This window comes from Vibrio sp. 2130-1 (assembly GCF_033339515.1).
This window is the reverse complement of record NZ_JAWOUT010000002.1, coordinates 230,687-461,372: the sequence shown is the minus strand read 5'-3', so window position 1 is coordinate 461,372 and position 230,686 is coordinate 230,687. Positions and strand designations below refer to the sequence as shown.

General features: G+C 44.4%; 203 protein-coding genes, 2 tRNA genes, 1 pseudogene and 1 riboswitch (1 of these 207 only partly in view). Of the genes and pseudogenes, 110 read left to right on the top strand and 96 right to left on the bottom strand.

Annotated elements, in window-relative coordinates:
• Positions 1-209 precede the first annotated feature (209 nt).
• Positions 210-309: riboswitch (glycine riboswitch) on the top strand.
• Positions 310-431: 122 nt separating this feature from the next.
• Positions 432-1,808, top strand: coding sequence for an alanine/glycine:cation symporter family protein (locus R7Q09_RS04660; RefSeq protein ID WP_005377785.1), 1,377 nt, complete (start codon positions 432-434; stop codon positions 1,806-1,808).
• Between the two features lie 118 nt (positions 1,809-1,926).
• Here the strand turns inward: R7Q09_RS04660 and R7Q09_RS04655 are convergent, their stop codons facing one another.
• Positions 1,927-2,493: a hypothetical protein gene (locus R7Q09_RS04655; protein WP_005385713.1), complete on the bottom strand. Its 567-nt coding sequence runs from the start codon at positions 2,491-2,493 to the stop codon at positions 1,927-1,929.
• Entirely contained in the window at positions 2,493-3,128 is a 636-nt protein-coding gene (locus R7Q09_RS04650) for a LysE family translocator (protein ID WP_017820932.1), read from the bottom strand. Before R7Q09_RS04650 ends, R7Q09_RS04655 begins: the two co-directional genes overlap by 1 nt.
• A gap of 223 nt (positions 3,129-3,351) precedes the next feature.
• On the opposite strand from R7Q09_RS04650, the gene R7Q09_RS04645 reads away from it, so the two are divergent.
• Positions 3,352-4,824, top strand: a complete 1,473-nt coding sequence (locus tag R7Q09_RS04645) for a carboxypeptidase M32 (RefSeq protein WP_318070546.1) — start codon at positions 3,352-3,354, stop codon at positions 4,822-4,824.
• A gap of 70 nt (positions 4,825-4,894) precedes the next feature.
• Here R7Q09_RS04645 and R7Q09_RS04640 read toward each other — a convergent pair whose 3' ends face one another.
• The 3 genes from R7Q09_RS04640 to R7Q09_RS04630 all read right to left on the bottom strand — a co-directional run bounded on the left by R7Q09_RS04640 (position 4,895) and on the right by R7Q09_RS04630 (position 7,111).
• Positions 4,895-5,845, bottom strand: a complete 951-nt coding sequence (locus tag R7Q09_RS04640; protein ID WP_031778977.1) for an LpxL/LpxP family Kdo(2)-lipid IV(A) lauroyl/palmitoleoyl acyltransferase — start codon at positions 5,843-5,845, stop codon at positions 4,895-4,897.
• 420 nt (positions 5,846-6,265) lie between these two features.
• On the bottom strand, positions 6,266-6,601 hold the full coding sequence (locus tag R7Q09_RS04635; protein ID WP_069593657.1) for a DMT family transporter: 336 nt from the start codon (positions 6,599-6,601) through the stop codon (positions 6,266-6,268).
• A gap of 123 nt (positions 6,602-6,724) precedes the next feature.
• Positions 6,725-7,111: a DUF6559 family protein gene (locus R7Q09_RS04630; RefSeq protein ID WP_005377791.1), complete on the bottom strand. Its 387-nt coding sequence runs from the start codon at positions 7,109-7,111 to the stop codon at positions 6,725-6,727.
• Positions 7,112-7,451: 340 nt separating this feature from the next.
• Between R7Q09_RS04630 and metA the strand changes: the two genes are divergently transcribed.
• From metA to R7Q09_RS04595, 7 genes are all read left to right on the top strand, one after another.
• On the top strand, positions 7,452-8,393 hold the full coding sequence (metA, locus tag R7Q09_RS04625; protein WP_005377792.1) for a homoserine O-acetyltransferase MetA: 942 nt from the start codon (positions 7,452-7,454) through the stop codon (positions 8,391-8,393).
• A 179-nt stretch (positions 8,394-8,572) separates the two neighbouring features.
• The gene (gene pilW / locus R7Q09_RS04620) at positions 8,573-9,298 is read left to right on the top strand and encodes a type IV pilus biogenesis/stability protein PilW (RefSeq protein WP_025766722.1); all 726 of its coding nucleotides are present in this window, start codon (positions 8,573-8,575) and stop codon (positions 9,296-9,298) included.
• Positions 9,299-9,565: 267 nt separating this feature from the next.
• The gene (locus tag R7Q09_RS04615; RefSeq protein ID WP_025766723.1) at positions 9,566-10,495 is read left to right on the top strand and encodes a phosphate/phosphite/phosphonate ABC transporter substrate-binding protein; all 930 of its coding nucleotides are present in this window, start codon (positions 9,566-9,568) and stop codon (positions 10,493-10,495) included.
• Positions 10,495-12,651: a GGDEF domain-containing phosphodiesterase gene (locus tag R7Q09_RS04610; protein WP_025766724.1), complete on the top strand. Its 2,157-nt coding sequence runs from the start codon at positions 10,495-10,497 to the stop codon at positions 12,649-12,651. The genes R7Q09_RS04615 and R7Q09_RS04610 overlap by 1 nt, the downstream gene beginning before the upstream one ends.
• 156 nt (positions 12,652-12,807) lie before the next feature.
• Entirely contained in the window at positions 12,808-15,984 is a 3,177-nt protein-coding gene (locus R7Q09_RS04605) for a response regulator (protein ID WP_080276910.1), read from the top strand.
• A 9-nt stretch (positions 15,985-15,993) separates the two neighbouring features.
• Entirely contained in the window at positions 15,994-16,470 is a 477-nt protein-coding gene (locus R7Q09_RS04600) for a hypothetical protein (protein ID WP_017633987.1), read from the top strand.
• Between the two features lies 1 nt (position 16,471).
• Entirely contained in the window at positions 16,472-17,563 is a 1,092-nt protein-coding gene (locus R7Q09_RS04595; protein WP_318070545.1) for a sulfate ABC transporter permease, read from the top strand.
• A 146-nt stretch (positions 17,564-17,709) separates the two neighbouring features.
• On the opposite strand, the gene R7Q09_RS04590 is transcribed toward R7Q09_RS04595, so the two are convergent.
• The 4 genes from R7Q09_RS04590 to R7Q09_RS04575 all read right to left on the bottom strand — a co-directional run bounded on the left by R7Q09_RS04590 (position 17,710) and on the right by R7Q09_RS04575 (position 19,637).
• On the bottom strand, positions 17,710-18,021 hold the full coding sequence (locus tag R7Q09_RS04590; RefSeq protein ID WP_005377799.1) for a hypothetical protein: 312 nt from the start codon (positions 18,019-18,021) through the stop codon (positions 17,710-17,712).
• A 202-nt stretch (positions 18,022-18,223) separates the two neighbouring features.
• On the bottom strand, positions 18,224-18,658 hold the full coding sequence (locus R7Q09_RS04585) for a DUF962 domain-containing protein (protein WP_005377800.1): 435 nt from the start codon (positions 18,656-18,658) through the stop codon (positions 18,224-18,226).
• A 119-nt stretch (positions 18,659-18,777) separates the two neighbouring features.
• A complete protein-coding gene (locus R7Q09_RS04580; protein ID WP_005377801.1) occupies positions 18,778-19,131 on the bottom strand; it encodes an MmcQ/YjbR family DNA-binding protein in 354 nt (117 codons plus the stop codon).
• A gap of 23 nt (positions 19,132-19,154) precedes the next feature.
• Positions 19,155-19,637, bottom strand: coding sequence for a MarR family transcriptional regulator (locus tag R7Q09_RS04575; protein WP_318070544.1), 483 nt, complete (start codon positions 19,635-19,637; stop codon positions 19,155-19,157).
• Between the two features lie 110 nt (positions 19,638-19,747).
• On the opposite strand from R7Q09_RS04575, the gene R7Q09_RS04570 reads away from it, so the two are divergent.
• Positions 19,748-20,635: a DMT family transporter gene (locus R7Q09_RS04570; protein ID WP_064353868.1), complete on the top strand. Its 888-nt coding sequence runs from the start codon at positions 19,748-19,750 to the stop codon at positions 20,633-20,635.
• 132 nt (positions 20,636-20,767) lie between these two features.
• On the opposite strand, the gene R7Q09_RS04565 is transcribed toward R7Q09_RS04570, so the two are convergent.
• The 9 genes from R7Q09_RS04565 to R7Q09_RS04525 form a co-directional block, all read right to left on the bottom strand.
• Entirely contained in the window at positions 20,768-22,264 is a 1,497-nt protein-coding gene (locus tag R7Q09_RS04565) for an EAL domain-containing protein (protein WP_250156188.1), read from the bottom strand.
• A gap of 345 nt (positions 22,265-22,609) precedes the next feature.
• On the bottom strand, positions 22,610-23,881 hold the full coding sequence (gabT, locus tag R7Q09_RS04560; RefSeq protein ID WP_318070543.1) for a 4-aminobutyrate--2-oxoglutarate transaminase: 1,272 nt from the start codon (positions 23,879-23,881) through the stop codon (positions 22,610-22,612).
• A 14-nt stretch (positions 23,882-23,895) separates the two neighbouring features.
• Positions 23,896-25,323 carry an NAD-dependent succinate-semialdehyde dehydrogenase gene (locus R7Q09_RS04555; RefSeq protein ID WP_198556797.1) on the bottom strand — a complete coding sequence of 476 codons (1,428 nt, stop codon included), beginning with the start codon at positions 25,321-25,323 and terminating at the stop codon, positions 23,896-23,898.
• A gap of 54 nt (positions 25,324-25,377) precedes the next feature.
• Positions 25,378-26,460, bottom strand: coding sequence for an agmatine deiminase (gene aguA, locus R7Q09_RS04550; protein ID WP_318070542.1), 1,083 nt, complete (start codon positions 26,458-26,460; stop codon positions 25,378-25,380).
• A gap of 12 nt (positions 26,461-26,472) precedes the next feature.
• On the bottom strand, positions 26,473-27,339 hold the full coding sequence (gene aguB, locus R7Q09_RS04545) for an N-carbamoylputrescine amidase (RefSeq protein ID WP_047100674.1): 867 nt from the start codon (positions 27,337-27,339) through the stop codon (positions 26,473-26,475).
• Between the two features lie 17 nt (positions 27,340-27,356).
• Entirely contained in the window at positions 27,357-28,634 is a 1,278-nt protein-coding gene (locus R7Q09_RS04540) for an NAD(P)/FAD-dependent oxidoreductase (protein ID WP_005377810.1), read from the bottom strand.
• Between the two features lie 37 nt (positions 28,635-28,671).
• Positions 28,672-30,156 carry an aldehyde dehydrogenase gene (locus R7Q09_RS04535; RefSeq protein ID WP_005377812.1) on the bottom strand — a complete coding sequence of 495 codons (1,485 nt, stop codon included), beginning with the start codon at positions 30,154-30,156 and terminating at the stop codon, positions 28,672-28,674.
• A 35-nt stretch (positions 30,157-30,191) separates the two neighbouring features.
• Positions 30,192-30,749, bottom strand: coding sequence for an HTH-type transcriptional regulator PuuR (gene puuR / locus R7Q09_RS04530; RefSeq protein WP_005377813.1), 558 nt, complete (start codon positions 30,747-30,749; stop codon positions 30,192-30,194).
• 18 nt (positions 30,750-30,767) lie between these two features.
• Positions 30,768-31,514 carry a gamma-glutamyl-gamma-aminobutyrate hydrolase family protein gene (locus R7Q09_RS04525; protein WP_005377814.1) on the bottom strand — a complete coding sequence of 249 codons (747 nt, stop codon included), beginning with the start codon at positions 31,512-31,514 and terminating at the stop codon, positions 30,768-30,770.
• Positions 31,515-31,854: 340 nt separating this feature from the next.
• On the opposite strand from R7Q09_RS04525, the gene R7Q09_RS04520 reads away from it, so the two are divergent.
• From R7Q09_RS04520 to R7Q09_RS04450, 15 genes are all read left to right on the top strand, one after another.
• Positions 31,855-33,198, top strand: coding sequence for a glutamine synthetase family protein (locus tag R7Q09_RS04520; protein ID WP_005377815.1), 1,344 nt, complete (start codon positions 31,855-31,857; stop codon positions 33,196-33,198).
• 18 nt (positions 33,199-33,216) lie between these two features.
• Positions 33,217-34,692 (top strand): Na+/H+ antiporter NhaC family protein, encoded by a 1,476-nt coding sequence (locus R7Q09_RS04515; RefSeq protein WP_005377816.1) that lies wholly within the window; start codon positions 33,217-33,219, stop codon positions 34,690-34,692.
• 249 nt (positions 34,693-34,941) lie between these two features.
• Positions 34,942-35,625 carry a DUF4336 domain-containing protein gene (locus R7Q09_RS04510; protein ID WP_149191835.1) on the top strand — a complete coding sequence of 228 codons (684 nt, stop codon included), beginning with the start codon at positions 34,942-34,944 and terminating at the stop codon, positions 35,623-35,625.
• A 415-nt stretch (positions 35,626-36,040) separates the two neighbouring features.
• Positions 36,041-36,508, top strand: coding sequence for an Sbal_3080 family lipoprotein (locus tag R7Q09_RS04505; protein WP_005385757.1), 468 nt, complete (start codon positions 36,041-36,043; stop codon positions 36,506-36,508).
• 64 nt (positions 36,509-36,572) lie between these two features.
• Complete coding sequence (locus tag R7Q09_RS04500; protein ID WP_005377819.1) at positions 36,573-36,905, top strand: YnfA family protein; 333 nt, start codon at positions 36,573-36,575, stop codon at positions 36,903-36,905.
• 141 nt (positions 36,906-37,046) lie between these two features.
• Positions 37,047-37,451 carry a DUF1801 domain-containing protein gene (locus tag R7Q09_RS04495; RefSeq protein WP_017633973.1) on the top strand — a complete coding sequence of 135 codons (405 nt, stop codon included), beginning with the start codon at positions 37,047-37,049 and terminating at the stop codon, positions 37,449-37,451.
• Positions 37,452-37,604: 153 nt separating this feature from the next.
• Positions 37,605-37,985, top strand: coding sequence for a hypothetical protein (locus R7Q09_RS04490; protein WP_258657713.1), 381 nt, complete (start codon positions 37,605-37,607; stop codon positions 37,983-37,985).
• A 150-nt stretch (positions 37,986-38,135) separates the two neighbouring features.
• Positions 38,136-38,636 (top strand): GNAT family N-acetyltransferase, encoded by a 501-nt coding sequence (locus R7Q09_RS04485; RefSeq protein WP_130546055.1) that lies wholly within the window; start codon positions 38,136-38,138, stop codon positions 38,634-38,636.
• 98 nt (positions 38,637-38,734) lie between these two features.
• Entirely contained in the window at positions 38,735-38,986 is a 252-nt protein-coding gene (locus R7Q09_RS04480; RefSeq protein WP_005377824.1) for a TIGR03643 family protein, read from the top strand.
• Positions 38,987-39,391: 405 nt separating this feature from the next.
• Positions 39,392-39,781 carry a lysozyme inhibitor LprI family protein gene (locus R7Q09_RS04475; RefSeq protein ID WP_017820912.1) on the top strand — a complete coding sequence of 130 codons (390 nt, stop codon included), beginning with the start codon at positions 39,392-39,394 and terminating at the stop codon, positions 39,779-39,781.
• A 163-nt stretch (positions 39,782-39,944) separates the two neighbouring features.
• On the top strand, positions 39,945-40,394 hold the full coding sequence (locus R7Q09_RS04470) for a nuclear transport factor 2 family protein (RefSeq protein ID WP_138939937.1): 450 nt from the start codon (positions 39,945-39,947) through the stop codon (positions 40,392-40,394).
• Between the two features lie 322 nt (positions 40,395-40,716).
• Positions 40,717-41,163, top strand: coding sequence for a hypothetical protein (locus R7Q09_RS04465; RefSeq protein ID WP_318070541.1), 447 nt, complete (start codon positions 40,717-40,719; stop codon positions 41,161-41,163).
• A 205-nt stretch (positions 41,164-41,368) separates the two neighbouring features.
• Entirely contained in the window at positions 41,369-41,767 is a 399-nt protein-coding gene (locus R7Q09_RS04460) for a VOC family protein (RefSeq protein WP_031780991.1), read from the top strand.
• Between the two features lie 164 nt (positions 41,768-41,931).
• Entirely contained in the window at positions 41,932-42,570 is a 639-nt protein-coding gene (locus R7Q09_RS04455; protein ID WP_206953252.1) for a DJ-1/PfpI family protein, read from the top strand.
• A gap of 129 nt (positions 42,571-42,699) precedes the next feature.
• Positions 42,700-42,930, top strand: a complete 231-nt coding sequence (locus tag R7Q09_RS04450) for a hypothetical protein (RefSeq protein ID WP_318070549.1) — start codon at positions 42,700-42,702, stop codon at positions 42,928-42,930.
• A 258-nt stretch (positions 42,931-43,188) separates the two neighbouring features.
• On the opposite strand, the gene R7Q09_RS04445 is transcribed toward R7Q09_RS04450, so the two are convergent.
• The 8 genes from R7Q09_RS04445 to hppD form a co-directional block, all read right to left on the bottom strand.
• A tRNA-Val gene (locus R7Q09_RS04445) sits at positions 43,189-43,265 on the bottom strand.
• A gap of 33 nt (positions 43,266-43,298) precedes the next feature.
• Positions 43,299-43,375: transfer RNA gene (locus tag R7Q09_RS04440), tRNA-Val, on the bottom strand.
• 179 nt (positions 43,376-43,554) lie between these two features.
• A complete protein-coding gene (locus R7Q09_RS04435; protein ID WP_085569546.1) occupies positions 43,555-43,893 on the bottom strand; it encodes a hypothetical protein in 339 nt (112 codons plus the stop codon).
• Between the two features lie 119 nt (positions 43,894-44,012).
• Positions 44,013-44,672, bottom strand: a complete 660-nt coding sequence (locus R7Q09_RS04430) for a DUF2726 domain-containing protein (RefSeq protein WP_005377831.1) — start codon at positions 44,670-44,672, stop codon at positions 44,013-44,015.
• Positions 44,673-44,867: 195 nt separating this feature from the next.
• The gene (maiA, locus tag R7Q09_RS04425; RefSeq protein ID WP_318070540.1) at positions 44,868-45,536 is read right to left on the bottom strand and encodes a maleylacetoacetate isomerase; all 669 of its coding nucleotides are present in this window, start codon (positions 45,534-45,536) and stop codon (positions 44,868-44,870) included.
• A gap of 21 nt (positions 45,537-45,557) precedes the next feature.
• Positions 45,558-46,595: a fumarylacetoacetate hydrolase family protein gene (locus R7Q09_RS04420; protein ID WP_132936611.1), complete on the bottom strand. Its 1,038-nt coding sequence runs from the start codon at positions 46,593-46,595 to the stop codon at positions 45,558-45,560.
• A 9-nt stretch (positions 46,596-46,604) separates the two neighbouring features.
• A complete protein-coding gene (locus tag R7Q09_RS04415; protein WP_042521907.1) occupies positions 46,605-47,735 on the bottom strand; it encodes a homogentisate 1,2-dioxygenase in 1,131 nt (376 codons plus the stop codon).
• Entirely contained in the window at positions 47,728-48,801 is a 1,074-nt protein-coding gene (gene hppD / locus R7Q09_RS04410; protein WP_005377835.1) for a 4-hydroxyphenylpyruvate dioxygenase, read from the bottom strand. The genes R7Q09_RS04415 and hppD overlap by 8 nt, the downstream gene beginning before the upstream one ends.
• Positions 48,802-49,339: 538 nt before the next feature.
• Here hppD and R7Q09_RS04405 point away from each other — a divergent pair.
• The 7 genes from R7Q09_RS04405 to R7Q09_RS04375 all read left to right on the top strand — a co-directional run bounded on the left by R7Q09_RS04405 (position 49,340) and on the right by R7Q09_RS04375 (position 58,120).
• Positions 49,340-50,446 (top strand): M20/M25/M40 family metallo-hydrolase, encoded by a 1,107-nt coding sequence (locus R7Q09_RS04405; RefSeq protein WP_047100686.1) that lies wholly within the window; start codon positions 49,340-49,342, stop codon positions 50,444-50,446.
• Between the two features lie 264 nt (positions 50,447-50,710).
• Positions 50,711-52,321, top strand: coding sequence for a peptide ABC transporter substrate-binding protein (locus tag R7Q09_RS04400; protein ID WP_017633966.1), 1,611 nt, complete (start codon positions 50,711-50,713; stop codon positions 52,319-52,321).
• Between the two features lie 144 nt (positions 52,322-52,465).
• Positions 52,466-53,386, top strand: a complete 921-nt coding sequence (gene oppB / locus R7Q09_RS04395) for an oligopeptide ABC transporter permease OppB (protein WP_318070539.1) — start codon at positions 52,466-52,468, stop codon at positions 53,384-53,386.
• Between the two features lie 9 nt (positions 53,387-53,395).
• Entirely contained in the window at positions 53,396-54,328 is a 933-nt protein-coding gene (locus R7Q09_RS04390) for an ABC transporter permease subunit (protein ID WP_005377839.1), read from the top strand.
• 10 nt (positions 54,329-54,338) lie between these two features.
• Entirely contained in the window at positions 54,339-55,322 is a 984-nt protein-coding gene (locus tag R7Q09_RS04385; RefSeq protein WP_318070538.1) for an oligopeptide/dipeptide ABC transporter ATP-binding protein, read from the top strand.
• Between the two features lie 9 nt (positions 55,323-55,331).
• Complete coding sequence (locus tag R7Q09_RS04380) at positions 55,332-56,324, top strand: oligopeptide/dipeptide ABC transporter ATP-binding protein (RefSeq protein ID WP_318070537.1); 993 nt, start codon at positions 55,332-55,334, stop codon at positions 56,322-56,324.
• Complete coding sequence (locus tag R7Q09_RS04375; protein ID WP_262689237.1) at positions 56,324-58,120, top strand: aminopeptidase P family protein; 1,797 nt, start codon at positions 56,324-56,326, stop codon at positions 58,118-58,120. The genes R7Q09_RS04380 and R7Q09_RS04375 overlap by 1 nt, the downstream gene beginning before the upstream one ends.
• A 160-nt stretch (positions 58,121-58,280) precedes the next feature.
• Here R7Q09_RS04375 and R7Q09_RS04370 read toward each other — a convergent pair whose 3' ends face one another.
• A complete protein-coding gene (locus R7Q09_RS04370) occupies positions 58,281-60,725 on the bottom strand; it encodes a collagenase (protein ID WP_318070536.1) in 2,445 nt (814 codons plus the stop codon).
• Positions 60,726-61,027: 302 nt separating this feature from the next.
• On the opposite strand from R7Q09_RS04370, the gene R7Q09_RS04365 reads away from it, so the two are divergent.
• Positions 61,028-61,462, top strand: coding sequence for a hypothetical protein (locus tag R7Q09_RS04365; RefSeq protein WP_149191858.1), 435 nt, complete (start codon positions 61,028-61,030; stop codon positions 61,460-61,462).
• Positions 61,463-61,582: 120 nt separating this feature from the next.
• Here the strand turns inward: R7Q09_RS04365 and R7Q09_RS04360 are convergent, their stop codons facing one another.
• The 7 genes from R7Q09_RS04360 to R7Q09_RS04330 form a co-directional block, all read right to left on the bottom strand.
• On the bottom strand, positions 61,583-62,431 hold the full coding sequence (locus R7Q09_RS04360) for an ABC transporter permease (RefSeq protein WP_138939941.1): 849 nt from the start codon (positions 62,429-62,431) through the stop codon (positions 61,583-61,585).
• Between the two features lie 2 nt (positions 62,432-62,433).
• Positions 62,434-63,714, bottom strand: coding sequence for an ABC transporter permease (locus tag R7Q09_RS04355; RefSeq protein WP_047100695.1), 1,281 nt, complete (start codon positions 63,712-63,714; stop codon positions 62,434-62,436).
• A complete protein-coding gene (locus tag R7Q09_RS04350) occupies positions 63,711-64,832 on the bottom strand; it encodes an ABC transporter ATP-binding protein (RefSeq protein ID WP_149191859.1) in 1,122 nt (373 codons plus the stop codon). The genes R7Q09_RS04355 and R7Q09_RS04350 overlap by 4 nt, the downstream gene beginning before the upstream one ends.
• Before the next feature lie 73 nt (positions 64,833-64,905).
• Entirely contained in the window at positions 64,906-65,820 is a 915-nt protein-coding gene (locus R7Q09_RS04345) for a dihydrodipicolinate synthase family protein (RefSeq protein WP_005377851.1), read from the bottom strand.
• 56 nt (positions 65,821-65,876) lie between these two features.
• On the bottom strand, positions 65,877-66,851 hold the full coding sequence (locus tag R7Q09_RS04340; protein ID WP_169628447.1) for an ornithine cyclodeaminase family protein: 975 nt from the start codon (positions 66,849-66,851) through the stop codon (positions 65,877-65,879).
• 87 nt (positions 66,852-66,938) lie between these two features.
• On the bottom strand, positions 66,939-68,012 hold the full coding sequence (locus R7Q09_RS04335; protein WP_017633955.1) for a polyamine ABC transporter substrate-binding protein: 1,074 nt from the start codon (positions 68,010-68,012) through the stop codon (positions 66,939-66,941).
• Positions 68,013-68,136: 124 nt separating this feature from the next.
• The gene (locus R7Q09_RS04330) at positions 68,137-69,393 is read right to left on the bottom strand and encodes an NAD(P)/FAD-dependent oxidoreductase (RefSeq protein ID WP_138939944.1); all 1,257 of its coding nucleotides are present in this window, start codon (positions 69,391-69,393) and stop codon (positions 68,137-68,139) included.
• 109 nt (positions 69,394-69,502) lie between these two features.
• On the opposite strand from R7Q09_RS04330, the gene R7Q09_RS04325 reads away from it, so the two are divergent.
• The 6 genes from R7Q09_RS04325 to R7Q09_RS04300 all read left to right on the top strand — a co-directional run bounded on the left by R7Q09_RS04325 (position 69,503) and on the right by R7Q09_RS04300 (position 76,032).
• The gene (locus R7Q09_RS04325; RefSeq protein ID WP_149191860.1) at positions 69,503-70,504 is read left to right on the top strand and encodes a 4-hydroxyproline epimerase; all 1,002 of its coding nucleotides are present in this window, start codon (positions 69,503-69,505) and stop codon (positions 70,502-70,504) included.
• Between the two features lie 21 nt (positions 70,505-70,525).
• Positions 70,526-72,058, top strand: coding sequence for an aldehyde dehydrogenase (NADP(+)) (locus tag R7Q09_RS04320; protein WP_318070548.1), 1,533 nt, complete (start codon positions 70,526-70,528; stop codon positions 72,056-72,058).
• A gap of 152 nt (positions 72,059-72,210) precedes the next feature.
• Positions 72,211-72,885: a GntR family transcriptional regulator gene (locus R7Q09_RS04315; RefSeq protein WP_005377862.1), complete on the top strand. Its 675-nt coding sequence runs from the start codon at positions 72,211-72,213 to the stop codon at positions 72,883-72,885.
• A 30-nt stretch (positions 72,886-72,915) separates the two neighbouring features.
• Positions 72,916-73,680 carry a hypothetical protein gene (locus R7Q09_RS04310; protein ID WP_005377865.1) on the top strand — a complete coding sequence of 255 codons (765 nt, stop codon included), beginning with the start codon at positions 72,916-72,918 and terminating at the stop codon, positions 73,678-73,680.
• Positions 73,681-74,045: 365 nt separating this feature from the next.
• Complete coding sequence (locus R7Q09_RS04305; RefSeq protein WP_054577907.1) at positions 74,046-75,641, top strand: S41 family peptidase; 1,596 nt, start codon at positions 74,046-74,048, stop codon at positions 75,639-75,641.
• A gap of 70 nt (positions 75,642-75,711) precedes the next feature.
• A complete protein-coding gene (locus R7Q09_RS04300) occupies positions 75,712-76,032 on the top strand; it encodes a hypothetical protein (protein WP_054577908.1) in 321 nt (106 codons plus the stop codon).
• 72 nt (positions 76,033-76,104) lie between these two features.
• Here R7Q09_RS04300 and rlmF read toward each other — a convergent pair whose 3' ends face one another.
• On the bottom strand, positions 76,105-77,232 hold the full coding sequence (gene rlmF / locus R7Q09_RS04295; RefSeq protein ID WP_054577909.1) for a 23S rRNA (adenine(1618)-N(6))-methyltransferase RlmF: 1,128 nt from the start codon (positions 77,230-77,232) through the stop codon (positions 76,105-76,107).
• Positions 77,219-77,734: a M48 family metallopeptidase gene (locus R7Q09_RS04290; RefSeq protein WP_047100699.1), complete on the bottom strand. Its 516-nt coding sequence runs from the start codon at positions 77,732-77,734 to the stop codon at positions 77,219-77,221. The genes rlmF and R7Q09_RS04290 overlap by 14 nt, the downstream gene beginning before the upstream one ends.
• Positions 77,735-77,872: 138 nt before the next feature.
• Here R7Q09_RS04290 and R7Q09_RS04285 point away from each other — a divergent pair, with 138 nt between their 5' ends.
• Positions 77,873-78,103, top strand: a complete 231-nt coding sequence (locus R7Q09_RS04285) for a glutaredoxin family protein (RefSeq protein WP_005377871.1) — start codon at positions 77,873-77,875, stop codon at positions 78,101-78,103.
• A 27-nt stretch (positions 78,104-78,130) separates the two neighbouring features.
• On the opposite strand, the gene R7Q09_RS04280 is transcribed toward R7Q09_RS04285, so the two are convergent.
• Positions 78,131-79,000, bottom strand: coding sequence for a LysR family transcriptional regulator (locus R7Q09_RS04280; protein ID WP_005389786.1), 870 nt, complete (start codon positions 78,998-79,000; stop codon positions 78,131-78,133).
• 106 nt (positions 79,001-79,106) lie between these two features.
• On the opposite strand from R7Q09_RS04280, the gene R7Q09_RS04275 reads away from it, so the two are divergent.
• From R7Q09_RS04275 to R7Q09_RS04265, 3 genes are all read left to right on the top strand, one after another.
• Positions 79,107-80,330, top strand: coding sequence for an MFS transporter (locus tag R7Q09_RS04275; RefSeq protein ID WP_047100700.1), 1,224 nt, complete (start codon positions 79,107-79,109; stop codon positions 80,328-80,330).
• Between the two features lie 89 nt (positions 80,331-80,419).
• Positions 80,420-80,992, top strand: a complete 573-nt coding sequence (locus R7Q09_RS04270) for a DUF1415 domain-containing protein (RefSeq protein ID WP_025766766.1) — start codon at positions 80,420-80,422, stop codon at positions 80,990-80,992.
• Positions 80,993-81,101: 109 nt separating this feature from the next.
• On the top strand, positions 81,102-81,677 hold the full coding sequence (locus R7Q09_RS04265) for a nucleoside triphosphate pyrophosphohydrolase family protein (protein WP_005377875.1): 576 nt from the start codon (positions 81,102-81,104) through the stop codon (positions 81,675-81,677).
• Positions 81,678-81,746: 69 nt separating this feature from the next.
• Here R7Q09_RS04265 and btuD read toward each other — a convergent pair whose 3' ends face one another.
• The 8 genes from btuD to cobT form a co-directional block, all read right to left on the bottom strand.
• Positions 81,747-82,514 carry a vitamin B12 ABC transporter ATP-binding protein BtuD gene (gene btuD / locus R7Q09_RS04260; RefSeq protein WP_213874422.1) on the bottom strand — a complete coding sequence of 256 codons (768 nt, stop codon included), beginning with the start codon at positions 82,512-82,514 and terminating at the stop codon, positions 81,747-81,749.
• On the bottom strand, positions 82,501-83,496 hold the full coding sequence (gene btuC / locus R7Q09_RS04255) for a vitamin B12 ABC transporter permease BtuC (RefSeq protein ID WP_017820883.1): 996 nt from the start codon (positions 83,494-83,496) through the stop codon (positions 82,501-82,503). Before btuC ends, btuD begins: the two co-directional genes overlap by 14 nt.
• Positions 83,497-83,578: 82 nt before the next feature.
• Positions 83,579-84,607 carry a succinylglutamate desuccinylase gene (locus tag R7Q09_RS04250; RefSeq protein ID WP_017820882.1) on the bottom strand — a complete coding sequence of 343 codons (1,029 nt, stop codon included), beginning with the start codon at positions 84,605-84,607 and terminating at the stop codon, positions 83,579-83,581.
• 274 nt (positions 84,608-84,881) lie between these two features.
• Positions 84,882-86,678 (bottom strand): M3 family oligoendopeptidase, encoded by a 1,797-nt coding sequence (locus R7Q09_RS04245; RefSeq protein ID WP_213898278.1) that lies wholly within the window; start codon positions 86,676-86,678, stop codon positions 84,882-84,884.
• A 128-nt stretch (positions 86,679-86,806) separates the two neighbouring features.
• Positions 86,807-87,421, bottom strand: coding sequence for an alpha-ribazole phosphatase family protein (gene cobC / locus R7Q09_RS04240; protein WP_169628429.1), 615 nt, complete (start codon positions 87,419-87,421; stop codon positions 86,807-86,809).
• An 11-nt stretch (positions 87,422-87,432) separates the two neighbouring features.
• Positions 87,433-87,966, bottom strand: coding sequence for a bifunctional adenosylcobinamide kinase/adenosylcobinamide-phosphate guanylyltransferase (cobU, locus tag R7Q09_RS04235; protein ID WP_053350418.1), 534 nt, complete (start codon positions 87,964-87,966; stop codon positions 87,433-87,435).
• Positions 87,963-88,769, bottom strand: a complete 807-nt coding sequence (locus tag R7Q09_RS04230; protein WP_169628428.1) for an adenosylcobinamide-GDP ribazoletransferase — start codon at positions 88,767-88,769, stop codon at positions 87,963-87,965. Before R7Q09_RS04230 ends, cobU begins: the two co-directional genes overlap by 4 nt.
• Positions 88,769-89,812 (bottom strand): nicotinate-nucleotide--dimethylbenzimidazole phosphoribosyltransferase, encoded by a 1,044-nt coding sequence (cobT, locus tag R7Q09_RS04225; protein ID WP_213874420.1) that lies wholly within the window; start codon positions 89,810-89,812, stop codon positions 88,769-88,771. The genes R7Q09_RS04230 and cobT overlap by 1 nt, the downstream gene beginning before the upstream one ends.
• A gap of 249 nt (positions 89,813-90,061) precedes the next feature.
• On the opposite strand from cobT, the gene R7Q09_RS04220 reads away from it, so the two are divergent.
• From R7Q09_RS04220 to purT, 7 genes are all read left to right on the top strand, one after another.
• The gene (locus tag R7Q09_RS04220; protein ID WP_169628427.1) at positions 90,062-90,751 is read left to right on the top strand and encodes an NAD(P)H-binding protein; all 690 of its coding nucleotides are present in this window, start codon (positions 90,062-90,064) and stop codon (positions 90,749-90,751) included.
• A 200-nt stretch (positions 90,752-90,951) separates the two neighbouring features.
• Complete coding sequence (locus R7Q09_RS04215) at positions 90,952-92,325, top strand: L-cystine transporter (protein WP_169628426.1); 1,374 nt, start codon at positions 90,952-90,954, stop codon at positions 92,323-92,325.
• A gap of 157 nt (positions 92,326-92,482) precedes the next feature.
• A complete protein-coding gene (sbcB, locus tag R7Q09_RS04210) occupies positions 92,483-93,904 on the top strand; it encodes an exodeoxyribonuclease I (RefSeq protein ID WP_167415153.1) in 1,422 nt (473 codons plus the stop codon).
• Between the two features lie 55 nt (positions 93,905-93,959).
• Entirely contained in the window at positions 93,960-94,334 is a 375-nt protein-coding gene (locus R7Q09_RS04205; protein ID WP_005397786.1) for a CidA/LrgA family protein, read from the top strand.
• A gap of 1 nt (position 94,335) precedes the next feature.
• The gene (locus tag R7Q09_RS04200) at positions 94,336-95,013 is read left to right on the top strand and encodes an LrgB family protein (RefSeq protein WP_005377888.1); all 678 of its coding nucleotides are present in this window, start codon (positions 94,336-94,338) and stop codon (positions 95,011-95,013) included.
• A gap of 429 nt (positions 95,014-95,442) precedes the next feature.
• Positions 95,443-96,330, top strand: a complete 888-nt coding sequence (gene cdd / locus R7Q09_RS04195) for a cytidine deaminase (RefSeq protein ID WP_005385457.1) — start codon at positions 95,443-95,445, stop codon at positions 96,328-96,330.
• 143 nt (positions 96,331-96,473) lie between these two features.
• Positions 96,474-97,649 carry a formate-dependent phosphoribosylglycinamide formyltransferase gene (gene purT / locus R7Q09_RS04190; protein WP_017633939.1) on the top strand — a complete coding sequence of 392 codons (1,176 nt, stop codon included), beginning with the start codon at positions 96,474-96,476 and terminating at the stop codon, positions 97,647-97,649.
• Positions 97,650-97,721: 72 nt separating this feature from the next.
• On the opposite strand, the gene R7Q09_RS04185 is transcribed toward purT, so the two are convergent.
• Entirely contained in the window at positions 97,722-98,372 is a 651-nt protein-coding gene (locus tag R7Q09_RS04185) for a thiopurine S-methyltransferase (protein ID WP_021707633.1), read from the bottom strand.
• A gap of 315 nt (positions 98,373-98,687) precedes the next feature.
• Here R7Q09_RS04185 and R7Q09_RS04180 point away from each other — a divergent pair, with 315 nt between their 5' ends.
• Entirely contained in the window at positions 98,688-99,467 is a 780-nt protein-coding gene (locus R7Q09_RS04180) for a phosphoribosylglycinamide formyltransferase (protein WP_318070535.1), read from the top strand.
• Between the two features lie 121 nt (positions 99,468-99,588).
• Here R7Q09_RS04180 and ihfA read toward each other — a convergent pair whose 3' ends face one another.
• Complete coding sequence (gene ihfA, locus R7Q09_RS04175; RefSeq protein WP_005377899.1) at positions 99,589-99,885, bottom strand: integration host factor subunit alpha; 297 nt, start codon at positions 99,883-99,885, stop codon at positions 99,589-99,591.
• 534 nt (positions 99,886-100,419) lie between these two features.
• Between ihfA and R7Q09_RS04170 the strand changes: the two genes are divergently transcribed.
• Complete coding sequence (locus tag R7Q09_RS04170) at positions 100,420-101,301, top strand: AEC family transporter (protein WP_005377901.1); 882 nt, start codon at positions 100,420-100,422, stop codon at positions 101,299-101,301.
• A 214-nt stretch (positions 101,302-101,515) separates the two neighbouring features.
• Here the strand turns inward: R7Q09_RS04170 and pheT are convergent, their stop codons facing one another.
• The 6 genes from pheT to R7Q09_RS04140 form a co-directional block, all read right to left on the bottom strand.
• Positions 101,516-103,921, bottom strand: coding sequence for a phenylalanine--tRNA ligase subunit beta (gene pheT / locus R7Q09_RS04165; RefSeq protein WP_318070534.1), 2,406 nt, complete (start codon positions 103,919-103,921; stop codon positions 101,516-101,518).
• A gap of 18 nt (positions 103,922-103,939) precedes the next feature.
• Complete coding sequence (pheS, locus tag R7Q09_RS04160) at positions 103,940-104,923, bottom strand: phenylalanine--tRNA ligase subunit alpha (protein ID WP_005385470.1); 984 nt, start codon at positions 104,921-104,923, stop codon at positions 103,940-103,942.
• Positions 104,924-105,114: 191 nt separating this feature from the next.
• Entirely contained in the window at positions 105,115-106,290 is a 1,176-nt protein-coding gene (locus tag R7Q09_RS04155; RefSeq protein WP_017634846.1) for a hypothetical protein, read from the bottom strand.
• Between the two features lie 10 nt (positions 106,291-106,300).
• On the bottom strand, positions 106,301-107,092 hold the full coding sequence (locus tag R7Q09_RS04150; RefSeq protein WP_025766823.1) for an outer membrane lipoprotein-sorting protein: 792 nt from the start codon (positions 107,090-107,092) through the stop codon (positions 106,301-106,303).
• An 18-nt stretch (positions 107,093-107,110) separates the two neighbouring features.
• Positions 107,111-109,489, bottom strand: coding sequence for an efflux RND transporter permease subunit (locus R7Q09_RS04145; RefSeq protein WP_318070533.1), 2,379 nt, complete (start codon positions 109,487-109,489; stop codon positions 107,111-107,113).
• A 249-nt stretch (positions 109,490-109,738) separates the two neighbouring features.
• Positions 109,739-110,527: a TetR/AcrR family transcriptional regulator gene (locus R7Q09_RS04140; RefSeq protein WP_005377913.1), complete on the bottom strand. Its 789-nt coding sequence runs from the start codon at positions 110,525-110,527 to the stop codon at positions 109,739-109,741.
• Positions 110,528-110,797: 270 nt separating this feature from the next.
• On the opposite strand from R7Q09_RS04140, the gene R7Q09_RS04135 reads away from it, so the two are divergent.
• On the top strand, positions 110,798-110,983 hold the full coding sequence (locus tag R7Q09_RS04135) for a hypothetical protein (RefSeq protein ID WP_031780965.1): 186 nt from the start codon (positions 110,798-110,800) through the stop codon (positions 110,981-110,983).
• Here R7Q09_RS04135 and R7Q09_RS04130 read toward each other — a convergent pair.
• From R7Q09_RS04130 to thrS, 6 genes are all read right to left on the bottom strand, one after another.
• A complete protein-coding gene (locus tag R7Q09_RS04130) occupies positions 110,976-111,785 on the bottom strand; it encodes a helix-turn-helix domain-containing protein (protein ID WP_005385480.1) in 810 nt (269 codons plus the stop codon). The genes R7Q09_RS04135 and R7Q09_RS04130 overlap by 8 nt on opposite strands.
• Before the next feature lie 366 nt (positions 111,786-112,151).
• Positions 112,152-112,469: a heavy metal-binding domain-containing protein gene (locus tag R7Q09_RS04125; RefSeq protein WP_005377919.1), complete on the bottom strand. Its 318-nt coding sequence runs from the start codon at positions 112,467-112,469 to the stop codon at positions 112,152-112,154.
• Positions 112,470-112,658: 189 nt separating this feature from the next.
• Complete coding sequence (rplT, locus tag R7Q09_RS04120) at positions 112,659-113,012, bottom strand: 50S ribosomal protein L20 (RefSeq protein WP_004727974.1); 354 nt, start codon at positions 113,010-113,012, stop codon at positions 112,659-112,661.
• 40 nt (positions 113,013-113,052) lie between these two features.
• The gene (rpmI, locus tag R7Q09_RS04115) at positions 113,053-113,247 is read right to left on the bottom strand and encodes a 50S ribosomal protein L35 (RefSeq protein WP_005377932.1); all 195 of its coding nucleotides are present in this window, start codon (positions 113,245-113,247) and stop codon (positions 113,053-113,055) included.
• Between the two features lie 120 nt (positions 113,248-113,367).
• Entirely contained in the window at positions 113,368-113,919 is a 552-nt protein-coding gene (gene infC, locus R7Q09_RS04110; RefSeq protein ID WP_080276913.1) for a translation initiation factor IF-3, read from the bottom strand.
• Positions 113,920-113,922: 3 nt separating this feature from the next.
• Complete coding sequence (gene thrS, locus R7Q09_RS04105) at positions 113,923-115,851, bottom strand: threonine--tRNA ligase (protein WP_005395892.1); 1,929 nt, start codon at positions 115,849-115,851, stop codon at positions 113,923-113,925.
• A gap of 402 nt (positions 115,852-116,253) precedes the next feature.
• Here thrS and R7Q09_RS04100 point away from each other — a divergent pair, with 402 nt between their 5' ends.
• On the top strand, positions 116,254-117,231 hold the full coding sequence (locus R7Q09_RS04100) for a DUF3187 family protein (protein WP_005377942.1): 978 nt from the start codon (positions 116,254-116,256) through the stop codon (positions 117,229-117,231).
• Between the two features lie 6 nt (positions 117,232-117,237).
• Here R7Q09_RS04100 and R7Q09_RS04095 read toward each other — a convergent pair whose 3' ends face one another.
• Positions 117,238-117,981, bottom strand: coding sequence for a sporulation protein (locus tag R7Q09_RS04095; RefSeq protein ID WP_064376414.1), 744 nt, complete (start codon positions 117,979-117,981; stop codon positions 117,238-117,240).
• 248 nt (positions 117,982-118,229) lie between these two features.
• Here R7Q09_RS04095 and hutC point away from each other — a divergent pair, with 248 nt between their 5' ends.
• The 6 genes from hutC to R7Q09_RS04065 all read left to right on the top strand — a co-directional run bounded on the left by hutC (position 118,230) and on the right by R7Q09_RS04065 (position 125,708).
• Positions 118,230-118,937: a histidine utilization repressor gene (gene hutC, locus R7Q09_RS04090; protein ID WP_005385493.1), complete on the top strand. Its 708-nt coding sequence runs from the start codon at positions 118,230-118,232 to the stop codon at positions 118,935-118,937.
• A 129-nt stretch (positions 118,938-119,066) separates the two neighbouring features.
• Complete coding sequence (hutI, locus tag R7Q09_RS04085; protein ID WP_017634852.1) at positions 119,067-120,317, top strand: imidazolonepropionase; 1,251 nt, start codon at positions 119,067-119,069, stop codon at positions 120,315-120,317.
• A 1-nt stretch (position 120,318) separates the two neighbouring features.
• Complete coding sequence (gene hutG / locus R7Q09_RS04080) at positions 120,319-121,329, top strand: formimidoylglutamase (RefSeq protein WP_047100717.1); 1,011 nt, start codon at positions 120,319-120,321, stop codon at positions 121,327-121,329.
• A gap of 73 nt (positions 121,330-121,402) precedes the next feature.
• Positions 121,403-123,100 (top strand): urocanate hydratase, encoded by a 1,698-nt coding sequence (hutU, locus tag R7Q09_RS04075; RefSeq protein ID WP_054578031.1) that lies wholly within the window; start codon positions 121,403-121,405, stop codon positions 123,098-123,100.
• An 11-nt stretch (positions 123,101-123,111) separates the two neighbouring features.
• Positions 123,112-124,647 carry a histidine ammonia-lyase gene (gene hutH / locus R7Q09_RS04070; protein WP_017821814.1) on the top strand — a complete coding sequence of 512 codons (1,536 nt, stop codon included), beginning with the start codon at positions 123,112-123,114 and terminating at the stop codon, positions 124,645-124,647.
• Positions 124,648-124,982: 335 nt separating this feature from the next.
• Entirely contained in the window at positions 124,983-125,708 is a 726-nt protein-coding gene (locus R7Q09_RS04065) for a DUF3581 domain-containing protein (RefSeq protein WP_206953221.1), read from the top strand.
• Between the two features lie 111 nt (positions 125,709-125,819).
• Here the strand turns inward: R7Q09_RS04065 and R7Q09_RS04060 are convergent, their stop codons facing one another.
• Both R7Q09_RS04060 and R7Q09_RS04055 read right to left on the bottom strand, forming a co-directional pair.
• Entirely contained in the window at positions 125,820-126,281 is a 462-nt protein-coding gene (locus tag R7Q09_RS04060; protein ID WP_033905135.1) for a methyltransferase family protein, read from the bottom strand.
• 73 nt (positions 126,282-126,354) lie between these two features.
• Positions 126,355-129,390, bottom strand: coding sequence for an FAD-binding and (Fe-S)-binding domain-containing protein (locus R7Q09_RS04055; RefSeq protein ID WP_318070532.1), 3,036 nt, complete (start codon positions 129,388-129,390; stop codon positions 126,355-126,357).
• Positions 129,391-129,652: 262 nt separating this feature from the next.
• Here R7Q09_RS04055 and R7Q09_RS04050 point away from each other — a divergent pair, with 262 nt between their 5' ends.
• From R7Q09_RS04050 to R7Q09_RS04020, 7 genes are all read left to right on the top strand, one after another.
• Positions 129,653-130,333, top strand: coding sequence for a DUF3334 family protein (locus tag R7Q09_RS04050; protein ID WP_005388843.1), 681 nt, complete (start codon positions 129,653-129,655; stop codon positions 130,331-130,333).
• Positions 130,334-130,541: 208 nt separating this feature from the next.
• Positions 130,542-131,237, top strand: a complete 696-nt coding sequence (locus R7Q09_RS04045; protein ID WP_005377954.1) for a DUF2786 domain-containing protein — start codon at positions 130,542-130,544, stop codon at positions 131,235-131,237.
• A 217-nt stretch (positions 131,238-131,454) separates the two neighbouring features.
• Positions 131,455-132,114, top strand: coding sequence for an OmpA family protein (locus R7Q09_RS04040; RefSeq protein ID WP_005377956.1), 660 nt, complete (start codon positions 131,455-131,457; stop codon positions 132,112-132,114).
• Between the two features lie 76 nt (positions 132,115-132,190).
• Positions 132,191-133,165 carry a J domain-containing protein gene (locus R7Q09_RS04035; protein ID WP_182039660.1) on the top strand — a complete coding sequence of 325 codons (975 nt, stop codon included), beginning with the start codon at positions 132,191-132,193 and terminating at the stop codon, positions 133,163-133,165.
• A 177-nt stretch (positions 133,166-133,342) separates the two neighbouring features.
• Positions 133,343-133,525 (top strand): hypothetical protein, encoded by a 183-nt coding sequence (locus R7Q09_RS04030; RefSeq protein WP_005377960.1) that lies wholly within the window; start codon positions 133,343-133,345, stop codon positions 133,523-133,525.
• Between the two features lie 412 nt (positions 133,526-133,937).
• Positions 133,938-134,330, top strand: coding sequence for a SulA-like leucine-rich domain-containing protein (locus R7Q09_RS04025; protein ID WP_130546007.1), 393 nt, complete (start codon positions 133,938-133,940; stop codon positions 134,328-134,330).
• Between the two features lie 204 nt (positions 134,331-134,534).
• Positions 134,535-135,638 (top strand): phosphoribosylaminoimidazolesuccinocarboxamide synthase, encoded by a 1,104-nt coding sequence (locus tag R7Q09_RS04020; RefSeq protein WP_318070531.1) that lies wholly within the window; start codon positions 134,535-134,537, stop codon positions 135,636-135,638.
• Between the two features lie 78 nt (positions 135,639-135,716).
• On the opposite strand, the gene R7Q09_RS04015 is transcribed toward R7Q09_RS04020, so the two are convergent.
• The 3 genes from R7Q09_RS04015 to R7Q09_RS04005 all read right to left on the bottom strand — a co-directional run bounded on the left by R7Q09_RS04015 (position 135,717) and on the right by R7Q09_RS04005 (position 140,741).
• Positions 135,717-137,390 carry an alkaline phosphatase D family protein gene (locus R7Q09_RS04015; protein ID WP_262638482.1) on the bottom strand — a complete coding sequence of 558 codons (1,674 nt, stop codon included), beginning with the start codon at positions 137,388-137,390 and terminating at the stop codon, positions 135,717-135,719.
• A gap of 330 nt (positions 137,391-137,720) precedes the next feature.
• Positions 137,721-138,098: a hypothetical protein gene (locus R7Q09_RS04010; RefSeq protein WP_005388859.1), complete on the bottom strand. Its 378-nt coding sequence runs from the start codon at positions 138,096-138,098 to the stop codon at positions 137,721-137,723.
• Positions 138,099-138,386: 288 nt separating this feature from the next.
• Positions 138,387-140,741, bottom strand: coding sequence for a helicase-related protein (locus tag R7Q09_RS04005; RefSeq protein WP_318070530.1), 2,355 nt, complete (start codon positions 140,739-140,741; stop codon positions 138,387-138,389).
• 213 nt (positions 140,742-140,954) lie between these two features.
• Here R7Q09_RS04005 and R7Q09_RS04000 point away from each other — a divergent pair, with 213 nt between their 5' ends.
• From R7Q09_RS04000 to R7Q09_RS03990, 3 genes are all read left to right on the top strand, one after another.
• Positions 140,955-142,643: an NAD-dependent malic enzyme gene (locus tag R7Q09_RS04000; RefSeq protein WP_005377977.1), complete on the top strand. Its 1,689-nt coding sequence runs from the start codon at positions 140,955-140,957 to the stop codon at positions 142,641-142,643.
• 154 nt (positions 142,644-142,797) lie between these two features.
• Positions 142,798-143,532 (top strand): vancomycin high temperature exclusion protein, encoded by a 735-nt coding sequence (locus tag R7Q09_RS03995; RefSeq protein WP_005388862.1) that lies wholly within the window; start codon positions 142,798-142,800, stop codon positions 143,530-143,532.
• A 219-nt stretch (positions 143,533-143,751) separates the two neighbouring features.
• The gene (locus R7Q09_RS03990; RefSeq protein ID WP_318070529.1) at positions 143,752-145,122 is read left to right on the top strand and encodes a DASS family sodium-coupled anion symporter; all 1,371 of its coding nucleotides are present in this window, start codon (positions 143,752-143,754) and stop codon (positions 145,120-145,122) included.
• Between the two features lie 142 nt (positions 145,123-145,264).
• Here the strand turns inward: R7Q09_RS03990 and R7Q09_RS03985 are convergent, their stop codons facing one another.
• The gene (locus tag R7Q09_RS03985) at positions 145,265-146,602 is read right to left on the bottom strand and encodes a GGDEF domain-containing protein (RefSeq protein WP_318070528.1); all 1,338 of its coding nucleotides are present in this window, start codon (positions 146,600-146,602) and stop codon (positions 145,265-145,267) included.
• A gap of 334 nt (positions 146,603-146,936) precedes the next feature.
• Between R7Q09_RS03985 and R7Q09_RS03980 the strand changes: the two genes are divergently transcribed.
• Positions 146,937-147,761, top strand: a complete 825-nt coding sequence (locus R7Q09_RS03980; RefSeq protein ID WP_033905129.1) for a DUF2797 domain-containing protein — start codon at positions 146,937-146,939, stop codon at positions 147,759-147,761.
• Positions 147,762-147,851: 90 nt separating this feature from the next.
• On the opposite strand, the gene R7Q09_RS03975 is transcribed toward R7Q09_RS03980, so the two are convergent.
• Together R7Q09_RS03975 and R7Q09_RS03970 are read right to left on the bottom strand one after the other, a co-directional pair.
• Positions 147,852-149,087 carry a cysteine desulfurase-like protein gene (locus R7Q09_RS03975; RefSeq protein WP_085569570.1) on the bottom strand — a complete coding sequence of 412 codons (1,236 nt, stop codon included), beginning with the start codon at positions 149,085-149,087 and terminating at the stop codon, positions 147,852-147,854.
• Positions 149,071-149,727 carry a 2OG-Fe dioxygenase family protein gene (locus R7Q09_RS03970; protein ID WP_005377989.1) on the bottom strand — a complete coding sequence of 219 codons (657 nt, stop codon included), beginning with the start codon at positions 149,725-149,727 and terminating at the stop codon, positions 149,071-149,073. Before R7Q09_RS03970 ends, R7Q09_RS03975 begins: the two co-directional genes overlap by 17 nt.
• Before the next feature lie 359 nt (positions 149,728-150,086).
• Between R7Q09_RS03970 and trxB the strand changes: the two genes are divergently transcribed.
• The 3 genes from trxB (at position 150,087) to cydC (ending at position 154,651) form a co-directional block, all read left to right on the top strand.
• Positions 150,087-151,046, top strand: a complete 960-nt coding sequence (gene trxB, locus R7Q09_RS03965) for a thioredoxin-disulfide reductase (protein ID WP_005377991.1) — start codon at positions 150,087-150,089, stop codon at positions 151,044-151,046.
• Between the two features lie 103 nt (positions 151,047-151,149).
• Positions 151,150-152,937 carry a heme ABC transporter permease/ATP-binding protein CydD gene (cydD, locus tag R7Q09_RS03960; RefSeq protein WP_258475412.1) on the top strand — a complete coding sequence of 596 codons (1,788 nt, stop codon included), beginning with the start codon at positions 151,150-151,152 and terminating at the stop codon, positions 152,935-152,937.
• A complete protein-coding gene (cydC, locus tag R7Q09_RS03955; protein WP_318070527.1) occupies positions 152,930-154,651 on the top strand; it encodes a heme ABC transporter ATP-binding protein/permease CydC in 1,722 nt (573 codons plus the stop codon). The genes cydD and cydC overlap by 8 nt, the downstream gene beginning before the upstream one ends.
• 97 nt (positions 154,652-154,748) lie before the next feature.
• Here the strand turns inward: cydC and R7Q09_RS03950 are convergent, their stop codons facing one another.
• The 3 genes from R7Q09_RS03950 to R7Q09_RS03940 all read right to left on the bottom strand — a co-directional run bounded on the left by R7Q09_RS03950 (position 154,749) and on the right by R7Q09_RS03940 (position 158,671).
• Complete coding sequence (locus R7Q09_RS03950) at positions 154,749-156,080, bottom strand: D-serine ammonia-lyase (RefSeq protein WP_064353825.1); 1,332 nt, start codon at positions 156,078-156,080, stop codon at positions 154,749-154,751.
• Positions 156,081-156,170: 90 nt separating this feature from the next.
• Positions 156,171-157,265: a 3-phosphoserine/phosphohydroxythreonine transaminase gene (serC, locus tag R7Q09_RS03945; RefSeq protein WP_318070526.1), complete on the bottom strand. Its 1,095-nt coding sequence runs from the start codon at positions 157,263-157,265 to the stop codon at positions 156,171-156,173.
• 137 nt (positions 157,266-157,402) lie between these two features.
• Positions 157,403-158,671 (bottom strand): DUF945 family protein, encoded by a 1,269-nt coding sequence (locus tag R7Q09_RS03940; RefSeq protein WP_005389614.1) that lies wholly within the window; start codon positions 158,669-158,671, stop codon positions 157,403-157,405.
• Positions 158,672-158,857: 186 nt separating this feature from the next.
• Between R7Q09_RS03940 and R7Q09_RS03935 the strand changes: the two genes are divergently transcribed.
• The 3 genes from R7Q09_RS03935 (at position 158,858) to R7Q09_RS03925 (ending at position 162,132) form a co-directional block, all read left to right on the top strand.
• Positions 158,858-160,798, top strand: coding sequence for an ATP-binding protein (locus tag R7Q09_RS03935; protein WP_213917140.1), 1,941 nt, complete (start codon positions 158,858-158,860; stop codon positions 160,796-160,798).
• Positions 160,795-161,292 carry a response regulator gene (locus tag R7Q09_RS03930; RefSeq protein ID WP_318070525.1) on the top strand — a complete coding sequence of 166 codons (498 nt, stop codon included), beginning with the start codon at positions 160,795-160,797 and terminating at the stop codon, positions 161,290-161,292. The genes R7Q09_RS03935 and R7Q09_RS03930 overlap by 4 nt, the downstream gene beginning before the upstream one ends.
• 291 nt (positions 161,293-161,583) lie before the next feature.
• Positions 161,584-162,132 carry a hypothetical protein gene (locus R7Q09_RS03925; RefSeq protein WP_005378006.1) on the top strand — a complete coding sequence of 183 codons (549 nt, stop codon included), beginning with the start codon at positions 161,584-161,586 and terminating at the stop codon, positions 162,130-162,132.
• A gap of 191 nt (positions 162,133-162,323) precedes the next feature.
• On the opposite strand, the gene R7Q09_RS03920 is transcribed toward R7Q09_RS03925, so the two are convergent.
• Positions 162,324-162,911 (bottom strand): TfoX/Sxy family DNA transformation protein, encoded by a 588-nt coding sequence (locus tag R7Q09_RS03920; RefSeq protein WP_170893872.1) that lies wholly within the window; start codon positions 162,909-162,911, stop codon positions 162,324-162,326.
• A gap of 369 nt (positions 162,912-163,280) precedes the next feature.
• Between R7Q09_RS03920 and R7Q09_RS03915 the strand changes: the two genes are divergently transcribed.
• The 5 genes from R7Q09_RS03915 (at position 163,281) to R7Q09_RS03895 (ending at position 168,998) form a co-directional block, all read left to right on the top strand.
• Positions 163,281-164,201 (top strand): HDOD domain-containing protein, encoded by a 921-nt coding sequence (locus tag R7Q09_RS03915; protein WP_025766846.1) that lies wholly within the window; start codon positions 163,281-163,283, stop codon positions 164,199-164,201.
• A 146-nt stretch (positions 164,202-164,347) separates the two neighbouring features.
• A complete protein-coding gene (locus tag R7Q09_RS03910) occupies positions 164,348-165,253 on the top strand; it encodes a lysine exporter LysO family protein (protein WP_025766847.1) in 906 nt (301 codons plus the stop codon).
• A 208-nt stretch (positions 165,254-165,461) separates the two neighbouring features.
• Positions 165,462-165,974: a hypothetical protein gene (locus tag R7Q09_RS03905; protein ID WP_025766848.1), complete on the top strand. Its 513-nt coding sequence runs from the start codon at positions 165,462-165,464 to the stop codon at positions 165,972-165,974.
• A 211-nt stretch (positions 165,975-166,185) separates the two neighbouring features.
• The gene (panP, locus tag R7Q09_RS03900; RefSeq protein ID WP_318070524.1) at positions 166,186-167,832 is read left to right on the top strand and encodes a pyridoxal-dependent aspartate 1-decarboxylase PanP; all 1,647 of its coding nucleotides are present in this window, start codon (positions 166,186-166,188) and stop codon (positions 167,830-167,832) included.
• A 311-nt stretch (positions 167,833-168,143) separates the two neighbouring features.
• The gene (locus tag R7Q09_RS03895) at positions 168,144-168,998 is read left to right on the top strand and encodes a MurR/RpiR family transcriptional regulator (RefSeq protein WP_005378021.1); all 855 of its coding nucleotides are present in this window, start codon (positions 168,144-168,146) and stop codon (positions 168,996-168,998) included.
• 76 nt (positions 168,999-169,074) lie between these two features.
• On the opposite strand, the pseudogene R7Q09_RS03890 reads toward R7Q09_RS03895, so the two are convergent.
• Positions 169,075-170,318, bottom strand: a pseudogene (locus tag R7Q09_RS03890) (iron-containing alcohol dehydrogenase).
• A gap of 377 nt (positions 170,319-170,695) precedes the next feature.
• Between R7Q09_RS03890 and R7Q09_RS03885 the strand changes: the two are divergent.
• Together R7Q09_RS03885 and R7Q09_RS03880 are read left to right on the top strand one after the other, a co-directional pair.
• Positions 170,696-170,962: a GrxA family glutaredoxin gene (locus tag R7Q09_RS03885; protein ID WP_005378026.1), complete on the top strand. Its 267-nt coding sequence runs from the start codon at positions 170,696-170,698 to the stop codon at positions 170,960-170,962.
• Positions 170,963-171,137: 175 nt separating this feature from the next.
• Positions 171,138-172,820 carry an aspartate:alanine antiporter gene (locus R7Q09_RS03880; protein ID WP_005378028.1) on the top strand — a complete coding sequence of 561 codons (1,683 nt, stop codon included), beginning with the start codon at positions 171,138-171,140 and terminating at the stop codon, positions 172,818-172,820.
• 78 nt (positions 172,821-172,898) lie between these two features.
• Here the strand turns inward: R7Q09_RS03880 and fabV are convergent, their stop codons facing one another.
• The 8 genes from fabV to R7Q09_RS03840 form a co-directional block, all read right to left on the bottom strand.
• The gene (gene fabV, locus R7Q09_RS03875; protein WP_005388648.1) at positions 172,899-174,101 is read right to left on the bottom strand and encodes an enoyl-ACP reductase FabV; all 1,203 of its coding nucleotides are present in this window, start codon (positions 174,099-174,101) and stop codon (positions 172,899-172,901) included.
• Positions 174,102-174,275: 174 nt separating this feature from the next.
• Positions 174,276-176,558 carry an acyl-CoA dehydrogenase gene (locus R7Q09_RS03870; protein ID WP_318070523.1) on the bottom strand — a complete coding sequence of 761 codons (2,283 nt, stop codon included), beginning with the start codon at positions 176,556-176,558 and terminating at the stop codon, positions 174,276-174,278.
• A 71-nt stretch (positions 176,559-176,629) separates the two neighbouring features.
• On the bottom strand, positions 176,630-177,265 hold the full coding sequence (locus tag R7Q09_RS03865) for a TetR/AcrR family transcriptional regulator (protein WP_005378033.1): 636 nt from the start codon (positions 177,263-177,265) through the stop codon (positions 176,630-176,632).
• A gap of 715 nt (positions 177,266-177,980) precedes the next feature.
• Positions 177,981-179,132, bottom strand: coding sequence for a Na+/H+ antiporter NhaA (gene nhaA / locus R7Q09_RS03860; RefSeq protein WP_005378034.1), 1,152 nt, complete (start codon positions 179,130-179,132; stop codon positions 177,981-177,983).
• Positions 179,133-179,462: 330 nt separating this feature from the next.
• Positions 179,463-180,587: a lipocalin-like domain-containing protein gene (locus R7Q09_RS03855; RefSeq protein WP_042521997.1), complete on the bottom strand. Its 1,125-nt coding sequence runs from the start codon at positions 180,585-180,587 to the stop codon at positions 179,463-179,465.
• The gene (locus R7Q09_RS03850; protein WP_005378038.1) at positions 180,587-183,040 is read right to left on the bottom strand and encodes an ABC transporter permease; all 2,454 of its coding nucleotides are present in this window, start codon (positions 183,038-183,040) and stop codon (positions 180,587-180,589) included. The genes R7Q09_RS03855 and R7Q09_RS03850 overlap by 1 nt, the downstream gene beginning before the upstream one ends.
• Positions 183,021-183,692 (bottom strand): ABC transporter ATP-binding protein, encoded by a 672-nt coding sequence (locus tag R7Q09_RS03845; protein ID WP_005378040.1) that lies wholly within the window; start codon positions 183,690-183,692, stop codon positions 183,021-183,023. Before R7Q09_RS03845 ends, R7Q09_RS03850 begins: the two co-directional genes overlap by 20 nt.
• Before the next feature lie 187 nt (positions 183,693-183,879).
• Positions 183,880-185,256, bottom strand: a complete 1,377-nt coding sequence (locus R7Q09_RS03840) for an MATE family efflux transporter (RefSeq protein WP_225455379.1) — start codon at positions 185,254-185,256, stop codon at positions 183,880-183,882.
• Between the two features lie 94 nt (positions 185,257-185,350).
• Here R7Q09_RS03840 and R7Q09_RS03835 point away from each other — a divergent pair, with 94 nt between their 5' ends.
• On the top strand, positions 185,351-186,802 hold the full coding sequence (locus tag R7Q09_RS03835; RefSeq protein WP_318070522.1) for a DUF2867 domain-containing protein: 1,452 nt from the start codon (positions 185,351-185,353) through the stop codon (positions 186,800-186,802).
• 30 nt (positions 186,803-186,832) lie between these two features.
• On the opposite strand, the gene R7Q09_RS03830 is transcribed toward R7Q09_RS03835, so the two are convergent.
• From R7Q09_RS03830 to rsuA, 3 genes are all read right to left on the bottom strand, one after another.
• Entirely contained in the window at positions 186,833-187,495 is a 663-nt protein-coding gene (locus R7Q09_RS03830; RefSeq protein ID WP_195723103.1) for a DUF2913 family protein, read from the bottom strand.
• Positions 187,495-188,697, bottom strand: a complete 1,203-nt coding sequence (locus tag R7Q09_RS03825; protein WP_005378055.1) for a Bcr/CflA family multidrug efflux MFS transporter — start codon at positions 188,695-188,697, stop codon at positions 187,495-187,497. The genes R7Q09_RS03830 and R7Q09_RS03825 overlap by 1 nt, the downstream gene beginning before the upstream one ends.
• Before the next feature lie 436 nt (positions 188,698-189,133).
• Positions 189,134-189,835 carry a 16S rRNA pseudouridine(516) synthase RsuA gene (gene rsuA / locus R7Q09_RS03820; RefSeq protein ID WP_318070521.1) on the bottom strand — a complete coding sequence of 234 codons (702 nt, stop codon included), beginning with the start codon at positions 189,833-189,835 and terminating at the stop codon, positions 189,134-189,136.
• A gap of 121 nt (positions 189,836-189,956) precedes the next feature.
• Between rsuA and R7Q09_RS03815 the strand changes: the two genes are divergently transcribed.
• The 5 genes from R7Q09_RS03815 to rplY all read left to right on the top strand — a co-directional run bounded on the left by R7Q09_RS03815 (position 189,957) and on the right by rplY (position 194,867).
• The gene (locus tag R7Q09_RS03815; RefSeq protein ID WP_021707635.1) at positions 189,957-191,708 is read left to right on the top strand and encodes a DEAD/DEAH box helicase; all 1,752 of its coding nucleotides are present in this window, start codon (positions 189,957-189,959) and stop codon (positions 191,706-191,708) included.
• 155 nt (positions 191,709-191,863) lie between these two features.
• Positions 191,864-192,229: a PepSY domain-containing protein gene (locus R7Q09_RS03810; RefSeq protein ID WP_372036143.1), complete on the top strand. Its 366-nt coding sequence runs from the start codon at positions 191,864-191,866 to the stop codon at positions 192,227-192,229.
• A gap of 76 nt (positions 192,230-192,305) precedes the next feature.
• The gene (locus R7Q09_RS03805; RefSeq protein ID WP_005378073.1) at positions 192,306-192,965 is read left to right on the top strand and encodes a response regulator transcription factor; all 660 of its coding nucleotides are present in this window, start codon (positions 192,306-192,308) and stop codon (positions 192,963-192,965) included.
• Positions 192,955-194,304, top strand: coding sequence for an ATP-binding protein (locus R7Q09_RS03800; protein ID WP_005378071.1), 1,350 nt, complete (start codon positions 192,955-192,957; stop codon positions 194,302-194,304). Before R7Q09_RS03805 ends, R7Q09_RS03800 begins: the two co-directional genes overlap by 11 nt.
• A gap of 284 nt (positions 194,305-194,588) precedes the next feature.
• Complete coding sequence (gene rplY, locus R7Q09_RS03795; protein ID WP_005378066.1) at positions 194,589-194,867, top strand: 50S ribosomal protein L25; 279 nt, start codon at positions 194,589-194,591, stop codon at positions 194,865-194,867.
• Positions 194,868-195,014: 147 nt separating this feature from the next.
• Here the strand turns inward: rplY and R7Q09_RS03790 are convergent, their stop codons facing one another.
• Positions 195,015-195,530, bottom strand: a complete 516-nt coding sequence (locus R7Q09_RS03790) for a GNAT family N-acetyltransferase (RefSeq protein ID WP_033905116.1) — start codon at positions 195,528-195,530, stop codon at positions 195,015-195,017.
• Positions 195,531-196,281: 751 nt separating this feature from the next.
• Between R7Q09_RS03790 and ushA the strand changes: the two genes are divergently transcribed.
• Together ushA and R7Q09_RS03780 are read left to right on the top strand one after the other, a co-directional pair.
• Positions 196,282-197,970, top strand: coding sequence for a bifunctional UDP-sugar hydrolase/5'-nucleotidase UshA (ushA, locus tag R7Q09_RS03785; protein WP_042522004.1), 1,689 nt, complete (start codon positions 196,282-196,284; stop codon positions 197,968-197,970).
• A gap of 415 nt (positions 197,971-198,385) precedes the next feature.
• On the top strand, positions 198,386-198,607 hold the full coding sequence (locus R7Q09_RS03780; RefSeq protein ID WP_005386686.1) for a hypothetical protein: 222 nt from the start codon (positions 198,386-198,388) through the stop codon (positions 198,605-198,607).
• 135 nt (positions 198,608-198,742) lie between these two features.
• On the opposite strand, the gene R7Q09_RS03775 is transcribed toward R7Q09_RS03780, so the two are convergent.
• A complete protein-coding gene (locus tag R7Q09_RS03775) occupies positions 198,743-198,991 on the bottom strand; it encodes a DUF1289 domain-containing protein (RefSeq protein ID WP_005378062.1) in 249 nt (82 codons plus the stop codon).
• A 184-nt stretch (positions 198,992-199,175) separates the two neighbouring features.
• Here R7Q09_RS03775 and R7Q09_RS03770 point away from each other — a divergent pair, with 184 nt between their 5' ends.
• The 9 genes from R7Q09_RS03770 (at position 199,176) to R7Q09_RS03730 (ending at position 209,462) form a co-directional block, all read left to right on the top strand.
• On the top strand, positions 199,176-199,622 hold the full coding sequence (locus R7Q09_RS03770; protein WP_042522007.1) for an META domain-containing protein: 447 nt from the start codon (positions 199,176-199,178) through the stop codon (positions 199,620-199,622).
• A 435-nt stretch (positions 199,623-200,057) separates the two neighbouring features.
• Positions 200,058-201,218 carry an ABC transporter substrate-binding protein gene (locus R7Q09_RS03765; protein WP_042522009.1) on the top strand — a complete coding sequence of 387 codons (1,161 nt, stop codon included), beginning with the start codon at positions 200,058-200,060 and terminating at the stop codon, positions 201,216-201,218.
• Between the two features lie 9 nt (positions 201,219-201,227).
• Positions 201,228-202,937, top strand: a complete 1,710-nt coding sequence (locus R7Q09_RS03760) for an ABC transporter permease (protein ID WP_186584331.1) — start codon at positions 201,228-201,230, stop codon at positions 202,935-202,937.
• Entirely contained in the window at positions 202,903-203,550 is a 648-nt protein-coding gene (locus R7Q09_RS03755; RefSeq protein ID WP_065274385.1) for an ATP-binding cassette domain-containing protein, read from the top strand. The genes R7Q09_RS03760 and R7Q09_RS03755 overlap by 35 nt, the downstream gene beginning before the upstream one ends.
• Positions 203,543-204,154, top strand: coding sequence for a CDP-alcohol phosphatidyltransferase family protein (locus R7Q09_RS03750; protein ID WP_042522015.1), 612 nt, complete (start codon positions 203,543-203,545; stop codon positions 204,152-204,154). The genes R7Q09_RS03755 and R7Q09_RS03750 overlap by 8 nt, the downstream gene beginning before the upstream one ends.
• 123 nt (positions 204,155-204,277) lie before the next feature.
• Positions 204,278-204,757, top strand: a complete 480-nt coding sequence (locus tag R7Q09_RS03745; RefSeq protein WP_005386695.1) for a glycine zipper 2TM domain-containing protein — start codon at positions 204,278-204,280, stop codon at positions 204,755-204,757.
• 202 nt (positions 204,758-204,959) lie between these two features.
• Complete coding sequence (gene norR / locus R7Q09_RS03740) at positions 204,960-206,489, top strand: nitric oxide reductase transcriptional regulator NorR (protein WP_318070520.1); 1,530 nt, start codon at positions 204,960-204,962, stop codon at positions 206,487-206,489.
• Positions 206,490-206,663: 174 nt separating this feature from the next.
• Positions 206,664-208,325, top strand: coding sequence for a hydroxylamine reductase (gene hcp / locus R7Q09_RS03735; protein WP_276416583.1), 1,662 nt, complete (start codon positions 206,664-206,666; stop codon positions 208,323-208,325).
• Positions 208,326-208,406: 81 nt separating this feature from the next.
• Positions 208,407-209,462: a hybrid-cluster NAD(P)-dependent oxidoreductase gene (locus R7Q09_RS03730; RefSeq protein ID WP_025613148.1), complete on the top strand. Its 1,056-nt coding sequence runs from the start codon at positions 208,407-208,409 to the stop codon at positions 209,460-209,462.
• 213 nt (positions 209,463-209,675) lie between these two features.
• On the opposite strand, the gene R7Q09_RS03725 is transcribed toward R7Q09_RS03730, so the two are convergent.
• The 3 genes from R7Q09_RS03725 to R7Q09_RS03715 all read right to left on the bottom strand — a co-directional run bounded on the left by R7Q09_RS03725 (position 209,676) and on the right by R7Q09_RS03715 (position 212,794).
• Positions 209,676-210,617 (bottom strand): class I SAM-dependent methyltransferase, encoded by a 942-nt coding sequence (locus R7Q09_RS03725; RefSeq protein WP_145474235.1) that lies wholly within the window; start codon positions 210,615-210,617, stop codon positions 209,676-209,678.
• Between the two features lie 31 nt (positions 210,618-210,648).
• The gene (locus R7Q09_RS03720; protein WP_104975233.1) at positions 210,649-211,341 is read right to left on the bottom strand and encodes a TIGR01621 family pseudouridine synthase; all 693 of its coding nucleotides are present in this window, start codon (positions 211,339-211,341) and stop codon (positions 210,649-210,651) included.
• Between the two features lie 82 nt (positions 211,342-211,423).
• Positions 211,424-212,794: a sodium-dependent transporter gene (locus tag R7Q09_RS03715; RefSeq protein ID WP_042522154.1), complete on the bottom strand. Its 1,371-nt coding sequence runs from the start codon at positions 212,792-212,794 to the stop codon at positions 211,424-211,426.
• 430 nt (positions 212,795-213,224) lie between these two features.
• Between R7Q09_RS03715 and cls the strand changes: the two genes are divergently transcribed.
• From cls to R7Q09_RS03695, 4 genes are all read left to right on the top strand, one after another.
• The gene (gene cls, locus R7Q09_RS03710) at positions 213,225-214,679 is read left to right on the top strand and encodes a cardiolipin synthase (protein WP_262631065.1); all 1,455 of its coding nucleotides are present in this window, start codon (positions 213,225-213,227) and stop codon (positions 214,677-214,679) included.
• A gap of 211 nt (positions 214,680-214,890) precedes the next feature.
• On the top strand, positions 214,891-216,096 hold the full coding sequence (locus tag R7Q09_RS03705) for a cystathionine beta-lyase (RefSeq protein WP_318070519.1): 1,206 nt from the start codon (positions 214,891-214,893) through the stop codon (positions 216,094-216,096).
• A 248-nt stretch (positions 216,097-216,344) separates the two neighbouring features.
• Positions 216,345-217,250 (top strand): esterase/lipase family protein, encoded by a 906-nt coding sequence (locus R7Q09_RS03700; protein WP_197687493.1) that lies wholly within the window; start codon positions 216,345-216,347, stop codon positions 217,248-217,250.
• A 12-nt stretch (positions 217,251-217,262) separates the two neighbouring features.
• Positions 217,263-218,123, top strand: coding sequence for a lipase secretion chaperone (locus R7Q09_RS03695; RefSeq protein ID WP_213968608.1), 861 nt, complete (start codon positions 217,263-217,265; stop codon positions 218,121-218,123).
• Positions 218,124-218,147: 24 nt separating this feature from the next.
• Here the strand turns inward: R7Q09_RS03695 and R7Q09_RS03690 are convergent, their stop codons facing one another.
• From R7Q09_RS03690 to pspA, 7 genes are all read right to left on the bottom strand, one after another.
• Positions 218,148-218,714, bottom strand: a complete 567-nt coding sequence (locus R7Q09_RS03690) for a DNA-3-methyladenine glycosylase I (RefSeq protein WP_017634671.1) — start codon at positions 218,712-218,714, stop codon at positions 218,148-218,150.
• 72 nt (positions 218,715-218,786) lie between these two features.
• On the bottom strand, positions 218,787-221,897 hold the full coding sequence (gene vmeI, locus R7Q09_RS03685; protein WP_318070518.1) for an efflux RND transporter permease subunit VmeI: 3,111 nt from the start codon (positions 221,895-221,897) through the stop codon (positions 218,787-218,789).
• Entirely contained in the window at positions 221,894-222,991 is a 1,098-nt protein-coding gene (locus R7Q09_RS03680; RefSeq protein ID WP_318070517.1) for an efflux RND transporter periplasmic adaptor subunit, read from the bottom strand. The genes vmeI and R7Q09_RS03680 overlap by 4 nt, the downstream gene beginning before the upstream one ends.
• 1 nt (position 222,992) lies before the next feature.
• Positions 222,993-224,024 (bottom strand): efflux RND transporter periplasmic adaptor subunit, encoded by a 1,032-nt coding sequence (locus tag R7Q09_RS03675; RefSeq protein ID WP_318070516.1) that lies wholly within the window; start codon positions 224,022-224,024, stop codon positions 222,993-222,995.
• A 161-nt stretch (positions 224,025-224,185) separates the two neighbouring features.
• Positions 224,186-224,575 (bottom strand): envelope stress response membrane protein PspC, encoded by a 390-nt coding sequence (pspC, locus tag R7Q09_RS03670; protein ID WP_025766867.1) that lies wholly within the window; start codon positions 224,573-224,575, stop codon positions 224,186-224,188.
• Positions 224,568-224,801 (bottom strand): envelope stress response membrane protein PspB, encoded by a 234-nt coding sequence (gene pspB, locus R7Q09_RS03665; RefSeq protein WP_005378117.1) that lies wholly within the window; start codon positions 224,799-224,801, stop codon positions 224,568-224,570. Before pspB ends, pspC begins: the two co-directional genes overlap by 8 nt.
• 14 nt (positions 224,802-224,815) lie before the next feature.
• Positions 224,816-225,487 carry a phage shock protein PspA gene (pspA, locus tag R7Q09_RS03660; RefSeq protein ID WP_005378119.1) on the bottom strand — a complete coding sequence of 224 codons (672 nt, stop codon included), beginning with the start codon at positions 225,485-225,487 and terminating at the stop codon, positions 224,816-224,818.
• A 232-nt stretch (positions 225,488-225,719) separates the two neighbouring features.
• On the opposite strand from pspA, the gene pspF reads away from it, so the two are divergent.
• The 5 genes from pspF to R7Q09_RS03635 form a co-directional block, all read left to right on the top strand.
• On the top strand, positions 225,720-226,727 hold the full coding sequence (gene pspF / locus R7Q09_RS03655) for a phage shock protein operon transcriptional activator (RefSeq protein WP_017820869.1): 1,008 nt from the start codon (positions 225,720-225,722) through the stop codon (positions 226,725-226,727).
• A gap of 205 nt (positions 226,728-226,932) precedes the next feature.
• On the top strand, positions 226,933-228,552 hold the full coding sequence (locus R7Q09_RS03650; protein ID WP_318070515.1) for an ABC transporter substrate-binding protein: 1,620 nt from the start codon (positions 226,933-226,935) through the stop codon (positions 228,550-228,552).
• The gene (locus tag R7Q09_RS03645; RefSeq protein ID WP_005378122.1) at positions 228,552-229,514 is read left to right on the top strand and encodes an ABC transporter permease; all 963 of its coding nucleotides are present in this window, start codon (positions 228,552-228,554) and stop codon (positions 229,512-229,514) included. Before R7Q09_RS03650 ends, R7Q09_RS03645 begins: the two co-directional genes overlap by 1 nt.
• Positions 229,501-230,388: an ABC transporter permease subunit gene (locus R7Q09_RS03640; protein WP_005378123.1), complete on the top strand. Its 888-nt coding sequence runs from the start codon at positions 229,501-229,503 to the stop codon at positions 230,386-230,388. The genes R7Q09_RS03645 and R7Q09_RS03640 overlap by 14 nt, the downstream gene beginning before the upstream one ends.
• Positions 230,388-230,686 carry the start of an oligopeptide/dipeptide ABC transporter ATP-binding protein gene (locus tag R7Q09_RS03635; protein WP_005378126.1) on the top strand. Its footprint extends 697 nt past the window's final position, so 299 of the gene's 996 nt are visible here — the first part of the coding sequence; its start codon is at positions 230,388-230,390; its stop codon lies beyond the right edge, outside the window. Before R7Q09_RS03640 ends, R7Q09_RS03635 begins: the two co-directional genes overlap by 1 nt.

The following is a 230,686-nucleotide window of genomic DNA, read 5'->3' as shown; positions in this document are numbered from 1 at the left end:
TAGGGTGTTGAAATGGACCAAAAACATGATAGAGTTCACACGTTAATGATGACCAGCATCATTAACTAACCTTTACTCATTTAATTGAGTAATTGTTCCGATGAAGACTGCAGGAGAGTGGTTATTAATCAAATTTTAACATTTGATTAGCATAACTCGCCGAAGAATTAACTATTTCAGGTGCTACCTAGGTAGCGGGGACTGTAGTTGGAGGAACCTCTGGAGAGAACCGTTAAATCGGTCGCCGAAGGAGCAAGTCTTGCACTCACGCAAGGTGAAACTCTCAGGCAAAAGGACAGAGGAGTGGAAAGTTACAACCTAACTATTTTGCTTGGCCTTCCCGCCTACAGCCAATAGCTTAGTTCTTTTAGAGATCGTTGATCTCGTCCTTTCCCTCTTCTCCTTATTAGTTGTTTTATTAAGGGGAAATCATGAACAACCTACAATCTTTACTACAAACCATCGATAATTTTGTCTGGGGTCCACCGCTGCTTATTTTGCTAGTGGGTACAGGTGTTTACTTCACTTTTAGCCTTGGCTTGATCCAGTTTAAACACCTCCCAACAGCGCTAGCGATGGTATTCAGTAAAGATAAGTCATCTAATACTCAAGGTGACGTTTCTAGCTTTGCAGCTCTTTGTACTGCACTCTCAGCAACAATTGGTACTGGTAACATTGTTGGTGTTGCCACAGCAATCAAACTCGGTGGACCAGGCGCTCTATTCTGGATGTGGCTCGCTGCCCTTTTCGGAATGGCGACTAAATACGCCGAATGTTTGTTGGCGGTTAAGTACCGAAGAGTCGATGATAAAGGCCAAATGATTGGTGGCCCAATGTATTACTTGCAATACGGTGTTGGCTCAAAAGCTCTCGCGATCATGTTTGCAGTGTTTGCTTTAGGTGTTGCTTGTTTTGGTATCGGTACGTTTCCACAAGTAAACGCGATTCTGGATGCAAGTGAGATATCTCTTGGTGTTAACCGTGAGCTATCTGCCTTTGTACTAACTCTTTTGGTTGCTTTCGTAACTTTGGGTGGCATCAAATCCATTGCTAACGTTGCAGGAAAAGTGGTTCCTACCATGGCTGTATTTTATGTGTTGGCGTGTTTAAGCGTGATCATCATGAATGCAGACCAATTGTTCAATGCCGTTGAATTAGTGCTGGTTTCAGCCTTTACATCAACAGCAGCGACTGGTGGTTTTCTAGGTGCAAGCATCATGTTGGCAATCCAATCAGGTATCGCTCGCGGTGTGTTCTCAAATGAATCAGGTTTGGGTAGCGCGCCTATGGCAGCAGCAGCAGCGAAGACAGACTCTTGTGTTAAACAAGGCCTAATTTCAATGACGGGTACCTTTTTCGATACCATCATTATTTGTACCATGACAGGCCTTGCTCTAATCCTGACCGGTGCATGGCAAAGTGACCTAGCAGGCGCCGCGATGACGACTCATGCTTTTGCGGTGGGTTTAAATGCAGATACATTTGGCCCTATGCTCGTCTCAATCGGTTTGATGTTCTTCGCTTTTACCACCATTCTTGGTTGGAACTACTACGGTGAGCGTTGCGTTGTGTTCCTGTTCGGAACTAAAGCTGTGCTTCCATACAAACTGATTTTCGTTGGCTTGGTGGCATCTGGTGCATTCCTTCACCTCGATATGATTTGGCTACTGGCTGATATCGTAAACGGTCTGATGGCAATTCCTAACCTGATTGGTTTGATCGCACTGCGTCACGTCGTACTGGCAGAAACCAAACTGTTCTTTAGCTCAACATCGCAATCAGGTGAAGTTGAAGCAGTGAAAGCTTAGTGAAATGACAGCTGTTCGGTCACAAACTACCAGTAACGGAGAGCAAAGCACATTAGAAATGGTAAAAACATAAAGCCCGCTATTATTTAGCGGGCTTTATTTATCTTCGGTTAAATGGTTAATCTCTCAACCATTGATGCTCAACGTTTTCTCCACGTTCTTCAAAAAACTTCGCATTTTTTTGCTTGAATTGATCCGCTTTCAACTCTGATAGCGGCCAGTCTAAAAATGCTTCTGTTACAAACGAGTCGCCGACACCAACCTCAATCGATTCTAGATGTTTCCCGATGTAGCGATAAAAGTAGCCTTGCCCAAACGCATCGCACACCATAGGTACATGCCTGACACGTTGATGATTGACAGAGACCGAAGCCCAAGTCGTCGTTTTAGGTTCACAGGTTTGCTCTTTTACAACGTCGACCTCAAATTTATTGTCCATAGTTGTCGAAACAAAAACGACAATAGCGTCATGCAAATACACACGCCTGAGCAATAACTGTTTAGTGTCTTGAGTTCGCGTTTGTTGTATTCCATTAGCAAAAGGCTCGAAGTAGCCCCAGTGCCAAGACCAGATCATGCCGCGTTGCGCAAACTGTACTTGTGGCCACGTATGCCAAGCAACAGCGGCACCTATCCCCACAATAAATACAGCGAGTAGTATCAACAATCGATAAATATTACGCATTAAACGGGTTTTTCAATTAATAACTTCACACCAAGTGCGACTAATACTGCGCCCGTCGCGCCTTCCATCCACTTCATAAAGCTTGCATTCTTTAGTAGATTTTTAGCCGAGTTAAGCGCGCCAGCTAAACCACACTGCCAAACCATCGCAATAGCAAAGTGTACAGATGCCATCATCATTGATTGAAGCAAGGGTGAACCTTCTGGATTCACAAACTGTGGCAAGAAAGCCAAATAGAAGACCGCCGTTTTCGGGTTCAAGACGTTAGAAAGAAAGCCCTCTCTAAAAGAGCGCTTACCATTAAACACTTCGTGAATCTGCTCGGTCACGGTCAATCCATCTTTCGACGACATTAGCGCTTTTAAACTGCTCAAACCAAGCCAGATAAGATAAGCTGCGCCAATCATTTTTACGATTTGGAACAACTCTGCTGATTGCGCAAGAATCGCCGAGATACCAACCGCAGAAAAAAAAGCATGTACGAATAAGCCAAAGCAAATCCCTAGACTGGTTGTACATCCATCTTTTAGGCCCGAGCGGCTAGTGTTACGGATAACAAGTGCAGTATCTAAACCTGGCGTTAACGTTAAAATCGTAATGGCAATAATAAATGCCTCGAAATTCAAAATATCCATATTATCGTGATAATTAATTGTCAATCCTTCATCAATACCGCCAATCCACAAGATTCGCAAGCTTCTTTTTTAAGAGAGCTATACAACTGGGTGAGTTTATGGACAATGGGTTGGAGTTAATTGTTAATTATTAGTAAATTAACGCAGGTTGCTTAGTGCAACACCATATGAAGGACCCGTTATCGGGTGTTTAGGGAAAGAACAAAAGAATAAGAGTAGTCACATGAACGCATTTACAAAACTCGTTGAACATTCCAAAAAAGTGGCAAATTTTGAGCATCTATCTGCCATCATAGATTGGGATCAAGCAGCGGTCATGCCACCTGGTGGCGCTGAAGCACGCTCGAATGCCACGGCAGAGCTTGATGTACATATCCATTCTTTAATGACTCAACCGCACTTGGGAGAGCTTTTCGCTCAGGCAGAAGAAGACACGCTGTCTACAAAAGAAAAATCTATCCTAAGAGAAATGAAGCGTGGGTGGCAGCAAGCTAACTTACTACCAGAATCATTAGTTCAAGCTCAATCTCTTGCTGGCTCCAAATGTGAACATGCATGGCGTACACAACGTGGAGAAAATGACTGGGCTGGTTTTGAAAAGAACTGGGCTGAAGTAGTAAAGCTATCGCAGGAAGAAGCGCAAATTAGAGCCGAAGCAAATGGCACGACTCCTTATGATGCCATGCTCGATGTTTATGAACCTGGCACAACGTCTGCGTCGTTAGACATTCTTTTTGCTGACGTGAAAACCTGGCTTCCTACTTTGATCGATGAAGCGCTTGAAAAACAACAATCAGACAACATCTTATTGCCAACTGCACACTACCCTGCGGAAAAGCAAAAAGCGCTCGGTTTGGAAGTCATGAAGCTACTTCAATTCGATTTTGAACACGGTCGACTTGATGAGAGTACCCACCCATTTTGTGGCGGTGTACCGACAGATGTACGTATTACGACACGTTATAATGAAAACGAGTTTGTCCAATCATTGATGGGGATTGTCCACGAAACTGGCCATGCTCGATACGAGCAAGGGCTACCAAAAGATTTATCAGGAACACCCGCGGGAGAAGCTCGCTCTATGGGTATTCATGAATCACAATCACTCTTCTTTGAAATGCAAATAGGACGAAGCAGCGCGTTTATCGATCACCTCGCTCGACTGGCTTCTAACCATTTTTCTGGTAGTGAATTCGAAAAAGACAATTTAGCCAAAATTTACACTCGCGTAGAAAAAGGCTTTATTCGCGTAGATGCTGACGAACTTACATATCCTGCTCACGTTATTCTTCGATATGAAATTGAGCGAGATCTCATGAACGGCGTCATCAAACATACAGATGTACCAGAACTCTGGAACGAAAAGATGAAAGCGTACTTGGGGCTATCAACCGAAGGAAACTTCAAAAATGGCTGTATGCAAGATATCCATTGGACAGACGGAAGTTTTGGCTATTTCCCGTCCTACACGCTCGGTGCGATATACGCTGCACAATTTATGGCAGCAATGAAACAAACCGTCGATGTAGATGCGGTTATTCGTTCTGGCGACTTAGCTCCGATATTCAATTGGCTCTCGGAAAACATCTGGAGTAAAGGGAGCTTATTCACCACTGATGAGTTGGTAAAACAAGCCACGGGTGAAACACTGAATGCTAAACACTTTCAAGCTCACCTAAAAGATCGCTACTTATAAAGCGAAAAGAATAGAAAGTAAAAGCCCAAGGTTCGTATGTTCCTTGGGCTTTTTGTAGGCTATCTATGTGTTATGCCAAGCTAGGGATGAGCCTAGGCTTGTACAAACAGTCCTCACCCTCTGGTCTAGTTTTAAACCGACGATGAAGCCACATATACTGACTCGGACTTGCCATGATTGATGTTTCAACTATTTGATTCACGAATGCGGCGGCGCGTTGATGATCCTCTTTCGGGAAACCGTCGACGGGCGCACTAATGGTTAGGGTATAGTGTCCGTCTTTTCCTCTTACCATCGTAAAAGGCACAATGGCGCAATCTGTAGAATCAACCAACAAACTTGTACCTGTCGTAGTACAAGCATTTTTAACGGCAAATAACGGTGCAAATGTCGAGCGTCGGTTACCATAATCGTGGTCCGGTGCATACCAAACCCGCTCACCCGTTTTAAGTGATTCAAGCATGGCTTTGACGTTTTTACGATCAATCAGTGTACGATTAGAGCGAGAGCGTCCCTTATACTGAAAATAATCAAAGCACGGATTATTGTTTGGGCGATAAACACCGGTTCCAGACTTTTTAATGCCAAAAGCTCGAGCACCTAACTCTAGATTCATTGAGTGTACGGCCAACATTAATGCACCTTTGCCTGACTTCTCTAAAGCCTCTAGATGCTCCATGCCTTTTATCGTGACGTGTTTGTTTACCCGTTTATCTGACCAAAACCATGCCATTGCGGTCTCAAAAAGTGCGATGCCAGTATTGTCGATGTTGTCTTTTAGAATTGCTTCGCGTTGGCATTCTTCCATATGAGGGAAGCAAAGCTCAAGATTGCGTCTGATCGTAACTTGACGTTTTCTCATGATTCGCATAGCTAAACGACCAATGTTGCGTCCCAAAGCTAGTTGAACTTTAAAAGGAAGGAGGCTAAGTAAGTACATCACGCTAATGATAATTAACGTTCCCCAGTAACGAGGCAAAAGAAATTCGGCCTTGAATGCAGGCTTTTTGTATTTGTTCATGTAAGTATTGTCAGATGTGCCCATCTATAAGTGATAAAAACAATGATAATGGACTGCACTTTTATCATTGATAACGCTAATAACATAAATTAAAGCGCGCGGATTCTATGGTTCTTCGACACACTACACAATAAGAACTTTGCAGAAATATGTAGGGAATGAAAAAGCAGTAAAGATGAGTCGCCACGTTAACATCTATCGGAGTGATTTATCTACTGCCCTTTCCTAAAGTTTGAAGAAACATAACTTTGTATTTTCAATGCGCTAAATAATGCCTGTTTTTCAATCACATAATGCGACCGTGATGAATACAACAATAAGACGTCATATCAATACTCGCCATTAGCGATTGAATTTGTACTAAAAAGCCGCAGCAATTTCTCGCTGCGGCTTCTTATTCACTTAACAAGTAGAGTGGCGTTATTCGTGCCCTACTGTTTTGGATAATAAATTTACGATCAACACACCAGCGATGATAAACCCAATACCAACTAGGGCTGGTAAGTCTAGACGCTGTCCGTAAACAAAGTAACCAACCGTCGCAACCAAAACGATCCCAGCACCACTCCATATGGCATAAACAACCCCGACAGGCATTGTTTGCACTGTGACGGAAAGCAAGAAGAAAGCGATGCCGTAACCAATCAAAACGACTGTGCTCGGCATTACTTTCGTAAATTGCTCTGTTTTGGGAATATAAGAAGTGGCAATCACTTCACATACAATCGCTATCGACAGCGCCAACATTGGTGGCATAGAGACAAGCATTTTGAACATAAGGCATTAACGCTCAACAGAAATGTAACCGACAACATGTCCGGATAATTAGGCCGCGCATTATACCCAACTCATCTCACGATGGAATACCACTAACGATGTTTACACACCATCACTTTCGCTTACTTTTTGATGACCAGGTGAAAGGCTGACGTTTTGGTGCTGACGAGAAATTTCAAAGTAGATATGCATATCAATCGGCTCAGGTGTATTGAGTAGCATCTTACCTACTTCACGTTGGAAATGACCATAATTACCTAGCTCATCCGTTAGTTCTAGGAGCTCGTAAGAGGCTTCATCGGCAAACATTCCATACGCATACTGATAATGACTGATATCCTTGCTCTTATCATAACCCAGCTTTTGAAGAGCTTGATCAATCTCTTCCGGCGTATAAATGTCTTTATCACCAAACGAATGCAGTAGCACGCAAGGAACTTCTTGAGCTATGCTCTGAATCTTTGTCTTTCTCTTGAAAATACCGAACATAATGTCCTCCACTGACGATGTTTCCAAATATGCACATTAATGCAAAATGGTGAGCTGATTGTTTTTAGTATGGCTCATTAATTTGAGACTTCCTTACTACGAAGTCACCTTCACATATTAACGTGATCGCATAATTACCAGCAAATAGTACACACTGCGTTTCAAACCTATCTCATCAGAAACTCTGCTTTAGTCACAATTGTGTGACAACCCCGAGTACGGTTTACCATAATGTAAAGAGTAGATTGAAAAGTCGGATTTCGTATCGACATCTAAACTTAATTAAGTTAGCTTTAGAAGTATAGACGTCTAGATTGACTATACTTAGGGAGAGAAAGTCGTGCCAATTAGAATTCCAGATCAATTACCAGCTACCGATGTATTAAGGACAGAAAACATCTTCGTGATGAGTGAAACGCGTGCAGCGAGTCAGGAAATACGTCCTTTAAGAGTGCTGATCCTTAATCTGATGCCAAAAAAAATAGAGACTGAAACTCAGTTTCTGCGTCTACTCTCAAACAGCCCACTACAGGTTAACGTCGAATTACTGCGCATTGATAACCGCCCGAGTAAAAATACGCCAACTGAACATTTAGACACGTTTTATCGCCAATTTGAAATGGTGAGAGATAAAAACTTCGATGGCATGATCATTACTGGAGCTCCATTAGGTTTGGTGCAATTTGAAGATGTCATTTATTGGGATCATCTCAAAACCATCATGGAGTGGGCAAAAGATCATGTGACATCTACTCTTTATGTTTGCTGGGCTGCGCAAGCAGGGTTAAAGCTACTCTACGATCTACCTAAAAAAACGCGTAAAGAAAAACTTTCAGGTGTTTATCATCATCAAATCCATCATCAGTTTCACCCTATCTTACGCGGATTTGATGACACGTTTTTGGCTCCTCACTCGCGTTACGCAGATTTTTCGCCTCACTTTCTAGAAGAGCATACTGACTTAGACATTTTAGCGACATCGGATGTCGCAGGTGTGTACTTGGCCACCACAAAAGACAAACGCAATGTCTTTGTCACAGGACACCCTGAGTATGATTCTCACACCTTACATAATGAATATATCCGAGATTTAAGCGAAGGTATGGAGCCCGCTATTCCTGTCAACTATTACCCAAACAACAACCCAGATAACCCACCAATTGCAAGCTGGAGAAGCCATGGACACCTCCTCTTTTTAAACTGGCTGAACTACTGTGTTTATCAGCAAACACCGTACGACCTCGATCACTTCAGTGAAGATGCTTTCACTAAAGACGATTAGCTTCAAAATAAGCAAACAAAGCACTCATCATTACCGAAATGTAATATGTGAACCAAGCCGCCATATGGCGGCTTTTTCATAACAGTTTGCAAACCTGATCGCATAGTGTTTTTTCCTCAATAGGCTTTTGCTAAGTAATTCATATCATGCAGAAAGATTCAGGGATGTAGGGATAAAGAATGAAAACAGCAAAGCTCGGTGCACTAATATTATTGTCTCAGTTTGCACTCGTGGGTTGCGTGACGGTGAAAGAAGATGGAAGCCCTGTCGTTAAAGCCGATCCTGTGGCAATGGCAGAATCACGTATCGCACTTGGCTTAGGTTATTTAAACGGCGGTAACATGATTCGCGCGCATGATAACTTACAACAAGCCTTAAACCACGCACCTCAATACTATCGCGCGCAATTATCTATGGCTCACTACTACGAAACGGTTGGTGAAGATATTAAAGCCGAACAGATGTATAAACGCTCTCTACGCCAACATACTAAAAACGGAAATGTGCTCAATAACTACGGTACTTTTCTTTGCAAGCGAGGTGACTTCGAAAAAGCCGATCAGATGTTTAATCGAGCCATTGAGCAGCCTTATTACTACCTTATTCCAGCGAGCTATGAGAATGCAGCTTTTTGTGCTCTAAAATCACAAGATAAAGACAAAGCGAGATACTACTTTACTAGAGCTATCGATCATGATCCCCATAGACCAAAATCGATTTTGCAACTCGCTAAAATAGAAATTGATAGCGGTGATTATACTGAAGCTAGAATTCGATTAATGAGATTCAATCAAATGTATGGCGTGAAGAAGCCCTCTTTGCAACTCATGATTCAACTTGAACGTGCAGCAGGCAATGAAGCTCTCGAGAAAAAGTATCAAAAACAATTGGAAAAATTTTCTTAGTACAAAATAGCGATACATAAGGCGCATTAGCTCACAGCCGATACAGCGCTTGACCAAGAATCCAGTGAATTCAGACTCACGGTGATACATTCATCCTGTACATAAACGTCAAATTCGGTACTATTTGAACGGAATAAGTGACCAAGTCACATTATAAAAAGTGCGCACACAACGAAATTTGTACATCATACTGTTTTTAAGATTGATTTCGGCACATTGATAAATACTAAATATTACTGACATGTACCAGAAGGAAGTTGAAGCCGGATGAAACCTGCCTGCACTCTGTTATTACTCACTTTGCTGAGTTCACCTTTTGTCGTCAGTGCACAAGAAAATATTGAGAAAACATTCACATTTGGCATTGTGTCCAATAAAGCCCAAAGCAAAATCAAAAAAGCGACGCCCCTTACTCAGTATGTAACTGAAAATATGGCTGAATATGGTTACGCAAAAGGGGCGGTAAAGGTATTTAAAAATTATCGTCAGCTCGCGGTTGCGCTTGAAAATGGCACCGTTCAAATTGCAACGGCGACCCCCTTTAATGCGATGACCTTAGAAAAGGAGTCTAATAGCCAAGTTCTTGCTATACGATGGAAAAAAGGCCTGCAAAAATATCATACGGTGTTCTTTACTAATAAAGAGAGTGGCATTGAGTCACTTTCTGACCTGCGCGGAAAAACGGTTGTTTTCGAAAAGCGCACGTCTACCAGCAGCTATTACCTACCTGCGATTACATTGCTGAACCACGGAGAAAAACTGCAATACCTTCCCTCTCCTGATGACAAACCGGCCAAAGACAGTATTGGTTATTTATTCCTTGATGAGCAACTCGCTCAGTCAAATGAAATCAACCTATCTGTATGGGTATATAAACAGAGAGTTGCAGCAGGAGCATTCAGTAACTTCAACTGGAACAATCCCAAAGATTTGCCAGAGAACATGAAAGACAAACTAGCGATTTTTTCTCGTTCTGTTGAAATACCCAGGGATTTAATTCTCGCTTCTCCAAGCATGAGCCTAGAGCAACAGCGTAAAATCACGTCCATACTCCTTGATATGGATACAACTCACGAAGGCTCTCTCGCACTTAAAAAGTTTCAGAACACCAAAAAATTCAGCGCGCTTACTCCAGAAATGCGAGCCTCCTTAAGTACAGTGCGCAAGTCAGTTCACTTGTTACCGAAGGTGGATTGATGTTTCAAAAGCTCTCACTCGAAACCAAATACATTTGCTCGACAATGTTCGTTGTCTTGTTTGTTGTGGTGATAAATCTTGCGTTATACATGCACGGTTACGATGCATATTCAAATAGCTTAACTCAACAAATCACGAACAACTCTCAAGAAAAAACAGAATCTTACGTTAAGCAAAAAGGGTTGGTTTATGCAGAGCTATTATCAAAACAGCTTTTTGATCCACTCTATACAGACAATATCAGTCAAGCGTATGAGCAAATTAAGGCAACATTGAGCCAGCCAGATGTCTCGAAAATACATGTTGTTGACAATGAAGGGCTAATCTTTCACGACGGCACTACTCAGCTAAGGATGTTTGCCCAACCTCATTACCGCTCTCCTTTTATTTTGAAAGCAATAGAAGAATCCAGAACTCTCGTTTCCTTTTCCAAGCATCAGTTGGAGATCGCAGCGCCGATTCAGCAATCAAACATAACTCTTGGGGCGGTATATCTTGAGCTTAACTTGATACATCTACTGGAAGAGAAAGAACAGAACATTGAACAAGTCCAAGCGATTACCTCAAACGATAAACAGAAGATGTTTAACTTGCTGCTAACGATCAGTGGGATATCCGTTCTATTCGGTAGCATCATCGCTTATGCTTTGGGGCGGTCGTTAACTAAGCCACTCAAGCAACTAAAAGATCAATTTTCAGAGTCAAATACCCAAGCGCTGCCAGTCACCGACATACAAAGCAAAGATGAAGTGGGAGAACTTATTTCGGCGTACAACAAAATGTCAAACAAAGTGAACCGATACACCAGCCGAGTTGAGTTCATGGCGTACCACGATATTCTGACTTCCCTGCCAAACCGAGAAAAGTTACTCATTGATATTCAAACGCAAATAACTGACCACAAATCCCCCTCACTCGCGGTTGTGTTTATTGACTTGGATGACTTTAAGCACATTAACGATAACTATGGACATAACATTGGGGATAAATTGCTAGGCCATCTTGCCTCAGAGCTTCAAGGCCGTTTGCCGAGTTATTTTAAGCCGCTTTACCGCCTTTCTACCATCGTAAGTCGAGTAGGTGCGGATGAATTTGTACTGGCCTTTCCGTGCTCGGACAATCATGAAGCTAGAGAAAAAGCGAACGATATTCATCGCCAACTACTCTCTCCCTTTAGTTTGGAAGAGAACGATATTCAAATTACGGCAAGCCTCGGAATTGCTGTGTATCCAGAATTTGGTTCAAACGCTGAGTCTCTTTTACAGCTTTCCTCTCTTGCGGCGCAGGAATCTAAAAGACGCGGTAAAGACATTATGACGATATACGATTCCACGTTTGATGAAACGATTAAACAACGTTTATACATAGAACGAGAACTGCGTCGTTCAGTACGTGACTTGTCTCAATTCGAGCTGTGGTATCAACCACAATTTGATCTAAAAACCTATCGCCTAATTGGGGTCGAAGCATTGGTTAGGTGGAATCATCCCGAGAAAGGCTATATCAGTCCAGAATCGTTTATCCCGATCGCAGAGCAAAGTGATTTAATATTGGAGCTTGGAGAACATATCATTGAGACGGCAATTGCTCAGCGGGCAATGTGGGCAGAACATTTCGGTACGGATTTTCACATCGCATTAAACTTGTCCCCAAGACAAATCTATCGCCAAGATTTAAGTCAATTATTTTCTAAGTATTTACGACGACATGATGTCGCCCCTCAAACCATTCATGTTGAAGTGACAGAGTCACTTTTTATTGATGATACAGAGAAAGCTCAATATGTGCTTAAAAAACTACAAAGTATCGGAGTGGAAGTTTGGCTAGATGACTTTGGTACGGGGTATTCAGCCCTTGCCTACCTACAACATATGGCTTTTGACGGGCTCAAGATTGATCGTTCATTTATCGCTCAAATCCGAAAAAGCGATCAAGACGATTCATTAGTTCGCGCGATTGTATCCATGGCTCACAACCTAAGAATGAAAGTAGTAGCCGAAGGCGTAGAAACTCAAACTCAACTCACACGAATGGAGTCTCTCCACTGTGACGTCGTACAAGGTTTTTTCTTAGGTAGACCTGTACCTGCCGAGGAATTGATTGCATTTGAATACCAACGAGGGAGTGGCGCTCAAAGCGTCAATCACTTTGCTTAGAACGCCGTTTTGTTAACTATTGCCGCTTAGCGCGTTAGTACTCGTAATGCAATATCGGTCACACTTCCCCCACCTCATTAATATGAATTTTCTCTTAAAATCTAACATCTGAGATAAATAAACTACACTTTTCATATCAACTTCTTGGATATGGAAATGCGCGTGGTAGGAATCTTTTCTTGGAACAACCTGTCGGTAAAACAAAAGCTATTTGGGTTGGTTTTGCTGCCAATTTTATTGTTGCTTGTCCTCGCGGGTAAACATGTACAAAGCCTTTCTATCCAGGCTCAGGAACTACAAAAAGCACAGTTATTCTCTGTCTACATAGACCGCGTATCTTCGCTTTATCACCTACCGAATAACCCTGATGTAATAGATAAGCAACTAAAAACTCAGCAGATATCTCAATTGTTACGCGACACTGCAGCACCAGTATTCGGTGAAAACGCTGAGATACTAAACCAGTTGACAAGCTTTGAGGAAGCAACCCTCTCGATGCTCTCTTCGCAAAATCAAGAAGAAAAGTTAGATGCGGCAGAGTGGCGCGCTGATACGTTCAAAGAAATCCTCATGAGCTTAGACAAAGTCTATTTTAGAAATGTGAGTTATGAAACAAACACTCACCTTTCTTCTTTGATGCAACTTGAATGGTTGATGTTTTGGTCCACTGAAGAGCATAGATTAAGCGAATATTTGATTCGATCTTCAGAGGAAAATAACGAGTATGACCTCACAACACAGGCTTCTATCCAATCTTTAATCCAGAACCAACAACTATTTCTAGAGCGTTTTGTGACGCTAAATGCCAATCAACAACAAGTAGATCTGCTCATTGAGACGTTTACGGGTGAAGTCTTTATCAAAAGCCAAGAGTTTCGTGCTTATTTATTGCAACCAGCTCAACTCAAATCATTAACCCCGGATGAGATTGATGCGGGGTTATCTGCACTCAACAAACGCTTATCGTTATTACAAAGTGTTGACGACAAAATGGAACAGCAGCTGAGTGATGATATATCAAAGACAATCAACACGACGACACAGCACCGCTTTACCTTTATCGCAATGATGAGCCTTTTAACGCTGTTGGTCGTAAGTTTAACGCTAAGATTGGTGCGAAAAGTTACTGGAAACTTGAATCTAGTCCTCAAATTTCTCAGTAACGAAAGCAATGAACAAAGTAACACTGAAAATTCACCTCTTGCTCAACTAATAAAGGGTAAAGACGAGCTGAGTAAGTTTGCTCGAGAGGTAAAAAAGCTTAGTGATGAGCGGATGTTGTCCAGACTAAAGCTCACACAAGCTAAAGAAGATGCAGAACAAGCAAAAGATGATGCAATTAAGGCGAGTAAAGCCAAAAGTAGCTTTTTGGCCAACATGTCCCACGAGATCCGCACGCCGCTAAATGGCGTTATTGGTATCTCTGAAGTCTTATCCGATACTTCCCTGACTGCCACACAACGCGATTACGTCGATACGATTGAAACCTCCTCCCAACTGCTTTTGAGTTTAATTAATGACGTTCTAGACTTCTCAAAAATTGAATCTGGGATGTTGCTCATTAGCCCACATTCAACTTGTGTTCGAGAGTCTATCTATGACATTGCTTCTATCATTTCACCGAAAGCAAAGGAAAAAGGCATCGATGTGCAAGTCAACATTAGCCGTAACACGCCTTACCACGTAATGTTGGATGACCATCGTATACGCCAAGTTGTCATGAACTTCATGTCTAACGCGGTAAAATTTACCGAACAAGGCAGTGTAGAGCTATCGGTCATCACCCGCGAAATAAAAAATGGTGAAGCGGTCATCGAGTTTTCCGTTAAAGATTCTGGGATTGGTATTGATGCCCAGCAGCAAAAGAAAATATTTGCTCCATTTGCCCAAGAGGATAACTCTACTACCCGACAATTTGGGGGAACTGGACTTGGGCTTGCCATTAGCACGCAATTAGTTGAGCTAATGGGTGGAGAAATTCAACTTGAATCCGAGAAAGGTAAAGGCAGTCGCTTCTTCTTTGAACTAACTGCTCCTGTTGTGACGCAAGAGTTTAACGCTTATCACGCTCTGAATCACAACGACATATGGATTGTATGCAGCAGTACTCAACTAGAACAAAAACTGCGTAACGAGTTAAGTTTTTTCAACATCAATATAACACAGTCAGTAGATACCTTAAGTGCGTTGCCAACGTGGATTGATAACGAGCGCGTTATCGTTATTCATGTAGAAGCATCACCAAATGCAGCGGCGATGCATATCGATGAGATAGAAAGCCTTTGTAAACGAAACATTCGTGTCTGCCTCATCAAGCACCTTCATAGCCCACAATTCGACTTTAGAAACAGTATCAGCGCCTTGGTCACTCAGCCACTACTAGGGCAGCGCTTAATTAAAGCACTTGAAAGTTGTGCGGCAAATTTCTCGCACGCACAACAAGAGAGCACTTCAGCGCAACATGTTAAATCTCTGCCGAAAATTTTGGTCGTTGATGACAATACGGTCAATCAAAAAATCGCGGGGCTACACGTCACAAAAGCTGGCTTCGACTTTGATGTCGCTGTAAACGGACAAGAAGCGGTTGAGAAATTTCAACAGAATCAATACAGCCTAATTTTAATGGACTGCATGATGCCCGTAATGGATGGATTTGAAGCCACCCAAATAATTCGTCAAATAGAAGTAAAAGAAAAACGCGCTTTCAGAATTCCGATTATTGCTCTAACGGCAAGTGTGGTCGATGACGATATACAAAAATGCTTTGACGTTGGAATGGATGACTATGTGCCCAAACCGTTTAAAGCAGGGTTGCTTAAAGAGAAGTTAGATAAGGCAATTGGGTTACGTGTTTCCAACACAACGCCTGCTGAACCACACCAAGAGAACACCACCCCCGATAAAACTCATGAACTACCTGCAAGTTCTGAGCAACCAGAAGCAACGGTAACGCCTATTCGCTCCGAACGCATCTTGCTTGTCGAAGATAATAGAGTGAACCAGAAAGTGGCTTCTCTATTGCTATCTAAAGCAGGCTATCAATTCGAAGTCGCAGAAAACGGACAAATTGCAGTCGAAATGTTCCAAAAAGATGGAAAGTTTGATGTTATTTTGATGGATTGCATGATGCCCATAATGGATGGGTTTGAAGCTTCTAGGCAAATTAGAGCTTATGAAGCGAGTAAAGGATTAGCTAAGACGCCCATTATCGCATTAACAGCAAGCGTCGTTGATGATGATATTCAACGCTGCTTTGATTCAGGAATGGATGCCTACGTACCAAAGCCTGTGCGCAAAGAAAAACTGTTGTATCAAATTGAACAAGCAATGTAGGTGGATTCTATGAGTAGAAATCATTCTCGCGTTGCTTTTCCTTTGCGTTACATAAAACGCTATCTGTTTATTCTGATTGCCCTTCTTTCATTAAATTGCCAAGCTCTCGCTGCAGAGAGCTACGCCGTTTTCTCATTTAATGACGAATTCTCTCCGCTCACTGTCAATAAAGCGCGAAAGTTGTACAGAGGGAAGACGCAACTTTTACAAGGCCAGCGAATTGAACTCTCTGACTGGCCTGCGACATCAACAGAAAGAGCTGAGTTCTATCGTTATCTTCTCAACAAAAATTTAGCGCAAATGAACGCGCATTGGGCAAGCTTGTCTTTTTCAGGTAAAGCTAGACCGCCAAAAGTGATTGCACGCTCCAGCATTGATGACCTCATAGCATGGATGCAAGAGAAGCCGAATAGAATTGGTTATGCCCCAACATCGAGCGTCCCTAGTAATGCTCATGTTTTATGTGTGGTTAGCTCGGAGAATTGATATGAAAAAATATTTAACCATGTTATCGCTGAGTATCGCGACCTTTCCGAGCTCAGCCACGATTGAACTAACAGAACAACTTTCTTTAAGTGGTTTTGGCTCTACTTCGTGGGCAAAATCCGATAACCCAACTACGTTACTAGTTAACCGCTTTATTGGCGATGAATCTTGTTTCGATTGCGATACCACTTTCGGCATGCAGCTCGATTATTTTCACAAGGCATTTCGGGCATCCGCACAAGTCGTAAAGCGCCCGCAAGACCATTGGAGCTCGCCTCAGCTCGAGTGGGCGTATTTGGCTTATACCTATCAAAACATAGAAATACGAGGAGGACGCTTAAGACTGCCACTGTTTTTGATGTCTGAGTACAACTATGTCGGCCACGCTTTTACCCAAGCCCGCCCACCGAATGAGGTATATGACAGCATTCTAGGTATCACGGCTTATAACGGCCTATCTGCACGCTGGATTCATGACCTCAATGAGCAAGTCGTACTTACTGCCATGCCGTTTGTCGGGTTTAAAGACAATAGTGACGTAACCATCAATGAACGTACTGAATTGGAAATTGAGTCAAACAATACTGCAGGGATGAACTTAACGCTAAGCGGAGAGAGCTATCGTTGGAATTTTTCCTACCTCCACGGCGATTATGATCAAACAACGACGCTCTCTAACATTGAGCAGTCCACTCCCGGTGGCGGAACCACAATCATTGACCGTCTAGTTGAAACAGAAAAAAACAACACGATCGATCTGTTCTCTCTAGGGTTAAGATACGAGCTCGATAACATTGTGATTATGGCAGAAGGACAGACCAGCAACCTTTCCTCATCTTGGTACGCGACAACAAGTTATAATGTAAACAAGCTGACTCCTTATATTGTTTACGGTCAGCAGTTTAATAGTTGGGATAAAAAAAGTGGAGACAGTTTCTTACTCGGGTTGAGATACGACCTAGATTACAACGTTTCCCTGAATGCAGATTGGCAAAGGTTCAACGCCTACAATAATAGCTCTGGCGCGTTTTCATCAGCCCCAAAGGATGACAGTGCGAGCCTTTATACGCTAATGCTCAACTTCGTTTTTTAATGTTTCTTACAGTACCAATTTCCACAACACTGGGGGCTGTTGTATTAAGAAGGCTTTTTGCAACACGTAACTAAACGCTAAACGACTGGAAGGGATAGAATCGATCAGATAGGTAAGTGGCAATCCAAACAGAGACAAAGGTTACTCTATTTCGGTTTGTTTTGATTGCCTTTTAACCGCTTTTCTTTGCGTCGCAGTGCCCGGAAAAACTTTGACTCTTCGTGGTACCAACCAAGGACACTAATTGGGAAGCCCACGAGCATCATAATAAAAACATCCGCAGGGAGTTGTTCCCAAATGTCGCTTAAAGAATGCAGCTCTCCAAAAATGAACAAACCGATGACTTTACCAAGCAGTAATGCACAACAAATCATAAAGAAGGACTTTAATATATAGTGCCATTTGCCTTTTTTACGCTCTTCTCTCCAATAGGCATACTTATATTGTCGGTCGTACATTCATCCCCCTAAAGTAAACTTGCCGTAAGTTTAAGTATCTCGATAGCGTAAAGTGCGTTGGCACCTCTTTAATCATAGTGCGTATCTAAAGTGAATGCTTGTCGTGGCAATAAGAAGGAGAGGTATTCTGTAGTAAGAGCTACATAATCTCTGAACGTTATATGTCTTGTGTAATTCGGATGATGCCTGATTTTGCTTATCGCTAGTGTTTTCTGAACACCCAAATCGGGCCGATGAGTAGAAACTGTAAATCCTCAAAAAACGACGGTTTTTTACCTTCAATCTTGTGACCGATAAATTGCAATATCCACAATACGCCAAACAAGAGCATAGAAATATGCAGAACGGGCAACATCAATACCTCTAGAGACCAAATAAGGCCAATGCACGCTAATGTGTAGCCGATCATCATCATGAATACGCTCAGAGACAAACGAAAATAGAAAACCCAAGTGGGGATCACCGCTACCCAAACCCAATTAAGTTCGAAGCCTAATAATGAAATCTGGGGAATCGACCAAATAAGTCCAACCACAGAAAGGTAAATACCTGGAACTGCGATTGTGTGAATCTTTTGGTTGATAGGGTTTTGGTGACTCTCCCCGTATTCTTTTAGCCATTCAGATAATGCACGCATATCATTCCCCTTTTCCACCTTCTTATTCTTATATAGCCCGAGGATGAAAAAGGTGCGAATTTTTCCGTAAAGGCTACGAGCAACGAGCGACAAAACAACAGAGGCCAGTGCGTTGCCGATTACTCACCAAGCAACGCTCGTTGTGCTTTCGGCAGCTTGGCAACGACAAGAGCATAAGAGCGTTCACACAAGTCTTGAATCAACCCATCCTCGACATCACCGTTAAAATAAACCGTTATCCAATGACGCTTATTTAAGTGATAACCCGGGATAATGTCCGTAAACTGCGACGTTAAGACTTCTCCATCTTCTGGTTTTACTTTTACGCTGACATACTCCCGACCGTTTCTCTCTGCAATGATGGCAAACATCTTGCCTTTGATTTTGTAAACAACCGCTTCAGGCCCAAATGGGAAATCGCTTTCTGCACACATGAAGGTACTTAAGTATTGTTCTAGTTCTTTGCTTTTCATATCCCCTACCTCCTTCTGCATTCTCACTCAAATTGTGGCAATAGCAATTTTAACGCCTGGTTAACCTGCTCTTTTTCATTGCCTTCTAAACCATGCAATAACGATTGCTGAACGTCTACATGCTCCAAAATTAGCTTGTCAATTAAGGTTAAGCCTTGCTCTGTTAGTTCAACGGTGACGCTACGTCGGTCTTCTTTACTATGGGTTCTGGTAATAAACCCTTTCTTCTCTAGTTTATCTAAGCGATTAGTCATCGCACCCGAAGTGAGCATCATCGACTCTATTAACGCTGAGGGAGTAAGACAATATGGTGAACCAGCTCGACGCAGTGTCGCTAACACATCAAATTCACCCATTTTCAGATCGTACTTCTTATGTAGCTCGGCGACCCTAGATTCCATGTGTTTTGCAATTCGCATTAGTCGACCCATTATTGCCATCGGTTTAGTGTCGAGGTCTGGCTTCTCCCTAGCCCACTGCTCTACCACTCTATCAATTGCATCCATTATTTCTCTCCAAACATCATATATTTTTTATTTTAACATAAAGATACTTTACAAAAAGCCACCTTGCCGATATCGTTACATTTAATTATCTCTACATAAAGATATTTAACATGAACATTTTACTTGCGATGATTCCTGCCTTTTTTTGGGGGACGACTTACGCTGTTACTCAGTTTACTCTACCGGACTGGCCTCCCGTTTTACTTGGCGCTCTAAGGGCACTGCCTGCGGGTCTTTTGTTGCTGGCAATAAAGCCCTCGTTTCCAAAAAGAAGTGAGTGGAAAGTGCTGCTTGTTTTAGGAACCATCAACATCGCTTGCTTCTTTGGTCTCATTTTTGTCATGGCGTTGACGCTTCCTTCTGCCATCTCTGGTGTTGGTATGGTTTCGGTCCCCGTTTTTGCGATGCTGTTTGGTTGGGCGGTCTACAAACGTCAGCCTAGTGGCATTCAAGCGATAAGCGGCGCAACTTTGATTGCTTTAGCTTGGTTCTTATTTGATCCTAGCTCTATTTCTCTCGAACCCGTGGGCTTACTTGCGATGATCTCCGCCATTATGTGCATCGTGATAGGAAGTAGCGTAACAAAGTCACTAGGTACAAAAATGCACTGGTGGACAGTGCTAACATGGCAGCTCATTTTGGGTGGCGTGATTATGTCTATCGCAACAAGTGTGCTGGCGATAAACAATCCAGAGCCATATGTTACGGTCGTTCAGGACGTATCCATGACGAATATTCTAGGGTTACTGTGGGTAATTATTCTGAACACCGCATTAGGGTATGGCATGTATGTATGGTTATTACAGCGGATGTCGGTCGTAGATTTTACCTTTGGTGGTATTGCAAACCCAGTCGCAGGCATTGTTTCGGGCCTACTGCTATTGGGGGAAACGTTCACTCCTCTGCAATACAGCTTAATGCTGGGAATGATCGTAATGTCATTACTACCTCAGCTCATTACGTCAATCAAAACGAAAAGAGCCGCACTCTCCTCCTAAGTAACGTTAATTCCTAACACTCTAGGAGTAATGAGAGTGTTAGGAATCCTCAAGCGTGAGCCCACCAGCAGAAATCAGCGCTCACCTAGGCAAATGACACCTTTAAAGCGGGATGTTATGACGTTATGGCTGTTAAGCGCTTGCAAGGTTAGTCAGGGGCTCAGGTTTAGCGTAAACATAACCTTGAATAAGGTAAATCGCATGCTGAGCCAGGTATTCGACTTGAGCCTGGCTCTCTACGCCTTCTGCAATCATCTCACATTCTGCTTTGTTCGCTGCAGACACAATTGAGTCCAGCACTTTCAATTTTTGGTCGTCAGATCCTATTGGATCAATGAACATCTTATCCACTTTTACACACCGGATGCCCAAATCTTGTAGGTAAGAAAAGCCACCATATCCGGTACCAAAATCGTCAATTTTGAACTTGTAGCCTTTATTCGTTAAATACAAAATCTCTTTTTTCGCGGCCTCAGTGTCTTTTACTGGTATTCTCTCGGTCAATTCAAAATGAATTCTATTCGAGATTGGCCAATTTAACTCCGACAGCAACTTCGTTAATACACCTGACTCTAAATGGGAGGAAACAATATTGATACTGACCCACGTATGCTCGGGTAAGTCACTTAAGTCTTGTATGATTTTACGAATAAGCTGATTCGTCATCGGAATAATCAGGCCACTTTCTTCTGCAGCACCAATAAACATATTTGGTGGCACCATTCCATCACGTCGCGACCATCGAATCAGAGCTTCATATCCTACTGTCTTACCATCGCGACTATCGACAATCGCCTGGTAGTAAGGAATAAATTCTGCATTACTAATCCCATTTTCAATTAGACCTGTAATGGATTTTCTCAAGCCTTTACCAGATATGTATGCAAAGGCAGTCACAAGACCTGCAAGCACACTTACAAGACCGCCCCACAAAAGTACTCTTTCCTGAGCATAATTTTTAAGTTTTTCACCGCTGTATATCTTGATGAGCATGTTGGCTTGAGACTCTCCTGAAAAGAAAAACTCTTTTGATAGTGCGTTTTCTTCTCCTGCAATGTTCGCTTTGCCACGGCTTATCGTTAAATCACCAAATATTGGTTCATCATACTTAAACTCTACAAATAGGCAGTCTTTGCAAGGCGTTTTTATTACCTCGTTAACCCAACTGTTATCAAGCACCCAGAAGACTTCAACGTGTTCATTATCATAAATGACCATCCACTCTATTTGGTCATTCTGTTGCGGCAAAATAAGTGATGCGAAAAAGTTCTCATCCATCTGAAATCGTTCACTACTAAATGGGCGAGACACTTCACTACCAACCGTGGAACACGTTTTTCCGCCTTCTGTGGTCATCGCAATAAAACGAATGTAACGGTTATAAAAACGTGAGTCGCGTAAAGTTCTTACATCACTATCACTACAAGTAAAATCTAACTGAGCAATCTGCTTCACTATTGCTCCGTCCAAATAGGCAGACCTTTGATTTAAATAATCTACGTAAGCATCTATTTTCGACGCTTTTACCGAGTTGACGTAAAAGTTGGTTATCGAATGAAAGGCCACTACAAATATGGCGATGGGAACTAAGCCGAGTAAAATGGCATACCTTGTATTCTTTGTTATCAAAGTTCGTCCTGATAATCTGTCAAGCAACCTAAGTGGGATATGAATACTATCTCATTTTTATAGTCCAAAAAGTGAGGAATGACGCTCAATAAAATTATAGACTCAAGTGGCTTTCAGATGTCGGGATTTAGAATGTGAGCACCAAACCACATTCGAGGAGAACAAAGTAGCGACTAAGTGAAAAGTAAGAACGAGCCCAACTGTTAAGTCATCCGTAATAAAAGTGACAACTTGGATCTTGAGCAATACTTTTTAGATAGGCAGCAGATACGCTAAAAAACAAAAAGGAAACGATTGATGCCAACCGCTTCCTTTATTTGTTATTGCTATTTAAAAGTGCGTGAATTACGCCACTTCAAGAATCACTTTTTCCAACTTATCTAGGCCTTCACTAAGCACTTCAGGCTCAATGGTTAGCGGCGGCAACAAGCGAATCACGTTCGCTTTTACTCCACAAGAAAGCAGGATAAGGCCGTTTTCTTGCGCTTTAGAAATCACCGCTTTGGTCATCTCTTGCAGTGGTTTGCCTGATTCTGGGTCAGTAAACTCAATCGCCATCATTGCACCAGTAGTGCGGATTTCACCGATAGCAGGTACTGACTGTTGCAGCTTAGTCATTCGTGCATTGACCACTTCACCGATGCCCATCGCTTTGGCACACAAGTCTTCTTCTTCGATGATTTTCAGCACTTCAAGACCAGCAACACAACCAAGTGGAGAGCCAGCATAAGTACCACCTAAACCACCCGGCAGCGCAGAGTCCATTACCTCCGCTTTACCAACCACCGCTGAGATCGGGAAACCACCAGCAATGCCTTTCGCCATTGTCATTAGGTCTGGTTCAATGCCTAGGTATTCTGTGGCAAACATTTTACCGGTACGAGCAAAACCCGTTTGGATTTCATCAGCAATCAGCATGATACCGTGCTTATCACACAGCTGACGTAAGCCTTGTGCAAACGCTTCAGGTGCTTTGTAAAAACCGCCTTCACCTTGCACTGGCTCGAAGATGATCGCCGCAACGCGTGAAGGTTCGATATCGCAAGCAAATAGATCGTCGATCGCTTGTAAGCTTTGCTCAACGCTAATGCCGTGGAACGCATTTGGGTACGGCGCGTGGTAGATTTCGTTCGGGAAAGGACCAAAGCCCGCTTTGTACGGCGCAACTTTACCAGTTAACCCCATCGTCATGTTAGTACGACCGTGAAAGCCGCCTTTAAACGCTATCACGCCGCTACGACCTGTATGAGCGCGTGCCACTTTTACGGCATTTTCGACCGCCTCGGCGCCAGTAGTAAGAAAGATCGCTTTCTTCTTAGTCTCACCTGGTGCAAGTTCTGTCAGCTTTTCAGCCAGCTCAACGAATGACGCGTACGGCGTAACCATCGCGCAGGTGTGCGAAAAGTTATCCAACTGAGCTTTGACCGCTTCGCTAATGCGCTTGTGAGAATGCCCGGTGTTAGTTACCGCGATACCCGCTGCAAAGTCGATGTATTTGTTGCCTTCGATATCCCATACGTAAGCGTTTTCTGCTTTCTCGACGTAAAGTGGGTACAATGCGCCCATACCTTGAGCGATAACTTGGCTTCTTCTTTCGTGTAGTTGTTGGTTTGTCATTGTTTTGTCCTTAATTAGTTGCCGCCAAAGCAGAGATATTTCACGTCCATGTATTCATCGATACCTTGTTTTGCTCCTTCACGTCCGATACCGGACTGCTTAACACCACCGAAAGGAGCCACTTCAGTAGAGATCATACCTTCGTTAATGCCGACCATGCCGTATTCGAGCGCTTCTGCGATTTTCCAAACACGGTGAATGTTTTGGCTGTAGAAATACGACGCGAGGCCGTAAATGGTGTCGTTCGCCATTTCGATCAGCTGTGCGTCACTGTCAAAACGAATCACTGGTGCGACAGGACCAAAGATTTCCTCAGAGACAATCTTCATGTCGTGAGTAACGTCTTTGAGAACCACTGGCTGCATAAATAGACCATCGAGCTTTTTAAGTTCTGAAACCGGCTTCGCGCCTTGCTCGATAGCACCATCGATCAACGCTTGAATGCCTTGCTTCGCTGACTCGCTGATCACTGGACCAATGTTGACCCCCTCTTCCAATCCGTTACCAACTTTGAGCTGCTGAACCGCAGCGTCAAACTTAGCAACGAACTCGTCATACACTTTGCTGTGTACGTAGAAACGGTTCGCACAAACACACGTTTGGCCTGCGTTACGGAACTTCGACGCCATCGCACCCGCCACGGCTGCATCAATGTCGGCATCATCGAATACGATAAACGGCGCGTTGCCACCGAGCTCCATTGAGGTACGTTTAATGTCCGCCGCGCTTTGCTGCATCAGCACACTACCAACTTGGGTAGAGCCAGTGAAAGACAACTTGCGAATCAACGGATGCGAAGTGAAGATAGCACCGACCTGACGGGAGTTTTCCCCCAATACCACTTGCAGCACATCGCGAGGGATACCCGCTTGATAGGCAAGCTCTGCGACCGCAAACGCAGACAGCGGCGTAGATTCAGATGGTTTTACGACAAAGCTACAGCCTGCCGCTAAAGCTGGCCCTGCTTTGCGCGTGATCATCGCAATTGGGAAGTTCCACGGTGTAATCGCACAGGCGACACCAATTGGCTGTTTGATGGTCACCAAACGCTTGTCTGCACTTGGGGCAGGAATCGTCTCACCGTAGGTACGTTTCGCTTCTTCAGCAAACCATTCGATAAAGCTCGCACCGTAAAGCACTTCACCTTGAGCTTCCGCTAGCGGCTTACCTTGCTCTAACGTCATCAAACGGCCAAGGTCGGCTTTGTTTTCTAACAGGAGTTGGAACCAACGATTGAGCATGCCAGCACGCATTTTTGCTGGCAGTGCCGCCCACTCTTTCTGCGCCACACTGGCACGTTCAATGCCATTTAAAATGTCGTTTTCGGTTGAGACTGGTGCGTACCCGAGGAGTTCTCCGGTCGCCGGATTAGTCACTGCAATGCCCTGTTGTGGATTCGCTACCATAAACGAAACAAGGCTTTGGTTTTGTATCTGTTGCATGGTCATTCCTTTTGACAACTCATCATCGCCGCTAAGCCAGCGGCGAGTTTATGTTTAAGCAGGGATCTGCTGCGTAATACAGTGAATGTTCCCTCCGCCGAGTAGAACCTCTCTCGACGGTATCGCGATGATTTGGTATTCCGGCATCGCGTTTTGCAAAATATCGATCGCCATAGCGTCGGTCTCTTCGTCCAACATCGGTAAGAACACATGGCCGTTGACGATAAGAAAGTTCGCATAAGAGGCACTTAGGCGTTCGCCAGCTTGTCGACTCATTCCTGAACTGGCGTCAATGCCATTGGCTTCGCGCTCGCTATAATGCAACGGACCCGGTAATGGCAAACGGACAATTTCAATATCGCGTCCTTTCGCATCGTGCTGAGATTTCAGTACTTGTTCCGCTTGACGAGATAACGCGTATTGCGGATCGCTTGGGTCATCGGTCCAACTTAGTACCACTTTACCCGGTGCGATAACGTGCATCAGGTTGTCGATATGGCCGTCTGTTTCGTCATTGAATAAACCATTTGGCAACCAAATGACTTTTTCGATACCGAGATACGCCTTTAACTGCTCTTCAATTTGCGCTTTGCTCAACTGTGGATTTCGCCCCGGACTAAGTAAGCACTCTTCTGTGGTGTAAAGGGTGCCTTCACCATCGGTGTGAATCGCCCCACCTTCAAGTACAAACGGTGCGCGGTAATGATCAATACCGATGATGTCGCACACCGAACCAGCGACAAGATCGTCCTGCTGCCAGTTGTCGTAAAGGCCGTTGTATTCGCCGCCCCACGCGTTGAATTGCCAACTAATCCCACGGCGCTCGCCCGCTTGGTTAACAAGCACGGTCGGCCCGATGTCTCGCATCCACGCATCGTTAAATGGGATTTCCACCAAACGTACATCTGAGTGAAGCATTTGACGCGCTCGGTCAAAGTTGTGCGAGCACACCGCCACACACACTTTGGTCACTTCCGCGATTAAGTTCGCGATTCTGGCGAAGGTTTCTTGCGCGGGTAATGCGTCATCACGCCAATTGTCTTTCCTTTCTGGCCACGCTAGCCAAACTTCACTAACCGGCTGAAACTCAGCCGGAAAATAGAAGCCATCCTGCGCTGGTGTTGTCGATGACTTCATTTTAACGCCTCTTTAAACGGCCAGTTTGCCAACGCTGGTGTAAAGGTCTGGACGACGGTCGCGGAACAAGCCCCACGCGTGACGCGCTTTCGCTGTCGTAGCTAGGTCGATTTCTGCGTAAATGATGGTTTCACCTTGACGCGGTGCTTCGGCAATTTTTGCACCAGTGTGGTCAGTGATAAAAGAAGAGCCATAGAACGTCGTCTCGATACCATCATCGACTTCAGTGCCCACTCGGTTTGACGCAATCACTGGAACGAGGTTTGCTGCCGAGTGACCTTGCATTGTACGTTGCCAGTGGTCACGTGAATCCAGTGTCGGATCTTGAGGCTCAGAACCGATTGCAGTTGGGTAAAAAATCGCTTCCGCGCCGTGCAGAGCCAAGCTGCGCGCAAGCTCTGGGAACCATTGGTCCCAACAAATGCCAGCACCGAACTTACCGAACTTGGTTTGCCACACTTTGAAACCGGTATCGCCAGGGCTAAAATAGTACTTTTCGCTGTAGCCCGGGCCATCAGGAATGTGTGACTTGCGGTAGTTATCTAGTACCGTACCATCGGCATCAATCATCACTAGCGAGTTAAAAAACGTGTTGCCCGCTTTTTCAAAGTAACTGACTGGAATAACGACGCCGAGCTCTTTAGCCAACGCACTCATCTCTTTAATAAGACGACAATTCTCCGTTTCTTCTGCAAGCTCGAAATACTTTGCTTCCTGTTTTTTGCAGAAGTAAGGCGCAGCGAACAGCTCTTGCGGAAGAATCACGTTCGCACCGTTTTGTGCTGCTTCACGAATCGCCTTTTTTGCTTTGGCTAGGTTATCTTCCAGATCCCAGCTTTTCGTCAGTTGAAGGGCTGCAAATTTCACCACTTTGCTCATTGGATATTCCTTATCTCTTAAATCGCCAGTTTGTCACGTAGGTTGTAGTAAGCCGCGCCCATTGCCGTAAACGGAATTTGGAAGTGGCGGCCACCCGGGAAGGAGTAATGTTTCAGTGCAGCAAACGCGTCGAAACGTTCAGCGTGTCCGGTCAGAGCTTCGGCCAGCAACTTACCTGCTAGGTGAGTACACGTTACACCGTGACCGCTGTAGCCTTGTAGGTAGTAAATGTTGTCTGCAAACGAGCCAAATTGCGGCATGCGTGAGTAAGTCAGCAAGAAGTTACCTGTCCAGGTGTAATCAATCTTGATGCCTTTCAATTGTGGGAAGACTTTCTCCATCTTCGGACGAATCAATGCTTCAATGTTTTCTGGGTCACGTGCGCCGTAAACCACGCCACCTCCGAACAACAAACGCTTGTCGGCGGTTAAGCGGAAGTAGTCAAGCAAGTAGTTACAGTCCTCAACGCAGTAGTCACTGGTCAGCACTTGTTTTAGCTGCTCATCACTCAAAGGCTGAGTCGCCACCACTTGTGTGCCACACGGAATCGCTTTGTTGCTGATGTTTGGTGCCAAACCACCAAGGTAGGCGTTACCTGCCAGTACCACGTACTTGCTCTTCACGCTGCCTTTCGCCGTTTTCACTACTGGGTTAATCCCTTTGTCAATCGACACGACCGCCGACTGCTCAAAGATTTGACCACCTAGAGACGTAAACGCAGCAGCTTCACCCAATGCCAGTTTAAGCGGGTGAATGTGACCACCGCGCATATCCAGTAAGCCGCCAGTGTATACTTTAGTGCCTACCGCTTGTTCTACCTCTCCTGCGTCAAGCAGAGTCAGTTGGTCGTTGCCGTAACGCTCCCAGTTCTTCTTATGTTCTTCTAGCCCTTTGAGTTGTTTACTGTTCAGTGCCGTGAACAAGCCGCCTTGCTTGTAATCACAGTTGATGTCGTATTTGTCGATCAGGCCACGGATGATATCGCCGCCTTCAAAAATCATATCGCACAGAGCTTTAGCTTGGTTTTGGTCGTAACGGCTTTCAATCACGTCAACATCTCGGCTGTAGCTGTTAACGATTTGGCCACCGTTACGACCAGTTGCTCCAAAGCCCACTTTTGCGCTTTCTAGCACAACGACTTTAAAACCTTTTTCTGCAAGGTGTAGTGCAGAAGAAAGACCAGAAAATCCCGCACCGACTACACACACATCGCACTCGATGTCGTTTTGCAACTGTGGGTATTCCGGCATGTTTGGCACAGAGTGCGCGTAGAACGAATCCGTATGCTTGTTCATAGAACTATTCCTTTATTTATCGTAATCGTCAGCAGGCTTAAGGATGGAGGCGAATCCAAGTGGTTTTGGTTTCGGTGAATTTTTCAATCGCGTGGAGAGACTTGTCTCGACCGTTTCCGCTCATTTTGAATCCACCAAATGGAACCGTCATGTCACCTTCGTTGTAGTTGTTAACCCAAACCGAGCCGGCTTGCAGTCGTTTTGCTACGCGATGAACGCGGTTGATATTGCTACTCCAGAGTGCCGCGCCTAAGCCGTACTTCGAATCGTTAGCGATCTCGATTGCTTGCGCTTCGTCTTTGAATGGAATGACACACAGCACCGGACCAAAAATTTCCTCTTGGGCGACACGCATCTTGTTGTCGACATTGTCTAAAATGGTTGGGGAAACAAATGCACCTTGCCCATCGACATCGCCGCCACAACGTACGTTTGCACCTTCTGATTCACCTAACGAGATGTATTCCAACACTTTTGATTTATGATCTTGATCGATAAGCGCTCCCATGGATGAACTTGGGTCCATTGGGTCTTTTGGCGTGAACGCTTTCGACGCTTGAATAACTTTTTCTAAGAACTGATCTTTGATGCTTTCGTGAACAAGCAGGCGGGTTGCCGCGACGCACACCTCACCTTGGTTGTAGAAACACCCTGCGGCGGTTTCTGCTGCTGCGCGATCTAAATCATCACAATCTTCAAACACGATGTTCGCGTTCTTGCCGCCCGCTTCTGCAAACACGCGCTTTAGGTTGCTCTCACCCGATCTGACCATCAGTTGGCCTGCAATACGCGTCGAGCCTGTGAAGGCGATGCAGTCTACGTCTTGGTGTTTCGCCAGCGCGTCGCCAGCTTCATGACCAAAACCCGTAACGACTTGGAAAACGCCTGTTGGTAAGCCCGCTTGAGAAGCAAGTTGACCTAGAAATATCGCGGTGAGAGAAGATTTTTCTGACGGTTTTAGAATCACGCTGTTACCAGCGGCTAAAGCAGGACCAAGCTTCCAGCACGCAAGCCAAAGGGGGAAGTTCCACGGTACAACCGCAGCAACCACACCAATTGGTTGATGAGAAATAAAAGCGTGTACATCTTTTTCGGTTGGGGCAACTTCGCCGTATACTTTGTCGATTGCTTCTGCGTACCAGCGTAATGCACTCGCCGCGCCAGGAATATCGGTAGAGAAGCTGTGAGAGATAGGCTTACCGGTATCAAGCGTTTCTAGCAGAGCCAATTCTTCTTGGTTTTGATCAATCAAGTCAGCAAACTGTTTAAGCACTGCTTTGCGATGAGCTGGGCTGCTCTCGCTCCACTGACCGGATTGAAATGCTTGGCGAGCGTATGAAACCGCGAGATCAACATCTTCATTTTGGCAACGGGCGATTTCGGTGAATATCTCATCTGTTGCTGGGTTAACTACCGGGATGGTTTGCCCTGTTAAAGCGGCACTGTATTCACCGTTAATGTACGCCCTGTTTTCGATGTTTAGATTGTTTTTTAGTTCAATCCATTGCTCTTGGGTTTTCATACGCTCTCCTTGTGATCACACAAGGCAAGCCCCCACTAAAATGTGGTTGGCGTATGCGCACTTATCATTCGACAAGCCTTGTCTGTGTGATTTGTAAATCGATGGGGCTTCGTCGTATCAATAATGTACGACTCGCCCGCTGTTATGACATGAGATTGCCCTTTATATTCCAGAGTGATTTCACCCTCTAATACGGTGCCAATCTCTTCGCCTTCGTGTTTGATTTCTGCTGCACCAGTGGTTCCATAAGGTGCATATTCCTCGATCAAGAATCCGATGACTTGATCTTTGTCGCCATTCGTTACCAGTTTCATGGACACCGTCTCGCTCCCGATTTCCACAAGATCTGACGGTTTGATGACTACTTTCACTTCATCGTTCGAAGGTTGTTCAAAAGTGAAAAACTCTGATAACGATAAAGAAAATACATTAACGATTTTTTGTAGTGAGCTGACCGACGGGCTCACTTTGCCATTTTCAATGGATGAGATTGCACTGTGGGTAATACCAGCGCGCTCGGCTAGTTCCCTTTGTGACAATCCATGTTTTTTTCGTAACTGAACAATATTTTTACCAATCTCTTGATTGTCCATTCATACAGCTCCAAACGTTTAACGAGAGGTAGCCATCATAAATTCATTGAACAAAATTTGAGAGAAATGATTGGTTTTTGCTTCCCATTCTGGGTGCCACTGCACGCCAACGAAAAATTTTTGATTAGGAAGACTAAATGCTTCTACCAAGCCATCCGGGGCTTTAGCTTCTACTTGTAATAGAGGAGCAAGCTGATCGACGCCTTGGTTGTGTAGTGTGTTCACTTCAAAGAAGGTGGTATTTTCCCAATGATTTTGCACCAGCCATTGTTCAAATAAGCTCTGCTTTTGAACTAGCACAGCGTGTGCTGGCGCGTATTTTTGTTCGAAATCTTCAACAGGCGCTTCACGATGGTCATTGAAGCCGGAGTCATGAACGGCTGGGTTTAACGAGCCACCAAGTGCGACATTCATCTCTTGAAAGCCGCGGCAAATACCAAGGCACGGAATGTTTTGGTCAACCGCATGACGAATTAACGTGAATGAGAGCTCATCACGAGCTTCATCTTTGTAGCTCTCTTCGTGCGTTGCATTGTATCGATGTGGCGCAACGTTAGAGTGGCTGCCAGGAAAAAGAAAACCATCACATATGTCTAGGATGGTGGTTACGTCATCGCCCGACATGTCGGGAGCCAACATAATCGGTAGTCCTCCAAAATCCTTTATGGCGCGAAGGTAAAAGTCGTTGACCGCTTGTATCTGATAGCCACCCAACTCTTTAGCGCAGCTAACCACACCAATGATGGGTTTGTGTGTATCTGCCATGATATGTCCGTGTTCAATTTATTTAACACAAACCCTACAAACCATGTACAAAATTATCAACACAGATGACCATTATTATCGTCACAACGTGATCCGACGCACTTTTTAGGCTTCAAAACTGAATATTTATGCTCATTATATTGAACAAAACAAAACCAACTGTTACAAAATAGTTAACATAAAGACATAAAAACCAGCCGTTAAACATCAAAAGCACAGTGTAAGTGCATGTTTAAATTAAAAATAACCTGAAAAACAAACAACTCGTTCAGAGTGCTGTAATTTATTTGTTAATTTGGTTATTTCTAATTTCTACTCGTCAGGCTATTTGGAGAAGAAAATGGAATCGTATCTACAGGAAGTACAAAATTTTAAACAAAAATGGCCCGATATTGAATTTATCGATCTCATCTTTACCGATATAAATGCCACCCCAAGAGGAAAACGCATCCCGATAGATGCTCTAGAAAAACTGAATAAAGGTGTTGCCCTCCCCCTTTCGACCATCACCCTAGATACCAAAGGTAACGTCGTTGAAACGGCCGGGTTGGGAGAAGATCTCGGAGAACCAGATAACCTCTGCTATCCAATCAGCGGCACCTTAATGCCGACGGCAAAAGAACAAGTTGGTCAGCTACTGCTTAGTATGATGGATGAAACCGGGCAGCACCCTAACCCACTGTTCATCCGAAACATTCTCGCTTCTATATTGCAAACACTGCATGCTAAAGACCAATATCCTTGTGTCGCGCTCGAGCTGGAGTTCTATTTAATAGACAAAACCCGCGGCGAAAATGGCGAACCATTAACGGCAATTAACCCCACGAAAAAAACTCGAGAAAAAGATACCGAGGTTTACGACCTTGATGGACTAGATGACTACGCTGATTTCTTGGCCGACCTTAATCGAATTGCATTAGAACAAGGTTTAAACACTTCCGGAGCCCTATCTGAATCGGCACCAGGGCAGTTCGAAATCAACTTCAACCATTCTAAAGATGTACTTCGAGCATGTGATGAAATCATCATCGCAAAACGCTTGATTCGCCAGGTCGCTCATCAGCACGGATTTGACGCCACATTTATGGCGAAACCTTTTAGTGAGCAAGCGGGTAATGGCATGCACATTCATCTCAGCTTGGTTGATACAGATGGTAACAACCACTTTAGCCAATCAGACGGTCAAGCGAGCGCCTTCTTCTATCAAACCATGGCAGCGATGCTGTCACAAACATCCGATGCCATGGCTCTAATCTGTCCTAACGTTAACTCTTACCGTCGCTTTGTTCCTGGCGCTTACGTCCCAACCAAAGCCGATTGGGGAGAAAACCACCGCGGTGTTGCGTTGCGTGTGCCTATCAGCGATAGCAAAAATCGCCGTATAGAGCATCGTATAGCAGGCGCTGACGTTAACCCATACATTCTCGCTGCAGTAGTACTTTCCGCAGTATTAGCGAGTGAAAGCTACACCAAAGATCAATGTCCACCGACTCTCAGTGATGATGCAATTGAGTTACCTCTGCGTATGTCAGAAGCTCTAGAGCGACTGGAGCACAGTGAGCTGGCTCAATACATCTCAAGAGACTTTATCGATTTGTATCTAGCTTGCAAACAGAGTGAACTCGCAGAATTTGAGCGAGCTATTACTCCATTGGAAATCGACTGGATGTTGCACTCGGCATAAACAAAGGAAATGAACTTTATGACTACGCAGACCAAGGCGCTGGATGCGCCTCTTAAAATCAACTCTCAACACATTATTGTTTCTTTAATCTCGGTTGCGACGTTTGTCTTTTTTACCACAATCGGTTTGAACCATGAGGAAGGCGAAGCCTACGGATGGATGAGCCTTTTACCAACGGCGTTGGTATTGGTCTTTGCGCTGACAACCCACCGAACTGTGGAAGCCCTCTTTAGCGGCGCTATTGCCGGTGTTCTTCTGCTTAACCCAACTGAAGCGGTAGAACAGATTGTTGATATTTCCATGAGTGTAATGATGGATGAAACCATTGCCTGGATCATCCTCGTTTGTGGTTTGATGGGCGGCCTAATTGCTATTTTGGAGAAAGGCGGCAGTATCTTAAGCTTCTCCGACATGTTGGTCACGAAAGTAAAAAGCCGTAAGCAATCGATGCTGATGACCTTTGCGTTAGGTATTCTGATCTTTATCGACGATTATTTGAATGCGATTGCAATTTCTTCCTCAATGAAAAAAGTTACAGACGGCTACCAAATCTCGCGTGAAAAACTCTCATATCTTGTGGATTCAACCGCCGCGCCTATCTGTATCCTCGTACCGATTTCCACTTGGGCAATTTTCTTCAGTTCGTTGCTAGAAGCAAACGGAGTAGCAGAAGCGGGAGATGGTATCAAAGCATACATTGAAGCTATTCCATACATGGCTTACGGCTGGGTAACGCTGGTGATTGTTTTGCTGGTTGCAATGGAAAAGATCCCAGATCTAGGTGCGATGAAAAAGGCAGAAAAGCGTGCGAAGAATGGTCAAGTTCGTCCAGACGGTGCAACAGATGTCGACTTTGGTCCCGATGTATCTGCACATACCAACCCAACCATGGGCCTTGTCAACTTCTTGTTGCCGATGATCGTACTCGTTGCCGCAAGTTGGTACTTTGGTATCGATCTACTTGCTGGTGTTTTCGTCGCGCTAATCTTTACTATTAGCTTTTACGGCGCACAAAAACTGATCTCGATGAACGACATGTTCGAAGCTGTTTATGATGGCATTAAGGTTATGCTACTGCCGCTTGCGACCGTTATTGGTGGTTTCATGTTGAAATCGGTCAACGACTCATTGGGCGTCACGCAGTATGTCATTGAGACCGTCAGCCCTTACCTGTCAGCGTCTTACTTCCCGGCGATTATCTTTATGATTACGGGCGCGTTGGTATTTGCAACGGCATCGTCTTGGGGAACGTTTGCAGTAGCGATGCCAATTGTTCTACCTTTGGGCGAACAGCTTGGTGTGCCTCTACACTTAACCGTTGCAGCGCTGCTTTCAGCATCAGCGGCAGGGAGCCACTCTTGTTTCTTTAGTGACTCAACCGTGTTATCTGCACAAGGTTCGGGCTGTACAGCAATGCAACACGCAACCACACAGTTTCCTTATGCGTTGATTGGTATTGTTGCAACCGCGATTTTCTTCTTCATCATCGGTTAGCCCCTTTATCTAATTGCAAAACCCTGCTCAAAAATAGCGGGGTTTTGTTCTATCAAGTCAAATGATCCTCTTAAAACTACTTTACGCCCGTTCAGTATAAAAATACTCAAAGATGTACAGCTGCACTCAATAAGGGTTTGGTAAACCTAATATTTTTGGTTTACGCTTAGCGAAGCGTTTATTGTGCAGCAAGGCAGCTTTTGAGTAACTTAAATGCCGCCTTAATACAGTGTTAACGGTTGGAGAGACATGAAAAAGTTAGCCCATGAGATATGGATATTTGATGGAGATCCTGTCCAATTTTTAGGACTCCCATACACCACTCGTATGACTATTGTTAGGCTTTCTGATGGTGGCCTTTGGATTCATAGTCCAATTAAGTTATCAAATTCGATTAGAGAGCAAATCAACAATCTAGGCCAAGTGAAATACTTAATCGCTCCTAATCATTTACACCACTTGTTCTTATCTGAATGGGTATTTGCCTATCCTAGCGCAGAAGTTTATGGCACAGATGAAGTCATTAAGAAGTGCCGTGATATACACTTTCACGCTTCACTTAACCAAGGTGGTAATGCTTGGAACTCTGAGATTGAACAAGAACTATTTTCTGGCTCTCCATTAATGGAAGAGTGTGTGTTTTATCATCGACTTTCAAAGACCTTAATTGTTACTGACCTCGTCGAGAACTTTTCTGGCCAGGACTTTAACTACTGGCAGCGGTTTGTGGCTAAAGGGGCCGGTATTCTTGCTCCGAATGGAAAAATGCCTTTGGATTGGCGCCTAAGTTTTATGTTTAGCAAACAAGAGGCTCGAAAACACTTAAATAAATTGCTGTCTTGGAAACCTAATATATTGGTTATGGCTCACGGCGAAATCGTCCTTGATAATGCAGACGAGTTCTTACAGCGCTCTTTTAAGTGGCTAGTATGAGACAGCATTGAAAACTTACACAACAGAATAGACAATAAGCTATTTTAAAACATCAGGCCCTTTTAGCTTAGTCTTAGGGGGGAATTTACAGAACTACACGTTATGTTTAACGATAAGATCCCCTAATCCTCTTAATTGAGCATTATGCAGCAATTTAAAATTCCGTTAGAATTGCACTTCAAAAACTTCAATGCGAAGAATTCTGGACATTGATACGGACATAAGTTCAAGAGTTAACATAACGCTATAGCAATCTCTTACTAATAATTTACTTCGAGACATTGGCATACTCCCGAAACAAACCCTTCTACTCTAAAGGTTTTGTTAATAATAGTTGCCATGCTTGTTAGTTATTCTCGTTGAACTCAGTATCTTGAAGTTGTTTGAATATATGAATTTAAAAAAGAGACATAAGATGCACAAAAAACTCATCATTCTAAGCTTGCCTATTCTATTAGCCGCATGTGCGGCACCAAAGTATACGGTAGAAACAATCTCGAAAGAAAATCAGAGCAAGGAAATCACCATCGTAAAAGACAACGCCACGCGAGATGTTTTCTTAGATTCGATGCAAGACTGGTGTTTGGATACCGCCCACAAATGCACAGTCGTAAGCGACGGCACGCCTCCTGTTAGCTCTGAGCTAACACTTACTTACGTATCACGCTGGAGCTGGGATTTTAGAACATTTATCGCTGATGCTCAGATCAAAGCCTACAAAAATAACGAAAAAGTAGGACAAGTTGAATTTAAAGCACCAAACAGCGCGAATCCAGATAAATGGGGTAAAGACAACAAACGAATCATTTCGATGATGGATTTGTTATTCGGTAAACAAACCGTGAGTGAGGCTCAATCCAAGATTAAGCTGGGCGAAATGTAATGAGTCGAACAATTGCCCATTTAACAAGCATCATATATTTGTAGAGAAAGATAGGAATGTTTAAGTGACTGAAGTCAAAACCATTGGGCTTTTCTTTATAACCGCCATTGCAGAAATATTAGGCTGCTACTTACCTTATCTCTGGTTAAAGGAAGATAAGTCAGTTTGGCTTTTGGTACCAGCAGCGCTATGCCTTGCTATGTTTGCTTGGCTTCTATCTTTACATCCTACCGCAACTGGCAGAGTTTATGCCGCTTACGGTGGTGTCTATATTTTTGTCGCAATTCTATGGTTGTGGTGTATCGACGGCGTTCGACCAACGCTCTGGGACATAGTGGGGGTTTCTGTCGCTATGCTTGGCATGTCAATCATCATGTTTTCACCCAGAGCATCCTAAACGTAACCGAGGGAAACCCTTACGCTTAGTATTTTGGCTATGTGCTAGATTTATTGATTAATAACATTATGACGTAATTGCTACATAGCCAAAGTATGCTTGGGCTTCACCCCAAAACAGCGCTATTTATAGGAGATACCAATGAACCATGCAGTGAAGGCAAGATTTGATGAGTATCCAAAACATGTGCGTATTCGGATAGAAGAGCTACGAAATATCGTCTTAACTATCGCTTCTGAATTAAAACTGGGGGAAGTTGAAGAATCTCTAAAATGGGGAGAGCCAAGCTACAGTGTGAAAACAGGTAGCCCGGTAAGGATGGATTGGAAACAGAAAACGCCTAGTCGTTATTATCTGTTCTTTAATTGCCAAACTAAGCTCGTCGACACATTCCGCGAACTGTATAGTGACTCACTTGAGTTTCAGGGTAATCGAGCAATAATTCTATCTTTATCAGCACCTTTGCCAGAAGCTTCAATCAAGACCTGTTTAGAATTAGCATTAACCTATCAAAAGCGAAAGAACTTACCTCTTTTAGGTATGTAAAATCGCTTAATAAAACTATTTACGGCCGATTAACCATATTCAACTACTCTACCTTTGTATCCTTTTTAATGCTTCCGCAGTAAAGTTTTAGATTAAGTGGTCACGTTAATAGCGCCGTAACCAAACTAGTAATATCGAAATAAAGAAGAGTTTATGAAATCAAAAATCTTGTTCTTACTTATGCTTGGAGCTCATTTCAATGCTTTTTCAGCGACGAACTATCAAGTCAATGTGGTAGTAACAGAGCCTCAATCAACATTCATTTTTCCGACTTTTAAAATATCCTCTAAAGGAAAAAGCAAAACCAGTTTTGTCGACGGCTGCACGTACTTAGGAACCCTTTCAGAACCGAGTAAAAATAGCATACAGCTTGAAGCTACCATGTCATGCAACCGAGATGGCGCTACGTCAAGGATGGAAATGCCGGTATTTGTACTCAACTCCGAGGGTCAAAGCGCGAGTTATGATCTTGTAGAAAACGGGATCGTGATGTGGAAATATTCTGTAGAAGTTAAGCCGTCACTTAAAAAGTGATATATCAGAAATACTAAAGTAACAATCAGCACTATTAACCGCCGTTTAAGTGTAATAGGTATATTCTTTACGACTTAATGACGTTACTTGTTGCCGCAAGTCTCCAACTCATGTACAAAACAGCCCTAATTTTAATAGGAGCTAAGTGGCATGAATTTAATTGTACGTCAGGTAACTTTAGGTGATGCTGAAGGCATTACAAACGTCCTCAACCCCATCATTATTGAAGGTTTATACACTGTATTAGATACGCCTTTCACACCTGAAGAAGAAAAAGAGTTCATTACTCATTTCCCAGAACGGGGCGTGTTTACAATCGCTTTATCCGAAAATAGCTCACAAGTCATTGGTTTCCAAAATATTGAGCCCTTTGCACAATATACAAAAGCTTTTGACCATGTTGGCATAATTGGTACGTTTGTTAGTGACGGTGCTCGTGGCCAAGGTGTGTCTAAACAGCTTTTCAAATCGACATTCGAAGTAGCCAAACAAAAGGGTTACGAAAAACTATTTGCGTACGTTCGCAGCGATAATGAGCGAGCGTTATCAGCCTATCTCAAACAAGGCTTCGAAATCGTAGGGACCGCGAAGAAGCATGCAAAAGTTCGTGGGAAATACGTAGACGAAGTCCTCATTGAGAAGTTTTTGTAGGTGTTAAGTCGCTAAACACTAAGCACGCATATAAGAACATTTGAACCAAGACTCAATTTCCGTCGTAGAAATGTCTTTTCTAAAATAGGTTATTTGAAATGAAACTGACCTCGGAAACTGAGTCAAGAATAATAGAAATGGCATGGGAAGACCGCACCCCATTTGAGGCTATCGAATTTCAATTTGGTTTGAATGAATCCGACGTGATTCAGTTTATGCGTAGCCGGCTCAAATCAAGTAGCTTTAAATTGTGGCGTAAAAGGGTTTCGGGGCGCAATACAAAACACAACAAGCTACGAAACTCAGACATCATTAGAGGTTATTGCCCAACTCAATATAAGCCGCGATAGCGAACTGCACTTGGCATAAATTTTTATTACGAATCGCAACATTTATCGCCCTACCTTTGAATCAACTCCATGATTGGAGGGGAATAGTCACCACTTAAATCAACCTAGGTGTTTCAGGGCGATAATAAATTCAATGGGAGTCATATTAACATCCTCAGACGCCATCAAACTAATGATTCCACAGAAAAGATTGACACAAAACGCCCACTAAAAGTAAGTCAGATTAAGGCGTCATTTAACCCGTGTATCAATCTTCTTTGACCTTCTGTTTAGGCACTAGAATCACTAACCTTCTATTTTATCTTTGAAGGCACAGACAAAAAGCTGCATGATTAAAAAGGAAAAATAGCGGATAACGGTTTAACAAGCACTCGGAGCTTGGAGGCAATTTTGAACAAATTACTTATGATATTTGCGTTGGTTTCTTTACCTTGCTTGGCCTCTGATGATGTTGAAGATCCCTGCAAAGTAAAAGGCGGTGGCGTTATGGCTGGTTATCAGTGTGTAGAAAAGAAGATGGAATCTGCAGATAAAGAGCTTAACGAAAGTTACAAGGAAGCAATCGCTAGAATAGGTGAGGAAGAAAAAGCACTAAGGGAAACATGGTCTCAGACCGAACTGGTAGAGCCATTTCGAAAGGCCCAAAGAGCTTGGCTAAAATACAGAGACGCCGAATGTGAATTTACGGGCCTGTCTTCCACACCCTCACCCTGGCAAGGTGTCCAGATTGAAGAATGTAAGTTAAGAATGACGTTAGAACGCGTCGAATACTTCAATGGTGTATACGTAGGCTAAACGGATTACATCTAACAAGGCACTTCAATAAGATTCGCAACTCTTGGCAATTTCAGTTTAAATGTACTCGGTGTTTAAGATGCAAACGTTCAGGTTGAGTGGTCGCTCCGCTTACTACTTAACCCTGCGTTGTGCGTAAAGCTAATATGGGTGTGAAATAATTATGGAAAAAGACGATTTAGTTGGGATAGTAGTTAAGTATTTCGAGAAAATAGATGCCGGTGATCCTAGCTATCTGGATCTATTCTCAGAGGATGTTGATTTTTTCTTTCCTAAATTTGGGCAAGCGAAAGGAAAGAGTGCCTTAGTGGAGTTTGGCAATAGGATTGGTAGCTCGTTGATTAGTATCTGGCACGACATAGACGGCTTTCAAATAACGACTGCTGGAAACAAGGTCATTGTTGAAGGACAGGAAGGCGGCGTAATGAGTGATGGTACCTCTTGGCCGGACAACAAAGTTTCCACAGGGCGTTTTTGTAGTGTATTTGAGTTTGAAGGAAAAATGATAAGTCGTATGTTTGTGTACGTAGACCCTGACTTCCCGAGTCGAGATTTTGAGAGAATTTCCGTGCTGTCAGGCGAGAGCAACGTGCGACAAACTGTTCAAGCCTGAATACTACCGTTACCGCATGGCATCTTTGTTATGCGGTAGTATTCGTAGTTAAGGTGTGTTGAGGGCTTTGATATCGCTTTACTCACACCTTATCAGTGCGTTAGCCACATTCCCTTACTGATAGAAATGCTACTTTCTTCAATCGTCCTGTATTATGATAATGAAAAAGATTGCATTAATTTTAAGATTAAAATGAACCAAAAATTTTTTCTAAAACTACTCCCTGTCCCTTTTCTTCTAGCCGGTTGCCAGTCTACGCAAAGCCAGCTACAGCCTATACCTGAAAACGTATTATCAAACCTATCGACTCAATGGGCAGTGAGTGGTAGAGGCCTGTTTTCATTCCGATGCTTATAGCTTAGAGCAATCGGTAAACTATCGAGAGGCCATTAACTATTCTTTTTCTACTTGGCTAGTCGATCAGTCCGATATCGATCAGTCGGTAAATGAAGCTCGTGTAGCGTTATCAGAATATCAGTCTCAGAATGATGGTTTAGGAACAACATGTAAGGATTGGCACCTACCCCTAGAATCTGGATTGCGAGAAGTTAACAATCATAAGAATCAAGTGGCGATAGACCAACAGCGAGCACATGAAATACATAAAGCAAACGCTTCTAAACCTGTGACGTATTCAACACCAGCATCTACTTCGACTAGTAATGTTGTTCACTGTTACAAATTGGAAGACGTTAGCTTGAATAAGAACATTCAAACCTTTAATGGAATGATATGCCCTATAGGCTGGCTTAAATATTATGGCTATTAATGTATTTGATTAATACAGGACTTAAGAATGAACTCTAAGTTTAATTTTTAGTTCAAGATTGGGTTTCTTGTTTACAATGTTATGTTTCCAGTTGGATTACCGTATTCGAATAGATTGACGAAGTTAATCAATATATGTGTATTGATGCTTACTTTTTATCGAGTTATCTTTGTTTGATAGCCATTAAAACGAGTAAGGAAACAAAGTGACTGTGTTAACAAAAGGCATACACCACGTAGGTTTAACCGTATCTAACCTAGAAGCAAGCGCGAAGTTTTTCACTGAACAATTAGGTTGGAGTGAAGTAAAAAGAAATCCAGACTACCCGGCAATATTTGTGAGTGATGGGCATATCATGCTTACACTATGGGCGGCTAAGGCTGATGCCGCCACTCCATTTGACAGAAAAACGAATATTGGTTTGCATCACTTAGCTTTACTGGTAGAGACTGAGAAGCAACTCTATGAGTTGCGTGATCAATTTATGGCGTCGGGAATCGAAATTGAGTTTGGTCCCGAGCTTGTTAAAACAGGACCCGCAAAACATTTAATGTGTTACGACCCAAGTGGTATTAGGGTTGAGTTTTTCTGGGCGGGCTCATAAAACAAACATAACAAAGTTTTATAATAGGGATTTGGTACACATGGCATTGTTAGTTTGCACCGCCTTTGGTGTTTAAGGTGCTCAGCAGAAGCTTGTGTATTGAATGCCCTCCCCTCCTACTACACATTTTGCGACTTACGAGTAAGTCCAAAAGGATAAATGTTATGTATAAAATCGGCGTTGTTTTATTTGATGATTTCACGGATGTCGATTTCTTTCTTATGTATGACTTGCTAGGGCGCACAACCGACAGTTGGACAGTAAGTATACTTGGAACTAAATCTGAACATCATTCCCACCTCGGTATGAAAGTTAAAACAGACGGACACCTTTCTGAGGTGACGAATCAAGATGTCGTTCTTATTACAAGCGGCAAACGGGGTATTCCAGCCGCTTTAAAAGATGCTGAATTTATGTCAGCGTTGAATCTTGATCCAAATAGGCAGCTAATAGGTTCGATTTGTGCGGGATCATTCATCCTCCATGAACTCGGTTTACTAAAAGGCAAGCGATTAACAACAAACCCAGATGCAAAGGATGTTCTACAAAGTATGGGAGGAGATGTTAAGGATCTGCCTCTCGTGATAGACGGTAATGTAGCGACGGCCGGTGGCTGTCTTTCACTGATGTATCTAATTGGTTGGTTAACAGAGCGGCTATTTGACTCAAACAAACGAAAAGCTATACAAAATCAATTGATACCTGCTGGGCAATTAGATCTATTTGAAGAGCTTATTGCCACAACTATTCAATCAGCAGAGTTAGCAAGCTCGGATAACAAGGCGTTAAATAATCATTCATAACATGTGGTGTTTTACATGACATTAGTTTTAGTGTTTAGGGTAAGTCACACATCAGTCTTGTGTGACTTACCCTTGAACATAACGCCACTTGGGGAAATTAACTTACAGGGAGTAAATCAATTGGTAAAAATGTACGGTTCTGAAGAGACAAGAGCGTTTTGCTGTAACTGTAAAGAAGTAACGCTACATCGGTACGAAAGCTTCTCTAAAGCGCAGGAAAAGACCGAGAAAAAAGCTAAAGGTTTCTTCTCTAGTCTATTTGCAGCAATAATTGGCTCATTAATGGAAGGCGAAGCGACTGGTGACTACAAATGTACAATATGCGGCACTAATCTTCACACGCCAGATAATTTAGATTAATAGTCATTGTCTCTAATGCCACGGCTAGTGGCACGCAACATGATTTATAGACGGCTCTAGTGGGTTTGAAGCGTATGCACCTTATGCATTGCATTTAGGGTTTTGAGGTTGTGTTGCGGATCAAGTAGTGCGCTTTTATCTCTGACAAGGGGCTAAAGCAGAGCAAAAACAAGGGACAAGAAAAGAAGTAGTTTTACTTGAGTATCAATGAATTACAGACACAAAAAAGCCCACCAAAAGGTGGGCTTTTTTAAAATTTGGTGGGTCCGGGCGAACTCGAATCGCCGACCCCTACCATGTCAAGGTAGTACTCTAACCAACTGAGCTACGGACCCAAATTTTTATGTTCCTAACCATTCAATTCAGAATGGTGCGTCCGAGTGGACTCGAACCACCGACCCCCGCCATGTCAAGGCGATACTCTAACCAGCTGAGCTACGGACGCATTTCTCTGGAACGACGAGGATATTAGCTATAAGCGAACGGTGGTGCAAGCACAAATTTACCAACTTTGAACCGTTTGGCGAAAATGTAAACTCAACACGCGTTTTCAGATGATTTTATCAGCAAAGCTGAATCCTTCATGGATTAAAAGTGTGATCTATATAACTTTTATTATCTCACTTAATTGTCGTAAGGCACTTCACTGAGCATCCAAATCTGTAAGATTTGCGATACCTTAGGGCAAGTGCCGAACAAAATCTGATATTTAGGTTTAAATGGTTCGCCGATATAGGTTGTACGGATCAACTCTCCTGTTTTGACGTCTACTTGAGTGCTCACCCTGCCTTTGAAGTTTTGAAATATGACAAACTGCTCACTGTGGTAAACCATTTGCTCTCGGTAAAACAAGAAATGATCTTGGGGTGTCTCTGTCAATTCACACTCCAGTGGTTTCAAATTAGGTATCGCACTAACATTAGATGCGATGAACAATGCTGACAAAATCCATCCGTATCGCATATGGCTGCCCTATTCTGCACTCTTTTTCAAAGTATAGGTCTTGCCTTGAGGACAGATACAAAAAAGGCTTTGATCATCTCTAATCAAAGCCCCTTGTTTCTGCTGGTTAATTGTCGTGTTTAGTCGTCCGCCTCAAACACAACGTTATAATTTTCGGTGTATGTACAATTCGGCTGACGGCTACAAGTAAAGAAACGTCTCCCTTTGAACTCACCTTGGCTTGCGGTTTTAATGATCATCGGACTGCCGCATTTTTTACAAAAACGCACTTCTTTATCGGGCTCAATCAAATCAATGTGTGCCGCAAGCAAACGACGTAATCGCCCAACTTGATAACTGTGCTTTATCGAGGCGCCAATTAAAGGCAGGTTGGCCGTCTTACAAACATGAATCAATAACTTTTGTCTTTCTATCTTACCCTTGTTTAGCTCCTGCCCATTATCCAATTCAACGATAACGCGCGGCTCTAGTGTCCTTGGGTCACAAATAACGTAATCAAAATAGCTTCGAGATATACGATTGTTCGCGACAAAAAACTGCTTCTTATTTTTGATTTCTTTTGGCGTAACCAAACTGGACATGTTTACTTTCGCGAATACTACGGCATGCTCCCCTACCGCCGCTCTTAACGCATTATAGAACGCACCCTCTTGACCTCTGAGCAGAGGGCCTTTCGAGCGATAAGGATAATCACGCGTGTCATCGTGCTTAATCACGTACTTTTGAATAACAAAGAAGAATAAAACCAGAAGAACAACAATGATAAAAATGTTGGTCATAAATAAAGTGCATCCAAAACAACTCGTTGCTCAAAGCGTAAATGGAAATGTTATGCAGAGCAACAAAACCTCGCAATTTTGAGGCGCCACGACGATAGCGAGAAACAGAAAATTTTGCTCACCAATAAAAACGAGCCAATCACACACTTGGATTGGCTCGTTTAAATTTTGTTAATACATTATGTATGCTAAGAATCAACTATTAGCGTCTGGCTGATTCTCTGGCATCGCATCAATAAAAGCTGGCAGTTGATTGCATGACTGCACAACAGCGTTAATGGTTGGATAAAGAGAAGTATCTACACCAAAGCGTTGTGCGTTATAAAATTGTGGTACCAGACAAATATCGACAATAGATGGCGAGCTTGTCAGGCTAAACTTGCAATCACCATTTAGTTTACGATGCTTCTGAAGTTTCTCTTCTAATGCTGTAAAACCTTTGTGGATCCAGTGATGAATCCAAGCGACTTTGCGCTCTGGTTCGCAAGCTAGCTCCCCCTCTAAATACTGTAGAACTCTTAAGTTATTCAGGGGATGAATCTCCATTGCAATATCCTGAGCCAAAGCTAGCGCTTGGTATCGAAGCGGCGTTTGCTCGGGGATCACAGTGACATCCGGGTAGTGTTCTTCTAAGTATTGAATGATCGCCAGTGACTGGGTTAACTGAACCTCCCCATCCACCAGCAAAGGAACCAGTTCAGAAGCGTTTAACTCATGGTACTCGTCACTGTGTTGTTCGCCACCATTGCGCACCAAGTGTACCGATTTTGAATCATACGGTAACTCTTTAAGATTCAAGCAGATACGCACACGATATGCCGCCGATGATCGCCAGTATCCGTATAAAATCATGCTATCGCTCATATCGTCTCCCAACCAGCACTGTTAGTGCCTGAGATATTGGCTAACTTGTTGGTCAATCGAACCGAATATGTTGTTGCCATCCGCATCGAACATTTCCAATCTGATTGAATCTCCAAACGACATGAAGTTAGTCGACGGCTTACCATCACGAATGGTTTCAATCATGCGAACTTCCGCGATACATGAATAACCAACACCACCCTCCTCAATCGAAGTGCCATGTTCCGTTCCCTGCTTGTTGGATACCGTACCTGAGCCTATAATCGCCCCAGCAGATAGCGGGCGCGTTTTAGTCGCGTGAACAATTAAGTCTGCGAAATCAAACGTCATATCGATACCTGCATTCGGGCGACCAAACGGCTTGTGGTTGTAGGTCGAGACCAATGGTAAATGCACTTTGTTTTCGTACCACGCATCGCCTAGTTCGTCTGGTGTTACTGCCACAGGAGAAAACGCAGAAGAAGGTTTAGATTGGAAAAAACCAAACCCTTTAGCTAACTCTGCCGGAATTAGCCCACGCAGTGAGACATCATTCACCAGCATGATCAAACGAATCGACTCCTGAGCCTCTGCAACACTTGCGCCCATTGGTACGTCACCAGTTACCACAGCAACTTCACCTTCGAAATCAATACCCCATTCATCACTGGCAAACTCGATATTGTCACAAGGTCCAATAAAGGCATCAGAGCCTCCTTGGTACATCAACGGGTCCGTCCAAAAACTCTCTGGCATTTCAGCGCCGCGAGCTTTTCGAACCAACTCAACGTGGTTTACGTAAGCACTGCCATCAGCCCACTGATAAGCGCGAGGAAGCGGCGACTCACAGTAGTGCGCTTCAAACTCTTCATACCCTGCAATCGTGCCATTGTTCAGTGCAACGTATAGCTCTTCCAGTTGTGGTGCTAGCGTATCCCAGTTATCAAGTGCCACCTGCATCGTCGGTGCTAAGTTCATGGGGTGGAAAATTTCTGTCGCTGGTACGCAGCGCGTTAAGTCTTTGCTCACGACCATCAACAAACCGTCACGAGTGCCATTTTTCTTGGTTGCTAATTTCATCCTTGCCTCTTACTTCTCTTGCCAGCTATAGACGTATTCTTTGTTTTCTACTTTTTCCAGCTCATCCGAAAACTGAAGTGCGTGACGCGTATCAATCATGACCGCGACTTCGTCGGCAAAAGTCTTCTTATGCTCTCGCCCTGCCTTGAAAGCTTTCGGGTGAGGGCCATGTGTAAAACCTGCTGGATGGAATGTCACCATACCCGCTTCAATGTTGTCACGACTAAAGAAGTCACCTGCATGGTAGAACAAGACTTCGTCATAATCGTCATTGTTGTGGTAGAACGGTACTTTGAGCGCTCCAGGATCACTTTCAATTGGACGAGGAACGAAGGTACACACCACAAATCCTGCTCCTACAAATGTAGTATGTGCAGAAGGCGGTAAATGGTAACGATGTGACATAAGTGGACGAATATCACGCCAGTTCACTTTTACTACCGCCAAATCACCATGCCACCCAATCGCATCCAGCGGGTTGAATGGGTAAGTGATAACACTGACTTTATCGTGGCGTTTCACCTGAACCTGTGTTTGATTCTCAGAATATTGAGCACGGAACTGATCGTTGATCGACGGCGTTTCTAAAACCGCCGGATCAAACACCGCGTGGTTTCCAACCATGCCTTTTTCGGGCAATGTATAAGCCGCATCGGTGTTTTCAATCATCAGAATGAACATCGGCTCGCTTGGTTCTAAACGCCAGCTCGTTGAGCGCGGGATCATGACATAATCCCCTTCGCTCACTTTCAAATGACCATAATCACAGTAGAGATCTGCCGTACCTTGGTGGATGAATAGCAGTTCGTCGCCATCAGCGTTTCTCACCAAGAAGTCCATTTTTTCATCCATACGCCAAACACGAACTTTACAATTCGCGTTGTGTAATAGATGCGGGACTGCCCACGGGGTAATATGGCTGGCTTTCTCCACTAGATTAAAATCGAACGCTCGTGGACGTAGCTCGCCCTCCCACTCAGACCACCCCGTTGGGGCATGTTGATGATGAAAATGTGTTGCGGGGCCGAAGAAGCCACTTCGACCTGCCTCACGTTCATAAATTGCCTCTTCCGGGAAGTCAGCATGTGCTTGTTTAGAGCACACTCCCTCCCGATGAGGGAATGTGATCCATTTATGCATCGCTCAATACTCCTCGGCGAATTTGGTCTTCTTCTATCGATTCAAACAACGCTTTGAAGTTACCCTCGCCAAAGCCTTCATTGCCTTTACGTTGGATGATTTCGAAGAACACAGGGCCGATAACGGTTTGAGTAAAGATTTGTAGCAAGATGCCATCTTTCGTTGGCGCACCATCAATAAGAATCTGCAAATCACGAAGCTTGCTTACATCTTCGCCGTGGCCTTCAACACGCTGATCGACTTTCTCGTAATAAGTATCTGGCGTTGGCATAAAGTCCATGCCTCGCTCACGCAAGGTTTTGACCGTTTCGTAGATGTCGTCAGTGGTCAATGCGATGTGTTGAATACCTTCGCCATTGTATTCACGGATAAACTCTTCAATCTGTGATTTATCATCTGACGACTCATTGATAGGAATTCGGATTTTGCCGCAAGGTGCGGTCATCGCACGGCTGACAAGACCAGTCAGCTTACCTTCGATATCGAAATAACGAATTTCGCGGAAGTTACCAATGCGCTCATAGAAACCTGACCAGACATCCATGTTGCCTTGCTTAACGTTGTGCGTTAAGTGGTCGATTTCGTAAAGACCAACATTCGCTTTTGATAAACGCTCATCAGCATCATCATAAAAACGAAAATCGACATCATAAATGCTCTGCTTTCCATAACGATCGACAAAATAAAGCAAGCTTTCACCGATGCCATAAATAGCAGGAATGCTAAGCTCCATCGGCCCAATTTCCGTTTTATATTCTTTACCGCCATTCTCTAACGCATGCGCCAGAGCAACGGTGGCGTCTTTCACACGAAATGCCATGCCACAAACCGACGGACCGTGAACTTTGGCGAATCCCTCAGCTTGGCTATGCGGCTGCGCATTCACAATAAAGCTAATGTCACCTTGTCGATATAACCACGCTTCTTTTGAGCGATGCTTTGCAATCTCCGCAAAACCTAACGATATAAACAGATCTTTAAGCTGTTGAATGCCTTTGTTGTCAGCAGCGGTATATTCAACAAACTCAAATCCGTCTGTTCCTAATGGGTTATATGCATCAACCATGACTTTCTCCTTGTCTCAGTAGCTTTTGTTTGGACTTATTTTTCTAACTTGGCGCAGGTATTGAGAAATTGGAATACGTGGGGAGAAATCTTTATCTTGGCGATTTTTACGCACAATTGTAAAATATATGTTACACGAAGAATGCGCGTCGAATCCACTTTTGTAAACATTAAATAAACTGCCTACTTTCAATATATTAGATTGATATTTTCGGCTTTACGCCATCACATAAAATGTAAACAAGTTGTTACTTTGGCATTTTATCTTGGCAACGTAACTCAAAAAGTAAAAGGGGATGGAAAATCTATTGCCCCCTATCTCTATCCGATTTATTCATTTGCTCCTGCAAAACATCAAAAGTAATGTTTCGTGACGCTTCATACAGTTCGAAAGGCTCATCGGTCAGAATCGTGTCATGGATACCCCTTTATTGATTCACCTCAGTTTTATTCAAAAGTAACTATGCCATAAGTGGTGCTCTGTTCCCTTTCGAGCCGAGCCACAAGGCTTCACGCTCGATCAGAAAAAGAGACATCTAATGACGCACATTAATCAAGAACGCTTAGTTGAACACTTTTGCCAACTAGTACGTATCGACAGCGAATCAAAAAACGAAAAACAAATTGCAGAAACACTGGCAGAACAGCTAGGCGAGCTAGGCTTTACCGTGCACAAGCTTCCAGTGCCTGAGCACATTTCTAACGGTTTTAACGTGTACGCCCGTTTAGACGGCAAAAAAGACGGCTCTATCCTAATGAGCTGTCATATGGATACGGTCACTCCAGGTATTGGCATTGAGCCACTCATCGAAGACGGCATTATCCGTTCAAAAGGCCATACGATTCTCGGTGGCGATGATAAATCTGGTATTGCTGCCATCATGGAAGCCGTTCGTTGTATTCAAGCGGAAAACCGTGAGCACAAAACGTTAGAACTTGCTTTCACCGTGTATGAAGAAGGCGGTTTATTCGGTTCACAATACTTCGATATGTCACACGTCACTTCAACGGAAGCAATCGTGTTAGATACGGGTGGCCCTATTGGCACCATTGTGACCGCAGCCCCAGGCCAGCAAAAGATCATGGCAAAAATCAAAGGTCGACCAGCACACGCAGGGCTTGCGCCAGAAGAAGGCATCAGTGCGATCATGGTGGCGGCAGATGCCATCAACCAAATGAAGCTGCTTCGCATCGACGAAGAAACGACAGCCAACATCGGTATGGTTAACGGCGGTCAGGCCACAAACATTGTTATGCCTGAATTAAAAATCGTGGCAGAAGCACGCTCCCTGAATGGCGATAAACTAGATGCTCAGGTCAATCATATGATCTCAACATTAGAGTCTGTCTGTGAAAAACACGGTGCAGAAGTCGACATTGAATCTAGCCGAGCCTACGACGCTTTTGTTATTGAAGAAAACCACCCACACGTAAACGCTATAAAAGCAGCGTTTTCAGAGTTAGGAATTGACGCCTTCACAAAAGGCACTGGCGGCGGTAGCGATGCCAACAACTTTAACAAGAAAGGTCTCACAACGGTCAACCTTTCAACTGGCATGGCAAAAGTACACACGACAGAAGAGTTTATCGCGGTAAGTGATATGGTCAAAATCACTGAGTTCGTGAAACATTTCCTAGTCAGTTAACGTCATGCCTTTTGAAGAGCAGACTGACTATCTTCCCCTTCTAGCCTGTGCTTGAAGGGGATTTTAATTTGTATCGAAGCAAAATTACTTCCCGTCATGCCAACTTGATATCAGATCTTCAAAGAAATTCCCCTAGCTCACTTTTTGAGACTAGACAGCTCAACACCTGACACCCTGTTACAGTAATGTTAAAACTCGATTGTGTAGACAATTTATACAATATACATTTCTGGCATCTTTCAGGATGAAAAGAGTGAGACAAGGATGAAATTACCTAAGTTGCTTTTATTAGCGTCGATGATGAGTCCAATACTGGCAACATCAAGCTATGCCGTGCCGTATCCCTCGGGTGTGACCCTCGATGAGACACAAGAAATTACGCTAAACAATGGGGCTGAAGTTACTTCTATTGACCCAGCCAAGCAAGCTGCAGAGCCCGCTTTTAATCTCGGTCGAGACCTGTTTGAAGGTCTGGTCATTCAAGATAAGCAAGGTAAAACCATTCCTGGTGTTGCTGAGTCTTGGTCAGTCAATGACAACAATACGGTTTATACCTTCCACTTACGTGATGCAAAATGGTCAAATGGCGAAACGGTCACTGCACAAGATTTTGTCTACAGCTGGCAACGCTTACTGAATCCAAGCACTGCTTCACCCTACGCTTGGTTTGCGGCCATTCCAAATATCGAAAACTCGCAAGCGATTATGAAGGGCGAAGCCGAACCCGAGTCCTTGGGCGTGAAGGCGCTGGATGAAAAAACATTCCAGGTAACACTCGAAGAGCCTATTCCCTTCTTTACGAAACTATTAAGTCATCCAGTGCTTGCCCCCGTTCACAAAGCGACCGTTGAAAAACATGGCAACCGTTGGACCCAGCCTGAGCATATCGTTACAAATGGTGCGTTTACTGTCTCTGAATGGAAAGTTAACGAAAAACTGGTGATGGTTAAAAACCCACATTACTGGGACGCAAGCAATGTAGTGCTGGAAAAAGTCACCTGGCTACCAATTGGTGATGCAAACGTAGTGCTAAACCGCTACCTAGCCGGTGAGATAGACCAAGCGGTTTCCATTCCTGCCGCTCAGAAGAAAAAGTTAATTCAACAACGCCCACAAGAAGTGGCAAGCACCAGTGCGTCTCTTGGCTCCACATTCTATTACCTCAACACTCAACAAGGACCAACAAAAGACGTGCGGGTCCGTAAAGCCCTCTCATATGCCATTGACCGTCAACTGTTAACGAGTGCTATCTTGAGAAACGGTGGGGTTCCAATGTATACCCTTGTGCCACCTCAAACAGATGGTTTTAAATCTCACACTCCTGAGTTCGCAACTTGGAACCGTCATAAACGTATCGAAAAAGCGCAGCAATTACTGTCAGAAGCTGGATACGATAAAAGCAATCCGCTTAAGTTGACGTTTACCGTACCAACTTTCTCGATGGACGTAAAAATGGCAACCACCATGGCAGGCATGTGGAAAAGCCGATTGGGTGCGCAAGTCACGATAAAACAGCTAGAACCGAAAGTGTTCTACGCACTTAAAGAGCCGACCGACATTACTCGCGGCGGCTGGACGGCTGACTACAATGAAGCCTCTACATGGTTGGATATCTTCGTTTCTAGTGGCGAGTACAACGATTCTCGTTATAACAACCCGCAATACGACGAGTTAATGGCTCGCTCAAAGACCATGAGCAACCCATCAGAACTGTATCTACAAGCAGAAAGCATGCTGATTGAAGACATGGCCATTATTCCTATTTATCGTCCGGGTAACGATCAATACCTCATCAAGCCTTACGTGGGCGGCTACGAACTGACAAACCCTGAGTCGTCGTACTACCGCAAGAATGTCTATGTAAAAGCCCACTAAAAGCATGTTTTCGGTCTGAGTCGGCAAGTTCAATGTTTACTTGCCGTTCCTCATATCTCTCGGTGGAGAAGGCAACCTGAGCTCAGACCATTTTTTATTCATAACCGTTCGAAGTGATTTCGGATGACCAAAGGATGATGGATCATGATTTGGTACATTGTTAAGCGATTAGCTATCGCTATCCCCACGCTTCTATTCATCGCACTCATATCATTTTGGCTGATGCACATTGCACCAGGGGGGCCATTTGATATGGAACGGCCTATGCCAGAGGTGGTACGTGCGAATATCGAAGCAAAATTCCATTTGGACCAGCCCTTCCTTACTCAGTTTTGGATTTACATTGGTAATTTCATACAAGGAGATCTCGGTCCGAGCTTCGTTTATCAAGACTTCAGTGTTACACAGCTCGTCGCACAATCATGGCCAGTTTCAGCAGTATTAGGCGTACTCTCCTTTTGTATTTCCGTTCCACTTGGCATGTTGCTTGGCACCATTGCGGCATTGAACCGAAATAGCCGCCTAGATTACGGCCTGATGACACTTTCGATGACTGGAGTTGTGGTTCCGGCTTTCGTGCTTGCTCCAGTTTTAGTCATGATCTTCGCTATTCAGCTCGGCTGGTTCCCTGCTGGTGGTTGGGAAGGAGGAAAGCTGGCTTTTCTTGTTCTTCCCGTGCTCAGCCTGGCGATTGGCTCCATTGCGAGTATTGCACGCGTCATGCGTGGCGCAATGATTGAAACGCTCAACCAACCATACATTCGAACGGCAAAAGCCAAAGGTTTGTCCACATCCTACATTTTATTCCATCACGCTTTGCGACCATCCCTGATTCCCGTCGTTGCGATGCTCGGCCCTGCGTTTGTTTCTGTCGTGACAGGCTCGGTGATTATCGACATTTTCTTTGGTACAGGTGGCATGGGACAACACTTTGTGTCTGGGGCTCTCAACCGCGACTACGGCCTAGTAATGGGCATTACTCTGATTGTCGCTTCACTCACTATCTTCTTTAACCTTGTGGTCGACTTGCTATATACGATTATCGACCCTCGTATACGCGTTTAGGAGTCCGGCATGTTAACGATCAAAAAACTGGATACACAAGCTCTTCAAGATCAAGTCGTCGACAATATTGAAGCCGTCGAAGGTCGCAGTCTTTGGCAGGATGCATGGACTCGATTTCGTAAAAACAGAGCCGCGATGACATCAGTGTATGTTTTGGCGTTCATTACCTTATGCATCACCTTCGGCCCCTCTCTTGCCGCTTTTGGCCATGATGAAATTGACTGGGAAGTGCTCATCGATCCATACGAACTAGGGAAACCTTCACTGAGTAGTGGCCATTACTTTGGTACCGATGATCTCGGGCAAGATGTCTTTGCTCGCACGATGCAAGGCGGCAGGCTCTCTATTTTGGTGGGTTTTGTCGGGGCCTTAGTCGCCGTTGTTATTGGTACGATTTGGGGAAGTATTTCCGGCTATCTTGGCGGCGTTGTCGATAGCGTAATGATGCGCATTATTGAGGTGCTCGATTCGGTGCCATTTATGTTTATGGTTATCCTGTTTGTTACCCTTTTTGGCAACAACATCTACCTGATTTTTATCGTGATCGGAATGGTATCTTGGCTGGGCATTGCCCGTGTTGTACGTGGTGTCACCTTCGGTCTAAAAAAGCGAGAGTTCATCGAAGCCGCACACTCTATTGGGGTTTCTAAATTGACAATTGTCCGACGCCATGTTCTGCCTAATGTGCTTGGGATCGTGATGGTTTATTCCTCCTTAATGGTACCAGGATTCATTATGTTCGAATCGTTTTTAAGCTTCTTAGGGCTTGGTGTTCAACCACCCGACACGAGCTGGGGAATCCTAATCTCCGAAGGCGCAAAAACGATTGACGTTGCATTGTGGATGCTGCTTTTTCCCTCTCTGTTTTTAGTTGCCACCCTCTTTTGTTTTAACTTCATCGGCGATGGCTTGCGTGATGCTCTTGACCCGAAAGACCGATAAGGACAAACCCATGCTATCTATTGAAAACATGAACGTGCGCTTCGATACGCCAGATGGGCAAGTGCAAGCGGTCAGTAATCTCTCCTACTCGATTAAAGCGGGCGAAACTCTTGGGATTGTTGGGGAATCAGGTTCGGGAAAAAGCCAATCTGTTTTCGCATTAATGGGGTTAACCGCGGACAACGGCGCTGTGTCTGGAAGGGCAATGTTCCACGGTGATGATTTACTCGCGATGTCTAAAAAGCAGCTCAACCGCATCCGTGCAGAGAAAATCGGAATGATCTTTCAAGATCCGATGACGTCACTTAATCCATTCATGAAAATTGGCAAGCAGCTTTGTGAAGTTCTCATGATTCATAAAGGAATGAGCCGAAAACAAGCAAAAGTTGAATCGATTCACATGTTGGATGCGGTGCGTATTCCCTCTCCCGAAACTCGGATGAATCAATACCCTCACGAGCTATCTGGCGGAATGCGTCAGCGAATCATGATAGCGATGGCGTTGTTGTGTAAGCCCGAGCTGCTAATTGCAGACGAACCAACCACCGCGTTAGATGTAACCGTTCAGGCTCAAATTTTGACGCTATTACGAGACTTACAACAAGAGTTCAACACGGCTATTTTACTGATCACTCACGACATGGGCGTCGTCGCAGAGATGTGTGATCGCGTATTGGTCATGTATGGTGGTCAAAAAATGGAGCAATCAGATACCGAGACATTGTTCGCTCAACCTGCGCACCCCTATACTCAAGGCCTGCTAAAGGCTATTCCTTCTATCACTGAAGATATGCCGCGTTTACCAACCATCCCAGGTAACCCACCAAGTGCGTTGATTAACCATAAAGGGTGTCCGTTTAGAGAGCGGTGCGAGCATCGAGAGACGCGTTGCCAATACGAAACCCCACGGTTTTCTCCATTAAACACGAGCAAGTCCATTGCCTGTCACGTTAACGCACCCAGTGTTATCACTCCTATTCAAATAAAAGCTTAAGGAGGCATTATGAATAAAAGAGAAGTCCTCATGTCTGCTCGTGATTTAAACGTCCACTTTCCTGTTTCGCGTCACCTTATTCCAAGTCAACGTAAAATCGTGAAAGCGGTCAATGGTATCGACTTAGATGTTTATCGAGGTGAAACACTTGGCATTGTGGGGGAATCAGGCTGCGGAAAATCAACGCTTGCACGCGCCTTACTTCGCTTAATTGAACCTACACATGGCGAGTTGACTTGGAAAGATCAAGACATGCGCGGGTTTAGTAAGAAAGAGCTTTCCTCTCGACGCAGAGAATTTCAGATGGTGTTTCAAGACCCATCCGCTTGTTTGAATCCGAGATTAACCATCTCAGAATGCATCGCCGAACCACTGCTCACCCACGAGCCACAACTTAAACGGGCAGAGGTAGAAAAGCGTGTCATCGCTATGATGGATAAAGTGGGTCTCTTGGCGAGCCAGCGAAACCGCTATCCACATGAATTTTCCGGAGGTCAATGCCAGCGTGTGGGCATTGCCAGAGCATTAATTCTCAATCCAGATTTGGTCGTGTGTGATGAACCCGTTAGTGCGCTAGACGTCTCCATACAAGCTCAGGTCATCAATCTTCTAGATGATCTTAAACAAGAAATGGGGTTAACACTGGTGATGATTGCGCATGACTTAAGCGTGGTGCGCCATATCAGCGACCGCGTTATGGTGATGTATCTTGGTAAACCTATGGAAGTAGGACGTTACGATAAAGTATTTGATGATGCACAACACCCCTACACCAAAGCACTGTTATCTGCTGTCCCAATAGCTAATCCGCAATTAGCACGTGACCGTGAAATACAACTATTGCCCGGCGACCTTCCTTCTCCACTTAATCCACCGAGCGGTTGCGTTTTTCGTACTCGATGCCCAGAAGCAACAGAAGTATGCGGGCAACAGAACCCAATAAAAACAGGCTCGGAGCAGCATCATATCTATTGCTCAAATATGACTTTAGGAACCATTTAATGAACAATACTAACTCAGTAAACCAACGCCTTACGTTATTGCGTGAGGCAATGTCCTTTCACAACGTGTCTGCATATATCGTGACCAACAATGACCCACATAACAGTGAATACTCAGCGGTTCATTGGTTAGCGCGAAGCTGGATTTCAGGTTTTACCGGCTCAGCAGGCGATGTCGTCATTACCCAACAAGGTGGTGGCCTGTGGACTGATGGTCGTTACTATATTCAAGCTGAAGAACAGTTACACGGCACAGGACTTGAACTGTTTAAAGCCAAACAACCAGAAACGCCGACAATTACCAAATGGCTGGCTACCACGCTCCCAGAAAACAGTATTGTCGCGGTTGACGGGCGCGCCATCAGTTACGCTTTTTATCAAGGCCTCAAACAAGCCTTTGAAGCGAAAAACATTAAGATCATTCTCGACCTAGATTTGCTCACACCGATTTGGCTTGAAAGACCACCTCGCCCAAGTGCACCCGTATTCGAGCACCCCACCGCTTTTGCTGGCGTTGACACAGAAAATAAGTTAGCGAGAATCCGTTCTTGGTTAACCGAGAACCAAGTAGATAGCTTATTAGTGTCAACGCTAGATGATGTCATGTGGACAATGAATATTCGAGGTGGTGATACGAATTACTGCCCAGTTTCTGAAGCCTATCTAGTCGTAGAGCAATCACTTGCGACACTGTTTATTGATAAAGCCAAACTGCCTCAAGACGTTGAAAGAGCGCTGACCAAGCAGAGTGTACACATTCGCCATTACAACTACGTAAGTCAGTATTTGAATCAGCAATGTGAGGGATTATCGCTCGCTTTTAACCCGACCCACACAGACAGCTTATTGGTGAGTTCGATTGAACGGAATGTGAATCTAAAGCCAATGGCTTGCCCTGTAACGGCAATGAAGGCCATAAAAAATGCGACCGAGCTAACTAGCCTAGAACAGGCATTAACAGATGATGGTGTGGCAATCGTAAGGTTTATGAACTGGCTCGAAGAGCAAGTTCCAAGCGGACTCGTTACAGAATTGTCTGCTGAGGCACAACTGAATCACTATCGCCGTCAAACCCGACATTATGTGAGTGACAGTTTCCGCACTATCGCAGGCTTCGCAGCTCACGGGGCAAAAATGCATTATGCCGCCGATGAAGAAAGCAATGCCGCAGTCAATGAAAGCAACTTCTTTCTCGTCGATTCTGGTGGCCAATACCTTGGCGGGACAACAGACATCACCCGTACTTTCCACTTCGGGTCACCGACCATTAAGCAGCGCAAAGATTATACCTTGGTGCTCAAAGCGGTCATCCGACTGACTCAGACTCGATTCATGAAAGGCTCTACGGGTGCCAATCTTGATATCATGGCGCGTGGCGTCTTATGGCAACATGGTATTGATTACAAGTGCGGCACTGGACACGGCGTAGGCATTTGCTTGAATGTTCACGAAGGCCCACAAAATTTCTCGCAAAGCCACCACGAGGTTGAGCTAAAACCGGGTATGGTCATTACTAATGAACCAGGCGTTTATCGCGAAGGTGAGTACGGGGTAAGAATAGAGAACATTCTTAAAGTTGTAGAAGTAGAACAAAATGAGTTCGGCACGTTTTACGGTTTTGAGACCATCACTCTTGCTCCAATTGCGACCAACGCCCTTGATTTATCAATGCTAGATCAAGCAGAGCTAGACTGGCTCAATCATTACCATTCACGAGTCTATCAAGCACTTAGCCCTTTTCTTGATGCGCAAGATAAAAACTGGCTGCAAAGCACAACCCAACTTATTGAGAAATAGGATATCAGCAAGTTTTATAACGTTTTCATTTTCATCTCAAACTCCTTGTTTGCCAGCCTTCGGGCTGGTTTTTTTATAGAGATAACGGCGTAAAAAACAAAAACGCCCCGCGATGTTAGCGAGGCGATCCATTAAATTAAAATGATGCAGTTAAACTGCCCTACTGACGACACTTCTGAGTATCAAAATCAACGACGATGGCGGCATTCTCAAAGTCACCAGATACTTTAACGTAGCCCCAGTAGTTACTCTGATTTGACAACGTAATACACTCTCCATTACCAATATTATCTGACCACCCGTGACGATTAGTATCATCCGGCCAACCAGAGTTACTGTATTCAAGCTTTAGGTTGCCCGTACCATTCCCCGTCGTTATCGCCAGATTTGAGCTCTCATTCACCGCTGGCACGCTTAGCCAAATGGTTTGTTGATTTGCCAAGCAAACGGGCTCTCCTGCTGTTAGGCGCCCACCGCTTACTTTACTTTGCACCGCGCAGTCTTGTGGCAATGTGTCATTACCGCCCAACGTTGAGATAACAACACTATGAGTGGCGGTTGCAGTCAAGCCTTCACTGTCTGTCACACTTAGACTGACCGAATACTCCCCTTCACTCCCATATTGGTGCGTCGGCTTGGTTTGTGTACTTGTCGAGCCATCACCGAAGTCCCATAAGACGCTGACGATCTTCCCGTTTGGGTCTGTACTGTTTTCACTGCTAAATGTAATGCTTTCACCGACTTTCCCCTTGTTGTTTGCGGTTATGACTGCATTAGGTGCACCATTTGAGACAAGGGCTTGCTGCCACTGCTCAAACTCACTTTGATATAAATTCGCCCATTGGGTGATCGTTGCCTTGTAATTGCTCCAATTCCCTTGGCGTGTTTCCACCAGCATTTGGTTTACGTCATCTTTATGATTTTCAAACATAAAACGTACAGCTAAGTACCCCCAACGATAAATTCGATCGACATCAAACCCATCATAAGTAGTCTCGAAAATCTCACTTAAGGTATATGTCGAGCCGTCTAAAATCGTCTCAAGTGCTGCTTGGTTGTCATTTTCTTGAGCGACATACTCTGCAATGCCTTCACTCCACCACACTATTTTTTCAGTTGGATGACTAAACCCTCCATAGAGATCAAATCGACCATCTAAGTAATGCACGTATTCGTGCTCTAGGTTCCAGACAAAGTGATCCGCGTTCGCATAAGAGGCTTCATAAGCAATAAAGTTGGGAATATTCCCCGGCTGGGAAGGGTCGCCCTCCAAGTACATACCGCCATTGTCAGTACTAATATCGAAAATTGGCCCTGCGTACTTACCATAATCAGTGCTTGAATCGAAGATATTGACTTGGAGCTGAGTGTTGTGGTCATCTTTTACTGGCTGTTCACCCGTTTCTAAAGACTGATGAAAGTAACCCTCTTCGTAACCCATTTTAGAACATGCGGCCGCGTGTTGCTCTTGCGTCATATTCTGGGACAATATTCGAATTGTCGGACTACAGGTATAAGTTTGCGATAGCACCAAGCCTTTTAGCTCAGTTTCGAAATTACAAATTCCGAACTCACTACAATCTGCGTAATATGAGGCGGTGTCCGCCGCCGCAAGCCAAACCGCGTCACCCCGACCATACATTTCATACTGTTCAAAGATTCGACTCAGCTGACTCTTCACAACAGAACTCGCGTTACCTGTATACTTGGTCAGACGCCCGAGCTCTCGCCCCGCATTCGCGGCCATAAACTCATCTTCAGCACCGATTGATGACGCCCTCAGAGCAAAATCGCCTAAAGCTTTGGCAAGGTCTGTTTGGTTACCAATTACTTGCACAAATTGCTCGTTCCACTGCCCACCAAACAAAATAGTGAAAACACCATTAACCGCATTGCGCATATACCAGTGCTGGGCGTATTGATCATTCCAACGTGTAAGCCACTGGGTCACTTGCGGTAAGTACGCGTGCTGCAAGCCCGCACTATCCATAGTGATGATGACTTCACTAAGCACTTTGCCGTGACGGTCGCTGTTCTCGTAGAAATTTGCGTTGTTAACAAACGCATCCACGGATTCTTTCACCGCTGGGGTAACCCATTCAATAAATGAGATGTTGTCATTGTAAAACTCGGCGTAATAACCCGCGCGTAAGTATAAGAACAACGTTTCTAGTTCATCGCTCCCGCCACCCATATAACCCTTCGCCAAGGTCGTAGTGTGCTTAGCGATGTTGTACATATGATCGGAACTAAATACCGACTCCTGAACCCGACTTTCAGCAGAGAATAACTGGTTCACGCACGTCGCGCCCTGACTTAAAATTTCGCTGATCAATTGGTTACTGCTTTCGGTAACCAATGCTTCCAAATCACAAGCAGTGCTCGACTCATCAAGGCTTTCAAGTGACTGTACTCGAGTTGCCTTGGAGGGCTGAATAGGGAGAGTTGCGGTTGGTTGGTATTCAACTCGATTGGATTCAACACCGTGTGTATGAGCCGAATGTGCATGTTGCTCTGTAACTTGAGAAACTGGCTCGCTTAACGCAAATACGCCAGTGCTGGTTAATGTTGTCGCAATCGCGACACTCAAAGTCTTCAGTTCCATCTAATTTCTTCTATATTGAGTTTTCCTTAGATGCATTACGTCTTTTGCATCGCCACTGCCCTTATTACTGCAAGAGCATCTCCATATAACCTACTCGCAAGACAAGAAGAAACATTTTGTTAACAAATAGATGTGGCGGTATCAGTTTTTGGTACTCGAGTTGCAGTTGCACGAGCTTGCCAGAAATCGATTTGCTTTAGTAATATTGATCAACTAGTTGTTTATCTTTCCATTCAAATATCTTTTATTGCTCCTCACAAAAGCTATAAAATGGTGTCTTTTCTTTTTGCTAAACAACTCCTATGACCGACGCTGATATTGAGCTACAACACCTTTGGTTAGAAGTCCAAGCCGAACGCTGGCAAAACCTGCCACGCTTTTTATTCAGTTACTACTGCTACAAGCACAACCTTGTCAGTAAAACCAACAAAGTTTGCTGGGAGACGGCACGTGCAAGACTGCCCGCTTCAACATCAATAAAAGAGCGAAAAAAGGCGGTGGTTGAACCGTTAGTCCCTGAGGAAGCCGTGGTTGGGTTATTGAAAGCCATCAGCAAAGATGGGGAAATGACATTTGACGTGATGGGAACCACACTTGATACGTTTTTGCATTATGTTGTGATTAGCAAGGAAGAAAAAGCGCGACTTAAATCAAACATGCCAGCTAGTTGGTATCAGCAATCAAACAAGTCGCCTTTGGCACGTTTCGAGCAAGCTGGCATTAAGCTACAAGAGTGATATGTCAGTCATCGCTGACGACAAACACAAAAGAAAAGCGCCTACAATGAGGCGCATTTGATCAAAAATTGAGGTGCCCCTAAACAAAAGTGCAAAGTGACCAACAAAGAAAAAGTCTGGTTATTCTTGAATGCCTCGAATGCGTACATTACGTCTACGTAAAACTTCTAATGTCACGAGCAAACACACCGACATAAAAATCAGCAACGTAGCGACCGCCAATATGGTCGGACTAATTTGCTCTCGAATTCCTGACCACATCTGCCTCGGAACGGTTTTTTGTTCTGCCCCAGTCAGGAATAACGCCACCACAACCTCGTCGAACGAGGTGCCAAAAGCAAACAAGCCGCCAGATATCATCCCCGGACGAATCAGCGGAAAGGTAATGTGTCTGAAAGTATAAACAGGGTTTGCTCCTAAGCTAGCCGCCGCTTTTACCAAGCTATGGTCAAAGCCGCTTAACGTCGCAGTAACGGTAATGACGACAAAAGGCGTACCTAACGCAGCATGTGCCAAAATGACGCCTAAATAAGTTTGTGATAAGCCAAGGCGTGTGTAGAAAAAGTACATCGCAGCAGCAGAGATAATGACTGGTACGATCATGGGTGAGATCAACAGCGCCATAATCGTATTGCGAAAAGGCAAGTTACTACTTGCTAAACCCAACGCCGCCAGAGTTCCTAGCCCTGTTGCAACGAGTGTCGCCATAAAAGCAATAAACGTGCTGTTTTTCAGCGCCAACAGCCACTGATCACTAGTAAACATTTCTTGATACCAGCGAGTAGAATACGCTGCCGAGTCAAGGTTTAACATCCCCTCGGTAAAAGTAAAGTAAGGCGTTGCATTAAACGATAACGGGATGATGGTCAGAATTGGAGCGATTAAAAAGAACAGCACCACCCCACAAAAAGCTAAGTAACCTGCGTAAGCAACTCGCTCTACTTTTGATGCATATTTTGGTAATGCCATGGTTATCCCCCTACCTTAAGGTTGTTAATGCCAACCACACGGTTGAACATATAAAACAGAACCAGTACAACGAACAAAAGCAGTCCACCCAATGCGCCAGCCATCCCCCAGTTCAGTGATGTCTGCATATGATAGGCAATCATATTGGAGATCATCTGTCCGCTTCTTCCACCAACCAAAGCGGGCGTAATGTAGAAACCAATAGAAAGAATGAAAGTAAGCAAAGCCCCCGCACCTATCCCCGGTAAAGTAAGCGGCATATAAACTTTGATGAACGCAATGAAAGGCGTCGCGCCTAGAGAACGAGCGGCACGGAAATAAGTTGGGCTAATTCCTTTCATTACGCTATACAGAGGCAGGATCATAAAAGGCAACAGAATGTGCACCATAGACACCACCGTTCCGAAGGTATTGTGAATCATCTGAATTCGCTCAGAAGTAAAACCCGACCAAATAAGGAGATCATTAATGACCCCTTGGTTTTGCAGCAGAACAATCCAAGACGTGGTTCTGACTAATAATGATGTCCAAAATGGCAGCAGCACAATGATTAAAAGTAAGTTCGCGCGCTTATCAGGTAAATTGGCAAGCAGGTAAGCAACGGGGTACGCCATCACCAAACAAATTAAGGTGATTGAAATAGACATCCAAAAAGTTTTAAAGAAAAGGTCGACGTATATTTGGCGTTTTTCTGGTTGGGGTTCAATGTCTCCAAACTCATTCACTTGCAAGTCTAGCGCTGCAAGATAGTGACTGAATGTTAATGCGCCACTAAGATTCTTAAACGCCGCCCAATATTTAGGATTAGTCCATCGCTTATCCAGCTTAGCCAACTGTGTCACCGAGCTCGGCAGCGACGTCAAACGAGACAACTTTCTGCCGGTTTTCATGAGTAAACTGCGCATACCAGACTCTTCAATATTCATCCGGTTGGCTATTTTCGGCAGCTCTTTGCTTTGATAAAGCGCAAGTACTTCAACAGAGAATGCCTCAATGACTTCTTGATGAGGCTGACCTTGATAATCCCAACTTTCTAAGGCTTGAATAGTTTGTGGTAGTGACAGGGATATTTCTCGGTTATCCACGCTTCGATAAAGCATGTCGAGGATAGGAAAAGCAAACGTAAGCAGAATAAAACACACCAATGGCGTTGTGAGCATAATGGAGCGAAGCTTTTTTCGGCGCTCGGCCTTTTGCAACTGCGCTTTCAAATTGGTTTCTTGCTCATGAACTTGGCGTTCGATTTCCAATACAGAATCTAATGCGGTTAGCTCTCGACTCATGCTGCTACCTCGCTACTTTGAGTTTGTGTCCCATCAAGAGCATGGCAATCGTCACTTTGCCAACCAATACGACAAATTGAGCCAGGCGTTAACTGCAAGTGTTTACGATTATCGTTAGGTACTTTAACGATGAAGTGACCAACGCTCTCTACTTCGACGACCAGACGATAATGATCACCGTGATAAATCAATTCTCGTAGGACGCCCGAGACTTGGTTCTCACAAGACGCTTTCTCTGGTTGAATAACAATCTTTTCTGGTCGAATGGAAAGTGTTGTTCTCTGCCCTTGCTCAGAGACTCTGACAGGTTTCGCAGTAAATAACTCTTTCCCAACGAGCACTTGGCAATACTTTCCGTCCCACTCTTTGACTAAACCTGAGAGTTGGTTGTTTTCTCCGATAAACTGCGCAACAAACGTATTACTCGGAGATTCATAAAGCTCGGTTGGTGTCGCGAGTTGTTGCACTTCGCCGTGATTAAAAACCGCAATACGGTCGGACATAGTGAGAGCTTCGTCTTGATCGTGCGTCACATACAAAATGGTAATGCCAAGCTTTTCATGCAAATGTTTAATTTCCATCTGCATTTGCTCACGCAGCTGCTTATCTAACGCGCCTAGTGGTTCATCCATCAACACGAGTTTAGGCTCAAACACTAATGCTCGCGCTAACGCAACACGCTGTTGTTGACCACCTGATAACTGCTTCGGGTATCGAGTCGCAACATGCTCAAGCTCGACCATTTCTAATACACTCTGAACTTTGCTTTGAATCGTGTCACTGTCGAGTTTTCGCACCTTTAAAGGAAACGCAAGATTCTCAGCAATGGTCATATGTGGAAACAACGCATAGTTTTGAAACACCATACCAATATCGCGCTTGTGCGGCGCGAGATGATTGACAGGAACGCCATCGATATAAATGTCTCCACCGGTCGCAGTTTCAAAGCCTGCTAGCATCATCAAGCAAGTGGTCTTGCCCGATCCTGACGGTCCCAACATAGTAACGAACTCTCCAGGAGCAATATCTAAGTTGAAGTCTTTCACCACCAAACTCGTGCCATCGTAGGTTTTCTTAACGTGTTGAAAGCTGACATAGTCCTTGTTTTCCGTGCTCATGACTTCCCTCTTCTCATTTTTTGAATATTACGAATGAGTAGAGCGTCAGTTAACGCTCTACTAAACAGCACAATTACAGATTGTATTTGGATAGGTCTAAGCGGGTTTCTAACGCATGTTCAACCATTTGAATGACTTGTTGACGCTCTTCACCTTGTAAGAGTTGGCGTGGCGCACGAACTTGTTCAGAGCCACGTCCGCAGACTTGCTCGGCCAATTTTATGCACTGAACCAGCGTAGGAATGGTGTCTAAACGCAGTAGGGGTAAGAACCAACGGTAGATCTCTAACGCTTCAGCATAACGACCTTGGCTTGCCAGTTTATAAATCGCAACGGACTCTTCTGGGAATGCGTTGGTTAAACCAGAAATCCAGCCGGTCGCACCTAGCATCAATGATTCAAGAGCGATGTCATCAACACCACTGAACACGGTAAAGCGGTCATCAAATTTATTGTAAAGCTCGGTGATACGACGAGTATCAGTGGTCGACTCTTTGATAGCTACAATACTTTCAAACTCAGCCAGTTTCGCCATGATGTCGAGGTTTACATCGACACCATAAGCAACCGGGTTGTTGTAAATCATGATTGGCATTTCTGGCGTTGCTTCTGCTAGCGTGCGGTAATATTCGAACGTTTCGCTCTCAGACGTGCGGTAAACCATGGCAGGCATCACCATACAACCATCGATACCAATTTTGTACGCATCCTGCATGTAATCAACAGCTGCTGTGGTAATAGACTCTGCTGTACCAGCAATCAAAGGCACACGGCCATTTACGACTTCTTTTGCCGCTTGCAAGACCTGGCGTTTCTCCTCCGGGTACAACGCACAGTTCTCACCGACAGTACCCAAGCAGATAATGCCATTCACACCATCTTTAATTTGGTTATCTATAACAGTTTGCGTTGCGTCTAAGTCGATTGACTGATCTTGACGAAATTGCGTACTGACCGCCGGATAAACACCTTTCCAATCAATTTTCATGAACTACTTTCCTTATATGTATATTGTATGCAATTTAAATGAACGAGCAAAAATGCTCAGGCATGGGTATCTATGCCATTTTCTAACAACACCGCCTTTACAGCGGCCAAATCAGCCAAAGCACTGCCAACTGATTTGTATAAAGTAATGACCTCATCGTTTTGACGTCCTGAGATTTGTTGGGCGCAAAGCTGCGGTAATTCCCCTTTAATATCGTCTGACGTGAACACGCCCTCTTGAATTGGAATGAGAAGATCGCCCGCTTCGGCTAATACATTAATACGGCTATCAACATACACCTGTGCTCGTTGCACTGCTTCGGAGTCGCATTCACGCTTATCCAAGTCATGATTACCGACCAAATCAATATGGGTGCCCGGCTGCACGTCTGCGCCATTAAACAAAGGCTCTGCTGATGCGGTAATACAGCTGATGATGTCAACGTGTTTGATAACGTGGTCCACATTTTCTACGACTGAAACACGGAACCGACGCTCATCAGGAAGCGACTGATACTCTGAAGATGACACAATGGCATCTACCGTCGCCTCGGCTTTATCTGAGTTACGCCCCCAAATATAAACCTGCTTAAGTGGGCGAACCGCAGCGTATGCCCACGCAAAATAAGGCGCAAGATTGCCCGTTCCGCAGATCAACAGACGATCAGCATCGGGACGCGCCAAATAGTCCGCTGCCAACGCAGAAGCTGCGGCGGTGCGCCAAAACGTTAAAACTTTACCGTCCACGAGTGCGAGCGGCTCACCATCGTTTCGTCTAAAAACAAGCAGCTTAGATGCAAGCGTATCTTTGCCTTGCTCAGGGTTATGCGGGAAATACGTAAAGGCTTTCACCGCAATCAACTCCTGGTTCCAAGCTGGAAGTAGCGCAAACGCCTCGTATTCTCCCTCTTCTAAGGGCATGACTCGGCGTTGAGGTATTGTCGCTGGCCGCGAGTACATTTCACGCATCGTTTCAATAAGAGACTTCATTGTTAAACATTGCGCGACTTGCTGTGCTTCGATGACTTTCATCATTTCTCCGAAAACATAAATACAGTTGAGGAAAAGTACGGAACCTCGCTTATGGATGAAAACTCGGCCCTATACACAAATTAACGCCTAGTTAAGCAGCCAAGTGTTGAACTCTTCATTGAGTTCATCTGCGTAGTCTGACCACCATTCATCGTTAATCAGGAAGGCGGTTTGGAAGTTTTGAGGTGCTGTAGGAAGGTTCGCTAAAATGTCTGGGTTCACCTCCGCCGAAGACGACTTACGCGTAGGCCCATAGGCAACGTACTTAGCTTGATCAGCTAATGGTTTTGTTCCTGAAGAAAAAGCAATGAAGTCCAATGCAAGCTTTGTGTTCTCACTCCCTTTAGGTATCGCCCATCCATTCATGTAACCCATTTGACGGTCCCATATAATCCGAAATGGTTGACCTTCATCCTTACGGGCATTGTGGATTCGGCCGTTAAACGCCGAGGCGATCACCACTTCTTTGTCTGCAAGCATTTGAGGTGGCTGGGCACCTGTTGTCCACCACAGCACTTCTGATTTGATCGTATCCAACTTAGCAAAAGCACGCTCACGCCCCGCTTCGGTTTCGAGCAGGCTGTAGACCTCTTCTGGCTTTACACCATCAGCCAATAGTGCCCACTCAAGATTGCCCTGAGGTTGTTTTTGCAATGCACGTCGACCTGGAAAAGTTTTTAGGTCAAAAAGATCGGTCAACTTGCTAGGCAAAGCCTTACCTTTAAACGCGTCTTCGTTCACCGCTAATACTGTGGACACAACGATGGTATTGATTGCGCATTCGTGAATCGCACCGTCAATGAAATCCTCTTGTGCTGGTGTTCCATCTGCGCCCGGAGGCAAAATACTTGGGCTCACTGGTTCTAGTAACCCTTCGGCGCAACCACGAACAATGTCCGGCTTGTCGAGAGAAACCAAATCCCAGCGCACATTGTTCGCTTCCACCTGCGCTTTAATTTCGGCTAATCCGCCACTGAAATCCTCGGATACGATCTCAACACCTGTTTTTTTAATGAAAGGCTTATGATATGCCTCCACTTGGCTCTTGGTGAATGCACCACCCCAAGATACGACCGTCAATTTGTCTTCAGCATAAGCAGAGGTCCCCAACAGCATTCCTGAAATCAACAGCGCCAATGGTGCTTTGGTCATTCGTGACATGTTTTACTCCTTTTGGTTGTTTTTCTGGAGGCATCCGAGTACGGCTGTTGGATACCAGTTTTTGTTAAAATTAAGTTAACATTAGCATTTAATATATTTTATACAATATTTAATATTAAATTTTTCAGGCAAATCGTTGTAGTGAAAAAGGTGAAAGATCAATCGATGTTGGCTTTCCTTCGATAAGCTCTAAAAGGAGATCTGCCGTAATCGCCGCTTGAGTTAATCCAAGGTGTTGGTGGCCAAATGTCAGTAATACATTTCCATCCCAAATGCTATCAATAACCGGTAACGAGTCGACTGTTGAAGGCCGATTCCCCATCCACTTTTCTCCTTGCTTCAGTGGATTTAACCCCGATTCAAACATCTCATCACCTAACTGAAAAAGCATTTCTGAACGTTTCATATTGGGTGGTGATTCTACATCGGCATACTCAACAGTGCCTGCCAAGCGTAGCCCACCAGACATCGGAGTCATGATGAATTTTCTATCGGCAGAGCTAATAGGAAATGGCAGTACATCACGCTTGTCATCCACCATTAGGTGATAACCACGCTCGGCTTGAATAGGCACTTTGACTCCGGTTAGTTCCCGTATCAAAGGCTTAGAATGTACACCAGCGGCAACAATGATTCGGTCAAATGAATGTGTTTGAGACTCAACCAGCACATCGCCATTTTTCGCCAACGCAGATACACCTTTTTGTAAAACCTTACCGCCAAGCTCTTCAAAGGCTTCACTTAGCTCAGCACAGAGCTGATAAGGGTCTAGCGTATGACCGGTTTCGGGAAAAAAGACTCCGATACGAACCTTATGGCTGAGATCAGGTATCCGCTCTCGAATCTCCTCTTGTGTCCAAACTTGATGCGTCACACCGTTTTTAGCCAGTGAGTTAAGCGTACTTTGATAATTCTGAAACAGTTTCTCGTTTTCAAAAGTGAGCAATGAACCATTCATTTTTATTAGATGCGCTTTTCCGATTGAATCAAGCATGCCACGCCAACTTGCCACTGACCGCTCGTTAAGACTCTTAATCGCGTTTTTTGCCCGCTCCGCGGCTGATGGCTTGGTTTGTAATAGAAAACGAATCATCCACCCGATTGTGTTTGGAATATCTTGCCAACGGATCGAAACCGGACTTTTGGGATCTAGCAGCATTTTAGGTAATTGTGGAAGCAGCGCTGGCGTTGCAAGAGGGAAGATTTGCTCAGTCGCGATATGGCCTGCATTTCCCTTAGAGCATCCATTCCCCACGCCATTGGGATCAAAAATCGTGACTTGATAACCTTGCTGCTGCAATTTCAAGCCAATTGATAAGCCAATAATCCCCGCACCTATCACAGCGATCCTTTCCTTTTTAGTTTCATCCTTGACCAACATAAATATGCTCCGAGTCACACTTGAAAACGTAGATTGTATACAATATATTTTACATTACGTTAACATCACTATTGTTTAATTCAACCATTTTTTCAGCAAGGAGCGAAAAATGAGACAAGGAACTTTTTTCTGTATTGATGCCCACACCTGCGGCAACCCAGTTAGGCTGGTAGCAGGCGGTGTGCCTCCACTCGAAGGCAATACCATGAGCGAAAAGCGCCAATACTTTCTTGAGCATTATGATTGGATTCGTCAGGCACTCATGTTTGAGCCTCGCGGACACTCGATGATGTCGGGGTCCGTTGTCTTGCCTCCTTGCAGCGATAACGCAGACGCTTCAATTCTGTTTATTGAAACCAGTGGCTGCTTACCAATGTGTGGCCACGGCACCATTGGAACCGTCACTACCGCTATCGAGAATCGCCTTATCACTCCCAAAAAAGAAGGCCGTTTGATACTTGATGTCCCAGCAGGACAAATCGAAGTGCACTACCAAACAAAAGGTGACAAGGTCACGTCGGTGAAGATATTTAACGTACCAGCTTACCTTGCCCACCAAGACGTAACCGTGAGCATAGAGGGCTTAGGTGAGCTCACTGTCGATGTTGCTTATGGCGGAAACTATTACGTAATCGTCGATCCTCAAGAAAACTACGCCGGACTTGAACACTACTCTCCAGATGAAATTTTGATGCTTTCACCAAAAGTTCGCGAAGCGGTATCTCGAGCGGTTGAGTGCGTACATCCAGAAGATCCAACAGTGTGCGGTGTTTCTCACGTGCTATGGACCGGAGAGCCCACTCAAGAAAACGCCACCGCTCGAAATGCTGTGTTTTACGGCGACAAAGCGTTGGATCGTTCGCCATGTGGTACGGGAACAAGTGCACGTATGGCGCAATGGCATGCAAGAGGCAAGCTCAATCAAGGGGAAGACTTTGTTCACGAAAGTATCATCGGCAGCCTATTTCAAGGACGTATAGAAGGCATTACCGAAGTGAATGGCAAAGCCGCTATTTTGCCAAGCATTGAAGGATGGGCACAAGTATACGGTCACAACACGATATGGGTAGACGATGAAGACCCATATGCGTACGGATTTGAAGTGAAGTAATAAGGATAGTAAGGAAGAATGATGAACCCACAAGAACCAACCACTTTTTACGCAGTCAACGCCTTTACTGGTGAGCCTCTACCTATAGCGTTTCCGGTACATGGGGAGCAAGAAGTTAATCAAGCCGCCTCAGCCGCCCAAAGCGTTGCGCGTGAGTTTCGCCAACTAAGCAATGCAAAGCGAGCGAGCTTACTTTGCTCTATCGCCTCTGAATTGGAAGTGAAGAGTGAAGAAATCGTTGCTCGTGCTCATTTAGAAACTGCCCTTCCCGAAGCACGTTTAAGCGGTGAAATAGGACGTACCGCGAGCCAATTACGACTATTTGCCGAGGTTGTGAGATCGGGTAATCACCATCAAGCAATTTTCGATACGCCAAACCCAAACCGTCAACCACTGCCAAAACCAGATATTCGCCGTCAACAAATCGCAATTGGCCCTATCGCCGTGTTTGGTGCGTCTAATTTTCCGCTCGCATTTTCTACGGCAGGTGGTGATACGGCTTCGGCACTGGCAGCTGGCTGTCCTGTGATTGTAAAAGGCCATACCGCCCACCCTGGCACCAGTCAACTTGTTGCCGAGTGTATTGAGGCTGCACTTGAGAAAGAGTGCTTACCGCAAGCCATCTTCACGCTATTGCAAGGTAACAAACGTGCACTTGGCCAAGCACTCGTTACCCATCCAAAAATTAAAGGGGTTGGGTTTACAGGTTCAGTCGGTGGTGGCCGTGCGCTGTTCAATCTAGCCCAGCAAAGACCAGAGCCAATCCCCTTCTATGGCGAACTAGGGGCGATTAATCCAACATTTATTCTCCCTTCAGCCATACGGGCAAACGCATCATTGGCTGAAGAATTTGTGGCTTCTATGACTTTGGGCTGTGGACAATTTTGTACAAAACCAGGCGTTGTATTTGTCTTGAATAGCCCAGAAACGCAAGCCTTTATCGAAATCGCTCAAGGGTTAATTCGACAACAATCAACGGCCACTTTGCTAACGCAAGGAATCCGAGAAACGTATGAATCCGAAGTGGATAAGCGAGCTTCCGAAACAGGCATTAACGTCACTCGTTCTGAACAAGCAGAAGCGACCAATGTCTCACCAGCACTGTTCGTGACGGACAGTAAAAACTGGCGTGAAAACCCGCAATGGGAGGAAGAAATATTTGGTCCTCAATCGTTAATCGTAATCTGTGAAGATTTCGATGACATGTTGAAACTGAGTGATTCACTGACTGGATCGCTCACCGCAACCCTTCACGCTACCGCTGAAGACGAAGAACAAGCCAAGCAACTGCTTCCAAGTTTGGAAGAAATCGCCGGACGCCTTGTATTCAACGGTTGGCCAACTGGCGTCGAGGTTGGTTACGCTATGGTTCATGGTGGACCATATCCGGCTTCAACCAATTCTGCCTCAACATCTGTCGGTGCGGAGGCTATTCATCGTTGGTTGCGTCCGGTCTCTTATCAAGCTTTGCCAGAATCTTTATTGCCGGATTCATTAAAAGCGTCGAACCCACTGGGTATCCAACGCGCCATAGATGGCAGTGTGTCCCAATAAGCCCACCAAATGGCTCAAAAAGGCATCAACTGATGCCTTTTATTTCACTCTACTTCTCAAAACCTTCTTTCCTAGTTGGTTTGTGCCAGAAAAACAATAAACTACTAAAGTAAAATGGATTGGATACAATATTAATTTCACGGGAGACTTCAATGTCACAGAAACCTGTTTTTAAAACGCGCACTCAGCTCGTTGAGGAAGCAATTCGAACTCAGATCTTGAAGGGCGAGTTAAAAACTGGTCAACCTTTACGTCAAGATGCGTTAGCAAAAGAGTTTAATGTTAGCCGAATTCCTGTGCGTGAAGCGTTAGTTCAATTGGAAGCACAAGGACTCGTTAGCTTTGAACCTCACAAAGGTGCGACGGTCACTGAGCTATCTCCAGAGAAAATCAATGAGCTATTTGAACTGCGCGCTGTCGTGGAATGCCACATTTTAGAGCGCGCGATTCAAAATATGACAGACGCTGACCTTGAACGCGCGCGCGAAGTTCGCGAACGTTTCGAGTCAGTAGTGAACAGTGGCGACGAAGTAGAAGAATGGAGCAACTACAACTACGAGTTCCACAAAGCCCTATATGCGCCAGCCAACATGCCTGAAACTATGGACGTCATTTACAACCTGAACACAAAGTGTGACCGATACATACGCATGCAGCTATTGTTTACTACAGGCATTAAAAAGGCAGAAGAAGAGCACTTAAGCTTGTTTGAAATGTGCCAAAATCGCGATATCGAAGGCGCCAAGTACCTACTGAAAAAGCACATTCTAGAAGCAGGCACAGCGATTCGAAACCTGCTGCTTGAAAGGCAAAATATCAGCCAGTAAACGGAATAACGAATAAGGTGATATTCAAGGATGAATGTTGGACCAAAGTTTTTACTTGCAGCGCTACGACAAAAGATTAAAGAAGAAGGGCTTTGCTACAATTCCTTGTCAGAGAAAAGTGGCATCCCTTTATCTAGTATTAAACGCCACCTACATAATCCAGCTTTAGGTTTGGATAAAGTACTTATTTATCTGAACTACCTGAATACCGATCTCATCGAACTCGCAACCTTAGCCAACGAGCTTCAGCACCAAAACGAGCAAATGCTAACAGATGAAGAGAGCGCCCTTTTCGTTGAGCATCCTTATTTACTTGATTTTATTTATATGCTGACTTCTCGTGATATTAAACCGCAAGAGATAGCCCAAACTTACGGACTTTCTGATACAAGCTTACGATTCTATTTGCGTATCGCGGAAATTCTAGGATATGTCGAAAACTTCGGAGACGGCTTGTTTTACCGTTCTGGTCGTCGATTTATTATGGAAGAAGGTACGGCATTAGACACCTTATTCAAAGAGCGATTTCAACAAGATTCGCTTTCTCATGATATCAACCCAGGCGTATGTATAGGTCGCATTAGGCTCACCGAAGAGCAGAAAGTGCAAATAGAGGACGAGCTTTGTAATAAATTAGCGAAACTTAACGCAGTTAACACTTCCAACAATGAAGGTGAACTAACAAATATATTAATGCGCTGCACTCCCGGTGCTCAGATATTTTTCGCTGATGATTTACCTAACATTGACGGAAGCTTATTAAAGCACGTCGCTCAACTCACTAAATTAAGTTAAAGCATCAGATAAATAAATCAAACACCTCCGAGATAACATCATATATCCCTACCAAACTATTGATTCAAAGCGTTTCCTGAATCTAATTCTGATTTTTTATTTAGCAAGCGTCGCTTAGTCAACTAAGAACTTGTCTTAATTTCACACTTATTAATTGTCTTGTTAGCTCTTTTGAAATAGACAGAAAACTTAAGTAATGACTAATTTAGCTTAAGTATAAAAGACAACTTTTTTACGTTATTTACCTCACACTATTTAACTATAAATTTGCAGACGAACAAATTAAATTAATACATTCACCTAGCTAATAAAAACAAAAGCAAAACACATAATTATAATTCTATTATTTATAAGGACATAGAAAAGTGAAATTTAAGTATTCTTTAGCAACGGCAGTCACTCTCGCATTATTACAAGGCTGTGGCGGTGGTGGCGGTGATAGCTCATCACCTACTCCGTCCACTAGCAGTGCAAACGGTCCAACGTGGAAAGTTCATGATTTTAGCCAACCGTCGAAAACGTTTATCAACCAATGTGAAACGCCCCGCGTCGGACTGGACCCATATGACAACTATGCCGCCTATCCAGATAAATTGGGCTCTGCATTACACGAAAAACTCTTTTTAAGAGCTTTTACTAACGAAACGTATCTATGGTATGACGAGGTTCCTGATAATAATCCAGCAAACTACAAAACTGTTACTGATTACTTCAATACGCTGGTCACCTCTGCTACTACCGCGACGGGTAAACCAAAAGATCGCTTCCATTTTACCGTCCCTTATGAGGATGATATGAAATCATCGCAATCCGGTTTAGTTGCTGGATTTGGTTTTAACTGGGCATTCCTACGTGGCGTACAACCTCGAGACGTTCGTATTTCCTACACTGAAGAAGCCTCGCCAGCTGATAGAAGCGGCATTGCTCGTGGTGATAAGCTTCTGAAAATCAATAATATTGATGTGGTTAACACCGGTAGTCAGTCCGACATTGATTTTATTAATAAAACGCTCTTTAACCCTGACATCAATCAAGATTACACCTTCACATTTGAGAGTGTTGGCGGTCTAGAGAAAACCGTGACGCTTACCGCCTCTGATGTCATGACCTCTCCAGTTAAAAATGCCAAAGTGATTACACAAAATGGTATGCGGATCGGCTATCTGCAATACAACTCCTTTGAACCAAGCGCTCAAGCCCCGCTTATTGAGGCGTTCAGTACGCTCTCAGCAGAGAATGTTGACGAGATCGTCGTTGATTTACGTTACAACGGCGGTGGCTTAGTCCTTCAGTCCTCGCAAGTAGGCTACATGCTAAGCGGTGCTGGTCAGAACCGAGTCTTCAGTGAGTTGATTCATAATGACAAAGTGATGCGTACCATTAAAGATGGGGATAACATCTATCGCTTTACGAATCTAGCAATAGACTGGGCAGCACAGAAATATTCGGACCAAGTGCTTCCGACACTGAACAAAAAGCGCGTATATGTACTGACTTCAGGAGGCACGGCTTCCTCAAGTGAACTGTTGATCAACGCTTTGCGCGGCATTGATGTGGAGGTTATCCAAATAGGCTCAACAACCACAGGTAAACCGTATGGGTTCTCACCAGAACAAAACTGCGGCACTATGTACTACACTATTCAGTTCAAGTCGGCGAACGAGAAAAAATTTGGCGACTTCGCTGATGGTTTTATTCCTACTCCAAAGAGCCAAATCAATACCGAGTTAGGCTTAAACAACAGAGTGGAAGGTTGCTGGGTCAATGACGACCTAACAAAACCATTAGGCGATCCGTCTGAAGGTATGCTTTCTGCGGCACTAAACTACATGGAAACTGGAACCTGTCCGCCAGTCTCCTCTTCAAGTTTCAACGCCATGCCGCGTAACATTTCATCTCCGGAGTTAAGCGATCTTCGCTCTCCGCTACGAACAGAGGCAATTCATGTTGAGATCAACTAACTTTTTACGAATGCTGATTCGGGTTGCGCTTTTCCTAGGGACTTCGATTTCTTTGATAGGATGTCAAGCTATGTCACAAGAACCCGTTGAAGCATTGAGTAAAAAGAACTCTCCGGAAACAGTCATAGAAATTCAAAACGCGATCGCAGAAATCCAAGGGACACCTGCACCTAGAATCGCAAATAACGTATTTGAATCCACACCGCATTTGTTGATTGAAAAAGGACGAGTAAAAGGGAACAACAATCAACTGTTGGATGGCAGCTATACGGATCTTCCAGACCAATATACGTTGCAGATAAGAGGTGAAACCTGTGGCTTGTACTACGCCAAAACAGATACTTTTGTCTCTCTCAGTTCACTAGATTGTGAGCCCATTATTAAGTTTTAGATCTCCCAAAAAGAGAAGCCCGCTGATATCAGCGGGCTTCCTACTTTATTGTTCAGTGTGAAACGGTCAACGTTACTTTAATTCCATCCATGCTTTGCGCTGTTGCTTATCCATGTATGACCAAGCTACAAAGCGGCTAACTTTCTGTCCTTGACTCATTTCAACCACACGAATGGCTTTCACACCCAATTTTTCAAGCTGCTTGCGCATCGGGCGAACGTTGTCTTTTTTAGATATAAGTGTTGTAAACCACAAGACCTGCGCAGCAAAAGCTTGGCTTTCATTCGCCATTTTTCGGATAAACGCCGCTTCTCCGCCTTCACACCACAATTCAGCGTTTTGACCGCCAAAATTCAACGCAGGCTTACTTGTCTTTACTGGTGCGGTTTGAGGTTTTAGCCCTTTCTTACGCTGGTTTGCTTTTAGATTATCGATTTTACGCTGGCTGCCCATAGCGGCATCTTCCGCCGAACGGTGGAATGGCGGATTGCATGTCGTCACATCGTAACGATCATTCGGTTGAATGATACCTCGATAAATATTGGCATCATTGTGTTGCTGTATCAGTGCAATTTTTCCCGTCAAAACACGATTGTGCTCTACGATCGTTTGAGCCGATTGGATGGATTTTGGATCGACATCGCTGCCCGTATAGTGCCAACCGTATTTTGTTACACCAACAATCGGATAAATACAGTTTGCTCCCACGCCAATGTCCAACGCTTTCACTTTTTGGTGCGCGTACTGACCTTTTACTTCACTATCAAGTAGTTCTGCCACTCGGTGAATGTAATCAGCGCGCCCCGGAATCGGTGGGCAAAGGTAGGTGTCGGGAATGCCCCAGAACTCGATACCATAATACGCAGCAAGCAATGCTTTATTGAGAATTTTAACAGCGTTAGGATCAGAGAAGTTTATGGAATCTTCCCCTTTCGGATTTTTGATAACGAATGGCTTTAACTGTGGTTCACTTTCCACGAGTTTTTTAAAATCGTAACGACCTCGATGAACATTACGCTCATGCAAACCATTCTTCGCTATTTTTATGAACTCGACTTCGCTCTTTCCTGCAGGCTGAGGGGATTTGCGCGCAACTTTGTCTTTAACACGCTTCGGCTTGTCTTTATTCGCGTCTTTCTTCTGACCCGCCATTGAAGCCTTTGGCTTTGCTTGCTTCGCGTTGTGATTATTGTTCTTCATTCAAATTCGCTTTTAAATCGAGGTAAATCATAAACAAACGAGCATCAAATTCGAGTTGGTGATACTCAGGCTCCATGCAGCAACATAACTGATAGAACGCCTTGTCGTGGTTTTTCTCACGAGTATGTGCCAACTCATGTACCACCAGCATTCTTAATAGTGGCTCGGGCGCATCTTTAAATACATTGGCAATGCGAATCTCGTTTTTCGACTTAAGCTTACCACCATGGTTTCTACTGATTACACTGTGCAAACCAAGCGCATTGTTTACCGCGTGAATTTTCTTATCGTAGACAACTTTACTGATTGGCGCGGCTTTCTTCATGTAGCGATTTTTGATTGCCATGGCGTACTCATAGAGCGCCCTTTCGCTTTTGATTTGGTGCCTATCGGGATAACGCTTTTCGAACCAAGGAACAAACTTGCCACTCGCTATCAATGAGCTCACCTGCTCTACGATGTTTTGTGGGTAGCCTTGAATGTATCGAAGTGACGGATGCATAGAGTTAACGTCTGTTATGACAAAATAAAGGCGCTCAATATACCTGAGATAAAGGACAGTTTCACCTTAGCTTTCGCCTTTCATTTATTGTGAAAGGCCGTTAAACTTCGCCTCCCAATGATAATGGAGAGAAACTCAATGAAACGTGTCGTCCTTTACGTCAAAGACAAATGCCCTCACTGCAAAGATGCTCAACGTTATCTGGATTCGAAAAATATTAACTATCGTTTGTGCAATGCTAAGATGCAACGCGGTCGCAAAGAACTTGATGCGCTTGGTGCTCGTTCAGTGCCAGTTTTAAAAATTGGTGATCGGGTAATGATTGGCTGGAACCCAAAGAACTTCGAGAAGATGTACAAAGGCGACTAGTGCTCGGACGATGAATCTGCGCTGCGTTTAAACGTAGCGCTTGATAAAGTCGATAAACGTTCGATCTGCTATTGATAAATACCCCTGCTTGCGCCAAGCAAGTGCCAGATCCAGCGTCACTGGTGGTTCAAACGGTAAGCCAACAACGCCCGACTCATGTTGAGTCACCAATTCCAGTAACGCGGTAATCGCAAACTCTTGTTTTACAATACTCAAAATCAAAGGCAGTAAGTTGGTCTCGAATGATGACTTCATGGTAAACCCATGCTCCTCACTCACCTGATCCAAAAATTCGCGGTGAAAATAGCCATGCTGAAACATAACCAAATCGTGTTCAAAGAACTCATCAAAAGTAAGAGCGTGTCGCTGGGCTAACTCATGCTCAGGTGAAACAACTGCGACCATTTGGCTAGTAAACAAATGGTCAGTTTCTAGATCATCAGGCACATTATCACAACTGATCACACCAATATCGAGTTGACCATTGAGCAGCATACGACGAATCGATTGAGTTCCAGCTTCGACCAAGGTCAATTTTAACTCAGGGAATTGGCTTTTAAACGCCATCACAATTCGTGGAAAGAAATAACTGCCCATCATTGATGGCGTCCCTAGTCTTACTTCGCCTTTCGCTAAACCTTTCAACTCATCAATCGCGAGCTGCGCGTCGTGCAACTGTTGAATCACCCGCTTAGCATGTACAAATAACGTTTCGCCCTCTTTCGTTAAGCTGATTTTTTTATCATCACGGCGAAATAGGGTAACGCCCAAAGACTGCTCAAACTTTTTGATAGAAATGCTTAATGCGGGCTGGGCAATATGCAGGGCTTTCGCCGCATGGGTAATGTTTCCGTGTTCAGCGACCGCCAGAAAATGTTTAAGTTGTTTCGATTCCATTAGATCAAAAATATATGGTGTCCATATTTTTAATATATTTTTTTAATTTATAACGAACTGATAGATTGATCACAGTCTCTCCATTTGCTCACATTAGGCAGGATTCATGGTCAGTTTTGGCACACCGGAATACAAACGCATTACGCTCTCGCTAGCGCTTGGTTCCTTCTTGGTTTTTTCAAATTTATACCTACTACAGCCAATGCTGCCCACTTTTGCTCAAATTTTCACGATCTCAGAAACGCAAGTGAACTGGTTATTTGCGGCCTCAACACTCGCTCTCTCTTTTAGCCTCGTTCCAATGGCTGTGTTGTCAGAATCAGTGGGAAGAAAGCCAGTCATGATGGCTGGTCTGTTTTCGATTCCTACCCTTTCCGCTTTGATGCTATTTGGTGACTCATTTCTGTTTTTGGTGGTATGTCGAGCACTGATCGGTGTCGCGCTCGCAGCTTTTGCTGCAGTCGCCGTGGCTTACATGGCAGAAGAGCTCGACAAGCACGCTTTCTCGATGGCAATTGGAACGTACATTGCGGCTAACTCATTAGGCGGTATTGCAGGGCGTATTAGCGGCGGCTTATTGGCGGACAATTTCAGTGTTGATGTCGCCATTGAAGTTATGATGGTGTTCACTCTTCTTGGTGTCATTGGCGTTCACTATTTATTGCCAACACAGCGCAACTTCACCCCGTCATCAAGCAGCTTGCGCCATCAAAATCGTGCGCTTATTGGTCATTTTAAAAACCAACGCGTGTGGTTCGCAATGCTGATAGGAGGACTCAACTTTGCTTTGTTCGTCAACCTTTACTCCGTCATGGGTTTCCGTCTGGTGAGTGAACCTCACAATGTGCCCGTCGGGTTGGCCTCACTGATCTTTATTTGTTACTTGGGAGGGACTTTCTCCTCTCGTTGCGCAGGCCACTGGAGTAAACGTTATTCATCAATCCTCGGTATGTTCTTAGGCGCGATAGTGAGCATGGCGGGGATGTGGATTGCGGCGGTTGAAAGCTTGACTGCAATGCTATTTGGGTTGTTGCTGATAAGTTTTGGTGCCTTCTTTACTCATACCCTCGCCTACGGTTGGGTCGGTCAGAACGCCACTCGCGCCAAAGCCACCGCGACAGCGCTCTACTTAGTACACTACTACGTAGGCGGTAGCTTAGGAGGATTCTTACTTCTTTATTGTTGGCAACATGGTGGTTGGTCGAGTGTTCTTATGGGAGGAAGCGCCGTCTACCTAGCGATGTTTGCTGCAATTGCGTATTTGAAACACATTGCCGAAAGAAAGCATACTGACCAAACACCTGACGCTGCGAGTTTAAAGAGTAGCTAAGGTACGCTCATTTGCGTAATACCTCTCTGGTTACTTGGATAACCAACTCTGCTATGCTTGCGCTACTTTAATAAAAACCAGAAAGTCGTATGTCAACGCGTTCAACACAAAACACAGATATCGAAGCGATCACTCAACAGGTCGATCAATGGCTCAACGATGTAGTAATCGGTCTCAACCTTTGTCCATTTGCTGCCAAGCCGCAACGTAATAAACAAATCAAAATCTTTGTTAGTGAAGCGACTCAAGAAGAAGCGCTTCTAGAAGATATTTTATTGCAGCTGATTGAGCTGAGTAACACAGAACCCGAACAACTTGAGACCACGTTGGTTGTGGTTCCCAACATGCTACAAGATTTCTGGGACTACAACTTTTGCATAGATTGGGTTGAAGGATTAATTAAGCAGCAAAACTGGGAAGGTGTTTTCCAAGTAGCGACTTTCCATCCTGATTACTGTTTTGGCGGCGCAAGGCCTGAAGACGACGAAAACCTAACCAATCGTTCTCCTTACCCGATCTTCCATTTGATTCGCGAAGAGAGTATGGAAAAGGTACTAAAACACTATCCTGATCCTGAATCCATTCCCGATACGAACATCGCTCGTGTTTCCGCCCTTTCAGAGGAAGAACGTAAAAAGCTGTTCCCTTACCTATTTCGTTAAGCACCACCATTCCCAAAGGCAGATTTATCACCAGTTAGATGCAATGCCCTTGGGGTTCAAAGTGCGGTTTGGTATCATTGCCGCTTCAATCGATTCAATGGAAATTAGAATGCAACTGTCAAAGCTAACCCAAGAGATTTTTGATCACTTATACCGTGATATCACCGAGTTCCGTAGTACGTTCGACTTACCAGTCGCAGACGCTGCAAGCCTTGATACGCAAGCAGACACACTACACACCTCTTTGGCGATCGAAGAGCTAACAGAGCTAGCAGAAGCAGATTGTAAAACTGAGCAAGCAGATGCCATCGTAGACAGCGTGTATGTATTAATGGGCCGTCTCGTTCATCTTGGCCACAGCAAAGTAGAAGACAACCTGGCGATCAGCTACTTAATTGATCTTCTATTAAACGTTGCGGTAAACCGTGGTATCGAATTTATTCCTTGCTGGGATGAAGTCCATTCAAGCAACATGAGCAAAGTATGCCGTAACGAGCAAGAGTACTCAGAAACAGAAGCATTCTACGCGGAACAAGGCATCAAGTTGATGGCGGTGCAGAAAGGTGAATACATCATCGCGAAATGCGCCGAAGATTTCGTATCGGAAGGTAAAACCATTCGTAAAGGCAAAGTACTCAAATCTGTTTACTACCGCCCAGCAGATCTAAAACCGTTAACTCAATAAGCGTTGAGTTTGGCTATCTCGATTAAAAAAAACGACCTCAAGTAGGTCGTTTTTTGTTGTCCCTAAATACTAATCAAAGATTAAATAAGGTTGCTCATCTACGATGACCTTTTTGACTTGAGTATTGAACACTTCCCCGAGAGCTTCTTCCGTTAGCACAGTATCGGCATTTCCTGATGAGTGCAGCACACCGTTGTTAAGCAGCAATACTTTATCTGCGTGCTTTAATGTGCGATTGAGATCGTGATTAGCAACTAATACTCCAATCCCCTGCGCCGCCATAGCGTTAATCAATTGATAGAGCAGACCCTCTTGCGCAATATCTAACGGTGCTGCTGGCTCATCCAAAATTAAAAACTGCGAAAAAGGATTAATGGTACGCCACACCTGCAAACATACACCTGCTAATCGGACACGCTGCCACTCACCACCGGATAATGTTTGAATACTGCGATGAAGCTTATCTTGCAGTTGTACCAGCTCCACCACCATATTCACGGCATCACGCACTTTGATATCCGCAATCTCAGCACCACTTGGCAGAGATAAAGCGAGATACTGAAACACATCAACATTAAACGCTGGGCGCGATTGCTGACACAAATAACCTCGAACATGAGCTTGCTCTGACAACGGTAAAGTAAGCAAGTTTTTGTTGCCAACGTACACTTCACCACTCATACCCTCTCGGTGACTTAACGTACCAGAAATCGCAGCCAATAAAGTACTCTTACCGGAACCATTAGGCCCAACGATATGTACGATTTCGCCAGCTTTGCATTCAAAAGAAAGAGGCAATAATCGACTACCAACCGACATATGTTTAACGTGCATCATGACTCTTCACCAGCATCCAGATGAAAATAGGTGCGCCAATCGATGTTGTCATGACACCTAAAGGTAACTCTGCGGAGTCCAACAACAGTCTTGCGCCGATGTCAGCAAATACAAGCAACGCAGCACCAGATATTGCAGAAAGTGGCAATAAATAACGGTTTTCCGTACCAAAAGCCAAACGCAACAAGTGCGGGACCACCAAACCAACAAAACTGATGATGCCACCCAAAGCGACTGAACTACCCACCAAAATAGAAATGGCGAGGATCAATTTCCAACGCATTTGATGCACGTCGACACCCAATTGGGTCGCATGAATCTCACCCAGCATCAATTTATCAAGCGACTTGCCTTTACAGCACAACCAGGTAAGCACTGGTAACATCACCAAGGTAACGGTATGTTGATACCAACTCGCACCGCCAATGCTGCCCATTAACCAATACATCAGTTGGCGTAAGCTGAGATCATCACTGAAGTAAAATGCCCACGTCACAATCGCGCTCGATAAAATACCCAATGCGACACCAACCAAAAGCAATCGAGCCGTCGTCAGGTGCATTGCCCTTGCTATCGCCACCAAAACAAACGTGAATACCATCGAGCCTGCAATCGCTGCCAACATAAAAACAATCGGGGTAGGAAGAACAGGTGACGCGAACATGATTAAGACCATTGCTAAGCTTGCACCACCAGAGATACCAAGCACGCCAGGTTCAGCCAACACGTTCCCAAGCAACACTTGTAACGTCGCGCCAGATACCGCTAACGCAGCACCAATAATTGCCGCAGACACTAACCTCGGTAAACGCAAGTCCACCAATAACTTCTGTTCAAATGCAGATAAGGATTGAAAAGGAGAAAGGAAAATTTCTCCGACCATCAAGTGAATGGCAGAGAGTACAGCGAGCACGATCGACATAACCATCAGGTTACGTTGCCAGCGTCGCTCCTTGTTCAGGATAAGTTGTTGAAAATCCATAGCAGCCGATAAAAACAGACGAGGCTTAACCTTACAGTTAAGCCTCGGTAAATTGCAATTAACTTCTCAAAGCAATGTTGGATTAATCGTAAACCAACTCACCCTCTTCAAAACGGGTTTTCACTTCACAAACCATCAGAGCTGCGCGTTGACCTATTGCGACGTGGCGGTTTGGGAAGACAATCGCTTCGTTTTCGTTCTTTGCCATTAATGGTTTGTCGCCATCATGACCAAACACTTCGCCGTGAACAAATGAGGTGAAGTTTTCAACATTGTCGTCGAACATAAAGTCAAAGTCTTCGTTCAAACGAACGATTGTGCGACTTACGCGATACTTAATGCATGGTTTTGGTAGGTGTTCTGGCTTCGTTTCCGCAATCAAATTACGTAAAGACAAATCAAACGCGGTCAGTTTATCGAGGTCATTTTCACCAATACGAGCCACACGTCCAAGCTCCATCGTGAGAGCCTGCGCACCAAAGTTCTCAGCACTGTACCAGCTAAACGTACTCGATGGTGAGTTTGACAGGAGCACAGCTTCAATGTGTGCACTGTCCAAGAAATCGATCAATGCCTTGCTGCGCACTGGATGACGAGTCTTAGGACTTACTGCAAACGTATAGTGCTTCGAGCCTCTAATCGCGCAGTGTAAATCAAGGTGCCAGCGTGTTGTCGGGTCGGTATCCTGATAAAAATCTCGAACAAGCAGCTTAAGTGTATCGGCGATAACAAGCTCTTTTGTCTGTTTGTGTTCTTTTTCGTCAAACAGACGGTTGAGGTTTTCTTCGAGGAATCGCGTGTGCGCCAGAGTGGATTCTGGGTGAGCGATAATGAACAGACAACGGGTATCGACCGTCTGGAACCCAGATTCTATGTCTTGAATAATGGAATCCACCAGCTCCATCGGTGCGGTTTCATCTCCGTGAACTCCACAAGAGATGATGATGTTCTTCGTATCCTGAGTATAATTCGCAGGGATTACTTCTAATACACCACGCTGATAGAGTTTAAGTTTTACACCGCTAGAAAGCACCTGCTCCGCTGGTGCAACATCAATATGAACATCTAACGTGTCAGTTAAAAACGATTGGCGAAAGAGAGACTTCGTCATGCGTTACTCCTTAATAGCACGGCGGATATGTTAATAAATTGTACAAAGGATTTTTGTTGCTGCGATCTCACTTATGAGTAGAAATCACTATTTCCCTCGAAAATCCGATGCCTTTTCGCGCCAGGCACTCAAATCAAGCATTGAGGCGTTTAATTTTCAAACAATTACAAAGTGTTAGGGCTGTGAACTTTACCACAGCCCTGATTAAGATCATTATGATTTGATCAAATTTTTGTAGCTATAAAGCAGATTATGCATCAACACTGCGAAAAACTTAGCCGCGCTGTACGAGCAAACGCTCAAACTCATCGACTTTTTCACGCACTAGCTCAACACTCTGCTGCCAAAACGTTGGCTGGGTTAAATCCATAGACAGATGCTTTTCGACGACATCTTCCGCCATCATGCAGCCTGTATCGCGCAGCAAATTGATGTAATCGGTGTAAAACGCTTCGCCTTTGGTTTCTCGCTGTGCATAGATACCCTTGCTAAACAAGAAGCCAAATAGGTATGGGTAGTTATAAAAGCTCACGCTATCAATAGAAAAGTGCAGCTTGCTTGCCCAGAAGTACGGATCCGGTTCGCTCATTACGTCGCCATACCATTCTTTCCAAGTTTCTGACATCAACTCACAGAAATCATCTGCGGTTAACTCTCCATCCTGGCGGCGTTCATAAAACGATTTTTCAAACTCGTAGCGAACCGGAATGTTGATCATTAAAGCTAGCGCAGATGACAACTCTTCCCACAACATCTCGAGCTTTTCATCAACGCTCTCAGCTTTCGAAATCAAATGATCACGAACGATGTTTTCTGCAAAGATAGAGGCGGTTTCTGCTAACGTCATTGGGTAGTAAGTTTGGCAAAGTGGCAAATCACGTATAACCCAGTTATGGAACGCATGGCCAAGTTCATGTGCCAGAGTCATAAGGTCTGAACGGCTGCCACTCCAAGTCATAAACACAAGTGGTGTTCGCGTTGCTGGCAGTTTGGTGCAGTATGCGCCAAGACGCTTGTTAGCATTTGGCGCGGCATCAATCCAACCATTTTGTACCATCAAACGGACAAACTCCGACATCTCAGGGTTTACTGTTTCAAATGCTTCACAAATAACATCAATCGCTTCATCAAAGTCGTAAACCTTCGCTTCACCGCTCAAAGCAGGCATAGCCGCCAGATGATTCCAAGGTTTCATCTCATCCAGACCATGTACTTGCGCCATCAATAAACCTGCTTTCTGACCAATAGCTCGACTGTCTTTGGCTACTGTCATCATCGCATTTAAAGTTTCAGCTTGGATTCGGCTACCATGCAAACTCGGCTCTAGGAAGTGAACTTCACGCTTCGTAGAACGCTTTTTGTTTTCAGTTAAGCGCCATCCTGCTAACGCATTCAAAATCGCAGCGAATGATTCTTGGTGCGTTTGCATTGCATCTTGTACGCCACGCCACGCGGCTTCTTGACGCTCGAATTCAGAACCATAAAGAATGCTTGCCGCTTGAGAAAATCCAAGCTCTTCACTATTACCATCTGTGTACTCAAGCTTCACTTTCAATGAGCCAGTCAGGTTATCGTATAGGTTACCCCAAGCCGATTTGCCATCCACACTCATCGCAGCCAGTAACTGTTCTTCTGCGTTGCTAAGACGAGTATCCGCCAACTTTCTAGAATTCAAGATAGAAAAAGCTTGCCCACTGATATCAGGATTCTCATGGTCTAACACGCGCAAGATAAACTCTTCGTCGGCATGAGTTAGTGTCAAATCAAAGGGACTGAACGCTTGGGAAAGCTCCGAAAAGATGCGGGTCATTTTACCAAGTAACGATTTCGCTTCGGCGTTTGTTGCATCAACAGAAGCATAACAACTCGCAAAATTTGCAACTGTACCCGCTAAACGACTCGCGGCTTCATTGGTCAAAATCGCATTTTGCATGATCTCTACGTTGCCACAATCTGCTGATTGTTTATTCAAAAGATCAATACATTGTTCCACAAGAGCAATATCGTCTTGAATTCGTGGGTCAGAAAGGTCGTTATAAACGATGGACAAATCCCAACTCGGCGTTGTCATTTCTATATTTCCTTTTTATGTAACTGAGTCAATTTTCGCTTCCTGCACCTAGCAGATGGGCTTCCACTGACATCTTCCGTGACTATGCCCGTAAGCAATATCGTTCTGGGCATTTTAATATTTATAAATTAACGAGTTAAAAGAGGTACGCCAATCGAACGCACCGAGGCGTAAATTTGCTCATCTATGGTAACTGTTACATGCGTGACAGAAGCGTTTCCTATCGACAACGTCGAATACCACTTTGGGTTACGCCAATCTAACTCCAATACATGAGCAAGAATCATACGAATGACGCCACCATGCGTGACGATAAGTAGATTGTCATTGATATCGTTGATGATTTGAGACCAAACGCGACATATGCGCTCAGAAAATGTGCTTAAGCTCTCAGCATTCGGCAACGTATGTTGTGCTGGCGATTGCCAAAAAGCATCTAGCTTTTTCCACTGCTCAGTGAGCATATCAAAAGGCATACCATCAAAATCACCAAATGCCATCTCTTGTAAAGACTCATCCGTCATTACTGGTAATAATTGCTGTTCAGCAATGATGTTTGCCAGTTCTTGACAGCGTGAAAGCGGAGAAGAAATTATTCCACCCACACCTCGTCCACTCTCGGCCCAAGCCCGAGCAATACTCTCTTGATCAGCAGGCGTAACTTTTACATCTGTTTGGCCATGGAGTCCTGGTAGAGCGTCTACTTTTCCATGACGCACAAGATAGATATTGAGTGTTTTCATTTTGTTCCATCCTACTCTTTAAGAACCAACGGCAAACCAGCAGCAACAAAGGTAACGCGATGGCAAACACTGGCTAGTTTTTGATTCATCCGTCCTGCATTATCCACAAAATAACGACTAACCGCCCCCAAAGGTACAATGCCCATTCCAACCTCGTTAGAGACGAATATTAACGTCGCATCTGAGCCACGTACCACCTGTATAAGCTTTTCAATTTCTGCTTCTAGCTTCTCATTGGAACATTCATCACCTAACTCAAATATCCAATTGTTGAGCCACAAGGTTAAACAGTCGACCAATACAACATCGGTGGTAGCGAAATTTGTCAGTAACTCAGATAAATGAAGGGGGCATTCATGCTCTTGCCACTCGCCCCCGCGTTGCTTTTGATGATGCGCTATTCGCTCTCGCATTTCTTGGTCAAATGGCAGCGCGGTTGCAACATAGTGTAATGATCGATGAGAAGCGACCGATAATTGCTTAGCTGTTTTTTCTGCCAAATGCGACTTCCCAGAGCGCGCGCCACCGAGTATCAATTGCTTCATGAGGAGTGATACAATCCAATCATAGTGAGATAAATAAGCAGTTCCGACAACTGTTGCGCTGCCCCAAGGCAATCCCCCGTAAAGCCGCCAATTCTCTTGGTTAACCAACGTTTGAGCATCAAACGAAATACCACGAGAACAAGCGATATAAAGATCGCATCCGCGATACCAAGCACAAGCAATGTTACGCCACCAGTAAACAACAAAATGGAGACTTCTAGAGAAGACTGGCGACTTGCTAGCGGTTTACTTTTCGACGTATCACTGTCACTGACATAAGGCATGTCATAAATAAGCGTCGCTGCTAGTGCTCGGCTTGCGGTGTAAGCGACGACAATGACCAACCAAAAGTGCGGCAAGTTAGCCAATTCACTCCAAAAAACATACTTAGCCAATAACGCCATAATGAGAGTGGCGGCACCATAAGTGCCAATACGACTGTCTTTCATAATAGAGAGGCGTCGCTCTACGGTCATGCCACCGCCAATGCCATCCGCCATATCGGTCAAGCCGTCTTCGTGAAAAGCCCCAGTTAACAATAAGCTAAACACCATCGTTAATACTATGGCAACCGACTCTGGGAAAAGAATTGAGGTGAGCGAGAATACCAAAGCGCAAAGCGCTCCAAGCACGAGACCAACTAACGCGAAGTAACGGCCTGCCTGATTCATGCGTTCTTCACTGTAAGGCAACGCTTGGGGCACGGGTAAGCGGCTAAAAAAACTGGTAGCTAATAGAAATAACTCCCACTGGTATCTTAACGATGACGGCGTGACTTTCTCAGAATTATCAGGGACTGACACTAAACTGTAACTCCTGCACTCTCGAAGCTCGCCATTTTGTTGTAAAACTGGGCGGCAGCTTTTAACAACGGTAAGGCAAGAGCGGCTCCTGTTCCCTCCCCTAGCCGTAAACCAAGGTCGAGCAGAGGTTCTGCTTTAAGATGTTCCAATACAAATTTATGTCCATTTTCTTCAGAGCGATGGGCAAACAACATGTATTCACGCGTTTCTTCGTCTAACAACGTCGCAATATAAGCCGCTACCGATACGATAAACCCATCCACTAAAACTGGAGTTTTAAGCCGCTTGGCTTCTAAAAAAGCGCCCACCATTTGTACGATTTCAAAGCCCCCAACCTGTGCGAGAATCGCTTTGGTATCAAGACCTCGACATCGGTTTACCCCCTGTGCTACCAGTTTATATTTGCGGCTCAACTGCTGTTGATTGATTCCGGTGCCAACGCCAACACAATAATCAATATCTAATGAGCTCAGCGCCGATAACAGTGCTGAGGCCGAACTGGTATTACCGATGCCCATCTCGCCGAACATCAAGAGGTTTGAACCATGCAAAATGGTATGCTCAGCAATCTTCGCACCATATTCTAAACCTAACGCCACTTGTTCTGGGGACATCGCTGATTGTTTAGAAAAATTAGCCGTACCGTTACCCAACCGTTGTTCAACCAAGTTGGGATGGGATTTAAATTCTGGAACAAGCACATCAATAGGAGCCAACATGCCGCAATCTATTACTTTGAGTTGAATGCCATTGATGTCGCAAAAACAGTTGATGGCTGCGCCGCCAGCGAGAAAGTTAACCACCATTTGCTGAGTGACTTCGCTTGGCGCAATGCTCACACCCTCCTCTGCAACGCCGTGATCTCCAGCAAATACCAGCATGCTTGGTTTGCAGATAGCGATGGAATCAACTGGCTGAGGTTTATTCTGACTTTGAATAAGAGCTAACTGCAGTGCCACCTTTTCCAATAAGCCTAAAGAACCGACGGGTTTGGTTTTGTTATCTATGCGTGCTTGTATCTCCGCAGCAAAAGAGTCATCCATTTTTTACGTTCCTTTGATGTTGTCTGGGTGAGAGGTGTTCTGTTGTTCAAGAGGTCTTGTTCAGCGACAGTTTTTGCGCGCCCCACTATTGTATACACTTGCATCCAATTGGGGCAGCGCTAATCAAGTTTATCTCAGGATAGTCTGCCGAGTTCGCAGAGCGTCTCACCTTTCTTGCACGAGATTATAAGTAACTCGTTGAAATCCGCTACAATAGCTTAGACTATGTTCCCATATAGGAGAAAAGATATGGATAACAACACCTGCGCAATCATCGCCGGTGCAACTGGCTTAGTAGGCTCAAAAGTCATTGCAAACCTCATAAATCAATCAGGTGTTGGAACATTATATTATCTTTCTCGCCGCCCACTCGATGGCGTCCTAGATGTGGACAACAAGCTTATTCCTCTCATTGATGCAGACCTTTCTATCCACAAATGGGATGAGAACCAACCAACACCAACCATCGGCTTTATCTGTTTAGGCACGACCCTTAAGCAAGCAGGCAGTAAGGATAATTTGCGTAGAGTAGATGTTGATCTGGTGTGCAAAGTCGCGCAACAAATGAAAACAATCGGAGTCAAACGCCTTGCGGTTGTTTCTAGCCTCGGTGCAAATAGTAAATCGCCATCCCATTACTTAGCTTGTAAAGGACAAATGGAACAACGAATCGAAGCTATGGATTTTGAGGAAATCGTATTTGTTCGCCCAGGCCCGCTTGTTGGTCAACGTCAAAACCCAAGAATGGACGAGAAGTTAGTACAAACTCTGTTTAAGGTAATTCGCCCACTTATGCTTGGCAAACTGTCCAACTTTTTACCTATTCGAGCAGAAGATGTCGCCAAAGCGATGATTTATCAACTTTTCAGTTATCAAGAAGACTCGGTGGTTTACTTACAAAGGAAAGAAATGCGTGACTTACTGCATCACTACGAATAACCATTTTGTACAATTAACGTGCTAATTCACACTCTCACGCGACTTAGATCTCGTTTTTATATTCATTTTAGATCTAGCTAATACCCGTTTGTCATTTTTAAAGTTATATCACGAGCGTTATCTTACGCTCCATAAATAAATCCGTATAAAACCCCGTATAAAAAACAACCGCCACTTCGGCTGGTTGATAAGGTCAAATTATGAATTTTGCAGTGATAGCCTCTCTAGCCGTCTTTGTTGGCATATTGTTCTTTCTATTTAATCAACAACAAAAGAAACACACTCTTTCACGTCTCGTTTTGATCGGTCTTGTTACCGGTTCTCTTTTTGGTCTTGCTTTGCAACTCATTCACGGTGAAGGCAACAGCGCAATTGCTCAAACACTTGAATGGGTAGGCATTGTAGGCAGTGGCTACGTTGGTCTACTGAAAATGGTCATCATGCCACTGGTGTTGGTATCGATGATCTCTGCAGTTGTTAAGTTGGAGAAAGGTGGATCTTTAGGTAAAATTTCTGGCCTGACCATCTCTGTTCTTCTTGTAACGACTGCAATTGCTGCACTTATCGGTATTTTGGTGACAACGACATTTGGCCTGTCAGCAGAAGGGTTAACTGAAGGTGCGCGTGAAACCGCTCGTATCGCCGTTTTAGAAAGCCGTGCCGGTACAGTAAGTGACTTAACTATTCCGCAAATGCTAGTTAGCTTCATTCCAACCAACCCATTTGCTGATCTAACAGGTGCTCGCTCGACATCAATTATCGCTGTTGTGATTTTCGGCGTGTTAACTGGTATCGCCGCTCGTAAAGTGATGATGGAAAAAGCAGAGTTGGAATCACCGATTCGTACTTTCGTAGAAGCTGCTCAATCTATCGTTATGCGACTAGTGAAGATGATCATGGCCCTAACGCCATACGGCATCGCAGCACTGATGGCAAAAGTGGTAGCGACATCAAGCGCAGGCGACATCCTAAACCTACTTGGCTTTATTGTGGCGTCTTATGTTGCTATCGCACTGATGTTTGTTGTTCATGGCGTATTGGTCTCTTTTGTTGGCGTTAGCCCTGCGGAATACTTTAAGAAAATCTGGCCTGTACTGACCTTCGCGTTTACATCTCGTAGCTCAGCAGCAACAATTCCACTAAACGTAGAAGCGCAAATCACGAAGCTTAACGTACCACCAGCGATTGCAAACCTATCAGCATCGTTTGGTGCCACTATCGGCCAAAACGGCTGTGCGGGTATCTATCCTGCAATGCTTGCAGTGATGGTAGCTCCGACAATGGGCATCAACCCACTTGATCTACACTTTATCCTGTCATTGATTGCGATTATCACCATCAGCTCATTTGGTATTGCAGGTGTCGGCGGCGGTGCGACGTTTGCAGCCTTGATTGTTCTTCCTGCAATGGGCTTGCCTGTAACCATCGCGGCACTGCTTATCTCTATTGAACCACTGATTGACATGGCACGTACCGCACTAAACGTTTCAGGTTCAATGACTGCGGGTACAATTGCTAGCCGAGTGCTGAAGTCACCAGGAAGTGAAGCAACATTGGAAGAAACACGAGCATAGAACTCAAATTCCTTCCAAAGCGATAAAACGTAAAATATCAAGCCGATGGTTCGCCATCGGCTTTTTTCATTTTCAAAAATTCAACTTGCATCTTTCGTTGCTAGTCAAGGCGTTGAATGGTCTAATACTGTCATCGGTTTTGTAAACGGTAAGCAGAATGCACCAAGATAATCAGCCCACTTTTTTCTTCTTTGATTATGAGACATGGGGAACCAACCCCGCGAAAGATCGCCCAAGCCAGTTTGCTGGTGTTCGTACAGATGAAAACTTTAATATCATCGGCGAGCCTTTAGTCATGTACTGTCAACCACCGGCTGATTATCTTCCGTCTCCTGAAGCTGCACTTATTACTGGTATTACTCCGCAAAAAACGGTTCAAGAAGGCCTTTCTGAGCCAGAGTTTATCGCTAAGATTCACGCTGAACTCGCGAGACCAAATACCACCAGTTTAGGCTACAACAGCATTCGCTTTGATGACGAAGTGACCCGTTATACTTGTTATCGCAACTTTATCGATCCATACGCATGGAGTTGGCAAAACGGTAACTCACGTTGGGATTTACTCGATGTACTACGCGCGTGCCATGCCCTTCGCCCAGAAGGCGTAGAATGGCCAGAAAACGAAGATGGCTTCACTAGCTTTAAATTAGAACATTTGTCCGTGGCTAACGGCATAGAACATAGTAACGCGCACGATGCCATGGCAGATGTGGTTGCGACTATCGAAATGGCAAAGAAAGTAAAAGCAGCGCAACCAAAATTGTTTGATTACTTTTTTTCTATGCGCCAAAAGCGCAAGCTCAATGATTTAGTCGACATCGTCAACATGACACCGTTGATGCACGTTTCAGGCATGCTAGGGCGCGAATGCCAGTACACTAGCTGGATTGTGCCTGTTGCTTGGCATCCAACCAATAATAACGCCGTTATCACCATCGATTTAGCGAAAGACCCTCAACCTATTCTTGAGCTATCCGCAGAAGAGCTGCACGAAAGACTCTACACGAAGCGCGAAGATCTTGGTGAATTGCTACCAGTGCCAGTTAAACTAGTTCATTTGAACAAATGCCCTATTCTCGCCCCTGCAAAAACGTTAACGGCTGAAAATGCAGAGTCTATTGGCATTGATCGCCAACAATGTCTCGCCAATCTCGCTTTGTTGCGCCAACATCCTGAAATTAGAGAAAAGCTGATTAGCCTCTTTTCAGTCGAGCGCAAATTCGATAAAAGTGATGACGTCGATACACAACTTTACGACGGGTTCTTTTCTCCAGCCGATCGCGCAGCTATGGATATCATTCGCGAAACCGATCCGAATAATCTTGCTGCATTAGACATTGAATTTGATGACAAGCGCATTAAACCTCTATTGTTCCGCTATCGTGCGCGTAACTTCCCAGGCACATTAGACGAGCAAGAACAAAGACGCTGGGCACTACACTGTCGAGAAGTGTTTGAAAGCCAAATTGAAGAGTACATGCTGAATTTAGAAAACTTAGTTCACGAACATGAAAGTGACGAAAAGAAGATTGCGATATTAAAATCCGTGTACCGTTATGTAGAGAGCTTAGCTTCCTAACTCCTCCTAATACAAGCGCACCTTATGGTGTGCTTGTTGTTTATATACTGTCAAAATGATTAAAGAACGATTCTTACAACTGATCCAACTGCTCATTTCAATCTTCCTCATCATGGGAGCACTTGGCATCGGAATTACCATTCAAAAGTTCACTGGCGTTTCCGTTCCAGGAAGTGTCATCGGTATGCTCGTACTGTTTTTCTCCATGACTCTTGGGCTTGTAAAAGTCGACTGGGTCAAACCGGGCGCCACGCTATTTATCCGCTATATGATCTTATTGTTCGTTCCTATTAGCGTGGGATTAATGCAACATTTCGATATGCTACTCGCTAATGCCCTCCCTATCATTGCTAGCGCAGTTGGAGGCTCACTCATTGTACTAGTCAGCCTCGCTTGGCTGCTGGACTACTTGTTAAAGGAGAAGCACTGATATGTGGTTAGTTGTTACCATTGCGGTTTTTCTTGTCGCGCGCCAAATTGCAATCAAAGTGAATAATCCTCTAGCAAATCCTTTGCTGATCAGTATTGCAGTGCTCATTCCTTTGCTTACTTACTTAAATGTACCGTTTGAAACGTATTATGCGGATAACGAAGGGATCAGTTTTTTACTTCAACCAGCCGTAGTTGCTCTGGCTTACCCGTTATATGAACAACTACCACAGATTAAAGCAAACTGGCGAATCATCACTTTTGCTTGCACAGTAGGCAGTGTGATGTCGATGATGACAACCACCTTGATCGCAGTCGCTTTCAAAGCGGATATCAGTTTAATCGCGAGTCTAGTGGGTAAGTCCGTCACTACACCAATAGCGATGGAAATATCGAGTCACCTCGGTGGTGAAGCCGCCGTTGCAGCGATCTTGGTTCTGATTGTCGGTTTATTGGGCGCAATTTTGGCATACCCAATTTACAATTTGATTGGAATTAAACACCCGATTGCACGTGGTCTGACAATGGGTACAGTCTCTCATGCCTTAGGCACCGCTACTTGTGCAGAGAAACAGCCCATAGATGCCGCGTTCTCATCACTCGCATTGGTTTTATGTGGGATCATAACTTCTATTTTGGCTCCAAGCTTTTTTGCTTTGGCTGTCTGGCTATATCAATAGTTAAGCGCTCTCGGTCTGCCCTCCTTCCGGCAGGCCGTAGCCTTTCCGCTTCTTCCTTACCCTTTTCAAAACCCTATCTTATCTATCAACCTCACCCAGTAATACCGTGAAGGGACTTGATCGAGATATACATTCATAGCGTTAGCATTCTAGGTTCTACCACTCGCTCTAGATTACGTAGGTATAAAGTAGCATAGCGGTAAAGTCGCGTGGGTAACATACTCCTGCTCCTTGGTCATATGAACATATACTGATATGGTTAATTGTGAGACGGAGATAACGCTTCACACCTGTGCAATCGAATACATGTGTGAGCTCACTCTAATTATGTAACAGAATTATCAATTGCATTATTTATCGTGATCTAACGCACGGAACATTTCTATCTTTCACATAGAATAACTGTCCATGCAATAACAAGGATTCAACATGAAAAGTCGCATTGAACAGGCGCTAGCAGGCGCTCCAGAAGCACTTTCCAAACAACTTGCTCCTATCATCCAAGCTGATGATTTTGATGCTACGCTTTCAGTTCAACAATTTGAGCAGTTGCTTTCAGCTACCGGTCTATCAGACAAAGAGCTTCGTGTTGCGCTACTTCCTTTTGCCGCAGCGTACTCCTATGCTCCCCTTTCTGACTTTTATGTCGGCGCTATCGTTCGTGGCCTTTCAGGTCGCCTTTACTTCGGTGCCAACATGGAATTCTTTGGTGTACAGTTGGGTCAAACGGTTCACGCAGAGCAGTCTGCGATTAGCCATGCTTGGATGAAAGGCGAACGTGGTGTTAAAGATATCACTATCAACTTCAGCCCATGTGGTCACTGCCGCCAGTTCATGAATGAGTTATCTACCGCAAACGAGCTTAAAATCCAGCTCCCGGAACGCGAAGAAAAGTCACTTCATGAATACCTGCCTGAAGCCTTTGGACCAAACGATCTCGGTATCGAGTCCGGCTTAATGGCAGAAGTTCAACACCAGTTCTCATGTGATGATGAAGACGCACTCATCCAAAGTGCAGTTGAAGCGATGAACATGAGCCACTCTCCATACACCAACAACTTGAGTGGTTTAGCATTAGAGATGACTAGCGGCCGTGTATTCCAAGGTGCTTATGCAGAAAATGCAGCGTTTAATCCTAGCTTGCCACCGCTACAAGTTGCGCTAATCCAAGTTTTACTTGCGGGTGAAACCTTTGACAGCATCAAAGCCGCTGCATTGGTAGAAAACTCTGAAGGTAAGATCAGTCACTTAGCCGATACGCAATCAACGTTGGAAGCGTTGAATCCAGATATTCCGCTTAGTTTTGTCAACGTATAAACGACAAATTCAACAAAGAGCTCTACAACATGTAGAGCTTTTTTATTACCTAAAAACCAAAAGCAAACGTTTGCTTTGTCATAAAACTTCAGTATGATCTCCTGCAATTTCTGTCTCATCACTCTATTTTGTAAGGGAACACTATGTTTGGCACTGCAACTAGCGCAAATGCTACCCGTGTATTACTTTTAGGCTCTGGCGAACTCGGTAAAGAAGTCGCCATTGAATGCCAGAGACTTGGTTTAGAAGTGATTGCTTGTGATCGCTATGCCAATGCTCCAGCGATGCAAGTCGCTCACCGTAGTTATGTTATCGACATGTTAGATGGGAACGCCTTAGAAGAAGTTATTACGAAGGAACAACCTACTTACGTCGTACCAGAAATTGAAGCCATCGCAACCGGCAAACTGGTAGAGCTTGAAGAGAAAGGACTGAATGTTGTTCCAACCGCTAAGGCAACCAGGCTAACAATGAATCGTGAAGGTATCCGACGTTTGGCAGCAGAAGAACTGGAATTGACGACTTCACCTTATCGTTTTGCAGATAACTTTGAAGACTTCAAAGCCGCGGTTGAGCATGTGGGTATTCCGTGCGTGGTGAAGCCTGTGATGAGCTCTTCAGGTAAAGGGCAAAGTGTTATCAAGACCGAAGACGACGTTACAAAAGCATGGGATTACGCTCAGGAAGGCGGGCGTACGGGTGCAGGTCGCGTTATCGTGGAAGGTTTTATCGACTTCGATTACGAAATCACTTTATTGACCATCAGAGCCGTTGACGGTGTGCATTTCTGTGCTCCAATTGGTCATCGTCAGGAAGATGGCGACTACCGCGAATCATGGCAACCGCAAACTATGTCAGAAAACGCAGTAAAAGCAGCTGAATACACGGCTGAGAAAGTGGTAAACGCGCTCGGTGGCTACGGCATCTTTGGTGTAGAGCTATTTGTTAAAGGCGATAAAGTCATTTTCAATGAGGTCTCTCCTCGCCCTCACGATACGGGTATGGTTACAATGATTTCACAGGAAATGTCTGAGTTTGCTCTCCACGTGCGCGCGTTTACCGGAATGCCAATTAATAATATTGTGCAATATGGCCCATCTGCGTCTGCTGTTATTCTTGGACAAGGGACTTCCACAAACATTCGCTTTGAAAACCTAAGCAAAGCTTTAGCTCAACCTCAAACACAAGTTCGTCTATTCGGTAAGCCAGAAATCGATGGTCGCCGCCGTTTAGGTGTTGTCCTTACGCGACGAAAAACCACCGAAGAAGCCGTTCAAGATGCTGTTGAAAGTGCTTCAAAAGTGAATATCATTTATTAAATACGAACCACTCATACAAAAATAGCGCAGCTCAAATTGCTGCGCTATTTCGTGTTCCAAACCGAAGAGAGCCTATTCACTCTCGATTAAGTACACTTCTTCAGAGAAGCGACTTAAGCCTTTTTTCGCAATTTTAGGATGATTCTCGTCAGCTTCATCTACGTTCAAACAAGTAACTTTGTAACCTGAAAATAACTGCTCTATCTCTTCGACCGGCACGCTAAATGGAGGCCCCGCCATCTCTTCTTGAGGATAGTTGAGTGTGACAAGCAAAATACGACCGCCTGGGTTCAGCAGTTGCTTGAGACGCTCTACATACTCCTCTCGCATATCTTGCGGTAAAGCAACCAACGCGGCGCGATCATAAATGATATCGGCTTGAGATACTGGTGCAGTGAAAAAGTCCCCAGTATAAATAGAGAGCTCATCAAATTGATAAAGCTCGTGCATGCCATTAAGAGGCGTTACCGTTGGCGTGTAAAAATGTTCAGCAAAAAAGGCACGCACAGCAATATGGCTTAGCTCAACACCTTCAACCGAATCATGCTTCATCGCTAGCCAAATCAAGTCTTCTGACTTTCCACATAAAGGAACTAACACTTTATCTTCACGCTTTGGATTAGTGTGTTTCCAATATACTGGTAATAGCGGGTTTACATCTTCCAAGTGAAATCCGATTTGATTGCTGGCCCATTTGTTATGCCAAAATTCTTGGTCTCTCATTTTACTTTCTACTTGTCGGCTGTTTTCATTTTGAGAGGTAAGACTAACGTTTTTTTTCAATTTGTCTATGCCGTTCATCTTTGGTTAATACTGCGGTGATAGGATGTAATCGGTCTCATAGGAGACGCGCCTTTATCTGATAATCAGAATAAAGAAAAGAGAAATGGTGATCTAACGCACGATTCTACTTCAAGATAAAACTGAAACCTTGGAATCTTTCGTAATGGCCCCATTTATAAGTTAGTACCTGATTTGCCGAACTTAGCGACCTTTATGTTCCCTATTTTCTAAGTACAAGCAAGTTAAGGAGAGTGAATGAGCTTATTTCTTCGTACTACAGCATTGATGCTTTTGGTACTTAGCCGTGCACCGGCATTTGCCGCACTTCCAATTACCCCTGCACCTAGTGGCGAACAAAATCGTTCAACCAGCCAAAACGAAGTTTGTTCGAAACTTTTTAAACACAGCCTTAGCGGTTTATATGGCATTCAGTCAATCGACACCACACCAAATCAGCCATATTCTGACTTCGACATTCTTTACAGCAAAGCTCACCAAGCGCAATTTGAACTTGAAACTATCTGTAAAAGTACCGCACTTCTTAATGACGCTCAGCCATACTTCGCAGGCGTGAAATCCAAACAACGAGCAGAAGAAAAGATAGCTTTAGAGTTAGATGGGAAAGTTGAACGTATTACTGACCTAGCACGTGCAACGATTGTAGCTGAAGACGTCGCGAGTTTAGTCTCCATTTATGAAACGTTAGAGCGTGAAACAACGATTGTGAAAGTAAAAAATCGATTCAAAAAACCTGGCCCTTCAGGATATAGAGACTTGAACTTGCTCGTTCGTTTACCAAAAACAAACCTAGTAGCCGAAGTTCAACTGCACTTGAAAGCAATCGCAGATGTAAAAAGCGGTCCCGAACACGACCTATACGAAAAAATCCAGAAACTAGAACGTCAAGCGATGTTGGAAAAACGTGAGCTAAGCGAAATAGAGCTTGCCTCTATTCGCAACATGCGTACACAGTCTAAGAACTTGTACCAACAAGCATGGCAACCATACTTAACAACGCATCTAGAAGCGGCGTAACCGATATCATTAAGCGTCTCTCATAAACAGAAAAACCACCGCATTGCGGTGGTTTTCATTTGTATGCACACGAATTTTACGCAAAAAAAGACCACGCCTTAGCGTGATCCATTTATTCGGCTTACTGTACTTTCTTCAGGTTTTCTACACGAGCTTTTAACTTCTGACCCGGGCGAAAAGTCACTACACGTCGAGCAGTAATTGGAATATCTTCACCAGTTTTCGGGTTACGACCAGGTCGTTCATTCTTGTCACGAAGATCAAAGTTACCAAAACCTGACAGTTTTACCTGTTCGCCACTTTCCAGTGCCTTACGAATCTCTTCAAAGAACACTTCCACCGTTTCCTTGGCGTCCCGCTTACTAAATCCTAATTTATCAAACAGGTTTTCTGCCAGTTCGGCTTTTGTGAGCGCCATAAAACTTTCCTCAAAGCTATGTTAAACAATGCTACGTTAGTGTAGCGCCAGAGCAGTTTTACCCTACCAATTCAACAACATATCGGGGTTACATCTGGAAGTGTATGACAAGCTTATGATTTTCGCCAACTTTTTTCTTGGCGAACAAAAGGAATAGCACTACGTAAATTATTGTTAAACGCCAGAAATTTGATATTTTTGTTTTTGTTTCATCTTTATCAGGAAAAACATCCAGATTATAAAACTAAAATTAGTTTAAATATCAACATTAAACACTATTTAATAAAAATATCAGATATTGGTTATTTAACAGACACTTGACATAGAACTTGTCGTAAATTCAGTGATTTGTATGTAACTCGATACGTAACAATTAGATTAAAAGGTATGACCACCTGTACTTTGCAACTGTGCTTAGAAAGCTTGATTAAACCCACGCTTCTCGCTGTTTAACGATGACGCCATATATAAAGATTGATAATGTGGAAGTTCGTGTATTTCCTCATTAGCTTCTTACACTGCTTCTAGGCGACCATGATTAATCAAATCATAAATATTCTTTTCCCTGTTTTTGCTCTTGTCGGAGTTGGCTATTTGGTCGGTCGTTACATCAAGCCTGACTTTCGCCCAATAAACCGCATTAATATTGAGGTATTTACGCCAGCACTGGTATTTTCGTCACTCGTTAGCATGCCGCTCGATTCAAATCAGGGGCCGCTTCTTTTGGCGGCAATTGTCGCGGTTTTAATTCCCGCACTACTCATGATCCCGGTATGTCGATGGACGTCACTCTCGTTTAAAACCTGGGCGCCACCACATATGTTTCGCAATAGCGGAAATCTAGCTATTCCTTTGTTTACCTATACGTTTGGAGAAATTGCGCTGTCGTCAGCAGTGCTTTTATTTGTCGTGTCAGCATGCTTGCATATCAGCTTAGGCGTAATGCTGCTTAGTCATGGCAACCCTTTTAAGCAAATAGTCAAGATGCCAATCTTTTTAGCAGCGTCGTTGGCTCTGTTTCTCAACGTGTCAAATGTGGGTGCATGGGCGCCTTTATACGAAGCCACGGCTCTACTTGGGCAAGCGGCCGTACCCGTGATGCTTTTATCTCTGGGGGCACAAATGTGTCATTTAAGGTTGGACGGTTTAAAGATTGGTGTGTTGTGTACCGTGCAGTCACTGGCAACTGGCGCTGTCGCTTTTGCACTTATTTATTGGTTAATTCCCCTTCCAACGATGCAATTGCAAATGATGGTGCTCTTCACAATGCTGCCGCCAGCCGTCATGAATTACCTATTTGCGGAAAGGCTGAATATAGAACCCATGAAGGTGGCGTCAATGGTACTATTTGGCAACTTTTTCAGCATTCTTACGCTGCCTCTTCTGCTTAGCTATACCCTCTCACTCGCTGCCTAACCGCCAATAAGCTATCGTTAGCGTGTATTAGCTGAAAAACAATACGTTCCTAATCTCGGGTAAGGGCCATCCCTAGTTTGGTCTAGTATTTTAAAGTAATGAGGGGGGGGTGCGAGCAGTAAGGAACTTGAACAACGACAAGGTAATCCTAAAAATAAAAAACCCTGCCAAACTGGCAGGGTTTTCATTTCTTAAGAAGATACGTTACGCGAGATTAGTCACGCAGAGACGCACCAAACTTCTCAGAAACGTGAGCAACGATAGCGTCAACCGCACCAGCGATATCTGCATCTTCCAGCGTACGCTCAAGTGACTGTAGAGTCAGAGCGATTGCTAGGCTCTTCTTACCATCTTCAACGCCTTTACCTACGTAAACGTCGAACAGTTTCGCATCTTTAAGGAACTCGCCACCTTGCTCTAGACAAGCGTTAACGATGTCACCAGATGCAACAGCTTCATCCACTACTACCGCGATATCACGACGGTTTGAAGGGAACTTAGAAAGCGCTACCGCTTCTGGGATCACTTTGCTGTTGATTGCAGACCATTCGATTTCGAATACGATAGTACGACCGTTTAGACCGAACCTACGCTCAAGCTCAGGGTGAACGGTACCGATCACGCCCACTTCTTTGCCGTCTACGATGATTGCCGCAGATTGACCCGGGTGAAGTGCTGGGTTAGCTTTTTTGCTTTCAGGTGACAGTGCAGCGAAAGAGTACGCTTTTTCGTTCGCAGATAGCTCTAGAATCGCTTCTAGATCGCCCTTAAGGTCGAAGAAATCAACAGTGTTGGTTTCGATATCCCAGTGCTCTTCACCACGAGTACCAGCAATAACACCTGCAAGCATAGGCTCTTGACGCATGCCGTTTTCTGCAGATTCACATGGGATGAAACGTAGGCCATATTCGAATAGACGAACGCGTGGCTGTTGACGCTTCTGGTTGTGAACAACTGTGTTCAGCAGACCTTGGATAAGACCAAGACGCATTGCCGACATGTCTGCAGAAATTGGGTTTGGAAGCACTAGAGGCTCAACACCAGGTACAACTAGCTTTTGTTGCTCAGGCTCAACGAAGCTGTATGTAATTGCTTCGTGGTAACCACGGTCAACAAGAAGATCACGAACGCGTTTCAGTGGAAGATCCGCTTCAACGTGGTTGTGCATCTTAAGTGCTGCTGCTGGGTGTTGGTTAGGAATGTTGTCATAACCGTAGATACGGCCAACTTCTTCAATCAGGTCTTGCTCGATAGCGATATCGAAACGCCATGTTGGCGCTACTGCCATCCAACCTTCTTCTGAAGCTTCAACCGTCAAACCTAGACGCTCTAGGATTTCTACTACGTCGCTATCTGCAATGTGGTGACCTAGTAGGTTGTCTAGCTTAGTACGACGTAGAGCAACTTTGTTTGGCTTAGGTAGGTCTGCTTCAGACTCTACTGCAACAACAGGTGCTACTTCACCGCCACAGATCTCAACAAGAAGCTGAGTGGCACGCTCCATTGCGCTCACTTGTAGTGCGTAATCCACACCACGCTCGAAACGCATTGAAGAATCAGTGTGAAGACCGTAGCTACGTGCGCGGCCACGGATGTGGTCAGGTGCAAAGAATGCACACTCTAGTAGAACGTCTTTAGTCTCAGTTGTTACACCAGACTCTTCACCACCAAAGATACCTGCGATTGCAAGTGCTTTGTTGTGGTCAGCAACTACTAGTGTATCTGCGTTTAGTTCTGCTTCGTTGCCGTCAAGAAGCGTTAGCTTCTCACCTTGCTCAGCCATACGAACTACGATGCCACCTTCGATCTTCGCTAGATCGAATGCGTGCATTGGTTGGCCTTGCTCTAGAAGAACGTAGTTAGTGATGTCTACTACAGGGTCGATAGAGCGAATACCACAACGACGCAGTTTCTCTTGCATCCATAGTGGTGTTTCAGCTTGAACGTTTACGTTCTTAATAACACGACCTAGGTAACGAGGACACGCAGCAGGAGCTTTCACTTCGATAGACACTTTATCGTCGATTGAAGGGGCAACTGCTTCTACTGATGGCTCAGTCACGTCAGCACGGTTTAGTACGCCAACTTCACGAGCTAGACCACGAATGCTGAAACAGTCAGCGCGGTTTGCTGTTAAGTCTACGTCTACTGTTACGTCGTCTAGACCTAGGAATTCACGGAAATCAGTACCGACTACTGCGTCTTCTGCTAGTTCCATGATACCGTCTGACTCAACGTCGATACCTAGTTCAGTGAATGAACAAAGCATGCCGTGAGATGGCTGGCCACGTAGTTTCGCTTTTTTGATTTTGAAATCACCTGGAAGAACAGCACCAACTGTTGCTACTGCTACTTTCAGACCTTGGCGACAGTTAGGTGCGCCACAAACAATGTCTAGAAGCTCTTCTTCACCCACGTCAACTTTAGTTACGCGCAGTTTGTCTGCATCTGGGTGTTGACCACATTCAACAACGTGACCGACTTTAACGCCAGTAAAAGACCCTGCAACAGGTAGAACGTCGTCTACCTCTAGACCGGCCATTGTAATTTGGTGAGTTAGCTCGTCAGTAGTAACCGCAGGGTTTACCCACTCACGAAGCCATGATTCGCTGAATTTCATGTTGATGAACCCTCTGGATTACTTGAACTGTTTTAGGAAACGAAGATCGTTCTCGAAGAACGCACGTAGGTCGTTCACGCCGTAACGAAGCATTGTTAGACGCTCAACACCCATACCGAATGCGAAACCAGAGTATTTTTCAGGATCGATACCTACGCTACGTAGCACGTTCGGGTGAACCATACCGCAGCCTAGTACTTCTAACCATTTACCGTTTTTGCCTTTCACGTCTACTTCAGCTGAAGGCTCAGTGAATGGGAAGTAAGATGGACGGAAACGTACTTCTACTTCTTCTTCGAAGAAGTTACATAGGAAATCGTGCAGGATGCCTTTCAGCTGAGCAAAGTTTACGTTCTCATCAACCAGCATGCCTTCCACTTGGTGGAACATTGGCGTGTGCGTTTGGTCGTAGTCGTTACGGTATACACGGCCTGGTGCGATGAAACGGAATGGTGGTTTACCATTTTCCATCGTACGGATCTGTACGCCTGACGTATGAGTACGAAGCATCAAGTCTGGGTTGAAGAAGAAAGTATCGTGGTCAGTACGCGCCGGGTGATCAGCTGCGATGTTTAGCGCATCGAAGTTGTGGAATGCATCTTCGATCTCTGGGCCAGCCTCGGTGTTAAAACCAAGTTCGCCAAAGAACTTCTCAATACGCTCTACAGTACGAGTTACTGGGTGTAAACCACCGTTTTCAATACGACGACCTGGTAGTGTTACGTCGATTGTTTCTGCTGCTAGTTTTGCTTCAAGCTCAGCACGTTGTAGTGCATCTTTACGAGCTGCGATAGCTTGCTGAACGACGCCTTTCGCTTTATTGATCTCTTGACCAGCTTCACGGCGTTCTTCTGGTGGTAGTTTGCCTAGGCTTTGAAGTTGAGCAGTTAGCTCACCTTTTTTACCCAGATACTGAACACGCACTTCATCAAGTGCGACTAGCGATTCGGCAGCTTCAATTGCAGTGCTCGCGCTAGCAATGATCTCTTCTAGATGTTGCATCGTTTCCTCATCTACCTGTAGGTAGTGTCCATAAGGGAGTGATTGGTTTTTTGATAGCTGTACATAGTAGCCAAACCGGGCACCAATGCCAAATTGAATTACGAAAAGAAGAGGTTATTGAATAAAAAGAGCACAAAAACGTCAAAAATGTCATCTTTAGTTAATCTGCCGTTTAGTTGTGCCCTTTTGTTTTAGAAATAGTATTGAATAGATAGCTCGATAAAATCGTCATCTCTAGCGAAGTAGAGCAAATCATTTGGTGTTTCATTTTTAAACAACCAAGCATCAATTTGCCACTTAACGTGATTCGATATTCGGCTCGATGCTTCTAACTTAGCATTGTAAACATCATCGTTATCTAAATCCTTCGTAATTCCCGTCAATACTTCCGTTCCGTCCTCATCATTGAGCGCCCAACGAATACCTGCAAACACATCATTTTGACCGATAGTTTGTGCGTTGTTCCCACGACTGTCATAGAGGTACTCACCAATAACCCCCACATCCCAAACCGTGTCAAATGCACCGACGAAGGTATACTCAAAGCCCGTCACAAGACCGACATGATTATCAGCACTATCTCGATAAATACTTTCCAGTTTCCATAACCAATCGCCAACGATTCCTTGCACATCCAGACCGACATGACTCATCAGAGCGTAGTAAGGCTTTAATTCTCCGTACTCAAAACGAAAGTAAGGATCCCGGTTTGTCCCATATAAATAGCTCAGGCCTACGTCCCAATCGCCAAGCATTTTCGAATATCGAAAAGCCACATCTACGTGCTTCTCTTCTCTGCTTGATTCATAGATAGCATCATCAGAGACAACGGGGTCGGTTCGCAAGCGGCCATCTGTACCCGCAAACGTTCGTTCCCTAAAGTAAGGTAACAACATTGCGTGGACGGTGCCCCAGTCTTTGAAAGAGGTAAAATGTAACATCGGCTGACCGAGTTTATCTTCACCATCGACGGCTTCAATGGCATCTGTTTGGTTTACTACATCAACTAAATGGGCTGATTCAGTCACTCCCCAAAAGACCTTACTAATCCCAACTCGAAGCTCATAATCATCCCAATAAGTCAGATAAAGTGCCTCTCGTATGTCACCATGACTTCGCTCATCGTCTAGACCATCCAGACGATAGAAAGGTGTGAAAGTAAAGTTTGCATCACCATTTTGCATCTCCCAGTAAAATTCTGGCTGCAAAACCAATGACGTTTGCGCTTTGCTCTGACCCTGAGAGCCCGTTTTAAAAAACTGACGATGCTCAATATTGACTTGTCCTGCGAGCTCGACGGCAGTCAGAGGCATCGAGTAAAAAAAGGCTGCTGCACTAAGCAACAACCCAGCATTTAATCGCTTCATTTTTCCTCCACTACCTCACTCGCTTCAACACATTCTTATGAAAGTCATTGTCTTGTAATCCAGTGTTAAAACGCATTTCGCTAGTCGTTAGCTCAGTACTTTTTCCTGTTTGATGGTTTGTCATCGCCATAGTGTGCGCTCGCCAATATTGGTTGAGATATTGCTTGTAATCGGAAAAAGAAAGCGTTTTTAACAAAGAGCCTTTGCGGTCGTAAAACTCAACTTTAAGTGGACGATAATGCGCTTTATCTAACCATACCGTTTGCTTGGTATAACCTGAGTTCTTATCGGTCGGAATTTGCTCTACGACGAAAACATCTTGCCCGTTTATGCTGTCATCTTTTAGGTAGTTGAAACGGTATTTTTCAATCTCAAAGGAACTGAGATCCTCATACGCGAATTCACTGCCCATAAAAGGACCTGATTTGTTACGCGAGGAAATACGTTTCACACGTTTCAGTGCAGGAAGGTAAAGCCATTGGTCATCGGCACCCACCGTATGAGAATGGTTAAGAAACGCCGTGCCTTTTACATCTCTCGGTTCATCAAATATCGTGAGCCCTTTGTCACCATCGCCATCAACTTCGAGTGATTGTAAGCGCATTAAACGTGTGCTGCTTTCTCCTTGCGCGTTTCGCAGAATCATTTGCATCGTAGCAACAGAATCCCCCCACCCTTCATCACGGGCTTTGCGCTCTTGGGCAATTTCTAGTCCTTTGGCTTCATCCGCCAACACCGCATGACTCATAATAAGCGAGACAGAAAGTACTGATACTTTTAAGGCATTTTTTACTAAATTCATGTTCAATCCTTTAATTCGTTATGACTGAGTAACAGTCTTGGTTTGAGAGTCAGTTGATTTAAGCTTATTTCGGCGCTCCACCTCGTCGTAAACACCTTTGTCAAACAACATCAGTAGAGTCGGTAGGAAGATGAAATCCACAACAAGGGCAATAAAGATGACAATGGCACTCAGCTGTCCCATATCGGCATTTAAACGGAAGCTCGACATCGCCAGAACAGAGAAACCAGCAACAAGCACGACCGTCGTAATCCAAAGCGCGCGCCCCACGGTGCGAAAGGCGTAGCGAACCGCTTGCTCCGCACTGTGGCCATCTTTACGAGCGTGTTGATATTTAGAAAGAAAGTGAACGGCGTCATCGACAACAACACCAAGCGTTAATGTCACAACGACAGACAATCCCAAGTTAATCTCGCCAGAAACCAGCGCCCAAATACCAAAACCAATAAGCGCAGGAGCAATATTCGGGACAAGACTAATTAAGCCAAGCTTGAACGAACGCAAGGCAAAGATCAGTAATGCAGAGATTAAGACAAGAGTAATGGGCAAGGTTGACAGCATGCTGGCCATATTCGTTTCACCAATATGCGCAAACATCAATGAAGGACTAGAAGCAACAACATCATATTGAGGCGCGTTTTCGTTAAACCATTGGTAAATGCGATTTTCCAAATCAACAAGCTCGACGCTGCCCAAGTTCTCCACGGTGAGAACCATCTTGATCGACGACTTATCTACATTGATTTGGTTGTTCAAATCTAAACCATACGGTAGTGACATTTCATAAAGCAGCAGATATTGAGCCGCTAATTCTCTGTCTTGAGGGAGCGAGTAATAAGCCTGATCATCTCCATGCATGTTCTTGTTTAGGCGCTTATAAACATCGCTCAAGGTCGCAACATGGTCCGTTTCTGGCTGCAACCTTAGCCAGTCAGTAAATTTACCCACGGAATTGAGAAAATTAGGATCGGCAATGCCCTGCGATTCGTTGGTTTTTATCGCGATACTGATGTTCGCCATGCCACTGATTCGCTCTTCCATAAAATCAGCCGCTCGGCGAAATTCATTGCTATGGCCAAAGTACTCGACGGATTCATCATTGACTTTGTTCAGCGGAATCAAGCTCGCACTCGCGACAATAACAAGCACCGACAACGGCAATAACGCATGTCGCTTTGACACCACGAAATCTCCTAAATGATCCATAAAGTGCTTTCTTTCATCAGAAGTATCCGACTTCACCGTAACCGGAAGGATATTAAGCAAGGCGGGAAGTAACGTGATGGAAAGGAAACAAGCAACCATGACGCCAAGGGCTGATAGGTTGCCGAAATCTCTCAGGATTGGAGAATCCGACATATTCATCATTAAAAAGCCGATCGCGGTGGTAATGGAGGTAATCAAGATAGGCATGAAATTGAGCGCAATACTTCGCTCAATAGAGTGGGCTTTACTAAAGCCGTTTTGCATAGACTGACGCATTGTCGCGATGATGTGTACACAGTCTGCGACGGCAAGCGTCATCACCAAGGTAGGCACATTAACAGTCGCCGTGCTTAAGAACATACCAGCCCATCCTGACAAGCCCATTGTAACCATAACCGAGCCGATAATAACGATGAGCGTCGCGATGACGCTAAGCAATGAGCGCAACATGATGGTCAGAAACACCAATATCACTAGTAACATAGTAGGCACTAATGTTGCGCTATCATCTTGGGCTGCGGTCATAAACGCGTAGTTCATTGCAATAATACCAGCCTTGTGGAATTCGGTGTCTGGGTACACTTGCTGATAACGCTCAATCATTCCGTTTATGTAAGCAACCACCTCTTGTACTTCAGCAGTTTTATCTATTTCAGGGAGTTGGACCGTAATGTTTACGACCGTGACATCTCCTTTTTCAGAAATCAGTGAACTTTTCAAAACCGGCTCACTCAACGCAATACTTTTGACTTTCTCTATTCGTTGAGGTGTCAATTCATATTCGCTATACAGTAAGTCTTCGACAAGAAGATCATCTTCAAACGCTTCGGTATGCTGGTAGTTGGCGAGGGAATCAACGCGGGTGGAGTATGGAACTTGCCACGCCTCGTCAGTGATCTGCTGAATAAGAGATAATGTGCTAGGAGTAAAAACAGTGCCGCTCTTTGGCGCTATAACCAAAGCAAGACTGTCAGAATTTGCAAAGGTGGTTTGAATTTCATCAAACGCAAGTAACTGCTCATTTGTTCCATCAAAGAAGATGTCGTAATCTCCTCTAAAGTAAAGATTTTTTCCTCCAATGGTTGCTATGACAATCAATAAAACGGTAGCAAGCATCACCAATACACTGTAATTCGTTGGTAGCTTACCCCACCCTGAACGGGCGTATTGTTGAACGTTGTGATGTGGCATCACACTCTCCTTTTGTGACGTTTCGTCAAATTTAAAAACTAAAAAAACAGCAAATGCTGTAAATAACCAGACAAACTCGACATGCAAACTTTAGATCGAATGAATTTGGCTACATAAGTCAGTTTTTAGTAACTTCCTATGCTTCTCGTGATCATTGGCTGAACGCCAACCTTCGAGATTTAATGACGATTCGTCACAATAGTGCGATAAAAAAGCCAACCATAACGTCAGATTGGCCTTTCCAGTTTATTAGCGATTCACTGACTCTAAATAAGCAAGCTCTTCACTAAATAACTCCTGCTCCACTCGACGCCAGGTTTTACGGTAGTCCCATTCTGTAGATAAAGGCGACCAACCTAAACCATCAAGTAACATATTCGCGTTGTGCAGTACTGAGAATGGGTCTTGAATTCGCTGAATACATCGACTGTTCGATGCATTTTGCGCCAAAGCGTTTGAACCGAATGCAATAGACCAGTTGGCGAATACAATAGCATCAGAACCAATTGCGGGAGAAAACTTAAGATCACCACATTCTACCGCATTGTTCACCAGCGCATCAGCACCATCTATTACTTGTTCTTCCAAGTTATTCAGTTCATTCACACGTTTAGGCGAAGCCTTCTCTAGAACCCAAGGCGTCTTTGCAACAATCGCACAAGTTGATAGTACTGGCTCCATACGAGCGTAAATACGATAACCTACATGCATCGCAATGATTTTTTCTCTGGTATTGCCATTAAATTTGGCGGTACGTTCGAAAAATATTGCTTCGCTTTTCAGCGAATGAATACAAAGCGCAAGAATCACATCTTCTTTGCTGCAAAAATGATTGTAGATCGTCCCTTTAGAATAAGGGCTTGACGCTGTAAGCTTGTCCATCGTTAAGTTGGCAAAGCCTTGCTCTTGAACTAAAGACTTAGCCAATTGAATAAGCTCTATCTCACGATCAGCAATCGCCTGTTGCTTTTTTGTTAGCCCTGAAGACACACGACATCCGTCTTGCTTGCTATATTTTTTACAGCGAAAGTTAAACATAATCCTTTGATCCGTATACCAACACACTCCCAATAATTGTAACACGATTCTTTAATACAGGAACGCAACTAAAGTTGACGAACCGTCATAAATGACACTTCGTCATAATAGATCAAAAAACAAACATTTCAAGTATGAATTTATAATTAGAAGATAAATAGCTACCAATTATGCATACCCAAGTAGCTACAGGATGCTTGGTTCAACGAGAATGGTTTCTTTGTAGAGGAAGCGAGAGAGGCTTTGGGAGGAACAACGAAGGAAATCAGCATGTTAAAAATAACGAAAGTAGATGCTGAACAGGTATTATTCGAAATAAGCCCAACACACTTTAAGTCTGAATTAAGAGCAAACACCGCTGAATGCCCTACTTACAAAGTATTTGCTGTCTTAGGCTTTTTCTTTTGCAACGCCCTTTCAGAAACTCTCTTCAAAAAAGGCTCAAAATCTATATAGATAGGCTTGGCTTATCACCTGCAGCTGCGATGGCATAACGAATATCATCAATAAATCGCCCCTCTGTCTCAATAATGCCGTCAGAGAATGTGACTGGCTGATGTGGCCCAGCAAGTAGAACAATATTAGTAAAATCAGAGACATTAAAGTTCTCTGCTACAACATTTTTGGAATGAAAATCAATGACGGTCTTTGCAACTTGATCTTCCAGTAACAAAAGCTGTTCTTCAGTAATTTTCATACGCGCCAAAGCAACGCGAACACACTTATCGTGGGTAGTCGTCTGCTCTTTTATGATTTCGGTATATTTGTCGTTGAGCTTGGAGTTCTCTGCATAGCTATAATATAAAGGCCCGTGCAGCGTTATATTTTTATCTTCATCAACGTAAACGAGATCCAACAACTCTAATGCTTTTAAGTAATCAGACATGCTCTGCTCAGACAAGTCATACTTTTTCTTTAAAATAGAATAACCATCTTTACCTCGTAGCATTCTCAATTCACGATAAAAGTCGTAAAGGTGAGGGAATTGAAAGAATACCTCATCCTGCGTACGACTAAAGTAATCCTCGTCTTCACCTTGCAATTGATTTGCGAGCTTTTGTAGTTCATCTAACGTGCAATCAACCGCTCTACAATATTCCAGCAACTTATCTAAAGCGAGATTCGTGCTTGTAAGATGTCTCTTAAAGGTAGATAGTGGCATACCCATTTTCTCAGATAGCTCTCGATATGTTAGCCCTTTTGTTTTAATCGCTTGGCGTAATGCGGCTAGCAAGTATTCGGGAGTCAGATCTCTCATCTACAATTCCTTTTGGCAATGTTACAGCTGTATAGTATTTGTAACAATTTAGAACCGCTTGGCAAGGTATAAGTTCATATTTTTATAAGAAAAACATGAATTAATATACTGAAAGGAGAATTCACACAACAAATGAAAAATTCAATATGAATTCAATTTCATTATAGGTATAAAATAATATGCAAAATAAAAGTAAAGCAATCACTCTAAATTATCATGATTAATTTTAATAGTAACGTAAAGTTGAGAATATAAATCTATTCGCTCTGCAAAAATCTAGAATAATTAACCTAAAAGGAACAGAACGGTAAATGCATAATAATTCACCGCTCTCTATTAGCATTTTTGCAATGCTATTCAAGTAGACTAGTCCGCTAGTTTCACTGCAGTACCAAATGCCAAAATTTCCGAAGAACCATCTACGATTGAGCTTGTGGTAAATCGAATCCCTACAATTGCATCGGCACCTTTAGATTCAGCGTCCGCCACCATGCGCTGTATAGCAATATCACGCGCGTCGGTCATCATTTCCGTGTAACCACGAATTTCGCCGCCAACAATGCTCTTGATACCCGCCATGAGGTCACGGCCAATATGCTTTGATTGAACAACATTACCAGTTACAACCCCTCTGATTTCAGAGATCTGCTTGCCAGGAATGCTTTCGGTCGTTGTGTAGATCATTTTTAATCCCTTATAAACGTAAAAATTTATACCCAAGCTACCTTATAACTAACATAAGATGCTAACCAATAAATTGAGAAGACTGATAAACAATACTCTAAATAGCCAAGCTAAAAGTCATTTGGGTATAAATTTTAGCAATAAAAAAGGAGAGCTAATGCTCTCCTTCTCTTAATCCTAAACTGCTAATTAAAGAGCAGCTTTCGCTTTTTCAACTAGAACTGCAAATGCAGCTTTGTCGAATACTGCGATGTCCGCAAGGATCTTACGGTCGATCTCGATAGATGCTTTCTTAAGACCGTTGATGAAACGGCTGTAAGATAGACCATTTTGACGAGATGCCGCATTGATACGTGCAATCCATAGTTGACGGAATTGACGTTTCTTAGCGCGACGGTCACGGTAAGCGTATTGACCAGCTTTAGTAACTGCTTGGAAAGCTACGCGGTAAACACGTGAACGCGCACCGTAGTAACCTTTAGCTTGTTTTAGAACTTTCTTATGACGTGCACGAGCTTGTACACCACGTTTTACGCGAGGCATTATGCTTCTCCTAAACTAAACGATTGATAACTAAAAAGAATTAAGCGTATGGCAACATACGGATTACTGCAGCCACTTCACATTTTGGAAGGATTGCATTTGGACGTAGTTGACGCTTGTTCTTAGTAGTACGCTTAGTCAGGATGTGACGTTTTGTAGCGTGCTTGTACTTAATACCACCAGCAGTTTTCTTAAAACGCTTAGCAGCACCTTTGTTGGTTTTCATCTTAGGCATGATGAATAACTCCGCATTGAGTAGGTTTAATAAACAACGTAATTAGGGCGAACAAAACCCAGCCATATACCTTTATATAAAGGAAAGCGGCTAGGTTTTAATTACTTGATGAGCCGTTAATTACTTCTTTTTAGGGGCTAGCACCATGATCATCTGGCGACCTTCAATCTTCTTAGGGAAAGATTCAACTACAGCAATTTCTGCAGTATCTTCCTTAAGACGATTTAGAACGTCAACACCGATGTCTTGGTGTGCCATCTCTCGGCCACGGAAGCGAATTGTTACTTTCACTTTGTTGCCTTCTTCAAGGAAACGCGTCAGGTTGCGTAGTTTTACCTGATAGTCTCCAATATCAGTTCCAGGACGGAATTTTACTTCCTTGATCTGGACCTGCTTTTGCTTCTTCTTCTGCTCTTTAGCAGTTTTGCTCTTCTCGAAGAGGAACTTACCATAGTCCATCACACGACAAACAGGTGGCTCGGCGTTAGGACTGATCTCAACGAGATCCATACCAGCTTCTTCAGCAGCTGCAATGGCTTCTTGAATCGATACAACACCAACTGATTCACCGTCAGCGCCTGTTAGTCGAACTTCACGAATACCACGAATTTCACCGTTGATACGGTGCGGGTTTTGTTTTACCGGCTGTTGGCCACGTCTTCCGCCTTTAATAGCTTATTCCTCCAGATTGAGCTTACGGCTAGAGATCTCGTCTTGGATGTATGCAATAAAATCATCCACTTTAAATTTACCAAGATCTTTACCTTTACGAGTACGCACTGCAATTTCGCCAGCTTCCATTTCTTGGTCACCAACAACAAGCATATACGGTACACGCTTCAAAGTATGTTCGCGGATTTTAAAGCCAATCTTCTCATTTCTCAAGTCCGCTTTAGCTCTAATTCCACTTTTTTGTAGTTTTTGTACTATTTCTTGAACATAACCTGACTGTTTATCAGTAATGTTCATAAGAACTGCTTGTTCTGGCGCCAACCAAGTTGGGAAGAAACCAGCATATTCTTCGATAAGGATACCGATGAAGCGCTCTAGTGAACCTAGAATCGCACGGTGAATCATTACCGGTACAAGACGTTCATTGTTTTCACCTACATAAGTTGCACCTAAGCGACCTGGTAGGTTGAAGTCTAGCTGGACAGTACCACACTGCCACGCACGGTCTAGACAATCGTATAGTGTGAATTCAATCTTAGGACCGTAGAACGCACCCTCGCCTTCTTGAATTTCGTATGGGATATCCATCGATTCAAGAGACTGCTTCAATGCTTCTTCAGATTGATCCCAGATTTCATCTGAACCTACACGTTTCTCTGGACGAGTAGACAGTTTCACTACGATGTTGTCGAAACCAAATGTTTGGTACGTATCGTACACCATCTTGATACAGTTTGTTACTTCTTCTTGGATTTGGCTCTCAGTACAGAAAATGTGAGCGTCATCCTGAGTAAAGCCACGTACACGCATAATACCGTGTAGTGCACCAGATGGTTCGTTACGGTGACATGAGCCAAACTCAGCCATACGTAGCGGTAGGTCGCGGTACGATTTTAGACCTTGGTTGAAGATCTGTACGTGACCTGGACAGTTCATTGGCTTAATTGCGTATTCACGGTTCTCAGAAGAAGTTGTGAACATTGCATCAGCGTATTTATCCCAGTGACCTGAGCGTTCCCAAAGAACACGGTCCATCATAAGTGGACCTTTCACTTCTTGGTAACCGTACTCATCTAGCTTAGCGCGGATGAATACTTCTAGATCACGGAAGATAGACCAACCATTGTGATGCCAGAACACCATACCCGGTGCTTCTTGCTGCATGTGGAATAGGTCTAGTTGCTTACCAATCTTACGGTGATCACGCTTCGCCGCTTCTTCTAGGCGAGTTAGGTGCGCTTTCAGTGCTTTCTTGTCGTGGAAAGCCGTACCGTAGATACGTTGAAGCATTTTGTTGTCGCTGTTACCACGCCAGTAAGCACCTGCAACATTCAGCAAAGTGAAGTGTTGACAGAAGCTCATGTTAGGAACGTGAGGACCACGACACATGTCGATGTATTCTTCATGGTGGTAAAGGCCTGGACGGTCATCACGAGATACGTTTTCGTCTAGGATTTCCACTTTGTATGGTTCGCCACGTGATTCAAACGTATCACGCGCTTCCTGCCAGCTTACTTTTTTCTTAACCACTTCGTACTTGGTTTTCGCTAGCTCTTTCATACGCTTTTCAATCTTTTCAAGATCTTCTTGCGTTAGAGATTCGTCTAAGTCGATATCGTAGTAGAAGCCATTGTCGATGGTTGGACCGATCGCCATTTTAGCTTGAGGGTAAAGCTGCTTAAGAGCGTGACCAAGAAGGTGAGCACAAGAGTGACGAACGATTTCTAGACCGTCTACTTCATCTTTAACTGTGATGATTTCAAGGCTTGCGTCTTCTTCAATTAGATCACACGCATCAACGCGGTTACCGTTTACACGACCAGCGATAGTTGCTTTTGCAAGACCAGGACCGATCGATTGCGCAACTTCCATAGTAGAAACTGGGTTGTCAAATTGACGCTGACTGCCGTCAGGAAGAGTAATAATAGGCATGCTATGTCCTTTACAGTGGTGTTGCACACCAAGCAACACATGTTATTCAAATTAGAAGCTATTTGTTGAAAATAGTTGAGAGTCAATAAAGGCCTCTCGGTAACACGAATACCGGACCGTTATCGAAAATGGGATTGTACCTAGCTCACATTTAGAATGCAAAGCGCGATTTTGTTTTGTCATAAGAACTTAACCGCAGACCCATCACGACAATCTGATCATGCTTTTTAAGAGACCGCATAACTTGTAAACGGAATTGCCCCTCAATGAACTTACACAACAAATTACAATATCGCCTATTACGTTTGAACCGATACAAAGCCTAACACGCTTGGCGAGAGCTCAACGTGCGATTTAGGTATATAGTTGTTTTATAGAGTAGTTTGTATGTAGGTATTCATCATGGTCTATTTCAAATCGCGCTTTATGGTGCTTCTAAGCACCTCGATATGTTCTTTGCAAGCCTTCGCATCAAATGACTTATATGGCCCGCTGCGTTCTTACGCACAATCCCCAATGCAAGTGGTTAGTCACACCAACATACTACGTTCAGGACACAGTCTGCCCTCTGGTTTTGTCGAAGCCTATGGTTCGGGAACCGTGGCAAGTGTTTGGGCTCATACTGATGAATACGCACTGGATTATTACCACAATCAAATCGAATTAGGCAGCAAATGGCAAGTCAGCAACCGTTGGCAGTGGGAGCTCAACTATCGATGGGTCTTTGCCGCTGACAACCATTTAGATGGACTGACGAAAAGCTTCCATAAACTTTTCGGTATCGGACAAAATGGGCGGGATAAAGTAGACAGAGATCGTTTTTACATTTCAATGCCGCAATATGATGTGCTTGAAGATGATTTCGAAGGACAAACACTGGCCAATAACCTATCTACTTACTTACAGTATCAAGTGTTCCAAAATGAACATCACGGCCTATCGATTGGCGGCAGTTTGTATTTTAACGATGTGGCTCACGGCACTTTTCAAGGTAGCAGTTTCGAGCAAGGCTTCCAATTAAACTACAGCTACTTAAGTGATGCTCATGCATTTTATTCGATGATTGGCATGACTTTTCGCTCGGATGACCGTGCCTTACTCGATCTGCCCTATCGACATAATACGATTGCCATTGCGGGTGGGTACCGTTATGCCTTAGAAGATAACCATCACCTGATGTTGGAATATCATTGGTATCAAGGCTCAACAGAAGGGCCCACAGAGTTTGCTGATGCCTCTAATGAACTGGTATTAGGCTATCGATATCTAATGGAAAATTCAGCGCTTGAGTTTTTAGCCGTAGAGAACGCAAGAAACATGGATAACAGTACCGATATCGCTTTTACAATAGGATATCGGTACATATTTTCATCAAGTTGATGAGAGCTATAGATTTAGCGTTGGTGCAACTGCGGCAGCGACTTGAGCATCGGTTGCATTGATCGGTAACGTAAACGAGCGATATTGGTCACCAGCCAAGCTGAGCGAACGGTCAATCTCTGCCAAACAATGCATGACCTGCCCTTCCAGAATAAAAGAGAGCTCAATTTCTTTTGATGAAATAAAGCCGCTGTTAAGGAACTCTAGCTCTTGATAAATACCAGAGCGAGAGGCAAACGAGCCACCGCGCAAAAAGCCTTTTTCAACATCGGCTTTAACCATAGTGAAGCCAGCTTGCTCAATCGCTTGAATAACCCGAGATGCTACTGGTAGTGGTTTCACTTCAATATAGTCACGGTCACGCGGGTCAATCGCAAAATCAATATCTAACGTCGTCTCGACCCAAACATGACATTGATTCTTAAGTGCGCTAACCGCAGTAATTGGCGTTTCATCATGCAGTTTTAGCTCAAACGGAACCTGCTTTTCTTCATTAGGTTGAATCACAAAAGGGTCAACTGCTTTCAATTGATCAATAGTGAAGGTTTGGTAACTTACGCTATCATCCACTTCGACTTTCATTTCCGTGTTCAATTTAATCGTAATAGCATCAATTTGTTGTTCGACGTCTCCGCCTTTGATATGAACATGCCCTTTCAGCGTCGCTCCTTGAAACACGCTCATTTCGTCCAAAATGGTATCTACTTTTGCAGAGCCGATCCCCAGTGATGCTTTCAATTTTTTAAACATACTTTTCCTTTTTTAGCGATTTTTCTTCTAATAATCGTTTGTTTACACAATTGTTTTCTGCTGTGCAAGCAATAGACCACAAGAAAATGTTTGAATTCAATCATCAATCCAAATAATACTCAGCAGCAAGAGTCATTCAGCTCTGCAATAGGATTGCTCGGTCACTAAGCGGTACATTCGTCGAGAAATGTTTGCAATTTGTACCTAAATTAAGCAGTATTTGTATAGTCAAATAAAGGGAGATCATTATGTCTGCACCACTCTACATTCAAATTAAACAATTTATCCTGGATAAAATTGATGCTGGAGAGTGGGTAGTTGGTCATCGCATCGCCACCGAGATTGAGCTTACCGAGCAATTTGGTGTCAGTAGAATGACAGTGAACAAAGCAATTCGGGATTTAGTAAATGAGGGCCGATTACAACGTCGCCCACGCTTAGGCACGTTCGTGTGTGATCCTGGTGAAAAGTCAGAATCTCCCCTGCTAGACATTCGAAACATTGCCGAAGAAGTCAGCGATAGAGGGCGAAAGTATGGCAGTAAAGTGCTCAAACAGATTGCCATAAAAGCAGATGACAACATTGCGACAAAACTCGGCGTTATGCTAGGCACGACAGTGTTTTACAGTGAAATTATTCACTATGAAGACCAAACGCCGATTCAATTGGAGCTCCGCTGGGTGAATAGCCAATATGCCCCGAGTTATTTAAATCAAGACTTCACACAAATCACTCCAAATCAATACCTGTCAGATAATTGCCCACTCAGCGCGATAGAACATACTGTAGAGGCAATTGTGCCTGAAAGCCGTATTAAGCAAGACTTAAAAATGCAAGCCAATGAACCTTGCCTTCTCTTGAATCGCAGAACGTGGAGCCAAGATAAGTTAGTCAGTACCGCCCTACTTTATCACCCTGGTAACAAATATAAGCTGAGCTCAAAAGTGCTCATTTAAGGACAAGATTTATCCTCTAGATCTACGTTTTGATCACATTTTAGCAACATCAATCTTGTCAGTGTTCTTATTTTGCTCTATTTATTTGTATATACATTTAATGATACAAATAAACACAGGGACACAAACATGGATTTGCTGATTGAAAACGCACGTCTAGTTACCATGCAATCGGGAGAGTGCGGATACCTTCCAACGCCTCCAGCGCGCATTGGTATTCAATCTGGAAAAATCGTTGCGATCAGTACCTGTGCCATTGGTGAAGACGCACCGCAAACCGAGTCTCTGTTGTCTGCCCAACATTACCCTCAGAGTATCGATCTTCAAGGCCAGTTAGTTCTGCCGGGCCTGATCGACTGTCACACTCATCTTATTTACGCGGGCAATCGTGCCAACGAATTTGAAATGCGCTTAAACGGCGTGCCATATCAAGAAATTTCCAAACAAGGCGGCGGGATTCTCTCAACGGTACATGCGACACGCTCTGCAACCGAAGCACAACTAGTTGAGTTAGCGTTACCACGTTTAGATGGGTTACTCGCGAGTGGCGTCACTTCTGTCGAGGTGAAATCTGGCTATGGATTGACACTGAATGATGAAATAAAAATGCTCCGTGCCGCCAAAATGCTAGAGCAAGAGCGCAAAGTTAAAATCACGACTACACTTCTCGCCGCTCACGCCATTCCGCCAGAGTTCCAAGGTCGTGCAGATGATTATATTGAGCACATTTGTCAGGACATAATCCCTGTTGTCGCAAAGGAAGAATTAGCTACGAGTGTCGATGTTTTTTGTGAATCGATTGGTTTCAATCTTGAACAAACAGAAAAAGTGTTTGTAGCTGCAAAACGCCACGGCTTAAAGGTTAAAGGGCATACTGAGCAACTTTCTAATCTCGGTGGTACAGCCCTCACTGCGCAATACAACGGTCTGTCAGCGGATCACATCGAGTTTTTAGATGAGCAAGGTGTTAAAGCACTTGCTCGATCAAACACCGTCGCCACTCTATTGCCTGGCGCTTTTTATTTTCTAAGAGAAACTCAGTTACCACCGATTGAGTTGTTGAGAGAGCATAACGTGCCGATGGCAATTGCTACGGACGTCAACCCAGGTACATCACCATTTTCTGATCTCACACTCATGCTGAATATGGCGTGCACACTATTTCGCCTTACACCGCAAGAAGCACTGCGTGGTGTAACGCAACATGCAGCCAAAGCTCTGGGTTATCAAAACTCACGTGGCGAAATCAAAGTAGGGTTTGATGCGGACTTCTCTATCTGGGATATCGAAAGCCCTGCGGATTTAAGCTATCAAGTCGGAGCAAAACGTCTGGTAGGTCGTATAGTAAATGGTGAATACATTTCACACGGAGGCCAATAATATGTCTCAATTCGACCTACACTCTCCCCTATTTCATTGGCAAGGCCGTCATGATGCCGAGGACGGCAAGCTTGGTCAGCGAATTCATCACGTTGTTCAACGTCAAAAAGCAGATGAGTTGAGTGCCGTTGCGCATGGCGTCTCATTACTCGGTTTTGCTACCGACGCTGGCGTTGCGAGAAACAAAGGACGCATTGGCGCGAAAAAAGCGCCAGACTTAATCCGACGAGCACTCGCTAATTTAGCATGGCACCAAGACGCCCCACTATATGACTTAGGTACTGTGGTGTGTGAAGACGACTTACTGGAAGAGAGCCAAGCTCTATGTGCAGCAACCATTTCAAGCGCACTGCCCCATACGCCAGTCATCGTGCTGGGTGGTGGGCATGAGATTGCGTGGGCCTCGTTTTCCGGCTTAGCGGAATATTTTAAAGCGCACCATCCAGAGAAGAAGCCTAAAATCGGCATTATTAATTTCGATGCGCATTTCGATTTGCGCGCATTTGAGAGCAACCTCACCGACATAAGACCGAGCTCTGGTACACCCTTCAACCAAATTCATCATTTTTGTCAACGTAACGATTGGGACTTTCATTACGCTTGTATTGGTGTAAGCCGTAGTAGCAACACTAAAGCGCTATTTGAAAAAGCAGATGCGTTAAATGTTTGGTATGTAGAGGACAATCAGCTCTGCTACTTAAACCACAGTTATCACTTAACTCAGCTTCAGCATTTTATTGACGACTGTGACTACCTCTATTTGACCATTGATCTAGATGTATTTCCTGCCGCAACCGCACCTGGAGTCAGCGCACCAGCAGCTCGGGGAGTGAGTTACGACACTATTGCACCCTTTTTAGAGCGAATTCTTCATTACAAAAATAAGCTAATGCTGGCTGATATCGCCGAATACAACCCAAATTATGACGTCGATAGTCAAACTGCACGATTAGCTGCCCGTTTGTGTTGGGATATCGCCAACGCAATGGCGGAAAAACAGCACAAACCATAATGCATCCCAGATGCCACTGATTATTACGACCAAGCAAGTACTTGGTCATCACGAGAAACTAAAGGAGTCTGAAATGACACAGCGCCAGGGACAAGATCCACGACTTGATACAAGCAGAACAATTCGTGCACCTCACGGAGATAAACTGCGCGCAAAATCTTGGCTAACCGAAGCCCCTCTTCGTATGCTGATGAACAACCTTGATCCTGATGTTGCAGAACATCCACATTCACTGGTTGTATATGGCGGCATTGGCCGAGCAGCGCGAAACTGGGAATGTTACGACAAGATTGTTGAAGTACTTGAAAGACTCGAAGATGACCAAACGCTTTTAGTTCAATCAGGCAAGCCTGTTGGTGTTTTCCCTACTCATAAAAATGCCCCACGCGTGCTTATCGCAAACTCAAACCTTGTTCCGCATTGGGCAAACTGGGAACACTTCAACGAGCTCGATAAACAAGGCTTGATGATGTACGGCCAAATGACCGCTGGCAGCTGGATATACATTGGCTCGCAAGGTATCGTACAAGGCACATACGAAACGTTCGTATCTGTTGCAAAAAAACACTTTGACGGTGAAGCAAAGGGCCGTTGGATTCTAACAGGTGGTCTTGGTGGCATGGGTGGTGCTCAACCTCTCGCTGGTACAATGGCGGGCTTCTCCATGATTGCAGTAGAGTGTGATGAATCACGTATCGATTACCGCCTACGTACAGGCTATGTCGATAAGAAAGCGACTTCTTTAGATGAAGCGCTAGCTATCATTAAAGAGTCAGACACACCAGTATCGGTTGGTCTACTAGGTAATGCAGCAGACGTTTTCTCTGAGCTGGTAGAACGTAATATCACGCCTGATGTCGTAACAGACCAAACGTCTGCACACGACCCGCTCAATGGCTATTTACCACAAGGCTGGAGCATGTCTCACGCAGCAGAAATGCGTTTGCAAGATGAAGCAATGGTCGTAAAAGCAGCGAAAAAATCCATGGCTGTGCAAGTTCAAGCGATGTTAGAGCTGCAAAATCGCGGCGCCGCAACACTCGACTACGGTAACAACATCCGCCAGATGGCCTTGGAAGAAGGCGTAGAAAACGCATTCGATTTTCCTGGCTTCGTTCCAGCCTACATTCGTCCTCTATTCTGTGAAGGTATCGGTCCTTTCCGTTGGGCTGCTCTCTCTGGCGATCCTGAGGACATTTATAAAACCGACCAAAAAGTAAAAGAGCTAATTCCAGATAATCCGCACTTACATAACTGGCTAGATATGGCTCGCGAACGCATCCAGTTCCAAGGTTTACCTGCGCGTATTTGCTGGGTTGGTCTTAAAGATCGTGAGCGTCTTGGTCAAGCATTCAACGAAATGGTGAAAAATGGCGAACTTAAAGCGCCCGTTGTCATTGGTCGAGATCACTTAGATTCTGGCTCTGTAGCAAGCCCGAACCGTGAAACCGAAGGTATGATGGACGGTTCTGACGCCGTATCAGACTGGCCATTATTAAACGCGCTACTCAACACGGCGGGCGGCGCAACTTGGGTTTCACTACACCACGGTGGTGGCGTAGGTATGGGCTTCTCGCAACACTCAGGTATGGTTATCTGCTGTGACGGCAGTGAAGATGCCTCACAACGTATTGCCCGCGTGCTGCATAACGACCCAGCAACAGGCGTGATGCGTCATGCTGATGCGGGATACGATATCGCTAAACAATGTGCAGCAGAGCAAGGGCTAGATTTGCCAATGCTCAACGAAGAACTGAAGAAGCTCAAGTAAGGATGAAAGAGATGTTAAATTTAACGCTAAAGCCAGGTCATATTAGCTTAAACGAACTACGCCAAGTGAGCCGTTCACCAGTCAACCTTACTTTGGATCCTGAAGCCATTCCGGCCATTGAAGAAAGCACACAGGTCGTAGACCGAGTCATCGCGGAAGATAGAACGGTTTACGGAATTAACACTGGTTTTGGGCTATTGGCTAACACACGAATAGCACCAGAAGATTTAGAAACACTGCAACGCAGTATCGTTCTTTCTCATGCGGCAGGTATCGGTGAGTTTATGTCAGATGAAACGGTTCGTCTGATGATGGTATTAAAAATCAATAGTCTGTCTCGTGGCTTTTCTGGGATTCGCCTAAAAGTCATTAATATGCTGACCGACCTAGTCAACGCACAAGTTTACCCTTGCGTACCTAAAAAGGGCTCTGTTGGCGCATCAGGTGACTTAGCTCCTCTAGCCCATATGAGCACTGTATTACTGGGAGAAGGACAAGCTCGCCACAACGGTAAAATCATTTCCGGGCAAGAAGCATTAAAAATCGCAGGTCTAGAGCCTATCACTCTGGCGCCAAAAGAAGGCTTAGCGCTACTAAATGGGACTCAGGCATCCACAGCGTTCGCATTGGAAGGCCTGTTTATCGCGGAAGACCTTTTCGCGTCAGCAACCGTTTGTGGTGCAATGTCTGTTGAAGCCGCTCTCGGCAGCCGACGTCCATTCGATCCGCGCATTCACCGTGTACGTGGTCATCGCAGCCAAATGGACGCAGCACTCGCATACCGTCATTTGTTAGACACATCGAGTGAAATAGGTGATTCGCACACTAACTGTGAAAAAGTACAAGACCCGTATTCTTTGCGCTGTCAGCCTCAAGTGATGGGTGCGTGTTTACAGCAAATCCGCAATGCGGCGGAAGTATTACAAGTAGAAGCGAACTCCGTATCAGATAATCCGTTGGTGTTTGCTGAAGATGGTGACATCATCTCTGGCGGTAACTTCCACGCGGAGCCTGTTGCAATGGCAGCCGACAACCTAGCACTTGCGATTGCCGAGATCGGCAGCTTGTCTGAACGTCGTATGGCATTACTTATCGATAGCGCGCTATCAAAACTGCCACCGTTCTTAGTCGACAATGGTGGTGTGAACTCTGGTTTCATGATCGCTCAGGTGACCTCTGCTGCGTTAGCAAGTGAAAACAAAACGCTCGCTCACCCAGCGTCAGTAGACAGCTTGCCAACATCTGCAAACCAAGAAGATCACGTGTCAATGGCAACATTCGCGGCTCGCAGATTGAAAGAAATGGGCGAAAACACTCGCGGTATTCTGGCTGTCGAGTACCTCTCAGCAGCACAAGGCCTAGACTTTAGAGCGCCAAACAAGTCCTCTGAGCGTATTGAGATTGCGAAACAAATGTTGCGTGAAAAAGTATCGTTCTACGATAAAGATCGCTACTTTGCTCCAGACATTGAACAGGCAAACACTCTGCTTAAGCTGGCTATCCACAACACGCTCATGCCAGAGAGCTTGTTACCCAGTGTTCAATAATTAAGCATAACTGGCATTTCACCGAATAAAAAGATGATGAATTGAAGGCTCTACGTTCTGCGTGGAGCCTTTTTATATACGATTAAACATATTGATGGCACTATTTATGAACACCTGTCTACTTTGATGGCTATACTTTACAAGATAGGCGAGCGAAAAGGTCGTTGTTTATTGTTTTAACAAATAAAAGCGTTGCTAAAGTATGCGTTTTTAACGGTTTATCCGCCGAAATAGTGTCTTATTGTTAGGATACGGTGAAGTTTTCACTGGATGGACCATTGCTACGCAGATATTCGCATATAATCCCACACAGTTTTGGTTACTACGTAAAAATTATGTTTCTAACACCTTATTTTTCAAACACTAATCACCAGTTTCAGTTCACTCGCGAACAAGCAAGCCACTTTGCAAAACGTGTCGCAGGTGACTACAACCCAATTCATGATGAAGACAACAAACGCTTTTGTGTCCCTGGGGATTTACTTTTCGCTGTGCTTCTTAGTAAAGAAGGCGTTAGCCAAAAGATGCGTTTTAACTTCTCTGGCATGGTAAACGATGGTGTAGCACTTCATATTGAAAATAAGTGTGACAAAGAAAGCGCTGTTGTTGACGAGGCAGGTAAAGAATACTTACACATGTCCCGTGAAGGTGAAACTAACCACGATCCGGCATTTATTGAGCATGTAGTGACAAATTACGTGCAATTTTCTGGTATGAACTTCCCCCACATCATGGTTCCTCTTATGAAAGAGAAGCAAATGATGATCAACTGCCAGCGTCCATTAGTTATTTATGAAAGCATGGAAGTCGAATTTTCACGCTTAGACCTTACGCATCCAGAGGTGGATTTCACTGGCGCAACATTCGACGTAGAAGGAAAACGAGGTGTAGTCACCTTAAACTTTGCGTTCAGAGAAGACGGTGAAGTCGTTGGTAAAGGTATTAAGCGCATGGTTGCAAGTGGCTTGAAGCCATATGACCAAGAAGCAGTTGACGACCTTGTACGCCGCTTTAATGAACGTAAGGATGCATTCCTAGCAAAGTTCGTTAAGGCAGCCTAGTCGACTGCCCTATCAGAAGCGCACAAAAAAACGTGTTTACTAAAAGAAAGCCCAACGTCGACCGTTGGGCTTTCTTTTTATGTCTCATCCAAACAAAACTAAACGCAATGCTTAGAGCCAACGACGAACATGGTTTTTATAATCCACATACTCTTCACCAAACAATCGCTCTAAAACGCGTTCCTCAGGCTTGATTTGAAACCGATTCATATAACTGACAAATATCACGCCACAAAGCACCACACTCAAGTGCTGCCACCACAAACCAGTTGCTATGATTAGAAGCAATAATGCCGTGTACATAGGGTTGCGTGAAAAGGCAAACACACCAGTTCTTACAACAGAAGATGCCGCTTCAGGTTTTACTGGGTTCACTGTGGTTTTTACTTTGCGAAATTCATACACGCCAGCAATGCCCATGTAGCCAGACAACAAAGTTAATACACCTACTACAAATTCAACAAAGGGGACTCGAATGTTCATGCTCGGCGTCAAAACTTTAAGTCCGTACATCAAAAGTATGACTAGCAAAAACACCGCAACAGGTGGGACTTTGAGTTCAAGTTTTCTCAAGATTCATATCCTTTGAAAGGGTCTAAGTACGGTTTCTAAAAAGCCCAGTAAAACTGGGCTTGATTTAGTCCGATTACAACAAAGTTAACAATGCCTGAACGGGATGCTTGGGCTTCGTTCCTTCAAAGCGTTTCACTTGGCTGCGGCAAGAATAGCCTGTAATCAAACATCTCTCGCTATCCAACTTATCTAAGCTTGGCTTCCAGCTTAAATTGTAAATGTCTTTCGACATCGACAACTTATCAACCTCATGACCAAACGTACCCGCCATACCACAACAACCAACAGGTACCGTATTCAAAACTGCACCAAAGTGAGCAAAAATAGCGCCCCACTCTTTTTCCGCATTTGGCATTTTGGTTTTTTCAGTACAGTGCGCAAACAGATACCAAGGTTCCTGCGCCTTATGCTCTCCGCTTTCAAACGCTTCTAGTCTTGGGTAAAGCCATTCGTGGGCTGTTAGTACATCGAAATTACCTCGCTTACTGCCAAGCACTTCAGCGTATTCATCTCGATAACACAGCACCAAAGCAGGATCGACGCCAACTAATGGGATATCCAAATCCGCTACCATCGCCAAGAACTTCGCTGTGTCGGCTGCTGTGTCCTTAAACTGACGTAAAAACCCTTTAATGTGTTGTGCTTTACCATTCGGCTTAAACGGCAGAAGCACCGGATTCATACCCAGCTTTTTCAATAACTTAACGAAGTCTTCAACGACATCAGCGTCGTAGTAACTAGTGAATGGGTCTTGAACAATTAAAACATGCTTGCTCTTTTCAGACGAAGACAAACCACTGAGCGCTTGCAGATCATAAGGCGTTGTCAGCGACTCTACTCGTTGTTTCAAGGTGGGTACTGATAACAACGGCGCATCGACATACCCGACCGTAGATGCCGTTAAACTTTTCACCCACGACTGCTTCAAAACACCATTTACGACACCTGGCGCTTTCGCCATCATCGGCAGCATAGTCTCAATGTTCGCAACCAGATAGTCTTTTGCAGGACGTTGGTAACGAGAGTGATAGATGTTTAAAAAGCGCGAGCGAAAGCTCGGAACATCGACTTTAATCGGACACTGACTCGCACACGCTTTACACGCCAAACAACCATTCATCGCTTCATACACTTCGTGAGAGAAGTCATACTCGTGACGACGATTGATAGAATGACGTACGCGGTCAATCATGGTTTTGATTGATGTTTTGTTTTCTAGTGTTTGCTTTTCTAAGTCAAGAATATCAATGCCTTGCTCAGTGAGCTGACGCAACCACTCGCGAACCAAACCCGCACGACCTTTCGGTGAATGACGACGATCGGCTGTTACTTTCATCGATGGACACATTGGCGAGCTAGTATCGTAGTTAAAACACAAACCGTTACCGTTACATTCCATCGCTTGTTTAAAGCTGTCACGTACTTGAACGTCAATCTGACGGTCATAGTAACCACGTTTGGTATCGGTAACTTTTACAAGCTCTGCATCACTATCCAGCGGTGTACAGATTTTGCCCGGGTTCATTTTGTTGTGTGGATCGAATGCCGCTTTCACACGTCTCAGTTCAGTAAACAACTCGTTGCCGAAAAACTCAGGGCCATATTCTGAACGGAAACCTTTGCCGTGTTCACCCCACATCAAACCGCCGTATTTCGCCACCAGCTTGACCACTTCATCAGAAACTTCGTGCATCAATGCTTCTTGGTGCGGGTCACACAAATCCAACGCAGGACGTACGTGAAGCACCCCAGCATCGACGTGACCAAACATGCCGTAATTCAGAGACTTGCTGTCTAACAGTTCTCGAAACTCTACAATGAAGTCCGCCAGGTTTTCTGGTGGCACACAGGTATCTTCAGCGAATGCGACCGGTTTAGCACGACCTTTTGCTGCGCCTAACAAACCCACCGCTTTTTTACGCATGTTGTAAATACGCCCAATGCTAGCTACATCGTTACAAACTTGGTAGCCGATAATTCCCGCTTCTTCTGTTTCCAACATGGTATCGAGCTTGGCGGTCAATGCTGCAACCTGAGCAGCAACTTCCTCTTCGTCCTGACCTGCGTATTCCACCATATTGATGCCAAGCATCTCTTTATTTGGAACATCGGTAAGTAAATCGCTCACGGTGTGCCAAACGATATCTTGCTTTGCTAGATTAAGCACTTTTGAGTCAACGGTTTCTACAGACAGCGCTTTCGCTTCTACCATAAACGGTGCATTACGCAGTGCAGAATCAAAGCTGTTGTATTTAACGTTAACCAACGTACGCGCTTTCGGAATTGGCGTCAGGTTCAGCTTTGCTTCGGTAATAAATGCCAATGAACCTTCCGCGCCGCAAAGTACTCGTGTGATATCGAAACGGTCACCGTCTTCATTCAAGGCATTTTTTAAATCGTAGCCCGTTAAAAATCGGTTGAGCGGAGGAAATTTATCCACGATCTGCTGGCGTTTTTCACGACATACGGATTCCGTTACACGTAGCGCCTTGGCAGCAAACTCGCCTTCTTTTGGGTAACCATGAGACAAGTCCGACTCTAAAATTGAACCATCAGCAAACACCGCTTGTAGCGACAAAACATGATCGGATGTTTTTCCGTATTTCAGAGAACCTTGACCAGAAGCATCGGTGTTGACCATGCCGCCAATCGTTGCACGGTTACTGGTAGATAAGTCTGGAGAGAAGAAGTAGCCATAAGGGCGAACAGCGTCATTTAACTGGTCTTTCACTACACCAGTTTGTACACGAACCCAGCCTTCTTTCTCATTAATCTCAAGCACTTTGTTCATGTGGCGAGACATATCCACCACAATACCTTTGGTTAGCGACTGACCATTGGTCCCTGTGCCACCACCACGAGGTGAAAAGGTAATTCGTTCGTACTTTTCTTTATTGCTCAGTTTCCCGAGGAGAGAAACATCTTCTGTCGTTTTGGGATGAACGACAGACTGAGGAAGTTGCTGGTAAACACTGTTGTCAGTGGCAACCGCTAGTCGGCTTGAATATTGGCTTTCGATATCACCAGTGAATCCGGCGTGCTCAAGCTCTTTCAGAAAACTAAGAACAAGAGGATCGACATCAGTTTGCGAGTGTAATCTTGGTAACATTTGCTTCCTGCCCCTACGACGCTGATCCGATCAGCTGCGGGTTGTGTAATTATTTGCTCACTTCTCATACAAATTGGCGCTAAGCGAAAAAAACACCACAAAAGAGTTAGTGAAGTAATATTCTTTGAATTTCGTCACTTTACAACATTTAAAAAGACGAGCAAATCAGAATCTCGATACAATAATTAAACTTATGCTTTATTTTTTCACGCTTGATGCCTTACATTGGGGAACGAATCGCGTTTCTAGATGAGTTTTCAGAATGAAAAAAAATAAAATTGTGACCACTGAAGATATCCTTCTCAAACTTTGCCAGTCTGTTTCTGGCGTACTTACTTCGGCGACATCTTCTCAAGTAAATTATTCAGCAATGGTGCAAAAAATCCACAAGACTAGCCTCAAACCAGATTTTGGCTGTTTTGTTCTGTTTGATGGCGGATTTACCGGGCTAGTTGTGATTAATTTTACGGCAAAAGCCGCACTGGAGATCTACACCAACTACATGCGTAATATGGGCATGCCAGAAGAAGAACTGGCAATATCTCATACTTCTGACGAGGTAGGCGATGTTCTGGGTGAACTCATGAATCAACTGGTCGGAGACTTCACTAATAAAATTCGTAAAGACCTGCAAACGAACATCACACAAAACCAACCAAAAATGCTGGCGCTGAATAAGCAAGTTATCTTACAAGTTGATACCAACCTTGACCGCCCTCAAGCGCGCAGAGTGACGTTCTCCACCGAAAACAACAATATTTTCTATCTCGAGCTAGCAATGGATAAAACTGAGTTCATCCAACTGGAAGAGTTTGAAGTTGCTGAAGACGAAAACCCAGACGACATTTTAGAGGCAACACGTAAACAGTTGGCTGAGAAAGAATCTAAATCGTCGGGATCAAACGATGATGCCGATGACTTGCTCAACCAGCTCGGGTTGTAATTCTAACGAATCTTAATGAAGAATGGCTTCTTAGACACAAGTACGACTTCATACTGATTACGACGAACTAAAACGCCAGCCTCGCTTAATGCGAGGCTTCTTTTTATGTGCTGAAATTATCTTCAGTCCCACCTTGTATTTCGTTTTTATGTCAAAAAAGGTAATATGTCTGACTTCATAAATTTTCTGCTTTCGTTACTGGTTGTCGATGGATAAACAAAAAGCTCTGAAAAAAATCGCCAAGTGCTTAGAACTGGGCAATTCCGCTAATGTTAATGAGGCTGCCAATGCTATCAAAATGGCACATCGCCTCATGCTTAAATATGGTCTCGATAAAGACGATATTGAGTTCATCAGAATGGGAAAAACACAATCTTCTCATCTGCTACCAGCGAACATCAGTTCTACCATATTGCGAGTGATTCGCGGCATTAACACAAAATTCGGTGTCGAAGCAGTATTGTTGAATCACAAAGGGCTCAAACGTGTCGAATTTATCGGTGAAGCAGATCGCGCTATTTTTGCTGCATTTGCTTTCGATATTGTTTATCGCGAGATGAACGAAAGTACCGGACAATTCCGAAACAGCTTTGCTGGCACCGGCACCTCTTCTCAGGAAGTGACTCGCCGTGTGAACTCATTTGTATCTGGCTGGGTGGAAGGCGCGATTGAAAAATTGCCAATTATTTCTCCAGATGAAGAGTCGGCCAATAAAATTAATGACTATATTGATAAAGAATTCCAAAACATTGACCGCGAAACGTTCAAGAAGCAATTGAAAGAAGCAATGAAAAACCTAACTGAAGACTACGAAGTGGGCTTAAAGAAAGGTAGAAAGGTTTCAGTTAACCGTGGAGTGGGCGGCGAACAAGCACGCAAAATGTTGGGCGATTCATCGAAATAGCCAGAATAGTAAAGGATTCACATAAGCAGCAATGACTTCGATGTCGATGGGGCTTACTTTGAGAGCTTTGGCAGTATTGGTAGGAATTTTCTTACAGAAACTCTTATCAATCTTACTTTCTCATAACAAATATTAATGCTTGTTTATTCATAATTCGCATCCCATTATGAGGCATGGTTTCGCCTCAGTTTTATACGGAGATTTTCCCTTGAAAAAGATGCCTATTGCACTAGCTCTAGTGCTAGCTCTTACTGGCTGTCAAGCCACTCAACGCCAAAATGCAACAACGGGTGAATACGAAACTAACTCCACCACGCAAGGCGCGCTTATTGGTGCGATCGCTGGCGCAGCAATCGGCCTAGCAACGGGTGATGATGCTAAAGAACGTCGTCAGCATGCACTCATTGGTGCAGCCGCAGGCGGAGCGACTGGCGCTGGCGTTGGTTACTACTTTGACCAACAAGAAGCGGAGTTACGTCGCGCTTTGCTAAACTCTGGCGTACAAGTTCAGCGTGTTGGTGAAAATCAGCTTTTACTGCGTATGGAAAACGGTATCGGCTTCTCTTCAAGCTCTTACCAGCTTGATGCTAGCATCCATAATACTCTACGTGGTGTTGCTCGCATCCTAGTTGAGTACCCAGATACCAGTCTCGTTATTGACGGTTACACGGATAGCACAGGCAGTGAGTCATACAACCAAACGTTGTCAGAGCGCCGTGCAGAGTCCGTACGTCAATTCCTAGTATCTCAAAACGTTGCACCTGGTCGTGCAATTGCACGCGGCTACGGCGAACGTAACCCAATTTGCTCAAACCAAACTTCTGAAGGTCGTGCGTGCAACCGTCGTGTTGAAATCCAGATCTTGCCACTGAAGTAATTTGGTTGCACCATAACGGTAATAATAAAAAATTACCGGAGCAGGCCTAACCATTATCGTTAGGCCTGACATATTAATGTCTGTCAAAACGTCTGCCCTACTCTGCTTATTTAGCCTCAGCTTTTCTGGCTACTCACTTGCCTCTCGAGCTCCAAATGACCCCATCGAACAATACGAGTACGCACAACAATTATTGGCATCAAACGAAGCTGAAGCCTCACCAGAAACGCGTTACTGGCTAGAGCAATCCGCCAACCAAGGTTACCTCCCTGCGCAAAAACAGCTCGCGAACGACTTTGCTAAAGGGATAAATGGCGAAAAAAATGAAACACAAGCGTTATATTGGCTAACCTCTATCGCACTCAATGACCCAACCGATCGGGGCTTTCTTCTCGCTAACTTTATTCAGCGCAATCAAGATAAGGTCACAGCATCTCAATTGACTGAAGCTTTGTATCAAATGGCTTCTCAGCATAATCCAGCAGCAGAACAGGCTTATAATCAACTGTTAGAGCAGCGCTTCAACCAACTGCGAGCTAAACAAGTCTCGCAAATAAAGTCGCTCGATAAAAAGGCGGAGCAAGCACAGGAAGAGAAAAGCACAGTTGCAAACCCCAAAGTAGAACACTCGCCGTTTCTATGGCTGATTTGGCTAGCGGCGATACTCATCATCAGCGGCTTAAGTTTCCTCGTGATCAAAAAACTCAAGCAGAATAGAAAAGCGCGTGAAGCCAAAGGGGAAAGCCAAAATCAACGAATGGCGGAAAAAATAAAAGAGCTAGAGTTTACGAACAAGCAGCTGAAGCGTCAGTTAGAGAAAGTATTCAGAGAATTTAAGAAATCCAAAACTCAGGCAGAAAACCATAAGCTAAGCGTCGCGTGTGCTATGTTTGGCTACACACCACAAACCATCCCTGATTTACAGGCAATCAAGCTACGCTATAGACAGTTATCAAAGCTTTATCATCCTGACACAAGGGGCAGTGAAGAAGAAATGAAGCGACTCAATCATGCCTTTAAGCTCGTCTCACAAAATGTTACAAAACAGTAAAAATAGGTCAGGATACTTTGGCTACCATGCTTTTATTCCCATATAATCAAACACCGCAATCGATCTCCCTCTCAAAGAAATTAACAGACATTTAACTTAAGTCGCGCTTTTATGCCATAATGCCCGGCGCAAAATAACACCTAACGACTCAAATTAATCTAGGTGGGGAGAAAATCAATGTTCACTGAAGAAGGCACCTGTGATTGGTGTAAAAAACCTAGTCTTGTAACTCGTCACGATTATTTAGATGGCAAGCACCACTACTCATGTAAAGCTTGTTACGATATGGCAAAAATCGACGTGCGCCTATTTAACCAAGGCGAATTGCAAATGCGCGAACGTTTGCAACGAGCGAGCTAAGCAAGACGGAATCAATGGAACAGATTTTCAAAAGCGCCTTTTATAAGGCGCTTTTTTGATCTCCCAAGCCTATTTCCAATCTCTATCTCGTATTCCCTCCTATCCTACATAGCATGTCGCATCGGTTATCAGCCCTCTTCCACTGTATACAAACCACTGTCCGTGAAAAACACCTGTATATACAGTAGTAAACCCCTGTATGTCTCTCGTCCAACTTTCTACTCACCTCACATTTTTAAATTGATGTTAGACATATCAGAAATGAAAAATAAACAAATAAATTCAATTACTTAAAGTAAAATTCTTTTATTTCCTTTTCAAAAAACCGCAAATAACTTTTGAGAAACTGGTTGATCAGGTCGCCAAAACAAACTACTGTATAGACATACAGCATGTATAAAGGAACAGTAAGATGCAGTTACAAAGTCAATCTCATACATACTCTCGTTACAACGTATTGGCACAAGCAACTAAGCCCATGGCCGTTTCGGATCAGCTTCTATCTAAGCTGGCTGTTTTATCGCAGCAGAAACAATGGATTTTGTTTACAGCAGACTGCCCTCGTCCAGACTTTGAACAACTCACTGCTTCTAATATTTGCTGTAAAAACATCATTCAGATGAAGCCGTCTCAACAGCTTTCTGAAGTGGAAATCGTGATTAAAGCTATTCAGTCTGGTAACGCTAGCGCTGTCGTCGCATCGAACAAGATTGCCCTAATGAATCAATCAATGCTTCGCGATATTGCTCAACGTTATCAGTGTGAAGTCTTTTTCGTCGAAGGCAGAGTTAATAAGTACCACTAACAAGATCGACGTTATCCATCCTGCATCTCGCCTCCTTTTTAAGGGGGCATTTTTTTGTATTAAAGAAAACAGGCAAACGTTTGCTTTTTCTCTGGCGAGTTAAAATAGTTCTGGTATGATGCCCACATTCGATTTATTCAGCGCCCACATTTTGCTGAATATCTTCTCTTTCTGACGTTTGATTAAGATGATAGGAATGTCGCAATGAGCCTTGCTAATCAAGTACTTGCCGTCAATGACGACCTGCCAATTCGCACCCATAAACCCGTTCATAGTGGAAAAGTTCGTTCAGTTTACTGGTTAACTGATGAAGACAGCGCCCGACTGATCAAAGAAAAAGGATACAATGTCGCGCCAGATGCGCCTTTGGCTATCATGGTGATTAGCGACCGAATCTCTGCGTTCGATTGTATTTGGCATGCTGAAGGTGGTCTTAATGGTGTCCCGGGTAAAGGGGCTGCGCTTAATGCGATTTCTAATCACTGGTTCAAACTGTTCAAAGAAAATGGCTTAGCAGATAGCCATATTCTAGACATTCCTCACCCTTTTGTTTGGATTGTACAAAAAGCCAAACCGGTAAAAATCGAAGCCATCTGCCGCAAATACATCACGGGTTCGATGTGGCGCGCTTACGCAAATGGCGAGCGCGAGTTTTGTGGAATCCAACTTCCTGAAGGGTTAGAAAAAGACAAAGCACTTCCAGAATTGCTAATGACCCCATCCACAAAAGGCATTCTAAAAGGCATTCCCGGTGTGCCAGAAGCGGATGACGTTAATATTACTCGTCAAAATATCGTAGACAACTACGAAGCATTTAACTTCTCAATTGCGGACGATATCGCACTCTACGAAAAACTGCTGAAAGAAGGCTTTAACGTTATCAGCCAAGCATTAGAAGCAATTGACCAAATCTTTGTCGATACCAAATTCGAATTTGGTTATGTTCATGATGCTGCTGGCAATGAAAAGCTGATTTACATGGATGAAGTGGGTACACCAGACTCGTCTCGTATATGGGATGCTAAAGAGTACCAAGCAGGTCACATCGTAGAGAACTCAAAAGAAGGTTTCCGCCAGTTCCTACTTAACCACTTCCCTGACCCAGATATCTTGCTAAATAAAGAACGTATGCCAGAGCGTGAAGCACTCGCTCGTGATAATGCTTTACCCGTCGAATCTTTGATGGCGATTTCGAGCACCTACATTGGTATTGCCGAGAAGATTACAGGCAAGCCGATTCATTTGAGTGAGAATCCGAAAGCGGAAATCATCGAAGTTCTGAGCAAAGAATACGGATTGATTGACTAGCACTGTCGCTAGATTGCTAAATGCTTTCCAATAAAAAGTCCGCACTAGCTTGCGGACTTTTTTCGTATTAGGCTCAGTTTAGCCGATATTTAACGTAGTGCCATCTGTTGTAGAGGCTGACTTGGTCGTCACCTGATATGTTTTGTCTTTAATCGTTGATACGAAATACCAGGTCGACTCTGCCTTGTCGGGCGTAAAAGTAACGCGCATAAAGCCACGCTGTTTGATGTCTGCCCACTGTAATTCTGACACTAAGTGCGGCAGCGTGTATTCCATTTGAGCGATCGCAACAGGGTCTAACGCGAGGTAGGCCTCTAACCCAGGGGAACTCACAGAGCTAGTCGCAAACTCTACCCCGATAGGATGCTTAGATACGTCTTTAAGCTCACTTGCCCATGCGTTGTGCGTATCTCCTGCCAAACAGACAAAGTTACCACTGCTGGCTTTGGCCAGTTGATAAACGTTCTCTCGCTCAACGTAGTAACCATCCCATGCATCTAGGTTATATGGCAAAGCAATGGTATCTAAACTTGGGTCAGAGAGATAACCCGTAATCGCAGAGTTTACCGCTAATAACGCCTCTGTTTTTTGTTCTTCAGTGGCAGTAAACAATTGAAACATCGCGGTCATAACCGAACTTGGCAACTCCATACGAGACATTAACACTTGTTGCCCTAGCACATTCCAAGTTGCGTCGTGCGTACTGAACGCATCCATCAGCCAAGCGAGTTGGTCAGCGCCTAACAGCTCTCGGTCTTGACTGCGCGACTGGGCAACTAAACCGCCAATAGCTTCCATCGTTGGTGAGCTGAGCGAGAAATAATCCAACGGTTTATCACGCCCCACAAGTCGCGTGTCGAGCATCATCAAATTGACTAAACTTCCAAACGAAAACTGACGGTAAATCAGCATGTTTGAGAAAGTGTTTTCACGAACGGGCAACCATTCTGTCCACGCGGCAGCCGCAGATGCACGACGATCATTAAAACTGCCTTCCTCTTCTTGATGGTTTTCCGCACCATTTTTCCAAGTATCATTTGCAAGCTCATGGTCATCCCAGACAGCAATCATTGGTAGGCTCGCATGTAACGCTTGCAGATCAGCATCTTGGCGATATTGCGCATACCGTTTTCGGTAATCATCTAAGGTAATACATTCAGTGCCTTTGCTTGGCTCTCGCCCTAGTGCCTCAGCATCTTCACTAGCGTAGCCACCAGCACCATACTCATAAATGTAATCACCGAGATGAAGCACCACATCAAACGGGTCTTGCTCATGTTGATTTAAAATCTCTCGATACACATGGAAATAGCCAGCAGGATAGTTTGCACAAGAAACAACCGCCATGGATGCCTTTTCTACACCATCCTCTGGTAATGTTTGAGTTTGCCCGACTTCGCTAGTGACATCTCCAACCATGAATCGATAGTAGTAGCGAGAATTTGCGTTGAGATTTTGAACATCGATTTTTACCGTGAAATCTCGGCTCGTGTCTGTGGCAAAAGTGCCACTTTGCACGATATCAGTAAAATTTTCGTTAGATGAAACTTGCCAGCTTACATCTGCGTAGCTTGCTGAGGTCGTAACACGAGTCCAAATGATTACTTGTGTTTGAGTAGGATCTCCACTCGCCACTCCGTGCTCAAAGGTAACCGCAACAGATTCACTAGCATCGCTACCACAGCCCACCAGCCCGGTAACAATCGCCGTTGAAGAGGCAGCTTTCATAAAGTCTCGACGAGACAAAGACATATTGACTTCCTTTCTTATTGTGTTTGTTTTTATGCCCAAATGACGTGGTGACTCGATCATCCTTGTATGCCAATAAGGGACGTTAATTCGAACTTACAGTACCAACCACTTAGTCGGTAATTTGTCCTAAAAACACAAAGTTAGAAGCTAGTTATGACAATTGCATTTCCAAACGTTACATTTTTGTTAATTTAAGTGCAAATACTCTATATTCATCACACTTCCTAAGACCTGTGACAAAAACCTCAAAATAAAAAAGCGACCTACTTTGAGGTCGCTTTTCATTGCACTATTGTTAAGTAGTACATCGATGAAGTGGAAATACTCAGCCTAAAACTTGATGTTAAGAACATCTTGTTCTGACGTGTCCACCTTCAACTGACTGCGAGATTCTATGTACTCGATTTGCTGAACATCGAGCGAATATGGCATAACGACTCGCAATTCATTGATCCCTTCATGTTTAGCTAGCTGGGTTAAGCGGACCAAATTGGATTCATCACTTTTACGAGAAGACATCGATTTTAATGCGGCATCCCACAACCGATCTTCAGGCTTGCGCAATTCCGCAATGTTCTGTTTCCACATCAAACCGAAAATAGGCGCGATGGTGGCAAATGCCTCTAAAAAGGTCCATTTTTTACTACCTGTCGCTCCTAAAAAGCTAGTGTAGTCGAATTCAATGCACGTCTTTCCTTGTTGATCCATTCTATGCCCCCGACACTCGAAAATGAGATATACCAAATATCGTTCAACTGTTTTGATATAGCAATGGGATATAAAACATTCGTCTTTTATGCCCTAATTTACATACAAAAGGAAATATTAAAACCAGCTTTGTAACAACTGATGTACAGCTTCGCCATATATAAGCATTCAATTGATTAATATTTCAATTAAGAAACTAAAAACAACACGCAAGTAACGCTATCAATATGAAATCATTATAGATTCACCAAGAAAATATCAATTCTTGTCACAACGTCATCCGCCGACCTACTTTACATCAATCACTCGACTGGCCTTTTTATACTGTATCTTCCAACCAGCCCAACGTGGCAGCTCCCAACGCTTCGGGTCTCCCTTACGGTTTCCCTCTCGATAAACGACCTGTACTAGCTTGCGAGACGCGTAATACTCAACATCCAGTTGGAGTTCTGGCAGCGAAAGTTCTAAAGGGTACTGCTCCGTGAAATCGTCGTATTCCCATTCTGGAACACCGTTAAATGTTAAGTCTTCCGGTTCAAACAACGCCATATCATCGACATTTTCAACGCCTAATGTTTCCAACTGATCCTTTAACCAGCTAGAAAATGTCAAGGAGGCCAAGTCGTTAACCTCTTCTCCTTCGACATTAAGGCCCAATGCGTTGTAGAGTTTCCAGTGTTGGATTTGTTGTTTTCTTTGAGAAGCAAATCCTGGTAACAGTGTCTCGTCTTCTATCATTTCGACAATAGACTGAACAGCAACATCACCTTTTAACGCTTGATGTTCAGTACAGATTGTTCGTCCGGCGTAGACCAAATGCATCGTTGCTCTTGGGGTCTCCTCTTCATAATTCGTCTCACCTTGTTGCCACTCCCCTAGCTCAAGTTCGCGTAATAATGTCAGCGGGATAGGCATCATAACCGATGCGAGGTTCAGTGTTTGCTTAACGCCTCGTCCTGGCACGCTATGGCTATCTAGCACGATGGCCGCTTCTTCTTTATCAGGAAAGCGGCTGTTACGCCCAACCAGCATCTCGACTACGCCATTTCCTAGAGCATCCCTTCGACGAGCTCGTCGGACAAACACAAGCTCAGGGTGCAATGAGGCGATGGAGAAAAAGAGCGCTTCACGTTTATATCGAGAGGCAACGTCAAGTTCCGGCAATTCAAACACTTCTCGCATTTGTTTCGCTAAACCTTGTGCCTCTTCGAGCGCGCTAGCATCAATGATAATGCCTGAGAGTTGCTCCCCCCGAACCAAACGGATCAGTAAAGAGGCATCACATCCGTATGGCTCATCTTGAGATAGAAGCTCAGCGACTTCACCACTTTGTCGCTGATAGAGCTGCGCAGGCACAGATAAGGCGGCAGCCAAATCAATCATTGCTTCCTTCTCTGGCTTCGCTTGAATTCTGGTAACGAGATCGGCAAACAGTGCATCAATAGGTAGTGGATATACTTTTCTCCCGTGCTGCGTGACATTGCCATCCTCATCAATCGCTTCCATGGATAACAACGTCGAATGAGATGCCTCTAGCGACTTTGGGGGAATTGAGTCGAGAAAATCGAGTGTTGAGAGACGGTACCCACAACAAGCCGCTGCCAGCATGGGCTCGACGAGCTCTTCTCTGTGTAATTCTGGAGGTGTCACCAACTCTAAAGGCGCGTGCTCACCATATAGACGAATACAAGCCCCTTCGGTAACGCGACCTGCTCGCCCCATTCGCTGCGCGGCACTGGCCTTAGAAATGTTGGTTAATGTCAGTGCTGTACGTCCATTTCGTTGTACAGTTCTGCGCTCTAAACCACTATCGATTACCACACGGATATTAGGAATGGTCAGAGAGGTTTCCGCGACGTTGGTTGCCAATACGACTTTCCGTTGCTTTTGTACCGTCAGCGCACGATGTCGTTCTTCATCACTGACCGAGGCATGAAGTTTAACCACCATGACATCACTGCTGCTTTGTAGCATCTGCGCGCATTGGGCGATCTCTTTACGTCCTGGGAGAAAAACAAGAATATCGCCATCTTCATCTTCCAGTGCTTCTTTTACCGATCCGACAACCTCCTGTTCACATCCCTTTTTGTTCGGTAAATAGCGGCTGTCTGTGGAACGATGTGTCACCGTGACTGGAAAGCAACGTCCCTCCGAACGCAGACGCTTAGCATTCAGGTAACGAGCAAGCTTTTCGCCTTCTAAGGTAGCAGAAGTGACGATCAATCGATGTTGATTTTCTTGCTTCAAAATGGCGGTTAATAGATCAATATCCCAACGTCGCTCGTGAAATTCGTCCACTATCACGACATCAAAGTCTGCTAGCTTGTTTTCCGAAAACCAACGCAGTGCAACCCCCGGAGTCACAAATACAACTTCGGTTTTTTCATCAAAGTAGGCATGAAGCTTGATCGCGTAACCGACTTTGCGACCTATTGGCTCTCCAGATTGCTCCGCAAGAAATTCAGCCAGCGAGGTACAAGCAATTCGACGTGGTTCAATAACCAGAACGCGTCCGTGTTTTGCCGCCCACATGGGCAAGCGGGTAGATTTACCCGACCCGGTTTCGGCTTCCACCACAAGATGGTTAAGGCTTACATGATGGTCAAACTCAGCTTGCAGGCTGTCGATAGGTAGTTGAAACATAGAAATTGGATTTGATTTGATGATGCAAAACATTATACCCAAGTAAAAAAATCCTGCTTTAGGTATCTCTAAACAACCAATATTGCCGATATTTTCGTCGGTATCTGAATTTTTTTGCGACATTACATTGATGTGCATCAACGCATGTTTACAACTAAATAGTGAACCCGTTAAAATTTGGTGCGCATCCTTCAACCCTACATAAGGCACCCAATGAACAACGATAAACGCCCACTATATATTCCATATGCGGGTCCGGCTCTTTTAGCAACCCCTCTTTTGAACAAAGGCAGTGCATTCTCTGCTGAAGAACGTAGTTCATTCAACTTAGAAGGTCTGCTTCCAGAGTCGACCGAAACTATCCAAGAGCAGGTGGAACGTGCCTACCAGCAATACAAAAGTTTCGAAAGCGATATGGATAAACACATTTATCTGCGTAATATCCAAGACACCAACGAAACATTGTATTACCGCCTAGTGCAAAATCACATTTCTGAGATGATGCCGATCATCTACACGCCGACTGTTGGCGCAGCATGTGAAAACTTCTCTAACATTTACCGTCGTGGTCGCGGTCTGTTCATTTCATACCCGAACCGTGACCGTATTGACGACTTGCTGAACAACGCAGCAAACCACAACGTTAAAGTGATTGTTGTGACAGATGGCGAACGTATCCTTGGCTTGGGTGACCAAGGTATCGGCGGCATGGGTATTCCTATCGGTAAACTGTCACTATATACCGCGTGTGGCGGTATCAGCCCTGCTTACACGCTACCAATCGTGCTTGATGTGGGTACCAATAACCCGCAACGCTTAGCTGATCCGATGTACATGGGTTGGCGTCATCCTCGTATTACGGGTGCAGAATACGATGCATTTGTAGAAGAGTTTATCCAAGCGGTACAGCGCCGTTGGCCTGATGCTTTGATCCAGTTCGAAGACTTTGCTCAGAAAAATGCGATGCCTCTTCTAGAGCGTTACAAAGACCGCGTGTGTTGTTTCAATGATGATATTCAGGGTACTGCTGCTGTTACTGTTGGCTCTCTACTTGCAGCTTGTAAAGCAGCAGGAACTCAGCTTTCTAAACAACGTATTACCTTCCTAGGCGCAGGGTCTGCTGGTTGTGGTATCGCAGAAGCGATCATCGCGCAAATGGTATCGGAAGGAATTTCTGACGAGCAAGCTCGCTCACAAGTTTACATGGTTGACCGTTGGGGTCTGTTACAAGAAGGCATGCCTAACCTTCTTGATTTCCAACAACGCTTGGTGCAAAAGCATACCAATACGAAAGAGTGGGAAAATGAAGGAAATGGCTTCTCACTACTCGATGTAATGCGTAACGCGAAGCCAACGGTACTAATTGGTGTTTCTGGTGCTCCTGGCCTATTTAGCCAAGAAGTCATCGAAGAAATGCATAAACACTGTAAGCGTCCGATTGTCTTCCCACTGTCGAACCCAACAAGCCGCGTGGAAGCGACACCGAACGACATCATTCGTTGGACAAATGGTGAAGCACTGGTTGCAACAGGTAGCCCATTTGAGCCAGTGGTTCATGAAGGTCGCACTTACCCTATTGCACAATGTAACAACAGCTACATCTTCCCAGGCATTGGCCTTGGTGTACTTGCTGTCAATGCAAAACGTGTCACTGACGAGATGCTAATGGAATCAAGCCGCGCGCTCGCAACATGTTCTCCTCTAGCAATCAACGGTCGTGGGGCTCTACTTCCACCACTGGAAGAAATCCACTTAGTGTCGAAAAAAATCGCATTCGCCGTTGGTAAAAAGGCAATTGAACAAGGTGTCGCATTAGAAATTACTGATGAAGCATTGAACGTGGCGATTGAACAGTCGTTCTGGCAACCTGTTTACCGCCGTTACAAACGCACTGCGTTCTAAGCTTGAGACAATTCGTTTAATAATTAGCCCCTACCATGTAGGGGCTTTTATTTTTTTATCATCCTAACCAGATTTTGGCATAAATGGGCTTCTCTCTTTTTGTTTCTATCAGATATGATGAGAACTACATTTTTAGTTAAGGATATAAAACGTTTTGTTGTTTTCTCGCATAAGATCAAAGTGGAAGCTGAAATTTTCCTGGAAGCGATTTGCTTTGATTTTGTCGATCTCTGCACTTAGTCTGCTTGTTTCTGTTATAGCCATCGACCGGTGGGTGGTTTTACAAGCCAAAGAGAGCATTTTCACTGAATACGAGCAAATCCCTCAACATGAGGTTGCCGTAGTTCTTGGTACCAGTAAATACATCGGAAAGATCCTCAACACTTACTACACTCATCGCATTAATGCGGCGATTGAGCTTTACAACCAAGGCAAAGTAAAACAGTTTTTATTGAGTGGTGATAACGCCCACCGTTCATACAACGAACCGTGGACAATGAAACGCGACTTACTTAAAGCAGGCGTGCCTGAAGAAGTGATTCACCTTGATTATGCTGGCTTTCGTACCTTAGATTCGATTGTACGAGCAAAAAAAATTTTTGCTTCGGAGCGATTTCTGATTGTGACTCAACGCTTTCACTGCGAACGCGCACTGTTCATCGCTGATGCTTACAGCATTGATGCGCAGTGTCTCGCGGTAGCAGGGCCGACGGCCAACAAGCAAAAAACATCGATGCGTGTTCGAGAACTGCTAGCCCGTGTGAAAGCGTTTTTAGACCTGTATATTATCAATACGCAGCCTAAGTTTCTTGGCCCTCAAGAACCTATCGTCGCAGTAAAAGAGCCAAATAAAGCAGCTAACGAGCCTCTTCAAGTCCCCGTCGAATAGGGGAATAACGTGGCTCACAAGCCTAGTAACATTTCTATAAAACAAATGGGTAGTTTTCTACCCATTTCCAATTCTCAACATCACACTTTCTAATTTGCTCTACGATTCAGGCAAAACTCTTTTTCGCATTCAAAGTAACATTTCATCAATAAATAACTACAAGTCAGTTACTTTGCCATAAAAAAACCGACAAAAGGCAATGCAAAAGGAGCACTACCCATGACCGCACTCGCTGTGACATTGAAGAATTGGTTCTTCACTCGCAACAGCATGATTTTGAACGCGAATATCCTATTGTTCATTATCTTGTTTAATACCTTACCCTTTGAACCACAAGTAGTAACCGGCCTGAGCATCTTAGTTTTTGTTGCTATTCTGTGGCTAACCGAAGCGATTCACGTCAGCATTACTGCGCTGCTCATACCACTACTTGCGGTATTTTTGGGTGTGTTCAACACTCAAGCCGCACTGAATAACTTTTCCAACTCCATCATTTTTCTATTTTTGGGTGGTTTTGCACTAGCTGCGGCTCTGCATAAACAAAAGTTAGATCAAGCTATTGCAGATAAAGTACTATTGCTGGCAAGAGGAAAAATGTCTGTCGCTGTATTCATGCTATTTGGTGTGAGTGCTGGCCTGTCAATGTGGATTTCAAACACCGCCACCGCTGCGATGATGTTACCGCTTGTGCTGGGTGTGATGACAAAGCTAGACGCCAAGAAAAACCACAACACCTTTTTGTTTGTTCTACTCGGCATCGCTTACAGTGCTTCAATTGGTGGTATTGCAACACTGGTTGGTAGCCCACCAAACGCAATTGCAGCAGCTGAAGTTGGCCTTAGCTTCACTGAATGGATAAAGTTTGGTGTACCTATTTCCCTAGTATTAATGCCAATCGCTATCCTCGTATTGTACACTATGACTAAGCCTGACCTTAGCCACAAGTTTGACCTTGACCATCAACCAGTCGAATGGACAAACGGCAAAATGATTACGTTGGCGATTTTCTTACTGACCGTGACGTTGTGGATATTCAGTAAGCCTATTAACGCTATGCTGGGTGGCTTCGCGAAGTTCGATACTCTTGTAGCTATTGGCGCCATCCTTCTACTTGGTGCTTCTCGCGCCGTCGAGTGGAAAGATATTGAGAAAACAACCGACTGGGGTGTGTTAATCCTATTTGGTGGTGGTATCTGTCTGAGTAACGTCCTAAAAGCAACCGGAACAAGCGTATTTTTGGCTCATAGCTTGTCAGGCTTCCTTGAGCAAGCCGGTATTCTCTTAACGATTCTTGCAGTGGTTGCTTTTGTTGTCTTCTTAACTGAGTTTGCGAGTAACACCGCCAGTGCTGCGCTACTTGTCCCTGTATTTGCGACCATTGCAGAAGCCTTAGGCATGTCTCCGGTTATTCTCTCTGCACTGATTGCCGTCGCTGCATCTTGTGCATTTATGTTACCTGTTGCAACACCTCCAAACGCGATTGTGTTCGGTACGGGTCATATCAAGCAAAAAGAAATGATGCGAATTGGTTTCGTATTAAACATTGCCTGTATTGCTGCACTAACGCTTTTCGCTTGGTTGTTCTGGTAAAAATAGTAAGTTCGATTAGCACTACACTGCTGCTCACGGTAATCGTATCGATAACCCAAACTTCCCCCCTAAGTGGTGTTCAGCAGTTTCCCTCTTGGTGGCCAGTTGGCCACCTTTTTTCTTTCCTTTTAGTGAACGGCTATCAGGCTTGCTTCTTTTCGCAAGCAAGTAAACCATAATGAGCTTCCACTCGGTTGCGACCATTGCGCTTCGCCTGATACAGCACTTCGTCAGCTCTCGCCATGGTTTCTGAGACGCGTTCATTCTGCATTTGGGCAACGCCAATACTGCAAGTTAATGATTCACCGTGCACCCACAAATGATCCTCCACATTTTTGCGAATCATTTCTGCCTTCTCTAGCGCTTGTTCAATATTGGTATCAGGGCAAAATACGACAAACTCTTCGCCGCCCCAACGAACGAGTCGATCGTCTGAGTAAATAGAAGTCGCTACCACCATGACAAATTCGCGCAATATGTCATCCCCCATTTGGTGCCCAAATTTGTCGTTCACCTTTTTAAACTTATCCAAGTCCAAATAGAGAATACTGAAGGTGTTATGCCCCCAACGAACCTGACGAGATTGTTGTTCCAGCCAGTGTTGCACAGCATATCGGTTCATCGCGCCCGTCAAAGCATCTCGATGCGCTAACTCTGCAAACTCGTAGTTTTGAGCTCGCAAAGTATCATTCACCTTTTCCAAATGACGGTGACGCTTTTGCGCTTTTTCATAAGCCACTCTATTTTTTCGTAACTCATGCAGTGAAAACGCCAGTCCAAGCGCCATCCAAGAGATTAATAATGCATACAACAATGTTTCTTGCGCAAGGTAAGCGCCTTCAAACTCAATTTTATCAATCACAATTCTATGTTTACCAAGTGCCGCACCAGACCCAGTTGCAATATCAATACGTGTGATGTTTGAAAATTCAGGTGCAGAGTGCTCAATCGCGACTCCGTTATCTGCTAACCACCAGGTCATCACCTGAAGATTTTTAATCGGAATTTCGACAATATCGCTCGAACCCGACGGAGAAAACTGCATGCCATTATATTTAATGGTGTACTCGTCGTCCGGCTTGGAATACTCAGAATTATAATTGCGAAGATACAAACGTAGGTCGTGGCTAGGGTTAGCCCCTATTCCTGCCTCTTCATATCGCACCTTCAATCGAATCGTATGGTAGTTGGAAAGGTCAATACCCTGTGTTGGCGTTGCTGAATCGGTATAAACCGAGATTCCGCAGTAAGGCCAAGCATACGAGCTCTGCTTTAGTTCACAGCTAAGAACTAGGCTTTGCCGGTCGTATGTGATATCTGCCTCACTCACACCTCCTTCACTGGCATCTTTAGTTGCATAGATATTGAAATGCTCAGGTGTAATGGTCAGCTTTCGCGTATCGCCAAGCACACTATAAAGGGCAACCAAACTGATAGTGCAAATAGAAAGAGCAAAGATAAAGTTATGGATCCACTTCATGGGCAAGTGACCTGCTGAGATTATACAATACGTGAGGTTCAATAATTTCAAAAAATGAAATAAAGGTGATTTATCAAGAAATAAAATCACTTTTTCATTCAATTCTTAGTTTCGACACATAGTAACGGATTTTGAACCGTTATCACGTTTTAAAATTTCTAAAAAATGCAGCCCAACTTCTATTTGCGAAGCATTTCACAGCCATAACTTTTAGAAAATAAAACACGATGCATAATAATTTAGTGCAAGACATTTACTTTAAAGCTCCTGTCAACCCTGCATCTCTTCTCCACTTCAGTATATACTGTGCAAAAACACAATAATGAGTAATGTCATGTCATTAATTGCAACTGGCACGCTAAACAAAATGCGTGCTTCTCTGGACGGTGCCGTCAACTACCGCCTTCCTGTCGGTGAGGAAGAGATCGACTTAACTCCGTTTCTGGGTAAAACGCTCACACTGACTCACACTGGCAATATTTTTTGTTGCTCATGTGGAAAGAAAACGAAAAAGAGTTATTCGCAAGGCCACTGTTTTGTATGCATGAAAAAGCTAGCAAGCTGCGACATGTGTATCATGAAGCCAGAGACCTGCCACTACGATCAAGGGACTTGTCGCGAACCACAATGGGGTGAAGAGAATTGCATGGTGGATCACTTTGTCTACCTGTCCAACACATCCAGCTTAAAAGTTGGTATCACTCGTCATACTCAAATCCCGACTCGTTGGATTGACCAAGGCGCGACTCAGGGCTTGCCAATTTTTAAAGTAAAAACTCGCCATATCTCCGGTTTAATTGAAGTTGAACTGGCGAAACATATCGCAGACAAGACCAATTGGCGCACACTGCTTAAAGGTGACGGTGAACCTATGGCATTGCAGGACCGTTTTGCTGAGCTATTGCCTTTAGTCGAAGAGAAAATTGCCGAGATAAAACAGCAATTCGGCGAAGATGCCATTGAAGTATTAAACGAAAGCATTACCGACCTTAGCTACCCGGTACAACAGCACCCAACGAAGATCATTTCGCATAACTTCGATAAAAACCCGGTTGTTACTGGCACTTTGCAAGGCATTAAAGGTCAATACCTCATCTTTGATACTGGCGTTATTAATGTAAGAAAATTCACTTCCTATGAAGTTGAAGTTAGTGAGTAATCGCTTGTAAAACGCGTTGATTCAAATAAAAACGAAAAAAGCTCGAGTTTGACTCGAGCTTTTGTTTTTCTATCAGGAAGAAATCGTTAGTTATGCGTCAAGGATGCTTTCTAGCACATCGAATAACATATCGACTTCTTCTATTGTGTTGTAATGCATACAACCAATTCGCACTACACCACCCGATTCTTCTAAACCAAGTTGACGAACTAAGCCCAACGCATAAAAGTGACCATTCCATACACAAATGTTATGTTCACCCAGTGTTTTCGCGATGAACTCTGGAGAATATCGGTCAAACGTTAGCGCAAAAGTTGGCGTGCGGAGTTGGCTATCTTCCTTTGCGATACCGAATAGATTGACACCATCTAATGCATTCAAACGCTGTAAGAAACGCTCACTCAAGCGCTGTTCATGTTGTTCATACAGTTGGTAGCTTTGCTCCAATCGTTGGCGAAGAGGTAAACCGACTTCACCAAATTGAGCCAGATACTCAACCGCAGAAACGACACCAGCAAGACCTTCAAAACTTTGCGTTCCTGTTTCAAATCGACCTGGGCCTATATTAGTGGCAGGCTCGACTTTGTAAGGGCGAATACTGTGGAGCCACTGATCGGCTATGTAAGCAATACCAACGTGCGGTCCGAAAAACTTGTAAGCTGAGCAAGCTAAAAAGTCACAACCTAACGCTTGAACATCAACCAAATGATGAGGCGCATAATGGACGGCATCCACATAAACTTGTGCCCCAACATTGTGCGCCATGCTGACTACTTGCTGTACATCCACAATAGAGCCCGTCGTGTTCGATGCATAAGTCACAGCGACAAGGCGCGTTTTATCAGAAAGAAGGCGGCTTAAATGCTCCATATCCAGCGTACAATCTTCTTCGTTGATACGAACTTGATGAACCGTAACGCCTTTATCTTCTGCCGCTTGCTGCCAGCTGGATACATTTGAATAGTGATCCAAAGCGGAAACAATGATCTCATCTCCTGCTTGCCAATCTCGACTAATCGCGCGACTAAGCTGAAAGGTTAGCGAGGTCATATTGGCACCGAAGACAATATTGCCAGATGAAGGTGCATTAAGTAGAGCCTGAGCCGACTCACGCGCATTTTGCATTACGTCAACGGTCACTTGGCTAGAAAAATAATGCCCGCCTAAGTTAGCGTTGAAACGACCTAAATACCCTACCATGCTGTCTAGTACTGATTGAGGCACTTGTGAGCCACCTGGACCATCAAAAAACGTCACGGGCTTGTCGTTGTGGTATTGAGCCAACGCCGGAAATTGCTCTCTGATCTGATTAAGATTGAAGTTCATTACGCTTATCCGTAGCCGTGAGTACAAATACATCCATATGGCCCGCTTCGTCATCAATAACAGAGCGGATTGGGCACGCGTTATGCCACAGCTTGCTATCAGCCAAGATTGCGACCTCTCCGGTTTCTAGCACTTTACGGAAAAATGGGGCTTGGTTATGGCTGCTGTACAGCATGATGTCGCCACCGATGATGTTATGGCGTCCCACACCAACCATTGCAATGTGATCAAAACCGTCTTGGTGCACACCTTCAGGTGCTACTTGGGTTTCTTCTTCCAGTGCCCTGATACGGATTTGGTGAATTTCTATTTCTTGACCGTTTGGCAGATGATTCGCATTGACAAACAATTCACACATTTCTCGAAAGCCATCGCTGGTAAGAATATCCTTCTCAATTGGCTCGAATTGTCTTACAACATCACCTTGAAATCGGTTGATATCAGAGGATTGAACAAAGCTATTTTTATTTAAGTCGATGACTTTGCCGTTATCAAAACCAACCACGGAATAACGTCGTAGTCGATACTGACCATCTGCATGTTCGGTACGAGGCAGTTCTTCAAACGATGGGGAAAGCTGCTCAATTGCTGCCATGCTGAGCTGTGTTAAATGTAGAGTATTCTCACGTGAATGTAACATCATTTGCTCCTTTAATGAGGCACATTAATTAACATTTAATTTACACACTAGGTTACGCAAATATTCTGCAATTACCAGCTTTTAACGTTGATAGCTTCAACAAAACGACGAAAACAACATAACAAACCAAATCAAACCACAAAAACAGAGCCATGTTTCAGTTTTACGCTTTGACAATATTTGAAACTAGACTTCTCTACTACGAATAGAATTTTATGCTAGAAGTCAACGTTCTCTATCAATATTTAGTGGGTTCTAATCTATAACCAATTATTCGATCACAATCGTTGTTTATGCTTTTAAAGCACTAAGAATTTCCATACAATCGAGGGAAATGTTACGCCCTTTTTGGAGCCATAATGAGCGACGTAAAACACTGTAAATTATTAATTCTTGGTTCTGGTCCTGCAGGATACACAGCTGCCGTCTACGCAGCGCGTGCAAACTTAAACCCTGTGCTTGTGACGGGAATGCAACAAGGTGGTCAGCTAACCACCACAACTGAAGTTGAAAACTGGCCAGGCGATGCTGAGGGACTGACAGGTCCAGCATTGATGGATCGCATGAAAGAACACGCCGAGCGTTTTGAAACTGAAATCGTATTTGATCACATCAATGAAGTAGAGCTATCACAACGCCCATTTCGTTTAAAAGGCGACTCAGGTGAGTACACTTGTGATGCCTTAATCATATCTACCGGCGCATCAGCAAAATACCTTGGCCTTGAGTCTGAAGAAGCATTTAAAGGTCGCGGCGTTTCTGCTTGTGCAACCTGTGACGGTTTCTTCTACCGTAATCAGAAAGTTGCAGTTGTGGGCGGTGGTAACACGGCTGTTGAAGAAGCGCTATACCTATCTAACATTGCGTCAGAAGTTCACCTGATCCACCGCCGCGATTCATTCCGCGCAGAGAAGATCCTTGTGAAACGTCTGATGGATAAAGTTGAAAGCGGTAATATCGTTCTTCATACCGATCGCACTCTCGATGAAGTACTGGGTGACGATATGGGCGTAACGGGCGTCCGCATTAAAGACGTGAACAGCGGTGCGACAGAAGATATCGACGTAATGGGTGCATTCATCGCAATTGGCCACCAGCCAAACACACAAATCTTTGAAGGCCAAGTAGACATGAAAGATGGCTACATCATCGTTCAATCAGGTCTTGAAGGCAACGCAACACAAACTAGTATCGAAGGTGTATTTGCAGCTGGCGACGTAATGGACCACAACTACCGTCAAGCGATCACCTCTGCAGGTACAGGTTGTATGGCTGCATTAGATGCTGAACGTTTCTTAGACTCACTTGGTGACAAATAACTTTTCACATTTGTGTCATATCCTTAAAGCCCAGCGGTATTCCCGCTGGGTTTTCTTTTGTATACTACCGCCTCATTAAAACAATTATCATTAAGCCTTCACGATGGATAAGAAAAAGCAAAGCAGCTTGAATAAGTGGCTGAAGCAACAAAGTAAGTTAGCCAAGCGCTGGCTTATGATTGCGATAGGCCTAGGCGTACTTTCAAGCGTGTTTTTATTGGCTCAAGCAGCCCTGCTCGCCTCCATTCTGCACCAGTTAATCATTGACCAAGTCGACAAAGCCGAGCTCATTTGGCATTTTGTTGGGCTCGGTGGCACGGTTATCGGTCGAGCTGCTTGTACCTGGGGTCGAGAGCTTGCCGGTTACCGTTGCGGGGAGCAAATTCGAGTTTATATTCGCCAACTCATTTTAGATAAAGTTCATAAGCTTGGGCCAGCTTACATCAAAGGCAAACCTGCTGGCAGTTGGGCAACGCTCATCTTAGAGCAGGTAGAAGATATGCAAGATTTCTTCTCACGCTACTTGCCTCAAATGTCATTATCGGTACTAGTGCCTTTCATCATTTTGGTTGTCGTATTCCCAGTAAACTGGGCAGCAGGCTTGATCTTCCTGGTCACTGCACCACTAGTGCCTATTTTCATGGCACTGGTTGGGATGAAAGCCGCAGAAGCAAACCGTAAAAACTTTAAAGCGATGCAGCGTTTGTCGGGTCACTTTTATGACCGCTTGCAAGCAATGACAACCATTCGCTTATTCGATAGAACAAAATCTGAAACTGAGACGCTAAAGGGTGCTTCAGAAGTCTTTCGTACTCGTACCATGGACGTTCTGAAAATCGCGTTTCTGTCTTCTGCGGTGTTAGAGTTTTTCACTTCCATTTCTATCGCAATTACCGCTGTCTACTTTGGCTTTAGTTATATCGGGGAGCTGGACTTCGGCTACTACGGCACAGGTGTTACGCTCTTTGCTGGTTTGTTCATTCTGATTCTTGCTCCAGAGTTTTATCAGCCATTACGTGATTTGGGCACGTTCTATCATGCGAAACAGCAAGCGGTTGGGGCAGCAGAAAGCATTGTCGAGTTTCTGGATTTGGAAGTCGATCAAATCAAAGATGGTACCCAAGCGTTAGATAAAAACAGCCCTATCCATATTGAAGCGAACCAGTTAACCATTTTTAGTCCGGAAGGTAAGCAGCTCGCAGGTCCCCTATCCTTCTCTCTTGAAGCCAACAAAAGTACGGCTTTAGTTGGACCAAGTGGCGCAGGTAAAACAAGCTTGGTAAACACCATCCTCGGTTTCATGCCTTATCAAGGTAGCTTGAAGATTAATGGTTGTGAATTGTCGCAACTGGATCTAGCCACATGGCGAGAGGCAGTAAGCTGGATTGGTCAAAACCCGATGCTATTACACGGTAGCATTCGAGATAACATCACACTAGGTAAGCACAATATTCAGGATGCAGACGTACATTCTGTGTTGAATGACTCTCACGCTGCTGAATTTGTTGAAATGCATGGGTTGGATTATCCGATATCTGATCGTTCTGGTGGTTTATCTGTCGGCCAAGCGCAGCGTTTAGCACTGGCTCGCGCCATGCTACAAAATGGTCGTTTTTGGTTATTAGATGAACCAACCGCAAGCTTAGATGCTCGCAGTGAAAAACTCGTGATGGAAGGCATTAACAAGTATGCGCATGCCACAACGAATTTGATGATTACTCACCAACTTGCGCCTTTACAAAACGTATCGCAAATTCTTGTTATGCAGGACGGCCAGATTGTTCAACGTGGTGATTATGCCACACTGTCGACAGAATATGGCTTATTTAAAGACATGTTGGAAGCGAACCTCGCACAACGTGAAACAGACAAGGGGAACTTAGATGCGTGATTTACTCCCTTATCTAAAACTCTATAAGAAACACTGGTTTGGTCTTTCGCTAGGTATGCTACTGGCATTTCTGACCCTAGCGGCGTCTATTGGCTTATTAACGCTATCAGGTTGGTTTATTTCAGCCGCAGCGGTGGCAGGCTTGACGGTTGCTCGTGAGACCTTCAACTACATGTTACCAGGTGCCGGGGTACGCGGCGCTGCAATGGCTCGAACCGCAGGTCGATGGGGAGAACGTGTCGTTAGCCACAATGCAACGTTCAAGCTGCTTACCGATCTACGTATCTTCTTCTTTAAGAAACTTGCACCACTGATTCCGGGTCGTGTTTCTACGATGCGTGATGCCGATCTGCTCAACCGCCTAGTAGCGGACGTAGACGCGATGGATCACGTTTACCTTCGACTTATCAGCCCTGTCGTGATTGGTATTTTTGGCATATTGTGTTTAACGGCTGTCCTGGCTTTCTTTGATTGGCATCTCGCCCTACTGCTTGGCTCGATTCTTACCGTCATGTTGTTTGTATGGCCAGTACTGTTCTATAAACTGGGTAAAAACAATGGCGAGAAGCTCACTCATCATAAAGCGCAATTGCGAGTGGCGACACTGGACTGGCTTCAAGGCTACAGTGAACTGAGTATCTTTGGAGCAGAAGAACGTTATCGTAATCTCATTCTAGAGAAGCAGAAGCAGTTGCTGTCTAACCAATTTGTGAACGCGAATTTAACGGGCATGGCTTCAGGCCTGCTTATGCTGGTGAACGGCATTACACTGGTTGTGATGCTTTGGTTTGCTGCAGACGGCGTAGGTGGTCGTGCTCCTGATCCTTGGATTGCGCTGTTTGCGTTTGCAACCATGGCGAGCTTTGAGATTCTGATGCCTATCGCGGGCGCATTCCAGTATCTCGGTCAAACGTTGACTTCTGCTCGTCGTTTAAATGAAGTAATTTTGGCTGAACCTGACGTTGTCTTCCCTGAGCAGTCGAAACATAAAGACACAACGTTAGACATTGAATTCGACAGCATTGATTTCACTTACCCTGACGGTCAGCAAAAGGTGCTGAAAGACTTGTCACTCTCACTACCGTTGGGCACTAAAACTGCAATTGTAGGTCAAACAGGTTCAGGTAAATCAACACTGATTCAGCTTCTTTGCCGCTACTGGGATGTTAACCAAGGTGAAGTTCGAATCGGTGGTACAAAACTGCAAGATTGGAGCGAGTCGGACCTGCGAGCAGCAATGACTGTGGTCAGTCAACGCGTAGATGTACTAAACGGGACACTACGTGACAACTTACTCATGGCCGCTCCGGATGCAAGTGATGAGCAACTGTCTACTATTTTACAAAAAGTCGAGCTTGGCGGACTTCTTGAAGAGCCGGGGTTAGACGCTTGGTTAGGCGACGGCGGCCGTCAGTTATCTGGTGGTGAGAAACGTCGAATCGGTATTGCTCGAGCATTGCTACGTGATGCCCCAATCCTACTCTTAGATGAACCGACTGAAGGCCTCGATAAGCGTACGGAACAAAAAGTGATGGCGCTTTTCAATGAACACTTTGCTAATAAGACAGTAGTATTCATTACACACCGACTGATAGAGCTAGAAAGTATGGATAGCATCTGTTTGATGGAACAAGGTGAGATCATCGAACAAGGCGACCATCCAACGCTACTCGCTCAAAAAGGTCGTTACTACCAGCTATTACAATCTCTATAATTCGATTTTCAGTGACGAGAAGGGCTCATCAAACGATGAGCCCTTTTGTTATTCCTGTATTATTAGTTACCTAATTAAGCACGTATACAGTGCTGATTTACCGACCAGATTTTTTGAGATAAGCCGCCATTTCATCTTCCGGAACCATGCCCCCACCAGTTGCCCAAACAAGATGTGTTGCGTTTTTGAGTTTTTCTTCGTCAAATTTCATTTGAGACTGGTAAGCATGGTTATTCGAGACGTGCACTGCACCAATCATACCGGCTAATGCAGAAGGCTCTAGATTAATACCTTCCAGTTCACTTAACTCACCCAAGTGGTGATACATACGAGCGTCATCAATGGTGTAAAAACCATCAAGTAGCCTTTCCATCGCTCTTCCGACAAATCCCGAAGCACGCCCGACTGCCAAGCCATCAGCGGCGGTGATGTTATCGATACCCAAATCTTGTACCGAAATATCGTCATGCAAGCCTGTATGTACGCCCAACAGCATGCACGGGGAGTGCGTTGGCTCCGCGAAAATACAATGGACATGCTCGCCAAACGCTACCTTCAAGCCAAATGCCACGCCACCAGGCCCGCCGCCAACACCACAAGGAAGATAAACAAACAATGGATGATGCTCATCAACCACGATTCCCAAGTCATCAAACTGCTGCTTAAGACGCTCACCCGCAACAGAGTAACCTAGAAACAGCGTCCGTGAGTTTTCATCATCGATAAAGAAACAGTTGGGATCTTTTTCTGCCTCTTTACGACCTTGCGCGACAGCAATACCATAATCTTCTTGGTGCTCTACGACATTAACACCATGTGACCGGAGCTTATTTTTCTTCCATTCCCGCGCATCCGCAGACATGTGGACTGAAACTGAAAAACCCAGCTTCGCACTCATGATACCGATGGACATACCAAGATTGCCGGTTGAGCCAACTGCAATACTGTACTGCTTAAAAAACTGCCGAAACTCATTGCTGAACAATTTGCTGTAATCATCGCTTTCACAGAGCAAGCCGGCTTCAAACGCCAACTTTTCTGCATGAGTGAGCACTTCATAAATACCACCTCTCGCTTTGATCGAACCAGAAATTGGCAAATGACTGTCTTTTTTGAGCATTAAATGGCCCAATATTGGTGTGTCGTATTGCTGCTCCAAACGCACTTTCATATTGGGAATATCCACCACTGCGGACTCAATAACGCCACGCGACGTTTCCGTTTCGGGAAACGCTTTCATCAAATAAGGCGCAAATCGTGCTAGCCGTTCACTCGCCGCTTGAATATCTTTTTCATCTAACCCGACATGAGGTAAGCCTTCCTCCAAGGAAGTGATATGGGGGTTAAACCAACAAACCTCTTCAAGATCAATAAGTGCTGCCAAGAGTGGGAACTGCTTAGTCAGCGCTTCAATATTTGCCTTGGTCATTTTACCTTCCTGGAATGATGTGAGTTGAGATAAACAAAAGCGCCGCAATAGCGACGCTTTGGAGAACAAATATCAGTTATCAGTTTGAGCTTACGCGTAGCTTTTCTCAAACTCTTGCATAAAGTCTACTAACGCTTGAACACCTTCTAGCGGCATTGCGTTATAAATGGATGCTCGCATACCACCAACTGCTCGGTGACCTTTTAGCGCTTTCAGCCCTTTAGAGTCTGCTAGCTCAAGGAAGGTTGCATCCAGTTCAGGCTTAGCAAGTTGAAATGGCACGTTCATCAAAGAACGGTTTGCTGAGTGCACGCCATTACGGTAGAAATCAGACTGATCGATGTAATCATACAGTAGCGCGGCTTTAGCGCGGTTCACTTGCTCAATCGATTTTACTCCACCCTGTGCCTTCAGCCATTTGAAAACAAGACCAGACAGGTACCATGCAAAGGTTGGTGGCGTGTTGAACATTGATTCTTTTTCTGCCAAAACAGTGTAATCCAAAATACTTGGTAGTACCTGCTTCGCCATACCTAATAAATCATCGCGCACGATAGCAATAGCAATGCCGGAAGGACCAATATTTTTCTGAGCGCCCGCGTAAATCACACCGTATTTCGACACATCAATTTCACGAGAAAGAATTGTCGAAGACATGTCAGCAACAATCGGTTTGTCGGTGATAGGAAGATCGTTAATCTCAATACCATCAATGGTCTCATTTGGACAGAAGTGAACGTAAGCCGCTTCTGGAGCAATTTTCCATTCACTTGCAGGTAGAACCGCGACTTTCCCGTTGATTTCTGTTTTTGCATCAAACACGTCTGGTTCGCAGTATTTTTTCGCTTCAGCTACCGCGCTTTCAGCCCAATAACCACCATCGATGTAAGTTGCCGTATCGGCATCACCAAGTAAGTTTAGAGGAACAGCAGCAAACTGAGCACGAGCACCACCTTGGCAGAACAGTACTTTATAGTTGTCCGGAATATTCAGAAGATCACGTAAATCCTGCTCGGCTTCTTCTGCAACTTTGATGAACTCTTTGCTTCGGTGGCTGATTTCCATGACCGAAGTACCAAGGCCTTGCCAATCGATTAGTTCCTGTTGTGCTTGCTGCATAACTGCTTTAGGCAGACCTGCTGGCCCTGCACTGAAGTTAAATACGTTGTCCGTATTTTGTTCCATGATGCTCATTGCTCCTGCTATGTAAATATTACGAAATTAATATCACGTTTTCGCAGTGATAAAAACAAGAAAAGAGGTCTTACGACCTCTTTTTAAAGACTAAGCGTTGAATTGGAACAAATTCGCAACAACACGAATTACTGTTGTTGCATCAAAGCAGGCATAAGTAGAGCCACCAATGGGAACTCATGCCCATTTTCGAACTTCAATTTGCCTTCACCAATTTCTGCTTTTAATTGATAACCGCCCTCTACTTTTTCGATCAACTCCATAATAAGGAGCTCATCAATCCCTTCTTGAATAAATGGGTAATGCGTTACTAATTCATCGGAGAAGTAAGTGCTAAGTTCACCAGTAGTGGCCGTCACCAACTTCATTGGATCTTGAGTAATATGCTCAGTACCTTCAGGGATGGATAGTTGCCACTCATTGTGGAACTTGCCGTCACCGAACGCGAGTGAAAGCTCGTTCACGGATAAATCAAAACCTTTGCTAAACAGCGTATCGACATGCGGCAATAAATTCGCAATTTCCTGCTCATCTAGCATAGGAGAGCTTTGATAGATAGACATAATTTGATCAAAAGACTGGCTATCCACATCTGCAATTGAGAAATCCAACTTAAAGTTATCGACATCCGTCCCATCAGTTAAACGTAGTTTCTTAGCATCTAGGTTTAACTGACTGTTCAGCTTATCACCAGACTCACTCATCGTAGTGTTACCACGGTAGCTCGCATTTTCAATCAAAAAGACAGGCGTTAAGTTCGCATCAACCACATCTAGCTTCTCTAGAGAGAAAGATTGCTCGCCTAACCAGTAGCCTTTTGCTTGCTTTCCTTTACCTTGCCCTGTCAATGCATTCAGATGAAGCTCTTCACCGTTTTCAAAATCCACTTGAACAGAAGGAACGGAAACTTGGTAATTGAGATCACCCAATACCGTCACATCACCTGTTACTTTTGCAGGGCTTGTAGAAACAGAAACACCTTGCGCTTCGTTACGATAATGCCAACTGTCTAGGTCGAGGATAAATGCTGTATTGCCATTTAGTTGAGTTTGGCTATGCATCGTGAGAGGCAAAAAGTCATTGTCCACCAATTTTGAATCAGCTGTTAGGCTTGTTAGACCGTGGCTAACATCACTGGTTACGTCAAACGTCGTTGGCATACCATCACGCTCTAGCTGCGTTTTAAGCTCAGGATCAACAACTGAATAACGAGTCAGCACGACTGAAGACAAATAGCCACGCTGATACTCGACCACTTCGCCTTTAATCATTTCATCATTCATATTGGTAATACCATCTTCAATGATGGACTGACCAATTTGTCCGACAGCCAATGGCCAACACAGTGCTAATGAGATAGCACCACCAATGGCGCCGATTTTTTTAAGATTTTGCATAACGTCACTTATTAGATATTTTCGGTCAGTCTACCCCAAACCACCTGCGGAGAAAACATTGAGACAAATCAGACTATTGATGCTTATTCTAGCCCATTAATCAGGAATCATACTTGGCTCCCACTCATCATGCCCTTTTATTGTTAAAGTTTGCGTGGCGAAGTTTTAACCGGAGCTAAAACATCTGTGAATCGTTATGCTGTGTTGTGTCTCGACAACAACCCAATCAGTGCTGAACAGTTTCGATTGGAGCTGTCTGCCTTCTCAAGTAAGTTTGATATTTTTTCTGTCGAATCGATAGAAGAGGCTCAAAGCGCTTTAGAGTATCTAGAAGAAAGAGAACAGACTGTTGCTTTAGTTATAGCGAGCCATCACGCTCATTTTAACGGCGTGGATTTTCTTATTGGTTTAGACCGGATGCCACATACCGAGCAAGCAAGAAAAATTCTTATTAGCTGCTCGTCTGATATAGAGGCAATTCTCACTGCCGTTAATGAGGGCAGGCTCGACCACTGCCTCACTAAACCTTTGCCAGATCACGTCTTATTTAACACAGTGCAAAAAGAGCTGACCCAATTTATCTTGCGAAATGGCAAAGAAGACCTGCTAAGTTACAGTCAAATATTGGATCATCACAGCTTGTTGCGAGCGCACATCAATAACCAGATGAGCCATTATCAAGCCGGATTCTTACACGACTACCACTCGATGTCTGATGCCGAGTTAGCCGAGCAAGTGATCTCCGCTCTCCAGCAATTTTTCAAAGATAATGACGAAACAAGAGCGTGCCGTACATACTCACCTGAACACTTATTAACCGTGGAAGGCGAGCCAAATTGCTTTTTGTGGTTTATCACCGAAGGTGAAGTGGCTCTGTACAAGCGCGATGAGCAAGGCATGCAGCGAGAGGTTGTACGCCATAACAAAGGGAATATTGTCGGAGGCATGTCGTTTGTTACTGGGGAATGTTCTTTCTCGACAGCTCTAACACTAACCAAAACAGAAGTTATCAAACTCGATCGCAACGTATTCAATAAAGTGATGCAAAGCGACTCAAACTTACTGCCTCTTTTTACAAACTTGCTCTTACGCCACTTCAACCGCCGATTGCAAAGAAGCATCAACACCAAACTGCAACTTCAAAAAACGCTCGAATCTTTAGAATCAGCCCACCAGCAGCTCATTGAAAGAGAAAAAATGGCGATGCTTGGTCAATTGGTTGCGGGAGTGGCCCACGAACTAAACAATCCAGTAGCCGCGATATTAAGGGGCGTAGAGAATTTAACGCATACACTAGAACGATTACTTAACGATGCGCCCAGTTCCGATATACAAAGCAAAGGCATTGAATTACTGAGCAAAGCGCAAATCTCAAAACCCGCTTCAACCGCCGAGCTCAGATCACGCGTAAAAGCGCTTAGCCATATACTTCCAGACAGAGCATTAGCAAAGAAAGTGGTGAGCCTTGGTTTAGAATCCGATCACGAGCTACTTACCCAACTAACGAGAAAGCAGCAAGCGTCTTATCATGCTCTCAATACACTAGAACAATACCACAAAGCAGGTTCTACACTTCGCTCAATTAATGTCTGTGCAGCACGAATTGCTGATATGGTAAAAAGCCTGAAAGGATATGCTCGGTCAGATGATGAAACCCTGCACTATGCTGATATTCATGAAGGTATTGAAGACACCTTGGTGATTTTCGAGAACAAATTAAAAATGCACCAAGTTTCAACCGACTATGCAAACTTGCCTTCCATCCTTTGTCAACCGATCGCACTCCAACAGGTGTGGACGAACTTGGTCTCTAACGCCATTGACGCATTTCCAGAGAAAGGTGTGTTAAACATACAAACACGCCTTGTAGAAAAAGAGCACACACATTATGCCGTTATCTCATTTGAAGATAATGGATGTGGCATTCCTGAATCGCAAAGAGACGCCATTTTCGAGCTGAACTTCACCACAAAAAAAGAAGGTAATTTTGGCTTAGGCATCGGGCTGTCCATCTGCCAGCAAATCGTAACAGCACACAGAGGGTGGATTGACGTCGAATCAGAGATCGGCCAGTTCACACGAATGACCGTCTGGTTACCAGTCATCGAAGAAGGAGATGAAACATGACCAAGTATCTAATTTTATGTGTCGATGACGAACGAGAAGTCTTGGATAGCGTGCTCCAAGATCTTGCTCCCTTCGAGGAGAACTTTGTCGTCGAAGGAGCGGAATCGGTGACTGAAGCTCGGCAAGTGATTGAGGAGATGGCGGAAGAAGAAGTTCAGCTTGCGCTCATTTTATGTGACCACATTATGCCGGAACAAACTGGGATCAGCTTCTTAATCGAACTCAGTCAAAATGGTGACACAAAAGCAGCGCGCAAAGTTTTACTCACAGGACAAGCTGGTTTGGAAGACACCGTAGAAGCCGTAAATAACGCGAGTCTCGATTATTACATTGCCAAACCTTGGAAAGGTGAAGCATTGAGAACAGCAATCGTGTCTCAGCTTACCGCGTTTGTGATTGAGAATGATGATAACCTGCTATCCTGGACTCAAATCCTTGATTCTGAGGCAGTCCTCAACGCCATGGCAGAAAGAAGAGCAAGCTTTGGCGAGTAATAAAGTGTTTGGTTCTAACTTGAACTCAACGATGCTCATTGAACCACCTTACCTTGCATAGTAGAACGAGGTTAGAAAAACATCGTTACTTGTTCGAGTGAAACCCTCGGACACTACGTATATGGCATAGTTTTTGCTTAAACCAAGGAACTATTAAGTTAATTGACAAAACATCGACACATTTTTGTTGGTCGTGGACCTTCCTTTTTATTATGATGTCGGACAAATCAGATTACGGTTCAAGTGGTTGCTTGAATCCATGGAAATAATGAACAAGGTTTATCGTTAGTTATGCGTAAAACACTATTAGCCGCTGCCTTACTAGTGGCATCAAGCCATGCCCTAGCTGCAAACGATCGCAATGCGCCAGCAACTATGAGCAACTTTAGCTACGACTATTTCGAAGCACGTATTGGCGCAAGTCCTGTGACATTTGGTGCTGGATTCAGCAAATCAATTCACCCGAACGCGCATGTTATTGCTCGTATTGACTCTGAGTTTGAAAGTGATTTTGACTCAGCTGCAGGCTTTGGCTTCCATTCTCCGCTAAACAACTGGGCAGATCTTACTGGTGAAATGCTAATGCGCGTTGTACAACCTTCGAATGAGAGCAGCACAGATGTTGGTATGGAGCTTAACTTAGGTGTTCGCCAATGGTTAGGCCCTCAATTAGAAGTAGGCGGCAAAGTCGGCTACGTTTCTATCGATAACGATGACGATTGGACTGGCTCTGCCTACGCTCGATTCCACTCAACAGAGCTTTTCTCTTTGGGTGCTGAAGCACGTATCAACGATTTTTACGGTGATCAGGTAATGTTCACTACGCGTTTTAAGTTTTAAGATTTGTGCTGTAAGAAAAGAGCAAATTAAAAAACAAAAACCGAGGTCTCTGCCTCGGTTTTTTGTCTAATTTAATGACTAACTCAATGAAGTGGTGAAAAACTTCAACGTCCTTTTTCCGCTTTTCACACTTGCCTTTACGACCCGCTAACTCCATCGAAACGAGTCAATCATTGTGCGATCAGCTTCGCTTAGTCACACAGTGCCAATAACTGTTTTTTACGCGGCTCTTGGATCAGTTTCCAATGTACGCCATCAGCTGCACCAGCAAATTTCCACAGTAGCTTTACATCAACATCATTACCGTAAGCCGTTTTAACTTTGTTGAAGACTTTTACAGGTCCAAGTTCTAAAAAGGTTTCTACGTCATCAACACCGGCTTTCTTGACCATACGTTCAAGGGTTAGTTGCATGTTGGGTAAGTCTCTTAAGCGTCTACTGGCAGAGGACTTTTGATATTTCCGTTCCTTAATTGAGTATTCAATTGATTTCTGTACCAGTTCATCAAGCCCTACATATCCGGATTCGAATAAATCGGTTACATCATAATAATTTACTGTTGCCGTCGTCTGTTTTTTGACGTGCTTATACTTCTCACAGCTCAGTTGAGTAAACACTTCATCTAGCCCATTACCACCACGTAAGTAGCAGCAATCATTGCTGACAAGCGCAAACATAGCATCATCGGTGAATAAACCAATACCACCGAACATAGAACGTTTTTGGTACTCACTGAAGGTGCGTACATATTTAAAAAAAGCTTGGTCTGTCATGTCCATTGACCTCTTTAATCTGAATAAATTACCCCGATTAGCGATGTCACCAGATAAACAGCAGCTTATAGCGAATTATAAATGTCGATTTGTTGGCGATATTTTTGTGAGTTGTGCTCACCAACTTGCTTAATCATACTTAACGTTGAAAAATAAGTTAGGACATAGGTCACATATAAAAAAGTATAAATTCTGCATACGTGATTAGTTTCACACTTATTGTTCGTGTGGTGATATTTTTTTGACGCATAGCATGCCTAAAACGCGCCATCATTATGATCTCGCTGGCAATTACGGGCACATAATACGCATTTAATTGATAAAGAATACGCTGTAAGGGTACACTGTACGAAAGATCTCAAGTACAGCGTCACAATGGAACATTTATCATTTTTTTGGCTGCCAAATAATAAAGATAAGCTTATAAACGCACTGGAATCCGAGTTTGCTCAGCTGGTAGAACAGTCCATCTCCACGGGTAAGATTTCGTTACCTCCTATTCCTGATGTCGTGCTTAAAATTCAGCAGTTATGTGTCGAAGAACACACCACGATTGCCGATGTTGCTAACTGTTTATTGGAAGATCCCGGATTAGCAGCGGTCGTTTTACGAGTCGCTAACTCTGTGATTTTCAATCGCAGAAATATCACCTGCAACGACTTAACTACCGCGGTATCTCGTCTCGGAATACTTCGTGTACGTGATATTGTTACCGCACAAGCGATTGAGCAACTTAAACACTCAGTTAATCTCACTAAAGAATGCAATGCTATCTTGGTGAAGAGTGCCGCGATATCGCGTGAGCTCGGTGCCGTCATGGTGATGTTGGTTCAATCGTTTCGTAGCCACGAGCCAGGCACTTATGGCCATCTAGAGCAAGAAAAGGCGTTATTGGTCGGTCTATTAGCCGATATTGGGTTATTTTGCCTAATTAATGAGTACCACTTGTACTTAGATAGGGGCAATTACTTAGACCCAGATATTGCATTGCAGATCTTCCAAACACGTTGTTCTGCCACAAGTAAACTGGTACTTGAGCGTTGGGGGTTTGACAACGACTTCAGAGAAGTATCCTCAAACGAAAAATACGAATTAACGCGACCAGAAGTGAGTTATCTCGACATCGCTAGAATTGCGCATCATTTATTGATGTTCCGCAATCACGATGAACGCATTGACGAACATGAAGTTGAATTCAACTTAACTGGTGCAGAAGTCTTGTATGAACTTAGTAACATGAGTGATACTGACTTCAATGATCAAATCCGAGCTGTACTCAATGCTAGCGGTTTGTAATTTATCGCTTTCTGATAATACCTTATCCGTGATAAAACGATTCGCTCAAGGCTGAGCTGTGTGTGGTGAAATGTCTTTAATTTCAACCGATAGATAATTTGATTTATGCGTGTTGATGTTATCTCAAAAAGGAATCATTGAGCTTTATGTTTTCAGGGATGCTATTTATTTTCGCTCCGCTTGTGGTGGGGTATCTAATTCCTATATCTCGATCTTCGTTATTGGAGAAGATCAATCAGTCAACGTCCTACCTTATTTACGTCATTTTGTCGTTGATGGGTCTTAGTTTGGCGGCGCTCGATAATTTAAGCAGCAACTTACAAAGTATTCTCCTCTATGCGAGTACGTTTTTTTTGTGTCTAAGTGCCTGCAACCTGTTGGCTCTGCCTATTATTGATAAAATTATTCCACTCCAGACCAATCAGAATCAAAAGAAGCTACCGTTATCTTCGATGGCTTTAGAGTCAGTTAAGCTTATCGTGGTCGTTGGCGGAGGGTTAGTGGTTGGCCTGCTGTTACCCATTGATTTGAGTTGGGTAGATACAGCAAGCGAATGGATACTCTTTCTACTTCTATTTTTTATTGGTATTCAGCTGCGCAATAGTGGGCTTACTCTGCGTCAAATCCTATTAAATAAACAAGGAATGGCCATTGCAGCCGTGGTCATCGCAACGTGTATGCTTGGTGGCGTTCTTGCAGCGGTGTTTTTGGATCTTCCTCTTTATCAAGCACTCGCAATGGCTTCAGGTTTTGGCTGGTATTCACTCGCAGGTATTTTAATGGGTGACGCTTTTGGTCCGGTATTTGGTGGCGCGTCGTTCTTGATTGAATTGATGAGAGAGCTAGTCGCACTGGTTGCCATTCCTCTCTTTATTCGTAGCTATCCGTGCACCGCAATTGGTTATGCCGGTGCAACAGCAATGGACTTCACCCTACCCGTTATTCAAACCACCGGTGGTGTGCGTTGTGTTCCTGTTGCTATCGTTAGCGGCTTTATTTTGAGTTTATTGGTACCAGTTATGATGCTTTTCTTTGTATCACTTGCTAGCTAGATCTCAGGTTTTCGCTTTAACATCCATTACAATACGGCAAAAATTTAAATACCCAGTTAACGTCAAAGTGGTCAATATTTTTTGGCAAGACCCCTCTTTCTTTTCGTCATTCAGCCCAACGATTTGTCACGACCAAATAGAAAGAAGGGATAAACATCAACTGATGTGCATTGCGTTAATAAAGGGATAACAACCAGAAGGAAGAAGAATGAAACGCTTTGTCGTTGCAGCGCTCCTCGCTACAAGCTCAACTTTTACGATTGCCGCAGATCAACAATGTCTTGCTAGCAAATACGATGGCTACGTCGATGCCTCACTACAGTGGTATCAAGATCTTGTTGATTTGACGGTTACCCAATATCCAGATCTGAAAGAAGTTAGTCAATGGTTCTTGGATGGACGTAAACATCACTTTGAATTAAACCGCGAAGCGGTTCACTACTTTCTAGAGAACGACCCTAGCCGCGTTGCGACGGAACAGCCAATCGAAGCATGGTTAAAACTAGAGCAACATGACGTTAAGCAGTTAGCGACCCGAAGCGATAAGTTAGGTGAAGTTGCAAAACAGACATTTAGCGACCGTCAATCAACTAACCACCCAAAAAACTACGAACTTCGTTCAGCATTCGCTGATCTGCTTAGTCATCCCCAACAAATTGATACCGCACTTAATAAGTACAATCAGTCAATAGAAAAGATTGAAAAGCAGAAATGTGACTAAGATTGCTCGCATTAGTCGTTGATTAGCATTCGAAAACACTAGAATGTTTTAACGTACTCAATCTAGAATTTTTTAATGTGAATATCGTAACCTTCACCTAAAATTTTCATTTCTACAACTTGGGTTTCAACAATTAAAACGGGACTTTGCGCCCGTTTTAGTTTAGATTGTGCCGCTCGCATTACCAAAATAACTACAAAGATTCTTTGCTATGGTTAAGGAACAAAAAACCGCTGATGTTAGCTTTGAGAGCTTGCTAAAGATCTTCACTGTCCCAGAAGGTCCGGACTCAACGTTAACTAAAATTGACGAGAGCCTCTCGCGAAATCTAAATCAATTTCTTCGTGAACACATCGTGGCAGAAGAAAAGCCTTTACGCGAAATCGAAAAAGACTTTTCTTCTGCTCAGATTCCTGAGCAGCCAGAGTTCGTGTCAGATCATACAGAGCACTTACTCGACACTTTGGTGTCGCACTCAGTTCACACATCTTCACCAAGCTTCATTGGTCATATGACATCGGCACTGCCTTATTTCTTGATGCCACTGTCAAAGATCATGATCGCCTTAAACCAAAACCTGGTAAAAATAGAGACTTCCAAAGCCTTTACGCCACTTGAGCGTCAAGTTTTGGGTATGCTGCATCGCTTGATATATGGTCAGAATGATACGTTTTACAATCAGTGGATGCACAGTGCAAACCACTCATTAGGCGCATTTTGTTCCGGCGGCACCATTGCCAATATCACTGCGCTTTGGGTAGCACGTAACAAAGCGTTAAGAGCCAATGGCTCATTTAAAGGCGTGGAAAAGGAAGGCCTTTTTAAAGCCATGAAGCACTATGGCTATGATGGCTTAGCGGTGCTAGTGTCTGAGCGTGGTCACTACTCCCTTAAGAAAGCAGCCGATGTATTAGGGCTAGGCCAGGAGGGTTTGGTTGCGGTTAAAACCGATACCAACAACCGCATTGTTATCGACGACCTGAAAGCGAAAATTGTTGAGCTCGAAAAACAAAACATCAAGCCTATTGCTGTTATTGGTGTGGCTGGCACAACAGAGACAGGTAATGTTGATCCATTGCCTGAAATCGCTGAAGTCTGCCAAGCTCACGGCTGTCACTTCCATGTGGATGCCGCATGGGGTGGCGCAACACTTATGTCTAACCATCACCGTCACCTTCTTAAAGGTGTGGAAATGGCAGACTCAGTAACTATTGATGCGCACAAGCAGCTCTACATCCCGATGGGCGCTGGTATGGTTCTGTTCAAAGACCCTGACGCAATGAAATCCATAGAGCATCACGCTCAATATATATTGCGCAAAGGTTCAAAAGACCTAGGCAGCCATACACTAGAAGGCTCACGTTCGGGCATGGCGATGTTGGTCTACGCCGCAATGCACATCATAAGTCGCCCAGGTTACGAGCTTCTGATTGACCAAAGCATTGAAAAAGCTCGATACTTTGCGGATTTAATCAAACAGCAAGATGATTTCGAGTTAGTTTCTGAACCAGAGCTTTGTCTGCTCACATACCGTTATTTGCCGCCATTCATCCGTGAAGTATTAGCACAAGCAGAAGGCTCACAAAAAGAACAACTGAATGAGCTGATCAATGAGTTAACACAGTTTATTCAAAAGCGTCAGCGCGAAACGGGCAAATCGTTCGTTTCACGTACAAGACTGAACCCAGACCAATGGCAGCGCATGAATACGATAGTGTTTCGAGTGGTTTTGGCAAATCCACTGACTACAAAAGAAATTTTGAGCTCAGTGCTTGATGAACAACGCGAAATCGCCAAGCAAGCACCAAATTTGATGAAAAGAATTCAACAGCTGGTTGTTGATATTCAATCGTCTTAACGGCCAGATCGAGTTACATCAATTTGAAATTTTTTTTCGTTTTGATGTAACTCAAACATCATTATCGTACGACTAGCGCAACAAAACTTCGTTTACACATCCAATTCTGTAGTTTTTACAACATTTTGTTTGAGGCCTGTCAAATTCTCACTAAATAGTACCCGTTATTGGTTTAGACTGATTGAAGATCAGGTTTATACTGATTCTATGGCGCTGGTTGTTTTCGTTAACGCCCCACTCTACTCCGGAATCTTCGTGTTTCCTTTCGTTAGCAGAGCCAGCGAGTTGTTCTCTATACCCTCGTGAACACTATGAATACATTAGAAAAAATTCAAAAAAACCTGGAGAATTTCAGTAAGTCAGAGCGCAAAGTTGCGGAAGTAATTATGGCGTCTCCACAAACTGCAATTCATTCAAGCATTGCAACGCTGGCTAAAATGGCCGACGTTAGTGAGCCCACTGTAAACCGCTTCTGTCGTCGTCTGGACACCAAGGGCTTTCCAGATTTTAAGCTTCACTTGGCACAGAGCCTAGCCAACGGCACCCCTTACGTTAACCGTAATGTGGAAGAAGACGATGGCCCGGACGCGTACACCCATAAGATTTTCGAATCGACGATGGCGTGTTTAGATGTCGCGAAAAATAGCCTAGATCCAATGCAAGTGAACCGTGCGGTCGATTTGCTAACGCAAGCGAAGCGCATTTCATTCTTTGGCCTTGGTGCATCATCTTCTGTTGCCCGAGACGCACAAAACAAGTTTATTCGCTTTAATATTCCAATTACTTGTTTTGAAGATATTGTTATGCAGCGCATGAGTTGTATCAACTGCAGTGATAATGATGTTGTGGTTCTTATTTCTCATACCGGTCGAACAAAGAGTCAGGTAGAAATAGCGAACCTTGCTCGTGAAAATGGCGCAACGGTTATTGCGATTACAGCGAAGGATTCTCCTCTAGAAAAGGCAAGCTCGCTGGCCATCACGCTCGATATTCCAGAAGACACCGACGTTTACATGCCAATGGCGAGCCGAGTTGTACAAATGACAGTGATTGATGTGCTAGCAACTGGCTTCACTCTTCGCCGTGGTACTGGTTTCCGTGAGAACCTAAAACGCGTAAAAGATGCGTTGAAAGACAGTCGCTATGACAAACTAAGCCAGTACTAAGCACTAAAGCTTAGTCAATACTTTATCTAGGGGAGCTCAAGTCTCCCCTTTTGTTTTAATGCAGCTAAGGGAGCAATCATCCTAAGTCGTTGACACTCGATAAGTCCGTTCTTGATTCCAGTACTTCAACAGAACTGACATGTTGTGCACTCTCAGCTGCGCACTCTCCGCTACAATCACAGACTTGCTGCAATATGTGTATCAAACGTTCCTGATTAAGAGGTAAAGGATTCCCTTTGATTGCCATTGATTTAAGCGCATCATTGCCACTTGCTCAAAAGAGGTTTGGCATACTCCAAATTGAGCCAGTAGCGGTAACGCTAACTTATCTAGCACCATATTTACCCAAAGAATTCCATCGTGTTCGTTAGCATTTACTCGCTCAGTGACTAATTGGGCCAGCTTGCGATAACGACTTATCACATCATTCCTACCCGCGAGTTTAGCGGCGTTAATGTTCTCCTGCATCACGTGCGGAGCTAGGCGAGCCGTAATAACGCTATGGGGGGCGTCTAACTTGCCTCCTAACGCCGATGCTAACCCATGAGCGGCACCTAATTTGGCATTAGTAATCGCCATACCACCAAGCAATGCAGCGAACGATAAATCAGAGCGCGCCTTATGATTATCTTGCTTACAAGCGGCAATCACTGAACGGCTTAAACGGCGTAGCCCCTCTTCGCAGACCATATCAGTAAGAGGGTTTGGCTCACCACACACATACGCTTCCATTAAATGAGTGAACGCATCCATTGCGCCACGTCCAGATGTGTATTGGTCGGTCCCGTAAGTAAGTGTCGGGTCTACAATGGCAACGTCTGCGAGCATATCAGGGCTTCGAAGACTCACTTTCACTTTATCTTGTCCAGATTTCAGCACAGCATTTCTGGTCACTTCTGAACCGGTGCTTGCTGTCGTAGGAATTGCAATAAAATGAAGAGGCTTTGCTTTTAAAGGGACGCTTCTTCCTACCACTTCTACGTAATCGTAAACATTGCCTTGATTGGGAATAATGGCAGCTAAGGCTTTGCCCATATCGATGACGCTGCCACCACCTATCGCAACCACCATATCAGGTTGGAATTTTCTACCGAGCACTGCGGTCTCTTCTACCATCGTGATGTATGGTTCACCAACGATAGCTACGTGCTGGTAACGCATATTTTGAGCTTTAAGATATTGGATAATGGGGGCGGCTCGTTGGGTATCCTGCCCAGTAACCAGCAAAACACTGTAGCCAAATTGGTTAATAACGGATAATGAAGATTGAAGTGCACCTTCACCAAATATAATCCTTGTTGCAGTCATAAACTGAAACATACACACCCTCCCAAAAGAATATACCCAAATAACCTCTCGCCCTCTGATTTAACACTTATGTAAGAGTTGAAGTTATTTGCGTATAGCCAAAATAGATTGCTATTTTTTTAAACAAAAAAAATTGACCAATTCCACCTTGCCATCATTAACCCTTTAGAATGTATGTTTTTTATGCGTCACTTCACATACTTCAGAGTCGTAAAATAAGCACGTGCGTTTAGTTTTTATTCGATAGATTTCACCTATAGAACCAAGAGGTAATTGCCGCTTTATTTCCGTATCTGGATCGGGCATAGTTACTCCAACAAAAGAAAGCGCACTCAGCCGCTATGTTTTGTACGCTTTCAAAAAAGAATAGATTTAGGAGAAATAAGATTATGTTCGTTGTTATCTTTGGTCGCCCTGCATGTCCTTTCTGTGTTCGTGCAAAAGAGCACGCAGAAACGCTAAAAGCAAAACGTGATGACTTCAACTACCGTTACGTTGATATTCACGCTGAAGGTATTTCTAAAGCAGATCTTGAGAAAACAGTTGGTAAACCAGTTGAAACCGTTCCTCAGATCTTTATCGACCAAGAGCACATCGGTGGCTGCGACGAGTTCGAAGCATACGCGAAAGAGCACCTAGGTCTATTTGACGAGTAATAAAGACTGTTTTCAAAAAAGCCGCTTCATGCGGCTTTTTTATTATTTTTCAGCTGGTTATTACGTTAAGTCAACTAATGGTAAAACCTAAAAAAATTCACTTATCTTTTTGCTATATTTAGTTACAATTCACAGTTCTTAATCTTTTTTGGCACACACTCTACCGAGCCACACAGTGAACATAGACGTCGTATACCTTCTCGAGCAAAACCCTATCCTTCTAATCTTCGTCGTATTAGCCATTGGCCTTGCCATCGGAAAAATTCGATTTGGCAAATTACAATTAGGCAACTCTATTGGCGTTCTTATTACCTCTTTGGTAATGGGCCACCTTGGTTTCTCATTTAATGCAGAAGCTTTAACCATTGGCTTTATGCTGTTTATCTACTGCGTTGGCATTGAAGCTGGACCAAACTTTTTTGGTATATTCTTCAGAGATGGTAAGCATTATTTTATTTTAAGCATGACTGTTCTCGTGTCTGCGGTCAGCTTAACGTATGGCTTGAGTCACTATTTCGGCCTCGATTTTGGCTTATCCGCCGGTATGATGGCAGGCGCATTGACCGCAACGCCAGTACTGGTTGGTGCACAAGATGCTCTTAACTCTGGCCTTGCGACTATACCGCGGAATATGGAATTTTCTCTGGTATTAGAAAATCTATCCGTAGGCTACGCGATGGCTTATCTGGTCGGCTTAATTAGCATGATCATGTTTGCTAAATTGTTGCCAAAACTGCAAAAACAAAACCTTTCTGATTCCGCGCAGCAAATCGCACAAGAGCGTGGCCTTGGAAATTCAAGCCAGAGAAAAGTGTATTTACCCATTATTCGAGCTTACCGAGTGGGCCCAGAGCTAATTGACTGGACTGATGGTAAAAACTTACGAGAACTGGGTATTTATCGTCAAACTGGCTGTTACATTGAACGAATCCGCCGAAATGGTATTCTCGCCCACCCAGATGGTGATGCTATCTTGCAAGAGGGAGATGAAATTGCACTGGTTGGCTTCCCTGACAGCCATGCTCGCTTAGACCCTAGCTTCCGTAATGGTAAAGAAGTATTCGACCGTAACTTGCTTGATTTACGCATCGTTGAAGAAGAAATCGTCGTAAAAAGTGACGCAATCGCTGGTAAGCGTTTATCGGATTTGAATTTGTCTGAGTTTGGCTGTTTCTTAAACCGCGTAGTTCGCGCTCAGATTGAAATGCCTATGGACTTAGACATTGTGCTCGCTAAAGGGGACGTCCTTCAAGTGAGCGGCGAGAAAAGCCGAGTACATGGACTGGCGGAAAAAATCGGTTTCATCTCGATCCACAGTCAAATGGCCGATTTGCTCGCTTTTTGTAGCTTCTTTATTTTGGGTATTCTGTTTGGCCTCATCACAATGACGTTCGGTCAGGTGTCTTTCAGTTTGGGTAATGCGGTGGGTCTTCTGTTGTCCGGTATTACGCTTGGTTTCTTACGAGCAAATCACCCTACTTTCGGTTATGTCCCACAAGGGGCGCTGAATATGGTCAAAGATCTAGGGTTAATGTTCTTTATGGTCGGAATTGGTCTAAGTGCAGGTGGAAAGATGTTCGAGCACCTAACGCAAGTAGGACCAAAAGTCATTGGTTTGGCATTTATTGTCAGTGTTGTGCCTGTAGTTCTGGCTTACTTAGTTGGCGCACACGTACTCAAGATGAACCGTGCCCTGCTCTTCGGTGCCATTATTGGCGCCCGTACTTGCGCTCCGGCTATGGATGTCGTTAACGACTACGCTAAGTCCACCATCCCTGCCCTTGGTTATGCGGGTACCTATGCGATTGCGAATATTTTAATGACGTTAGCTGGTACGATTCTGATAATACTAAGTTAATACTCACTTTGACTATGAAATATAAAAAGGCGCTCAATGAGCGCCTTTTGTTTATTGGTTATCTAGTCTGTGATTCGATTAGATTTGAATGAAGTCTGCTTCAACTGCTGGATTCACATCCGCTTCGTAATCTACGCCTTCAACGCCGAAACCAAATAGTTTCAAGAACTCTTCTTTGTACTCAACGTAGTCAGTCAGCTCTTTTAGGTTCTCAGTCGTAATTTGAGGCCATAGCTCACGACAGTGCTGCTGAATGTCGTCACGAAGTTCCCAGTCATCCAGACGTAGGCGGTTCATCTCATCAACTTCTGCCGCGCTACCGTCTTCTTTGTATAGACGTTGGCTGAACATACGGTAGATTTGTTCCATACAGCCTTCGTGTACACCTTCTTCGCGCATTTTCTTGAATACCATTGCGATGTACAGTGGCATAACAGGAATTGCAGAACTCGCCTGAGTTACAACAGATTTAAGTACCGCAACATTGGCACTGCCGCCTGTTGCTGCTAACTTGTCGTTTAGCGCTTTCGCTGCACGGTCTAGGTCCATTTTTGCTTTACCTAGTGCACCATCCCAATAAATTGGCCAAGTTAGCTCAGTACCAATGTAGCTGTACGCGACGGTCTTACAACCTTCAGCAAGAACACCAGCATCAGACAACGCATTGATCCAAAGTTCCCAATCTTCACCGCCCATTACAGTGACAGTGTCTTTGATTTCTTCTTCTGTTGCAGGCTCAACGCTAGCTTCGATGATCACATCTTTGTTGGTATCAACAGCCGTTGATGTGTAAGTTTCACCGATAGGTTTAAGAGATGAACGAACTAATTCACCAGTTTCTGGCATTTTACGTACTGGAGATGCCAGTGAGTAAACCACCATATCGATTTGACCTAAGTCTTCTTTGATCAGCTCGATAGTTTTCTGTTTCGCTTCATTTGAGAAAGCGTCGCCGTTTAAGCTTTTTGCGTACAGACCTTCTTCACGCGCTAGCTTTTCAAAAGCAGCGGCATTGTAAAAACCTGCTGTACCTGGTTTCTTCTCAGTACCTTCTTTTTCGAAGAAAACACCGATAGTTGATGCACCGCCACCAAATGCCGCAGCGATACGAGAAGATAGACCGTAGCCACTTGATGCACCAACAACAAGAACACGCTTAGGTGCGTTTTTGATTGGACCTTGCGCTTTGGTGTACGCAATTTGTTCTTTTACGTTAGCTTCACAACCAACAGGGTGCGTTGTAGTACAGATAAATCCACGAATTCTAGGTTTGATGATCATATTCAACTTCCTTTAAAAAACCTTGTTAGGATAAAAGTTTCGTTGGGATTTCGCATCTAATTTCTGTAAAAATGCTCTTAAAAGGCAAGTGGTTGGAGCACTATCCCACCATCCACTCCCCAAGAATACAAAAAAGCACCTCATTGAGGTGCTTTTCTTAACATTAGTTGTCTATTATGCCGCCGGATTCAACTGCGACTTTTTTGGGCTATGAGTTCGCACTTCAGAAAAGTCATGACTAAAGTGGTCAACTTGAATCGCCTTGTAGCGCAATTTATCTGCAGCCATGATTTGATCAATTTCTTGCTCAGTTAACACGCCTGCTTCAAATGCTTGCTGCAAACGGTCATGCAGCAGACCTTTACGAGCCACTTTACCATCCTTCGCAGCCTTCATAAGTTTACGCTCCAAAGGTTTAATGTCGTACATTGCAAGGAATGCATTCTCCATTAAGCCTACGCTGTCATCCTCTGATTTTCCGATGTAGCACAGATGCGTGAGGCGATCACGTTGCGCGCCTGGTGTCATCATCGCTTCAGCCAAATTCACACACAGCTCATCACTTGGCTTATTGAAATGATTACCAAGCGGGAACAATAGCCCCTTAAGCACACCGCCAACGTATTTCACAGGGAAGTTGGTGTAAGCCTCATTTAATGACTTAGAAGCGTTATACAAACAGTGTTGAACAGCGTAATGAACGAAGTCTAGATCGCCTTGTTGACGGCCTTCATCTTCATACTTTTTCAAGGCAGCAGATGCCATGTATAGATAGCTTAATCCATCACCCAAACGTGCGGAGATCATTTCTTTACGCTTCAAGTCTCCACCTAAGGTTAACATCGCAAAGTCTGCACTTACTGCAAGTGCACGACTGAGACGAGTAATGTCTTTGTAGTATTGCTGCGTTGGGCCACTCATGTGCGCGTTAATAAATCGAGAACCAGTTAGTGCTGCACCAAATGCACCGAATGTATTACCGAGCGCGTGCTTGATGTGTTTAAAGAGTAAGTTGTCAAATTCTTTCGCACCTTGTTCAGAATCTGGATTCGCCGCGGCTTCCATTTCTTTTAGAACATATGGGTGACATCGAGTCGCACCTTGACCAAAAATCATCAGGTTACGAGTCAGAATATTCGCGCCTTCAACGGTGATAGCAACCGGGATACCAAGGTAATGTTTAGCAAGATAGTTCATTGGACCATCTTGAATCGCACGACCCGCGTGGATATCAAACGAATCATTTAGAATGGTACGCGCGATTTCCGTCATGTGGTACTTGGCAATCGCGGTTACAATCCCAGGTTTTTCTTTCATATCGAGAGAAGTCGTCGTTAGCGTACGCGTCGCTTCTAGTAGGTAAGTAAGACCACCAATGCGCCCCATCGCTTCTGCGACGCCTTCAAACTTACCGATCGACATTCCAAACTGTTTACGCACGTAAGCATAAGCACCTGTTGTACGTGTAGTAAGGTGACCAATCGCGGTGCCAAGCGCTGGGAGAGAGATACCGCGACCAGCAGAAAGACACTCAACCAGCATACGCCAACCTTTACCTGCATAATCAGCGCCACCGATCAACCAGTCCATAGGGATGAAGACATCTTCACCACGAGTAGGACCATTCATAAACGCAGACCCCAAAGGATCATGGCGTTCGCCTATCTCGACACCTTCATGGTCAGCGGGAATCAACGCACATGTAATGCCAACCTCTTTCTTGTCACCAAGTAGCCCTTCAGGATCCTGCAGTTTAAATGCTAACCCGAGCACTGTCGCAACTGGCGCAAGCGTTATGTAGCGTTTATTCCAACTAACTCGCACGCCAAGCACTTCTTTGCCTTCATGGGTGCCGTAACAAACCACGCCTTGATCAGGTATGCCACCTGCATCAGAACCCGCTTCAGGGCCAGTTAGGGCGAAACAAGGGATGTCTGTACCATCAGCTAAACGAGGCAACCAGTAATCTTTTTGCTCTTGCGTACCATAGTGCGATAGCAGCTCACCAGGGCCAAGAGAGTTCGGTACCATTACCGATACTGCGGTACTGATACTTCGAGTCGCAATACGAGAAACAATGGTTGAGTTCGCCAAAGCGGAAAATTCACGACCACCATATGCTTTCGAGATGATCAAAGAGAAAAATCGCTCTTTACGTAGGTACTTCCATACTTCAGGCGGTAAATCCCTGTCTTCTTTGACAATCTTCTGGTCATCAAGCATTTCTAGCAGGGTCTCAAGCTCATTATCCATAAATGACTGCTCTTCTGCCGTCAGTGTAGGCGTTGGATAATGATGCAATGTTGTGAAGTTTGGCTTGCCTGAGAATAGTTCGGCATCCCACCATACACTACCCGCTTCCATCGCCTCTTTCTCGGTGCTAGACAGAGGTGGCAATACTTTTTTGAACACTTTAAAAGCCGGGTCACTAATCCATTTTCTTCGTAGAGAGCTCATAGTTCAGATCCTTTTGTTCACGTAACCGCTCGGGGTATAATCTTATTATTGGTTTAACTTTCTTATTTGTCTTATGCCAACTGCTTTGCTGACATTCCTGCTGACAAATATGGAATCAGTAAATCGACGACAGATTTCACATCGACTTCCTTTTCAAACTTACTTTCTGCCAGCTCCGAAAGAGCTTGGCTTGAAGCCATCGTAAATACACAGGTCCCTAACGTGAAGTGCAGTCGCCAAAACAACTGTTCTTCACATAGTTCCGGGTTCGCCTTCATTATCGAGAAAGTGAAAAGGTTCAGTACCTCTTCGTATCTGGTGGTAATGAACCAGCGTAGATGACCTTGAACGTCTGTATAACCGCGGCCAATTAACAACATAAATAGCGCAGTACCATTTGGGCGTACATCATTTAATGTACGTAAAGGTAATCGCAATGACTCAAAGACATCGTCCATGTTGTAGCTATCGCGCGTGTTTAACTCAATTAATGAAGTCTTAATGCTCGGCATTAGTGCTTCTAAATACCTATCTAAAACCGCTCTAACCAGCGTTTTTTTATCGCCAAAGTGATAGTTTACCGATGCTAAGTTAACGTTAGCTTTACCTGTTATCGTTCTTAGCGAAGTATCATTAAAGCCATGTTCAGCAAAGAGTCCTTCTGCGACATCGAGTATTTTTTCTTTTGTTGATGTTCTCGGGGCCATTTTAATCACTCGTATTAAACAACTGTTTGAAAATATACTCCCGAAACTTAAGATTAACAAATGATTAACATCACACTTTAACCAATTGGTCTGACCAGACAGTAAAAGGTGTGATCTAATCTTTTGAAATTCAATCGAATACTCCAGTGAAGCTTGTCAGAAGAAAACGATCAAATTTCTCAGACCATCGCAATTGAAACGCTAACAATAGCCTTGACGGCTCGGAGTAAGCGACGAGAGTATGAAATACATCTTCGGTTCTAGGGGATATAAAATGAGAAACACCGAAGTTAGTCACTTCACCAAGTTGGTAATCCATCTCGATTTTTCTATTACTTTCGGGTGTGTAAGAAGCTAGAAAGCATTAAGTAGAAATTTTTTGAAAAAAATGGAACTGTTTGGAAAAGGCTCGGTCTGAATATACGTAACAGTTAGGGCATTTGAAGTTTCACTGGCCGTCAAACTTGTTTCCATCTAATTGTTACGTTGCTGCTTTTTTCTTATTAACTCCTATGTTTGTATCCGCCCAGTCAAATTTTCGGCTGGGCTTTTTTCGCCTATAGATTTGCCAAGCGCCTCTTTCGATGATTTGCCCCAACTCCATAAGCTAGACCTTAGTTGGTCACAAAAGTAACCAGCCTGAAGTGGTTGATGTGCCGATCTGCAGACATAAAAAAGCCTCCCGAATGGGAGGCTTTACTAAACAGTGTGTATCTTACGCTTGCGCTTTCTTAGGCAAAGAAAAGTGCAGTAACGCGTAGCCAAGTAACGCGGCTGTCGTCGAGCCCATTAAGATACCTAGTCGAGCATAGGTATCAAACTCAGGGCTTACATTTCCAAACGCTAAAGAGGAAATGAATATAGACATTGTAAAACCGATACCACACAACACAGATACCGCAAAGATATGCTTGAAGTTAATGCCTTCCGGTAGCTTAGCTACACCCATTTTCACAGCAGCCCAACTAAAGGTGAAGATACCTAGAGGCTTACCAACCAGTAGCCCCAAAGCAATACCTAATGGCAGCATTGAAGTTAGGCCTGACATCGATACGCCTTCTAGCGAAATCCCCGCATTTGCAAATGCGAATAGAGGTAAGATACCAAATGCCACGTATGGATGAAGTGCATGCTCCATGTGCTTAAGTGGGGAATGTTCGCCCTGTTTACCCTTAAGAGGAATAGCAAAGCCGATCACTACGCCTGCAAGTGTTGCGTGAACACCAGATTTAAGTACCGCAAACCATAAGATCGCGCCGACTATCATGTATGGCGTCAGTTTCGTCACTTCCTTCGCATTCAACATGAACAGGACACCAGTCATGATGAAGCCAACAAGCAGCGCCATGCTAGAAAGATCACCTGTGTAAAACAGTGCAATAATAACAACCACGCCTAAATCGTCGATGATAGCGAGAGCTAACAAAAATACTTTAAGGCTTACTGGTACACGCTTACCTAGTAGCGCCATGATACCTAGAGCAAATGCAATATCCGTCGCAGCTGGAATGGCCCAGCCAGAAACCGCCTCTGGGTCGTTAGCATTAAACGCAACGTAAATAAGAGCAGGGGCTAACATACCACCAACCGCTGCAATCGCAGGGAAAATTGCGGTTTCTTTTGATTTTAGCGCTCCTTCAAGTAGCTCTCGCTTCACTTCAAGGCCAATAAGTAAGAAGAAAACAGCCATTAGGCCGTCATTAATCCAGTGAGAAACTGACATACCGAATACATAAGTATGCAGTACAGATTGATAAGTTTCGCCCAGCGGTGAGTTAGCAATGGTCATCGCAATTGCCGCTGCAATTACGAGAAGAATACCACCTGCTGATTCCATTTTGAAAAAGTCACGAATGACATCGTTCATGGTTTCGTCCTTATATTTATTATCTTAATAAACGATTAACAAAGAGTGATAAGAGTGTATAGCTGTCGAAAACTTTAGAATAATCGCTTCTTCAGAGTATAAACTTCGGTTTTTTCGATGTTAAGTTTACTATACATCGTATTTTCCAACATGACACTCAATTTTGATCGGAGATCGTATTTGTTTTTGTCGCACCAAATATTTATCAAGATGATGAGAAAATCAGCATAACACGGCTTGTACCATCATGATAACCCCGTACTTTTGAGAAAAAGCTAGGAAGCTTCGCGCACTAAAAAACCACCCGTAGGGGGTGGTTTTCTTCACAACTCAATAGCCTGTCAGCTGCATAAAGCCCCAAGCCTCATTGGAGCCGGAAGCTAAAGTAGGCCCTTCCCAGTAAGGTATTACAAAGGGTAGCCACATATCTGACTTGATAATGCGGGTAGTCAAATTAATTTGATGCTTCGGAATATTGATAATCCACTGCAAAGGTAACCTTCTTCCATTGGATAAACTGGTCACTTGCATTGGTTTAATACTGATATCGTCGTCTGAGAGGTTGATGACTTTACCTGAGCGTGTCGACAACGTGCCAAACACGTGCGGTGTTTGCCCATGGTGACGATAACGGCTAACAGTTAATGCTCGACCATCATCTAAATTGAAAACAAACCAATCCCAGCCTTGTTGCCCCTCACCAATTAAGCCGCTGCCCCACTCTTTTTGCGCCCAAGCAGAACCCGTCACTGAGAATCGCTTACCATTTAAGCTTAAGCTGCCTTTTACTTTTAAAAATGGAGCACTGAAGCTGAAAGAAGCAACAGATTGCAACGCATGTTTAACTTGGAAGCCTTTGTCTCCATTCACGACAAAGGGGCCGCTTGTCATGGTATTGAGCTCAAGTCCAAACGTATCAGTATTCACATTCAAGTTGCCCGGGAAAGGCGTCGCACCGAGCGATCGCCAAGTCCAATTATCAATCCATAACCTGAAAGGACGATTGATCATACCAGCTTGGCCTATCCCACCTCTAGCTACCCGTTGCTCTTTCCATACATGCGAGCCATGACTGACGACAACATGTGAAATGTACAATTGAGGGTTCTGCCAACCGCTGGTTTCTCGCTCGTCCGTCGCAACCCTAAAATAGCTCCATTGAACATTGTAGATCTTGCCTTGCTCATCTTTTAGTTTCGCAAAGTAGTGCCACCATTCATGCTGATACTCGGGATGAAAGCGAAAGTCTGAGGGTAAAGAGACATGCTCATTAGGTAGTACAGGCTCGAAAATCGTTTGATTTTCACGCGTTAAGATAGAATCAAGTTCGCTTTCTCGTGTTGCTGTCGCCTCTAACCAAAAAGTTGAGTAAAAAGCAGCCCCAGTCAGAAAAGCGAACGTAACAACAATGAGCGTTGAAACCAACAAGCGTTTTTTAGAGCCCATTTTTTTCATTACAACGCGTCCCTTAATGACTTCATCGGTGTACTTTTGATCATTCTAATAACAGGCAATGCGCCAGCAACCATGATGGCAAGCATCGCCCAAGCAATAGTTTGAGCATACTCCCATGGAATCGTTTGAAGCTCTAGAGACCAGCCAAATGATTGCTTAATGATAATATCAACGATCAAATGTGCGAGCGCCAAGCCGAGCGGCACTGCAATAATCGCAGAAATGGCTCCGAAGACGAATAGCTGCAAACCACCTAATACGACAAGTTCTTTTCCGGACACACCCATACACCTTAATAAGGAAAAATGCCGCTGCCGTGAAAGTTCTCCTGCCAACGTCGCAAAGAATAAACCAAACACGGCAATAATCAGCGTGATATTGCCCAAGGTTCCTGCTATCGCAAAGGTATGATCAAACACTCTCATTGCTTGGCTATAAATATTACCGTTATCAAACACACGATCTTGCGGGAGACGGAATACATTCTCTAAGCGATTTTTCAGCCCTTCTCCATTGACGTTATCTTTTAATACTACGCCAAGACCAACATTACCCGTACCTGCAAATGCATACAGCCAATTCCGGTGCGACATCATCACCTGGTTATATGGGTTTCCATAATCGTAGTAAACGCCTACGACTTGCCAATCACCACCAAGCGGTTCCTGCAAGTTAATGAAATCGCCAGGGCGGATATCCAACTTCAAGGCCATCGACTCGCTGACCATTAAGCTCTTGGTAGCGTGCAGTTGATACCAGTAATTTGGGACACCTAACTTGACGGTAAGTGAGTCTAGCTCACCTTCAGAAGAGCCCGTACTCACAACTTGCAGAGCACCGTGCTCGGTCGGCATATCTTTTTCCCAACGCCACCAAACCGAGTTCACCTCTGGCTGATTCTGGAGCCATGCGCTCATCCGAGCGGCTGAATTGTTGGTCGGATAGATGTACACATCAGCGGCTAATCGCTGATTTAGCCACTTATCGGTTGTATCTCGAAAGCTTCCGACCATTGTTTCTACACCAATGTTTGCCGCCAGCGCTAACATAAACGCCATCGTAGCCACACCGCGATAGCTCATGCTTGCTGCTGCATCAGCAAAAAACCAACGGACACGAACCCAACGCATGGTATAAGAAAAACTTTGGAACATATGCCACATAATAAATGGCATAAACAACGCCACACTAACCAACATCAGCGCAATAATAGCAAAGCCGGTTTCTTGTGTTTTCGGGGCCTGATATACCGCTATTGCAGCGACACAAAACGCACACGCCGCAAGCGCCTGCCAAGAGAACTCTCTTCCAGCAAATCGCATTAGCGACAGTCGAGAAGAGAGGCGGATTGGTTGTGACTTCAGCAAACGGATTAATGGCCACAGACACGATATCAACGCACCCATCGCTGCCATGATTAGACTGTATAAGCTAGATTGCCATGACCATCCTATGGTTAAGCCTACGTTGGCATCATACAAATCACTCAGGCTCGAAGACACTGCTGGGATAAGCTCATTTGCTAAGATCAAGCCAAAAAAGTTACCACACGCCCACGCAATAAAGACGAGCAAAGACAACTCTAGCAATAAGGCTTGCGCTAACTGTGTTCCGTTAACACCAGTCTGTCTCAAAATACCTACCAAACGTTGTCGCTGGATGAAAGACAGAGACATCGCTTGATAAAAAATAAACAACCCGACCAAAAACGACAGCATTCCCATCGCGGTGAGATTCATATGGAATGCGTTAGTTAGCGACTCAAGCTCAGTACGCGTATTCCTAACAAGCGTCATTCCGTTTGGCAGCATGTTTTTCAGTGCTATTAGCTTTTCCTCTGGCATTTCACCACAAGAAATCGCAGACAAACCTGAGCTCCGCTTGAGCATACGCAACAACGATATATCAGTAACCAGCCGAGTACCCGAAAGCATCTTGTCCTTATCTACTTGAATAGGCCCAAGACGGCTTCCGTCATTCATCTCAATGAAGTCCCCATCCTGCCAACTCATGTAAGCGGCCAAATCTTGACTAACAAGAATAGGATAAGGAGGCTTCATTAGTGATAAAACAGGCATCTCACCTAGCGATTTTCCTTGTTGTAGTGGGATCATCGCGACAGGATCTATCCCCACCAACATCAGGCTCATATCGGTCTTGGCATCTAGATGAAGCACGTCAAACGGTGCACATTGGTTAAACCCAGCTCGACGTAACTGAATATAGAAACCTTGAGGAATTTTATTGGCAGAGTGCTTCGTTCGGATTCGGTATGGCAAAGGATTAGAGAAAAGTTTTTCCCCAGTGGCATAACTTTGTTTTGCATGCTGGTTGATAGAAGTAACACCAACAAGGAGGGACACGCCTAAAGTTAATCCCAGCCAGACAAGAATAATTTGTAGAGGGTAACGACGGTAATGACCGAGTAGTGCCTTAACTACGGGCCATAACATGTAGCTGCCCTCCTTGAAGTCGAATCTTTCCTTCCATATGGGCGGCAACTTTTTCACTGTGCGTCACTAACAGCAAAGTACACTCCAATTGGCGAGCGAGACTCGTTAATAAGCGCATTACTGCTTCTGCGTTTCGCTCGTCTAGGCTACCAGTTGGCTCATCAGCAAGCAGGATTTTGGGTTCCATATAAAGGGCGCGAGCAATCGCCGCACGTTGTTGCTGACCACCAGACGCCTCTTCCGGATAACGTCCTAGCAATGGCATTAAGTCCAAAGCAGAAAGAATTTGACGCCACAACTCTTTATCTTCCGGCAGACCTTTTAACTGACGACAAAAACGAATATTGTCGGCAATATTAAGTGTAGGAAGCAGGTTGAATTGTTGGAAGATATTACCAATATTGTTGCGGCGATAAAGGGTTCTTAAATGCTCCGGTGCTTCATGCATAGCAAAATTTGGAAACTGCACTTCACCAGAGTCAGCAGTATCTAATCCGGCGATTAAATTCAGCAGAGTACTTTTACCCGAACCACTTTCTCCCATCAGAGCAACTTGGTCGCCTTGCTGCAATGTTAATTCTGCCCCTTGTAATACAGGGTGAAACTCTCCCCCGTCTACATAGCCTTTACATAGGTCTGACAGTTTTAACATTGATTATGCCGCTCGGATGGTGTTTAAAAATTGGGATCAGAATCTACACTAAAATCCTGTTAGTAGAAAGTATTTTGAATGCTTGATCACACTATGGAAGTACAAATGCAACTCGATTCACTTTCTGTTGCTAATTTTGTTGACGTTTTGAGCAGATTTTTGCAGCCAAAATAAACTCTGTTCCTCCTTACTGGCCAATCAGGTTTTTCATCCATTTTCGGCTAACCATTCTTGGCAAGCAAATCGCCCACTTCACAACTTCTTCCGTCAAAAAGAGTAAGTAAACCCATTGTGGGTCCCAATTGAGATAAATCGCTGCAAATGCTGCGAGTGGAATCCCGATCACCCACTGCGCCAAGATGTCTTGATACAAACAAAACTTAACATCACCGCCCGCGCGTAATACACCAACAATCGCCATCATCGGCACCGAGCGTAACACGACACCCAACGCTAGAATCACCATAAACTGTTCAGCTAGCTCGCGAGTGTCTGTTGTCAGTGCACTAAACGCATTAAGGATCCATTGATTTGACACTATCAACAAGATGGCGACCACAAATGCGATAAGCACATTCAAAATGACCGTAGCCCATGCTTGATAATAAACGGGTTCAAAATTACGAGCGCCGAGCTGGTTCCCGACTAGAACTGCAGCCGCATTCGATAAGCCAATCATCATCGCCAATGCGATCGACTCAACAGGTGTCATTACGGAAAGTGCCGCCAAACCTTGTACGCCTGCTTGCCCCATGATGGCGTGATAAGCAAACAGCCCACCAGCCCACGCCAAGAAGTTAAATGTGGTTGGCAAAGAGAGGCTCAAGAAACGCGTAATTTTATCGAAGACCAATCCTGCGCGTATATCATCCCAACCAAATGCGATTATGTGTTTTTTCAACCATAGATAACCAAACAGGCAACCTACTTCGATCGCGCCACTGATTACCGTTGCTATCGCTGCTCCCGTAATACCCAGAGCAGGAAAGCCTAATTGACCAAAAATTAAAACCCAGTTAAGAAACACATTAGATAAAATGCCTATACCACTAAAAAAAGTGCTTAAGCCTGGTTGGTGCATCGCCCTTAGGCCCACCGACATACTGGCCACACATGCAACAGCAAACATGCTAACCGACGAAATAATGAGATAGCTGGCCCCTAGCTCAATCACTTCTTGTGAATCGGTAGTCAAACTCATGATGGGCTGTGGAAAAACAACAAACAAAGCAACAGCAATCGCAGCAAACATCATTGCGATCATCCATGTTAAAGCGGTACTGCGACGCACCCCAACTTTATCGCCAGCCCCCCAATATTGAGCGGTTAACAACGCACCGCCCGTTGTCACCCCAACTAACATGATGGTGGTGACGAAAGTCGCGCGCGCAGCAACTCCAACAGCGGCAATTTCTGCTTCACCAAGTTGACCAAGCATAAGAACATCGACGAGGCTTCGGCTTGAAAACATCATGCTTTGCAGTGTAATTGGTAACGCGATTGCAAATAAACGACGTAAGAATGCTTTATCTGCGTGTATTGAGAGTTGAGAAAGAAAAGTCACAAGCGCTCCAACGACAACTTATTGATAGAATGGGGAAAGTGTCTCATGATTATACTCTGTGGTGTTTATTCCACCAACGATAAAAGGACAGATAATGAAAAAGGTGTTGGTACTAGGCGCCTCGGGTTACATTGGCTCTCAACTTCTTCCGTTACTTTTAGATAAAGGTTACGCCGTCACAGCAGCGGCGCGACATATTGATTATTTAGAGTCAAGAACTCAGCCTCACCCTAATTTAACGTTAAGGTATCTCGACTTGGCTGACGCAGAGACCACGAAGGCTGTAGTGAACGATTTTGATTTAGTATTTTTTCTCGTGCACGGGATGGCTCAAGGTGATGACTTTGTTGAGTACGAACTAAACCTTGCTTTGAACTTCAAATATGCGTTGGAACAAAGCTCCGTCGAGCATGTTATCTATTTGAGTGCCATTCAACCTCAAACCGGAAACTCTCGCCATTTAGCCGCTCGTAAAGCCACGGGAAAAATAATTCGACAGTCTGGTGTTCCAGTAACTGAATTGCGTGCTGGCGTTATCATCGGCCCCGGCTCTGCCGCTTTCGAAATCATGCGTGACTTTGTCTACAACTTACCTATTTTGATCGCGCCTAAATGGGTCGACTCAAAAGCGAACCCTATTGCCTTGCCCAATCTCAACCACTATTTATTGAAGTTAGCAGAAGCCCCCTCTCCAGAAGAAAGTCACATTTATGAAGTTGGTGGGCCAGATACACTTAGCTACCGCGAACAGTTCAAAGTCATTTGCCGAATCACGAACAAGCCGTATCGGCTGTGGTCGACCCCGCTACTTACTCCGAAAATGGCATCGTACTGGCTAGGTTTAGTTACCTCAGTGCCAACTAGTATCGGTAAAGCATTACTTGCGGGCTTAGAGCACGACTACATTGCAGACTCCAAAGCGATTGAAGAACGATTTCCTCAAACGCTGATGAGCTACGAGCAAGCGGTAACTGATACCATTCAAGATGAAGGCACATTTGTACGCAGTAATGTCTGGGGGTTTGAACCCGCAGCGCTTCGTCGATGGCAACCAGGATATGGCTATTACCCAAAACAAGCTGGAGCGAGCATTAAAACTCATGCCTCCGCTGCGGCATTATGGAAAGTGGCGCAAAAGATCGGGAGTCGCGAAAAAGGCTATTACTTTGCCAACATCTTGTGGCGTACACGTGAATGGCTCGATATCTTTTTTGGTGGCGGAAAACCGATTCGCGTTTCTCCTCCTGGACCAGAGCTTAAAGTCGGTGATTTTATTGACTCTTGGAAAGTGATTCGCTGCGATAATAATCAGTTTCTTTCACTGTTTTTTGGTATGAAAGGCCCAGGCCTTGGGCGTTTAGAAATTACCATCAAAGATCTCGGTGACGAACGAGAGCTGGATATTACCGCCTGGTGGCACCCGCAAGGGTTTCTTGGACTGCTTTATTGGTTTGCAATGATGCCAGCCCATCTTTTCATATTTAAAGGCATGGTCAAAGCCATCGCGAAAGAAGCAAACCGTTTAGAAAACAAAAAGCCCCAATAACAGGGGCTTCTAAACACTCAAAATGTCACTTTAGTCAGCTTTGAACGAGAGTGGAATTTCGGCTAACTGGTTGCCTTCGTTTGCTGGAAAAATAAGGTACTCGCCATGGTATTTCACCATCGATTTGTAGTCTGTTACCTTATGAACCATAAAGCCCGCTTGCGCTGCTTTCTCAACAAACTCAGCATGATTGCCACGCACAAACCAACTCATTGGCTTTACGAGCCACTCGCCATCAAAACAGCTTTCGCATTGGTCTGCACATAACGCTAAAGAGTTTTGACCTTCAGTGAAGATTTGTACTTTGCCGCACCCAATCAGTTGCTCAGACGTTGAGACTTCCCAGCCTGCTTGCTCCATCAAATCAAGAAAAGACTCAATATCTGAATCTTTGAACACTTTGGAGTCTTCACCTTCAGGGAAGAATTGCGCATAAAAAGCAGAAATACGCTTGAAGATAAACAACAAACCAGCATCGTTCCCCTTTGAGCGACCTGCTTTTTGCCAACGCGTTAAGTCATCGCCCACTGTACGTCCGAAACGTTGTGATTTTAGCGCCTTTGTTACCCAACGCACTAAATAATGGTTATTCGCAACAGGGGCATTGGCTAACTTACCTGAGCGATGCTCTTGATCTAACTCTTCAAGTGCTGAGTTAACCAAGTTTTGAATTTCTTTGGTGTAATTCGACATTACGCCTTTCTTCCTAAAGTCCAATAAAACAGTGCTGAAAGCACAGAACAAGCAAACATCACGATGATCATCGGCCAAGCAACATTCCCGGGCAGTGATGCCACCAGCGCACCAACCAATGAACCGATACCGAATCTTAATGTCCCCGCTAGAGACGACGCCGTACCCGCCATTGATGGGTAACCACTTAAAAGCAGCGCCATCGCGTTACTACCTATCGTCGACAATGTACCGATAAACAGCACAACAAAAGGTACAATGCCCCATAATCCGAAGTCCATTAACCAACTTACGAATAAACCAATCCCCGCCAAAAGTTGCACGAACAACCCAAAACGAAGCATGGCATGGGAACCAACTTTCTTCACCAAGCGACCATTAATACTGGTCATGATGATCATCGCCACAATGTTCAAACCAAATAGGTAACCAAAGTGGTCTGGTCGAACACCATATAAATCAATATAAACAAACGAACCCGCCGTCAAAAATGCAAACATTCCGGAAAATGAAAACGCACCTGAGAGCATCAAACCGATCGCTTCAGGATTGGAGCATAATCTGGCGTAGTTTCTCAGCGTCGTGCGGAAACGAAGAGGCTGACGATTTTCAAGCTGTAACGTTTCAGGGATTTTCCAAAGTACGAGAAAAATCACGACTACAGCGAAAATAGCTAATACCCAAAAAATGGAACGCCAACCAAACCAAATCGCGAGATGGCCACCGATCATCGGTGCCACCAACGGCGCAATAGTAATGACCAGAGTAACGAAGGACATTGCGCGTGCAAAGTCTTCACGGTCAAACATGTCACGCACGACAGCTTGGATAATGACCGCCGCTGCCGCGCCAGCAAAACCTTGTGCCGTACGTACATAGGTCAGCGCATCAATGCCATTTGTTGTCGCACTCACAACAGCAGCCAAGCCGAAGAAAAGTACGCCTAAAATCAACACAGGTCTGCGACCAAAGCTATCGGCAAGCGGCCCGTGAATTAACTGGCCGATCGCAAAACCCGCGGTATAAGCCGTCAACGTAATCTGAACCGCGCCAGGCGCGACCCCCAAATCTTTCGCAATTGTCGGCATCGCAGGCAAATACATATCGATCGCCAAAGGCGTCAAAGCACCAATCGCTCCTAGTACCAGAAACAATAGAAAACTGATTTGGGATTGCGGAGCACTTTGAGCTTTTTCTGTCATTCTTTTACCTCTTGTTGGAGCCCTACCGTCAATACTTGCAGAACAAAGTGAAAATAACGGAAGTTCTCATATCGCTGAATGTAGAAGCCAAAAACCTGTTCTATCCAACGTTCGAGAATCATAAGGGCAAATATGTACCAAGGTGTGACCTTGACGAACTCGACATAGAAAAGCATGTGAAAGCGAAATGTGTTTATGGGAAACAAACACAATGCAGTAAAAATGATGGCGTTGACACCATCATTCCATTCACCGTAGCCGAAGGCTTTGCAATAAGAGTATGCATGCATCAGCTAAATGCAAAGGCATATCACTGAGATGAGTAAGCACACCGGAATTGTCTAGGCACTAATTTTGGTAGGAAAATTTATTTTGAGCCAATTCCTACCAAAAGACTAGTTCCTATTAGGAACTAAAGAATTTCCCATGCCGACAATTAATTCCAAATAGAATCAATTTCTTCTTGCGTGAGGTAGCGATAATCACCTGGTTCTAGTGCCTCATCAAGTTCGATAGAACCAATACGCTCACGATGTAAGTACTCAACTTTATTTCCTAACGCCGCGAACATACGTTTCACTTGGTGATACTTACCTTCCACGATAGTTAACAATACTTCATTCTCGGCCTCGTTCACGATTTCCAAACGAGCGGGCAATGTTGCTTCTGATTCATTGCGCAAAATGATGCCTTGTTCGAGCTTTTCCGCGTAATCTGGCTGAATAGCATCGACGAGCCAAACACGGTACGTTTTCTCACACTTATGCTTAGGTGAGGTAATACGGTGAGACCACTTACCATCATCCGTAATCAACACTAAACCAGTTGTGTCGACATCTAATCGGCCCGCAAAGTGAAGGTTTTCAATTTTAGGCTCATCAAGCAATGCGAATGCAGTTTGGTTGTAGCCATCTTCATGTGAACAAACAAAGTCAGCAGGCTTATACAACATAATGTAACGAGGACCAGGAGCACCAATAACACGGTCTTCCCACATCACTTCCGCACTTTTAGGTACTTTAAATGCACCACTTTTTTGAACCTCACCGTCAACGGTGATGTCTCCACTTTTGATGATCTTTGTTGCCTGTTTGCGTGTTGCACCCAGAGCGTCACACAAATATTTATCTAAACGCATGAATACCTCATTGAATTATACCCAAGTGATCTCTAAATCTTGGTTTAAAGGTCACTTGGGTATAAAAGTCAGGTATTATAGCGTTCCTCGTTCGAATAGTTGAGCAATTTCACATATTTTCATGTACACACTTCGTCCTTATCAAGCCGACTCGGTTAAAGCCGTTATTCATTACTTTCGTAAACACTCGACACCAGCAGTGATCGTGCTGCCAACCGGTGCAGGAAAAAGCTTGGTGATCGCAGAACTTGCTCGCCTTGCGAAAGGACGAGTGTTAGTCCTCGCCCACGTAAAAGAACTGGTCGAGCAAAACCACGCAAAGTATGAAGGTTATGGTTTAAAAGGTTCCATCTTCTCAGCAGGATTGGGACGAAAAGAAACTGACCAGCAAGTCGTGTTTGCTTCGGTTCAATCGGTCGTACGTAACTTAGATTCGTTCAAAAACCAGTTTTCTCTGCTCGTTATTGATGAGTGCCATCGTGTGCCAGATGACAAAAACAGCAGCTACCAAAAAGTTATTACTCACTTACGAGAACTGAACCCTGGCATTAAGGTGCTGGGACTAACTGCAACGCCCTATCGTTTAGGAATGGGCTGGATTTATCAGTATCACACCCGAGGTCAAGTGCGAACCGAAGAGCCTCGATTCTTCCGCGATTGTATTTTCGAACTGCCGATCCGTTACTTGCTCGACGAAAACTTCCTCACTCCAGCCCGCATGATGGATGCGCCCGTTTTGTCTTACGACTTCTCTCAGCTGAAGCCCGCTAACACCGGACGCTACAAAGAAGCAGAAATGGACATGGTGATCGATAAAGCCAAACGTGCGACTCCACAAATTGTTGAGCAAATCATGCAATATGCGAAAGAGCGTCAAGGTGTCATGATCTTCGCTGCAACTGTTCGACACGCACAGGAGATACACAGTTTATTGCCAGAAGGCGAAACTGAAATCGTCATTGGTGATACACCTACGCCGGAGCGCGATGCGATCATCCAAGCGTTCAAGAATCGTCAAATAAAATACTTGGTCAATGTTTCGGTACTGACAACCGGGTTTGATGCGCCGCATGTCGATTTAATCGCGATTTTGCGACCAACAGAGTCAGTCAGTCTGTACCAACAGATAGTAGGACGAGGGTTACGCTTATCAGACGGAAAATCAGAATGTTTAGTGCTTGATTACGCAGGCAACAGCTACGATTTATACCAACCTGAAGTCGGTGATCCCAAACCAGACTCTGACAGTGAAATTATCACGATTCCTTGCCCGGCTTGCGGATTCAATAACAACTTCTGGGGTAAGTTGGATAGTAACGGTTTCTTGGTTGAACACTTTGGCAGACGTTGCCAAGGTTACTTTGAAGATGAAGACACTGGCGAACGTGAACACTGTGGATACCGTTTCCGTGCCAAATACTGTGGTGAATGTGGTGCGGACAACGATATCGCTGCACGAATTTGTCATGAGTGTGACGCGACGCTCGTTGACCCAGATAAAAAGCTAAAAGAAGCCCTTAATCTCAAAGATGCATTGATCTTTGAATGCACAGAAATGGACCTATCTGTATTTAAGTCCAGTGATGGTAAATCTCAGCTAAAGGTGACGTATTCTGGTGAACCATACCAAGGCGAAGGCAATGCGTTAGTTCATGAGTTTTGGTCATTGAGTACCAAAAAACAAAAACAAACGTTTAAAGATCAGTTCGTACGCCCCCACTTAGCAGACAAGCATCGTCCTTTTGAAGAGGCTTCACCGACACGCGTTGTCGCTAATCAACATCGTTTCCGTTTGCCTCAGTTTGTTATTGCTAGAAAATCTGGTCGCTTTTGGAAGCTGCGAGATAAAATTTTTGAAGATGAGTTGAAATAACATCCACAACACATGGCAAAACTTAATTAGCTGATTCACTCTCTGTTCATCTATATCCGATATACTGCGGCTAACGCTCCAGAAAAGGTTTGACTATGTATAAAGCAACGACTTCTCTACATTCTGCGTTACTTTTCGGCCTTATTGCGACATTCATGTGTGCACCAAGTTTTGCCAAGCATGACAACGAGTACACATCACAAAATGGCCACGCCATCGTGCAAGATGTCGAAAAGCCAGGAACACGCATCGAATTCGATGAAGATCAAGATGAGGTCTACCGCGCGGTTCAACAAGGATATATACGACCATTTTCGGAACTTTACGCCGCAGTAGAAAACGACCTATACGGCCGCATCATCAAGGTCGAGCTTGAAGAAGATGATGATGCTTGGGTGTATGAATTGAAAATTCTGTACAACAATAGCGTCCTGAAAGTTGAGTACGACGCCGCCACGCTGGAAATGCTTGAGATCAAAGGTCGCAGCTTTAACAAAGCGTTAAAGCCGCAAAACAACTAAACTTGTCTAATGCGTAATCCAGACACGATGCGTAGCTTACTTCGATAAAAATCCAAACATAATAAGAATCATCAATATGAAAATACTTGTTGTTGAAGATGATCCTCGTTTAGGCGAGCAAATCATCGAAACATTAGAAAGTACCGGCTGGGTACCAGAATTGTCCCAAGATGGCATAGACGCTCTGTATCGCGCGACTTCGGAAGAATGGGACGCCATTGTTCTTGACCTCGGCTTGCCAAAACTGGATGGTCTTACCGTCCTAAAAGGCATCCGAGATGAAAACATTAATACTCCTGTCGTGATTCTAAGCGCTCGCGACACCCTAACGCAGCGAGTTGAAGGCTTAAACGCAGGTGCAGACGATTACCTAACTAAACCATTTGAAATGGTTGAGCTTATCGCTCGTATTCGTGCACAGCTACGAAGAGCCTCTGGTAATGCCTCTCCTGTGATGCAAATTGGCGACTTGAGCTTGGATACACGCACTTCTAAAGTCATGTGGCAAGGGCAAGCGGTAAGCTTGACGGCGCTAGAGTATAAAGTGGTCGCTTACTTTATGCATAACCCGGAAAAAGTGATTTCTCGAACCGAACTCGTCGAGCACATTTACAAACAAGACTTTGATCGTGACTCCAACACAATCGAAGTTTTTATCGGCCGAATTCGCAAAAAAATCGCACCAAAGATCATCAAAACTGTCCGAGGGTTGGGATACCAATTAAATGCCGAATAGAAACAGGCTACCGTTGAACGCAATAAAACGACTGAGTATCAAAAGTCGCCTCGTTTTAGCGGCGATCGTTTGGTTAACGGCAATGATCCTCGCCGCTGGTGTGACGATACCGACGCAGGTCTACAACTATATGGTTGATGACACTCGCTCACAGCTCAGCATTTTTATGGATGAAGTCGCCGCACAGTTAGAAGTCGATAACACCGGGCATCTTTCACTCGCAGCTCAGCTATCAGACCCTCGATTTAACCGACCTTACAGTGGTTTGTATTGGAGCGCCTCTACAGAGGCAAGCCTCGAACGTTCTCGTTCGTTGTGGGACAAAAAAATCGAATACAAAGGTTTGGATAAAGATGCGTATGGAGCAAGAGGCGAAAAACTAATTACGCTAGAAAAAGCGCTGTATCTTCCTGATTACGATGGTCCTATTCACATTATTATTGGTATTGACGAAGAGCCCATTAAAAATACCCTTCAGACGTTAATCGGCCAACTTTGGCTTATTTTGGGTTTATTATTCGCGGGCGTGCTTACCGTCATTTTACTGCAAATTGCTTGGTCATTGAGTCCGCTTACAAAGCTACAAAAAGAATTAGCCGAGCTGAAGTCTGGTAATAAAAAGAGTCTAGAAGAAACCTACCCAAAAGAGATTTCTCCTCTAATCTTCGACCTCAACGCTCTGCTGTTCCATTACCAAGAATTACTAGAGAGAGCTCGCAATCATGCAGGTAACCTATCTCATGCACTTAAAACGCCACTTTCTGTTCTAAAAAATGAAGTTCAGACGTTAGAACCTGAGGCACAATCCCGTCTCCGAGCTCCAATCAATCAAATACAAGACCATATCGATTACCATTTGGGTCGTGCCCGTATGGCCGGATCGATGAACATATTATCAGTGAAGTCGAACCCAGCAGATCGTGTGGATGCTATCTCAATGGCGTTTGATAAAGTGTATGCGAGCCGAAGCATTACCTTAATTAATGAACTTGATTCAGAGCTGAATGTAGCAGTAGAGCAGACCGATCTCGATGAAATGCTAGGTAACTTGCTAGAAAATGGCTATAAGTGGGCCAACAGCATGATTCGTGTGCACTCCTCTCAGGATAAGGAAAATATACACATCATTATTGAAGATGATGGGCCAGGCATCCCTAAAGAGAAACTGAGTCAAGTAATCAAGAGAGGAGTTAGATTGGATGAAACAACTCCTGGCTCAGGTCTTGGTCTAAACATAGTCAGTGAAATGGCACACAGTTACCGAGGTCAATTAACATTGGATACAAGCGCTTTAGGTGGATTAAAAGCATCTTTAGTCTTACATCTCAGCCGAACATAAAGCATATAACACATAAACTTTGTTCTTCGGACCATGATTAGTAAACCGATGAAAATGAAGTCGATGTGAACAAAATCCAAGCAAAGCGTTAAAAGGGATAGCCTTCCACCCCGCTAAATCATACCTTTTTGTTGATTTGGATACGATTTGGGTTGCCCATTTATAAGTGGAATGATAGTATCCGCGCTCGCTTGAACAGTTCCTGTTTCAAGCTTTACCACGAACAACAAGGTCGCATTGTTGATTGTGAACATTTGATTTTTACTAATTTGAGAGTAAATACTATGAAATTCGAAGCAGTAGTACGTACTGAACTAGGTAAAGGTGCGAGCCGCCGCCTACGTCACGCTGGCAAATTCCCTGCAGTTGTATACGGCGGTGAAGAAGCAGCAGTAGCTATCGTTCTTAACCACGACGACATCGTAAACCAAATGGACAAGCCTGAATTCTACGAAGGCATCGTTCTAGTTATCGATGGCAAAGAAGTTAAAGTTAAGCCACAAGACGTTCAACGTCACGCGTTCAAGCCAAAAGTTGAACACATGGACTTCATCCGTATCTAATTCCCTACCAAGGAATTAATCGGATTAAATCCAAACCTTTTGCATAAAAGATAATCGGACTTACCAACCGAGACATCTAAAAAATTTCAAACCCCCGGAGTCTTACCACCTCCGGGGTTTTACTATATTTGGCATATAGCATTTGATTTATGAGCGGGCAATATACTTCACTAAAGTGAGATCGGTCAGCGTCATACTCTCAATCACTTCCGACTCTTCCTCTCCAGTACGCACAAAACCACACTTCTTGTAAAAGTTAAGCCCCTGTTGATTAGTATCCAGTGCTTTCAAACTGATTTGCATAACTGACGTAGAGAGCAAACGTGTCTCTAACTCATCTAACAGTGCACTTCCTGCTCCTTGCCCATAATGTAGCGGCGTAACGTAGCAACATGTCACTAATGCCGTTTTATCTTCGCTGGTGTGGTTAGGTAACTCGTAACTTAAAAAGCCAACAATTTCTCCTTGCCTCTCAACTACGATCAATTGGGCCAGTTGCTCCGTCATCACTCGCGCCCACATCCTTTCTCGACGCTCAATCGTAAACTGCTCTATGTAGCTCTTTGGCATTAATCCTTTATACGCCACCTGCCAAGAATCAACGTGTATCTTGGCGATTTGGGCTACCTCCTTTTTGAGTGCGTCCCTTACTGTGTATCTCATAAGCATCCTTTATTAGCGTTAACCATTTACAAATTCTTTTAACCCTACCCTTTAAACCAAAGCTCAAAGATTACAGCTACAGTCGCAACGCTTTACATTAATCCATTTCATTTTCATTAATTAAATGATAGTTCACATCATAATATTCGAAGAAGAACGATCCATTATTTACTTTTCATTTTGACTCATTAGGTTGAATCTATTTGTTTAAACACTCAAGTGTCAAATGCGGAATAAGCACGATAAGGTATCGGATGAGGATAAATAAACGATGCCTAAAGCATAAGGTTTCTAAACGATCGCAATTATAGTAAAGAGATAAATACAATTTTTGATAGAGTTAGGCAGAATAAAGCCATGATCAAATGAGTTTAAGTTCTGTGCTGTTCATTATGCATACAAACCGAGCCCCTCATCATTAGAGCGAAAATTTATAACGATTTGTGTCATACCTATTAGGGAAAACATAAACTTGGCAAAATTATCACCAAAATCAGCGTAATACTTCGCAAAAATGCGCATTGATTCACATAAACAACACACATTCAATTAACTACCTCACAAAAAATAGAGCTAGCTATATAAAATAAATACTAAATACCAATTCTGTTTATTTATAGACGTAGTTTGCAGGCTTATTAATTCATTGCTCCGATAGAAGTATAAATAAGAGATAGATCACTAAAGTTTCACATTAATTCCGTATATTTCACGCCGTAACAATAACAAAATCACAAAGAAAGGATCCCTTATGAAGTTTTCCAAATCTCTTTTGGTAGTGGCAGTGGGCGCTGCGCTAGCAGGATGCGGCTCAGACAGCGACAATTCTCCAGTAACCTGCGAGACTGCAGATTCTTGTACTAAGTTCACCGTTCTCCACACTAACGATAACCATGGTCGCTTTTGGCATAACAGCGACGGCGAATACGGCATGGCTGCGCGTCACACTTTAATCGAATCTATCCGCGCAGAAGTCGAAGCAAAAGGCGGTGAAACCATTCTTCTATCTGGCGGTGATATTAATACCGGTGTACCAGAATCAGACATGCAAGATGCGGTTCCAGACTTCGTAGGGATGAACCTACTTGGTTACGATGCAATGGCTGTCGGTAACCACGAATTTGATAACTCACTAGATATTCTCGATATGCAAGCCGAGCTAGCTGACTTCCCTATGCTGGCTGCGAATATCTATAAAAAAGATACAAACGAGCGTTACTTCGACCCTTACAAAGTATTTACTATCAACGGCCTTAAGATCGCTGTTATTGGTCTAACAACGCAAGACACTGCGAAGCTAGTCAATCCAGACAACGTATCAAACATCCACTTCGAAGACCCTCAAGTAGAAATCAAAAAGGTACTGAAGGAAATCGAAGAGAACGAAAAGGTAGACCTAGTATTTGCAACGACGCACATGGGTCACTACGAAGATGGTAAAAACGGTAGTGAAGCACCAGGTGACGTGAAACTCGCTCGCTCTCTTGAAGAAGGACAGCTAAACGCTATCATCGGTGGTCACTCGCAAAACCCTGTATGTATGGAACCAGGTACCAATGAGTATGCTGATTTCAAACCTGGGGATGATTGTGCCCCAGACCAACAAAAAGGCACTTGGATTATGCAAGCGCATGAGTGGGGTAAATATGTGGGTCGTGCTGACTTCGAATACTACGACGGCAAGCTTCACTTAGCGAACTACGCACTGATTCCTGTAAACCTTCTAGACGAAAACGATGAAGTTATCGGTGAACGAATTCAACAAGATGCAACAGTAAAAGCGTTACTACTGCCATACCAACAACAAGGTCAAGAGTTATTAGATGAGAAGATTTCTAATACGACGGGTAAGTTAGAAGGTGATCGTAACGTAGTTCGCTCTCAACAAACTAACCTAGGTCACCTACTCGGCGAGGCATACCGTACTTACAAAACGGTAAATGCTGACTTTGGTGTGATGAACTCTGGCGGCGTGCGTGATTCAATCCAAGATGGTGATATCACTTACCGTGACGTACTAACGGTTCAGCCATTTGGTAACTTCGTGACTAAAGCAACTATGACAGGTAAAGAAGTTAAAGAATACCTAGACGTGGTTGCGACGAAATCTGCAGGGTCTGGTGCTTACGCTCAACTAGATAACATCACTTTAGATGTAAATTGTGATGCTGGCTCAGTAACCATTACCGATATTAACAATAAAGGCTTCGATCTAAACGAAACGTACACATTCTCTGTAATCAGCTTCAGTGCTGCTGGTGGCGATAACTATCCAATCATCGATGTTCAATCTACACAGCTAACTGATGCATACGTTTTGCGCGAGTTCTTCGTAAACAACCCACAAATCTCTGCGGATAACTACGACAAGAACTTAGAGAACATCAAATACTTCAGTAATGGCCAACCAGTAAAAGGCTGTCCTGCAACTGGTAGCTAATACTCAACACCTTACCCCTGGCGCTAAGAGCTTTTACAAGCAATTTCGTCAGGGCTTTCCTTAAAACCGAAGCTTTGTGCTTCGGTTTTTTATTTTCGATAAATTACTGAAAACTCTCCACCTTCACAATATGTTCAAAAATTGTTCATTTGTGTTATTGACGCCCCTGTGTTGGGCTTCTATGTTTGATAAGGTCTTTTAAATATGCAGGTTCATCGGCTAAATTTCGCGAAACATTTTCAATCGCACAGTCAATGATTCTGAGAAAGATGTGAATGGCGTTACAAACACTGCTCTCAAACAATTTGTCTTTGGACTTCAAACGATGGTGATGTGCCTCCACGCGCACACTAATGAGCAGCGATCTGGACGTCAATGTGTTCAAACTGCTGCCATCGAGTTCTGGAGGTCAAAAATGAAACGAGCCAGCAATAGCTACAGACTCCAAATGATCAAAGAAGTAGTTACCCGTAGAGAGCGTGAAGCTTGTACGGATCCTATGGCGAGATACATTCATCAACTCATGGATGAACGCCCAACAAGTAAATTAGATGTTGAATTCAATCATCGATTTTCAGGAAATCACTTCGACGAACAAGCGGGAGGCTGGGTTAGCGACCGTTGGTCGATGAAATAACGCCAATTACCGCTTTATAGGGAAAATGGATAGGAGATTCCCGGTTCTTAAAGGACACCTTGCCGGACCGGGAATATGTAAAAGCCTAATCAGAACCGAAAGCGAAGGCGTAACCCCACAGACTGAACAAGAGTTCTAGAATAAGTCTTGTTGAGGCGATGACTCATCTTGAAGCTGTTCTGGCTTCGTCTTCCCTGCCAACATCTTTCTTCTGTACCTTTGACGACACAACTTAATAACGTGCAACTGCTGAGCGGGGGTTAAGTTAAGCCAATTAAACCTTTCCTCTCTCTTTCTCATACACCCCTTGCAATACCCTTTTTCATCGGAGGTACATACTCCAACACAAGGGCTTGGGACAGTAAAAAACTCCAGTTGCTCCATACTAAAACCGCTCTTTCCATATTAGGGCGTATTGGCCTAGTTTAAATAATGAGAAGATTAGTCAGCAACAAAACTTGCTATATGCTTCGTTATGTCAAAAACATACGAAACCATAACCTTATGCTGACAAAAACAGTGTTTTATTACTTATACTTACCGCGTTTATAAAAACGGAGTCTATAAAATGAAGCTTAGCCTAAAAACGTTAGTTACAGCAATCTCTCTCCCTGTTCTTATGACTGCTTGTGCTAGCAACGGTGATGATGTGAAAGAAATAACGGCTCAAGATTTGCAGCACCACAACTGGGAACTTGTTCAAGTTGATGGCAAAAATATCGTTCTAGACGAACACCAAAAAGCGGCTCGCCTAGAAATCGGTGAAAATCTAACCGCAAACGGCAACGCAGGTTGTAACAACTTCTTCGGTCAAGCCGAGCTGAAAAACAACCAACTACGCATCGAAAAAATGGGCATGACCATGAAGATGTGTATGGAAGATCAAATGAAGATCGAAAACGCAATGACACAAACACTATCTAACTGGAGCGATATCACGCTAACTACAGATGGTCTTGTTCTGAAAAGTGCCGATCACGAATTGACGTTTACACTACGTGACTGGGTAAACTAATCCCAACTAAGTAAACCAAATAGTATTTTGAAAGCAGCCAGACGGCTGCTTTTTTTATGTCCACGAGTCATTGGTCGTGCATGCCAAAGTCATTTAAGTGACAAACTTTCTTTCTCTTTTGCCCTCAATTCCATGCTTTAAACATCAATTTTGCTCTGTAAAACAACCTATTCATATCTCTGGGGACAATAATTTTCAATTACTTGAAAGAATATCCTCAAACAAACGGTCCGCTCCTAAAATGACACCAAATTTGTCCTTTCTTCGTTTTGCTTCACATTGAGAGTAATTCTTTGAATCAATGAGTGATTCCGTTTGGGATTGGCATTGATAATAGAGAGAGATGAATTACTATCCTTGTAACAGAGCGGAACGACTTGCGAAAACGTCAATAGAAACGAAAGCAAGCACCAAAAGACATAACACGGAATAGATATGAAAAAGCTACTCAGCAGCATTGGCATTTTAGCCACGACTTTTGCGACACCTTCTTTTGCCGATTCATCAGTGAATAGCGAATGGCAAAAAATCGAACAACAAGCCGACGGGCAATCCGTCTACTTTCATGCTTGGGGCGGAAGCCAAGAAATTAATCGCTACATACAGTGGGCGAGTAGAGAGCTAAAATCACGTTATAACGTGACGCTAAACCACGTTAAAGTAACTGATATTTCTGAGACCACTACTCGACTTATCGCAGAAAAAGCGGCAGGCAAAAACAGCGGTGGCAGTGTTGATATGGTTTGGATCAATGGCGAAAACTTCAAATCAATGAAGGACAACCAATTGCTATTTGGTCCTTTTGTCGAAGGTTTGCCAAGCTGGCAATATGTGGATAAATCTCTACCAATTGATGTGGACTTCTCCGAGCCAACAGAAGGTCTAGAAGCACCTTGGGGAGTAGGACAATTAGTGTTTATCCATGACGAGCAAACCCTCCATAACCCTCCAAAATCATTCGCAGAAATGCTGAGCTATGCAAAAGCGTTCCCGAATCGCCTGACTTACCCTCGACCACCAGAGTTTCATGGCACAAGCTTTATCAAAGCATTACTCATTGAACTGTCTAACAACGCCCCTGAGCTGCAACAACCAGTTACCGATGACACGTTTGAGCAAGTCACTCAACCGCTGTGGTCTTATCTAGATGAGTTCCATAAAGTCGCTTGGCGCGGTGGTAAGCAGTTTCCAGGCGGTACAGCAGAAACCCTTCAGCTACTAGATGATGGTCAGACTGACCTGGCGATTACCTTTAACCCGAACGCGGTTTTCTCTGCGCAGTCGAGCGGTAATCTTGCAGAGAGCACCAAAGCGTACGCAATGGACGCAGGAGCACTCTCAAATATCCACTTTTTAGCGATTCCTTGGAACGCAAATGCCAGTGCTGGTGCACAAGTTGCGATAAACTTTTTATTGAGCCCTGAAGCACAGTCTCGCAAAGGTAACCTAAACATCTGGGGCGACCCTTCGGTACTAAGCAACCAATACCTAACTGGTTCAGCCAAAAACACTCAACAATTCAAATCTATCGCTGAGCCACATCCAAGTTGGCAAGCGGCGTTAGAAAAAGAATGGTTGAAACGCTACGGGAATTAGTAAGAATCCATGTTAAGAGCGCTGTATTTAGTCATTATCGCAGTTTGTATTTTGCCTACCATTCCGGGACTACTTGGAGTGGTGGTCTCTGCGCTCGGTTATGTACCTCCTATCGGTCTACACCACTTTTCTTTTGATGGCTTCAATGCCGTCTTTGATTGGGAAGGTGTTTGGACATCCATCGGGCTTACTTTCTACTCCGCCATTTTCAGTAGCTACTTGGCTTGCTTCATCACGTTTGCCATTCTACAGGCGTCTTGGGGCAGCAAGTTTTGGCGAAAAATTGAAGTTAGCCTTTCCCCACTTCTCGCTATGCCGCACGTCGCGTTTGCAATTGGCTTTGCGTTCTTGTTTGCCCCAACTGGTATGGGCGTTCGTGTTCTCAACCAACTGTTTGGTTACGACCCGAATGCACAAACGGTGAATGACTTAGCATTGCTGATTAAAGACCCACATGCACTCGGTTTGGTCATCATGCTTGCGATTAAAGAAGTGCCGTTTTTATTGTTGATGAGTATTCCGATCCTTCAGCAATTGAAAGTCGATAAGGTTGAAAAAGTCAGTCACTCGATGGGCTACAGTTCGGCGCAAGTGTGGTGGAAATGCGTGTTCCCACAGTGGATAGCAAAACTGCGCTTTCCAATGCTGGCGGTATTGGCTTACAGTTTGTCCGTTGTCGATGTCGCCCTGATTATTGGCCCCACCAACCCGCCGACGTTTGCGGTTTTGGTATGGCAATGGTTTAACGATCCAGATTTATCGCTCCTACCAAGAGCGGCCGCTGGCGCAGTAATACTGTTTGCGATCGCAAGCCTTTTGATTGGATTTGCACGCTTAATGGAATGGTGTATTACCAAAGGCTTCAAACGCTGGCAGTACTCTGGTCGAAACGGGTTTCGTTTACCCGGTAAAACCCTATTTTCACTGGTCGCGCTACTTGCACTTCTAATGATTCCACTCATGGTGCTGTGGAGCTTTGCCCAACGTTGGCGCTTTCCAGATTTGCTCCCAAGCCGTTACAGCCTGCGTTTTTGGGAATACGAATGGCACAGTATTCTAGGGACTCTAGAACAAAGTATGTCAATCGCCCTAATCAGCGCGACTGTCGCGCTAGTTCTTGCTTTAATAGCACATGAGTATCGTCTCCGTTATCGCTGGCAGGTGCCCGGTTACATCATCGCCATCCCAATGCTGATTCCTCAGCTATCCGTGCTATTCGGTATGCAAGTAGTGACGCTGTACTTAAACAGTAATGCGTATTTCTTTTGGGTATGTTGGGCGCATATATTCTTTGCGTTCCCATTTATTTACCTCTCGCTAGACGGTCCGTGGCGCAGCTTCGATAACGGCTTAACTCGCGCCGCACTCAGCTTGGGTAAATCACCGATGCAAGCTTGGTTAAAAGTGAAACTGCCAATCCTCCTGCCTGCAATTGCATTCGCGTGGGCTGTCGGTATTAGTGTCAGCCTGGCGCAATACCTACCAACATTGGTGCTAGGGGCTGGGCGCATTAGTACCATCACAACCGAAGCCGTTGCACTATCCAGTGGTTTTGACCGACGTGTCACCGCTATTTACGCCATTTGGCAAGCTCTGCTGCCATTCTTGTTCTTTTCTTTTGCGATACTGCTTAGCCACTTGCACAGGAAGTATCGCCGCTTGTCTATAAAAGGTTTACTACTGAATGAGTCTTTGTCTCGAAAACCTCGCCATCCGTAAAACCAATGGCGACGCGCTTTTTTCAGCGTTCAACATGACCGTAGAAAAAGGTGAAATCGTTACCCTGATGGGGCCTAGCGGTTGTGGTAAATCCACTTTGTTGGATGCCATTGCCGGGCACCTATCCGCCGAGTTCAACTACTCTGGATCCATTACGCTTGATAACGAAAAGTTGGATGCCCTCCCTGCCCATAAGCGTCAGGTCGGTATTCTATTCCAAGAAGATTTGCTCTTCCCTCATTTAACGGTGTGGGAGAACCTTGCCTTCGCGCTACCAAACTCAATCAAAGGTGAAGAGCGTAAAGCTCACGCTATGCAAGCACTGAAGAACATTTCATTGACCAAACTAGCAGAGTCCTTTCCTGACCAAATTTCGGGAGGGCAACGTGCCCGTATCTCATTGACTCGTATGCTGCTAGCAAAGCCAAAAGTTGCGCTACTTGATGAGCCCTATAGCAAGCTGGATAAAGACCTGCGCGTGCAATTTCGCAATTGGGTGGTCGAACAATTGCAGCAAGCGAACATCCCTACTTTGATGGTAACGCACGATGAAGACGATATTCCTGATGGCAGCAGCTGCCTAAACTGGCCGTGGGAGACAAATCATGCTTGATAGCCTGAGTATAAAGCTCATCCGCAAACCGCTGGCACTCAGTGCGAAATATCTCGATAAATGTGGTATCACTGCAAATCAGACGACAGTGTTTGGTTTTGTACTTGGCTGTTTTGCCCTGCCGGCTTTGATCACCGAACAGTACTTGTTGGCGTTGCTGTTTATTTTGCTGAACAGAATCTGTGATGGGTTAGACGGTGCACTGGCGAGGATTCAAGGCATTACCGATGCGGGTGGTTTTCTTGATATCAGCTTAGATTTTTTGTTCTATTCGTTGATTCCTTTTGGCTTTGTGCTTGCCAACCCAGAGCACAATGCCGTTGCAGGCGCATTTTTGATTTTTTCCTTCATCGGCACTGGTAGTAGCTTTTTGGCTTTTGCCATCATGGCAGGAAAACAAGGCATCGATAATCCGGTATATAAAAACAAATCGCTTTACTACATGAGCGGCTTAACCGAAGGTACAGAAACCATTGGCTGCTTGGTTTTATTTTGTTTGCTACCGCAACACTTTGCCGTCATCGCGTATATCTTTGGCGCGGCATGCTGGTTTACTACTTTTACACGTATTTATTCAGGGTTTCATACGCTTAACGATCATTAATACTGCTTAGACAATCGCGTTTCCTTAAGGGACAGGCCGCTAAGCCACTGTTTTATAAAGCACCAAAACGCAGGTTAAATTGGGGTATATACTCTTTGAATGAAGAAACCATTCGGAGGCTATATGAAAAAACAGATCAATTTAGGCATGTTGCTCACCATTACTTGTGCGCTCGTGCTTGGCGGCTGTAGCTCACCTAACCCGTACGGAGATGCATACGGCTCATCCGACACTCGCAAAGTTCAGCAGGTTTACTACGGCACAGTAGAAAAAGTAGAACCCGTAACCATTGATGCCTCTACCCAATCCAATGCCATTGGCACCATCGCTGGTGCTGCCGTGGGCGGGATCTTAGGCTCAAAAGTTGGGGGCGGTTCTGGCTCGGATATCGCTGCCATTGGTGGTGGTCTATTGGGTGGCTATGCAGGCAGCAAAGCGGCTGAAGCAACCGCGAAAAGAAATGGCGTGAATCTGACCATTCGTTTAGAGGACGGAAAGATTATCTCTATTGTTCAAGAAGCAAATCCAAACATGATTTTCCAACCAGGCCAAGCGGTCCAAATCAATGTTTCTGGTAATGACGCTAGAGTCGTTCCTCGTTAATTCGGACGAACTAAACCTTTGGCCTGCTTTAATTCAAACACCTAACCCGCGCAAGCTTACATCACTGGCTTGTTAACTTGCGCGTTTCTTTTCGTATCAAACTTGATCGTCGTCAATGGAACATCAATCTCCCACACCTTTCGATGTTCAAATGACATCAAGTTGCTAGCATGAGCCCATTCCAGATAACTTTGGGCTTGTTATGACTCCGACTGTTGACCACGTACTCCTTAATATCGCGCTAAACCTCAGCTCAAATCGCTCTCACGAGCAGCAATATCAAAATCTCATTGATGGGGTCGCACAAGTATTCCCATGTGATGCGAGCTGCCTGTTTATCTTCGATGAGGATGGGTTTCTAACTCCTGTCGCGGTAAAAGGCTTATCCAGCTCGGTCTTAGGTCGTCGCTATTTCCCCAAGGCGCACCCTCGCTTAGATGCCATTATTCATAGCCGTGAACCGGTGCGTTTCGATGCCGATTGTTCACTGCCGGATCCTTTCGACGGCACACTATTAACTGAAGACCAATGCATTGATGTTCACGATTGCATGGGCTTTAGCTTGTATGTCGAAGGCCAACTTGTTGGCGCACTAACGATGGATGCACTAACGGTGGGCGCGTTTGATGGCATCGATCCTGTCGCTATCGAAACCTTTGCGGCTTTGACCGCTGCGACATTGCGTAACATTGCTCAGTTAAAAGCGCTCAAAGCGCAAAACCAGAAGCAAAAAAGCGTCACTCAAACCCTTATCCAGCAAGCTCGTTCTCAACATGGCGAAATGGTGGGTTTGAGTCCACAGATCAACCAGTTACGAAACAACATTGCGACTGTTGCTCAATCAGATTACGCAGTACTTATCACAGGAGAGACCGGTACTGGTAAAGAACTGGTCGCGCACTCGGTACACGCGCAATCTCATCGTAGCGATAAGCCGATGATTTACGTCAACTGTGCGGCTTTACCAGAAGGTCTGGCTGAGAGTGAACTGTTTGGCCATGTCAAAGGCGCATTTACAGGTGCTAATAGCCACCGTGCCGGTAAGTTTGAACTGGCAGACGGTGGAACGATTTTCCTTGATGAAGTGGGCGAACTGCCTTTGATTTTGCAAGCAAAATTGCTGCGCGTAATTCAGCAAGGCGAGCTGCAACGTGTAGGTAGCGATCAGCATTTGATGGTCAATGTGCGCATCATCGCCGCGACCAATCGACAATTAGAAAAAGAGGTCGAATCTGGCACGTTTCGAGCAGACCTTTTCCACCGTTTGAACGTGTTCCCAATCCAAGTCCCCCCACTGCGTGCCCGTGACGGGGATATTCCCGTTTTAGCAGGATATTTGTTGGAAAAAGTACGCCAACAATTCAATGCACCCAATCTGCACGTTCATCCTAAAGTGTTGACTCAATTGGAATCTTCACCTTGGTACGGAAACGTGCGCGAGCTCGAACATACTTTAACTCGCGCGGCTTTGCACGCCATTCAACAAGGCGCAAGCACGATCATGCTTAACCATTTCGACACCTCATTGGCTCTCGGTGATGTAAAAAACACATCGCATTATTTACCCAAAAAAAGTCAACCAATGCGAGAACTGATAGAAAGCTATCAACGTGATTTAATTGAACATGCTTTAAGCCAAACTGGTGGCGTTTGGGCAAAAGCGGCGGAGTTTTTACAAATGGATCGCGGTAACTTATATCGAATGGGGAAAAAGCTCGGGATCAATAAATAACCAACCACAAGAATCCGATGTAATTAAGACATCATCCGCGTTGTCTTAATTACATCACCCGCCCTATCAAAAACACACAAAATCATTAAAAATCAACAATATAACAATTGGCATGCATTCTGCTCTCTAGTGGTCAACATCACGACTATTAAAACAATCACTGGAGAACCCAATATGTTCTGTATTCAATGTGAACAGACAATTCAAACCCCTGCTGTTAAAGGTTGTTCTTTTGCACAAGGCATGTGTGGCAAAACTTCTGAAGTATCAGACCTACAAGACGTGTTGGTTTACACACTGCAAGGGGTTTCTTTTTGGGCATCAAAAGCACTTGAATTCAACATCATTAACGATGAAATCAACCAATGGGCACCCAAGGCATTTTTCTCTACATTGACGAACGTTAACTTCGACCCTGAACGCATCCTGGAGTTAACTTCTCAAGCTGCAACGTACAAAGCACTGCTCAAAGAGCAAGTAATATCTGCTGCGACTTTGTCAAACACCAACCTTACTGACATTCCTGCCGTTGCCAACTTCGAGCTACCAAACAGCGCTGAAGCGATCTTAGCTTTTGCTCCTCAAGTCGCGGTTAACCGTGGTAAGGACCAAGTACATGAAGATGTTATTGGCCTACGCCTACTTTGCCTATACGGCCTTAAGGGTGCCGCAGCATACATGGAGCACGCACGCGTTCTTGAGCAAACCAACAACGATATCTATGCCGAATACCATGAAATCATGGCGTGGTTGGGCACCGATCCTGAAGATCTCGGCGAGCTACTTGATTGCTCAATGCGTATTGGCCTGATGAACTACAAAGTGATGGAAATGCTCGACCAAGGCGAAACAACGACCTTCGGCCATCCAGAACCAACAACGGTGAACGTCAAGCCAGTAAAAGGCAAATGTATCCTTGTCTCTGGCCATGATTTGCATGACCTAGAAAAAATCCTGCAACAGACCGAAGGCAAAGGCATCAACGTTTACACCAACGGTGAAATGCTGCCTGCACACGGCTACCCAGAGCTGAAGAAATACCCTCATCTTGTCGGTAACTACGGCAGCGCATGGCAAAACCAGCAGAAAGAATTCGCAAACTTCCCTGGCGCAATCGTAATGACGTCAAACTGCTTGTTGAATCCAAATGTGGGTCAATACGCAGACCGTCTATTCACCCGCAGTATTGTTGGCTGGCCTGGAGTTGCTCACATCGAAGGCGATGATTTTAGCCAAGTGATTGAATGTGCTCTAGCGCAAGATGGTTTCCAACACGATGAAATCGAACACCACATCACGGTTGGTTTTGGTCGCAATGCACTGATGAACGCCGCCCCTGCGGTTATCGACCAAGTGAAGCAAGGCAACATCAAACACTTCTTCCTAGTCGGCGGTTGTGATGGTGATAAAGCGGAACGCAGCTACTACACCGATTTTACGGCTGAAGCGCCAGAAGACACGCTCATCCTGACCTTGGCGTGTGGTAAGTTCCGCTTCAACAAGAATACGTTTGGCGATATCAACGGCATCCCTCGCCTATTGGATGTGGGCCAATGTAACGATGCTTACTCTGCAATCCAGCTTGCACTTGCACTGGCGAAAGAGTTTGACTGTGATATCAATGAACTGCCACTCACGCTTGTGCTTTCTTGGTTCGAGCAAAAAGCGATCGTTATCTTGCTAACACTATTTGCCTTGGGCGTGAAAGGCATTTACACAGGCCCTACTGCACCGGCATTCCTAACGCCAAACCTAATCGCCATCATCCAAGAGAAGTTCGATATGCGCAGTATTGGCAATGTTCAGGATGATCTAAAAGCCATCCTCGCAGCCTAATAAACCTGCTTGTTACGCGCCTCCTTACGTGGAGGCGCTATCTATTTCGAACTAAAAATAGTCACAACCAAAGAGATTGTTATGTTTTTTGAATGGCAAGGTAACCAACCCGTCACGCTCCGTTGCATCGACAAATACTTCGAAACACACGACACCGTCAGCATCAAATTGGCCGAACTAACCGAATCACTTCTGTTTCAGTTTAAGCCTGGCCAGTTTATTAACTTGGGCGTCGAAATTGATGGAAAAATGGAATTTCGTGCCTATTCAATCAGCTCGATCAATGAAGACGATCACCTTCAACTCACCATCAAACGAGTATCTGGCGGTAAAGTATCGAACTACATCGTTGACTCGCTGCTGCTCGGTGATACCGTTCAAGCATTACCACCAGCGGGCGAATTTAACTGCATTGACCATCCACCCGTTTTACGTGATGGCGAAACAAAAGCCTTGCTTATCAGTGCAGGTTGCGGCGTCACGCCCGTATTTTCGATGGCAAAACACTGGCTGAGTAATCAAGATGAAAACGACAACGATGTGGACATCGCATTTCTTCATATCGCACGCAGCCCAGAAGAGACGATTTACTACGATCAGCTAGAAACGTTCGACGCTGTGTATCCCAACTTCCATTTAAAGCTGTTGCTGAAAAACCGCGAAGGAACGTCACACCCACAAGGTCGTTTGAATGCCGACTGGCTTAAAGAGCTTGTTCCTGATTTCAAGCAACGCACCGTTTACCTGTGTGGTCCAAGTCAGTTCATGCAAGATGTTCACGGCTATTTGAATGACCTTGGTTTTGACATGACGAACTTCTACCAAGAGAGTTTTACGCCTGCGACCGGCGCAGAAACATCGGTCTCCGATGAAGTTGTTCGTGTTTCTGTTCCCGACTTTGCTCAAACCATCGATGCGCAAAAAGGTCAGGTACTGGCCGATGTGCTTGAAGGCGCAGGTTTACCATTAATCGTCGCTTGTCGTAGCGGCATTTGTGGCTCGTGCAAATGCAAGGTTCGTCAAGGCAACGTCTCTTCCACCAGCCTAGAAACATTGACGCCAGAAGAAATTGAACAAGGCTATGTGCTCGCCTGCTCATCAACCATCGAAGCGGATCTTGAAGTGCAGATCGGTTAATGCTGCTGGTATCGATCTTTTATTGTTTCCCGTCATTCCGACGAGCCTGGGCGAGATCAGGAATCTAATATCAGCGTGTTAGGAATAACTCATTCTGATAATAGACTCTGAATCACACTCGCGTCTCGCTATTCAGATTAACGGGGTATCGTGGAAATGCCAGCCGTACTCAAACGGCTGGTATTATAGATAGGTACAACTTTCGTTTCGTCGTCATTGCTTCTCGCTAAACAGCAACACTTTCAATGCTGCTTCGCTGTCTACGTCCATAAACTCTGGTGGGTTATCCAGACGCTCACGGAATGTCAACTCTGGCGCTTCTTCTTTCATGCTTTCAATCAAGAAGTCGCTTGTCACAGATGGTGAGTTCACACATGCCATCACTTGACCGCCTTCTGTCAACAAATCCGGCAATCGACGTAGAATCTTTTTGTAGTCTTTAGTCAGCGCAAAGCTGCCTTTCTGGAATGAAGGCGGATCGATAATGATCAAGTCATACTGACCAGATTTCTTAATCTTACCCCACGATTTAAAGATATCGTGCCCCATAAAGCTTACCTGGTTGATGTTATGACCATTTAGCTTGTGGTTCTCACGACCTTTAGACAGCGACGCTTTCGCCATGTCGACGTTAACCACTTTATCTGCGCCCCCCGCAATGGCAGCGACAGAAAAGCCACACGTGTAAGCAAACAAGTTAAGCACGTTTTTATGCTTGGCATTTTCCCGTACCCAATCACGACCGTAGCGCATGTCCAAAAACAGACCGAAGTTTTGGTTGCGGCCAATATCCAATTGGTATTTCAAACCGCTTTCTTCAACGACAGGGCGAGCGTCTAATTCACCGACAAGCACTTCTGAAGGCGCACCATCGGCATAACGGTGCTGAAGAACCATAGTACGACCTTGCTTGTCTGCCCACAGTGGTGATAGTGCCAACGCATTGAGGCCGCTTTTCAGCTCAGCGAGAAACGCGTCGTCGACTTCTTTAAACAAGTTGATGATCAACTGACCTTGTAACCAGTCACAGGTGATTTGCTCTAGACCTTCAAAACGACGGCCACGACCGTGAAACAGTCGACGAATTTCATTCGGAGCTTGCGCGAGCTCGGTTTCTAGATGCTGAAAAAACAGCGAAAGTTGTGATGCTTGCATCGAGTTCTCTTATTAGTTTTCTTTGTGACGGTTATTTGATCGTAGGCCAGTTCAGTTCCCAGGGGGAAAGCCAAGTATCCAAACCCTGAGAGACGATTTCACTGTGCCATTTGTTACCAAGCACTTTGTATTCTCGTGGATCGCAAACAAAGCGATATTGCTCATCTCGGTATTGGAAGCAAAGTGAAAATGCATGCAGATAACCGCGATCAGCCTCATTGCCTGCATTGTAAATCGGGTCGCCAACAATACCTGAGCCAACCGATTTTAATGCCACGCGGATTTGATGCGTTTTACCAGTGTGTGGCTTGCATAAAAATAAACGCTCTCCGGGCTCTGCCGCAAGAGAGAAAAACTGGGTAACGGCTGGGTTATTTTTGCTGTTGACCAGCTTCCATGATGAACGGCGCGAACGCTCCATATCACCAACGACCAAACCTTGTTTCTTTTTCGGCTTTTTAGAGCCAATCGCTAGGTAGAACTTTTCTACTTGGCGGTCAGCGAAGGCTTGCGATAACGCACTGGCCGCTTTGGCGTTACGTCCGAGGAGCAGAATACCCGATGTCATTTTATCCAAGCGATGGATAAGATAGAGCTGCTGATCACCACTCTGCTTAGCCACTTCTTGCAGCAGCATTGTGTCGCCATCGTCTTTATGAACAGAGACGTTGGGATGCTTATTGATGATCAGAAAATCGGGATGGGTATGTAGAATATCGAACATAAAAAACTGGCTCCACGTTTGGAGCCAGCAGTATACATAAGTTACCGGACAAAGCTATCGAGGCTTGCCCCCAAGGTCTTTGCTAAAGCTTCTTAGAGAAAATGCCAGCAAGACCAATGATTGCGATACCCAGCAGCATGATTTCACCTTTGCCACTGTCAAAGCCAGACTTAATCCCCATGAAGGCAACAATAGCAATCGCAACAGGAATCAGGTATTTAACTAGGTTGTACCACAATCCAAATAGCGGGAAGGATACTTCGCCGTCATTAGTGATCTCTTTTTCTAGCTCAGCACGGCTTAGGCGCCATCCAGCAAAGATACAAACCAACATACCACCAACCGCTAAGAAGATTTTGTCCGTTAGCAAGTCGAAGATATCAAAGGCACCGGTACCAAACAGCGTTGGTCCCATTCCACCTAACGATAGTGACGCAAAAATACATAATGCCGCCATAACTGCACTTGCAGACAGAACTGCGTTAGAGCGCTTCATGCCTTTCTCGTCAATTAGGTAAGACACGACAACTTCCAATAATGATACTGAAGAAGTTAATGCCGCCACCGTCAAACCGATGAAAAATAGCAACGCGAATAGCAACCCAATTACTCCGCCCATTTCAGCAAATAGCTGAGGAACGACAACAAATACAAGACCAGGGCCTGCCGCAGGCTCCATGCCAAAGGCAAACATAGCTGGGAACATAGCAACACCAGCAAGAATCGCGACACCAGTATCCATCGCTGTAACCATACCGGTTGTTTGAACTAGGTTCTCTTTCTTCTTCAGGTAAGAACCGTACGTCATCATACAACCCATACCTAAGCTAAGTGAGAAGAACGCTTGCCCTAGTGCAGCAAGAACCACGTTGCTGTCGACTTTAGAAAAGTCGGGCATGAATAAGAACTCAAGGCCAGCCATTGCACCTGGCAGCATTAAGCCCTTAACAGAAACAACGATTAGGATTAAGAACAGAAGCGGCATCAGAACCTTACCGGCTTTCTCAATACCACCCGAAATCCCTTTCATCACAATCATGACGTTAAGGAACAGGTAAACACCCATCCACATTAAAGGTTGAATCGGATCTGAGATGAAACCGCCAAAGCTGTCGCCAATTGCTTCTGGCGCGCTGAGTAGACCACCGCCCACTTTAAAGATGTAGGCCAATGCCCAACCACCAACCACTGGGTAGAAGCCCATGATCAAAAGACCACTGAAGACTCCCATAACGCCAGTGAACGTCCAGCGTCGGTCAGTTGTTTTGAATGCACCTACGGCAGAAAGACCTGTCTTACGACCAATAGCGAACTCTGTCAGCATCACGCTAAAGCCGATAAAAATAACAAAGATAAGGTAGATAGCAACGAATGCACCGCCGCCACTCTCACCCGCTGTGTAAGGGAATTTCCATATATTGCCTAAACCGACAGCGGAACCCGCTGCTGCCATTACGAAGCCTAGTTTAGACCCCCACGTATCACGTGGTGCTGCTGTATTAGTTGTAGCCACGCTTTTTCTCCAAAATTAGTTTGTTGTGTATGCATAGAGATAGGCGTCTAAAAAGTTTATGTAAAAATTATTGTACACTTATAAAATAAGCGTTCGACGCACTATGTCTAGAAAGTAAAGCAGCTCCCCTTTAAAATTGGAACCCCAAAAAAGTACATTTATCGCACAAGTGTCGAGTTACGCAGGTTAAATGCTGCTTTTTTATTCAAAAGTTAAAGAATGACCTTATTTTTCACATTAAAATAACAGAATCAGCTGTTATGAAATTTGTTCCTCATATAAGGTCAATCCCACGTCTAAATGGGAAATCTATTCCCCCAACCCACTTTTATGCTTAATATCCTAGAAGGGCATATTACTCTGAGCGTATATGGACAAGTTTTATCACTTTCTTACTTTAGCTAGCATCGGGCTATATTGGTTACTGGTCGCAGGTGTGACCATTCGTGTCGTTTTAAAGCGCCGTGCAGTGAGCGTGTCTTTAGCTTGGCTAATGATCATTTATATCCTTCCCGTTCTGGGTGTCGCGTGTTATTTCCTCTTCGGTGAACTGAACTTAGGCAGAAAACGGGCCGAACGCGCAAAAGAGATGTTTACACCATTCGAGAAGTGGTTCAGTCAGCTTAACGACTGTAACGCGCACAACCCAGAAACGATGGGAAGGCACATCTACCGAATTGATGAACTTTGTAACAACCGCCTTGGTCTTCCCGCATTGAGCGGTAATACATTGTCGCTGCAACAGTCACCTAATGAGATTTTGCATTCCATTATTGAAGACATCGAAAACGCGCAGAGCAGTATTCGAATGGTATTCTACATTTGGCATCCAGGTGGTTTGGCTGACTCTGTCGCTTCTGCGCTTATTCAAGCGGCTAAACGCGGCGTAGATGTCAAGCTATTGCTCGATTCAGCAGGTAGTCCACGTTTTTTCAGAAGTCCTTGGTATCGAATGATGCAGGATGCTGGAATTGAAGTTATTCAAGCGCTAGAAGTGAAGATGTGGCGTATTTTCTTACGTCGTCTTGATCTTCGCCAACATCGCAAGATCATCGTAATTGATGATGAAATTGCTTATACAGGTTCAATGAACTTGGTTGACCCGGCTTACTTCAAGCAAAATAGTGGCGTTGGGCATTGGGTGGATATCATGGTTCGCATTACAGGACCAACGGTAAACGTATTGAGTGCCATCCACTGTTGGGATTGGGAAGTCGAAACTGGCGAACGTCATTTACCAAGACTACCTGAATGCAAGATCGATGAGAGTGAATTCCAACACCCTATTCAGGTTGTGCCTTCTGGCCCAGGTATGCCGGAATATCTGATCTATCAAGTATTAACATTGGCAATAAACCAAGCCAATCGCTCGGTACGAATCACAACACCATATTTCGTGCCCAATGCTGATTTACTCGAAACGTTAAAGATGACAGCACAACGAGGCATTAACGTTGAACTCATTATTCCCCATAAAAATGACTCTATGATGGTGCAATGGGCTTCACGCGCTTTTTATAGTGAGCTCTTGAGTTCAGGGGTCAAGATTTATGAGTTTTATGGTGGTTTGCTGCATACAAAATCTGTCGTAATTGACGACCAATTCTGTTTAGTTGGCACCGTAAACATGGATATGCGCAGCTTGTGGCTGAACTTCGAAGTGACCCTCGCCGTTGATGACGAAGAGTTCACCAAGCAAATGTCTTGGTTACAAGATAGCTATATTAAGCAATCTCACACTGTTGTATTGGAAGAATGGGAGAAAAGGAGCCTATTTTCTCGGTTCTTAGAGCGAGTGTTCTATCTCTTCAACCCACTCCTCTAATACCTCAAATACACAGGCTAAAAAACCTCCAGCGCTACATGCATCCTGCTGGAGGTTTGTTCTTTTAGCTCCCTATCTACACGATACCTCTCGACATCATTACCTGTTCATCTTGGCTGTTATTGGCTGATAGTTGACTTTTCCCTTGCATAACCTACGTCGTCCATGTTTTAAATATTCAAAACCGCAATATTTAAGACAGGGAACTTTTATGTCAGAGGGAAAAAAAACCAAACTCATTACCGCTGGCCGCGATAAAAAGTGGACAAATGGTGTTGTAAACCCACCCGTTCAACGCGCTTCAACCGTGGTATTCAATACCGTTGCAGAAAAGAACCAAGCCACCATTAATCGTGCAAACAAAACATTGTTTTATGGTCGCCGAGGCACCAACACGCACTTTGCTTTCCAAGACGCAATGGTTGAGATTGAAGGTGGAGCTGGTTGCGCGCTTTACCCTTGTGGAACGGCAGCAATTTCAAACGCCATCCTCTCTTTCGTTGAAACTGGCGATCACATTCTAATGGTGGACACTTGTTACGAACCAACTCGTGACTTTTGTAACACCATCATGAAGAAGATGGGTATCGAAACCACCTATTATGACCCAATGATCGGTGAAGGTATCCGAGACTTGATTCAGCCGAATACCAAAGTCCTTTTCTTGGAGTCTCCTGGTTCAATAACCATGGAAGTCCAAGATGTACCTACATTAGCGCGCATTGCCCACGAGCAAGATATCATCGTGATGCTTGACAACACATGGGGAGCAGGCGTGAACTTCTCTCCTTTCGAGCATGGCGTAGACATTTCCATTCAAGCGGCAACTAAGTATATTGTTGGACATTCAGATGTCATGCTAGGTACTGCTGTGGCTTCTGAAAAGTATTGGGATCAGCTTCGTGAACAAAGCTACCTGATGGGTCAGTGCGTTTCTCCTGACGACGCATACCTAGGTCTTCGAGGTATTCGCACGTTGGATGTTCGCCTAAGACAGCACGCAGAAAGCAGTTTAAAAGTCGCTCAGTGGCTCGCTTCTCGCCCAGAAGTTGATCATGTCCGCCATCCAGCTTTAGAAACAAGCCCTGGCCATGAGTTTTTCAAACGAGACTTCACAGGTGGAAACGGCTTGTTTTCATTTGTTCTCAAAACGTCTTATCCAAAAGCGACGACGGCTCTGCTTGATGGTATGAAACACTTCAGTATGGGTTACTCTTGGGGCGGTTATGAAAGCCTCATTCTAGCTAACGAACCTAAGAGCTTTAACAGCCTGAGAACCGTAGCTCATCCACACTTTGAAGGTACTTTGGTTCGTATTCATATTGGCTTAGAAGACGTAAATGACTTGATCGCTGATTTAGAGGCTGGTTTTGCGCGTTATAATGCCTTAACGCTTGAAAAAGAAGCCTCCCTATAACAATGATTGAATCGCCCTGCATTGCGGGGCGTTTTTATAAACCCCTGACTTAATTAGAATTAACTAACATTCACCCCGACCATCAATTAATGTTAATCATTTATGTTGTTTTTCAATTGAGCAGTCACAGAATGAATTAATGTGCCACAAATAGGCTTTCCAAATTTAGAGTTTCTCTCCTACTTTTTATCATTCATAAGAGGTCATACCACAAGGAGATAGTTTTGAAACTCAAATTTATAGCGCTAATGCTTTTTACCTTAATTACCGTCCCAATAACCTCCGTATCCGCTGCAACAGGTTATACCCAAACCAAGTATCCGATTGTTCTGGTTCACGGTTTGTTTGGTTTTGATACCCTGGCAGGCGTTGATTACTTTTTCGGAATACCACATTCCTTAACAAAAGATGGCGCTACGGTTTATGTTGCACAGGTATCCGCGACCAATAGCAGCGAAGTTCGAGGGGAGCAACTGCTTGCTCAAGTCGAAACCTTACTTGCAGCAACAGGCGCAGAGAAAGTCAATCTCATTGGTCACAGTCATGGTGGTCCAACAACGCGCTATGTTGCCTCTGTCCGTCCTGACCTAGTCGCATCAGTTACGAGTATAGGAGGCGTTAATAAAGGGTCTAAAGTGGCAGACTTAGTTCGTGGCACCGTATCTGAGGGTTCGGGTAGTGAGCAGCTCGCGGTAAAACTGGCGCAAGGCTTAACTACTCTTATTAATCTTCTATCAGGTGGTTCTGATCTCGACCAAGACCCTTTAGCCTCACTAGCAGCATTAACCACGGAAGGATCATTAGCGTTTAACCAACACTACCCGGAGGGAGTCCCTACCAGTGAATGTGGTAATGGTGACTTGCTGGCTTCAAATGGCGTTTATTACTACTCATGGACCGGATCATCCACTTTTACAAACGTTTTCGATCCGACCGACGCTGCCATGATGGTACTTGGCTTAGCCTTTGATGGGCCAAATGATGGCTTAGTTGGTGCGTGCAGCACACATTTGGGCAAAGTCATACGTGATGATTATCAAATGAACCATTTGGATGAAATTAACGGCCTACTCGGTATTCATCATCTTTTTGAAACCGATCCAGTCACGCTTTATCGCCAACATGCAAATCGTCTCAAACTTCAAGGTTTATAAGAGGTCATCACAATGAAGAAAGTCGCTCTCACCACTTTTATCCTGCTCTCGATATGTGGCGTGGGAGCGCTTTCTCTGTTGCAAAGCGACAAACAACAAGAGATAACCTCTAACCATTCGCAATCTCAGCAAGATATAGCCGCCGATGTCTCTTCTCCAAAAGATTTCTTCGAATATTCTCTTAGCCGGCTGGGCGAAGAAGATCTCGATACGATCAAAGCGGAAGTCAATGATGACACTTTAGCAAAGCAAACTCTGAATATTGATGCCACACTTTTTCAAGCCTACCTTTCCTACAAGCAAGCACTCACTGCATTAGAGCCTTTTGAGCACAACCACCTAACGCTTGAACAGTTAACCATGCTGAATGAAGCAATACTGAACTTACAGCTTCAATACTTTAACGAGGTGCAGATAACCCAATTGTTTGACGAAGAAAACCGACTTCGCCAGCTTGCATTAGAAAAGCTGACGATCAAAAAACAGGCATCGGATATCGAGAGTCAAACACACCTTCTCAATCAAGCGTTATCAGAACAACCGGATTACATACGAGAAAGTGAACGCAATAACGCATTAGCAGAGCAGCTCGAGCAAGCTTCTCAGCTTGATTCACAAGATAAGTACATCGCCCGTGTTGCTCTGGTAGGAGATGCCGGAGCGCAGAGGCTGCAAAAGCTTGATGAGCAAAGAGCATCATTTGAGACTCAACTCGCCACTTACTTAAAGCAGCGTCAAAATATTCTGAATAGGGATTTTCTAGGGCAAGACGAAAAACAGGCAGAAATCATTGCTTTAAGAAAACAAAGCTTCGATGCCACTCAATGGCGTCGAATCGAAGCTTTGGAACGTATTCATGATAGCCAGAACTAACAACATTAGCTTAATAGCCAAACGTTACTTATTCTGCTTTTTAGGACATCCAACGATATGGTCATCCACCATGCCGACGGCTTGCATGAAAGCATAACAGATGGTTTCACCGACAAACTTGAAGCCTTTCTTTTTTAGGAATTTACTCATGGCTTTGGATTGCTCTGTCGAAACTGGCACGTCACTCATATGTTGCCATTGATTAATGATTGGTTCGCCGTCCACGAACTGCCACAACGCGTCTGATAAACTTCCGTATTCAGCAATTAACGCTTTGGCCGCTTTGGCATTACTGAAAACCGAGTTAATCTTTCCGCGATGCCTCACAACATCGAAGTTTTCCACGATGTATTCAGCGCGTTCTTCATTTCTTTGTTCCAACGCATCTAGGTCGTAGTTCTCGAACGCTTCTCTATACCCTTCGCGCTTTTTAAGAATGGTGATCCAACTAAGCCCGGCTTGCGCACCTTCCAACGTAATAAATTCAAACAGGACTTGGTCGTCATATACTGGCACGCCCCATTCGGAATCATGATATTCGCGCTCTAATGGGTGATTCATCGCCCACGCACACGTTTTTTGTTCTGTCATTATTCTTCCTTAAAAAGCGCCTCTAACTGATGAGCTAGAGGCGCGATATTTTTCATCGTTATATCAGTAGCACTAAGCCTGTTTCGGTACTGCCACTTTATGGAACAAACGATACAACACTGGCACGACAATCAGTGTCAGGACTGTCGCAAAACCCAAACCAAACATAATCGTAACCGCCATTGGTTTGAAGAAAATATCTGGCAACAGTGGGATCATACCAAGGATCGTCGTGATAGCTGCCATACAAACGGGACGGACGCGACTTACCGCAGCATCAACAACCGCGTCATAAGCCTCTTTACCGGACTTCATTTCAATTTCAATTTGGTCCAGTAATACGATGCCATTTTTGAGCACCATTCCCGATAAGCTTAAGAAGCCGAGCAATGCCATAAAACCAAACGGCGTGTTGAGCGCCAACAAACCGGTAGTGACACCAATTAACGCCAGCGGCACGGTAAGCCAAACAATGAGTGGCTCTTTGATAGAGTTAAATAGGAATACAGTGATCAAGAACATGAACAAGTACCCCATTGGCATGGTAGTAAACAGCGACTCTTGAGCATCACCAGAAGATTCGTATTCACCACCCCACTCTAGTGAATAGCCAGGAGGCATTTGAATCGCTTCGATTTGGGGCTGTAAACGTTTTTGCAACGTCGATGCGGTTTCTTCACCTAGAATATCAGGGTCTGCCATCACAGTGAGCATACGCTTACGGTTCTTACGTACGATGATAGGATCCTCCCAACGCATGTCGTAACCCATTGTGACTTGTTGAAGTGGGATAAACTCACTCTGTGCTGGACTCCATATTTTCATGCCTTCGATGTTACGAATATCAATGCGCTCATCTTCTGGTAAACGAGCCACGATAGGCATGAGCGTCGTGCCGTCTCGGTAAAGGCCTATCGTCGTTCCAGAGAATGACATGGACAAGAAGTCATCGACATCTGATTTTGTAATGCCATAGCGACGTGCCTGACTCTCGTTAAACTGCGGTTCAAGAACTTGGGTTCGTTCACGCCAATCATGCCTGATATTTGTTGCCTGAGGATCGGCGTACATGATGTCCTTGACCTGAGCGGCTATCGTACGAAGGACGGTTGGATCTGAACCAATAATGCGCGCTTCAATTTTTGCACCACCACCAGGGCCTAACTCAATCTGTTTGAGCTTGTAATTGATTTCTGGGTAGTTGGCTTTTAAATACTCTCGAAACTTCGCCATTAATGGTTTTAACGCTTCGTAGTTTTCCATACGAGTGGTTATCTCACCATAAGCCGCATAACTTTTCTCTGGCGCGTACGTTAACATGAAGCGCTGTAAGCCTTTACCCGCGGTCGTCGTGATATGGTCAACATGCTCTTGCTTAGCTAACCAACTTTCTAACTCTTTAAGCGTTGTGTTGGTTGCTCGAACATCAGTTCCTTCTGGCATCCATACATCTAACTGAAAAATCGGCGTTGTCGAAGATGGGAAAAACGCTTGCTTCACAAAGGTGAACCCGTAAACACTTGCCGCTAATCCCACAATCAGCACCACAACGGTAAACCAAGCACGACGCATACAAAACTGAAGAAACTTTTTATAAATAACGAAAATAACCCCGTTATATGGATCATTTTCTTCCCCTTCACCTTGTTTAATCTTCTGGCCTTTAAAGAAGATGTCAGCAAAGAATGGTGTCAACGAGATAGCGGTAAACCAGCTCAACATTAAAGAGATCAGCAGAACCGTAAATAAAGTGCCACAGTATTCGCCCGTCGAGTCTTCAGACAGTCCAATTGGCGCAAATGCAGTTACCGCAATCACAGTTGCCCCAAGTAATGGCCACTTTGTTTGGGTAACAATGTCGGTCGCTGCTTGGAGTCGAGTTCGCCCTTTTTGAGTACCAATCAAAATCCCCTCAACCACAACGATTGCATTGTCCACCAGCATACCTAACGCGATAACCAAGGCACCTAATGAAATCCGCTGCAAATCTATCGCGAGATACTTCATGAAAATGAACGTACCCAATACCGTCAGCAGCAAGATTAAACCGATAAGTAGCCCCGAACGTAGCCCCATAAAGAACAGAAGTACGATAATAACGATACCGACTGCTTGAGCTAAGCTCACAACAAAACCGCTAACCGATTTATCCACCTCTTTAGGCTGACTGTAAATTTCCGAGATTTCGATACCGACAGGTTGTTGGTACTTTAGCTCGGCAAGGCGATGATCAAACGCTTTTCCGACTTCAACCACATTGACGCCTTCAGCAAAAGAAACGCCGACGTTTAGTGCAAGACTTCCGTTAAAATTAATAATATTACTCGGTACTTCTACATACCCGCGTTTTATTTCCGCCACATCTTTCAAGAAAATGAGCCCCTGAGCGCCCGACTCAGTAATCAACAAATCACCCAGCTCCTCCACACTCTGGAACTCGCCAGTCGGCTGAATTCTGATGTACTCGTCACCAATTCTGATCGCTCCTGCGTCAGAAACCACGTTTTGCGTCGAAAGAAGATTAAACACGGTATCCGGAGCAAGACCTATACTGCTCAGCTTTTTCATCGATACTTCGATGAAAACTTGTTCTTGCTGTTGCCCGGATACCGAAACTTTACTCACGCCATCAACCAGTTCGAGCTCTCGGCGTAAGTAATCGACGTAATCCAGTAGCTCTTTATAGCTATAACCGTCGCCAGTCACCGCTAACAAAATCCCGTAAACATCACCAAAATCATCGATCACTTGAGGTTCATTCACACCTGGAGGCAACGTCCCTTTAAGGTCGTTCACTTTACGGCGCAACTCATCCCAAATTTGTGGTAGATCATCAGGGCCATAATTGTTCTTCATCGTGACCGTGATTTGAGATAATCCCCGGCTAGAAATCGAATTTACTTCATCAACATAAGTAAGCTGCTGAATCGCTTTTTCGATTGGGTACGTCACTTCTTCTTCGACTTGTTGCGGTGTCGCACCAGGGTAAGAGGTCACTACCATCGCATCTTTAATAGTAAAAGCAGGGTCCTCAAGACGCCCTAAACCAAAGAATGCGGCGATACCACCAATCAAAAATATCAGTGCGACCATCCAACTGATGACGCGATTTCGGATGAAGTACGCAGCAATACCGGTCACATCATCATCACTTTGAGGCACTGATTTATTAAGATCGCTCATAGACCGACCTCCTGCGTAGCCATTTCCTGTATCACTTCCACTTTCATGCCATCCCTTAATCGAGAAACACCGGCAATCACGACTTTGTCTTTGAGCATGAGACCATCAAGGATTTGAATGGACGTTTTAGATGCCTTACCTGCTCGCACCTGTTTGCGCGATACCGTATTGTCGTCATTCAGTACCCAAACAAATTTGTTTTCGCGCCCCAGCTCGTCACCATCCGCATTAAAAATGGCTTCGATAGGAACATTAATTCCTAGGTTGAGATCAAGCCCAACATTCTCGTCTTTAGAAGTTACCTCAACAGCCATACCATCTAGGATGTACTCTTCTTCCGGCATAGGAAGCGACAGTGTGACAGTAAACGTACCTGTTGTTGGGTCGGGTTCGGTTGTAAATTCTTTTACCGTCGCGTTATATTCGTTACCACTGGGCACGCGCACTAATGCTTTGATCGCGGTAAGCCTTTCTTCCGTTGGCGGTTGGTTCACATAGAGGCGGTCAGGAAGCTGAATCAACACTTCGACTCGCTCCAAGCTGTGAATATTAACGATATGCTGTCCGACTTGAACATTTTCGAATTGGTCGATATTAACTCGCGAAATAACCCCATCCACGGGCGCTTTTAAGGCAGTAAATGATAGACGAAGTTTGGCTAACTGAAGCTCAGCTAAGGCGATTTGTCGTTGTGCTGCAATTTCATCAAACTGAGACTTAGCTAATAGGCCTTTATCAACCAAAGGGCGTGAGCGGCGATACTGACTGTCGACAACAGAAAAACGCGCACTCGCATTATCTACATCCAACTCATAGTCCGTGGGATCTAGCGTTGCAATAACATCACCCTTCGTGACTTTGTCGCCCTCTTTTACCATGATGCTGCTGACTTCTCCTGCCACTCTGAAGCTCAAATGAGAGCGATCCGCTGCATTCGCAACCGCAGGGAAGTACAAGTTGTCATCCACCTTGTTTCCCGCTAATGACGTAACTCTAACTCGTGGCGTTTCGAGCTCTTTTTCTGGCGCCTTATCCCCACAGCCAACGAGAAAAAGCGTTGAAAGTAAAGTCGCTAGAGAGATGACTCCTTTCATATTACAACCCTCTTTCCTTAATCCACGCTCTTACCTTAATTCCGGGTTCAATTACACTGACACCCGAGATAATGATTTGGTCGCCATCGTTAAGCCCAACTAACACTTGATTTTTGTCATTCATCTCAATTGCGGCTTTGGACACAATGCCTTGCTCATCGACACGCCAAACGTATGTTTTGCCGTTCTCTTCTAGCAACGCGGAGTTAGGAATCTTTGTCGCTCCTGCACTTTTGGACAGGAGGTAAGCATTGCCAGACATTCCCGGCAAAAGGCCTATTTCTGCTGGCCGCTCCATGACCATCGTGACTTTGTAACTGCCCGTTTTAGGGTCGGCTTCTGTATCGATTTCCTGAAAGGTTAAGTCAAAGGCTCGCTCGGGGAACGCATCAAATATCATTCTGGCAGAGACATCGCTCCCCTGCGTGTAACGATTTAGAAGATAGTCTGGGATTTGGAATATCACTTTGAGGAGTTGGTTGGACTGAATATTCATCACCCCTTCTTTCGCGGCAACATATTCATGGTTTTCTGCTGGAATGTACGAAATAGTGCCATCATATGGCGCGACAAGTTTGGTATATCTTAAGTTTGCCTTTGCTTGATTCCATTGAGCTTTTGCTGAGTTGTGATTCGCTTTTGCCTCATCAAAATCTTGCTCAGATACTACTTGGTCTTTACGTAGCTTTTGGTATCGCTTGTATTGCACATCTGCGAGCAAAAAATTTGCCCGAGCTTGCTGTTCGAGCAGAGAATATTCATCTGGGTTTAATGACGCCAAAACATCACCTTTACTAACGACTTGACCTTCATTCACTTCTATCGTTTGAAGAAGCCCAGGAACTCGAAATGTCAGTACTGCTCTATCGCCAGCTTCCGTCGTGGCAGGAAAATGTCGCTCAAACTGGGCATTGCCAACAGATACTGTAAATAGCTTCGCAGGACGCGATTCAGGTTCAGGAACAGGAGGAAGTTCTTTACCGCACCCCGACAAGACAGCCGAGATGGCAATAGGAATGAGCAATTTTCTCATTACATTCATCCATAAAAATTGGGGGATTATTTTTAAAGTAGATGAATTTTGAACGAACTTCCAGAGCAGAAAAGATTAATAGTGCTTTAAAATTAGTAATTTGTGATAAAAAAGCAGGCTTTATGCCTGCTTCAGTTAAATCTTCTTTGGATACAAAATGCCTAGAGCTTACTGAATTCTCTGTTCACCCTATATGTATCAGACGTAACATACGCTTCCATGTTACGAATTTTGCCATCAAGACGGTCAAAATCCCTTTCCAACACACTGAGCAGTTGATCAGGGCTTTGCCCTTTCTGCCAAGGCTTACTTTTGAGCGTATGCTCTTGCTGCGCTCTGATATTTTCAGAATACGTTACTGGTTGCTTTTCTAACATAAACGCCATCGCGATATACGCTAACAATACCAAAAACGTACCACCTAACAGCGCTGCAGAAATCACTACAATACGAATCAACCAAACTTCTGCACCAAAGTAGTTGGCAATTCCGGCGCAAACACCGGAGATTTTGCCATTTACTGGATCACGATACAGTTCTCGATTATTCATACTTTCGTCTCCATGTTGGTGACTCAGCATCCAAGATGCGCTCCAATGTATCAACTCGGGACTGCATCGCTTCCGCTTTTTCAGATAGTACCTGAAGGCGCTCTAAATCTTGGCTCGACAGTGCACTATCTGTTTTGCGTTTGCTGCGATAGTGTAAGAAGAGCCATAGTGGAGCGACAAAGATTAAAAAGACAATCACTGGTCCTGCTATAAAAAATGCCGACATAAATGGCTCCTTTCTTATTTATCTTTCGATGACATCTGTTCTTTCAGTTTTGCCAACTCTTTTTCAATTTCGTCTTGTGCCTGCAACTCTGCAAACTCTTGTTCTAGCGATTTAGCATTACCAGTTTGAGCATACAGGTCTGCTTCCGCTTCCATTTCATCCACTTTACGTGAGTACTGCTCAAATTTCGCCATCGCTTCATTAGTGCGGCTAGTGTGCAGGTGTTTTTGCACATCACGACGGTTAGATGCAGTTTGGTTACGAATTGCTAGTGCTTGCTGTTTTGCGCGCGTTTCGGCAATTTTGCTTTCCAACTTACCAATCTCGCCAGTAAGCTTATCGATCGTTTCTTCCACTAAGGTTTGCTCAGTGTGGAGGCCTTTAATCACTTGCTCTAGCTTTTGCTTTTCAATTAACGCTGCACGAGCTAGATCTTCACGCTCTTTCACTAATGCTAAGCTCGCTTTTTGGCCCCATTCGCCAATTTGCTCTTCTAACGTTTCAACCTTACGAGCCAACTCTTTCTTGTCTGCAATCGCTTTAGCCGAGTTAGTACGCACTTCAACAAGTGTGTCTTCCATTTCTTGAATGATAAGACGGATCATTTTTTCAGGATCTTCCGCCTTGTCCAGTAATGCACTGATGTTTGAGTTAACGATATCTGCAAATCGAGAAAAAATACCCATAACGGAACTCCTCTTTTTTCCTATTAAAACTCGACAAGGTGGTGATTAACCTTGTGTCTCCCTGAATATATAACAAGTAACGTGCCAACTTATAATTTTCTTTTAAATCAGAGCGTTATTCATTTTGTTGTCGTTACACACTATTGTGCTATGATGTTTTTCACCAACTGTTGGTGAAATTTACCAACTCTATCTCTAAATCATGGCTCGGCTGTTAAATAAGAAGGACTTTATGAAGCAAAACCTGATTGGTGAATCACCTGCTTTTCTCGCTGTACTAGATAAAGTATCACAACTTGCACCCATTGAGCGCCCTGTCCTCATCATTGGTGAACGAGGTACGGGTAAAGAACTCATCGCTCAGCGTTTGCATTATTTATCAAGACGTTGGGATAAGCCACTACTATCACTCAACTGTGCGACATTAAGCGAAGGGCTAATAGATTCCGAATTGTTTGGACATGAATCCGGCTCCTTCACGGGCTCTAAAGGTAAGCATAAAGGGCGTTTCGAGCGTGCCGAGGGCGGTACTTTGTTCCTTGACGAACTGGCAACCGCACCACTTTTAGTTCAAGAAAAGCTATTACGTGTCATTGAATATGGTGAATATGAGCGAGTTGGCGGTCATACCGCTCTCAATGCGGATGTTCGACTTGTTTGTGCAACCAATGCCGACCTACCAAAATTGGCAGAGCAAGGTGATTTTCGTGCAGATCTGCTCGACAGGCTAGCCTTCGATGTCATTATGTTACCGCCTCTTCGCGAGCGCAAAGAAGACATTCTCTCTTTAGCAGAGCACTACGCGATGAAAATGTGTCGTGAACTGCAACTGGAATACTTTGTCGGTTTTACCCCAAAAGCGCAGCAGTCGCTTATTGAATATGAATGGCCCGGTAACGTCCGCGAACTAAAAAACGTGATTGAACGAGCGATTTACCAACATGGTCTGAATGCTCACCCAATTGATGAACTGGTTTTCAATCCTTTTGAAACGGTTTGGCACAGCGCGCTTGGCCATAGTGCAAAACAAGCAGAACAACAAGAAGAGGAAGCATCAAGCAACACCATCCAATTCCCTCTAGACTATAAACAATGGCAAGAGGAACAAGATATCCATTTACTCAATCGTGCATTGGAAGAAGCCAAGTTTAATCAACGACAAGCAGCCGAGCTACTTGGCTTGAGCTATCACCAATTACGAGGGATGGTTAGAAAATATGGTTTGGTCGGACAAAGCTAACTTGACCGAGAGTACTCAATCAATACACGAGCTCGTGACTGCGCTCTAATTCGCATGCATTTATGGCATAACACCTTACAGTGTATGGATTTTATGTTTGGAGCGAGTTCACAAAGGTGATAAATTAGCGAGATCATTTTCGCTTGTTAGCTTTGAAAGAGTAAGATCAAACGAAACGAGCAAGATCCAATGAACATTTCATATTATGAATGCTTTTATAAGATTATCGCTGAGCCTTATTGGGATTAGCCTACTTACCGCTTGTGGCGATGAAATTGACCACAATGATATTCGCAAAGCTGGCTTTGTGTTTTGCGGACAGGGTAAGCCGACCACGTTTAACCCTCAGCTTATTGATAGCGGTATTACCGCAGAGGCTCTGAGCCCACAGCTGTACGATACGCTGCTCACGCTCGATCCTAAATCACATCAGCCCGTGGCAAGCATCGCCGAGAGTTGGTCAGTAAATGAATCAGGGACGGAATACACGTTTAAGCTTAAACGTGGTGTTCAATTCCAAACCACGCCTTGGTTCGCACCCACTCGCCCATTGAATGCAAAAGATGTGGTATTTAGCTTCAAGCGAATCATCGATGTAGACCATCCTTTTCACCAAGTAGGTGGTGGTTTTTATCCATGGTTTGCAGGGTTAGATTTTCAAAACCTACTCCAAGACGTGGTTGCAATAGATGAGCATACGGTAAGGTTTACGTTATCTCAGCCAAACTTTTCTTTCTTGGCCAATATTGCCACCAGCCATGCGGTTATCTTGTCTGCGGAGTACGGACAGCAATTGGCAGCAAAAGATCATAAAGAAGAAATCGACCAACTTCCTATCGGTACCGGCCCTTATCAATTAAAAGAGTACCAAGTGAACGATTTGATTCGATTAGAGAGTCATTCTAATTACTGGAAGTCACCAGCAAAAATGGAACAAGTGGTGTTCGATATCTCTCACAGAGGCACGGGTACACTAGCTAAACTTTTAAGAAACGAGTGTGACGTACTCTCTTCACCTATTTCGAGCCAAATACCTGTCATTCAAGAAAATGACAACCTTGAGCTGACGGCTACACCAGCTAACAACGTTTCCTTTATTGCGATAAACACAGAAACCACCGCGCTGAGTGATGCTCGAGTTCGCCAAGCACTTAACTTAGCGATCAACCGTCAAAATATTTTAGATTCGGTTTACTACGGAACTGGCTCCCAAGCTTATACTTTGCTACCACCTAATTCATGGGCTTATCAAAAAGATAGCGTAAAAATTCGTTATGACCGGAATTATGCATTGGCACTACTTCGAGATGCAGGCTACGAAGACGGCCTAGAATTGACCATGTGGGTACCACTTGAACCACGTGCTTTTAACCCAAGCCCTCGTAAGACTGCGGAGTTAATCCAAGCGAATTTTGCCGATATTGGGGTTAAATTAACGCTACTGACCGATGATAGGTTTGAACGTGTGGATTTGGAGAACATCAACGATATCGATTTACTTTTAACAGGTTGGATTGGTGATACCGGGGATCCTGACAACTTTTTCCGCCCTTTATTATCTTGCGAGTCTGACCGCGTTGGCCTTAACGTGTCCATGTGGTGTAACGATGACTTCGATTTCTTGCTCGATTTGGCGTTAGAAACTCAAGAACCGCGTTACCGTTTGAACCTATATCGCCAAGCACAGAACATTTTGAATCAAGAGTTCCCGGTTATTCCTCTGGCGCATGGCGTGCAGTTCCGTGTGCACGACAAATCGCTGACAGGCTTCAAATCAAGCCCTTTTAATGCCCAACCGTTTGATAGAGTTGAGAGAATTCACTGATGTTTTGGTATACCGTTCGACGCTTTAACCTATTTATCATCACTTTGATGATCCTTACATTAGTAGGTTTTTCTCTGCTTCGCCTTGACCCTCTCTCGCACTGGGCAAACGTTGATTTTTGGTCTGGCTGGCAAACTTACTTAATCAACCTTTCTCAACTCGATTTTGGCATAAGTAAAAACGGCAATGCGATTTACGACGAGCTCGCCGTTGTATTCCCAGCCACTTTGGAATTGTGTTTCTTTGCCTTTTTGGTGTCCCTTTTGATCGGCATTCCACTTGGAACCGTGGCTGGGATGAAGCAAGGTAAATGGCTCGATACCAGCATTTCATTCATGTCAATGTCTGGTTATTCCGCCCCAATTTTTTGGGTGGCTTTGTTACTTATCATGGTTTTTTCATTAGAGTACCAACTCTTTCCAGTGGCAGGACGATATGACCTGCTTTACGAAATTGATCATGTAACCGGATTTGCCATTATCGACGCATTCATGGCGAAAGGTGAATACCGCGCTCACGCACTGCAAAGCGTTATTGAGCATATGGTGCTGCCATGTTTGGTGCTTGCTTTGGCTCCAACCACCCAGGTTGTCGGACTAATGCGCTCCTCGGTAGCGGAAGTGATGAGCCAAAACTACATCCGTGCAGCGAGAATCAAAGGTCTTTCTAACCGCGAAATCGTAACTCAACATGTATTGCGGAATGCGATACCGCCTATCATTCCCAAAGTTGGTGTTCAACTTTCGAGTATGATTACCTTAGCTATCATCACGGAGTCTATTTTTAACTGGCCAGGTATTGGTCGTTGGCTTTTAGATGCGCTAGCAAGCCAAGACTATGCATCTATCCAAGCTGGCGTGATGGTACTTGCGACTTTGGTTCTTACCGCTAACATACTCTCGGATTTGATTGGCGCGATGATTAACCCTTTAGTTCGAAAGGAATGGTATGCTAACAAATAACGTTTATCAGGAAGAGCGCATTCCAACTCAGTTTGAGCGTTTTTGGCGAAGCTACCGCGCCAACGGACTAGCCATGTTTGGCTTGTGGTGCTTGGTGTTTATCGTCCTTATTACCATTTTTGCGCCCCTACTTGCACCATTTGACGCCCAAGCACAGTCAGGTGAGTTGCTTGTGCCGCCATCATGGGCCCCAGCAGGAACGGTTGATTACTTTTTGGGGACCGATGACTTAGGTAGAGATATTCTTTCGCGCCTGATTATGGGCTCTCAGCTAACATTTGGCGCTGCTGTCGCCATCACCGCAATTGCTGCCGTTGTAGGCTGTTTAATTGGCGTATTGGCAGGTATGACGAAAGGCTTACTGTCGAGTACTCTCAACCACTTGCTCGATACCGTCATGTCGATCCCGTCGCTCTTATTAGCAATCATTTTTGTGGCATTTCTCGGCTTTGGTGGGTTCAATATTTTACTCGCAATCTGCTTAGCTTTGATTCCGCGTTTTATTCGCTCTGTTTATATCGCAGTCCACACCGAAGTTGAAAAAGACTACATAATGGCAGCACGCCTTGATGGCGCTAATGATTTCTACTTACTGTGGAGTTCAATTCTTCCTAACATTCTGACGGTCATTGCCGCTGAAATCACACTCGCGCTGTCTGCTGCGATTTTAGATATTACGGCACTGGGTTTTCTTGGCCTAGGCGCACAGGCCCCAAGCACCGAGTGGGGAGCAATATTAGGTGACTCTGTCGAGCTTATTTATATTGCACCTTGGACAGTGACCCTACCCGGCCTGACCATCATGTTTACTGTTATTACCCTAAACTTAGTAGGTGAAGGTGTACGTCAAGCGCTTAATGCGGGGATCGAATAATGCCGTTGTTAGATATTCGACATTTGACCATTGAGATCGAAACACCTCAAGGGTTGGTCAAAGCCGTTGACCGAATGAGCCTAACTTTGAACGAAGGCGAAATTCGTGGTCTTGTAGGTGAGTCTGGTTCAGGGAAAAGCTTAGTTGCAAAAGCGATTGTCGGGGTAAGTAAAGATAACTGGCGCATCACCGCAGACCGTATGCGCCTTGGCAATATTGACTTGCTTCAGCTTACACCAAAAGAGCGTCGGCGCGTCATTGCTCGTGATATTGCGATGATTTTCCAAGAACCTTCAAC

Bases quoted from the DNA above. Each gene is read 5' to 3' on its own strand.
- maiA (WP_318070540.1), bottom strand. From the start codon at position 45,536: ATGAGCGATAGCATGATTTTATACGGATACTGGCGATCATCGGCGGCA.
- R7Q09_RS04185 (WP_021707633.1), bottom strand. From the start codon at position 98,372: ATGAGAGACCAAGAATTTTGGCATAACAAATGGGCCAGCAATCAAATC.
- R7Q09_RS04630 (WP_005377791.1), bottom strand. From the start codon at position 7,111: ATGTTCGGTATTTTCAAGAGAAAGACAAAGATTCAGAGCATAGCTCAA.
- R7Q09_RS03680 (WP_318070517.1), bottom strand. From the start codon at position 222,991: ATGAAAGGAGTCATCTCTCTAGCGACTTTACTTTCAACGCTTTTTCTC.
- R7Q09_RS04250 (WP_017820882.1), bottom strand. From the start codon at position 84,607: ATGACGAAGTCTCTCTTTCGCCAATCGTTTTTAACTGACACGTTAGAT.
- R7Q09_RS04345 (WP_005377851.1), bottom strand. From the start codon at position 65,820: ATGAAAATTGATTGGAAAGGTGTTTATCCGGCGGTCAGTACGCAATTT.
- panP (WP_318070524.1), top strand. From the start codon at position 166,186: ATGGTTAAGGAACAAAAAACCGCTGATGTTAGCTTTGAGAGCTTGCTA.
- R7Q09_RS03640 (WP_005378123.1), top strand. From the start codon at position 229,501: ATGCTAACAAATAACGTTTATCAGGAAGAGCGCATTCCAACTCAGTTT.
- R7Q09_RS04510 (WP_149191835.1), top strand. From the start codon at position 34,942: ATGAAAAAGTTAGCCCATGAGATATGGATATTTGATGGAGATCCTGTC.
- R7Q09_RS04205 (WP_005397786.1), top strand. From the start codon at position 93,960: ATGATTAAAGAACGATTCTTACAACTGATCCAACTGCTCATTTCAATC.
- R7Q09_RS03850 (WP_005378038.1), bottom strand. From the start codon at position 183,040: ATGTTATGGCCCGTAGTTAAGGCACTACTCGGTCATTACCGTCGTTAC.
- pspF (WP_017820869.1), top strand. From the start codon at position 225,720: ATGAAGCAAAACCTGATTGGTGAATCACCTGCTTTTCTCGCTGTACTA.
- R7Q09_RS04615 (WP_025766723.1), top strand. From the start codon at position 9,566: ATGAAACCTGCCTGCACTCTGTTATTACTCACTTTGCTGAGTTCACCT.
- R7Q09_RS04645 (WP_318070546.1), top strand. From the start codon at position 3,352: ATGAACGCATTTACAAAACTCGTTGAACATTCCAAAAAAGTGGCAAAT.
- R7Q09_RS04455 (WP_206953252.1), top strand. From the start codon at position 41,932: ATGTATAAAATCGGCGTTGTTTTATTTGATGATTTCACGGATGTCGAT.
- R7Q09_RS03950 (WP_064353825.1), bottom strand. From the start codon at position 156,080: ATGACCAAGGCAAATATTGAAGCGCTGACTAAGCAGTTCCCACTCTTG.
- trxB (WP_005377991.1), top strand. From the start codon at position 150,087: ATGAGCGACGTAAAACACTGTAAATTATTAATTCTTGGTTCTGGTCCT.
- R7Q09_RS04430 (WP_005377831.1), bottom strand. From the start codon at position 44,672: ATGACCAACATTTTTATCATTGTTGTTCTTCTGGTTTTATTCTTCTTT.
- R7Q09_RS04335 (WP_017633955.1), bottom strand. From the start codon at position 68,012: ATGTCACGAATGACCAAAGCACCATTGGCGCTGTTGATTTCAGGAATG.
- R7Q09_RS03865 (WP_005378033.1), bottom strand. From the start codon at position 177,265: ATGGCCCCGAGAACATCAACAAAAGAAAAAATACTCGATGTCGCAGAA.
- nhaA (WP_005378034.1), bottom strand. From the start codon at position 179,132: ATGAACGATGTCATTCGTGACTTTTTCAAAATGGAATCAGCAGGTGGT.
- R7Q09_RS04340 (WP_169628447.1), bottom strand. From the start codon at position 66,851: ATGAAAGTCATCGAAGCACAGCAAGTCGCGCAATGTTTAACAATGAAG.
- R7Q09_RS04310 (WP_005377865.1), top strand. From the start codon at position 72,916: ATGAATGTTGGACCAAAGTTTTTACTTGCAGCGCTACGACAAAAGATT.
- sbcB (WP_167415153.1), top strand. From the start codon at position 92,483: ATGCACCAAGATAATCAGCCCACTTTTTTCTTCTTTGATTATGAGACA.
- R7Q09_RS03645 (WP_005378122.1), top strand. From the start codon at position 228,552: ATGTTTTGGTATACCGTTCGACGCTTTAACCTATTTATCATCACTTTG.
- R7Q09_RS04580 (WP_005377801.1), bottom strand. From the start codon at position 19,131: ATGAAAAGCAAAGAACTAGAACAATACTTAAGTACCTTCATGTGTGCA.
- R7Q09_RS04380 (WP_318070537.1), top strand. From the start codon at position 55,332: ATGAATAAAAGAGAAGTCCTCATGTCTGCTCGTGATTTAAACGTCCAC.
- cydC (WP_318070527.1), top strand. From the start codon at position 152,930: ATGCGTGATTTACTCCCTTATCTAAAACTCTATAAGAAACACTGGTTT.
- R7Q09_RS03800 (WP_005378071.1), top strand. From the start codon at position 192,955: ATGCCGAATAGAAACAGGCTACCGTTGAACGCAATAAAACGACTGAGT.
- R7Q09_RS03925 (WP_005378006.1), top strand. From the start codon at position 161,584: ATGCGTAAAACACTATTAGCCGCTGCCTTACTAGTGGCATCAAGCCAT.
- R7Q09_RS04355 (WP_047100695.1), bottom strand. From the start codon at position 63,714: ATGAGTCGAGAGCTAACCGCATTAGATTCTGTATTGGAAATCGAACGC.
- R7Q09_RS04525 (WP_005377814.1), bottom strand. From the start codon at position 31,514: ATGGCAGATACACACAAACCCATCATTGGTGTGGTTAGCTGCGCTAAA.
- R7Q09_RS04300 (WP_054577908.1), top strand. From the start codon at position 75,712: ATGTCACAAGAACCCGTTGAAGCATTGAGTAAAAAGAACTCTCCGGAA.
- R7Q09_RS04590 (WP_005377799.1), bottom strand. From the start codon at position 18,021: ATGTACGACCGACAATATAAGTATGCCTATTGGAGAGAAGAGCGTAAA.
- R7Q09_RS04650 (WP_017820932.1), bottom strand. From the start codon at position 3,128: ATGGATATTTTGAATTTCGAGGCATTTATTATTGCCATTACGATTTTA.
- pheS (WP_005385470.1), bottom strand. From the start codon at position 104,923: ATGCAACATCTAGAAGAGATCATTGCTAGCGCGAGCACTGCAATTGAA.
- R7Q09_RS04265 (WP_005377875.1), top strand. From the start codon at position 81,102: ATGCAACTGTCAAAGCTAACCCAAGAGATTTTTGATCACTTATACCGT.
- cls (WP_262631065.1), top strand. From the start codon at position 213,225: ATGGACAAGTTTTATCACTTTCTTACTTTAGCTAGCATCGGGCTATAT.
- R7Q09_RS04385 (WP_318070538.1), top strand. From the start codon at position 54,339: ATGCTATCTATTGAAAACATGAACGTGCGCTTCGATACGCCAGATGGG.
- R7Q09_RS03755 (WP_065274385.1), top strand. From the start codon at position 202,903: ATGAGTCTTTGTCTCGAAAACCTCGCCATCCGTAAAACCAATGGCGAC.
- R7Q09_RS04515 (WP_005377816.1), top strand. From the start codon at position 33,217: ATGACTACGCAGACCAAGGCGCTGGATGCGCCTCTTAAAATCAACTCT.
- R7Q09_RS04010 (WP_005388859.1), bottom strand. From the start codon at position 138,098: ATGGATCAACAAGGAAAGACGTGCATTGAATTCGACTACACTAGCTTT.
- R7Q09_RS04540 (WP_005377810.1), bottom strand. From the start codon at position 28,634: ATGAACAAGCATACGGATTCGTTCTACGCGCACTCTGTGCCAAACATG.
- R7Q09_RS04655 (WP_005385713.1), bottom strand. From the start codon at position 2,493: ATGCGTAATATTTATCGATTGTTGATACTACTCGCTGTATTTATTGTG.
- R7Q09_RS04390 (WP_005377839.1), top strand. From the start codon at position 53,396: ATGTTAACGATCAAAAAACTGGATACACAAGCTCTTCAAGATCAAGTC.
- R7Q09_RS03970 (WP_005377989.1), bottom strand. From the start codon at position 149,727: ATGTTACATTCACGTGAGAATACTCTACATTTAACACAGCTCAGCATG.
- ihfA (WP_005377899.1), bottom strand. From the start codon at position 99,885: ATGGCGCTCACAAAAGCCGAACTGGCAGAAAACCTGTTTGATAAATTA.
- R7Q09_RS04020 (WP_318070531.1), top strand. From the start codon at position 134,535: ATGAGCCTTGCTAATCAAGTACTTGCCGTCAATGACGACCTGCCAATT.
- R7Q09_RS04660 (WP_005377785.1), top strand. From the start codon at position 432: ATGAACAACCTACAATCTTTACTACAAACCATCGATAATTTTGTCTGG.
- rsuA (WP_318070521.1), bottom strand. From the start codon at position 189,835: ATGCGTTTAGATAAATATTTGTGTGACGCTCTGGGTGCAACACGCAAA.
- aguA (WP_318070542.1), bottom strand. From the start codon at position 26,460: ATGAAGTCATCGACAACACCAGCGCAGGATGGCTTCTATTTTCCGGCT.
- hppD (WP_005377835.1), bottom strand. From the start codon at position 48,801: ATGGTTGATGCATATAACCCATTAGGAACAGACGGATTTGAGTTTGTT.
- R7Q09_RS03790 (WP_033905116.1), bottom strand. From the start codon at position 195,530: ATGAGATACACAGTAAGGGACGCACTCAAAAAGGAGGTAGCCCAAATC.
- R7Q09_RS03720 (WP_104975233.1), bottom strand. From the start codon at position 211,341: ATGTTCGATATTCTACATACCCATCCCGATTTTCTGATCATCAATAAG.
- R7Q09_RS04170 (WP_005377901.1), top strand. From the start codon at position 100,420: ATGATTAATCAAATCATAAATATTCTTTTCCCTGTTTTTGCTCTTGTC.
- R7Q09_RS04140 (WP_005377913.1), bottom strand. From the start codon at position 110,527: ATGTTTAACTTTCGCTGTAAAAAATATAGCAAGCAAGACGGATGTCGT.
- R7Q09_RS04200 (WP_005377888.1), top strand. From the start codon at position 94,336: ATGTGGTTAGTTGTTACCATTGCGGTTTTTCTTGTCGCGCGCCAAATT.
- rlmF (WP_054577909.1), bottom strand. From the start codon at position 77,232: ATGAAGAACAATAATCACAACGCGAAGCAAGCAAAGCCAAAGGCTTCA.
- R7Q09_RS04245 (WP_213898278.1), bottom strand. From the start codon at position 86,678: ATGACAACGCCGAGTTGGGATTTGTCCATCGTTTATAACGACCTTTCT.
- R7Q09_RS04100 (WP_005377942.1), top strand. From the start codon at position 116,254: ATGGTCTATTTCAAATCGCGCTTTATGGTGCTTCTAAGCACCTCGATA.
- R7Q09_RS04450 (WP_318070549.1), top strand. From the start codon at position 42,700: ATGTACGGTTCTGAAGAGACAAGAGCGTTTTGCTGTAACTGTAAAGAA.
- R7Q09_RS03845 (WP_005378040.1), bottom strand. From the start codon at position 183,692: ATGTTAAAACTGTCAGACCTATGTAAAGGCTATGTAGACGGGGGAGAG.
- R7Q09_RS04315 (WP_005377862.1), top strand. From the start codon at position 72,211: ATGTCACAGAAACCTGTTTTTAAAACGCGCACTCAGCTCGTTGAGGAA.
- R7Q09_RS04570 (WP_064353868.1), top strand. From the start codon at position 19,748: ATGAACATTTTACTTGCGATGATTCCTGCCTTTTTTTGGGGGACGACT.
- serC (WP_318070526.1), bottom strand. From the start codon at position 157,265: ATGGAACAAAATACGGACAACGTATTTAACTTCAGTGCAGGGCCAGCA.
- R7Q09_RS04605 (WP_080276910.1), top strand. From the start codon at position 12,808: ATGCGCGTGGTAGGAATCTTTTCTTGGAACAACCTGTCGGTAAAACAA.
- R7Q09_RS04135 (WP_031780965.1), top strand. From the start codon at position 110,798: ATGTTAAAAATAACGAAAGTAGATGCTGAACAGGTATTATTCGAAATA.
- R7Q09_RS03715 (WP_042522154.1), bottom strand. From the start codon at position 212,794: ATGGCAGCAGCGGGTTCCGCTGTCGGTTTAGGCAATATATGGAAATTC.
- cobC (WP_169628429.1), bottom strand. From the start codon at position 87,421: ATGAAAACACTCAATATCTATCTTGTGCGTCATGGAAAAGTAGACGCT.
- aguB (WP_047100674.1), bottom strand. From the start codon at position 27,339: ATGAGCAAAGTGGTGAAATTTGCAGCCCTTCAACTGACGAAAAGCTGG.
- R7Q09_RS04275 (WP_047100700.1), top strand. From the start codon at position 79,107: ATGGTCAGTTTTGGCACACCGGAATACAAACGCATTACGCTCTCGCTA.
- R7Q09_RS04290 (WP_047100699.1), bottom strand. From the start codon at position 77,734: ATGCATCCGTCACTTCGATACATTCAAGGCTACCCACAAAACATCGTA.
- R7Q09_RS03690 (WP_017634671.1), bottom strand. From the start codon at position 218,714: ATGACAGAACAAAAAACGTGTGCGTGGGCGATGAATCACCCATTAGAG.
- R7Q09_RS03705 (WP_318070519.1), top strand. From the start codon at position 214,891: ATGTCAGAGGGAAAAAAAACCAAACTCATTACCGCTGGCCGCGATAAA.
- R7Q09_RS04640 (WP_031778977.1), bottom strand. From the start codon at position 5,845: ATGAACAAATACAAAAAGCCTGCATTCAAGGCCGAATTTCTTTTGCCT.
- R7Q09_RS03885 (WP_005378026.1), top strand. From the start codon at position 170,696: ATGTTCGTTGTTATCTTTGGTCGCCCTGCATGTCCTTTCTGTGTTCGT.
- R7Q09_RS03765 (WP_042522009.1), top strand. From the start codon at position 200,058: ATGAAAAAGCTACTCAGCAGCATTGGCATTTTAGCCACGACTTTTGCG.
- R7Q09_RS03650 (WP_318070515.1), top strand. From the start codon at position 226,933: ATGAATGCTTTTATAAGATTATCGCTGAGCCTTATTGGGATTAGCCTA.
- R7Q09_RS04420 (WP_132936611.1), bottom strand. From the start codon at position 46,595: ATGAAATTAGCAACCAAGAAAAATGGCACTCGTGACGGTTTGTTGATG.
- btuC (WP_017820883.1), bottom strand. From the start codon at position 83,496: ATGGATTTTCAACAACTTATCCTGAACAAGGAGCGACGCTGGCAACGT.
- ushA (WP_042522004.1), top strand. From the start codon at position 196,282: ATGAAGTTTTCCAAATCTCTTTTGGTAGTGGCAGTGGGCGCTGCGCTA.
- R7Q09_RS04575 (WP_318070544.1), bottom strand. From the start codon at position 19,637: ATGGATGCAATTGATAGAGTGGTAGAGCAGTGGGCTAGGGAGAAGCCA.
- pspC (WP_025766867.1), bottom strand. From the start codon at position 224,575: ATGAATAATCGAGAACTGTATCGTGATCCAGTAAATGGCAAAATCTCC.
- R7Q09_RS03805 (WP_005378073.1), top strand. From the start codon at position 192,306: ATGAAAATACTTGTTGTTGAAGATGATCCTCGTTTAGGCGAGCAAATC.
- R7Q09_RS03920 (WP_170893872.1), bottom strand. From the start codon at position 162,911: ATGGACATGACAGACCAAGCTTTTTTTAAATATGTACGCACCTTCAGT.
- R7Q09_RS03910 (WP_025766847.1), top strand. From the start codon at position 164,348: ATGTTTTCAGGGATGCTATTTATTTTCGCTCCGCTTGTGGTGGGGTAT.
- R7Q09_RS04480 (WP_005377824.1), top strand. From the start codon at position 38,735: ATGAAACTGACCTCGGAAACTGAGTCAAGAATAATAGAAATGGCATGG.
- pspB (WP_005378117.1), bottom strand. From the start codon at position 224,801: ATGTCGGCATTTTTTATAGCAGGACCAGTGATTGTCTTTTTAATCTTT.
- R7Q09_RS03810 (WP_372036143.1), top strand. From the start codon at position 191,864: ATGTGTGCACCAAGTTTTGCCAAGCATGACAACGAGTACACATCACAA.
- R7Q09_RS04600 (WP_017633987.1), top strand. From the start codon at position 15,994: ATGAGTAGAAATCATTCTCGCGTTGCTTTTCCTTTGCGTTACATAAAA.
- R7Q09_RS04350 (WP_149191859.1), bottom strand. From the start codon at position 64,832: ATGAGCACGGAAAACAAGGACTATGTCAGCTTTCAACACGTTAAGAAA.
- oppB (WP_318070539.1), top strand. From the start codon at position 52,466: ATGATTTGGTACATTGTTAAGCGATTAGCTATCGCTATCCCCACGCTT.
- R7Q09_RS04485 (WP_130546055.1), top strand. From the start codon at position 38,136: ATGAATTTAATTGTACGTCAGGTAACTTTAGGTGATGCTGAAGGCATT.
- R7Q09_RS04050 (WP_005388843.1), top strand. From the start codon at position 129,653: ATGAAAAAAAATAAAATTGTGACCACTGAAGATATCCTTCTCAAACTT.
- R7Q09_RS04495 (WP_017633973.1), top strand. From the start codon at position 37,047: ATGAACCATGCAGTGAAGGCAAGATTTGATGAGTATCCAAAACATGTG.
- gabT (WP_318070543.1), bottom strand. From the start codon at position 23,881: ATGACAAACCAACAACTACACGAAAGAAGAAGCCAAGTTATCGCTCAA.
- R7Q09_RS04270 (WP_025766766.1), top strand. From the start codon at position 80,420: ATGTCAACGCGTTCAACACAAAACACAGATATCGAAGCGATCACTCAA.
- R7Q09_RS03770 (WP_042522007.1), top strand. From the start codon at position 199,176: ATGAAGCTTAGCCTAAAAACGTTAGTTACAGCAATCTCTCTCCCTGTT.
- R7Q09_RS03745 (WP_005386695.1), top strand. From the start codon at position 204,278: ATGAAAAAACAGATCAATTTAGGCATGTTGCTCACCATTACTTGTGCG.
- R7Q09_RS03855 (WP_042521997.1), bottom strand. From the start codon at position 180,587: ATGAAAAAAATGGGCTCTAAAAAACGCTTGTTGGTTTCAACGCTCATT.
- hutI (WP_017634852.1), top strand. From the start codon at position 119,067: ATGGATTTGCTGATTGAAAACGCACGTCTAGTTACCATGCAATCGGGA.
- hutC (WP_005385493.1), top strand. From the start codon at position 118,230: ATGTCTGCACCACTCTACATTCAAATTAAACAATTTATCCTGGATAAA.
- rplY (WP_005378066.1), top strand. From the start codon at position 194,589: ATGAAATTCGAAGCAGTAGTACGTACTGAACTAGGTAAAGGTGCGAGC.
- R7Q09_RS03700 (WP_197687493.1), top strand. From the start codon at position 216,345: ATGCTTTTTACCTTAATTACCGTCCCAATAACCTCCGTATCCGCTGCA.
- R7Q09_RS04635 (WP_069593657.1), bottom strand. From the start codon at position 6,601: ATGCCACCAATGTTGGCGCTGTCGATAGCGATTGTATGTGAAGTGATT.
- vmeI (WP_318070518.1), bottom strand. From the start codon at position 221,897: ATGAGCGATCTTAATAAATCAGTGCCTCAAAGTGATGATGATGTGACC.
- thrS (WP_005395892.1), bottom strand. From the start codon at position 115,851: ATGCCTATTATTACTCTTCCTGACGGCAGTCAGCGTCAATTTGACAAC.
- R7Q09_RS03895 (WP_005378021.1), top strand. From the start codon at position 168,144: ATGAATACATTAGAAAAAATTCAAAAAAACCTGGAGAATTTCAGTAAG.
- R7Q09_RS04280 (WP_005389786.1), bottom strand. From the start codon at position 79,000: ATGGAATCGAAACAACTTAAACATTTTCTGGCGGTCGCTGAACACGGA.
- R7Q09_RS04595 (WP_318070545.1), top strand. From the start codon at position 16,472: ATGAAAAAATATTTAACCATGTTATCGCTGAGTATCGCGACCTTTCCG.
- R7Q09_RS04005 (WP_318070530.1), bottom strand. From the start codon at position 140,741: ATGTTTCAACTACCTATCGACAGCCTGCAAGCTGAGTTTGACCATCAT.
- R7Q09_RS03980 (WP_033905129.1), top strand. From the start codon at position 146,937: ATGTCATTAATTGCAACTGGCACGCTAAACAAAATGCGTGCTTCTCTG.
- purT (WP_017633939.1), top strand. From the start codon at position 96,474: ATGTTTGGCACTGCAACTAGCGCAAATGCTACCCGTGTATTACTTTTA.
- R7Q09_RS04475 (WP_017820912.1), top strand. From the start codon at position 39,392: ATGATATTTGCGTTGGTTTCTTTACCTTGCTTGGCCTCTGATGATGTT.
- R7Q09_RS03990 (WP_318070529.1), top strand. From the start codon at position 143,752: ATGACCGCACTCGCTGTGACATTGAAGAATTGGTTCTTCACTCGCAAC.
- R7Q09_RS03815 (WP_021707635.1), top strand. From the start codon at position 189,957: ATGTACACACTTCGTCCTTATCAAGCCGACTCGGTTAAAGCCGTTATT.
- R7Q09_RS04045 (WP_005377954.1), top strand. From the start codon at position 130,542: ATGGATAAACAAAAAGCTCTGAAAAAAATCGCCAAGTGCTTAGAACTG.
- R7Q09_RS03915 (WP_025766846.1), top strand. From the start codon at position 163,281: ATGGAACATTTATCATTTTTTTGGCTGCCAAATAATAAAGATAAGCTT.
- cobU (WP_053350418.1), bottom strand. From the start codon at position 87,966: ATGAAGCAATTGATACTCGGTGGCGCGCGCTCTGGGAAGTCGCATTTG.
- R7Q09_RS04435 (WP_085569546.1), bottom strand. From the start codon at position 43,893: ATGCGATACGGATGGATTTTGTCAGCATTGTTCATCGCATCTAATGTT.
- cobT (WP_213874420.1), bottom strand. From the start codon at position 89,812: ATGGATGACTCTTTTGCTGCGGAGATACAAGCACGCATAGATAACAAA.
- R7Q09_RS04360 (WP_138939941.1), bottom strand. From the start codon at position 62,431: ATGGCATTACCAAAATATGCATCAAAAGTAGAGCGAGTTGCTTACGCA.
- R7Q09_RS04065 (WP_206953221.1), top strand. From the start codon at position 124,983: ATGTTTCTAACACCTTATTTTTCAAACACTAATCACCAGTTTCAGTTC.
- R7Q09_RS04125 (WP_005377919.1), bottom strand. From the start codon at position 112,469: ATGATCTACACAACGACCGAAAGCATTCCTGGCAAGCAGATCTCTGAA.
- R7Q09_RS03725 (WP_145474235.1), bottom strand. From the start codon at position 210,617: ATGCAAGCATCACAACTTTCGCTGTTTTTTCAGCATCTAGAAACCGAG.
- cydD (WP_258475412.1), top strand. From the start codon at position 151,150: ATGGATAAGAAAAAGCAAAGCAGCTTGAATAAGTGGCTGAAGCAACAA.
- R7Q09_RS04555 (WP_198556797.1), bottom strand. From the start codon at position 25,323: ATGCAACAGATACAAAACCAAAGCCTTGTTTCGTTTATGGTAGCGAAT.
- R7Q09_RS04370 (WP_318070536.1), bottom strand. From the start codon at position 60,725: ATGGAACTGAAGACTTTGAGTGTCGCGATTGCGACAACATTAACCAGC.
- R7Q09_RS04285 (WP_005377871.1), top strand. From the start codon at position 77,873: ATGAAACGTGTCGTCCTTTACGTCAAAGACAAATGCCCTCACTGCAAA.
- hutU (WP_054578031.1), top strand. From the start codon at position 121,403: ATGACACAGCGCCAGGGACAAGATCCACGACTTGATACAAGCAGAACA.
- R7Q09_RS04325 (WP_149191860.1), top strand. From the start codon at position 69,503: ATGAGACAAGGAACTTTTTTCTGTATTGATGCCCACACCTGCGGCAAC.
- fabV (WP_005388648.1), bottom strand. From the start codon at position 174,101: ATGATCATCAAACCTAGAATTCGTGGATTTATCTGTACTACAACGCAC.
- rplT (WP_004727974.1), bottom strand. From the start codon at position 113,012: ATGCCTCGCGTAAAACGTGGTGTACAAGCTCGTGCACGTCATAAGAAA.
- R7Q09_RS03750 (WP_042522015.1), top strand. From the start codon at position 203,543: ATGCTTGATAGCCTGAGTATAAAGCTCATCCGCAAACCGCTGGCACTC.
- R7Q09_RS04130 (WP_005385480.1), bottom strand. From the start codon at position 111,785: ATGAGAGATCTGACTCCCGAATACTTGCTAGCCGCATTACGCCAAGCG.
- R7Q09_RS04490 (WP_258657713.1), top strand. From the start codon at position 37,605: ATGAAATCAAAAATCTTGTTCTTACTTATGCTTGGAGCTCATTTCAAT.
- R7Q09_RS03825 (WP_005378055.1), bottom strand. From the start codon at position 188,697: ATGACAGAAAAAGCTCAAAGTGCTCCGCAATCCCAAATCAGTTTTCTA.
- R7Q09_RS04180 (WP_318070535.1), top strand. From the start codon at position 98,688: ATGAGCTTATTTCTTCGTACTACAGCATTGATGCTTTTGGTACTTAGC.
- R7Q09_RS04375 (WP_262689237.1), top strand. From the start codon at position 56,324: ATGAACAATACTAACTCAGTAAACCAACGCCTTACGTTATTGCGTGAG.
- R7Q09_RS03940 (WP_005389614.1), bottom strand. From the start codon at position 158,671: ATGCAAAATCTTAAAAAAATCGGCGCCATTGGTGGTGCTATCTCATTA.
- R7Q09_RS04150 (WP_025766823.1), bottom strand. From the start codon at position 107,092: ATGAATTTAGTAAAAAATGCCTTAAAAGTATCAGTACTTTCTGTCTCG.
- R7Q09_RS03760 (WP_186584331.1), top strand. From the start codon at position 201,228: ATGTTAAGAGCGCTGTATTTAGTCATTATCGCAGTTTGTATTTTGCCT.
- pilW (WP_025766722.1), top strand. From the start codon at position 8,573: ATGAAAACAGCAAAGCTCGGTGCACTAATATTATTGTCTCAGTTTGCA.
- R7Q09_RS04520 (WP_005377815.1), top strand. From the start codon at position 31,855: ATGGAATCGTATCTACAGGAAGTACAAAATTTTAAACAAAAATGGCCC.
- R7Q09_RS04215 (WP_169628426.1), top strand. From the start codon at position 90,952: ATGAATTTTGCAGTGATAGCCTCTCTAGCCGTCTTTGTTGGCATATTG.
- R7Q09_RS03975 (WP_085569570.1), bottom strand. From the start codon at position 149,087: ATGAACTTCAATCTTAATCAGATCAGAGAGCAATTTCCGGCGTTGGCT.
- R7Q09_RS03695 (WP_213968608.1), top strand. From the start codon at position 217,263: ATGAAGAAAGTCGCTCTCACCACTTTTATCCTGCTCTCGATATGTGGC.
- R7Q09_RS04330 (WP_138939944.1), bottom strand. From the start codon at position 69,393: ATGTTGGTCAAGGATGAAACTAAAAAGGAAAGGATCGCTGTGATAGGT.
- R7Q09_RS03930 (WP_318070525.1), top strand. From the start codon at position 160,795: ATGACCAAGTATCTAATTTTATGTGTCGATGACGAACGAGAAGTCTTG.
- R7Q09_RS03835 (WP_318070522.1), top strand. From the start codon at position 185,351: ATGAAAAAGGTGTTGGTACTAGGCGCCTCGGGTTACATTGGCTCTCAA.
- btuD (WP_213874422.1), bottom strand. From the start codon at position 82,514: ATGATGCACGTTAAACATATGTCGGTTGGTAGTCGATTATTGCCTCTT.
- R7Q09_RS03905 (WP_025766848.1), top strand. From the start codon at position 165,462: ATGAAACGCTTTGTCGTTGCAGCGCTCCTCGCTACAAGCTCAACTTTT.
- R7Q09_RS04535 (WP_005377812.1), bottom strand. From the start codon at position 30,156: ATGAAAACCCAAGAGCAATGGATTGAACTAAAAAACAATCTAAACATC.
- R7Q09_RS04055 (WP_318070532.1), bottom strand. From the start codon at position 129,390: ATGTTACCAAGATTACACTCGCAAACTGATGTCGATCCTCTTGTTCTT.
- R7Q09_RS04145 (WP_318070533.1), bottom strand. From the start codon at position 109,489: ATGCCACATCACAACGTTCAACAATACGCCCGTTCAGGGTGGGGTAAG.
- R7Q09_RS04320 (WP_318070548.1), top strand. From the start codon at position 70,526: ATGAACCCACAAGAACCAACCACTTTTTACGCAGTCAACGCCTTTACT.
- R7Q09_RS04610 (WP_025766724.1), top strand. From the start codon at position 10,495: ATGTTTCAAAAGCTCTCACTCGAAACCAAATACATTTGCTCGACAATG.
- pspA (WP_005378119.1), bottom strand. From the start codon at position 225,487: ATGGGTATTTTTTCTCGATTTGCAGATATCGTTAACTCAAACATCAGT.
- norR (WP_318070520.1), top strand. From the start codon at position 204,960: ATGACTCCGACTGTTGACCACGTACTCCTTAATATCGCGCTAAACCTC.
- R7Q09_RS03675 (WP_318070516.1), bottom strand. From the start codon at position 224,024: ATGAGAAAATTGCTCATTCCTATTGCCATCTCGGCTGTCTTGTCGGGG.
- R7Q09_RS03985 (WP_318070528.1), bottom strand. From the start codon at position 146,602: ATGAAGTGGATCCATAACTTTATCTTTGCTCTTTCTATTTGCACTATC.
- R7Q09_RS04220 (WP_169628427.1), top strand. From the start codon at position 90,062: ATGGATAACAACACCTGCGCAATCATCGCCGGTGCAACTGGCTTAGTA.
- pheT (WP_318070534.1), bottom strand. From the start codon at position 103,921: ATGAAATTCAGCGAATCATGGCTTCGTGAGTGGGTAAACCCTGCGGTT.
- R7Q09_RS04400 (WP_017633966.1), top strand. From the start codon at position 50,711: ATGAAATTACCTAAGTTGCTTTTATTAGCGTCGATGATGAGTCCAATA.
- cdd (WP_005385457.1), top strand. From the start codon at position 95,443: ATGAAAAGTCGCATTGAACAGGCGCTAGCAGGCGCTCCAGAAGCACTT.
- R7Q09_RS03775 (WP_005378062.1), bottom strand. From the start codon at position 198,991: ATGGAGCAACTGGAGTTTTTTACTGTCCCAAGCCCTTGTGTTGGAGTA.
- R7Q09_RS04030 (WP_005377960.1), top strand. From the start codon at position 133,343: ATGTTCACTGAAGAAGGCACCTGTGATTGGTGTAAAAAACCTAGTCTT.
- R7Q09_RS04040 (WP_005377956.1), top strand. From the start codon at position 131,455: ATGCCTATTGCACTAGCTCTAGTGCTAGCTCTTACTGGCTGTCAAGCC.
- hutH (WP_017821814.1), top strand. From the start codon at position 123,112: ATGTTAAATTTAACGCTAAAGCCAGGTCATATTAGCTTAAACGAACTA.
- R7Q09_RS03730 (WP_025613148.1), top strand. From the start codon at position 208,407: ATGTTTTTTGAATGGCAAGGTAACCAACCCGTCACGCTCCGTTGCATC.
- hutG (WP_047100717.1), top strand. From the start codon at position 120,319: ATGTCTCAATTCGACCTACACTCTCCCCTATTTCATTGGCAAGGCCGT.
- R7Q09_RS04155 (WP_017634846.1), bottom strand. From the start codon at position 106,290: ATGAAGCGATTAAATGCTGGGTTGTTGCTTAGTGCAGCAGCCTTTTTT.
- R7Q09_RS04035 (WP_182039660.1), top strand. From the start codon at position 132,191: ATGTCTGTCAAAACGTCTGCCCTACTCTGCTTATTTAGCCTCAGCTTT.
- R7Q09_RS04415 (WP_042521907.1), bottom strand. From the start codon at position 47,735: ATGCATAAATGGATCACATTCCCTCATCGGGAGGGAGTGTGCTCTAAA.
- R7Q09_RS04505 (WP_005385757.1), top strand. From the start codon at position 36,041: ATGCACAAAAAACTCATCATTCTAAGCTTGCCTATTCTATTAGCCGCA.
- puuR (WP_005377813.1), bottom strand. From the start codon at position 30,749: ATGGACAATCAAGAGATTGGTAAAAATATTGTTCAGTTACGAAAAAAA.
- R7Q09_RS04025 (WP_130546007.1), top strand. From the start codon at position 133,938: ATGCAGTTACAAAGTCAATCTCATACATACTCTCGTTACAACGTATTG.
- R7Q09_RS04585 (WP_005377800.1), bottom strand. From the start codon at position 18,658: ATGCGTGCATTATCTGAATGGCTAAAAGAATACGGGGAGAGTCACCAA.
- R7Q09_RS03870 (WP_318070523.1), bottom strand. From the start codon at position 176,558: ATGAGCTCTCTACGAAGAAAATGGATTAGTGACCCGGCTTTTAAAGTG.
- R7Q09_RS04470 (WP_138939937.1), top strand. From the start codon at position 39,945: ATGGAAAAAGACGATTTAGTTGGGATAGTAGTTAAGTATTTCGAGAAA.
- R7Q09_RS03830 (WP_195723103.1), bottom strand. From the start codon at position 187,495: ATGTCGAATTACACCAAAGAAATTCAAAACTTGGTTAACTCAGCACTT.
- R7Q09_RS04405 (WP_047100686.1), top strand. From the start codon at position 49,340: ATGACGCACATTAATCAAGAACGCTTAGTTGAACACTTTTGCCAACTA.
- R7Q09_RS04365 (WP_149191858.1), top strand. From the start codon at position 61,028: ATGACCGACGCTGATATTGAGCTACAACACCTTTGGTTAGAAGTCCAA.
- R7Q09_RS04015 (WP_262638482.1), bottom strand. From the start codon at position 137,390: ATGTCTTTGTCTCGTCGAGACTTTATGAAAGCTGCCTCTTCAACGGCG.
- rpmI (WP_005377932.1), bottom strand. From the start codon at position 113,247: ATGCCTAAGATGAAAACCAACAAAGGTGCTGCTAAGCGTTTTAAGAAA.
- R7Q09_RS04000 (WP_005377977.1), top strand. From the start codon at position 140,955: ATGAACAACGATAAACGCCCACTATATATTCCATATGCGGGTCCGGCT.
- R7Q09_RS03780 (WP_005386686.1), top strand. From the start codon at position 198,386: ATGAAACGAGCCAGCAATAGCTACAGACTCCAAATGATCAAAGAAGTA.
- R7Q09_RS04095 (WP_064376414.1), bottom strand. From the start codon at position 117,981: ATGTTTAAAAAATTGAAAGCATCACTGGGGATCGGCTCTGCAAAAGTA.
- hcp (WP_276416583.1), top strand. From the start codon at position 206,664: ATGTTCTGTATTCAATGTGAACAGACAATTCAAACCCCTGCTGTTAAA.